This is a genomic window from Amycolatopsis sp. WAC 04182 (assembly GCF_003947465.1).
Lineage (GTDB): Bacteria > Actinomycetota > Actinomycetes > Mycobacteriales > Pseudonocardiaceae > Amycolatopsis.
In genome coordinates this window covers 1-224,018 of sequence record NZ_QHJJ01000010.1, presented here as the reverse complement: position 1 = coordinate 224,018, position 224,018 = coordinate 1, and the positions used below count along the sequence as shown (strand labels likewise).

Here is a 224,018-nt window from a genome sequence, read left to right as displayed (position 1 = left end):
GATCGCCGCGGCCTCCGGCGTCCGGTCGGCGTGGGCGCGGACGAGCTCGTGGACCAGTTCGGACACCATTTCGCCCGCTCTCAGCCGATCGAAAGGGAATTAGGGGTACGCGGCACGTCGCAGTCGGCGTTGTAGTCGTCGAGCAGCCGCTGCGCCTCTCCGGTGGCCTGCCGGAACCGTTCGGCCGGAACGGCGTCCCGGACGAGCACGTCCTCCAGCGCCTGCGTCATCGCCGCGTTCACCCCGGCCGACGGGCCGATGACCGGTCCTCGCGCGGCGGCCGAGCCGTCGCCGGCCCGGAGCTGCTCGGTGCCCGCGCGCTGGTACGGGTGTTCGTCGAACCAGCCTTCGTCCGCCAGCAGGAAGTCCGCGGTCCCGGTGACCGGCACGAAACCGTGCGCGCGATGCCAGGCGGCGGCGTTGACCGGATTGGCGAGGTACTGCAGGAAGGCCAGCGCGCCGTCCCGGGTGACCGGGTCGATGTCCCTGGCGAGCCACAGGGAATCACCCGAGACCGGATTCCCGGCGTAAGGCGCGTTCTCGTTGCGCGGCATCGGGCCGACGCCGACCTCGAAACCCTGGTCGCGTCCCGTCCGCACGAGATCCCACGCGGCCTTCGACGAATCGACGACGAACGCCGTCCGGCCGCTCGCGAACGCCTGGAAGTTCCCCATCCAGTCGCCCTGGGTCCCGGTGTAGTGGTAGAGCCCGTCCTTGTGCAGGCGGCGGGACCACTCCACCCACGCCAGCATCTCCGGAGAGTCCAGCTCGACCCGGCTCGCGCGGCCGTCGCGGCCGTTCCCGTTGTCGGCGAAAACCCCGCCTTGGGAGGAGACGGCCTGCTGCATCAGCCAGCCGTGGATCGGCCAGGTGATCGAACCGGGACCGATCTTCCGGCAGGCGGCCTCGATTTCGGCCCAGGTCCGCGGAATCTCGGTGACTCCCGCCGCGCGCAGCAGATCCATGTTGGCGTACACCAGGAAAGTGGTCACGCTGAACGGCTGGGACAGGAGTTCTCCGCCGCTTCCGGTGTAGGCCTCGCGCAAGGCCGGTTCGAGGTCGTCGAGGACGACCGGTTCGCCGAGGATCTCCTCGCGTCCGGCGATCGCGCGCTCCACCGAGGTGAACATCGGCAGGCCGTCCTTGTCGAGCGTGTCGAGGGCGAGCCTGCTCGCGCTGGCGTAGTAGCCCGCCACGTCGGGTGGTTCGGCGGCGCGGGCGACCTCCTCCGCCATCGCGGGGAAGGGATGCCCGGTCACCTCGATCAGGTAGTCCGGGTGCGCCCGGCCGAATTCCTCGCCTCGATCCCGGACGGGATCGAGGAACGGCCTGCCGTCGTAGGTCTGGAACGGGTAGTCCGCGAACCAGACGCGCACGACGACGCGGCCGTCCGGCGTTCTGCGGATCGGGCGCATGTATCCCTCCAAGTGCGATTACGCTGCCGCTCCAGCACATACGTTCTCACCTGTTCAGGGCTACTTTTCCTTTGCGGACAAGGCCGGACGGAGCCGCAAGTCTGAAGGTGCGTGCGGCCGGACGACGCGCCCATAGTGGGGGAGTGACTATGGATACAGCTGCCCCCCGAGCCGCCGGGCGCCGCGAGTGGATAGGCCTCGCCGTCCTGGCCTTGCCGACCATGCTCGTTTCGCTGGACATCAGCGTCCTCTTCCTCGCGCTCCCGCATCTGGCCGCCGATCTCGGCGCCAGTGCCACGGAACAGCTGTGGATCACCGACATCTACGGGTTCCTGATCGCGGGTTTCCTGGTCACCATGGGCACACTCGGTGACCGCATCGGCAGGCGCAAACTCCTGTTGATCGGCGCGACCGGGTTCGGTGCCGCGTCGGTGCTGGCCGCCTTCTCCGGCAGCCCCGAGATGCTGATCGTGTCCAGGGCGATCCTCGGTTTCGCCGGCGCGACCCTGCTGCCCTCGACGCTGGCCCTGATCAGCACGATGTTCCAGGTGCCGCGGCAGATGGGCGTCGCGATGGCCATCTGGGGGACGGCGTTCATGGCGGGCGTCGCGCTCGGCCCGGTCGTCGGCGGCATCCTCCTTTCGGTCTTCTGGTGGGGTTCGGTGTTCCTGATGGCCGTGCCGCTGCTGGCGATCCTCCTGATCGCCGGACCGCTGCTGCTGCCGGAAAGCCGCGCACCCGAGTCGGGACGGATCGACCTCGGCAGCGTGGCGCTGTCGCTGCTGGCGATCCTGCCGCTGGTGTACGGCCTGAAGGAGCTGACCAGGACGGGCGCCGGTGTCGTGCTGCCGATCGTCGCCATCGTGATCGGCGCGACCGCCGCGGCCCTGTTCGTGCTCCGCCAGCGCCGGCTCGAAGATCCCTTGCTGGACCTCAAACTCTTCCGCAACCGCCAGCTGAGCGCGGCGGTGCTGATCGGGCTGATCGTGGGCGCCGTGCAGAGCGGCACCGGGCTGTACATCGCGCTCTATCTGCAGACGGTCGAGGGATTCGGCCCGCTGCAGGCCGGGCTGTGGCTGCTCGTCCCGAACGCGGCGCTCGTCATCGGCATCAACGTCTCGCCGAAGCTCGCCCAGCGCTTCCGGCCGGGTTACGTGCTCGCCGCCGGGCTCGCGGTCTCGGCGGTGGGACAGTTCCTGCTGACCCAAGTGGACAGTGCCGACGGGCTGGCGCTGCTCGTGATCGGCGTGAGCATCGGCTATCTCGGTGTCGGGCCGGCTTCCGCGCTCTTGAACCACCTCGTGATGGACTCGACCCCGCCGGAGCAGGCGGGCTCCGCGGCGTCGCTTTCGGCCACCGGTGGCGAATTGGGTGTCGCGGGCGGGATCGCCGTGTTCGGCAGCATCGGCGCGGCGGTGTACGGCAGCACCTTGCTCATCCCGGACGGCGTTCCCGCGCCGGCCACGGGTGCCGCGGAAGAAAGCATCAGCGGTGCCGTCACGGTCGCGGGCGAGCTCGAGCCCGCCGTCGGCGCTTCGCTGCTCGATTCCGCGCGCGAAGCCTTTACCAGCGGCCTGACGACCATCGCCGGGCTGAGCGTTTTCCTCTTCCTCGCGCTGGGGGCGCTCGCCGCCTTCCTGCTTCGGAACGTCCGGCCCGTCGACCACGAAGAGGCGGGGACCGAAGCGGGGGACGAGGTGGAGGCGGGCCAGTCGCCCGACTCGGTGCCGACTCGCGGCTGAGCCGCCGGCGACAGCACGACCAACTGGGCACCGTATCGCGGGTGAAGTCTGCCCGGACCAAGGAACGGCCGGTCGAACGGCCAAGGGTGGAGGCGAATCCGGATGGGGCAACTGATCGGAGACCGGGCCGTCGTGCTCGGCGCTGGCATGGCTGGACTGCTGACGGCGCGGGTGCTGTCGGAGTCCTACCGGAGTGTCGTCATCGTCGACCGGGACGAGGTCGAGGGAGTCGAAGGGGCACGCCGCGGTGTGCCCCAGGGGCGGCACGCGCACGCGTTGCTCGCCAAGGGACAGCAGATCCTGCAGGAGCTCTTCCCCGGTCTGGACGGTGAACTGGCCGCGTCCAACGTGCCCGCCGGTGACCTCGCGGGTGATCTGCGCTGGTACTTCAACGGGCAGCGGCTGGCGCCGGCCCGGTCCGGGCTGATGAGCGTCTCGTCGACCCGGCCGGTGCTCGAGTCCCACGTGCGCACCCGTGTCGCGGCGCTGCCCCAGGTCAGCTTCAAGACGCCGTTCGCCGTGCGCGGCCTGCGCACCGGCGGCCAGGGCCGGATCATCGGGGTGACGATCGCCGGGGACGACGGCGAAGTCGAGGAACTCGCCGCCGATCTCGTGGTGGACGCGACCGGCCGCGGCTCACGGTCGCCGGTCTGGTTGCGGGAGCTGGGTTTCGCCCCGCCCGAAGAGGACCGCATCGTCATCAACCTCGCTTACACGACCCGGAGGTTCCTGCTGGACTCCGACCCGTACGGCGCGGACCTTTCGATCAACCCGGTGGCCTCGCTCGACAACCCGCGCGGCGCGTTCTTCCCGAAGCTCCACGACGGCAGCTCGATGCTGTCGCTGACCGGGATGCGCGGCGACCACCCGCCGACCGACTCCGAAGGCTTCCTCGCCTTCGCGAAAACCCTTGCCGCGCCTGAGATCTACGAGGCCGTCAAACACGCGGAACCGCTGGACGACCCGGTCACCTTCAAGTACCCGGCCAGTGTGCGGCGCCGCTACGAGCGGCTGGTCGACTTCCCGCGCGGGTTCCTCGTGATCGGCGACGGCGTGTGCAGCTTCAACCCCGTTTACGGGCAGGGGATGACGGTCGCCGCGCTGGAGGCGACGGTGCTGCGGGAGCAGCTCGCCCAGGGGATCGAGCCGGACGCGATCCAGTTCTTCCGCGCGATCGCGCCGCTGATCGACTCCCCGTGGGACATCTCGGCGGGCGGCGACCTCAACTTCCCCGGTGTGGAAGGGCCGCGCACGCTGAAGGTCCGCATGGGCAACGCGTACATGGGCAAGCTGCACACCGCGGCGACACGCGATCCCCGGGTCACCGAGGCCTTCTTCCGGGTCGCCGGTCTGGTGGATCCGCCGCAGGCGCTGATGCGCCCGTCGATGATCCTCCGTGTCCTTCGCAATTCCAAGCCGGCCACCGATACCGGGCGGCCGCCCGTCTCCGAGCAGGTACACGTCGAAAGTGGGAGCAGAAATGACCAGTGAGAACGTCAGCGCCGCCGGTCGGATCGAGGCGATCTGGAAGGACGTGCTGGACGTCCAGGAGATCCGCCAGGAGGACACGTTCTTCGAATTGGGCGGGCAGTCGGTCACCGCGGTCTTCGTCGTCGAGCGGATCGAGGCCGAGTTCGGGGTCTCCCTCGACATCGGCGACCTCTTCGAGGACCCGGATCTCGCCACGTTCACCCAGGACGTGCTTTCCCGCAGCCGTAAAGCGGCGTGACGGCATGCCGCTGCGAAGGCTGCCCAACGGGTGGGAAGTCGCGCAGGTCGATCCGGGCGAGGCCGCGTTCCTCTACCGGGAGATCTTCGTCGAGCGGTCCTATCTCCGTGACGGGTTCCCGAATCCCACGCCGGAAGTGATCTTCGACATCGGGGCCAACATCGGCATGGCTTCGATGTTCTTCGCGGAGACCTTCCCGGACGCGTTCATCGTCGCGGCGGAGCCCGCTCCGGAGCCGTTCGCCGCGCTGACGGAGAACTTCCGCAGGCACGTGCGCGGTGGGGTCACGCACAACGTCGCGCTGGCGGACCGGGAGGGCACGCGGCGGCTCGGGTACTACCCGAACGCCACGGCCGAGTCGGGGTTCTACGCCGACCAGGACAGTGAGACGGAGCTCGCGCGCCGTCTTCTGGTGGAGCGGGGGCTTTCCCCGGCTCAGGCCGAGGCGGTCGCCGAGTCCCGGCACAAGCTGTCCTATATCGACTGCCGGACGACCACGGTGTCCGCGCTGATCCGAGAGCACGCGGTCGAGCACGTGGATCTGCTGAAGATCGACGTGGAGAAGAGCGAGATCGAAGTACTGGCGGGGATCGAGGAGCCGGACTGGGGCCGCATCCGCAACGTCGTCATGGAGATCCACGACTTCGACGATCGGCTGCATCAGGTCCTGACCCTGTTGAAGGAACGCGGTTTCACCTGCGAGACCGAACAGGAGACCGAGCTTTCGGCCTCCGACATCTTCATGATCTACGCGACGAAACCGGTCTGAATCTCCGCCGCAAACGTGGAGACGTCCCGGCGGGTGCTCCTGTCCGAGGATAGAGCAGGAATGCTTGCGCGACAACAGTTCTGACACGGAAAGGGAACACGATGCGGGTGATGTTCTGCGTTTTCCCCGCACCGGCGCATTTCCTGCCGCTGGTCTCCTACGCCTGGGCGCTCCAGGCCGCGGGACACGAGGTGCGCATCGCCGCGCCTTCGGGGCAGGACACCGGGATCACCTCGGTCGATTTCGACCGGGTGGTCACGGCCACCGGGCTGATCCCGGCGGTGTGCGGGGAGCCGGAGCCGCTCGCGGTGCACGACCGCGGCCATCCGGGCTGGCTGGATCTGCTGCCGACCGAGGCGGAGACCGCGCGGTTCTCCGAGGTGCTCGACCTCGACGCCGCCGGCCTGCACGTCTGGGAGATGTTCCACTGCTTCCAGGTGCTCGCGGCTCGTGACTACCACCCGCCGAAGCCCCGGCAGGACGTGCTGGCGCTGGTGGACTTCGCCGTCGAGTGGCGGCCGGATCTGGTGCTGTGGGATCCGTGGCTCCCGGGCGGCGCCGTGGCGGCGCGGGTTTCCGGCGCGGCGCACGCTCGGGTGCTGAACGCCCCCGACTACTCCGGTTTCGTGCTCGACCGCATCGCGCGGCGGCGGGCCGAAGGCGTCGACGTGCCGGAGGATCCGCTGACCGCGACCGTCCGTCCGCTCGCCGAGCACTTCGGCCTCACGCTGGACGAGGAGCTGCTGCTCGGCCAGTGGACGGTCGATCCCTTCCCCGACGGTCTCCGGCTGCCGAGCCGGGTCCCGTCGGTGTCGGTGCGCAACGTGCCCTTCAACGGCGCCGCGCCGGCGCCGGACTGGCTGCACGCTCCCTCCGATCGGCCGAGGATCGGCCTGTCGCTGGGGGTTTCGGTCCGCAAGTTCATGAAGGGCGACTGGGGCCGGACGGCGAAGCTGCTCGACGCCGTCGCCGATCTCGACGTCGACGTGATCGCCACCCTCGACAAGAACCAGCTCGCCGACCGCCCGGCAGGCGTGCCGTCGAACGTCCGCGCCGTGGACTACATCCCGCTCAACCAGTTGCTGCCGACCTGTGACGCGCTGATCCATCACGGCTCGACCGGCACCTTCGCCTCGGCGACGGCGTTCGGGGTGCCGCAACTGATCTGCGACACCGACGAGCCCGTCCGGTGCTACGGGAAGCCGACCGAGGACGGGATCGAATGGCGGTTCGACTGCCAGAAGCAGCTCACCGCCACCGAGACCGCCGAAGTGGTCACCCGGCACGGTGCCGGTTTCCGCATCGATCACCAGAAGCAGAGCGCGGAGGAGATCCGGGATCGCGTCCGCCGCGTGCTGGAGGAGCCGTCCCACGCCGAAGGCGCGGCGGCTCTGCGGCGGGGCTGGCTGGCCACGCCCGGGCCGACGGAGATCGTCGGTGTCCTGGAACGGCTGACCGCCGAGAACCGCGCCTGAGACGAGAGGAAGCGACATGAGGATCCTGGTGACCGGAGGGGCCGGATTCATCGGCTCGGAGTTCGTCCGCGCGGCGTTGCGCGGCGAACTGCCGGGGCTTTCCGAGGCCGAGATCACCGTCTTCGACAAACTGACCTATTCGGGGAATCTGGCCAATCTCGCTCCGGTCGCCGAAGCGGCGGGGTACCGGTTCGTCCGCGGGGACACCGCCGATCCGCGTGCGGTGGACGAGATCGTCGCCGGGCACGACGCCATCGTGCACTTCGCCGCCGAGACCCACGTCGACCGTTCGATCGTGAGCGCGGCGCAGTTCGTGCAGACCAACGTCGCCGGGACCCAGCTGCTGCTGGAGGCCGCGCAGCGGCACGGCGTCGGCCGGTTCGTGCACGTCTCGACCGACGAGGTCTACGGCTCGATCGATTCGGGCTCGTGGACCGAGCAGTCGCCGCTGGACCCGAATGTCCCTTATGCCGCCGCGAAAGCCGGTTCGGATCTGCTGGCGCTGGCGTTCCACCGCACTCGCGGGCTGGACGTCATCGTCACCCGGTGCACGAACAACTACGGGCATTACCAGTACCCGGAGAAGGTGATCCCGTTGTTCATCACCAATCTCCTCGACGGGAAGTCCATCCCGCTCTACGGCGACGGGCGCAACGTCCGTGACTGGCTGCACGTCTCGGACCACTGCCGGGCGCTCGCGATGGTGCTGAACAGCGGCCGTGCCGGCGAGGTCTACCACATCGGCGGCGGTACCGAACTCGACAACAACGGGTTGGTCGAGCGGCTGCTCGAGGCCTGTGGCGCGGGCTGGGACCGGGTGCGCCACGTGCCGGACCGGCTCGGCCACGACCGCCGCTATTCCTTGGACATCACCAAGATCCGCGACGAACTCGGTTACGAGCCGCAGGTCCGGTTCGTAGACGGCCTCGCGACGACGATCGAGTGGTACCGCGACAACCGGAGCTGGTGGGAGCCGCTGAAGGCCGACGCCACCGTGACCAGGGCGGCGTGATGGACCCGAAGATGATCAACGTCTTCCAGCCGTCGCTGGGGGACGACGAACTGGCCGCCGTCGGCGAGGTGTTCAAGACCTCGTGGATCGGGCGCGGTACCAAGGTCGTGGCCTTCGAAGAGGCTTGGGCGGCGCACCTCGGCGTCGGACGCTCGCACGTCACTTCGACGAATTCGTGCACCGAGGCGACGTTCCTCGCGATGGAGCTGTTCGGCATCGGGCCGGGCGACGAAGTGGTGCTGCCGACGGTGAACTTCGTCGGCGCGGCCAACGCCGTCGCCGCGCACGGTGCCCGGCCGGTGTTCTGCGACGTCGATCCCGAACTGCTGAACCCGACGGTGGAGGACATCGAACGCTGCCTGACCCCGAAGACCCGCGGCGTCCTGCTGTTGCACTACGGCGGACGGCCGGGGCATATCGTGGAGATCGCGAAACTGTGCCAGGACCGCGGAATCTGGCTCATGGAGGACGCGGCCAACGCGCAGGCGTCCTCTGTGGACGGTAAGGCGGTAGGCACCTTCGGCGACATCTCGGCGTGGAGCTTCGACTGGGGCAAGATCGCCGTCGCGCTGGACGGCGGGATCCTGTACGCGAAGGACCCCGCGGTCACGGCCGAGGCGGCGAAACGCGCGTACCTGGGAATGGCGCAGTCGAGCGGTTTCTCCGAGGCGCACCGGACGCAGACGCGGTGGTGGGAGTTCGAGGTCTCCTCGTTCTCCCGGCGGTCGATCATGAACGACGTCCAGGCCGCCGTGGGGGTCACTCAGCTGGCCAAGCTCCGCGACTTCGTCAAGCGCCGCCGGCTGATCGCCGAGTTCTACGATTCCGCGTTCGCCGAGGTGCCGGGGCTCCGCACCCCGCCACCGCTGCCGGACGGGCACGAGAGCTCGTACTACATCTACTGGGTGCAGATGGATCCGGCGATCCGCGACGCCGTGGCACGGCAACTGTTCGACGAGGGGATCTACACCACGTTCCGCTATCAGTTGCTGCACAAGGTCGACGCCTACGGTTCGGACGCCGAACTGCCCTCGGCCGAGAAGGCCGCGGCCTCGACGCTGTGCCTGCCGATCCACCAGGCGCTGAGCGACAGCGATATCGGGCGGGTCGTCGACACGCTCGCACGGGCCGTGCGGGACCGGACTCACGGCTGACCCGATCCGAGAACAGGGAGCGAACATGACATACGGGCACGATCACGTCGAACTGTACGACCTGATTTTCCGCAGCCGGGGCAAGGATTTCGGGGCCGAGGCCGAGGAGCTGGCCGCGTTGATCCGCGACCGCAAGCCGGGCGCCGCGACGCTGCTCGACGTGGCCTGCGGGACCGGCGCCCACCTCGAACGGCTCGCCGGGCTGTTCGACGAGGTCGAAGGGGTGGAGATCGCGCCGGCGATGCGGGAGTTCGCGCAACTGCGGTTGCCCGACATCGACATCCACCCCGGTGACATGCGGGACTTCGACCTCGGGAAGAAGTTCGACTCGCTGATCTGCATCGGCAACGCGGTCGCCTGCATGCTGTCGAGCCACGACCTGGACAAGGCCGTCGCGCAGATGGCGGAGCACCTCGACCACGGCGGCGTGCTCGTGGTCGAGCCCTGGTGGTTCCCGGAGAACTTCATCGACGGCTACGTCGGCGGGCACGTGGTGCGCGAGGACCGCCGGGTCGTCTCCCGGCTGACCAGGTCGGTGCGCGAGGGACTGACCACGCGCATGGAGATCCGGTTCACCGTCTCGGAACCCGAAGGCATGCGTGCCTGGACCGACGAGCTGGTGACCAGTCTGTTCACGCGCGAGGAATACGAGCTCGCGTTCGAACGCGCCGGCTGCACGGTCGAGTTCCTCTCGGACCCGCTTCAGCTTTCCGACGGCCGGGCCAACGCGCCGGGCCTGTTCGTCGGCGTGCGCAAGTAAGCGGGGGTAAGCACCGCATGTCGCGAAAGCCACTTTCGAGACGTCAGATGTCCCGAAAGTGGCTTTCGCGACATACTCGCCGGAGCAGCATCCAGCACTCACGACCAGAGCCCCTTGCCCGGCTCGCATCGACCAGGCCCCACAGCACCCCAAGCCCAAGCCCGGGGTGAAGGGGACTTTCCCGCGTCGGATGCGGGGAAAGTCCCCTTCACCCCGCCCGCCGGCACCCCTTTCCGCCCCGGCCGCGCCCGACGCGCGACCGGGGCGAAACCGTGTCCTGACAAGGAAAAACTCACGGTCCGGGGTCGCGCAACGCTAGAGAAGACCCACGACGAGTCCCGGTGCGACCGTAGTGGTGAGGGCGCCGGAGAGACCAGGCGGCGACACCGCGGCGACCATGCGGGACCCGAGCGACGAAAGGTGAACACAAGTGACGACAGCAGAGACTGCGGTGCCTGTGCAGATCGACGGGGAGACGCTCGACATCCCGGGTGTGCGCAAGATCGCCGAGGACGGCAGCCCGGTCGAGGTCACGTCGGAGGCACTGGCCAAGGCGACCAAGAGCCGCCGCGTTTTCGAGGACATCGCCCGCCAGGACATCCCGATCTACGGGGTGACCACCGGCTACGGCGAGATGATCTACATGCTGGTCTCCACGGCCAAGGAGACCGAACTGCAGACCAACCTGGTCCGCAGCCACAGCGCGGGTGTCGGTCCGCTGTTCGCGGAGGACGAGTCCCGCGCCATCGTCACGGCGCGCCTGAACGCGCTGGCCCGCGGCTACTCCGCGGTCCGTCCCGAGGTGCTGGAGCGGCTCGCCCTGTACCTGAACGAGGGCATCGTCCCCGCCATCCCGGAGATCGGCTCGCTGGGCGCGAGCGGTGACCTGGCGCCGCTTTCACACGTGGCGACCACCCTGATCGGCGAGGGCTACGTGCTCGGCCCGAACGGCAAGGTCCCCACCGGCCGGGTGCTGCGCGAGCGCGGCATCGAGCCGCTGAGCCTGAAGTTCAAGGAAGGCCTCGCGCTGATCAACGGCACGTCGGCGATGACCGGGGTCGGCTCGCTCGTCCTCGACCGCGCCTTCGCCCAGCTGCGCCAGGCCGAGATCGTGACGGCGCTGATCGTCGAGGCGCTGCAGGGTTCGAAGAGCCCGTTCCTCGCCGAGGGACACGACCTGGCCCGCCCGCACCCCGGCCAGATCGACACCGCGGCCAACATGCGCGCGCTGACCAGCGGCAGCAAGCTGACCGTCGAGCACGCCCGGCTGCGCGACCAGGTCGCCGCCGGCGCGGACGAGACCGGTGACGGCGTCGCCCGCACCCAGGTGTACCTCCAGAAGGCGTACTCGCTGCGGGCCATCCCGCAGGTGCTGGGCGCGGTGCGCAGCACGCTGAACCACGCCGCGGACACCGTGCGGATCGAGCTGAACTCCTCGAACGACAACCCGTTGTTCTTCGAGGGCCAGGAGATCTTCCACGGCGCGAACTTCCACGGCCAGCCGGTCGCGTTCGTCATGGACTACACGACGATCGCCCTGACCCAGCTCGGCGTGCTCTCCGAGCGGCGGACCAACCGGGTGCTCAACCGGCACCTCAACTACGGTCTGCCGGAGTTCCTCGTGGCCGGCGACCCCGGCCTCAACAGCGGTTTCGCCGGCGCGCAGTACCCGGCGACGGCGCTGGTGGCGGAGAACCGCACGATCGCCCCGGCCAGCACGCAGAGCGTGCCGTCCAACGGCGACAACCAGGACGTGGTCAGCATGGGCCTGATCGCCACCCGCAACGCGCGCCGGGTGCTGGCCAACAACCAGTACATCCTGGCCGTGGAGTTCCTGGCGGCCGCGCAGGCGGTCGACATCTCCGGGCGCCGCGACGGGCTCAGCCCGGCTTCGCTGGCCACCTACGAGAAGGTGCGCGAGCTGGTGCCGACGCTGGACCAGGACCGCTACATGGCCGACGACATCGAGGCCGTCGCCGCCGCGCTGGCGCGGGGCGAGTTCCTCGAAGCGGTCGAGTCCGCGGGCGTCGAACTGCGCTGAGTGCGGTTTAGGCCGGGGTCGTGAGTGGTAATGGCGGTTAGAACGCTCATTACCACTCACGACCACCGCGCAAAGCACTCAAAGCGGACACCATTACCTGACCGGTGTCTCTTGTGGACGGTAGCGCCATTCGCGACCCAGGGCACGACCGGAGTGGCCGGAGGCGGTCCCCGGGGGCAGAATCGCCGCCATGGCGCTGCCCTTCGGACCTCCGGTCGCCCCGATGCTCGCGAGGCCGTCGACCGCGATCCCCGAGGGCTGCTTCTACGAGCCCAAATGGGACGGCTACCGCACGATCGTGTTCCGTGACGGGGACGACGTGGAGATCGGCAGCCGGGGTGAGCGGCCGATGACCCGGTACTTCCCCGACCTCGTCGAGGCCGCGCGCCGCCAGCTACCCGAGCGGTGTGTGGTCGACGGCGAGGCGGTGGTCTTCGCCGAGGACGGTCAGGGGCTGGACTTCTTCGCGCTGCAGCAACGGGTTCACCCGGCGGCCAGCCGCGTGAAGCAGCTCAGTGAGGACACGCCGGTTTCCTTCGTGGCGTTCGACCTGCTCGCCCTCGGCGACACCGACCTCCGAGAAGAACCGTTCGAAATCCGCCGCGCCCGGCTGGAAGAGGCGCTCGCCGACGCGGGGCCGCCGGTCCACGTGACCCCGGCGACCAGGGACATCGACCAGGCGCGCCGGTGGTTCGCCGAATTCGAAGGCGCCGGTATCGACGGCATCATCGCGAAGGATCCGAATCAGCCTTATCTGCCCGGCAAACGGGTGCAGACCAAGATCAAGCATGTCCGCACCGCGGATTGCGTCGTCGCGGGCTACCGGGTGCACAAATCCGGCCCGGACCGGATCGGTTCACTGTTGCTGGCGTTGTACGACGACATCGGCGCTTGGGCGGGTTTCGAACAGTGGGTGACCCTCGTCGACGGCCTGGCCCCGGTCGGCGTCTCGGCCGCGTTCAGCATGGCCCGGCGTGAGGAATTGTTCGAAGAACTCCAGCCGCTCGTCACGGATTTCGACCGGCATCCCTGGGGGTGGATGGCCGACACCATCGAGGAACGCAAACGGCTCGGGCAGGGCGCGAGCCGGTGGAACCGCGAGAAGGACCCGACCTTCGTGCCGCTGCGGCCCGAACGAGTGGTGGAGGTCCGGTACGACTATCTCGAAGGCGTCCGGTTCCGGCACCCCGTCCAGTTCGTCCGCTGGCGCCCGGACCGCGCCCCGGAATCCTGCCGGTACTCCCAGTTGGAAAGGCCCGTCCGGGTCGATCTCGATCGGGTGATCGGGGCGAATCGTCCGATACGGCACGAATAGAGAAGTCCCGAATCCCCTTTCGCGGCATAGTTGCCTCGCGACTATAAACTGGATTGGGGATAATAGTGAGTGGCACCAAACGAACGAACTCGTCCTCGGCCGGCGAGGAGATCCGCGTATCGGGCGCACGTGTCCACAACCTGAAGGACGTCACCCTGTCCGTGCCGACCGGGAAGATCACGGTCTTCACCGGTGTCTCCGGCTCCGGCAAGTCGTCCGTGGTGTTCGACACCATCGGTGTGGAGGCCCAGCGCCAGCTGTACAGCACGTTCCCCTGGTTCATCCGCAATCAGCTGCCGCGCTACGAGCGGCCCGCGGTGGACGCGGTGGAGCGGCTCGGTACGCCGGTGCTCGTCGACCAGAAACCCCTCGGTGGCAGCGCGCGCTCGACGGTCGGCACGATCACCGACATCCTTCCCGTGCTGCGCACCCTGTTCGCCCGGCACGCCGACCCCGAGCACGGGCGGCCTTCGCAGTACTCGTTCAACAACCCGCAGGGTATGTGCCCGGACTGCGACGGGCTCGGCAAATCCGTGCGGCTCGACCTCGACCGGATGCTCGACACCTCCAAGTCCCTCAACGACGGCGCGGTGTTGTTCCCCGAGTACAAGGTCGGCGGCCCGGACTTCCAGATCTGGGCGAACTCCGGGATGTACGACCCGGACAAGCCGCTCAAGCGGTTCACCAAGAAGGAAATGGAAGACTTCCTGCACGGCACCGGCGGGAAGGTCACGGTCAAGACCAAGAACACCTCCTTCGCCACGAACTACGAGGGTCTCGAAGACCGGTTCACCCGGCTCTACCTCAAGCGCGACATCAGCACGCTGAGCGAGCGCAAGCGGGAGACCGTCAAACAGTTCGTCACCGACGGCGAATGCGCCTCGTGCGGCGGCACCCGGCTCAACGCGGCCGCGCTGGCCACCAAGATCCAGCGCAAGAACATCGCCGAATGGGCCGCCCTGCAGGTGGACGAGCTGATCGAACTGCTCGGGAAGCTCACCGGCGCCACGGTGAAGGCCATCGCGGACAACGCGCGGGTCGGCCTGGAGCGGATGGCCGCCATCGGTCTCGGCTACCTGACCCTCGACCGGCAGACCTCCACGCTTTCCGGTGGTGAGGCGCAGCGCCTGAAGCTGGTCCGGCACCTCGGCAGCGACCTGACCGGCATGCTCTACATCTTCGACGAGCCGAGCACCGGCCTGCACCCGCACGACGTCGGCAGGCTCACCGCGCTGCTGAAGGCGTTGAGCGACCGCGGGAACACCGTCCTCGTCGTCGAGCACGACCCGGACGTCATCGCGATCGCCGACCACGTCGTGGACCTCGGTCCCGGTGCGGGTGTGCACGGTGGCGAGGTCGTCTTCGAGGGCACGGTCGCCGCGCTGCGCAAGTCGTCGACGGCCACCGGCAAGGCGCTGAGCGCGCCCACGAAGCTCAACACGACGCCGCGCACCCCCACGGGCAAGCTCCCGGTGAAGAAGGCCGCGCTGCACAACCTGAAGAACGTGTCGGTGGAGTTCCCGGCAGGCGTGCTCACCGTGGTCACCGGTGTCGCCGGATCCGGCAAGTCGACGCTCGTCGAGCAGGTCTTCCTCGCCGAGTACCCGGACGCCATCTTCGTGGACCAGAAGCCGATTTCGGCCTCGCTGCGGTCCACGCCGGCGACGTTCATCGGCGTGATGGACGGCATCCGGAAGCTGTTCGCCAAGGCGGGCAAGGTTTCGGAAGGCCTGTTCAGCTTCAACTCCAAGGGCGCCTGCGAGGAGTGCGAGGGCCGCGGGGTCATCATCACCGAACTCGCGTACATGGACCCCGTGACGAGCGAGTGCGAGAGCTGCGGCGGCCGCCGGTTCACCGACGCGGTGCTCGAACACGAGCTGCGCGGCAAGTCGATCGCCGACGTGCTGGAGATGCCGATCTCGGAAGCGGCCGAGTTCTTCACCGAGCCCACACTGGCGCCGAAGCTGAAGGCGCTGGTCGAGGTCGGCCTCGGCTATCTGAGCCTCGGCCAGTCGCTCAGCACGCTCTCCGGTGGTGAGCGCCAGCGGCTCAAGCTGGCGAACGAACTGCACCGCGAGGGTTCGGTGTTCGTGCTCGACGAGCCGACCACCGGCCTGCACCTGTCCGATGTGGACACGTTGATGGGGATTCTCGGTACGCTGGTCGAAAAGAACAACACGGTCATCGTGATCGAGCACAACCTCGACGTGATCCGCCAGGCCGACTGGATCATCGACCTCGGCCCGGAGGGCGGCACCGCCGGTGGCGAGATCGTCTTCACCGGCAAGCCCGCGGATCTGGTGAAGCACCGCACCTCGCTGACCGGACAGCACCTCAAGCGGCACTGCGGTTGATCGGAGGCGGCACTCGGAGATGGCGGCCAAGTACGTCGAGCTGCAGGTGCGTTCGCCCGAGGGCGAGCGCGCCGTCCGAGTGTCCAATCCGGACAAGATCTATTTTCCGGACCTCGGCGCGACGAAGCTCGAACTGATCGAGTACTTCGTGGCGGTCGGGGCCGGGCTGCTGACGGCGACGCTGCACCGCCCGACCACCCTCGAACGGTGGCCGGGCGGTGTGCAGCCGGAGTCCAAACTCACCGAATGGAACGGGGCGCGCGGCTCGGCGTTCTTCCAGAAGCGGCTGCCCAAGGGCGCACCGGACTGGGTCCGGACGGTCCGGGTCCCGGTGAACGACGACATCGTCCTCGACGAGGTCTGCCCGACCGAGCCGGCGGTGCTGGTGTGGGCCGCGAACCTCGGCACGCTGACGTTCCACACGTGGCCCGTCCGTGAAGGCGATCTCGGCCGCCCGGACCGGCTCCAGATCGACCTGGACCCCGGCCCAGGACGCACGTTCGCCGACATCGTCCTGGTGGCTCAGGAGCTGCGTGCGCTGCTGGCGGAGTTCGGGATGACCGCGGGCCCCAAGACCTCCGGCAAGGGCGGCCTGCACGTCCTGGTGCCCATCGCACCGAAGTGGTCCTTCGCCGACGTCCGCCGGGCCGCGATCGCGCTGGGCCGGGAACTCGTCCGGCGCGGGCCCGAACTGGTCACCATGGAGTGGTTCAAGAAGAACCGCGGTTCGCGTGTGTACTTCGACTACAACCAGGTCGCCGCGACGGTCGGTTCGGCGTACTCGGTGCGCCCCACCCCGCGCGGCCTCGTGTCCGCCCCGCTGACCTGGGACGAGCTCGCCGACGCCCAACCGGCCGATTTCGACATCCGCACCATGCCCGTCCGCTTCGCCGCCGTGGGGGACCGGCACGCGTGGCTGGACGACGCGGGCCACGACCTGACGCCCCTGCTGGAGCAGGCCGAGCGCGACGAGCGCGCCGGTCTTCCCGATCTGCGCTGAGCCGCCGCTTTCCTCGGCAGGTCAGGAGACGCCGCCTTCGCGTGCGCGGACGACCATGGATCTGGAGACAGCCCGCAGCACCAGTAGGCGAACGATCACTTCCATCAGGAGGCACGATGCAGGACGTCATCAGGACAATCGACACCTGTCGGGTGTGTGGCGCCGATGACTGGCTCGAGGTCTACTCGTTCGGGTCGCACCCGTTGGCGAACGGTTTCCTCGAGCCGACGGACCCGCTCCCCGAAGAGCCCGCCTTCCCGCTGGACGTCGTGGTGTGCCGGGACTGCCGGCTGATGTCGATCCGGCACGAGGTCCGGCCGGACGTGATGTTCAGCGACTACGTCTACGTGACCTCGGAGTCCGCGCTGATCGCCGGGCACATGGAGCGGATCGTCGACTGGGCGCACGAGCGCGCCGGCCTCACCGAGGGCGACCTGGTCGTCGAGCTGGGCAGCAACATCGGCACCCAGCTGACCTACTTCCAGCGCCGCGGGCTGCGGGTGTTCGGGGTGGACCCGGCGCGCAACCTGATCGAGATCGCCAACGAGAACGGCGTCCCGTCGCGGGCCGCGTTCTTCGGCCGCGAATCGGCGTCGCGGGTCGCGGCCGAGCACGGCAAGGCGAAGTTCGTGCTGGGCAGGCAGTGTTTCGCGCACATCCCGGACGTCCACGACGTCCTCGACGGGGTGACGTCGGTGATCGCCGACGACGGCGTCCTCGCCATCGAGGTGCCCTACCTGGTGGATCTGCTGGCGGAGAACCAGTTCGACACGATCTTCCACGAGCACTTCTCGTACTACTCGGTGTCCACTTTGGACAGGCTGTTCTCCTCGCACGGTCTCCGGCTGATCGACGTCCAGCGGGCGCCGGTGCACGGCGGGTCGATCATCGTCTTCGCCACGCCCCAGGACAGCCCGGTGACCACGCGGGACACCGTCGGGGCGATCCTCGGGCACGAGCGCGCGCTCGGGCTGCACAGCGACCGGCCGTACCTGGAGTTCGCGGCGAACACCGCGTCGGTGATCGACCACATCCGCGACTTCGTGCGCGGCCTGGTCGCCATGGGCAAGCGGGTCGCGGGCTACGGCGCTCCGTCGAAGGGCTGCGCGCTGCTGCAGTTCTGCGGGCTGACCGCGGCGGAGATCGAGTTCGTCACCGACACCACCAAGGGCAAGCAGGGCAAGCTCACCCCGGGGACGCACATCCCGGTGTGCTCGCCGGAGGAGGCCAAGGACACGCCTCCGGACTACTACCTGCTGCTGGCGTGGAACTACGCCGACGAGATCATCGCGAACGAGCACGAGTTCCTGGACGCGGGCGGCCGGTTCGTGGTGCCGATCCCGTCGCCTCGCGTGGTGTCGAGCCGGTGGCGGGACGCCGCCGCGGCCTGAGCCGGACCCGCCGATGCCCCGTCGCCTGCGCGACGGGGCATCGTGCTTTGCGTAACTCGCGTGATCGAAGGCGTAACTCGCGTGATCAGAGGCGCAACTCGCGAGTTACGCCTTCAATCACGCGAGTTACGCCTCTGATCACGCGAGTTACGCTCAGGGGCGCGGTACGGGAAGCCGGCTCGAGCGCCGCTGCCGGGGCACCTCCACCAGCGTCCCCTCCCGCCGCGCGAACCACGTCGCGAGCGGAGCGGCCATCGCGGTCGAGATGAGCGCCATCAGCACCAGCATCGTGAACAGCGTGGGGGACAGGACACCGAGCTGGAGCCCGACGTTCAGCACCACGAGTTCGGTCAGGCCGCGGCAGTTCATCAGGGTGCCGATCTGCAGCGAACGGTTCCAGGTCTCGCCGACGCTGCGGGCCGCGATCGCGGCGCCGCCGAGTTTGCCGACCACGGCCACGAACACGATCGCGGCGCACCACAGCCACAGCCCGCCGTCGGCCAGCAGGCCGATGTCGGTCCGCAAACCGCTGTAGGCGAAGAAAAGCGGCAGCAGGACGGCCGCGGTCAGCCCGCCGGTGTTCTGGCGCAGCCACGATTCCGCCGCGTTGCCGCGCGGGAAGACGAGGCCGAACATGAAGGCACCGAACATCGCGTGCACGCCGATCCATTCGGTCGACATCGCGCACAGCAGCACACCGACGAGCGCGAGCGGGGCCAGCTTGCGCAGGGCGCTCTCGGAGGTGCGCCGCACGAGCCGTTCCAGCAGCGGCCGGGCCACCAGGAGCAGGAACGCGATGAACACCGCCGCCAGCACCAGGGTCACCACGACACCGGTCAGCGACGACGCCGTCACGAGGGCGACGACGACCGCGAGCAGCGTCCACGCCGTGACGTCGTCCACCACCGCGCAGGTCAGCGCGACGACGCCCACCTCGGTGCGGAGCAGCCCGACGTCCTGGAGGATCCGGACCAGCACCGGCAGCGCGGTCACGCTCAGCGAGACACCGAAGAACAGCGCGAACGCGAGGAAACCGATGCCTTCCGGCGCGAACCGCGTGTAGGCGAAGACCGCGAGCGCGACGCCGAGCAGGAAGGGCACCGCGATGCTGACGTGGCTGACCACCACCGCGAGATGGCCCTTGCCGCGCAGCAGCCGGGTGTTGAGTTCGAGGCCGGTGAGGAACACGAACAGCACGACCCCCACCTGGGCGAGGGCGTTCAGTTCCGGCAGCACCGAAGGCGGGAACAACGCGGCCGCGCCTTCCGGCCAGACGGCACCGAGCGCGGACGGGCCGAGCAGGATGCCCGCCGCGATCTCCCCGATGACCGGCGGCTGGCCGATCCGCTGCAGGAGCGCCCCCACGAGTTTGCAGGCCGCCACCACGACCGCGATCGCGAGCAGGAGGTGCGCGAGCGGATGCCCGGCGACGGTCTCCACCGTGGTCGTGGAAGTGCCCTCGCCGTCGCCGCCGACGAGGAGGCCGACCGCCAGCAGCACCGGCGCGACGACCAGCAGGCCGTAGACGGCGATCGCGCGGCCGCGCCGCGCTCGTGTGCTCGTTTGCTCGGACATTCCCATCACTCCCTCATCGTGTGCGCCGCCGGGGCGATCGGTCAGGCCGCTCTGCCGAGCGGTTCCCGCGCCAGATCCACCAGTACGCGCACGGTGTCCGCTGTGGACGGTTGAGCGGCGATCTCGGCGGCCACGTCCGACGCGGCGCGCGCGTACCCGGCCCGGGCGAGCACCTCGCCGGTGCGGGCGGCCACGGACGCGGGGGTCACTTCGTCCGGCAGCAGGCGCAGCCCGGCACCCGCCCGCACCACCGCTTCGGTGTTGTCGAACTGGTCGTCGAAGACGGGCAGCATCACCTGCGGCCGTCCGGTGGCGAGCGCGGTGAGCGTGGTGCCCTGTCCGCCGTGGTGGATCACCGCGTCGCAGGCGCCGAGCGATTGGGACAGCGGCAGCCAGCCGAAGTGCCGCACCGCGTCCGGCAGGGCGGGCCAGCGGGCCGCCACGGCTTCGGAGACGGCGACCACGAGTTCGACGTCCAGTTCGGCCAGCGCGAGCAGGACCGGATGCCACGCGGACACGACGTCCTCGCCGATCCGGGGGACGACGGTGCCGAGCGTCATGCAGACCCGGGGCCTGGTGCGGCGTTCGAGCGCCCAGCCCGGGACGAGCGCGTCACCGTTGTACGACTCGTGGCGCACGCTGAGATGGCCGCCGGCGTAGGGCAGCCGCAGCCCGGGCGGCCACGGATTGAGCGAGGCGCGCGGGGCGGGCAGCCCGGTCAGTCCCCGGGCGGCGAGCGTGGGCCGGAGTTCGTCGGCCGCGGCGATCCGGTACTGCGGCAGTGCCGCGCGACCCCAGTGCAATTCGATCTGGGGGATGCCGAGGGTGTGCGCCGCGATCGGGCCGGCGAATTCGGCGCGCTCGCTGACGACGAGGTCGGGCCGCCAGTCGCGGAACAGCCGCTCGGTACGGGGGAGCCGCTGGCGGGCGATCCGGCCGAACGCCCGCCCGTTGGCGTACTCCTCGTCCTGGACCCCGCCGTGGGTCACCAGGTCGACGAAGTCCGCCGCCTGCCCGCACGAGGCGATCGGCAGCCCGGACCGGACGGCGCCGGCGGTGAAGCCGTCCGTGGTGACCATGAGGACGTCGTGTCCCGCCGCCCGGCACGCCCAGGCGAGGGGCACCAGTGGATAGAAGTGTCCCGGCAGGCCGATCGCGGTGAAGGCAATGCGCACATCGATCAAGGTCGCATTCGCGGTCCGGCACTCGCGTCTTGTGGGTTGCGACCCGGGCGCGTGCGAGGAACGGTCCGTTCCTTGCGAAATTTGCAAGGAACGGACCGTTCATGGCGCGTTCAGGAGCGGTGTCAGCCGTTCGCGGCGATGTCCGCGAGGACCGCGGCGATGGTGCGGACCGGGACGCCGGTGCCGCCCTTGCCGGTGTAACCCCACGGCCCGGCGGTGTTGAACGACGGGCCCGCGATGTCGATGTGCGCCCAGGGCAGACCCTCGGTGACGAACTCGCGCAGGAAGATGCCCGCGGCGAGCATGCCGCCCCAGCGGTGGCCGGTGACGTTGGCCAGGTCGGCGAGGCGCGAGTCGAGGTCGGCGCGCAGCTCCTCCGGCAGCGGCATGGCCCAGCCGCCCTCACCGGTGGCCTGCGCGATCGAGGCGACGCGGTCGCGGAACTCGTCCGAGCCCATGACGCCCGCGGTGCGGTTGCCCAGCGCAACGACCTGCGCGCCGGTCAGGGTCGAGGTCTCGATCAGGTAGTCGGGGTTCTCCTCGCCCGCGCGCACGATGGCGTCGGCCAGCACGAGACGGCCTTCGGCGTCGGTGTTGAGGACCTCGACGGTCTTGCCGCCGTACATGCTGAGCACGTCGCCCGGCCGGTACGAGGTGGCCGAGGGCAGGTTCTCCGCCAGCGGGATGTGCGCGACGACCTCGAGCGGGTACTTCAGCTTCGCGGCCAGCACCACGGAGGCGAGCACGGCGGCCGCGCCCGACATGTCCGAGGTCATGTGGTCCATGTTCGCGGCGGGCTTGATCGAGATGCCGCCCGAGTCGAAGGTGATGCCCTTGCCGACCAGCGCGACCTTCTTCGACGCCTTCGCGGGCTTGTAGGCGATGCGCAGCAGGCGCGGCTGACGCGACGAACCGCCGCCGACGCCGAGGATGCCGCCGAAGCCCTTGCGCTTGAGGGCCTTCTCGTCGAGGACCTCGAAGTCGAGGTTGTTCGCCTCGGCCAGCGTCTTCGCGCGGTCGGCGAAGGAGGCCGGGAACAGGTCGTTCGGCGGGGTGTTGATCAGGTCGCGGGCGACGATGACCGACTCGGCGATCAGGCCGGCGGCCTTCAGGGTCGCCTTGTGGTCCTTGGCGGCGCCCTCTTCGGGGCTCACGAAGTCGACCTTGGCGACCGGGCCGTCACCCTTCTCGGAGCGGTACTCGGTGAAGGAGTACGCGCCGAGCACGGTGCCTTCGACGGCGGCCTGGAGGTCGATCGCCGACAGCGTGACGAACGCGCGGTCGGTCCCGCTCAGCGCCCGCGCGGCGGCACCGGCGCCCCGGCGGACCTGCTCGGCGGTGACGCCGTCGGCGCCCGCCTTGCCGAGGCCGACGGCCAGCACGACACCGGCGGACAGCTTGCCCAGCGTCGGTACCTTGACGATCTCGTCGGCCTTGCCGGACGCGCCGAGCGTGCCGAGGACGTCGGCGAGCTTGCCGTCGAAGGCGGAATCGGCGACGGAGGAGCCGGCGGCGAGCGCCAGGCCGTCCTCGCCCTGCAGGGTTCCGATGACGACGACGTCGGCGCGCGTCTTGGCAAGCGCCGCTTCGGCGTTCTCGGTCAGGGCAAGCTTCGGCACGGTCACTTCTGGCTCCTCGCGCGTTCGCGGTGGTACCGGGCGGCCGCCCGGTTGGATCGTGAGCCATGCTAATGACAGCGGGACCTGGGGTAACAGCGGGGCCGATCGGGAAACTGGATGACACTGGAAGGGAGACGGCGTGCGGCTGGCTGGCGGTCTGCTCATCGCACTGGCGGCGGGCACCTCCGGGGCGGATTACTGGGTACTCGCCGCCGTCGTGGTCGCGGCCGTGGTCGCCGTCGCGGCGGAGGCACTGCTACCGCCGGTGGGAGACACTCGGCCCGACCGGATCGCGGGCTCCGTTTCGCGGCTGGGCCTGGTCCTGGTCTTCGCGACGACGTTCGGCCAGTACGTCTTCCCGTCGGCGCCGGGAGCCGCTGCCGCGGTGTTCGCCGTCGTGGTGACCGTCGCCGACCTGGCCGGGGTCCGCCTCGGCGACTACGCCGCCCGCTGGGTGACCGGCCTGCTGCTGGCCGCGGCCGCGTCCCTGATCGCCATCTGCGTCGGGATCCCGCCGCTGGCGCAGTTCATCGCGCCGGACCCGCCGTCCGTGCCCGGTCTCGGCCTCGCCGTGCTGGTGCTGCTGCCGTTCCTGCTGCCCCGCCGTCCCGGCGCGGGCCGCGCCGCCGCGGTGGGCGCCGTGGCCGTCGCGATCACCGCCGTCGCCCTCTATCAGCTCGGACCGGTCCGGCTGGGGCTTTCGGCGACGTCGTTCCATGAGCTCCTCGCCGCGGCCGACGCGGTCTCGCTGCTGCCGGTGCTGACGGTCGTGGCCGCCGTGGCGACCGTTCCCGTCGCGGTGGACGCCTTCACCGACGGACGCGAGCGGCTTTCCCCGGAACGTCCGAAGGCGACACTCGCTTGTGGACTGATCGTGGCCGTCGCCGCGGCCTTCGCTGGGCCGGTCGTGGCCCTCGGGCTCGCGGGAGTGGGAACGCTCGCCGAACTGGTTCTGCGGGTCCGCGCCCGTCGGTACCGTTCAAAGAGTGACCGTTCAAGGCGTGCATGATCCTCTCTGGACCCCGGGCGACACGGTCGTCGAACGCTTCCTGCGACCGGACGGCTCGATCGGCCAGCACCACCCGCTGCGCGTGATCTCCGACGACGGCACCGTGCTGCTCGGCTGGCTGCCCGCGGACACCCCGATCGTCGGCAGCAGGCTCGCCGACGGGCGGTTCTTCCGCGAGGCGCCGCTGGAGGAGCGGTTCCGGGTGCCGAGGGTGCGCGTGGCCGACCACTGGCGTGACACCTCGACGCTGCGCCGTATCGCCGACGACGAATGGTCGTCGGTCTGGTGGTTCTTCGACGCCGACGGCCGCTTCCTGAACTGGTACGTCAACCTCGAGGTCCCGCTGGGGCGCACACCGTCGGGACCCGACCGCATCGACGGCATCCTCGACGTCGCCGTCGAGCCCGGCGGACGCTGGCAGTGGAAGGACGAGGACGAGGCGGAGGAGGCCGTCCTCGCCGGCCGTATCACCGCCGGTCAGCTGGAGCGGCTGCGCGCCGAGGGCGAGCGGATCGGGGCGCTCGCGGACGCCGGGCGGTTCCCCTTCGACGGGACGTGGACCGACTTCCGGCCCGACCCGGACTGGCCCGCGCCCGGCCTCCCCGAGGGGTTGCTCTAGCTCACCTGGAGGAGCAGGAGCAGCACCAGCACGACGTTGATCACCGTGAGGATGACCACCGACTTCGTGCCCAGTTCGCGCGGGAACACCTTGCCGTGGATGCTCCTCCACCAGAAAATGCCGAAACCGCCGGCGACCAGGCCGAGGAACGCGCCGAAGCCGCTGTCGAGCAGGGCCCAGCCGTCCATCATCAGCACGCCGGTGCCGAAGGTGAGCAGCACGGCCGTCGCGAAGGTCTTGACGTCCGCCCCCGCGCCGGGGGTGGCAGGCTTGGCCGGGTGGGCCGGTTGGGCGGGCTGCATCTGGTTGTACGTCACGCCGCCATCCTAGGGCGAAGGCCCCTCCCGTGTTCGTCGTGACGGACAGATCGCGGGAGGTAAAGATATGCGGACGTCCGACTAACGTGGGTCCGACCAAGCGTTATCGTCTTAGTCATGACGACCTCGACGCAGTTCACCCACCTCCCGCACCCGAGCCCCGCGAGCCCGGAACGCGTCGCGGACGTATTGGCCGCACCCGGCTTCGGCCTGCACTTCACCGACCACATGGTGACCGTGAAATGGAGTGCCGAACAGGGCTGGCACGACGCCACCGTCGGGCCGTACGCGCCACTCACACTCGACCCGGCGACCTCCGTGCTGCACTACGGCCAGGCGATCTTCGAAGGACTCAAAGCGTACCGCCAGCCGGACGGCACGATCGCGGCGTTCCGGCCCGACGCGAACGCGATCCGGTTCCGCAACTCGGCCGAGCGCCTCGCCATGCCGCAGCTGCCGGTGGAGACCTTCCTCGACTCGATCCGCGAGCTCATCGCGGTCGACGCCCGCTGGGTCCCGACGAAGCCGGGCGAGTCGCTGTACCTGCGGCCGTTCATGATCTCCACCGAAGCCGGGCTCGGCGTCAACCGGCCCGCGAACGAGTACCTCTACGCGCTGATCGGCTCGCCCGCCGGCTCGTACTTCTCCGGCGGCGTGAAGCCGGTGAGCGTGTGGCTCTCGACCGAGTACGTGCGCGCCGTCCCCGGCGGCACCGGCGAGGCGAAGTGCGCGGGCAACTACGCGGCGTCCTTCGTCGCGCAGGCGCAGGCCGTGGAGAAGGGCTGCGACCAGGTCGTGTGGCTCGACGCGGTCGAGCGGCGCTGGGTCGAGGAAATGGGCGGGATGAACCTGTTCTTCGTCTTCGGCTCCGGTGACGAGGCCCGCGTCGTGACCCCGGAACTGACCGGCTCGCTGCTGCCGGGCGTGACCCGCAAGTCCCTGCTGGAGCTGGCGAAGTCGTTCGGGCACCAGGTCGAGGAGCGGCGCATCTCCACCGACGAGTGGGAGAAGGCGGCGGCTTCCGGCGAGCTGACCGAGGTGTTCGCCTGCGGGACCGCGGCGGTCATCACGCCGGTCGGGCACGTGAAGCACGCGGGTGGCGAGTTCTCCGTCGCGGGCGGGCAGCCCGGCGAGCTGACGATGAAGCTGCGCGGCGCGCTGACCGGGATCCAGGAGGGCACCCGGCCCGCCCCGGAAGGCTGGATGCACCCGCTGGGCTGAGCCTCAAATCCGTGAAGGCCTCCTTCCCTACCTTGAGCGTAGGGAAGGAGGCCTTCACGGATTTTCGCATTCAGAGGACTAAAAGCGCGGGGGCGTCAGGAAGCGGGGGCCTCGATCAGCGGCCCGCTCACCCCGGCCTGCTCGTGCGTGGCCATCTCCGCGAGCACCCGCGTCGCCATGAACACCAGCGGCAGCGCCGCGACCGCGCCCGTCCCCTCGCCGAGACGCACGTCCAGGTCCAGGATCGGGTCCAGGTCGAGGTGCTCCAGCGCCAGCGCGTGCGCGGGTTCGCCGCCCCGCTGGCCCGCGGCCCACCACTGCCGAGCGCCGGGGACGAGTTCCTCGGCGACCAGCGCGGCCGCGGAGGCGACCAGACCGTCCAGGATCACCGGCGTCTTCCGGAGCGAGGCCTGTGCGAGGAAACCCGCCATCGCGGCGATGTCGGCGCCCGCGGCGGTGCGCAGCAGCGCGACCGGGTCGGCCAGCACGGTCCGCGCACGCCGCAGCGCGTCCCGGACGGCCGCGGCCTTGCGCATCCAGGCGTTGTCGTCGATTCCGGAACCGCGGCCGACGACGGCCACCGGCTCGCTGCCGGTCAGCGCCGCGACCAGCACCGAGGCCGGCGTGCTGTTGCCGATCCCGAGATCGCCCGCGATGAGCAGGTCAGCCCCGCCGTCGACCTCGGCGTCGGCGATCGCCCGGCCCGCGCGGACGGCGGCACGCGCCTCCTCGTCGGTCAGCGCGTCCTCGACGTCGATCGAGCCGGACCCGCGCCGCACCTTGAACTCGCCGATCGACCGCGTCGCGGGGGCGTCGCTGTCCACGGCCATGTCGACCACCCGGACGCTCGCGCCCGCCGAAGCCGCCAGGACGTTGATGGCCGCGCCGCCGGTCAGCATGCTGCCGACGAGTTGCGCGGTGACCTCGCCCGGATAGGCCGAGACACCCTTCGCGGCGATGCCGTGGTCCCCGGCGAACACCACGACCCGGGGCCGCGTGAACGGCCGCGGCGGCGACTGGCCCTGACAGGCCGCGACCCATACGCCCAGTTCTTCGAGCCTGCCCAGCGAACCGGCCGGTTTGATCAGTTTCGAGTGCAGGGCGATCGCCGCCGAGCGCGCGTGTTCATCAGGCTGCTCGACTTCGGCGAACTCGAGGATTTCGTCGTCCAACGCCTTGCCCCTTCGGATCGCTTCGGTGGCCGGGCCCAACCTACCCACCCGCCTGTGTCAGAGTTGCCTGTGGCTCAGACGAAGGCCGCCGGGGTGGTGCTCGCGAGCGGAGCGGGCACCCGGGTCGGCGCCAAGCTCAACAAGGTGTACCTGCCGGTGGCGGGCAAACGGGTCGTCGCGTGGTCGCTCGACGCCTTCGCCCGCGTGCCCGGAATCGACGTGCTCGTGCTGGTCGTCCGGCCGCAGGACACCGGACTCGCGCGGGAGGTGCTCGCCGCGCATCCGGGCGAGGTCGAACTCGTCCACGGCGGCGCGACGCGTCAGGGTTCGGAGCTGAACGCCTTGCGCCACTTGACTTCCCGTATCGAGAGCGGCGAGATCGACGCGGTACTGCTGCACGACGCGGCCCGTCCGCTCGTCACCCCGGAACTGATCGCGGACGTCCTCGCCGACACGCGGCGGTACGGGGGAGCGGTGCCCGGGGTCGCGGCCGACGACATCGTGCGCGTCGACGGCGACACCGTTTCCGGCGCGCTGCCCGGGGCGATCAGGGTGCAGACACCGCAGGGTTTCCGCGCGGCCCCGTTGCTCGAAGCCTACGAAACGGCCGAGCGTGAGGGTTTCGTCGGCACGGACACGTCTTCGTGCATGGAAAGGTTCTCCGCGCTGCCGGTGCGGTGGGTTCCGGGCAGCGCGGAGAACCTCAAGATCACCTACCCGCACGACCTCGTTGTCGCCGAGCAGGTGATCGGCCGAGGTTAGGGATCTCCCTGGTCGGCCTTGGTCGGGATGGCGGGCAGGATGGTGACCGGCTGGCGCGCCTCCATCGGGATCACGCAGTCCGGATGTGGTTGCAGCAACTGGATCGGCGCGGCGGCGTCGCCGGGCGGCGGGATGGTGAGCACCGCGCGCAGGGTCCAGTCGGCCGTGGAGTGGTACTGCCACGAGACGAGCGCGGGGTGGAAGACGTCCGTGTCCGGGAGGGTCGTGACCCGGAAGGCGCTCGCCCGTTCTTCCCCGCGGAGGATGAGGACGTCGGCGCAGGTGTCCCACTGGAACACCGCGGCACAGACCTCCGGTTCCTCCCGGGGGCCGAAGATGTAGACGACCCACCGGCGTCTTCGAAGCTCTTCGAGCAGTTCGTCGATGCTCAGGTGGTTCATCGAGCCCCCTAACGGGTTTCGGGAACTTCTCGGAGAGTAACAGGTGTACTAGAGCACCGTCCAGAATGTGTACTAGTACGTAATAATGGGGTGTGAGCAGGATCCTTGGTGCTCGCCCATTGGTGTGCTAGAACGCTTGTGCGCACCGCGCGACCTTGTGAGGAGTCACCTTGCCCGCCGTCGATCGACCCGAACCGCCGTATCTCCAGATCGCGGGAAGCATTCGCGACGACATCGTTTCGGGCAGGCTCAAGGAAGGCGACACGGTCCCGTCCGCGCGGGAGATCGCCAGGAACTGGAACGTCGCGATGGCGACGGCGATGAAGGTGCTCTCGACGCTGCGCGCCGAAGGTCTGGTCCGCGCGGTACGCGGGATCGGGACAGTGGTGCAGACCAGGGCGCTGCACCGCTCCGCGCACGATCGGACGATCTCGATCGCGCGAACCGGCAAGGTCTATCCACCGGGCCACTACGCGAAAATCCGCGAAGCAGGCCTCCTGCCCGCACCGGACCGGGTGGCGGGCGCGCTCGGAATCGATGAAGGTACTCCGGTGATCCGTCGGCGACGGACCACGTATGCGGGCGAAGGCCGGCCGGTGTCGACGTCGGTCTCGTGGTTCGACGGCGCCGTCGCGGCGAAGGCTCCTTTGCTCTTCGAGCCGGTGCGGATCGTCGAAGGCACGGTCAAATACGTGGCGGACCGGACAGGCCGTGTTCTGGCGTCGACCCATTCTCAGCACGCCGCGGGGCTGGCGGGTGCCGAGGAGGCGGCGGAACTCGGCGTGGCCGAAGGTTCGGCGATTCTGTTGAGTCGCAACAGGTTTCTGTCCGCCGAGGGTGACGTACTCGAGTACGGCGAATCGGCGGCGTTGCCGGACCACTGGATTTTTTACGAATACGACATCGAGGACGGGGCATGAAGCACATTCACGCGGGTAAGGTCCGGGACCTTTACGAAATCGACGGCGACATTCTGCTCGTCGCCTCGGATCGCGTTTCGGTCTACGACGTCTCGCTGCCGACCCCGATCCCGGACAAGGGCGCGCTGCTCAACCAGCTTTCCGCCTGGTGGTTCGAAAAGATGGCCGACGTGGTGCCGAACCACGTCATCTCCACGACGGATGTCCCCGCCGAATTCGCCGGGCGCGCCACGCGGTGCAAGCCGCTGAAGATGATTCAGGTCGAGTGCATCGCGCGCGGCTACCTGACCGGTCTCGGCATGCGTGAATACCGGCGCGACGGCAAGGTCTCCGGCGTCGAACTGCCCGCCGGTCTCGTCGAGGCGGACAAGCTGCCCGAGCCGATCTTCACGCCCACCACGAAGATCTCCGACACCGGCCACGACGAGTTCATGACCTTCGCCGACGTCGTGAACGAGATCGGCAAGGAGACCGCGGACCGCCTCCGCGAGCTGACGCTCGAGGTCTATACCAAGGGCGCGGAGCACGCGGCGAAGAACGGCATCATCATCGCCGACACCAAGATCGAATTCGGTTTCGACGCGGATGGTGTGCTGACGCTCGGGGACGAGGTGCTCACGTCGGACTCGTCGCGGTTCTGGCCCGCCGACGAGTACGAGCCGGGCCGGACGCAGCACGCGTTCGACAAGCAGTTCGTCCGCGACTGGTCGACGACCACCGGCTGGGACAAGACGCCGCCCGGTCCCGCCATCCCGGACGAGATCGTCGAGGCGACCCGCAAGCGCTACACCGAGGTCTACGAAAGGATCACCGGGAAGACCTGGATTCCCGGTGGTGGTCATGCCTGAACAGCAGGTCTACGACCCGTACCGGTTGATCGACGACGTCGAGGGCCTGCTGATCCAGCGAGGTCACCGGCCGGAGCGGCTCGACGGCCGGACCGGCGACCGGGTCGCCGGCGCGAGCAGGTTGCTGCGGGGGCTGGGCATCGATCCCTTGCGCGCCCCCGGTGACGCCCTCGATCTCGACGGCCAGATCGCGTACCACTCGCGCGTGCACGGCGACTGACGCTGAAGGACGCTTTCCCCGCATCACACGCGGTGAAGGACGCTTTCCTCGCATCGCATGCGGGGAAAGCGTCCTTCAGCCACGTCAGGGCGAGCGGGTGAGGGTGGGGTCGGTCTCGGTGACGCCGTCGAGGGCCTCGTCGATCGCGGCGAGCAGATCCGCGTCCAGCTTCACGCCGGCCGCCTTCACGTTCTCGTGCACCTGCTCCGGCCGCGAGGCGCCGATGATCGCCGAGGCGACGTTCGGGTTCTGCAGCACCCACGCCACGGACAGCTGGGCCATCGTCAGGCCCGCCTTGTCCGCGATCGGCTGGAGCCGCTGGACGCGCTCGAGGACGTCGTCGTTGAGGAAGCGGGCGACCATGTTGGCGCCGCCCTTCTCGTCGGTCGCGCGGGAGCCCTCGGGCAGCGGCTGACCGGGCTTGTACTTGCCGGTGAGCACGCCCTGCGCGATCGGCGACCAGACGATCTGGCTGAGCCCCTCGCGTTCGGAGGCCGGGACGACCTGCGCCTCGATGACCCGCCACAGCGCGTTGTACTGCGGCTGGTTCGAGATGAGGGGCACCTTCAGTTCGCGTGCGATCGCCGCGCCCTGGGTGATCTGTTCGGCGGTCCACTCGGAAACGCCGACGTAGAGCACCTTGCCCTGGCGGACGAGGTCGGCGAAGGCGAGGAACGTCTCTTCGAGCGGGACGGTCCGGTCGAACCGGTGTGCCTGGTAGAGGTCGACGTAGTCGGTGCCGAGGCGCTTCAGCGAAGCGTTCGCCGACTCCATGATGTGCTTGCGGCCGAGGCCCTGGTCGTTCGGGCCCTTGGGGCCGGTCGGCCAGTAGACCTTGGTGAAGATCTCCAGGCTTTCGCGGCGCAGGCCCTTCAGGCCGCGGCCGAGCACCGATTCGGCGGCCGTGTTGGCGTAGACATCGGCGGTGTCGAACGTGGTGATGCCGACGTCGAGCGCCGCCTTGATGCAGGCCTGGGCCTGGTCCTCTTCCACCTGGGACCCGTGGGTGAGCCAGTTGCCGTACGAGATCTCACTGACATTGAGGCCGCTGCGGCCGAGGCGTCGAAACTCCATGGACGCGACTCTACCCCAGGCCGTTAGTCTCGCTAACGACCTGGGTTTCCCCTGCTCAGACCTTGTCGCCGGGCTTCACGCGCGGCTTCGGAACCCGCAGCTTGCGGATCTGGCTCGCGCGGATGAACGAGTACCAGCCGACGGACGTGCCCTTGACCGTCTCGTTCGGGAACTTCAGGCGGACCATCTTCGCGATCCGGCGCCCGCTGAGGAAACCTTCGACGATCATGCCGAGCAGCATCACGGTGCACAGCAGCGTCGCGTACCGCTGGACCTCGGGGTACGGCAGGATCAGCGCGACGAACACCAGGATCGCCAGCGGCATGAACAGGCCGAGCAGGTTGCGCCGCGAGTCGACCAGGTCACGGATGTACGCCTTGACCGGGCCACGGTCGCGGGGCAGCAGGTACTTGTCTTCGCCGGCCATCATCCGCTCACGGCGTTCCTTGGCGGCGTTGCGCTGCTTGAGCTTGTACTCGGGGTCGGCCTTCGCGGACTTCCGGAGCTCCTTGTTGCGCTTCATCGCCTCCCGCATGGTGGTCGGCGGGGGCGCCACCGGGCCGCGGCGCTTGGCCTCGGCCTCACGCCGCTTGGGCGTGGCCTTGCCCTTTCCGGGCGTGTACGACTTGGCCTGGACCTCGACGGCGTCGTCGCCGGGGGTCTCGGTGTCCGTCGTGGCGGTGTCTGTGGTGCTACGGCGCAGGAACCTCACCCCACCAGGGTAGTCGCGGGCGTCACGGTGCCACGCACCAGGCCGAGCGATATGTCACCATGGTGGGGAACAGATCGGGACTCCGACGTGTTGGACCATGTGCAAGACGAGTACCCGCAGCGAGTTCGACCAGAGGGAGAACCATGACGACCGCTGAGCAGGCAGCCGCAGCTCAGGCCGAAACCGCCGAGGAGACCCACGGCGTCACGTTGACCGACGCCGCCGCCGGCAAGGCGAAGGCCCTGCTCGAGCAGGAGGGCCGCGACGACATGCACCTGCGCATCGCCGTCCAGCCCGGTGGGTGCGCGGGCCTGCGCTACCAGCTGTTCTTCGACGAGCGCACGCTCGACGGTGACCTGTTCCGTGACTTCGACGGCCTTCGTGTCGCCGTGGACCGGATGAGCGCGCCGTACGTGTCGAGCGCCGTGATCGACTTCGTCGACTCGATCGAGAAGCAGGGCTTCACGATCGACAACCCCAACGCGACCGGCAGCTGCGCCTGCGGCGACAGTTTCCACTGATCCGCGTCGAGGCATGAAGAAGGGCCGCGAACCTCACCCAGGTCGCGGCCCTTCTTCATGCCCGGAACGGGATCAGACGTAGGCGTCCAGATCGGCGACCTGGGCGAGGCACCGCTCGTCCACGGTCCAGGGCGGAGCGATCTGCCGGGGCAGTGGCAGGTTCTCGGCCTGGAGGGACGACGGGATGCCGGCACAGTCGGCGATGAGTTCGCCGATCGATTCCGGTTCGAGGTGATACGTGGAAGTGGTCACGAACGACAAGCTAATGACTCGTGTTCGAGTAGGACACCACTACCAACCGGTAGTGTCGATGGCCGTGCCCGAAGCAACCCGTATGGGGCATGACCTGCGGGTAACTTAGCCGTCCTCGCTTCGGCGGGGCCGACCGATCAAGGAGAACCGGTGGCAGACAACGCCAGGATCGCGGTATCCGGCAGTATCGCAACCGACCACCTCATGCACTTCCCAGGCAGGTTCGCCGAGCAGCTCGTCGCCGAGCAGCTGCACCGGGTGTCCCTGAGCTTCCTGGCCGATGACCTCGTCGTCCGGCGGGGCGGGATCGGCGCGAACATCGCCTTCGGGCTCGGGGTGCTGGGCAAGCGTCCGATCCTGGTCGGCGCGGTGGGCTCCGACTTCGCCGACTATCGGTCTTGGCTCGAGCGGCACGGCGTCGACACCGCCGGGGTGCTGGTCTCCGAGGTCGCGCACACCGCCCGCTTCGTCTGCACCACCGACGAGGACCTCTGTCAGATCGCCACCTTCTACGCCGGCGCGATGGCGGAATCCCGCAACATCGAGCTGGAGCCGGTCGCCACGCACGCCGGTGAGCTGTCGCTCGTGCTGATCAGCCCGGACGACCCCGAAGGCATGGTCCGGCACGCCGAGGAGTGCCGCCAGCGCGGCTACACCTTCGCCGTGGACCCCTCGCAGCAGCTGGCCAGGATGGACGGCGAGCAGGTGCGCGCCTTCGTCGAGGGCGCGATGTACCTGTTCAGCAACGACTACGAATGGGAACTGCTGCTGCAGAAGACCGGCTGGACCGAGGCCGACGTCCTCGACCGGGTCGGCATGCGGATCACCACGCTCGGGGAGAAGGGCGTCGAGATCGTCGGCAAGGGCGGCCTCGCGCTGCAGATCGGCGCGGTCCCGGAGCGCGGCAAGGTCGACCCGACCGGTGTCGGCGACGGCTTCCGCGCCGGGTTCATCGCCGGTATCGACGGCGGACTCGGCCTGGAGCGTGCGGCGCAGCTGGGCTCGCTGATCGCCGTGCTGGTGCTGGAGACCGTGGGCACGCAGGAATGGTCCTTCGACCGCGCCGACGTCCTCGCCCGCCTCAAGGAGGCCTTCGGACCGGAGTCCGCCGAGGAGATCGCGGCGATCCTGCCCGCTTGAGCCGGAGTCATAGCGCGTGAAGGCCCCCTTCCCTCGGCTCAGCCGAGGGAAGGGGGCCTTCACGCGCGGTGGGTCAGGATGCCGGCGAGTTCGGCGGGCCTCGAAACGTGCGGGCAGTGCCCGGAGTCGATCTCGATCGCGGTGACGCCGAGCCGGTCCCGCGCGGCCCGGCGCATCCACTCCGGCCGGAGCGTGCGGTCCCGGGTGGGGACGATCACCGTCGACGGGATCTCCGGCGCGGCCCCGGCGGGATGCGCCGCGAGCACCGCGGGACTGAACAACCGCAGACTGGTCAATGCCAGCCGTTCGGTCTCGGGATCGCAGTCGTGGAACAGGAATTCCGACGCTTTCGCGGGATCGGCCGTCGGGTCCACGCCGATCCAGTCGGGTTCGAGCACGGCCGGTGCCTCGTCGCGAAGGCTTCGCCCGCCGTCGAAGTCGGGGATGTAGGCGGCGACCCACACCATGGCCCGCGCGTCGAGCGCTTCGGCGATCGCGGGAAGCAGCACGCCGGACCCGGAATGGGCCACGACGACCGGCCGTCCGCCGTCGTACTGCTCCCGCGCGTGCTGCGCGTAGCCCTCGATCGGCAGCTCCACCGGGGTCAGCAGGTCCACGGCGATCGCGCGGTGCCCGGCGGCGGTGAGCAGCTTGGCCACCCGGTCCCAGCCCGCCGGGCTCTGCGTCGTGCCGTGCACGAGGACGAAGTCCATCCCTCCATGCTGGCCTTCACCGGATGACCGGTGAAGGCCGGTGCGGAGTCGTGACTAGAGCTTCACCGGGTAGACGGGTTCCGGCACCTCGGGCTTGATGCGGTTCTCGACGAAGATGCCGTGCCACAGCATGAACACCAGCAGCGCCCACAGCTGACGGCTGCGGTCGAGCTGCCCGGCCTTGTGCTCTTCGAGCAGCGCCAGGACGGCCTTCTTGTCGAGCAGCGCGTCGGTCCGCGAGTCCGAGATGATGCCCTTCGCCCAGTCGTACATCTCGTTGCGCAGCCACAGCCGGATCGGCACCGGGAAGCCCAGTTTGCGCCGGTTCAGCACGTGTCCCGGGATGATCTTCGCCAGCGCCTGGCGCAGCGCGTACTTCGTGGTGCCGTGCGCGAGCTTCTGGTCGAGCGGGATGGTCGAGGCGACCTTGAACACCTCGGCGTCGAGGAACGGCACGCGCAGTTCCAGCGAGTTCGCCATGGTCACCTTGTCGGCCTTGACCAGGATGTCGCCGCGCAGCCAGGTGTAGAGGTCGACGTGCTGCATCCGCGCGACCGGGTCCCAGTTCTCGGAGATCTTGTACCAAGGCGCGGTGACGTCCTTGAAGCCGATCCCGTCCTCGTATGTGCGCAGCACCTTGCGGAGCTGGTCGTCGCGGAAGTTGCGCGCGTTGCCGTAGTAGCGGTCCTCCAGCGGCAGCGCCCCGCGCCGCAGCAGGTCCTTGCCGCGGGTGCCTTCCGGGATCTTCGTGGAGACCTTGCCGATGATCTTCCGCATCCCGCCGGGGATCTTCTCGAACGGCGCCAGCGAGATCGGCTCGTTGTAGATCGTGTAGCCGCAGAAGAGCTCGTCGGCGCCTTCACCGGACAGCACCGCCTTGACGTGCTTGCGGGCTTCGCGGGCGATGAACCACAGCGGCACGAGCGCCGGGTCGGCCACCGGGTCGTCGAGGTACCAGACGATGAGCGGCAGCGCCTCCATCATCTCGTCCGCCGACACCGTGCGGACCACGTGCTTCACGCCGATCGCGGCGGCCGATTCGGCGGCGACGTCGACCTCGGAGTAGCCCTCGCGCTCGAACCCGGTGGTGAACGCGATCAGGTTCGGGTTGTGCTCCTTGGCCAGCGTCGCGGTCGCGGTGGAGTCGATGCCGCCGGAGAGGAACGCGCCGACGGTGACGTCCGGGTCGGAGATCATGTGCTTGCCGACCGAGTCGCGCATCACATCGGCGATGCGCTCGTACAGCTCGTCGGCTTCGGCCTGGCTGTTGACCGGCTTCGCGTTGAACTGCGGGTGGAAGTACCGCGTGAACTCGACGTCGCCGCCGGGGACGACCCGGAACGACGTGCCGGACTCGACGCGGCGGATCCCGGTGTGCATCGATTCGGGCTCCGGCACGTACTGCAGCACCAGGTAGTGCTGCAGTGCCGTCTTGTCCAGCTTGTCTTCGACCCCGAGCACGCCGGAGAGCTCCAGCAGGCTCTTCTTCTCACTGGAGAAGGCGACCTTGCCGGGGCCGGCGGAGTAGAACAGCGGCTTGATGCCGAACGGGTCGCGCGCGCCGAAGACGACCTTCTCCTGGGAGTCCCAGATCATGAAGGCGAACATCCCGCGCAGCTTCTTCACCGCGTCGTCGCCGAGGTAGTGGTACGCCGCGACGATCGCCTCGCCGTCACCCTCTGTGGCGAATTTCGCACCGTGCTCGGCGGCCAGCTCGTCGCGCAGCTCTTTGTAGTTGTAGATCTCGCCGTTGAAGTTCAGCGTGTAGCGCTCGGGGGCCTCCGGCGGGCCCCAGATCAGCGGCTGGTGGGCGTGGTCGACGTCGATGAAGGCCAGCCGGTTGAACCCGTAGACGACCTCGGCGTCGGCCCAGGTGTCGTGCTCGTCGGGGCCCCGGTGCCGCTGGCAGCGCATGGCCGCGTCGACGGCGTCACGGGCGCTCGCCGCGTCGGCTTCGGTCGAACAGATCAGTCCAAGCAGGCCGCACACGTCTAGTTCACACACCTCTTGTTGGCCGAGCGGGGGAGAAGGGCCCAGTATGCCGGTGGGTGTGTACACCCGGATGTGGTGGGGGATACGCGTGTTGGGGTCACCCCTTGGTCAGCGCGGCGCCGCAACTCGGCTAGGCTCCGCCTGTCACGAAGATCGGTCGAGGAGGCTCTGGGTGAAAGGGCAAGGCGCAGTGGGAAATCCAGAGCGCGAGCTAATGGATTCTCGGCGGGGAAGCGTGCCTCGAATCAAAACCACGCGGTCTCTCCGCGTCGCCGCGCTCGCCGCGCTGGTGATGCTGACGGCGACGGGCTGTTCCGGGGAAGAGATCCTCCGCTTCGGCTGGCCCGTCGGGGTGACCCCGCAGGCGCGCGACATGCAGACCCTGTGGACGTGGACCGTCATCGCCGCGCTGGCCGTCGGTGTCATCGTCTGGGCGCTGATCTTCTGGACCGCGATCTTCCACCGCAAGAAGAAGACCGCCGACGGCGCGGAGGAGGAACTGCCCCGTCAGTTCCAGTACAACATCCCGCTGGAGATCTTCACGGTCGTCGTCCCGACGATCATGGTCTGCGTGCTGTTCTTCTTCACCGCGACCACCGAGAACCGCGTGCTCGCCGAGACGGACAACCCGGACGTCACGGTCGACATCGTCGCGTTCCAGTGGAACTGGGAGTTCAAGTACAAGAGCGACTCCAAGAACCACGACGACCCCGAGATCACCACGGTCGGCAGCTCGACCGAGATCCCGCTGCTGGTCCTGCCGACGAACAAGACGATCCAGTACAACCTGCGGTCGGCCGACGTCATCCACTCGTTCTGGGTCCCGGAGTTCAACTTCAAGCGGGACGTCATGCCGGACCCGGAGAAGAACAACCAGGACTTCACCTTCCAGAACCTGATCGACAAGGAAGGTTCGTTCGTCGGCCGCTGCGCCGAACTGTGCGGCACCTACCACTCGGGGATGAACTTCGAGGTCAGGGCGCTCTCGCCGGACAAGTACGCGCAGTACATCCAGCTCCGCGGCACGGTGAACCCGAAGAGCGGCAAGCCGAACACCGCCTCCGAGGCGCTGACGGCGATGAACTGCGGCGAACTGTGCTCGCCCTACGCCGTCACCACCACCCCGTTCAACACCGACCGCACCGCGCGGGTCGCGTCCAACTGACCCGGCTGTTCGAGCCCGAAACAGGAGTGAGGCAACGTCCATGAAGGTCGAAGGACGGATTTTCTTCCTCGTCGCGGTCTTCTCCGTCGTCGTGGCGGGTATCTACGCGTACATGACCGGAACGATGACCCGGGACGGCGTCGAGCCGGTCGGTGTGGTGGCCCTGATCCTCACCGGTGGCCTGGCCTTCCTGGCCGGGAGCTACCTGCAGTTCGTGGCGCGGCGCATCGAGCCGCGGCCGGAGGACCGGGAAGACGCCGAGATCAGCGACGGCGCCGGTGAGCTGGGCTTCTTCAGCCCGGGCAGCTACTGGCCGGTCGGTCTCGCGGCGGCCGCCGCGCTGACCGGTGTCGCGCTCGCGTTCTTCCACATCTGGCTGCTGATCATCGCGCTGGGCCTGGTCATCGTCGCCATCGGCGGGCTGGTGTTCGAGTACCACACGGGCCCGAACCACGACTGACCTCTTGACGCCGAAACGGCGCCCCGCTCCCTGTGGAGCCGGGCGCCGTTTTCGCATTCAGAGGACTAAACGCGGGCAGGCTGGCGTGTCTCAGTGCGTTTCGGGGCCAGCGCCGCGGCCAGGACGGCCAGCATGCCCAGACCTTCCGGCCACGTCGGCCGGTGCCCGTAGGCGAGGACGTCCACCACCACCGCGACCACCGGATAGACGTAGGACAGCAGCGCCACCGTCGTGGTCGGCAGCTTCCCGATGCTCGCGTACATCAGGACGTACATCAGCGCGGTGTGCACGGTCCCGAGCAGGACCAGCCACAGCAGGCCTGCGGTGTCCGCGGGCAGCGGCGTGACGAGCAGGGCGGGTGCGAGCACGATCGTGCCGGTCACCAGCTGGACGGCCGCCAGGACGTGCGGGCGGACGTGCTTGAGCTGCTTCGCGACGAAGGAAGCGCCGGCGTACAGCGCGGCCGCGCCGAGGGCGAGCGCGATCCCCTCCAGGCGCACGGGTTTCCCGTCGGCGCCGTGCGCGGACAACGAGATGAGCGTCACCCCGCCGAACGCGATCAGCGCCCGGACCAGCTGGCTCTTCGCCATCTTCTCGCCGAGGAACGCCGCCGCGAGACCGACCAGCATCAGCGGCTGGGTGTGGTAGACGACGGTGCTGACCCCGATCGACGACAGCGAGTACGAGGCGAACAGCAGGACCCAGTTCCCGACCAGGAACAGCCCGCCGAGGACGGCGAGCAGCAGGTCACGGCGGCTGAGCGTCCAAGGGCGGAGCCAGCCCCTGGCGGCGCTCCACACCAGGAGCAGCAGGCCGCCGACGAGGCTCCTCGCGAACGCCACGGCGGGCGCTTCGGCGCCGCTTTCGAGAACGACGGCACCGATCGTGCCGGAGAGTGCCATCGCGGCGGTCCACTGCAACACGGGGTTGTTCTTGTTCATGGCGACCACTTTCGCCGTCGCTTCCGCGTTCAACCAGTGTCAGAGATGACATCGACCGCAAAACTTGTGACACACTGCGCGGATGGATGTGAAGAAGGTCGCGGTGGTGCTCGCCGACCAGGTCTCGCCGTTCGAACTCGGCGTCGCTTGTGAGGTCTTCGGCACCGATCGCAGCGCCGACGGCATCGAGGGCTGGGATTTCGCGGTGTGCTCGCCCGGCGGCGAGAACGTCCTGAGCTGGTCCGGCTTCGGGCTCGACGGCCTGGAGAGCCTGGACTTCGCGGCGTCGGCGGACCTGCTGATCGTCCCTACCTGCGCGCCGCGCAGCGCGAGCCCGCCGGAGCCGGTGCTCGAAGTCCTGCGTGACGCGGCCGGCCGGGGCGCCTGGGTCGCGGGCTTCTGCGCGGGTGTCTTCTCGCTCGGGTACGCGGGGCTGCTCGACGGGCGCAACTGCACCGTGCACTGGGTCTACGAACAGGAGTTCCGGTCGCGCTTCCCGACGGCGAAGGTCGATCCGAAGGCGTTGTACGTCGACGACGGCGGCGTCCTCACCAGCGCGGGAACCGTCGCCGCCGTCGACCTGTGCCTGCATCTGGTGCGGGAACTGCGCGGCGTCGCCGCGGCCACCACGCTGGCCAGGCGGATGGTCGCGGCGCCGCACCGGGTCGGCGGGCAGGCGCAGTTCGTGCAGGCGCCGGTGCCCGAGACCGCCGCGCCGGACGACACCGTGCTCGCCGAGGCGCTCGAATGGATCGAGCGGCGTTTGGATCAGCCGTTCACCGTCGCGGAACTCGCCCGGCGCAGCGGGTTGGGGGAGCGCACGTTCCTGCGCCGGTTCTCGGCGGCCACCGGGACGACACCGCACCGATGGCTCACCGAACGCCGCCTCGACCGCGCGCAGTCCCTGCTCGAAGAAGACCGTCTGTCCATTGAGGACATAGCGGTCGCCTGTGGTTACGCCTCCGCCGCGGCGCTGCGGCATCAGTTCGGCAAGCTGCGCGGGACCAGCCCGAGTGCTTACCGCAGAACGTTTTCCCCGGCTAGATCTCCTGCCCCACGGTGACATGGACATGGTCGGGGACCTCTTCGTGCGCGTCCCCGACCGTGAGCGTTCCCGTCGGCTCGAAGAGCAACAGCGACGCACCGTCCACTGAGGACGGTTTGTGATACGTCCCGCGCGGGACGACGAACATCGAGCCGCGCGGCAGGGTGACGACCCGTTCGCCCGTGTTTTCGCGCAACGCGATGTCCAAGGTGCCGTCGAGGACGAGGAAGAACTCGTCGGTGTTCTCGTGGACGTGCCAGACGTGCTCGCCCGCGACCTTGGCGAGGCGGACGTCGTAGTCGTTGACGTGGGCGGCGATCCGCGGGCTCCAGATCTCGTCGAAGCCGGCCAGCGCGGTGTCCAGATCGATCGGTTGCTTGCTCATGTCCCGATCCTCGTCACTGGACCGCAGGAGGAGTGAGTGCTAGGAATCGCATATGTCGCATGATTCCTCGCACGAGGTCGCCGTCCTGGTCGACGAAGGGTCCAACCCCTTCGAAATGGGCGTCGCGACCGAACTCTTCGGCCTGCGGCGGCCGGAACTGGACAGGCCCTGGTACGGCTTCACCCTGTGCGCCGCCGAGCCGTCCGTGCGCATGCACCTGGGCATGTTCACGCTCACCGGCGTCGCCGGGCTCGAAGCCGTCGAGACCGCGGACACGGTGATCGTCCCCAACCGGCCCGACCCGGAGAACCCGGCCAGGGAAGAGGTCCTGGCGGCCATCCGCGCCGCGGCCGCGCGGGGTGCCCGGCTGGTGAGCTTCTGCACCGGAGCCTTCACCCTCGCGCAGGCCGGTGTCCTGGACGGACGGCGCGCGACGACCCACTGGAAGTGGGCGGGACTCTTCCGTGAGCTGTATCCCGAGGTGCTGCTTGAGCCGGACGTCCTCTTCGTCGACGACGGCGACGTCCTGACCGCCGCGGGCAGCGCGGCCGCGCTCGATCTGGGGCTGCACCTGATCAGCCGCGACCACGGCGCCGAGATCGCCAACGCGGTGAGCAGGCGGCTGGTGTTCGCCGGACACCGCGACGGCGGTCAACGGCAGTTCGTCGAGCGGCCGCTGCCGCCGGTGCCGGACACCTCGCTGGCACCGGTGCTCGCCTGGGCGCGTGAACGGCTGGACCGCCCGCTGACCGTCGCCGATCTCGCCGCGCGGGCGGCGGCCAGCCAGGCGACGCTGCACCGGCGGTTCCGCGCCGAACTGGGGACGACGCCGCTGGCGTGGCTCACCACCGAACGGATCGCGCTGGCGTGCCGGCTGATCGAGCGCGGGGAGCAACGGCTGGACCGGGTGGCGCGGGCGTCGGGGTTCGGTACCGCCGCGAACCTGCGTACGCAGCTTCGGCGGGCTACTGGGCTGACGCCTACGGCTTACCGGGCGCGGTTCAGTACCGCTTCGTGAGTGGTAAGGACGGTTAGGGCCAAGGGTGTCTTAGGTGTCTACTTGAAGGTCGCGGCCCGGTGGTCACGGACTACGCGATCGTCACCTCAGCCTCAGCAACACCACCAGGCCCAGCAGTCACAGCGGTCGCGCGTGAAGGACCCCTTCCCTCGGCTCAGCCGAGGAAACTCGACCTTCGCACCCCCCCAGTACATGAAGGCCCCCTTCCTTGCGCCAGGCGCAAGGAAGGGGGCCTTCATGTACTGGGGGGCGAGCAAGCGCGGTGGTGGTCTGGGGGGTCACGAGGTCAGGCGAAGGCGATCCACCGGTTCAGCAGGTCGGCCGCCGCACCGGAATCGACGGCCGCGGCCGCCCGCGCGAGCCCGGCGGCCAGGTCGTCTTCCAGCGATCCCGAGAACCCGGTGAAAGCCGCCAGCGCGGCCGCCGAGTTGAGCAGGACCGCGTCCCGCACCGGCCCGGTCTTCCCGGCCATCACCTGACGGAACACTTCGGCGTTGTGCGCCGCGTCGCCGCCGCGCAGGTCCTCCGCGGTCACCCGGGGGATGTCCAGCGACGCGGGATCGAAGCTCCGCTCGGTGATCTCGCCACCGGAGACCACCCACACCGAACTCGTGGTCGTGGTGGTGAGCTCGTCCAGCCCGTCGTCGCCGCGCACCAGCAGCACGGTCATGCCGCGCCGCGCGAACACCTCGGCCAGCACGCGGGTCTTGTCCTCGTACGCGCAGCCGATCAGCGAGCTGCGCGGCTGCGCCGGGTTCGTCAGGGGACCGAGCAGGTTGAACGTCGTCGGCACGCCCAGTTCGCCGCGGGTCGGCCCGGCGTGCCGCAGGGCGGGGTGGAACTTCGGCGCGAAGCAGAAACCGATGCCCAGTTCGTTCACGCTGCGCTGGACCATCTCGGGCGGCAGGTCGATGGTGACGCCCAGTTCCTCCAGCACGTCGGCCGCGCCGGACTTCGACGACGCGCTCCGGTTGCCGTGCTTGGCCACCGGCGCGCCCGCCGCGGCCGTCACCACCGTGGCCATGGTGGAGATGTTGACCGAGTTGGACCGGTCGCCGCCGGTGCCGACGATGTCCACCGACGGCCCGTCGATCGTCACCCGCCTGGCGTGCGCCAGCATGGCGTCGGCCATGCCGGAGATCTCCGCCGGTGTCTCACCCTTCGCGCGCAGCGCGACGGCGAACCCCGCGATCTGGGAGGGCGTCGCCGCCCCGCTCATGATCTGGTCCATCGCCCACGCGGTGTCCTCCTCGGACAGGTCCGCGCGCGCGATGAGCTGATTGAGCAGGGAAGGCCAGGTTTTGGCGGCCGCGCTCATCGGCTCAGCCGTGCACGGCCGGCACCCGCCGGGCGCGCAGCACGTCGGCGACGGTCTCGGCGGCGGTCAGCGGGTCGAGCGGGTGGACCAGCACCGCGTCGGCCTGCGACCAGGTCGCGAGCCAGCGGTCGTCCTTGCGCCGGACCGAAACGATGATCGGCGGGCAGTCTGTGTTCTCACCGGCCCGACCCGCCCCCACCCCGATCTCGTTCTTCAGCTGACGGGTCAGCCCGATGCCCCCGGTCGGCTGGGCCTCGCCGTCGAGGATGGCCAGGTCCACGTTGCCCGCGTCCATCTCGACGAGGACCTCGGAGATGCCGGACGCCTCGGTGTAGTCCACCCGGCCGAGGTCGGCGGCGGGCCTGCGGCCGACGGCGTTGATGATCGCCTCGCGCACCTCCGCCTTGTGGCTGAACACCAGGATCCGCATCGCCTGCTCGCCCATGAGCGCGCCTCCGCCTCGTCTAGTCATGTCGACCCCGCGATGTTATCCGCCATGACCGACATCACGTGGACGCACCCGACGGCTGGAGCGCGTCCCACCCCAGGGAATCGCCGCCGAGCCGCTGCGCGAGGCCCGCCATCCGCGACCGTTCCTGCGCGCAGTGCAGCGCGTCGAGGGTCTGGACCCGCACCGCGTGCGCGAGGGCGAAATCGCCGTCGAGGCCTTGTTCTCGCAGCTCCCAGCCGTCCTGGGCGAGGATCGAGGCCGCCTCCGCCACCTTTTCGGGCGGCAGCTTCAAGTGATGGCGCAGGATCGCGGGCGCTTCGGCGACCCAAGCGGGTGATCTCGACAACGCCGAAGAATCCGCCTCGGCGGGATCGAAGGCCTCCACGACGATCTCCACGCCGGGCGTGTCGACCGTCAGGCCTGGGAGCTTCGGCTTCTTGACCAGGTCACGAAGCCGATCTAGTAAACCCATGAGTAGCCCTGTTCCCACTTTCGTTCAGATGTGACCCGACACGCACGCGACTTGCCGTGGACCCACCCGGCGGGCCCCGTGCGTGAGAGGACATAATGCGACGCGTGACAACGGCAGCTCCCACCATCAGCCAGCGGGTCCACTCGCTGAACCGGCCGAACATGGTCAGTGTCGGCACCATCGTGTGGCTGTCCAGCGAACTGATGTTCTTCGCCGGACTGTTCGCCATGTTCTTCACCGTGAAGGCGCAGAACGCGTCCGGCCAATGGCCGCCGCCGCTGCACGGTGAGCCCTTCCACCTGAACATCGCGCTGGCGATCCCGTTCACCGTGATCCTCGTGGCGTCGTCGTTCACCTGCCAGTTCGGTGTGTTCGCCGCCGAAAAGGGTGACGTGTTCGGCCTCCGCCGCTGGTACATCATCACGTTGATCATGGGCGCGATCTTCGTGGGTGGCCAGGCTTACGAGTACCTGAACCTGATCCACGAGGGGCTGACGATCCCGTCCGGCGCGTACGGCACGGTCTTCTACCTCGCGACCGGGTTCCACGGCCTGCACGTCATCGGCGGGCTCATCGCGTTCGTGTACTTGCTCATCCGCACCAAGCTGAGCAAGTTCACCCCGGCTCAGGCCACCTCGGCGATCGTCGTGTCGTACTACTGGCACTTCGTCGACATCGTGTGGGTGGGCCTGTTCGCGGTGATCTACATCCTTCCGTGAACGAAGCCGCCACCACGACCTATCGGCCTGAACTGACAGCAAGGGTTGCCGCAAGATGACCTCCAGCAAGAACAACACGGAGCGCCGCTTCCGCAAGCGGTCGAAGGCTCGCAGGCGGTTCGCCGGCGCGCTGGCGCTCGGGATCGCGCTGCTGAGCGTGGGCGGGTTGTACGCCGTTTTCGCCCCGGAGCCGCAGACCGCGCAGGCGCAGGGCGAATCCGCCCTCCTGCGTGAGGGCGAGAAGCTCTACAACAACACGTGTATCGAATGTCACGGGCCGAAGCTCGAAGGTGTCACCGACCGTGGCCCGAGCCTCATCGGCATCGGCGACGCGGCCGTGTACTTCCAGACCTCCACCGGCCGCATGCCCGCGGTCCGGCAGGAAGCCCAGGCGCAGCGGAAGCCGCCGAAGCTGTCCGAGGCCGAGATCAACGCGCTGGGTGCCTACATCCAGGCCAACGGTGGCGGCGCGCAGCGTCCCGCCGAGAAGGGTGACGCGCTGCGCGGCGAGGACGTCGCGCGCGGCAGCGAGCTCTTCCGGCTCAACTGCGCCTCCTGCCACGGCTTCACCGGCCGCGGCGGCGCGCTCTCCTCGGGCAAGTTCGCCCCGAACCTGGACCCCGCCACGGAAGAGCAGATCTACACCGCGATGCTCACCGGGCCGCAGAACATGCCCAAGTTCTCCGACCGGCAGCTGTCGCCGGAGGAGAAGAAGGACATCATCGCGTTCGTCAAGTCCGTGAGTCACGGGAACAACTCACCCGGCGGTAGCTCGCTCGGCGGTCTTGGCCCGGCCTCGGAGGGCGCGATCGCGTGGATCGTCGGGATCGCCGCGCTGATCGGCGTGACGTTGTGGATTGGATCGAAGGCATGAGCGCCGAAGGGCCGAAGCCGCCGACAGAGGCGGAATTGGCGGACATGGATCGCGACCAGCTGGTCAAGCTGGGTACCGCGCTCGACGGGGTCGAGATCGTGGAGTACCCGCAGCCGTGGCCGGTCGAGGGGACCCGGGCGGAGAAGCGCGCCGAGCGCGCCGTCGCCCTCTGGTTCGTGCTGGCCGCGCTGTCCGGCCTCGCGTTCGTGGTCCTCATCGCGTGGCCGCACTGGTTCGAGTACAAGGAGCCGGGCACGCACGGCTACACCCAGTACACGCTGTACACGCCGCTGCTCGGGATCACCCTCGGGCTCGCCGTCCTCAGCCTCGGTATCGGTGTGATCCTCTACACCAAGAAGTTCATCCCGGCCGAGGTCTCGGTCCAGGAGCGCGGGGACGGCGGTTCCAAAGAGGTCGACAAGGCCACCATCATCGCCCAGCTCGCCGACTCGGGCAGCCGCAGCACCATCGCGCGCCGCTCGATGATCAAGCGGTCCGCGGGCGCCGGCGCCGGTGTGCTCGGCCTCGCCGTCGCGGCGCTGCCGGTCGCGTCCTTCATCAAGGACCCGTGGAAGGACACCGAGAACCGCGACTCGCTGTGGCACTCGGGCTGGAAGAAGAACTTCCCGGAAGAGAAGGTCTACCTGCGCCGCAACACCGGCCGTCCGCACGAGATCTCCCTGGTCAAGGCCGAGGACCTCGACGCGGGCGCGATGGAGACGGTGTTCCCGTACCGCGAGTCCGAGAAGGACGACGAGCACGCGCTGTCGGCCGCCTTCAAGCGCGTCGACAACCCGGTCATGCTGATCCGTCTCCGCCCGACCGACGCCGCCAAGGTCGTCAAGCGTCAGGGCCAGGAGGACTACAACTTCGGCGACTACTACGCGTACACGAAGATCTGCAGCCACGTGGGCTGCCCGACCTCCCTGTACGAGCAGCGGACCAACCGCATCCTCTGCCCCTGTCACCAGTCGCAGTTCGACGCGCTCCACTACGCCAAGCCGATTTTCGGGCCGGCGACCCGGCCCTTGGCCCAGCTTCCGATTACAGTGGACTCTGAGGGCTACCTGATCGCGCGCGGAGACTTCAACGAGGCCGTCGGACCGGCCTTTTGGGAGCGTAAGTCATGAGTTCACTCACCACCCCGACGAAGGGGACGAACCCGGTCGAGAAGGCCGCGGGCGCTGGTGCGAAGTGGGCCGACGACCGGTATCACCTGGCCAAGGGCATGCGACACCAGCTCAACAAGGTGTTCCCGACGCACTGGTCGTTCCTGCTCGGCGAGATCGCGCTCTACAGCTTCATCATTCTGTTGCTGTCGGGTGTCTATCTCACGCTGTTCTTCGACCCCTCCATGGAGGAGGTCGTCTACAACGGCAGCTACACCGGCCTGCAGGGCGTCGAGATGTCGCGGGCCTTCGCCACCACGCTGGACATCTCGTTCGACGTCCGCGGTGGTCTGTTCGTCCGCCAGCTGCACCACTGGGCCGCGCTGATCTTCGTGGCCTCGATGATGGTGCACATGTTCCGGATCTTCTTCACCGGCGCGTTCCGGCGCCCGCGTGAGGCGAACTGGGTCATCGGTGCGCTGCTGCTGGTCCTGGGCATGTTCGAAGGCTTCTTCGGCTACTCGCTCCCGGACGACCTGCTCTCCGGTACCGGTATCCGCGCGACCCTGTCGGGCATCGTGCTCTCGGTGCCGGTCATGGGCACCTGGATCCACTGGGCGCTGTTCGGCGGGGAGTTCCCCGGCAACGAGATCATCCCGCGCCTGTACACGATCCACATCCTGCTGCTGCCGGGCATCATGCTCGGCCTGGTGGCCGCGCACCTCGCGCTCGTCTGGTACCAGAAGCACACGCAGTTCCCGGGCGTGCGCCGCAAGGAGACCAACGTCGTCGGCGTCCGCATCATGCCGGTCTTCGCGCTCAAGGGCGGCGCGTTCTTCGCGCTGGTCACCGGCATCATCGCGCTGATGTCGGGCCTCTTCCAGATCAACCCGATCTGGAACATCGGCCCGTACAACGCGGCGCAGGTCTCGGCGGGTTCGCAGCCGGACTGGTACATGGCCTGGGCCGACGGCATGCTGCGGATCTGGCCCGCGTGGGAGCTTTACCTCGGGAACTACACGGTCCCGGCGGTGTTCTTCCCCGGCGCGGTCGGGATGCCGCTGCTGATCGGGTTGCTGGTGATGTATCCCTGGATCGAGCGAAAGCTGTCCAAGGACACCGCGCACCACAACCTGCTGCAGCGTCCGCGCGACGTCCCGGTGCGGACCTCGCTGGGCATCATGGCCCTGACGTTCTTCGCGGTCATCATGCTGTCGGGCTTCAACGACATCATCGCGTTCGCCTTCGACATCTCGCTGAACGCGACGACGTGGGCGGGCCGGATCGGTGTCCTGCTGCTGCCGCCGATCGCTTACTACATCACCTACCGGATCTGCCTCGGCCTCCAGCGGGCCGACCGCGAGGTGCTCGAGCACGGTGTCGAAACCGGCATCATCAAGCGCCTGCCGCACGGTGAGTTCATCGAGATCCACCAGCCGCTCGGCCCGGTGGACGACCACGGTCACCCGCTCCCGCTCGAGTACCAGGGCGCGTCGGTGCCGAAGAAGATGAACAAGCTCGGCTCGGCGGGGCACGCCGTCGCCGGTTCGACCTGGTCCCCGGACCCGGTCGAGGAGACGATCGCGCTGGAGCGCGCCCGGTCCAACGGGCACGGCAACGGCAAGGTCGACGACATCGGTGGCGAGCCTTCGCAGGAGCGCAAGGAGATCACCTCCGGGCACTAGGGCCCGGGTAGACACGCGTGAAGGCCCCCTTCCCTCGGCTCAGCCGAGGGAAGGGGGCCTTCACGCGCTACAAGGGAAGAAGCTCAGGCGCCTTCGACGCCGATGTCGAACGCGGACTCGCTGTCGGCCTTCGAGTACGAGCGGAACGCGATATGCGTGACCGTGCTCAGCACGCCGGGGACCTTGCCGATCTTCGCCGGGATCAGATCCGCGAGGTCTTCGTGGGCCGCGACGCGGACCGAAGCGATCAGGTCGACGTCGCCCGCGCAGGAGTAGACCTCGCGGACACCCTCGATGTCCGCGATCGCCTGTGCCGCCTCGGGGATGGCATCGGCCTCGACCTGGATCAGCACGATCGCGGTGATCACTACAGCGCCTCCTACATCAGTGAATCCGGTGCCGGAATCCTAGCCCGCCACGCGTTCCAGCGCCGTCGCGCTCGCCGCCAGGTCGAGCCATTCCTGCCAGCCGCCCGCGACGGCGGCGGGCTCCGCCCAGGGATGCGTCGTGCGCACGAGCCGGACGCCGGGGCGGGTCAGCCAGCGCAGGAGGATGCCGATCTCCTCCGGGATCGCGCCGAAGAGCGGGCCCGGCCCCGGGATCACCGTCTCCGCCGAGGCCACGAGCATCTCGACGACCGGCATCGGCGGCACCCCACGCCGCGCGACCCCCGCCGACGCGAGCCTGCCGTGCCGGATCACCGCCAGCTCCCAGCCGCCGTTCCCGTCCGGCCCGGCGGCGATCAGTTCCGGGATGCCGGCCAGCGCCGCCTGCCGGTGCGCCCGGCCCACCGCGCGGACCAGCCCGGCCAGCTGGTCGCGATGCTGGGCGGCCTGTTCGTAGTGTTCCGCCGCGGAGAGCCGGGCCAGCTGCTCGGCGGCGGCCCGCAGCGGACGTCCGTCCGTCCCGGCGATGAGCCCTGACACCGCCAGCACACTCGGCCGGTACGCCTCGACCGTCTGCTTCCCGGCGCACGGCGCTCCGCAGCGCCCGAGTTCGGCGAGGACACAGGGCGTCCCGTTCGGCGCGGTGGCCGAGATGCGCTGGGTGCACGTCCGCAGGCCCGAGGCCCCGGCGAGGGTGTCCGCGGCGGTCCGGGCGTCGGTCTGGGTGCGGAAGGGCCCCAGCATCCCGTCTCGCGGCATGCGGACCACCGACAGGCGGGGGAACGCCTCCTCGGTCAGCGCGACCCACCACGCGTGCCGTGGGTTCTTGGACCGGCGGTTGTACATCGGGCGGTGGGCGGCGATCAGCCGCAGTTCCCGGACGGCGGCCTCCAGCGCGTGCGCGCATTCGACCGCGTCGACCCGTTCGGCCAGCGCGACCATCTCCCGGATCCGGCCGCGGCTCTCCGAACCGGTGAAGTACTGCCGGACCCGGCGGCGCAGGTCGGACGACGTCCCGACGTAGAGGACCTCGTCGCTCGGGCCGCGGAACAGGTAGACACCGGGCCTCGACGGCAGATGCTCGGCCAGCGAGCGTTTGCGGCGCTGGGCCGGGGTCACCTCGGGCAGGTAGTCCAGCAGCTCCTCGAGGGTGTGGACGCCGAGGTTGCCCACCCGTTCGAGCAGGGCGTGCAGGACGTCGACGGTGGCGCGCGCGTCCGCGAGCGCGCGGTGGTTGGGTGTCGTGCGCGCGCCGAACAACGCGGCCAGCGCGGAAAGCCGGTAGCTGGGCGTCTCGTCGCGGGAGATGACCCGGCGGGCGAGCCGGACCGTGCAGACGACGGCCGTCTTCGGCCAGTGGTAGCCGTGGCCTTCGCAGGCCGCGCGCATGAAGCCGGTGTCGAAGGCGGCGTTGTGCGCGACGAGCACGGCACCGGAGATGAACTCGAGGAACGCGGGCAGCACGCGCTCGATCCGGGGAGCGTCGTAGACCATCGCGCCGGTGATGCCGGTGAGCTCGACGATCTGCGGCGGGATCGGCATCCCCGGATTGACGAAGGTGGCGAATTCGCCGACGACCTCGCCCGCGCGGATCTTGACCGCCCCGATCTCGGTGATCCCGTCCGGACCGGGTTTCGTCCCCGTGGTCTCCAGGTCGAATACGACGAAAGTGATGTCCCGCAAAGGAGTTCCCAGCTCGTCGAAGGCGAGTTGCGCCGCGCCGGGCCGCCGTCCGGTGTCCATGGTCGGGCACAGTAGGGGCGGGCACCGACAATCCCGGGGCGTCCCATCCAGCGCGCCCCGAGGGCATGGGGCCTACGCTGGAGCGATGCAACCGCAGCCCGCAGTGCCCGAATCGCCCGAGGACGCCACCGGTGGCCCCTCGGGTGTCGTGGCGTCGGCGGGTGCGCAGGAGCCGTCCGAAGAGCTGCCCGCCGAAGGCTGGACCTCCTTGCCCGAGACCGTACGCGAGCGGATCGCCGAGCTGGCGGCCGCCGCGGTCGGCAAACTGCCGGTCGCCGACGTGCCGAGGCAGCTGCGCCCGGTCGCGAAGTTCGCCCCGGCGAAACGCGCCAAACTCGGCGGGACGGCGCTGCTCGCCGCGTTGGGGGAGTCTTCGCAGTTCCGGGTCGCGGTCACCGAATGGCTGCGCGACCACCGCAAGGACGCCCTGGACCCGAACGCCCCCGATTCCGTCGCCGCCGCGGCCGCCGCCGTGCTTCTCGGCGAGGCGGGCGCGGCCGGACGGGTCCGGCTGGTGGCGAAGAACGCCGAGGAGACGGCGTTGCGCGCCGAACGGGACGCCGCACTGGCCCGCAACCAGCGACTGGAGGCCGAACTGGCCCAGCTGCGCGAAGAGTTGCGCGAGGCCAAGGAACTCGCCAGCGGCGCGCGGGGAGAACGCGACGCCGAGGTCGAGAAGCTGCTGAAGCGTTTGCGGGACCAAGGTGTCCAGCTGCGCCAGGCGAAGGACGCCGTCGCCGAGGCGCACGCTCGGATGGAGAGCGGAGGCGCTGAGAGCGCCGAGGAGATCAAGGCGCTGAAGGCCCAGTTGGACCGTGAGAGGCAGCGAGTCGCGGCAGAGCGGGCGCGGGCCGAGAAGGCCGTCACGGACGCCGAGATCGCCCGTCAGTCGGCCCGTGAGGCGCGTCAGGCCGACGAGGTCAGGCTCGGGCTGCTGCTGGACACGATCGAGGGCGCCGTCGGCGGGCTGCGCCGGGAGCTTTCGGTGAGCGCGCGGGGACAGCGACCGGCGGACATGGTCCGCGGCGCGACGTCGGGTATCGGGGCGGGCGGCAAGATCCAGGACGTCACGGGGCTCGACCGGCATCTCGCGCTGCCCAACGTGCACCTGATCGTCGACGGCTACAACGTCACGAAGACCGGGTATCCGGAGCTGGCGTTGTCCGACCAGCGAGACCGGCTGATCCACCAGCTCTCCGCGCTCGCCGCGCGGACTTCGGCCGAGGTCACCGTGGTGTTCGACGGTGCCGGTGTGCTTTCCGTGCCCGCGGCGGTGCCGCGCGGGGTGCGGGTGCTGTTCTCCGAACGCGGTGTCCTCGCGGACGACGTCATCCGGTCCCTGGTCGCGGCGGAGCCGCCGGGGCGGCCGATGGTGGTCGCGAGCACGGACCGGGCGGTGGCGGACTCGGTGCGGCGCAAGGGCGCGCACCCGGTGCCGTCCGCGGTGCTGGTGTCGCGGCTCAGCCGGGTGTGAAGTCTCAAGAGCGGCTGAAGGGCGCTTTCACTGCATGGCATGCGGTGAAAGCGCCCTTCGCCGCGTGAGACGCGGGGAAAGTCCCCTTCAGCGCACGAGGGCCGGAATTGTCGGTGGTCGCTCTTAATGTGCACCTCACCACTGAAAGTGAGGAGCCCGAGATGCCCGACAAGGCCATCGCCGATATAGCGGACATAGAGACGCTCGTCATCGATTGCGACCGGTGCGCGGTCCGCGGTGACGCATGTCATGACTGTGTCGTCAGCGTCCTCCTCGGCGCGCCGCCGGCGCTCGAATGGGACGCCGACGAACGAAAAGCGGTCGACGCGCTCGCGGAAGCGGGGATGATCCCGCGCCTCCGGATGGTCGCGATCGTGGAGCAGGAGCGCCGGAAGTCGGCCTGAGACACGCCGCTACCGGGACATTCGACGAGTGGTCGATCCGATCGGGTGAACGGTAGGTAGTCGTGACAGGCCCCAGGATGTAACGCCCGTCACATGTTTCCGCTCATGCTGGTCCGAAGGTGTTTCGGCGCATCACGGAGAGTTTTTGCGCCTGCCATGGTGGACGTCGTGCCCGTGGTTTCGTAACCTGTCCGAGATCTCGTGGCCGGAAGTCGTCGCCAGACGACGACACGGGATCGCCACCGAGGCAGCTTTGTCGGGGAGTTGCATCAGAACCAGCCATGCGCCAAACCTGTTGCGATAGCTCTCGGCCAGGCGCAAGGCGGGAACGCGGGGAACCGCGCGGGCCTCACGGCCGGCGACGCGGCTTCGCGGAAGAGGGCCCCCGACCTCTTCGTCCCGGGTTCCGAGTCGGTGGCCGACAGCAAAGGAGACACGCGCGACCGTGCAGTCGCATCCAGTGAAGCGCGTGGTGTCAGGAGCTTTGGCCGCCGCCGCGGTGATCACCGCGGTGACCGTCGTCCAGGCCCCGGCCACTGCCGCCCCAGGCCCCGCCCTCCAACAACCCCCGTCCGGCTCGGACGCGCTCGCCAAGTACCGCGACCTCGCGGCACAGGCGGAGAAGGCGAACGAAGACCTCCTCAAGGCGAAGGACGACCTCGCCGCGAAGCAGAGCGAGCTCGACAAGGCGACCGCCGACGCCGCCGCCGCCAAGGAACTCGGTGTCAAGGCGGCCGGTGACGAGAAGACGTTCCAGGCCGAGGTGAACCGGTTCGCCGGTGCCTCCTTCACCAGCGGTGTGCAGCTCAACAAGCTGTCGTCGCTGCTGTCGGGCGCGTCGACCCAGGACTTCCTGGAGCGCTCCTCGGCGCTCGAGGTCCTCGCCGCGAACAAGAACACCGCGCTGACCAACCTGAGCGGTGCCGTCGCCCAGGCCGCGGCCGCTGCCAAGCAGGCGGCGGACGCGCAGAACGCGGCCACCGCCGCCCGTGACACGGCCGCCAAGCTGACCACGGACATCGAGGCGCGGCAGAAGACGCTGAACGACCAGCTCGCCGAGATCCAGCGGGCCAGCAACAATCTCAGCGCTTCGGATCGCAACGCCCAGAAGGACAAGGGCGGCGCGTTCCCCAACGTCCCCGCTCCGGGTCCCGCCGCGGCGACGGCCCTGGCGGCCGCCAAGAGCAAGCTCGGCAGCCCGTACGGCTGGGGCGACGTCGGCCCGTCGTCCTTCGACTGCTCCGGTCTGATGCTCTGGGCGTACAAGCAGGCCGGGCTCACCCTGCCGCGGTCCAGCCGTCAGCAGTCGACCTTCGGCGCCGCTGTGCAGCGTTCGCAGCTTCAGCCGGGCGACCTGGTGTTCTACAACTCGCCGGTCTCGCACGTCGGCATGTACGTCGGCAACGGCATGATGGTGCACGCGCCGACCACCGGTGACGTCGTCAAGGTGTCGCCGCTGCAGAACAACTACGTCGGCGCCCGTCGCCCGACGGCCTGACGAACAGACGACAAGGGGCGGTACCGCGCAGGCGGTGCCGCCCCTTTCGTATGCGGCGGGCCAAGTAGCCTGCAGGGGTGCTGAGGACCCTGCTGGTGACCAACGACTTCCCGCCCCGGCCGGGCGGCATCCAGAACTACCTGAACTCGCTGGCCACCCGCCTGCCCGCGGACGACCTGGTCGTCTACGCGCCGTCCTGGGAATCGAGCACCGGCTCGCACGGCGAGTTCGACGCCGCCGCCCCGTTCGAGGTGGTGCGCCATCCGACGTCGCTGATGCTGCCGACCCCGGACGTGCTCAAGCGGGCCAAGGAGATCATGCGCGCCCGCGACTGTGAGGCCGTCTGGTTCGGCGCCGCGGCGCCGCTGGCGTTGCTGGGTCATCCGCTGCGGTCGGCGGGCGCCCGACGGGTGCTGGCGTCGACGCACGGCCACGAGGTCGGCTGGTCGATGCTGCCGGGCTCCCGGCAGGCGTTGCGGCGGATCGGCGACACCGTCGACGTGATCACCTACGTCAGCAAGTACACGCGCTCCCGGTTCTCGGCCGCCTTCGGCCCGATGGCGGGGCTGGAGATGCTCCCGTGCGGTGTCGACACCGAGCTCTACCGCCCGGATCCGGCGGCGGGCAAGGAGATCCGCGAGCGGCACGGTCTCGGCGACCGTCCGACGATCGTGTGCGTTTCGCGGCTGGTCCCGCGCAAGGGCCAGGACATGCTGATCAAGATCCTGCCCGAACTCCGCAAGCGGATCCCGGACGTGGCGCTGCTGATCGTCGGCGGCGGCCCGTACCGCAAGACGCTCACCGGGCTCGTCGACGCGCTGGGCGTCGAAGACAGCGTCGTCATCACCGGATCGGTGCCGTGGAAGGAACTGCCCGCGCACTACAACGCGGGCGACGTCTTCGCGATGCCGGCGCGGACACGCGGGAAGGGACTCGACGTCGAGGGCCTGGGCATCGTGTACCTGGAGGCCTCGGCGACCGGGCTGCCGGTCGTCGCCGGGAATTCCGGTGGCGCGCCCGAGACGGTGCTGGACGAGGTCACCGGGCACGTGGTCGACGGCCGTGACGAACAGCAGTTGCGGGAGACGCTGGCCTCGTTGCTGGCCGATCCGGTGCGGGCGCGGCGTATGGGGGCGGCCGGTCGCGAATGGGTCGGCGAGAACTGGCGCTGGGACACCATGGCGGGCAGGCTTTCCGGGCTGCTCGACGGCGACCCCGTCGCGGCGGTGCGCTGACGAGTCAGGGTTCGTAGCGCGCCGGATGCTTCGGATCGTCGACGCGGATCACCACATCGGACAACGCCGACGGGTCGACTTCCCGTTCGTAGCGTTCGTAGGCGGGGAGCGCCCATTCGTCGGGCACCCGCCGTTTCAGCGCGGCGGGGGAGAGCCACAGATGCACGCTCAGGTCGAAAGCGAGCCCGGCCCCGAACAGGAACTCGCCGTCCAGCAGCACGACGCCACCCTCGGGCAGGGCGACGCGTTCGGCGCGCGTGGCGCGATCGCGGGCCGGGTCCCACAGCGACGGGAGGACCAGGCCGCTGCCGTCGTCAGCGAGCGGGTCGAGCACCTCACGGCGGAGGGCGCCCAGGTCGAGCCAGTCGCTGTAGCGCGAATCCGGATCCTCCTTGCCGCGTTCGAACCGCAGCGAGGCCGGCCTGAGGAAGCCGTTCGCCGAGACCCGCAACGCCGCGTGACCGGCGACCCGCAGGGGATCGACCAGGGCGTCGGCGAGTTCTGTGGTGTTGGTCGCACCGGCCGCACCGTCGATCGCGACCGCGATCCGGCGGCGGCCCGTGATCGCCGTGATGCGCTGGGTCAGTTCGGAGACCAGCAGAGCGGGAGAAATCGGACGGTAGCGCACAGACAGAGATCCTCCACCCGGACCGGTGACTGTCGCACGGTACACCCGATGGGATGATGGCCCGGTGGCGAAAGCAACGGCCAAAACAGCCGGAAGTGGTTGGCAGGTAGGCGTTTCCCAGACGGTGCCGTATACCGGCGCCCAGGTCTGGGACTTCCTGGTCGGACGCGAGGGTGTGGGGATCTGGCTCGGCCCCGGCGCCGAGCTCGGCACCGAGCTGGGCGCGGCGTACGAGACGGCGAACGGGACGACCGGGGAGATCCGCGGTCGCTCCGAAGGCGACAAGCTCCGGCTGACCTGGCGGCCGAAGGATTGGGACCACGACTCGACCCTGCAGATCACGGTGAGCGGCACCGACCAGAAGACCACGCTCCGGTTCCACCAGGAATGGCTCGCGGGCGCCGACGAGCGCGAAGAACAGCGGGCATACTGGACGGAAGTGACCGAGCGAGTGGTGGCCGCGCTGGCCGAACGCTGACCCGCGCGCCGGGGGAGGCGTACCGATGGGGGCAGCCGAAAGCGTACGGAACCTGGCCGAGGATCTCGTCCAGGAACCACATCGGGTCTCCGAGCTGTTGCGGGCGGAAGGACCGGCCCGCAAGGTGCGGATGCCGCGCGGGCTGGACGTCTGGATCGTCACCGGCTACGCCGAGGCCCGCGCGATCCTCGCGGATTCCCGCGTCGGCAAGGATCCGGCGGCCATCCGGCGGCTCTTCGAGCGGGACGGCTTCGAATCCGCGGCCGACAACGCCGTACGCGCGCTCGGCGGGCACATGCTCAACACGGACCCGCCGGACCACACCCGGCTGCGCAAACTGGTCAACCAGGCCTTCACCTCGCGTACGGTTTCCCGGCTGCGGCCGAGGATCGAGCAGATCACCGCGGAACTGCTGGACGGCATCGGCGACGCCGAGCGTGCCGACCTGCTGCCCGCTTTCGCGGTTCCGCTGCCGATCCGGGTGATCTGCGAACTGCTCGGCGTCCACGCGGGCGACCAGCCGGCGTTCGCGACGTGGTCGAACACGATGGTCGCCTGGTCGACGCCGGAGGAACTCCAAGCCGCGGCGGCGAAGATGCACGCGTACCTCGTCGACCTCATCGAGGAAAAGCGCGCCGAACCCGCCGACGATCTGCTTTCGGGCCTGATCCACGCCAGCGACGAAGGCGATTCGCTCTCCGCCGGGGAACTGCTGGCCATGGCGTTCCTGCTGTTGGTGGCGGGGTTCGAGACGACGGTCAACCTGATCGCGAACAGCGTTTTCGCGCTGCTGCGCGAGCCGGACCAGCTGGCCGCGCTCCGTGCCGATCCCGCCCTGCTGCCCGGCGCGATCGAGGAGTTCCTGCGCTACGACGGTGCGATCCACCTGGCGACCATCCGGTTCACCCGTGAACCCGTCCCGGTCGGTGACGTCGAGATCCCGGCGGGCGAGTTCGTGCTCGTCTCCCTGCTCGGCGCGAACCGCGACCCCGGACGGTTCGAAGACCCGGACCGGCTGGACGTCACGCGGTCGGCGACCGGGCATCTCGCGTTCGGGCACGGCATCCACTACTGCGTCGGCGCCCCGCTGGCCCGGCTGGAGGCCGAGATCGCGGTGCGCGGGCTGCTGGAGCGGTTCCCGGCGCTGAGCCTGGACGCCGAGCCGGAAACCTTGCGGTGGCGGGAAAGCACCCTCGTCCACGGGCTGGAAACCCTCCCTGTGCGCCTGCGCTGAGGAGAGGGTGTCGTAGGGTCGCCGGATGGACGCCGCCGAACTCCTCGCGCTCGACGCGGAACACGTCTGGCACCCGTACGGGCCGATGCCGAGCACGATCGATTCCCTGCTCGTGCGCGAGGCGAGCGGGGTCCGGCTCACCCTCGACGACGGCCGCGAGCTGGTCGACGGCATGTCGTCCTGGTGGGCGGCGATCCACGGCTACCGGAACCCGGTGCTGGACGCGGCGCTGGCCGAGCAGGCGGGCCGGATGAGTCACGTGATGTTCGGCGGGCTCACCCACGAACCGGCCATCAGGCTGGCGAAGACGCTGGTCGACCTCGCTCCGGACGGGCTGCGGCACGTCTTCCTGTGCGATTCCGGGTCGGTGTCGGTCGAGGTCGCCGTCAAGATGTGCCTGCAGTATTGGCAGTCGGTGGGGCGCAAGGAAAAGCGGCGCCTGATGACCTGGCGCGGCGGGTACCACGGCGACACGTTCACGCCGATGAGCGTCTGCGATCCCGAGGGCGGGATGCATTCGCTGTGGCGCGGGATCCTGCCGGACCAGCTGTTCCTGCCCAAGCCGCCCGGCGGTTTCGCCGACGAGCCGGATCCGGCGTATCTCGAGCTGCTCGCGACCGAGATCGAGCGGCACGCGGGCGAGCTGGCCGCGGTCATCGTCGAGCCGGTCGTGCAGGGTGCCGGCGGTATGCGGTTCCACCCGCCCGCGTACCTGCGCGCGCTGCGCGAGATCACCGAGGCCAACGACGTCCTGCTCGTCTTCGACGAGATCGCCACCGGTTTCGGCCGCACCGGCCGGATGTTCGCCGCCGAGCACGCCGGGGTCACGCCCGACGTCCTGTGCCTCGGCAAGGCGCTGACCGGTGGGTACCTGACGATGGCGGCGGCGCTGTGCACGCCGGAGATCGCCGACGGGATCTCGCGCGGTGAGCTGCCGGTGCTGGCGCACGGCCCGACGTTCATGGCGAACCCGTTGTCTTCGGCCGTCGCCAACGCCTCGCTGGGGATCCTGGCCGAAGGCGGCTGGAAGTCCGACGTCCCGAGGATCGAGGCCGCGCTGAAGGCCGGGCTCGAACCGGCTCGCGAGCTGCCCGCGGTCGCCGACGTGCGAGTGCTCGGCGCCATCGGCGTGGTGGAACTGGACCATCCCGTGGACATGGCCGTGGCGACCGAGGTCCTCACCGCGAACGGGGTCTGGCTGCGCCCCTTCCGCAACCTGCTCTACACGATGCCGCCCTACATCTCCGAGGCGGACGACCTCGCCGCGATCACCTCCGCAATGGTCTCGGCCGCTCAAAAAGCGTAAAAACGGCGAAATTCAACCCAAAGAGTGTGACTGCGGCCACAGCAAACCGGAGAGGCCACGCTGGGTACAGAGCGTGGTCGCGAGTTGATCTTGGTCAAGCGAACGGGCGAGTCCGATCGAGGTCCAACTCGGGCACTTTGTCGCAAAAGCGCACTATGCCCTAGTTCCCTGGTGCACAAGCAAACCTGAGAAACCTTTGCGTAGCGGACTTTTGCGCGCCGATCGGGTTTCCTGCCCCCATGATCGACTTCGTTGGTGACGAGCACGACACCGGGCCCCCGGGCCGCCGCAATCCCGCATCGACCCTCCTGAAGAACCTTCGCCACGACCTCCCGGCTTCGGTCGTCGTCTTCCTCGTGGCCGTCCCGCTTTCGCTCGGCGTCGCACACGCCGCCGGAGCCCCCTTGCTCGCGGGACTCATCTCCGCCGTCGTCGGCGGAATCGTCGCGAGCCTCTTCGGCGCCTCCGTTCTGCAAGTCAGCGGTCCCTCCGCCGCGCTGACCATTGTCATCGCGGAGACCATCGCCACCTTCGGCTGGGCCGCCACCTGCGCGATCACCGCCGCGGCGGGCGTGGTCCAGATCCTCTTCGGCGTCTGCCGCGTCGCACGGGCGACGTTGGTGATCTCGCCTGCCATCGTGCACGGCCTGCTCGCCGGGATCGGCCTGATCCTCGTCCTCGGCCAGCTGCACGTCGTGCTCGGTGGCACGGCGCGGAGTTCCGCGATCGAGAACCTCCTCGCGCTGCCGGGCCGGATCGTCGGGCACCACGACCAGGCCGCGCTGATCGGTGTCGTCACCGTCGGTGTTCTGCTGGCCTGGACCCGGATGCCGCGCTCGGTGCGCCGCGTCCCCGGCCCGCTCGCCGCCGTCGCGCTGGCGACCGGCCTTTCCGTCGCGGCCGGGATGGACCTGCCGCGCGTCGACCTCCCGAACGGCTTGCCAGGGCTGGGTTTCGTCCCCGAGGCGCCGTCCGGGTCCTGGACCGCGATCATCGCCGCCGTCCTCTCCATCGCGCTCATCGCCAGCCTGGAGAGCCTGCTTTCCGCCGTCGCCATCGACAAACTCCGCGACGGGCCGCGCACCGACCTCAACCGCGAACTGATCGGGCAGGGCCTGGCGAACGCCGCCGCCGGCTCGCTCGGCGGATTCCCGGTCACCGGCGTCGTCGTGCGCACCATGACCAACTTCGAAGCGGGCGCCCGCACCCGGATGTCGGCGATCCTGCACAGCGTCTGGATCCTCGGCTGCTGCCTGTTCCTGGCGGGCGCGCTGCGGCTGATCCCGCTCGCCGCGCTCGCCGGCCTCCTCGTCTACGTCGGCGCCAAACTGGTCAACCTCACCAATCTTCGTGAGGTCCGCCGCCACGGCGACCTGCCGGTCTACCTCGCGACCCTGCTCGGCGCGGTCGCGGTCAACCTGCTCACCGGTGTCGCCGCGGGGATCGTGGTGGCGCTCGTGCTGATGCTGCGCCGCATGCTGTTCTCCGGGATCCACGTCGAACGGGACGGCCCGCGGAGCCGCGTCGTCATCGAAGGCGCGCTCACTTTCCTTTCCGTGCCAAGGCTCACGACCGTCCTGACCCAAGTCCCCGAGGGTTCGGAGGTGACGCTCGAACTCTGCGTCGACTACCTCGACCACGCCGCTTTCGACTGCCTGCGCGGCTGGCAGCGCGCGTACGAACGCGCCGGGGGAACCGTGATCGTCGACGAGATCGGGCATCCGTGGTTCGGCCGCGGCAAGGCGGGCGTGCCGACCGTGCGCCGCGGCGTCGCGTCCCGCGTGGTGCCGCGGTGGCTCGCGCCGTGGTCGCAATGGCAGGCCGAACATCTCGAACTGCCGAGCCAGCGCGGCGGCAGCGTTCCGCTGTGTCGTGGTGCTTCGGAGTTCCAGCGGCGGACGGCGCCGTTGCTGCGCAGCACGTGGGACGGGCTGGCGAACGGGCAACGGCCGCACACGTTGTTCGTCACCTGCGGCGACGCGCGGATCGTGCCGAACCTGATCACCACCAGCGGGCCGGGGGACCTGTTCACCGTGCGGAACATCGGAAACCTCGTCCCGCACGCCGGCGCCGAAGCGGATTTCTCGGTGGGGGCGGCGATCGAGTACGCCGTCGGGCTGCTGCGGGTGCGGGAAGTGGTGGTGTGCGGGCATTCCGGCTGCGGGGCGATGAAGGCGCTGCTCGGTGACGCGCCCGCCGGTCTCGCGCTGCTCGGTGGCTGGCTGCGTCACGGCGAGGCGACGATGCGGCGCAGGGAAAGCGAAGGGCCGGTGCTGCTCGACGGCGTCCGTCCCGGCCACGAGGCGGATCTGCTCGCCTTGCACAACGTGGTGCAGCAGCTGGAAAACCTGCGCTCGTACCCGGTGGTCGAGGCCGCGCTGGCGCGGGGCGAACTCCGGCTGACGGGGATGTACTTCGACGTCGGGAAGGCGAATGTGTACCTGCTCGACGAAGCGCTGCGGTCGTTCACTTCGGCGGCGACCCCGGTGAAGTCCTGAGCGCGTGCTGAAGCCGCGCGAGTAGGTCGCGAAAGCCACTTTCGAGACGTCAGACGTCCCGAAAGTGGCTTTCGCGACACGGCCCGGCGCCACGGGTGGAGCGGCCGAGCGTAAGGGGCGGGACAGGTTGCGAAAGCCACTTTCGCAACCTTCAACGTTGCGAAAGTGGCTTTCGCAACGCCTCGCCTGGCAGGAGCGGCCTTCACGGACATGGCCGAGTTGACCGGGCGGCCGACCGATACATCCCAGGATTCGGGAGCCCGTAAGGCTTTTCGCAACGCGCGAGACATCTCCAGGCAACAGAACAGGCCGAAAGTGGGCCACGCCACCCGCCAGTGGGGTGATATTCACTCGATAGGGTGGTGCATATCGGACAATTCACCAGTTACCTGGTGATCATGATGGTGATCATCAAAAAACCCCTCGCCGTGCTCCGGCACGACCTGCCCGCCTCGTTGGTGGTGTTCCTCGTCGCCGTCCCGCTGTCACTCGGGATCGCTCTCGCGTCAGGAGCGCCGATCGTCGCGGGGTTGATCGCCGCCGTGGTGGGAGGTGTGGTCGCCGGAGCCCTCGGTGGCTCACCCCTTCAGGTCAGCGGCCCGGCCGCCGGGCTGACGGTGATCATGGCCGAAACCATCGCGACCTTCGGCTGGGCGACCACGTGCGCGATCACCGTCGCCGCCGGCGCGCTCCAGATCCTGCTCGGGCTGAGCCGCATCGCCCGCGCGGCACTCGCGATCTCGCCCGCCATCGTCCACGGCATGCTCGCCGGTATCGGCGTCACGATCGTCCTCGGCCAGCTCCACGTCGTACTGGGCGGAACGGCGCAGAGCTCGGCGCTCAAGAACATCGCCGAACTGCCCGCCCAGATCGTCGGTCACCACGACACCGCCGCGCTGATCGGCGTGCTCACCATCGGCATCCTGCTGCTGTGGCCACGGCTTCCCGAGTCCGTCCGCAAGGTGCCAGGACCGCTCGCCGCGATCGCGGTGGTGACCGTGCTGTCCGTCGCCGCCGGGATGACCCTGCCCCGCGTCGACCTCCCGGGCGACCTGCTCAACATCCGCTTCGCTCCCGAATTCCCGGACGCCGGCTGGGGCGCGTTCGCCGTCGCGGTCATCACCATCGCGCTGATCGCCAGCGTGGAAAGCCTGCTTTCGGCCGTCGCCGTCGACAAGATGCACACCGGACCGCGGTCGAACCTCGACCGCGAGCTGATCGGGCAGGGCGCCGCGAACATGACCTCCGGCGCGCTGGGCGGCCTCCCGGTCACCGGCGTGATCGTCCGCAGTTCCACCAACGTCGCCGCCGGTGCCCGCACCCGCGTGTCCGCGATCCTGCACGGCGTCTGGATCCTGGTGTTCGTCGCCGCGTTCGCCGGGCTGATCCAGAACATCCCGCTCGCCGCGCTGGCGGGCCTGCTCGTCCACGTCGGCGCGAAGCTGGTGAACCCCGGCCACATGAAGCAGGTCCTCAAACACGGCGACCTGGGGCTGTACCTGGTGACGCTCGCCGGGGTCGTCGTCTTCGACCTGCTCACCGGCGTCCTGCTCGGGATCGCGCTTTCGGTACTGCTGATGCTGCGGCGCACAGTGTGGTCCGGGATCCACGCCGAACGCGACGGTGACGAATGGCGCGTCGTCGTCGAAGGCGTCCTGACGTTCCTTTCGGTGCCGAGGCTCAGCCGGGTGCTCGCGACCGTGCCCGACGGCGCGAAGGTGACCCTGGAACTGGTCGTCGACTACCTCGACCACGCCGCCTTCGAAAGCCTCTCGAACTGGCAGCAGGGACACGAACGCACCGGCGGGAAGGTGACCGTCGACGAGGTCGGGCACCCGTGGTTCGCCAACGGCAAATCCGGCGATCCCACGCTGACCAGGACGGCCGCCATGCGTTCGGTGCCGCGGTTCCTCGCGCCGTGGTCCGACTGGCAGGCCAAGGACGTCGAGGTGCCCGGCCAGCGCGGCGGGCCCACCCGGCGCGGGGCGACCGAGTTCCAGCGGCGCACCGCCGCGCTCATGCAGCCCGCGCTCAGCAAACTGGCGGGCGGCCAGTCGCCGCACACCCTGTTCATCACCTGCGGTGACGCGCGGATCGTGCCGAACATGATCACCACGAGCGGACCCGGCGACCTGTTCACCGTCCGCAACATCGGGAACCTGGTGCCCGCCCGCCGGGCCGACCCGTCGATGGGCGCCACCGTCGAGTTCGCCGTCGGGGTGCTGAAGGTGCGCGAGATCGTGGTCTGCGGTCACTCCGGTTGCGGCGCGATGCAGGCACTGGCGACCGGCGCCCCGGACGGCGCGCCGATGCTGGCTTCGTGGCTGCGGCACGCCGAGCCGAGCGCGAACCGCAAGGTGACGGTGACCCTCGACGGCGAACGCCCGGAATCCGAGGTCAACCGGCTGGCCCTGCAGAACGTGCTGCAGCAGCTGGAGCACCTGCGCCACTACCCGCTGATCGCCGAGGCGGAGGCACGCGGCGACCTGCACCTGACCGGGATGTACTTCGACGTCGGGGCGGCGCAGGTCTACCTGTCCGACGACGAGAGCCCGGCTTTCACCCCGGTCGGCGCCGTCGCCGCCGTCCCCGAACAGGGGAGCTGACGGTCCCGGTTCAGCCGTCCTCCACCCCGACCCACTAAGCCCGGACCCCGCCCCGCCACCACCCTCAACGGAGGGGCTGCGCCCCGCAGACTAGATTCAGTGCACGTGAGCATGCTGGTCATGACCGGCACCGGTACGGGTGTCGGCAAGACGATCTCCACCGCCGCCATCGCCGCTCTGGCCGCCGGTCAGGGCCAGCGTGTCGCCGTGCTGAAACCGGCGCAGACCGGAGTGGGCCCGGACGAACCGGGCGACCTCGCCGACGTGCTCCGGCTCGCCGGCCCGGTCACCACCCGTGAGCTGCGGAGATACCCGGATCCGCTGTCGCCGGAGGCGGCCGCCAGGCTCTCGGGACTGCCGACGCTGGCCCCGAGCGAGATCGCCGCCGCGGCGAGCGACCTCAACGGCGAACACGACCTCACGCTCATCGAAGGCGCGGGTGGCCTGCTGGTCCGCTTCGACGCCGACGGGGCCACGCTGGCCGACGTCGCGTGGTCGCTGGGCGCGCTGGTCATCATCGTCGCCGAGGCCGGGCTGGGCACGCTCAACGCGACCGCGCTGACCGCCGAGGTCGCCACCAGACGCGGGCTCACCGTGGCCGGGGTGATCATCGGCTCGTGGCCCGACGAGCCGGATCTGGCGGCGGTGTCGAACCTGCGGGATCTGCCGGTCGCCGCCGGGGCCCCGTTGCTGGGCGTGCTGCCTGCCGGGCTGGGCACGGCCACTCCCGAGGAGTTCACCGACCGGGCCAGGGCGGGTCTCTCGCCGTGGTTCGGCGGGGAGTTCGACCCGGAATGCTTCGTCGGCCGCGCGTCGGCGCAGAAGTGACCTGCGTCGCTGTGGCCGAGGCGCCCGGTCGTGCACGATGATGTGCCTTTGCTTCACCGCCCCACCCCGAACAGGAGCCGCCTCGTGACCACTGCCCCGGAGACCGTCGACATCCTCGCCGTGGCGCGTGACCAGGTCCTCGAGCGTGGTGTCGGGCTCAGCGAAGAGCAGATCCTCGAAGTCCTGCGGCTCGACGACGACCACCTGACCGACCTGCTGGCGCTGGCCCACGAGGTCCGGATGCGCTGGTGCGGCCCCGAGGTCGAGGTCGAGGGCATCATCAGCCTCAAGACCGGCGGCTGCCCGGAGGACTGCCACTTCTGCTCGCAGTCCGGCCGCTTCCCGACGCCGGTGCGGTCGGCGTGGCTGGACATCCCCGGCCTGGTCAAGGCCGCCCGCCAGACCGCCGAGACCGGCGCGACCGAGTTCTGCATCGTCGCCGCCGTCCGCGGCCCCGACAAGCGGCTGCTCTCGCAGGTCCGCGAGGGGATCAAGGCCATCCGCGAGGACGGCAACGACATCCAGATCGCCTGCTCGCTCGGCATGCTCACCCAGGAGCAGGTCGACGAGCTCGTCGAGATGGGCGTGCACCGCTACAACCACAACCTGGAGACCGCGCGCTCGCATTTCGCGAACGTCGTCACCACGCACACGTGGGAAGAGCGCTGGGAGACCCTGCGCATGATCCGCGAGGCGGGCATGGAGGTCTGCTGCGGCGGCATCATCGGCATGGGGGAGAGCATCGAGCAGCGCGCCGAGTTCGCCGCGCAGCTGGCCGAGCTGAACCCCGACGAGTGCACGATGAACTTCCTCATCCCGCAGCCGGGTACGCCGTACGAGGGCTACGAGGTCGTCGAGGGCAAGGACGCGCTGCGCACCGTGGCCGCGTTCCGGCTGGCGATGCCCCGGCCGCTGCTCCGTTTCTCCGGCGGCCGTGAGCTGACCTTCGGCGACCTGGGCACCAAACAGGGCATGCTCGGCGGCATCAACGCGATCATCGTCGGCAACTACCTGACCAACCTCGGCCGCCCGGCCACCGCGGATCTGGCGATGCTCGAAGAGCTGAAGATGCCGGTGAAGGCGATCAGTGACGTCCTCTGACCGACCCGCGTTCTGCGTCCACTGTGGACAGCCGTCCGACGGTGGCGCGGAACATCCGGCCTGCCACAACCCGAGAACGGCACTCGAACCGCCGCGCTACTGCACGTACTGCGCGCGGCGGATGGTCGTCCAGATCACCCCGGTCGGCTGGACGGCCCGGTGCAGCCGTCACGGTGAACTCGCCGGCTGACTTCCCGCGATTCGGTGCCGGGTTGCGTGCGCTGGGGGCGTCATTGGTTACGCTCTGCACAAGCAGCACGAGGGAGGAGTCCGGGGTTGGGCGAGACGACCGGTAAACCGGCGCACCTTTCTTCCAGCGTGCCCGACCCCTGGTCGGTGCCCGTGCTGCCGAGGCCGCGCCGTCCGTATCCCAAGGTCGTCGTCAAGGCCGATCTGCTTCCGGCGATCAGCGTCCTGTCCACGGCGGGCCTGCTCGGTTTCCCGCTGGCCTGGCTGTGGTCGCGGCTCGCGCCGCCCCAGCGGATGCGCGTGATCAACGACCGCGGCACCCTCGCCCCGCTGGAGCTGGAAAGCTGGCACCGCTTCGACGACCTTGCCGTCTACGGTTTCCTCGCGCTCGGCGCCGGGCTGCTGATCGGCATCGTGACCTGGCTGCTCCGGGAGCGCCGCGGTCCGGTCGTGCTGATCGCCGCGACCGGCGGAGCGACCCTCGCGGGCTGGCTGGGGACGACGATGGGCGTCGCGTTCGCCAACGGCCGCTACGAGATCGCCTCGACGCCCGCCGTCGGCGACGTCATCGCGAAGGCGCCGCAGATCGAATCCCCGTGGATCATGCTCGCCGCGCCGTTGATGACCACGCTGGTGTACACGCTGCTGACCGCGTGGAACGGACGGGAAGACCTGGGCCGCCGCCTCGGCTGACGAATTTCCTCTAGGGTGGGCCAGGACACAGCTCTAGGGGGCTTTCTCTTGACCGACGACATCGAGGTTTCCCGGCACAACGCCGTCCGCTTCCCGGGCATCAGCCCGCGCGCGTATGAACACCCCGTCGACCGTGGCGCACTGGCCACACTGCGCGCCGTTCCGGGGTTCGCGCAGGTCGTCAAGGCGGTTTCGGGCTTCTACGCCGAACGCGGCGAGCGGCTGATGGCGCTCGCGTCCGCGATCAGGGTCGGCCCGAAGCAGTATCCGGAGCTGGACAAACTGCGCAACGAATGCGCCGAAACACTCGACCTCGACCGCGTGCCGAACCTGTTCGTCGCCCGCAGCCCCGAGGTCAACGCGCAGACGATCGGCATGGACGAGCCGTTCATCGTGCTCAACACCGCGGCCGTCGAGGCGATGGACCTCGCGTCGCTGCGGTTCGTGATCGGGCACGAGATGGGGCACGTGCTGTCCGGCCACGCGGTGTACCGCACCATCATGATCCGGCTGATCGGCCTGCAGATGTCGATGTCGTGGACGCCGGTGAGCGCGATCGGCATCCGCGTCGTCATCGCCGCGCTGCGCGAGTGGTACCGCAAGGCCGAACTGTCCTGCGACCGCGCCGGCCTGCTGTGCTCGCAGGACCCGACGGCGGCGCTGCGCTCGCAGATCCTGGTCGCGGGCGGGATCGACCCGTCGAAGATCGACATCCCGGCGTTCCTGCAGCAGGCGGCGGAATACGAGTCGGTCGAGGACATCCGCGACAGCTACCTGAAGCTGCGCTACGTCGAGACGATGTCGCATCCGCTGGCCGTCGTGCGCGCCGCGCAACTGCAGAAGTGGGCCGCGTCGGAGGAGTACCGCGGCATCCTGGCGGGCGAGTACCCGCGCCGCGACGACGACGCGCCGTCGTCCAACTGGACCGACGACCTGAAGTCGGCCGCGAAGTCGTACAAGGACTCCTGGAACAGCTCGGCCGACCCGCTGACCAAGGTGTTCAGCGACGTCGGCGAGGCGGTGTCCGGGGCGGCGGGCAAGGTGTGGAGCAAGTTCGGCGGGGGCAACGGTGCGGACGACGGTTCGGCGCCGGAGTCCGGTAAGTAGCCCCTCGCGCGTGCTATGAAAGGTCCTTTCCTTGCAAATTTTGCAAGGAAAGGACCTTTCATAGCACTTGACGGGCCAAGTTCAGGGTTCGAGGCCCGCGCGTCAGCCTGGGTGCGGGCTGAAGGGGCCTTTCCCCGCGTCTCGTGTGGCGAAGGGAGCTTTCGCCACTCACGAGGCGTTCGGCGTTCGATAGGTTCCGCCTGAAGTACATGATGGCCCCCTTCCTGTACCTAGGCGCAAGGAAGGGGGCCTTCATGTACTGGGGAAGGTGTGAAGGTCGAGTTTCCTCGGCTGAGCCGAGGAAAGGGGTCCTTCACGCGCGACCGCTGTGACTGCTGGGCCTGGTGGTGCTGAGGCTGAGGTGACGATCGCGTAGTCCGTGAAGGCCTCCTTCCCTACCTTCAGGGTAGGCAAGGAGGCCTTCACCACCTCAGTTCAGGTTCGAGGGGCGGGTGAACTCGCCGAGTTCCCCCGGCGGCATCGGGACCGCGCCGAGCGTGCTGAGGAACCCGGCCTCCCGCGTCAGCAGCCGGCACGCGATCCGCAGCCGCCGCAGCGGGTTGGTCTCCTCCAACAGGCGCTGCCGATCCTCCAGCGGGAGCAGGCAGTCCGCGGTGAGCCGGTACGCGAGGGCCGCGATGTCGCCGTCCTCCGGCGGAGTGGTCCAGTCGTCGGCGTTCCAGGCGGATTCGCAGTAGCGCCGGTGCGCGGCCTTCGCGACGTCGGCGAGCCTGTTCACGGTGTCGCCGTGCACCGTGGAGACCTTGTCGTCGGGTACCCACTCGACCGAGCCGATCAGGTACGGCGCGGAAACGCGGTCGATCTCGAGCAGCCGGAACCGGCGCCGCGCGGTGGTGACGACGTCGAATCTGCCGTCCGGCAGCCGTTTCGCCTCGCGCAGCACCGTGCTGCAGCCGACTTCGTGGACGTGCTCCGGCCCGCTGACCTCCCTGACCATCGCCGAACGCAGGGCGACGACCCCGAACTCGCGGTCCGGGACGACCTCGCCGACGAGGTCGGCCATCAGCTGCCGGTACCGCGGTTCGAAGATGTGCAACGGAAGGTGTGTTCCGGGCAGAAGCACGGTCTGTAGCGGGAACAGCGGCAAGATCGCCTTCCCGGTGGACTCCTCGCTCGGCTCGGTCACCCGTTCAAGGTACGGGGACCGGGAGGAGTTCGCAGGACGGTCACTTCCCGGCGGGCGGGCGGAAGACGGCGAACGGGTCGGTGATCTGCATCCCCTTGCCCGCGAAGGAGAAGAGCGCCGCCGGACGTCCGCCGCTGCGCCCGGGCGGGGCGGTGTGACCGGTGGGGACCAGCAGCCCTCGCCGGGACAGCACACGCTGCAGGTTCGTCGCGGAGACCCGGTAACCCAGCGCAGCCGAGTACAGGCCCCGCAACGCCGATACGGTGAACTCTTCCGGGGCGAGCGCGAAGCCGAGATTCGTGTAGCAGAGCTTCGAGCGGAGCCGGTCCCGCGCGCGCAGGACGATGGACTCGTGGTCGAAGGCCGTGCGCGGCAGCTCGGAAACATCGTGCCACTCGGTGTCTTCGGGGACCTCGGGGTCCACATCGGACGGTACGAGGCCGAGGAACGCCGTCGCGACGACGCGCGGTCCCGGCACCCGGTCCGGCGCGCTGAAGACCGCCAGTTGCTCCACATGCTTCAACTGGCGTACGTCGACCTTCTCCGCGAGCTGCCGCCGGATGGACGCCTCGACGTCTTCATCCGGGCGAAGCCTGCCGCCGGGAAGGGACCAGCGGCCCAGATGGGGATCGAGGGCGCGCCGCCACAGCAGGACCCGGAGTGTGTCGGAGCGCACTTGCAGGACCGCTCCCAAAACCTCGTGGGCGAGGGGGGTCTGGGTGTTAAGATGACTTCGCACGGTTTTCGATTGTAAGGCGAAAACCGGAGATCGGTCCAGGAGGGCCAGAACGATGACGAGCACCCTGCAGAACGACCTGACCCCGTACGGCGGAGTCATCGCCGACGCCGCTTGGGCGGAGGAGGTGCGGAGCCTCGCTCGCAAGCGCGACGCCGTCCTGCTCGCGCACAACTACCAGGTCCCCGAGATCCAGGACATCGCCGATTTCACCGGCGACTCCCTCGCGCTGAGCCGGATCGCGGCGAGCAGCGACGCGTCCACCATCGTCTTCTGCGGCGTGCACTTCATGGCCGAGACGGCGAAGATCCTGGCGCCCGGGAAGACGGTCCTGATCCCGGACGCGCGGGCCGGCTGCTCGCTCGCGGACTCCATCACCGGCGACCAGCTGCGCGCCTGGAAGGCCGAGCACCCCGGCGCGGTCGTCGTGTCGTACGTGAACACCACGGCCGAGGTCAAAGCGGAGACCGACATCTGCTGCACCTCGTCGAACGCCGTCGACGTGGTCGCCTCCATCCCCGCTGACCAGGAGGTTCTCTTTCTGCCGGACCAGTTCCTCGGCGCGCACGTCAAACGTGTGACCGGCCGGGAGAACATGCACATCTGGGCCGGGGAGTGCCACGTGCACGCCGGGATCAACGGCGCCGAGCTGGCCGAGCGTGCTTCGGAGAACCCGGACGCCGACCTGTTCATCCACCCGGAATGCGGCTGCGCGACCTCGGCGCTGTACCTCGCCGGCGAGGGCGCCGTCGCCCCCGAGCGGGTCAAGATCCTCTCGACCGGTGACATGGTCCACGCCGCCCGTGACACCAAGGCGAAGTCGGTGCTCGTGGCCACCGAGATCGGAATGATCCACCAGCTGCGCAAGGCCGCGCCGGAGATCGACTTCCGCGCGGTGAACGACCGGGCGTCCTGCCGGTACATGAAGATGATCACGCCGGCGGCCCTGCTGCGGTCGCTGCGCGAGGGAGCCGACGAGGTCCACGTCGACACCGAGACCGCCGCCCGTGCCCGCGCTTCCGTGCAGCGCATGATCGAGATCGGGCAGCCTGGCGGCGGAGAATGACCGACCCGGTTACCGCTCTCCAGGCGAAAACCTGCCCGGTGTGGGAGGCCGCCGCCGATCTCGTGGTGATCGGCAGCGGCGTGGCCGGGCTGACCGCGGCGCTGCGCGCGCAGGAGCTCGGCCTGCACGTCCTGGTGGTCACCAAGGCCGCGGTCTCCGACGGGAACACCCGCTGGGCACAGGGCGGGGTCGCGGTCGTGCTGGAGAACGAGCACGAGCGGGGCGACTCGGTCGGCAAGCACGCCGCGGACACGCTCACCGCCGGTGCCGGGCTCTGCGACGAGGACGCCGTGCGGTCGATCATCGCCGGCGGCCCGGCCGCGGTGGCCCGGCTGCGCGCCGAGGGCGCCCGTTTCGACCGGGCGGCCGAAGGGCGGCCCGAGCTCGCCCGTACGCGGGAAGGCGGGCACAGCGCGTTCCGTGTCATCCACGCCGGTGGCGACGCGACCGGCGCCGAGGTCGAGCGGTCGCTGGTCGCGACGGCCGGTGACCGGCGGATCCCGGTGCTGGAGCACCACATCGCCGTCGACGCGATCCGCACGCCCGCGGGCGAGGTCGCCGGCGTGACCGTCCTGGACCACAACGGGGTGCCCGGGGTCGTCCGGGCGCCGGCGGTGTTGCTGGCCAGCGGCGGGCTCGGGCAGCTCTACCAGGCGACGTCGAATCCGGAGATCGCCACGGGGGACGGGCTGGCGCTCGCGTTGCGCGCGGGGGCGCAGGTCGCGGACGTCGAGTTCGTCCAGTTCCACCCGACGGTCCTGTTCACGCCCGGCGCGCGCGGCCGTCTCCCGCTCGTCACCGAGGCGGTGCGCGGCGAGGGCGCGACGTTGCACGACGCGACGGGCGCTTCGGTGATGCGGGGAGTGCACCCCCTCGGCGATCTCGCGCCGCGGGACGTCGTGTCGGCGGCGATCACGCGCCGCATGGTGCAGGCGCCCGGCGGTATCGACGACCACGTCTTCCTTGACGCCACGGGGATCTCCGGGTTCGCCAAGCGATTCCCGACCGTGCACGCGGCGTGCGCGGCGATCGGGCTGGACCCGGCGAAGGAGCCGATCCCGGTCACGCCCGCGGCGCATTTCTCCTGTGGTGGCGTGGTGACCACTGTGGACGGACGCTCCGGCGTCCGCGGTCTTTATGCGGCCGGCGAGGTCGCCAGGACCGGTCTGCACGGCGCGAATCGGCTGGCCTCCAACAGTTTGCTCGAAGGCCTGGTCGTCGGGCAGCGGGTGGCGGAAGCGGTCGCCATCGATCTCGCCGCCGGTTTACTGGCCGACCCGCGCCGCGGCGTGCTCCTGCCTCCGGCGAAGGTCGCGGTGGCCGATCGTGACGCGTTGCAGCGGGCGATGAGCCGGTACGCCGCCATCGGCCGGGACGCGGAAGGTCTTTCGGTCGTGGGTTCGGTGCTGGATCTCTCGGTGACGGAGAGTCCTTTGTGGACTCCCCGGATCGTGGAGGACGCGGCGCTCACCTTGGTGGCGGAGGCGCTGGTCGCGGCGGCGGCGCGCCGGACGGAGTCTCGCGGCTGCCACGTGCGGACCGATTTCCCCGAACGCGACGACAACGTCTGGCAACGCGGCCAGCTCATCCGGCTCAGCCCGTCGGGGCAGCCGGTGCTGGCCGATCCGATCGCTTTGGAGGGTGTGGCATGACCGAATTCTCCCCGTGGGTCACCAAGGCGCTGGCCGACCACGGTCTCGACGTCGCCGATGTGCACCGCGTCGTCGAGACGGCGCTTGCCGAGGATCTGCGGTACGGGCCCGACGCGACGACGAACGCCACCGTGCCCGAATCCGCCAGCGCGCTGGCCGAACTCACGCCGAGGACGGCCGGTGTGGTCGCCGGGATCCCGGTGGCGCTGGCGGTGTTCGACGTCGTGCTCGGCTCCGGCCTGGAGATCCTGGCCGCCCGCGACGACGGTGACCGGCTGACCGCCGGCGAGCCCGCGCTGGTGCTCCGCGGTCCGGTGCGCGGCCTGCTCACCGCCGAACGCACCGCGCTGAACCTCCTGTGCCACCTGTCCGGTATCGCCACCGCGACCGCCGCCTGGGTGAATGCCCTGGAGGGAACCGGTTGCCGGGTCAGGGATTCCCGCAAGACGCTGCCCGGGCTGCGGTTGCTGGAGAAGTACGCCGTGCGGGCGGGCGGCGGGGTGAACCACCGGCTCGGGCTCGGCGACGCGGTGCTGATCAAGGACAACCACGTGGTCGCCGCCGGTTCGGTGACCGCCGCGCTCACGGCCGCGCGCGAGCACGCGCCGGAACTGCACTGCGAGGTCGAGGTCGACGACCTGGCCCAACTGGAGGAGGCGCTCGCCGCGGGCGCCGACGAGGTGCTGCTGGACAACTTCACCCCCGACGAATGCGCGAAAGCCGTCGACCGGCGGGACGAGGTTTCGCCGAAGACGAGGCTGGAATCCTCGGGCGGTCTGCGGCTGGACGTCGCGCGGGCGTACGCGGAGTCCGGGGTGGATTTCCTCGCCGTCGGAGCGCTCACGCATTCGTCACCCGCACTCGACCTCGGGATGGACCTTCGCTGACCTACGACAGTAGGATTCCCTTGTGTGACAAGGGAATTCTGGAGGAATGGTGGGCTTTGCCGGTAAAAGTGCCGTCGCGGGATGCGTGGCTTTCATGGCGTCGCTCGGCATCGGAGTCCCGTCGACGGCGGTCGCCGAGCAGTGCGCGAACCCGACGGGCACCTACACCGCGGCCGTCCCGTGGGGACAGCGGCTGATCGATCCCGCGCGGATCTGGCCGCTGTCCCGCGGCGCCGGTCAGCTGGTCGCGGTGATCGGCACCGGGGTCGACGGTGGCAACGGCCAGTTCGCGCCCGGTCAGCTCCTCGGTGGCCAGGGCACCCAGGCCGACGACTGCGACGGCCGGGGCACCATCGCCGCCGGGATCGTCGGCGCGCAACCGGATCCGTCCACCACGTTCACCGGGATCGCGCCCGGCGCCAAGATCCTGCCGATCCGCTACACGCAGGTGAACGGCGGCGGTGACCCCGGGCAGCTCGCGGCCGCCATCGAAACCGCGCTGAACCGCGACGCCGGGATCATCCTGATCGCCGTCCCGGCCGCCTCCGACAGCCCCGCGCTGACCGGCGCCGTCTCGCGCGCCAGGGAGAAGGGCGCGCTGATCGTCTCTCCCGCCGCGGGGTCGCAACAGGGCCAGACCTCCTACCCGACCGCGACACCCGGCGTGCTCGCCGTGGGATCGACCAACCAGGCCGGTGAGGCGGTGCAGACGGAAGCCGGTTCCTACGTGGGGGTCTCCGCGCCCGGCGCCGAACTGGTCAGCACGTCCGCGGGCGCGGGCGGGACCGTGGCGCACCGGTGGCCGGTGAGCGACCCGAGCCTGGCCGCCGCGCACGTCGCGGGAGTCGCCGCGCTCGTGCGCGCGTATCACCCGGAGCTGTCGCCGGAGCAGATCGTCACGCGGCTGACACTGACCGCGCATCGCGGTCCGAGCGGTGGGCACGATCCCCGGCGGGGCTGGGGCGCGATCGATGCCTACGCCGCCGTTTCCGCCTCGATCCCGGCCGGTACGCCCGGCCCGGGAGGGCCGCCGAGCGCCGGTCCGGAGACCTTCGTCGTCCCCGCCGCCGCGCCCGCGCGGGCCAACGCGGACAAGGTCTCCGGTGTGCTCGCCATTTCCGGGGTGGCCGCGGCCATCGCGGCGGGCGTGGTGGTGGCCGCGGTCCGGCGGGGCAAGCGCCGGGGTTGGAAGCCTTCGCGATTCCGCGCCTCGTGAGCGGCAGCGGTGTACTGGGGGACACCGCCGCCACCCACGAGGTCTTTTCGCGACCCCGGTTCAGGGGACGACAGGTACGCAGGCCGTCGAGCCCACGATGGCCACGCCGTCGCCGACGCGGGAGACGTGCACGTTGAAGTCGGCGCCGTCGCGGCTGAACTGCGCGATCAGCTCACGCGGGTTGCTGCGGTCACGCGTCCGCCAGCCCTGGCTTTCCAGCAGGGGCAGGACGACGTCGACGAGTTTGCGGATCGCGTCGGTCGCGTCGTCCACCCGGAGGCCGTACTGCCAGCAGAGCAACCGGCCCGGCTGGGTCGGGTCGCAGTCCAGCTCGCCTTCCACGGTGCGCTCCGCGGCTGAGCCGAAGGTGCCCGCGACACCGTCGATGACCGCCGTCAGGTCCTCGGCCAGCGGGTCGAGCTCGGTGTTCCTGGTGATCATGGTGAGCCCCTCACAAGCCTCGTCCGACGCCTTCGATGACCATCTCGCGCAGCGAGCCACCGGTGAAGCCCTCGTGCGTGACCGCGCCACCTGTGATCACACCGTAGATGTTGTTCCATGAATCGGAACCCGGCTTGAGCACACCACTGTGGGACTCGAAGCCCCACTGCAGATCGCCGTTCGCGTCGCGGCCGGTTTCCAGTTCGACGACGCCGGGGAAGCGGTCGGGGTCCGCTCCGTGCCCGGCGCCGAGCCATTCGACGAGCCCCGCGTTGCCCTGTGCCACCACGATCGGGTCGAAGGGGGCCGTCATGGAGTACCGCTGCACACCGGCCTGGCTGGCCGGGAGGTCGTCCGGGCCCCAGATCCCGTGTCCCATGCCCGCGGACTCGACGTGCAGCACCTGGTCGGCCCTGAGCCCGAGCTGCTCGGCGAGCCCCACGGTCGCGCCGCCGTAGCTGTGCCCGACGGCGGTGACCACGACGCCCGGTCCGGCGTGGCTGTCGATCTGGCCGCGCAGTTCGTCGCCGAACGCCTTGAGCTCGGGCGCCATCGTCTGCGCGTAGTGCGCGGCCGGCCCTTCGGTGATGACGTTCTGCGGGAAGACCCCGTCGGCCCAGACCACCATCGCGGTCCGTCCGGTGGCGTCCGCGGCGACCAGGCTCTTGCCGAGGTCGGCGTAGCTCTGGAAGTTGTCGAACGAGGTGTTGACGCCGGGGACGAACAACCCGACGTTGCGCGTGCCCGGCTCGATGCGGCCGACCAGTTCGGCGATGCGCCCGTTGCCGGACGGATCGAACCGCAAGATCTGCCGGTCGTTGGCGAGGATGTCCTCGTACAGCGCGATCCGGGTGCGTGCGCTCGCGATGTCGTCGGCTTTCCCGCCGTGTGCGAGGAGGTTCGCGAGCCGCTCGCGTTCGGAGGTCAGCGCGTCGGTGACCTTCGTGCGGTTCTCGGCGATCGCGGTGGCCCAGGAACCGGTGTCGGCCGCGCCACCGACGCCGGACGGATTCCCGGCCTTGGGCAACGGGTTCTCCGGCATCAGCGACCGGTACGAGGCGGCGATCTGGACGTCGGCGCGCCGGTAACCGCCACCCGCGGAGGTGAGGCCTTGGTGGATCACCGTCGCCTTGGTGATCTGGCCGTCGAGTTTGCCCGCGACGTCCTTGATGTTCTTGGTATACGTGGCCGAAGCCGCGCTGGAAGCCGAAACCTGACCGAACGCGGTGGCGGGGACGTTCTCACCCGCCAGCGCGGTCTGCGCGGTCTTGAGCACGCCGGCGCGCTGTTCGAGTTCGGCCGCCGCCGCTTCGAGCCTGGCGGGGGCGACTCGGTAACCGCCCGCACTGGATGCCATCACCGAGCCGCCTCTCCTGGTGGGAAAAATCAGTACTGTTCGGGTTCTTCGCCGAGCACGGCGGGAGCGACCGGGGACGACTGACCCCAGACGTTCTCGGTCTCCACGAGCCACGGCGGGATACGCCGTCCGGAGCCCATGTCGCCGCCCGCGCCCATGCCCATCGGCATCATGGGCATCATCGGCATCGCGCCCTTGGCCGCCGCCGCGCCCGCGGCACCGGCCGCTCCGCCCGCCAGGCCGCTCATCGCGCTGCCCGAGCCGCCGTCGCCCGCCAGACCGGAGAACGCGGCCGGGACCTCGCCGGGACCGGAGACTCCGCCGCCGCCGGCGCCGATCGCGCCGCCGTCCAACGACGGCGCTCCGCCACCGCCGATCGGGATGCCGCCGCCGGCGCCGCCCGCGGTCGCGCCCGCCGCACCGGCGCCTCCGCCCGCGGGTTCGCCGTTCTTGTCCTTGCCGTCGTTCTTGCCGCTGGCCCACGGGGGCACCCGCGGCATGATCGAGCCGAACCGGCCGAACGCGGCGGCCGAAGCCGCGGCGAGACCGGCGGTGAACATGTCGCCGAACAGCGGGTTCGACTTGGGGACCTGGCCCGGCTGCCCGGTGGTGGGCGGCGTGGAGCCGTCCGAAGGCAGCGGATGCGTGTTGTCGCCGGGAACCAGTCCGACGCCGGGCGTTCCGCCGATGTTGTTGCCGACCGAGCCACCCGGGGCGGTGCCGCCACCGGTGACCGGCGGCGGGGTGACGGCGTTCGGCGAGGCCGGAATGGACTCCTCCACGGAGGAGTACTCGCCGGCGAGCTGGGTCATCACCACGATCGCCTTGCCGTGCGCCGCGCTGGCCGCGCCCGCGGCCTGCTGCTGCGCTTCGACGTTCGCGATGGCCTGCTGCCGCTGCTGGGCGGCGTTGACGATCGTCGACGGCGACGAATCCGGGGGCAGGAGCGGAGGATTGACGGCCAGCGCGAGGTCCGCGGGGGAGACGTCGGGCACCGCGACCGGCGGCGGCATCTCCTTCTTGGCCTTCACCAGCGCGTCCGCCGCGTCCTCGAGGAGGTTGTTCATCGCGTGCGCGGTCTGGGCGACCTTGCGGATTCCGCCGACGAGGTCGCTGATCATCGTGTGGTACTTGTCGGCGGCGCCACCGGTCCAGTTGCCGGAGAAGTCCTTCAGCTCACCGGTCAGGTTCTCGGCCTGTTCGAACAGTCCGGTGCCGGTGGACTGCCATTTGTGGGCCGCGTGACGCGCCGTGTTGGGGTCGCCCGCCTGCAGCATCGCGTAGAGCTGCTGGTGCGAGTACGCGGCGAAGTTCGTGTGCGCGGTCTCGGTCATCCCTTGTTCCCCCCGCCGTTCGAGCCGCTGTTACCGCCCAGCACGCCCCCGAGGACGTTGAGCAACGGATCGAGCAGTCCGGTCTGCTGGCTCGAGTGGTGCATGTCGCCCGCCACCGAATCGTCCGCCGCCGCGTAGCCGTCGGCGACGGTCGTCGTGACGTCCTGCGCGAAGGTGATCGCGCCCTTGACCTGGTCCAGGAGGCCCTGCATCTCGGCGACAGCCGCCTGGTGCGCCTTGTTGAGTGAGCCCGCCTCCCCGAACTCGCCGAACAGCAGCGGCTGCTCGCCGAGGGTCAGCAGGAAGTCGTTCGGCTTGGACATCGCGTGGATCTGGGTCTCCAGTTCCCGCACGAAGTCCTTCAGTGATTCCAGATGGACGTAGTACGACTGGTCTTGCATTGATCCCGGCTCTCTCGTGAACGGCCACGCCGACAAGGGGGACGACTACGCGCAAAGCCGGCCGGCCGGTGCCGAGGGGGTGAAAGCACCGGCCGGCCGACGGAGGGGGACGATCAGCCGGCGAACAGGCCCTGGTTACGGTTCTCCAGGCTGTGCTGGAGATCGTGGGCGTCGCCGACCTTGCCACCGAACTGCGCGATGATCGCCACGATGTCCGCGGTGGCCTGGCGCAGGCGGGTTTCAGACGCACGGGCGGCCTCACCGGCGGAGCTGCCGGAGGCGTACCAGGTCTGGGTGATCGGCTGCAGGTTGGTGTGCAGCTGTTCGAGCTGGGACGTGAGCGCCTTGGCCTTGGCGGCCAGCGAGGCCGAGCTGTGCTGCAGCGCGGCGAAGTTGATTTCGACGACGTCAGCCATGATTGGTGGTCCTCTCGCGGATCAGGGGTTCAGCCGGTGGATCACGGTCTGGTCGACGACTCCGCTGACCCCGGTGAGGCTTTCCCGGACCTGCTCGTCACCCGAGTTGTAGTTCCGGTTGCTCTCGTGCACGAGGCGCGACATCGTGTTGAGCTCGTTCACGGCGATGGTCATCTTCTCCTGCAGACGGCGCTGCAGGTCCCAGAACGCGATCGCCTGGTCACCCTTGTAGTTGTGCAGGGTCTGGGTCAGCTCGCTCTCCAAGCTGGCCATCGTGGTCTTGGCGTTCGACGCGGTCTCCTCGAACCCCTGGACGGCGCGCGCCATCGCAGCTGCGTCTGCCTGATATCCCGTACCGGTCATTGATGGGCCACCTCCTCTCATCTCGCTGGAAATCCCGGTGAGCACCAGGGGACGCCCTGTCTGCTCTTGTGAAGGACACGCTAGAAAAGAGGTGAGTGCGGTCAAACGGCACAACTGCCGGTCGCACTGACGGCACTATTACCCACAGGTCGGTGGTAGGGCCTTCCCCACCCCCGATCAGGGGGAGTGCTCCAGTGTCCGGATCGGAGCTTCCCGGCACGCTCGATTCCATGGTGGACAAGGGATCCAGGGTTGTGTCGCATCGACCGTTGATGATCTTGGCGGCGGCGATGGCGGTGCTCGGGGTGCTCGCGCTCGGCGGTCTCGTTTTCGACGATCGCAGCCTCGTCAACGCGCCCATTTGGCTCAAACCGCTCAAGTTCACGATTTCCGTGGGGCTCTACGCGGTGACGCTGGCCTGGCTGATCGGGCAGCTGACCCGGGGCAAACGGCTCGGCTGGTGGCTCGGCACGGTGGTCGCGGTCGGCCTCGGCCTGGACATGGCGCTGCTGTTCTGGCAGATCATCGTCCGCGGCCGGACACTCCACTTCAACCGGGAGACGCCCGCCGACCAGTGGATCAACGACATGGTCGCGAACGGCGCCTTCACCGGCTGGGGAGCGACGGCGGCCATCGCGGTCCTGCTGCTGTTCCAGCGTCTTCCCGACCGGGCGATGAACTCCGCGTTACGTGCGGGCGCCGCGCTGTCGGTCGCCGGTATCGGGGTCGCGATGCTGATGTTCGGGCCGAACGAACAGCAAAGGGCGCAGTTCCGTGCCGGCGAACGGCCGTCGATCCTCGGCGCCCACGCGGTCGGTGTCCCCGACGGCGGCCCGGGGCTGCCGGTGCTGGGCTGGAGCACCGTGGGCGGCGATATGCGGATCCCGCACTTCTTCGGGATCCACGCGATCCAGGTGCTGCCGCTGCTCGCCTTCGGGCTGCTCAAGCTCGCCCGGCGGTATCCGGTGCTCGAATCGGAGTTCGTGCGGCGGAATCTGGTGCGGACCGCTTCGGCGGGTTTCGCGGGGGTGCTCGTGCTGCTCACCTGGCAGGCTCAGCGAGGACAGTCCATCGTGCACCCGGATTTCTGGACGCTGGTCGCGGGTGCGGGAATCATCGCCGTCGTGGCCGCCGGTTCGGCGCTTTCGCTTCGTGCTTCGCGGCCGACGCATCAATTGACGTGACCACTCGCGAAATCCACTCGGGACTTCCTTCGTGATCGGCTGGTTTTCTGGTGATGAAGGGGGTATGCGTGTACAGAACACGTACGATCAGGCGGATTTCGGGCGTGGTTTTCACCGCCGCGGCGGTGGTGATCGGCGGGACGGCCTGTTCGTCGGCTTCGCCCGGCGCGGGCGCTCCGGCGGCACCGGAGGCCTTCGGTCCGGCCGGCTATCGCGGGCTGGCCTTGGGGATGGCCAAGGACGCCGCGTTGGCAGGCGGGAAGCTCGCCACGGCGCCGACGTCCACTTTGGACGGGTGTGCCGATTTCTCCTACACCGGCGGTCCGGCACCCGATTCGGCGCGGATGAAGGCGGAGACCGACGCCGAGACCAAGGCCAAGGAGCTGAACAAGAAGGCCGACGAACTCCAGGCCGATCCGGAGCCGAAGCCGGGTGCCTCCGCGGAGGAGAGCGCCAAAGCGGCGGAGAAGTCGGCCGCGGACACCCGGTTGTTCGCCGACGCCGCTCAGGCGTCCGCCGATCTGGCGGGCAAGCGGGAGGAACGCGACAAGGCCTTCGTGGCCGCCGGTGGTGCCTCGTTCGGCAAGGACGGGCTGCGTGAACTCGCCGCTCCTTCGGACGCGAAGACGGCGGAAGGGATCGGGGCCGGTTCGTCGCTGGCGGAACTCAAGGCGGCCTACGACGCCAAGGGATTGAAGGCCGGCGACAACGGCCGGTTCCAGGTGCCTGTCGACGGGAGGCCGGACCGGGTCTACGAGTTCACCGTCAACGGGGAGAAGGTCGGCTCGGTGTCGATGATCGACCCGAAGGCGAAGTGCGCCTGAGCCATCCGGGTTTTCGGGCAGGGAAAGGGCTGTTCGTTCCCGGACGGCCCTTTCCCGTCGGCTCAGACTCCCGCGGTGGTGCGGATCCAGTCGCGGCTCGCCGCGACGCTGGCGTAGTTCTGGGTGCCCTGCGGGTTCGTGCCGGAGTTGCTGCCGGTCGAGCAGACACCGACCTGGACGCCGTTCGAAAGCTGCGGGCCGCCCGAATCGCCGTGCCAGGCCGAACCGTTGACGCCGACGCTGGCGATGGCCTGGCCGCCGTACGCGTCGCTGCTGGTCCCGGTGATGCGCACGTTCGCGGTCTTCAGGACACTCGACGGCGGGTTGTTGCCCTGGGTCCGGCCCCAGCCGTAGATCTGGTTCGTGGTGCCGTTGGCCGGGTTCGCGGTGCCGAGCTTCATGTACGTCGTGCTGACCGCGGTCGTGAGATGCAGGAGGGCGATGTCGCCGCTCGGGGCGGCCTTCTGCTGGTCGACGTCGGCCTCGGTGCCCTGGTTCAGGTTGACGTCGCCGACCTTGACGTGCATGCCGGGCTTGTTGAGGCAGTGCTTCGCGGTGAGGACCCACTGTGGGGCGATGATCGTGCCGGAGCAGTTGAAACCGCCGAACGCGGTGGCGTCGTCCCAGTAGATCTGGGCGCCCCACGGCGCGGAACTCACGGTGCCGCCGCCGATGATGTCCTGGCCCGCGTTCGCGGCGGGGGTGGCGGCGAGGGTCAGCGCCGCGGCGGCACCGGCCACCGTGGCGACTATCTTGGACATACGCATGAATACGCCCTTCGGCCTGCGTCGGGGATTCCGTATCGAGTTGAAACGGTTTCACCAAGTTAGGACGCGGTAAGGATTTTTGTAACCTACCGAAGTCGGTTGTCCGTCCTGTGTGAATTCCATGATTGGGTGGATGCTGCCTTTCGCCGTGAACGTCCGTTGTATCCGGATTCGCGGACCGGCGTCTAGGGTGTTCGCGTGACGACAGTGATCGTGCTGAACGGCGGCTCCAGTTCGGGTAAGTCGGGGATCGCCAGGTGTCTGCAAGCGGTGTTGCCGGATCCGTGGCTCACCCTCGGCGTGGACACCCTGATCGACGCCACGCCGTCCACTGTGGACGACGGGATCGACTTCGCGGCGGACGGCGGAGTGAGTGTCGGATCCGGTTTCCGGCGGCTCGAGAACGCATGGATGGTCGGTGTCGCGGCGATGGTCCGGGCCGGGGCCCGGGTCATCGTCGACGACGCGTTCCTCGGTGGGGCCGCGTCGCAGCAGCGGTGGCGTGCCGCGTTGGCCGGGCTCGAGGTGCTGTGGGTCGGGGTCCGGTGTGACGGCGTCGTGGCCGCCGGGCGGGAGATGGCGCGAGGGGATCGGGTCACGGGGATGGCGGAGGCGCAGGCTGAAATCGTGCATCGAGGCGTGGTTTACGACTTCGAAGTGGATACCGGGGTGAATGAAGCCTTGGTCTGTGCGCGGGAGATTGCCGCACGGGTCGGGTGATTCGCTGGGGCGAGGCGGCGATCGAGAGTGTCGCCGCTTCTTGTTCAGCGTGCAGAGCCGGGCTCCGCCCGCGTTTTCGCTCGTCGGCGGTGTGAAGGTCCCGTAGGACGAGGAGCCGACGGCCTGCTTACGGCAGGTGGACTGGCGGTGATCTGCCGTGACGTCGACCGAGGCCGAGGAAGGGCGCAGTGTCAGCGCGACGCATCTTGCCGGCCTGTCTTGCTCGTGGCTCCAAAGTGGACAGAGTCGACAGGGCATGACCCATCCACGAAGGGCGCCTCAAGAGTGCCTTCGTCGAAGTCTGGCACCACGCTTCAGAAGGGTGGGGTGTCGTCCTCCGGTCGTGGGTCGTGGAGTGGTTCGGGGGTGGTGGTGTAGGTGCGGCCGGTGGGGTGGTGATGGTCATGCCGCCGTTGCCGGTGGGTTGGGTGGTCCAGCCGGGTTCTTCTTTGAGGAGGTTGTGGATTGTGCAGGCGGCGTGGCAGTTGTGGTGGTCGGTGCCGCCGTGGCGGGCCCAGGTGGTGATGTGGTCGATTTCGGAGAATTCGGCGGGCCGGTGGCAGCCGGGGTGGGTGCATTCCCGATCGCGGGCTTTGATGAGGCGGGCGAGTGAGGCGGGGGATCGGTAGGTGCCGGGGCTGGCTTCCAGGAGCTGCCCGGTAAACGGGTCGGTGATCAGCCGGGACCAGGTGGAGGCGGGGTCGGCGGCGATCTCGCGGGCGAGCCAGCCGGGAACGGGGCCGTAGCCGGCGAGGGTGGCGGGGTCTTCGCGGGCGCCGGTCAGGGTCAGCAAGTCGACATAGACATGGACGTGTGCCCGCGGTGTCCCGTGCCCGTCTTCGGCGAGTAACCGTTCGGCGAAGATGTCCGCCCGGTGCTGGTCGAGGGTGCGGGACATGTCGGCCTTGCGGCGTTTCTTGGCCGCGTGGCTCAGCGACGCGTAGATCGAGCTGGCGACTTCGGCGGGGAGCCAACCGGACAGTTTCGACATGGTCTCGTCCTCGTGTTCCAGCGAGACATGCCGTAACGCGCGTTTGGTCGCGGCGCGTTCCCGGTAGCCGTCGGGATCGAACTTCTGCACCGCGTGATCCACCGATTTCCGGATCGCCCCCGGATCACGCCCGGCGAGACGTTTCGCCATCCACGCGTCCACCTGTGCGGCGACGTCGTCGGAGACCTCGCGGGTCAGCTGGGACACCTTCGACGCCTTGTACAGGTCGATATCACCGGTTTCCAGTGCTGCCAGCGTGTTCGGCAACCGGGTCACCAACGCACACGAGGTTTCGACCAGCAGGTACGCCTGATTGCGGGAGACCGAGAAGGCCAGCGCGACCTCCTCGGTCACCGATCTTCGCGAACCACCCACCCCAGCGAACCCCGCTATCGAACGCACCTGCCGCCCCTGCGCCCGGCGAAGCACAACCTCCTCGCCATAAGCGGCATCCAGAAGACGAGCGGCTTTCGGGTTAAAAGCAAAAGAAGTGGTCATGACCAAGATCATACTCGAACAAGCGTTCGACCGCCACTGGGTCGGCGACGTGGGGTCAAGTGCTCGAAATCCTTGTGCGGGCAACGTTATCTGGCATGTGCACGTGGTTCGTTGCGCTCGCGCCTATGCCGGGCTCACAGCTGGCCGGTCCAGCAAAGACCAAAGATTCCGCGGTCGACTTCAAGTGCCCAGTTTGTCCAGATCGCGTTTGCAGAACCTGTGGTGGGCCCATTCCTCGTCGAGCACGGTGCCGAGGCATTGCCGCACTGTCCGCCCCTTGGCGTAGGGGGGCCACCTGTCGTCGTCGGGCACCGGCGCGGGGTGCGCGAGCCGATCGGGCGTGACCTCGGCCAGCCACGCCTCGATCCCCGAAGCCTGCCGGTCGCGCACGGCGAGCACCTCGTCGAGGCTCGGTCGCGCGGACGGGTCGAGCCCGTTCTCCTGGTCCATGACGGACGGTGGACCCAGTCCCATGGCCGTGAACGGCTCGGTGAGCCCGAGCACGCAGCGCCGGAACCAGGAGTCGTGCACGAAGACGAGGTGACGCAAGGTCTCGACCATCGACCATTCGCCGTCGACGCCGTGATGCTCGCTGTTCCGGGGCATGGACCGGACGCGCTCGGCGGTCGCCACCCAGTCGTCCCGCAGGTGCCGCCACGCCTGTCGCAGGTCGGCGGGCTCATCGGAGCGGATCAGCAATCGCACCGGGTGGCGGCGGTCGAGCTCCGCCTCGACGTACGGCATGACCTCGACGCCGTTGACCACGAGATGGGTGACGAGGCCGTCGATCTCGGCGTCCTGCATGACCACGCCGACCAGCCGGGTCCTGCTCAGGTCGCATTCGCGGAACTCCGCGCCGGTGAGGTCTTCGCCGTCGAAGCGTCGCATGCGGCCAGACTAGGCCGTCGCACGACTCTACCGCTGATCGACGCCCTGCCCCCACCGGGAAACGATCACGAGATCACGATCGGGATCGATCCACGGCAAGTACTGATCCGCGCTGCCCCGCGCGAACCGACCGGTCGGCGGCGCGGACGGGATCCCGTTGAGCCACCAGAGATAGCCGTAGCCGGGGTTCCGGGGACAGTCCAACTGTGCTCGATCCAGCTTTGACGCGAACGTCGTTGCACTCCCAGGCCGAGCCGGTTTGCCCCAGAGTTCGCCGCCCCCTTCGCTGGTCTGCTGCAACAGGTGATGCCAGGTGATCGAGGTCCCGGCCATTTCCGGCGTCTCAGGATCACCCCACGCGGCGATGCGCTCGCCGCGGTGAAGGATCACCCCGCTGGTTCCGGACGCCGGCAGCAGCGGCCCCAGCACCTCACGGTGCGTACGTTCCTTTACCTGGCTCGCCAGATACGCGCTCATGTCGCCGATGCCCGGCGTGACGCGCTCGGCCTGTGCCGCCGCGGCGGCGTGGACAGCGGGCAGATCCAGGGCCTAGTCCTCCACGGGCTTCGTCCAAGCCACCTGAACGAGCCCCGTCCCATGCCGCCGCGACACCAGCACACCCCGCCCGGCGGGCTGAGGCCCTGGCTTCACCTCGCCGAGCAGCGCCCCTTCGTCCCGCGACCCGGACATCACGAGACCGGGCGAGCCCAGCTCCCGGATCCGTTGCAGCACAGGCTCGAACAGGGACCGCCCGGCACCGCCGCTCCCGCGCGCGAGGACGAGGTGGAGCCCGATGTCCCGCGCCTGCGGCAGGAATTCCAGCAGTGGCTGCAACGGGTTCCGGCCGACGGTCGCGACCATTTCGTAGTCGTCGACGAGCACGAATAGCTCCGGCCCCCGCCACCAAGACCGGTTACGCAACTGGTCCGGCGTGACGTCCGCGCCGGGGAGCCGGTTCCGCATGGCCTGCTGGCATTGCTCGATCAGCCCGGTCAGCACGGTTTCGGAACCCGCGTAGCCGAGCAGATGCGAATCCGGCACCGCGCCCAGCATCCCTCGCCGGTAATCGGCGACGACGATCGCGGCCTCTTCCGCCGAGTACTTCGACACGATGCCTTGCGCGATGGCGCGCAGGAGCGAGCTCTTGCCCGACTCGACGTCGCCGAAGGCCAGGAAATGCGGTTCGGTGGCGAAGTCGAGGTACACCGGCCGCAGGTTCGACTCCGCGATGCCGAGCGTGATCTGCTTGCGCGGTCCGGCTTCCAGCGAGTCCAGCGGCACTTCGGGAGGCAGCAGCCGGACCTGCGGCGCCGCCGCACGGGTCCACGCCGCGGAAATCCGGCGGTTCAGGTCCAGACCGCCGGCGCCGACGGTGTCCGGGCGCTGGTCCGAGTCGATCCGCGGGAGTGCCGCGAGGAAGTGCAGCTTGTCCGCGGTCAGCCCTCGTCCCGGCCGGTCCGCCGGGACGTTCTGCGCGATCTTGCGGTCGATCAGCGAGTCCGCCGGTTCACCGAGCCGCAGCTCGAATTTGGTGCCGATCGCGTCGCGCAGCGGCGCCCGCATGCCCATCCACTGGTTGATCGAGACGACGACGTGGATGCCGAAACCGAGCCCGCGCGAGGCCAGGCTGGTGATCTGTTCCTCCAGCTGTTCGTATTCCTGGCGGATCGTGGTCCAGTTGTCCACGAACAGGAAGACGTCGCCGAACTCGCGGCCTTCCGTGCTCTCCCGGAACTCCGAACGCCGCTGGCGGAACGTCGTGATCGACTCGATCCCGTTGGCGGAGAAGAACTCCTCGCGCTGTTCGAGCAGGGTGGTCAGTTCCGCCACCACCCGGCGGCAGCGCTGGGCGTCGCGCCGGGTCGCGTAGCCGGACACGTGGGGCAGCCCGGCGATCGGCGCCAGCGCGCCACCGCCCATGTCCAGCACGAACAGCTGGACCTCTTCCGGCGTGTGGGTGAGCGCGAGCATCGCGGCGATGTCACGCATCAGTGTGCTCTTGCCGCTCTGCGGCGCCCCGACGATCAGCGCGTGCCCGGCGGCACCGGAGAAATCGGCCCACAGCATGTCGCGCCGCTGTTCGAAGGGCTTGTCCACCAGGGCGACCGGGATCATCAGCTTGCCGTTGCCGCCCCAGCCCAGTGGGCACAAGCCGCGCTCCGGGTCTTCGCCGAGCGGAGGCAGCAGCTGGTCCAGCGTCGGCGGTTCGGCCAGCGGCGGAAGCCAGATCTGGTGTGCCTCCGGGCCTTTGCCTTCGATCCGCGAGATCATCGCGCCGATGATGGTCTCGCCGGTGCCCTTTTCGACCGGCGCCTCGGCCTCGACGGTCACCGGGATCTCGACCGGTGCCAGCGTGAACGGCATCAGACCGAGACTCTGCCCGTCCTTGCGCACGATCTTGCTGCGCGGCGGCAGTTCGCCCGAGACGTACGCGGCCTTGAGCCGGATGAGGGTGTCGTTGTCGGACTTCAGATACGCCGAACCGGGCACGGGCGGCAGCTGGTAGGCGTCGGCGACACCGAGCACCGCGCGGCTCTCCGACGCGGAGAACGTCCGCAGGCCGATCCGGTACGAAAGATGCGAGTCCAGCCCGCGCAGCCGTCCCTCTTCCAGCCGCTGCGAGGCCAGCAGCAGATGGATCCCGAGGCTCCGGCCCAGCCGCCCGATCGCCACGAACAGGTCGATGAACTCCGGCCGCGACGACAGCAGCTCGCTGAATTCGTCGATGATCACCAGCAGCGACGGCAACGGCCGCAGGTTGACGCCCGATTCCCTGGCCTTTTCGTAGTCCCGCACCGACGCGTAGTTCCCGGCCGCGTGCAGGAGTTCCTGACGCCGCAGCAGTTCGCCGTTCAGCGCGTCCGCCATGCGGTCGACCAGCGCGAGATCGTCGGAGAGGTTGGTGATGACGGCGCAGGTGTGCGGCAGCCCGGTCATCCCGGCGAACGTCGCACCACCCTTGAAGTCGATCAGCGCGAGGTTCAGCTTCTCCGAGGAATGCGTGACGGCGAGCGCGGTGACCAGCGTCCGCAGCAGCTCGCTCTTGCCGGATCCGGTCGCGCCGATGACCAGCCCGTGCGGCCCCATCCCGCCTTCGGCCGATTCCTTCAGGTCGAGTTCGACCGGCCTGCCCTCGGGATTGACGCCCAGCGGGATCCGCAGCCGGTCCCGCGCGGACCGCGGCGCCCAGGTGACCTCGGTGTCGGTGTCACGCGGATCGCCGATGCCGAGCAGCCTGGCCAGCCCGAAGGTCGCCGACATCGGCGCCTCGCTGACCACCGCCGCACCCTGGAACAGCGGCGTCAGCATCCGGGACAGCGCTTCGGCGGCCCCGCGGTCCAAGGTGTCCGGCTTGCCGAGGAAACCGAGCCGTTGTTCCGTCCCGTCGCCGACGACCATGCCGAGTTGCTCCGGGCTCATGTGCAGGCTCAGCAGCCGCTCCGACGAGATCGCCCGCGGCTGCTCCGCGCCGATTTCGATCACGGTGACGCCGAGCCTGCCCTCCTCGGCCACGAGCCGCGTGTCGCCGTGGGTGTGCCCGCCGTCCACGATCACGACGATCTGGGGCAGGTCCAGCCGGGCGTCCGGCCGCCGGGTGAACGCGGGCCGGTCGCCGAGGTCGGGGCCGAGCAGGTCGGCGAGCTTCCCGGTGCCGGAGTCGACGAGCCGCCGCGGACCGGCGGCGTCGGCGGCGGTGGAGGCGACGTGCGGCAGCCACTTCGCCCATTCCCAGTCGTGCAGCCGGTCGTCCTTGACGCACAACGCGATCCGCAGGTCACCGGGCGAGTGGAAGGTCGCGAGCTGGGTCAGCAGGGCCCGCGCGGTCCCGAGCGTGTCCGGGCGGCGGCCGGACAGGACGACCTGCGCGAACGACCGCAGCGAGACCGCGACGGGGAGCCCGTCGACCGTCGAATAGGTGCGGATGAAGTGTTTGAGGTTCGTCGAGCACACCGGGTCGAGGTCTTCCAGCGGCACGGTCTGCGGCGCCTTCAACGGTGTCGCCAGCCGCTGCGGCCCGGTGCCGATCCGCACCTGCCCGAACTGGGCGTCCGACCGGCGGCGATCCCACAGCCTGCCCGTCTCGACGCAGGCCCACAGATCCGCCGGATCGGGTTGCAGCGCCGTCATCGCCGCGCGCTGGTTGTCCGCGATGTCCCGGACCTGGCCGCGCAAACCGGTCAGATACCGCTGGTAGTCCCGGCGTTCCTCGTTGATCTGCGCCTTCTTCTGCGCGCCGCCGCGGCCGAGCGACATCACGACCATGCCCACCATCGCGGTGAGGAACAACGCGCCGAAGATGTACGTCATCACGCCGCCGTCGCGTCCGATGTAGACGAACGACATGGCGCCCATGCCCAGCATCATCGGCATGAACATCAGCAGCTGCATGGCTCCGCCGGAGGAGCCCTTCGGCAGCATCGGCGGGGACTGCAGGACGATTTCACCGGGCTGCTCGCCCAGGGCCGGCAGGCGGTCGCGAGTGGCGCTCATCAGGGTCTTTCTGGCCGCTTGTGGGTAATCCTGCCGATCATTCTGGCCACTCGTGCCGCCCTTGCGGTGGGTACTTTTGCCGTCCGCTCACGTCTGGTGGCGAACTTACGCTGCTGGTCAACGCAGACGTGGGGGAAGAGAGTAAGGAGAGCCATGGTCGGCACGGGCGAGTACCGGGCGGAGCCCGAGGCCATGCGCTCGGCGGTCGGGAACCTGGGCGGCATCATCATGCAGGGCATCAACGTCGTCGCCGACCTCGAACGCACCGTCCTCCAGCCGATGTCGTTCGCCACGTTCGGCAGCGCGGTGGCGGCGGCCAACACCGCCATGCAGAGCCAGCAGGTGGTCGCGGTCCGGACGCTCCTGCAACTGCTGCAGCAGATCAACGGCTTCATCAAGAGCAGTGCCGACGCCTACCAGGCCGCCGACGAGGCGGTCGCGGGCGGCTACGGCGGCCGTCCCGGCGGCGGCGCGGGTTCGGGGTCGTCGTCGATCTGGGGCAACTCGCACGCCTCCGAACTGGCGACGCTGGCCATCAACGACAGCGCCGGCGGCGAGGGCGAGCCGTCCTCGGTCGGCAACGTGCTGCGCTACCTGGGGGACGCGCGGCTGGGCCAGCTCGGCGACCACCCGATCACCGACACGCGGTTCCACGGCGTCTCGGACTTCAACGACTGGCTGGCCGGTGACGCCGACAACCAGGCGCGGGTCGGGGTCATCGAGGTCTACGCCGGTACGGCGCGCAACTTCGGCGACGTGCCGGGCGGGGTGCACAGCGGCGACGTCGTCGTGGTCGAACCGCTCCTGTTCTCCGACAGCAAGCCGATCATCGCCATCGCCGGAGAGGGCGGGCTGCTCTACAACCACGGAATCGTCGACGCGGACATCAACGGCCTGGCGAAGGTCAGTGTCTACCGCCCGGCTTCCGTCTGACTTCCGGCCTGAGGAGCGACCATGCTGACTTACCCCAATTCCAGCGCGATGGACGCCACGGCGTCCTCGGGCGGGCCGATCACGATCCTGCCGCAGATCCTCACCGGTCAGCCGGAGCAGATCGCGAAGCACGTCCTCGAAGTGCTCAAGAAGGCCAACGAGTTCCTCACCATGTACAACGAGGTGACGAAGGCCGCCGAGCAGCTGGGCAAGATCTGGTCCGGCGCCGCGTCGGATTCCGCGTTGAAGAAGATCACCGACTCCCTGAACTCGCTGACCAAGATCATCCAGGTCGTGCAGAAGGGCGCCGAACTGCTCGGCGTCGCCGGGACGCTGATCAAGACCGCGCAGACCGCCTACAAGGCGGTGGTCTCGGCGGTGAACCCGACGGTCGCCGGCCTGATGTCGAATCCGTGGACCTACGGCGCCGCGGTCGCGCTTTCCACCGCCACCAGTGCTTCGCTGCGCGCGTTCATCACCGCGATCGGCGCGCTGCTGAAGGCGCTCGGCGTGGTCGACCTCGCCAACCAGATCACCCAGATCGCCACCATCATCGGCGAGGTCCAGAAACTGTTCGGGCACAACGACGCCGGGGACAACGGCGCGGCGGGCAACTCGGCGGTCTCGGGCACCCCGATCACCAACCCGCAGGCGCCGGGCTCGGTGGCCGGCGGTTCGGGACAGGCCGCCATCGGTGGCTCCGGCGGCGGCGCGGGCGGTGGTTCGACGCCGGGCGAGACGCCGCCGTTCACCCAGTACCGGCCGCCCGCGCTGGGCGGGAACGGTTCCCAGGGCAACTGGCCCGGCGGCGCCGACGCCTGGATTCCGGTGGACAGACCCTCGGGCGGTGGCGCGGGTTCCGGATCAAACGGCGGAGCGCTTCCGAGCGCGGGCAACGGGAACACGGTCACCATCACCACCGACCTGAGCACCGGGAAGTCCACGGTGCAGGCGCCCGGCGGGCAGGACATCGATATCGACATCGACATGAACTACGGCGGCAAGCACTTCGAGCAGCACATCGATATCGATGCGGGAGCTGACTCACCGGCGAAGGGCAGGTAGCCGTGTGGGGGAGCGGTGTGGTCGACGCGTCGGGCGTCGTCAGTTCGATCCTGTCGAATTACCGGCGGCTCGTGGTCGAGTACCAGCGGCGGGTCACCGGTGATCCTTCGGCGCTGACCGCGGCCGGTCAGCGGTGCGGCGATCGGGCGTCGACGGTTTCGGGCCGGGCGGACGAGATCGGCAAGGCGGCGAAGGCGCTCAACGCGTCTTGGGAGGGCGACGCCTACACGGCGTTCTCCACCTCCGCCGCGAAACTGAGCCAGGAACTCGGCGAGCTCGGCGCGAAACTGAGCGACCAGTCGAACCGGTTGCGGGCGGGCGCGCAGGCACTTCAGGGCGCGAAGTCCTGTGTGGACTCGATCCTCGCGCAGTTCGACCAGTACGCCGCGCAACTCGTCAGCCAGGCGCGGACGGCGAACGCGAACGCGGTCAACGCGTTCATCTCCGCCGCCCGGCAACTCGGCGAGCGGGCCGCGCAGGCGGCACAGGAGATCGCCGACGAACTGAGCGAAGAACTGGCGCGGCTGTTCCCGCCGGAGGGCACCGGCCGGATCGAGCACGAACTCGGCAAATGGGGCCGCGGCCCGTTGTACTGGCTCAACGGTGAGACGCTCGACGGCCGCAAGCGCCCGCGTTCGCATCCTTCCTGGTTCGGCAACTCCGGCTGGAAGAAGCTCACCTGGGACGGTCTCGAAGGCACGCGCGCCCCGCGTGCGGGTGACACGCCGTTTGGCAGGCCGAAGCCGGAAGGCCTGCGCGACAAGGCCTGGGGCAACACCGAGATCACCTACGCCAAGTGGAAGCAGGAGCAGGACGGCTTCACCCCGGGGTGGGACGCCAAGATCTCCTCGCAGGGTTGGGACGTCAAGGCGTCCGGGCACGCGGAACTGGCCGCCTTCAAGGAAGAACTCGAACGCAAGGGCGAGTGGGGCGTCGCTTCGGGCAGCGCCAAGGGAACCGCGTTCGTCGGCGGTGAGGTGAACGGGTCGCTGCAGGCGGGCGCGCACGGTGTCGGTGTGCACGCCAACGCCTTCGTCGGCGGTAAGATCGAAGGCGAAGTCGCGGCGGACGTGGCCGGGGTCGGCGTCGGCGCGAGCGGGACCCTCCAATATGGACTCGGCGCGCAGCTCGACGGCCAGGCCGTCTACGACGCCGGGCACATCAAGGTCAACTTCAAGGCCGGTGTCGCGCTCGGCCTCGGTGCCGGGATCGGCGCGAAGATCGACATCGACCTGCCGAAGATCGCGGACACCGTCGGCGAGTACGGCGGCGCGGCCGTCGACGCGGTGAGCGGCGCGGCCGGCCAGGCGGCGGACGCCGTCGGCGAGGCGTGGGACGACGCGATCACCTACGTGGGCACGTGGTGACGGGGATGAGCGAAGCGATGACGCAGGACCGGGTCTCCCTCCCGCTGGGGTTCGACATCCCCGAGGGCTGGGTGCCGGTCGAGCCGGCGTCCGTCGGTGCCGAAGGCGCGGTCTTCGTGGCGGTGCACTCCGGGACGTACCCGGAGTTCACCCCGAACATCGCCCTGAGCATCGGGCAACGCCCCGACCGGGCGGAGATCACCGCTATCGCCGACGAGGCCGTCGAACGCCTCGGCCGGTCCACGGCCGCGCTCGAAGTGGTGCGGCGCAAGGTGATCGGCACCGGGATCGCGCCGGGGGTGACGCAGGTGCTGCGTATCCGCACCGGCGAAGGACAGGATCTCGTACAGACGCAGGTGCTGCTGACCGTGCCGGGGGAGACCCCGGCCGAGCGGCTGATCCTCGAAATCGCCTGTACCGCAACGCCCGAGGCGGCCCGTGGCCTCGGCGACGACTTCCGGCGGTTCGTGGGCAGTGTCCACGTCCGGCGGGATTTCACCGCAGATGAAGGAGAAGACTCGTGACCACCGACCCCTACGCCATGCCGGACATGGACGAATTGCTGGACCAGGTCCGCAAGCAGACCGAAGAGGTGCAGCGCATCCAGCGTTCGGTCGAGGCGATGGAGGTCAAGGCGCACTCGCGGCAGAACGAGGTCACCGTCGTGCTGCGCGGGGACGGCCGGTTCACCTCGATCGACATCGACCCGCGCGCGGTGCGTCAGTACGACGCGCGCAACCTCTCGGAGATCGTGCTGGAGGCGGTCAACAACGGGCTGCAGAAACTGGCCGAGGCCAGCAGCGCCAAGTTCGCCCCGGTCATCGAGTCCGCCAAGTCGATCGAAGCATGACGGCCGCGATCGCGGGCTCCACCCGGCGCGTCACGGTGGTGACACCGCGGGCGCGCGTCGACGTGGCGCTGCCGCAGCAGAGCACGTTCGCCGAACTCGTCCCGCAGCTCGTACGGCTCGCGGGCGCGTCGGGACAGGCGTCGGCCGAGCATCCCGGCTGGGTGCTGTCCCGGCTCGGCGGTGCTCCGCTCGCGCTCGGGCTCACGGTCGCCGCGGCCCAGGTGCGCGACGGTGAAGTCCTCCATCTGACCCCGCGGGAACGCCCGCGGGGTCCGCTGCTGTTCGACGACGTCGTCGATTCGATCGCCAGCGTCGCCGAGTCGGGCACCGGCCGGTGGGGACCTTCGGTGGCGCGCAAGGCGGGCATCGTCGCGTCCGTGGTGCTGTTGCTCGCCGGTGGGCTGCTGGTGCAGGCCGCGGCGTCCGGCAGCGTGCTGGCGCCGATCGGGACCGGGCTGCTCGCGCTGGTCCTGGTGCTGGGCGGTGGCGCGCTGAGCCGCGCGTACGGCGACGCCGAGGCCGGTGCCGCCGGTGCGCTCGCCGGGGTCGGCGCGGCCTTGCTGGCCGGGATGTCGATCCTGCCGCCGCATCCGCTGTTCTCGCTGTCGGCCGGACCGTTGGCCGCCGGGCTCGCGATCGTGACCGTCTATGGCGTGATCGCGGCCGTTTCGGTGGCGGACCGGTTGCCGTGGTTCGTCGCGGTGACGGTGGCGGCCGGGCTCGGCGCGATCACCACCGCCATCGTCCTGCTGGCCGACGTCCGCCCGGTTTCGGCGGCCGCCGTGGTCGCCGTCGTGGCGACGGCGCTGGCCGCGGTCGCGCCGATGATGGCGCTGCGGCTCGGCAGGCTGCCGCTGCCCCGGGTGCCCGACGACATGGACGCGTTCCGCGCCGACGAGAACCCCTCGCTCGGCGAGGACATGGTCGGCGGCACGACCTACGCGCAGGCGTTGCTGACCGGACTGCTCGTCGCGCTCGGACTCGTCGTGGTTTCGGCGTCGGTGGTCCTGTCATCTACCGGCGGGGCTTGGGAAGCGGGCTTGTGCGCGCTGCTGGGTCTGGCGCTGATGCTGCGCTCGCGCGCCTTCGCCGGCCGCTCGCAGCGGGTCGTGCTCATCGGGTTCGGCGCGGCGGCCTTGGCGGCGGCCGGATTCTGGCTCGCCGCGAGCGGGCCGCGTTCGTTCGTCTTCGCCGCGGGCTGTGCCGTCGTCGTCGCGGCGGGCGTCTGTCTCACCTACGCGACGCGTGTCGCGAAGGGACGTCGTTCTCCTTACTGGGCAAGGACTCTCGATATCGTCGAGTTCCTGGTGCTGCTCTCGCTGATCCCGTTCGTCGGCATGATCGCCGGCGTCTACGAGGCCGTACGAGGCTGACCCCCTCTCTTCACGCATTTAGTCCTCTGAATGCGGTACTTGCCTCACGCAACTACCGCATTCAGAGGACTAATTGCGTTACGTCCGTGAAGGACTCCTTCCCTACCCTCAGAGAAGAAAGGAGTCCTTCACGGACCGTCCCCTCAGTTCTCCAGCGCCAGCGGCAGGGTCCGCCGGACCGCCGCCGCGTGCCGTCCGTGCAGCGGGGTCACCGCGATCCCGCCGGGCCGCACCGGTTCCGCGCCCGGTCGCCCGCCGACCCGGATGGTGACCTCGGACTTTTCGCGGCCGCCGGGGGAGCGGTACAGCGTGTACGAGGTCGCGGTGAACGCCGAGCCGGGAACGTGAAGATCCAGTGTCCGCGCGAGATCCCGCTCCGACCGGGGCCGGTAGCAGACCTGCGACGCGCCGCCCCAGTCCCAGGAACGCCAGCCGTCCACCGGCGCGTCCTGACCGCTGCCGAGCGCGACACGCAGGTTTTCCGTCACCTCACCGGCTTCGAGCACGGTGCTCTCGAACCCGGCTTCGGCCAGTGTGCCCATCAGGCGTAGCGCCGCGCAGGCGGTGCTACGCAGCGCGCCGAGTTCTCCGCCGCCTCTGGCGAGCGCGGCGATCGGCGCGTCCTCGGGCCGGTACCGGACGGTGAGCCAGCGCACCCGCAACACGGACTGTCCATTGGGGACGGTCCAGGTCAGCAGTTGCGCGCTGGACAAGGGGATCCCGGTGCTCGTGTACGCCTCGCGCAGGATACCGACGAGCGTGTCCGGCGAGGGTGTCACGGAACCCGGCGTGAGCCGCACGATCGCGCTCCACCCGTCGCCGACCTCGGCGACCCCGAAACGGTTGCCCGCGCGGTCGACGTGCTGGCGCACCCGGACAGGACCGGCGAGCCGGTGCAGCGGATCGGGGACCTCGTTCTTGTCGCGGCGCTTCAGCCGATACCTGGCCCAGGTGAGCGCCCAGCCCGCGGCGTGGCGTCCGGCGAAGCGGACCGAAGTCGTCAGCACGAGGACGCCGGCGACCGCGACGATGCTGATCCACGCGGCCTGGGGGATCCCGTCGACGGTGAGGGCCAGCAGGATCGCGATCCCGGCGATCTCCCAGAGCGCCGCCTGCAGCGGACGGATCGGCAGCAGCCACGGCAGTGGCGCCGCGCCCGCGATCCCGCGTGGGGGCACCTGTTCCGGGACCGGGCGGGCCGGGGCATCAACCGACAAGGAATTCCCCTCCTCCGTGCACGCGCACGACGGTAACCCCGCCCCGCGCGGGGGAGGGGCGTAAAAAATACCCTCACCGCGAACCTGGCCGGAACCTAACGTGAGCACCCTCGAAACGGGTGGGCACGAACGGCGGGGGACGGGAGCGTGTGGACGCAGCGGGACCAGATCCAGGCCTACCAATTCCTCCGCAGGAGACTGGTTTCGGCACTGGTCTCGGCTGACGCCAACCATCCGGTCGCCCCGAGCCGCAGGCTCGTCATCGGCACCCTGTGCGGCCTCGGCGTCGCGTTGCTGGTCACCGCGGTGTTCGGCGTGATCGGCTTGCTGAACCCGTCCGGCGGCAAGGACTGGCTGGCGGGCGGCAAGGTGATCGTCGAAGAAGGCACCGGCGCGCGCTACATCCTCGGCCAGGACGGCGCGCTGCACCCCGTGCTCAACTACGCCTCCGCGCGGCTGATGGCGGGCGGCAACGGCGAGGCCACTGTGACCGTCCCTTCGGACAAGCTCGCGAAGGCGCCGAGGGGTTCGCAGATCGGCATTCCCGGCGCCCCCGATTCGCTGCCCGCAGCAGCCGCGCTCGTGAACACGCCGTGGACGAGCTGCTCGCGGACGACCCAGGACGCGCCCGCGTCGGCCGAACCGGAGACGACGGTGCTCCTCGGCGCGCCCGCCTCCGGGGTCGACCTGCCGAGGGACCAGGCCGTCGTCGTCCGTGTCCCCGACGGCGAGCGCTACCTCGTCACGGCGGGACGCCGCTACAAGCTCACGCCAGAGGCCGCCACGGCGCTGCAGTTCGACACCTATCCGGTGATCGCGGTGTCCTCCCGGTGGATCGGTACCGTCGCCGCCGGACGCGATCTGGCCTACCGCGCGGTCGAAGACGCCGGACGGCCCGGCCCGAAGGTCGGCGGCACCGCGACGAAGGTCGGTTCGGTGCTCGGCGTCGTCGACGCGATGGCGTCGCCCAACGACGCGACGTCGTACTACCTCGTCCGCGCCGAAGGGCTCGAACCGATCGGCCAGACCGAGGCGAGCCTGCTGATCAACACGCCGGAGAACGCGGACGCCTACACCGGCGTCCCGGCGCCCGTCGCGGTGCGCGCGGCCGACGTCGCCGCGGTGCCGAAGGTCGCCAAGGCGAGGACGGGCGGGGCCGATCCCGCGGAGTATCCGGACCGGATCCCGCGAAAAGCGCCCGTTACCGGACAGTCCGTGACGGTATGCGCGCAGGGTTCTCGAATCGTTATCTCCGCACAGGTCCCGTTGCCGCAAGGTGCGAAGGCGATCCCGGTGACGGCGCGCACGGACGCGCTGGTCGCCGACGCCGTCTTCGTGCCTCCGTCGGGAGGCGCGGTGGTGGCGGAATCCGGTTCCGGCACGGTCTACGTCGTCACCGACACGGGCCTGAAGTACCCGGTGGCGAGCACTGAGGCCCTCGCTTCCCTCGGATACGGCCAAGCCGAACGGCAACCGGTTCCGAATGGATTACTGGCACTGGTGCCGCGCGGGCCCGCGCTGGATCCGGCGCAGGCAGGCCGTGCGGTGTCCGCGGCGGTGGGTGGGACGGGGTGATGGGGAACGTGCAAATGACCGAAGACAGGCCGGAGACCGACCGGGTCGACGTCGCGGTGATCGAAGACCATCCGCTGTACCGGCACGCCGTGGTCCGGGTCCTCACCGAGGCCGAAGGGATCGAGCTGGGCGCGGTGGTCGATTCGGTCGCCCGGTTCCACGTCCATCCGCAACCACCCGGCAGCGTGGTGCTGCTCGACCTCGGCCTGCCGGGGATCGCCGGGGCGGCCGCCGTGCTCCAGGTGGCCGAACTGGGACATCACGTGCTCGTGGTGTCCGCGCAGGCCGAGCCCGAACAGGTGCTCGGCGCGATCGCCGCCGGCGCCAAGGGTTTCCTGTCCAAGGACGTCGACGTCGACGAACTGCTGACCGCGATCAGGACGGTCGCGCGCGGCCGGGCCTACGTTTCCGCGGTGGTGGCCGGGATGATCATCAAGGACAACGCCGACCGCCCCGCCGCGGCTCCGGACGTCGCGCTCTCCGCGCGGGAGAAACAGGTCCTGCGCTTGGTCGCGGCGGGCGAACGCGACGTCGACATCGCCCGCATCCTGGGCATCGGAGTTCGGACGGTCCGCGGTTACCTGGACCGGATCCGTGACAAACTCGGAGAGAGAAGGCGGGCCGGTCTGGTCCGCAAGGCCATCCAGCTCGGGCTCGCGTCTCCGCCGGAGGTGCCCGGCCCGTCTCGGCCGATCGCGCCCCGCGCCGACGCGGGCGGATTCGAAGGACGCCGGTGAACGCAGACGAGCAGCAGCCGAAACGCATCACGCCGATCAACGTCGGGGTGATCGAAGATCATCCGCTGTACCGGGACGCCGTCGCGCGGGTCCTCACCGAAGCGCCCGACATCGCGCTGGGCGCCGTCGCCGACTCCGTCGCGCGGTTCGCCGTCCAGGAGCAGCCGCCCGGCAGCGTCGTCGTCCTCGACCTCAAGCTGAGAGGCGTCCAGGACGCCGCCGCCGTGCTCGAAGTGGGACAGATGGGCCACAAGGTGCTCGTGGTGTCCGCGCACGCCGAGCAGCCCGAGGTACTGGGCGCCATGCAGGCCGGGGCGAAGGGCTTCCTGTCCAAGGACGTCGACGGCGACGAGCTCCTGCGCGCCATCCGCACCATCGCCGAGGACAACGCGTACGTGTCGCCGACGCTGGCCGGGATGATCATCCAGGACAGCGAAGACCGCCACGCCGGGCCCAAGATCGTCCTGTCCGAGCGGGAAAAGCAGGTCCTGCGGCTGGTCGCGGCGGGCGAACGGGACGTCGACGTGGCGGAGATCCTGAACATCAGCGTGCGGACCGTGCGGTCCTACCTCGACCGGATCCGGGACAAGACCGGGGAACGGCGGCGGGCCGGCTTCGTGCGGGTGGCGATCCGGGAAGGCCTGCTGCGGTAAGCCCGCAATTAGTCCTCTGAATGCGGTACTTGCCACCCGCAACGACCGCGTTCAGTCCTCTAAAAACGGGGTCCCGAGAAGTTCACCCGCAGCGTGTAGACCGAACTGCTCGCCGTGATGAACAGATCGTTCCGCCGCGGCCCGCCGAAGGTCAGGTTCGAACAGACCTCCGGCACCCGCAGCTTCCCGATCCGCGTGCCGTCGGGCGCGAAGCAGTGGAGGCCGTCGTGCGCCGCGGCCCAGACCCGGCCCGCGGTGTCCACGCGCACGCCGTCGAAACCGCCGGCGTCACAGGTCGCGAAGACCTCGCCGCCGGAAAGCCGTCCCTTGTCCACGGAGAAAACCCTGATGTGGCTGGGTTTCTGCCGCGTGTCCGCGATGTAGAGCAGCGACTCGTCCAGCGAGAACGCGAGCCCGTTCGGGCGCGAGAAATCGTCCGCGACGATCCGCGCCGAACCGTCCACCGGATCGACCCGGTACACGTGGCAGGCGCCGATCTCGCTTTCCGCCTGGTGTCCTTCGTAGTCGCTTTCGATGCCGTAACTCGGGTCGGTGAACCAGATCGCGCCGTCCGAGGACTCGACGACGTCGTTGGGGCTGTTGAACCTCTTGCCCTGATAGGTCTCCGCGAGAACGGTGGTCGTGCCGTCGTGTTCGGTGCGCGTCACCCGGCGGTTGCCCTGTTCGCAGCTGACGAGCCTGCCCTGGCGGTCGACGGTGTGCCCGTTGTGGAATCCGGCGGGCTCGCGGAACACGCCGACCGCGCCGGTGGTCTCGTCCCACCGCAGGACCCGGTCGTTCGGGATGTCGCTGAACACCAGGTACCGGCCGGCGGGGAAGTAGGCGGGTCCCTCGGTCCACCGGCAGCCGGTGTGCAGGCGCTGCATCCACTCGTCCCCGTTGACCCGGGCGAACCGCTCGTCGAGGACTTCGAAGTGTGCCTTGACCATGTCCATGAAAACCCCAGTGCTCTGAATGAGATATTGCGATCATCATGAACCGCCGAACTTGATATGGTCAACCCATGGATGACGTAGATCGCATGCTGCTCACCGCGCTGCAGCAGGACGCGACTCAGGCGTACGCCGCGCTCGGCAAGGCGGTCGGCCTCTCCGCGGGCGCCGCGCACGAACGGGTCCGCAAACTGCGTGAACAGGGCGTCATCCGGCGCACGACCGTCGACGTCGACCCGGCGGCGGTCGGCCGGGGCGTGATGGCGTTCGTGCTGGTCGAGGCGGGCTCGTGGATGGGCGACGCGCCGACCAAGGCCGCGCTGGAGGCGTTGCCGGAGGTCGTCGAGGCGCACATCATCGCGGGTCCGGCCTCGCTGCTGGTGAAGGTGCGCACGCCGACCACCGAGGAACTGCAGGCGTCACTGCGCAGGCTGTACGCGATCGAGGGCGTCACCGGGACGCAGACGATCGTGGTGCTCGAATCCTTCTTCGAGCGCTCCGTGAACGCTAGAGGCGACGATTCGCCAGGACGCCCGTCGCCGCCCGCGCCTTCCCGCTGACCGCGGGCTCCACGTCGACGACCACCAGCTCCGGCCCGGCGCCCAGCTGGGTGTGGACGCGGCCGAAACCGTCGGACACCGTGGAGTAGCCGATCCCGGTGGGCGCCTTCGGGTTCACCGGGGTCGAGGTCGTGGCCGGATCGGCCTGCCCGCAGCCGAGGACCCAGCAGCCCGAGTCGAGCGCGCGGGCGCGCACCAGGACCTCCCACTGCTCGCGTTTACCCTCGCCCGCACCCCAGGACGTCGGCACGAGGACGATGTCGGCGCCGTCGTCGGCCAGCTTCCGGAACAGCTCGGGGAAGCGGATGTCGTAGCAGGTCGCGACGCCGAACGTCACCCCGTCGACCTCGAAGGTGGCAGGCGCGGTGCCGGGCGCGACCGTGTCGGACTCCGCGAACCCGAACGCGTCGTACAGATGGATCTTGTCGTAGCCGAAGTGATGCCCCGCGCCGGTGACGAGCAGGGTGTTGCTCACCCGCCCGTCGGGCGACGGCGTGAACATGCCCGCGACGACCACCACACCGTGCTCCTCGGCGAGGGCGGCCACAGTGGACGCCCACGGTCCGTCCAAGGGTTGCGCGACGGGCCCGAGCGGGATGCCGAAGCGCGCCATCGCCGCCTCCGGGAACACGACGATCCGCGCGCCCTCGCCCGCCGCGGCCGTCACGCCCTCGCGAATCAGCTTCAGGTTCGTCTCGGGATCCTCGGCGGCCGTGAGCTGGCACAACCCGATTCGCGGCACGGAGGCCTCCCTCATCGTGGGATCGCTGGTCACCACCCCAGTGTGCCTGCTCGGGGCGATCCGGCCACCTCGTACCCTTGACCCATGCTGAACCGTACCGACCTGCGTGGACAGGTCCCGTCCGTTGCCGAACTCAGGCGCACGCTCCCGCGTGCCGAGTACGACGTGGACGCGGCGCTGCATCACGTACGGCCGGTGGTCGAGGCGGTCCGCGATCGTGGCGTCGAGGCGGTTCTCGAGTACACCGAGAAGTTCGACAAGGTCCGCCCCGGTGGCGTCCGCGTGGCGGCCGCGGAGCTCACCAGCGCGCTCGAGAACCTCGATCCGGTCGTCCGCGAGGCGCTGGAGGAGTCCATCGTCCGCGCGCGCAAGGTCCACGGCGACCAGCGCCGCCAGGACGTCACGACCGAGGTCGTCGACGGCGGCACGGTCACCGAGCGTTGGATCCCGGTCGAGCGGGTCGGGCTGTACGCGCCGGGCGGGCTGGCGGTGTACCCCTCGACCGTGGTGATGAACGTCGTCCCGGCGCAGATCGCCGGCGTCGGCACGCTCGTGCTGTGCTCGCCGCCGCAGGCCGCGTTCGGCGGGCTCCCGCACCCGACGATCCTGGCCGCCGCCGAACTGCTCGGCGTCGACGAGGTCTGGGCCGTCGGCGGGGCGCAGGCCGTCGCGCTGCTCGCGTACGGCGGTACCGACACCGACGGTGCGACGCTGGAGCCGGTCGACGTCGTCACCGGGCCGGGCAACATCTATCTCACCGCGGCCAAGCGGCTGCTGCGCGGCATCATCGGCATCGACTCCGAGGCGGGCCCGACCGAGATCGCGATCCTCGCCGACGACACCGCCGACCCGGTGCACGTCGCCGCCGACCTGATCAGCCAGGCCGAGCACGACCCGCTCGCCGCGAGCGTGCTGGTCGCCACGTCCGAGGAGCTCGCGGACGCCGTCGACAAGGAGCTGACCGGCCGCGTCGCCGCCACCAAGCACTCCGAGCGGGTGACGGAAGCCCTGGGCGGCAAGCAGTCCGGCATCATTCTAGTGTCCACTGTGGACGACGGGATCCGCGTCGTGGACGCGTACGCGGCGGAACACCTGGAGATCCAGACCGCCGACGCGCCGTCGGTGGCGGCCCGTGTGCGCAACGCAGGCGCGATCTTCGTCGGGGCGTACGCGCCGGTCTCGCTCGGCGACTACTGCGCCGGGTCGAACCACGTCCTGCCCACCGGCGGGTTCGCGCGGCACTCGTCCGGGCTTTCGGTGCAGAGCTTCCTCAAGGGCGTGCACGTCGTGGACTACAGCCAGGACGCGCTGCGCGAGATCGCCGGCCGCGTCGTCGCGCTGGCGAACGCCGAGGACCTGCCCGCGCACGGCGAGGCCATCACGGCGCGGTTCGAGGGGGAGCGGGCATGAGCATCGGCGAGGAGATCACGCTCGGCTCGCTCCCGCTGCGGGAGGACCTGCGGGGCAAGACCCCGTACGGCGCGCCGCAGCTCGACGTGCCGATCCGGCTCAACACCAACGAAAACCCGTACCCGCCGCCGGACGCGCTGGTGGCCGACGTCGCCGAGGCCGTCCGCGCCGAAGCCGCTTCGCTGCACCGCTACCCGGATCGCGACGCCGTCGCGCTGCGCCAGGACCTCGCGGACTACCTCGCGGTGTCCACCGGCGTGCTCGTGTCGGAGTCGAACGTGTGGGCCGCCAACGGGTCCAACGAGATCCTGCAGCAGATTCTGCAGGCCTTCGGCGGTCCGGGCCGTTCGGCGCTCGGCTTCGAGCCGTCGTACTCGATGCACCCGATCATCTCGGCGGGCACCCGCACCGACTGGCTGCCGGTGCCGCGCCGCGACGATTTCACGCTCGACACCGAGAAGGCGGCCGCGCTGGTGCGCGAACGCCGTCCGGACATCGTGTTCGTGACCAGCCCGAACAACCCGACCGGCGGGTCGATCCCGTTCGACGAGCTGCGCGGGCTGCTCGACGCGGCGCCGGGCATCGTGGTGGTCGACGAGGCGTACGCGGAGTTCTCGTCACAGCCGAGCGCCGTCGAGCTCCTCGAGGAGTACCCGGCGAAGTTGATCGTGTCACGCACGATGAGCAAGGCGTTCGCTTTCGCGGGCGGGCGGCTCGGGTATCTCGCGGCCGCGCCCGCGATCGTCGACGCGCTGCAGCTGGTACGGCTGCCGTACCACCTCTCGAAGCTCACGCAGGCCGCCGCGCGCGCCGCGCTGCGGCACGCGGACGCCACCCTCGCCTCGGTCGCCAAACTCGCGGCCGAACGCGACCGCGTGGTGGAAGCGTTGCTGGGCTTGGGATTCACGCCTGTCCCGAGCGACGCGAACTTCGTCCTCTTCGGACGGTTCGCGGACGCGCCCACGACCTGGCAGTCCTATTTGGACAACGGCGTGCTGATCAGGGACGTCGGCATCGAAGGGCACCTGCGGGTGACCATCGGGACGCCGGAAGAGAACGACGCCTTTCTCGAGGCCAGCAAGGAGGTGCCGCGATGAGTCGCGTCGGCAAGGTGGATCGCACCACCAAGGAATCGTCCATCTCGGTCCAGCTCGACCTGGACGGCACGGGGCAGGTGGAGATCGACACCGGTGTCCCGTTCTACGACCACATGCTCACCGCGTTCGGCGTGCACGGCTCGCTCGACCTCAAGGTGCAGGCGACGGGTGACGTGCACATCGACGCGCACCACACCGTCGAGGACACCGCGATCGTGCTCGGCCAGGCCCTGCGGCAGGCGCTCGGCGACAAGAGCGGCATCCGCCGCTTCGGTGACGCGTGGATCCCGATGGACGAAACCCTCGCGCACGCCGCGATCGACGTCTCCGGGCGCCCGTACTGCGTGCACCTGGGCGAGCCGGAGCAGTTCAACAGCTTCACCATCGGCGGGAACTACCCGTTCGTGCTGACGCGGCACGTGTTCGACTCGCTGTCGTTCCACGCGCAGATCGCGCTGCACGTGCGGGTGCTGCACGGCCGCGACCCGCACCACATCGCGGAGGCCGAGTACAAGGCCGTCGCGCGTGCGCTGCGCGCCGCCACCGAGCCGGACCCGCGGGCGGGCGGCATCCCGTCCACGAAGGGCGTCCTCTAACCCCCGCATCCAGAGGACTAAACGCGTCCGGCGGGCTTGTAGGTGTTGAGCTGGACGCCGGACGGCGTGGTCGTGGTGCCGGCGAACTCCAAGGAGCATGCCGGGGTTCCGTCAGCGAAGAAACGCTTGCCTGTGCCCAAAAGGAGCGGGTAGACGGCCAGTAGCACCTCGTCCGCGAGCCCGTTTTCGAGCAGGGCCGAGGTCAGCGTGGAGCTGCCCGAGAGGACGAGGTCCGGGCCGTCCTGCGCCTTGAGGCGGCGAACGCCTTCGACGAGGTCCGGGCCGACACCCTCGAACGGGCCCCACTTCAGGCTTTCCGGCCGATGGGTGACGACGTATTTCGTCGCCGCCTTGAGCCGGTCGGCGAGCGGGTCGCTCGGCGCGTCCGGCCAGTATTCCGACCAGATGTCGTAGGTGCGGCGGCCGAGCAGCAGGTCGAAACCTTCGGTGTGCGCGGCCGTGATGGCCTCCCGGCCTTCGGGTGTCCGATACGGCATGTTCCAGCCGCTGTACGGGAAGTCGTTCTCGTCGGCGGAATGCTGGATCACGCCGTCGAGCGAGATGTGTTCGATGATCTTGAGCTTTCTCATCACGCCTCCAGTAATGCGTCGAGCTGGGGCATCGCGGCGCGGAAGCCCTCTTCCATCCCCGGGATCGTCTTCTCCATGGCTTCGACACTGGAAAACCGGGTGACGTGGATCAGGCGCGACCCCGTCGGTGTCGTCTCGAAGGTGAAGGTCATCGAGGTGGGCATGTCCTCGTCGCCGGCGTTGTCCTCGCCGTCTTCCGCCTCGAACGAGTCGATGGGGTTCACCTCGGTGAACTTCCAGGAATTGGCCCACTTCTCGCCGTTCGGCCCGGACAGGTAGTACTCGGCGCGGCCACCGGCCCGGAAATCGTGATGGGTGAAGGTGGAGGGCGCGAAGGGCGGCCCCCAGAAGCGCTCAAGCTGCCGTGGATCGGCCCAGGCTTCCCAAAGTCGTTTCCGCGGGACGGGAAAGTCCGCCACGACGGTGAGACTGAGCTTTTCGGGCTCCTTGGTGACAGAGGTGATCGGCATCGTCATTCCCCTTCCCTCAGTACATCGTCGAGCTGTGCCACACGTTGGCGCCAAAGGACTTCGTAGGAGTCGAGAAGCTCGCCGGCGCGCTGGAGCCGCTCGCGGTCGGTCGAGACCAGTTGTTCGCGCCCGTTGGCACGCTTCCGGACGAGACCAGCGCGCTGGAGCACGGCGACGTGTTTCTGCACGGCGGCGAAACTCATCTCGTAGCGGGCGGCGAGATCGGACACCGACGGCGCTTCCGTGATCGCCCTGGCCAGGATGTCGCGGCGGGTGCCGTCGGCCAACGCGCGGAAGAGCTGGTTGAGCGACTCCTCGCTCTCCTCTCGAAGTACAACCATGTGGTTGTACGTTAGCGGTGCCCGGTCACGAGGGCAAGGTCCCGGGCCCGGCGCGGTCGGAGTGACCGAGGTGTGGCAGGGTGGCGGTCGTGAGTAACACGACCATCGCTGTGCTGCTGTTCGCGCTCGGCGGCTTCCTGATCGGCGGCGTCTACGCGACCTGGAAGAGCGTCAAGTTCATGGCCGTCGTGCTGGGGATCGGCGCGCTGCTGGCCATCGGCGGCGCCATCGCCTGGCTGGCCTGATCACGCCTCGAACGAGCTGAAGGGGACTTTCCCCGCATGTCATGCGAGGAAAGTCCCCTTCGCCACGTCTAACGCGGGTAAAGCGTCCTTCAGCTCCGGACCAGCTCCCGCTCGTCAGGCGCGTCCAGCTGCTTCGCGAGCTTCTCGCCTTCGACGTCGACGTCGGGCAGCACGCGATCCAGCCACTTCGGCAGCCACCAGGCGCCGCGGCCGAGCAGGGACATCAGCGCCGGCACGATGGTCATCCGGATCACGAACGCGTCCACCAGCACCCCGAAGGCCAGCGCGAACCCGATCGACTGGATCAGCGACGATTCCGCGAGGACGAACCCGGCGAACACGCTGATCATGATCAGCGCGGCCGCGACCACGACGCGGGAGCCGTGCCGGAAACCGGTGACCATCGCCTGCTGCGGATCGGCGCCGTGGACGTATTCCTCCCGCATCCGCGTCACCAGGAACACCTGATAGTCCATCGCGAGCCCGAACAGCACACCGATCAGCAGGATCGGCAGCATGCTCATGATCGGCCCGGTCGTCTTCACCCCGAGCAGGTCGGTGAGCCAGCCCCACTGGAACACCGCCACCACGGCGCCGAACGTCGCGACCACGGAGCCGAGGAAGCCCAGCGTCGCCTTCAGCGGGACCATGATCGATCGGAACACCAGCATCAGCAGCAGGAACGCGAGTCCGACGATCAGCGCGAGATAGGGCAGCATCGCGTCGGCGAGTTTCTCCGAGACGTCGATGTTGGCCGCGGTCTGGCCGGTCACCGCCAGCGACGCGCCGGTGGTCGTGCCCAGCCCCGCGTTCAGGCCGCGGATGTCGCTGACCAGGTCTTCGGTCGCGGTGCTGCTCGGGCCGCTCTTCGGGATGACGGTCAGGAGCGCCAGGTCACCGCCCCGGTTGGTCTTCGGCGGCGTGACGATCGGGCGTTCGGGGAGCGCGCCGATCCCCGCGGCCGCCTGCTGGAGCGCGGCCTGCCGGTCGGTGCTGCCGCTCAGGTCGACGACGATCACCAGCGGGCCGTTCGCGCCCTCGCCGAAGCTGCGGGCGACGGTGTCGTAGGCCTTGCGCTGGGTGGTGTCCGGCGCGGCGGTGCTGTCGTTCGGCAGGCCGAGCTGCATGCTCGCGGCCGGGATGGCGACGATCGCGAGACCGGCGATCGCGGCGATCAGCACCGGGATCCGGCGGTGGGCCACGAAACGCGCCCAGCGCTCGCCGTGTGTCGTCGCGTTTTCCTTGCGGCGCAAGCGGATCTTGCCGCCCGCCAGTTTGCCGCCCGCGAAGCCGAGCACGGCGGGGAGCAGGGTGAGCGCGATGACGACCGCGATGGCGACGGTGATCGCCGCGGCGATGCCCATCTCGCCGAGGAACGGGATGCCGACGACGGTGAGGCCCGCCAGCGCGATGATCACGGTCAGCCCGGCGAACACGACCGCGGAGCCCGCCGTGCCGGTGGCGCGTCCGGCCGCTTCCTCCGGATCCCGGCCGATCGTGAGTTCGTGCCGGTAGCGGGAAACGATGAAGAGCGCGTAGTCGATGCCGACGGCGAGGCCGATCATCAGCGCGAGCACCGGCGTGTTCGTGTTCAGTTCGAGGAATCCGGACGCCGTCGTGATCCCCGCCATGCCGATGCCGACACCGATGAGCGCGGTCAGCAGCGGGATCCCGGCCGCGAGCAGCGAGCCGAAGGTGATGATCAGGACGACGGCGGCGACCGCGACACCGAGGCCTTCGGTGGCGTTCGTGGCGGGCATCGCCTGGACGGCGTCACCGCCGAATTCCACGGTGTACCCGGCGGCCTTGGCGGAATCCGCGGCGGCCATCAGGCCGTCGCGGTCGGCGTCGGTGAGTTCGAAGCCCGGGACGCGGTAGCTGACCTGCGCCAGTGCGACGTGCTTGTCGGGCGAGATCGCCTGCGCCTGCAGCGGGTCGACCACGCCGGCGACCTTCGGCGCGTCCTTCAGCCCGGCGACGAGACGGGCGATCGCCGCCTGCCCACCGGCGTCGGTGATGTCACCGGGTGTCGAGATGACGACGCGCGCCGTCGCGCCACCGGCGGCGGCTTCCGGGAACCGGTCGGCGAGCTGGTCGATCGCCTTCTGCGATTCGGTGCCGGGGATGGTCACCGAGTTCGAAAGCTGGCCGGACAGGGTCAGCGCGCCCGCGCCGAGGGCCACCAGGACGGCGGCCCACACCGCCGTCACCAGTGCCCGGCGCCGGAACGAGAACCGGCCCAGGCGGTACAGGAAGCTGGCCACGAAAGTCTCCCGTTCACTCGTTCAGGTCCATTTCAAGCTAGCCGATCGGCTAGGGCCTTACAAGCCGATCGGCAAGTGTGTGACTAGCCGCACGGCTAGTACTCGTTTGGTCAGGCGGCCACGCTTGACGTAATCTCCGACGGCTGAACGAGGAGGGAACATGGACGTCGTCCACGTGGAGGACACCCGCACGCGACTACTGGGCACGGCGTTGCGGCTGTTCACCGAACACGGCGTGGAAGGCACCTCGCTGCAGATGATCGCGGACGCCCTCGGCGTCACCAAGGCCGCCGTCTACTACCACTTCAAGACGAAGGCGGAGATCACCGAGTCCGTCGCCGAACCCGTGCTGCGGGAGCTCGAAGGCATCGTCGACGATGCCCGCGCCCAGCGCACCCGGGGCGCGCAGATCGACCACCTGCTCGACGGTTTCGTCGATCTCGTGGTGCGGCACCGCGCGCTGGTCGCCCTGTTCTCCAGCGACCCCGGTATCGCCCGAGCGATCGAAAAATCCGTCCACCGCTCGGAAAGCTTCAAGAACCGGCTGCTGGAGATCCTCGCCGGCCCGGAGCCGGACGCGCTGGGGATGGTCACCGCACAGGTGCTCCTGGCCGGTATCGCCCTCGCCGGCGGCTCGCCCGAGGTCGCTTCGCTCGACGACGAGACGCTGCGCGAAACGCTCCTCAGCGTCGGCCGCAAGCTCTACAACCGGCCTCGCCGCCGTTCGTGACCGATGTGTTCAAGACAGGCGCCGCGATCCGCGCGACCCTGTCGGCATGACCATCGATCTGAAGGCGGCGGCCACGTTCATGGCCACCCAGGCCCGGCTGCTCGACAGGCGGCGCTTCGACGTCCTCTTCCGCGACGGTGATCCGGCGGCGGCGCTCGCCGCGCTGGAGGCGTACCGCAATCCCGACGGTGGCTACGGCCACGGGCTCGAACCCGACTGCCGCTCGGTGACGAGCCAGCCCGCCGGCGCGCTGCACGCTTTCGAGGTCTTCGCCGACGTCGGCAAGTCGACAAGTCCGCGTGCGGCCGAACTCTGCGACTGGCTCGCCTCGATCTCCCTGCCCGACGGCGGGATCCCGTTCGCGCTGCCGATGCCGGACCCGGAGGGCAGCGCGCCGTTCTGGGCGAGCGCGGATCCGGCGGTCTCCTCGCTGCAGATCACGGCGATCGTCGCGGTGACCGCGCATCGCGTCGCGGCGCACGATCCCGCGGTCGCCGCGCATCCCTGGCTCGCGAAGGCCACGCGCTACTGCCTCGATGAGATCGAGAAGCTCGACGAGGCCCCGCACGCGCTCGTGCTCGCTTTCGCGATGAAGCTGGTGGACGCGCTCGGCGACACGCGCTTGATCGAGAAGCTCGGCCGGTTCGTCCCGGACGACGGCGTGGTCGCCGTCGGTGGCGGGATCGAGGGCGAGGCCATGCGCCCGCTCGACTTCGCGCCGGAACCCGGGGGCCCGGCACGGAAGCTGTTCCGCCCGGGGGTCATCGAAGCGGACCTGCGGCGAGTCGCAGGCGGGCAGCACGACGACGGCGGCTGGCGCGTCGACTACACGAGCTATTCGCCCGCCGCCGCGCTGGAGTGGAACGGGATGTTCACCGTGGGCACGCTCGGGCTCCTGCGGGCCAACGGCCTGGTCTAGGGGAGACGGCGCAGGAATTCCGGCGGGACGGCGGCGGTGAGCCAGACGCCGTTCGCGCTCACCTGGAACTCGTGTCCAACGGCGGACATCTGCCGGGCGTCCACGGCGAGCAGCACCGGGACGCCGCGCCGCGCCCCGACGGCCCGCGCGGTGTCCACGGTCGCCGAGAGATGCACGGCGTGCCGTTTCATCGGCTTGAGTCCCTCGTGCAGGATCGCGTCGAGGAACCGGGAGACCGTGCCGTGATAGAGCACGTCCGGCGGGATCGCGGCGGGCAGTGCGAGGTCGACGTCGACACTGTGGCCCTGGCTGGCGCGGATCCGCAGCCCGGCCTCGTCGAAGGCGAAGCGCCGCTTGTCGTTGCCCTCGACCACTTCGTCGAGTTCGGCGCGGGTGAGCGGCAAACCGTTGCGCCGCAAGGCCGCCAAGAGCGTGTCGACGGCGACCCAGCCGTCCGGGGTGAGGGTGATCCCGATGTCACCGGGTGCGTGCCGCAGATGCCGGGAGAGTCGTTTCGAGACTCGGATGAGATTCTTCTTGTCCATTTCGAGTCACAGTGACGCACATCCGGCCCCCGCGTGGCAACGGAATTCAGATGCCGCCCTCGGAGGCCGGGCGCAGTTTCCCCGCGCCGGGGCCGAACCGGGACATCTGGTCGTCGGCGTTGTAGAGCCCGCAGCTGCGCAGGGAGAGGCAACCGCAGCCGACGCATCCGGTCAGCCTGTCGCGCAGGCGCTGCAACGCGTCGATCCGGGCGTCGAGTTCGTCCTGCCAGCCCCGCGAAAGGCGGGCCCAGTCGGCCTTGGTGGGGGCGTGGTCCTTGGGCAGGGTCTCCAGTGCCGAGCTGATGTCGTCCAGGCTGAGCCCGACCCGCTGCGCGGCGCGGATGAAGGCGATCCGGCGCAGCACCGAACGCGAGTACCGGCGCTGGTTGCCCGCCGAGCGCTCGGAGCTGATCAGTCCCTTGTCCTCGTAGAAACGCAAAGCCGTATGGGGCACGCCGCTGCGGTCGGCGACCTGCCCGATGCTCAGGTGTTCAGCCAGTCTCGTCACGTCGCCAGGTTAGCCTTGACTTCGACCTAAGTCGAGGTTGCAACCTCGGTTCATGACCACCGACACCAAGACCGGCTACGAGGATCTGCCGAGGCTGATCTCGTTGATGACCGGCGATGAGAAGCATCAGGCCGCCGCGGAGTCCACTGTGGACGTCCTGTGGGTGCTCTACGACCGTGTGCTCGACATCACCCCGGAGAACGTCCGCGATCCCGGCCGCGACCGTTTCCTGCTGTCGAAGGGCCACGGTCCGATGGCCTACTACGCGGTGCTGGCGAAGAAGGGCTTCCTCCACGAGGAAGAACTCGCCGACTGGACTTCGGCCGAGTCCCGGCTCGGTCACCATCCCGACCGGGCGAGGCTTCCCGTCGCCGAAATCTCCAGCGGTTCGCTCGGGCACGGGCTCCCGCTGGCCATCGGCACCGTGTTCGGCCTGCGCGCCAAGGGATTCCGCGACGCCAAGGTCGTCACCCTCATCGGTGACGCGGAGCTCGACGAGGGTTCCAACCAAGAGGCCATCGCGGTCGCCGGCCGGATCGGCATGCCGCAGCTGACCGCCGTCGTCGTCGACAACTCGTCGGCCACGCACGGCTGGCCCGGCGGGATCGCCCGCCGGTTCGAGGTCGAAGGCTGGACGACCCGCACCGTCGACGGCCGCGATCACGACGCGCTCCACGAAGCCTTCACCGCACCTCATCCGGACCGGCCGCTCGCCGTGGTCGCGACCGTCGAGCGAAAGGCCTGAACCCGTGAACATGCGTGAAACGTTCCTCGAAGCCGCCGCCGAGGCGCTCGACACCGACCCGAACGTCGCCGTCGTGCTCGCCGACATCTCCGCGGCACAACTCGCCTTCGCCGCGAGGAAACATCCCGACCGGGTGCTCAACGTCGGGATCCGCGAACAACTGATGATGAGCACCGCGGGCGGCCTCGCGCTGGCCGGGATGCGCCCGATCGTCCACACCTTCTCGTCGTTCCTCGTGGAGCGGGCTTTCGAGCAGGTCAAACTCGACCTCGGGCACCAGGACGTCGGGGCCGTGCTGGTGTCCTCGGGCGCGTCCTACGACATGCCGACCGCCGGGCGGACCCACCAGGCGCCCGGGGACGTCGCCCTCATCGACACGCTGCCGGGCTGGACCGTGCACGTTCCGGGGCATCCCGAAGAGGCACGGCGGCTGCTGCTCGAGTCCATCCCGGGCGACGGGCGCGTCTATCTCCGGCTATCCGCGCAGGAGAACGCGAAAGCGCATCTGGGCGCGGGTCTGCAAACGCTGCGCGAAGGCGGGCGAGGGGTGGTGGTGGCCGTCGGGCCGATGCTCGACCGGACGCTGGAGGCGACCGCCGAACTCGACGTGACCGTGCTCTACACCTCGACCATCCGGCCGTTCGACGCCGCCGGGCTGCGCGCGGCCGCCGAGGCCGCGGGGGCCACCGACGTCGTGCTGGTCGAGCCGTACCTCGCGGGAACGTCGGCGCACGCGGTGACGGACGCCTTGTCCGGAACGCCGCACCGGCTGCTCTCCCTCGGCGTCCGGCGCGACGCGGAAGTGCGCATCTACGGCGAAATGGCCGATCACGACCTCGCGCACGGCCTCGACGCCGGTTCGATCACCTTGTCCGTCAAGGAATTCCTCCACTAGCGTCACCAGGATGACGAAGATCCGCCCGCTCGCGCTCGGGGTCGTCCGCCGCGGCGAAGACCTTCTCGTGTTCGAAGGCCGTGACCACGCCAAAGGCGAGACCTACCATCGCCCGCTCGGCGGCGGGATCGAGTTCGGGGAGACCGCCGCCGAGGCGCTGCACCGCGAATTCCAGGAGGAACTCGCGGCGGAGCTGACCTCGGTCGAGCAGATCGCCGTGCTGGAGAACGTGTACACCTACGAAGGCGAGCCGGGGCACGAGATCGTGTTCCTGTTCACCGCCGACCTGACCGACAAGGCGTTCTACGAGCGCGACGAAGTCGGCGTGGTGCTCGACGACGGCGCCCGCGTGCACTGGCTCCCGATGGCCGACGTGACGAGCGGCAAGGCGATCCTGTACCCGGCCGGACTCGCGGACCTCCTTTCAGCGCAGGACTGACCGCGCGGTCGGGGTCAGTTCCCTTTGTTGCCAAGGGCGTTCGAGTTTGCCCGCCAGTTCGGCGCCGGTCCGGTCGAGGAGTTCGCGGTGTTCTTCCGTGGACTTCGTGAACCAGACGAACACCGATTCGTTCTCCCGCACGGGAAGACGGGGGAAGGTGTTCTCCGCGGGTTCCGTTTCGAAGTGGCCGAACGTGTCCACGCCGGATTCCCGCAAGGCGGGCGCCACGTGGTCCGCGAAATACGCGGAGAATTCCTTGACCGGGACGGCCGGATGGCACACCGTCACCAGCACCCGGGAATCCCCGGCGCCGCCCGGAGCGGGGAACCCCGGCCCGGACGGGCGCAGCACCAGGACGTCCGAGGCGTCGATCATCGTCTCGTTCGCCGCCGGGCCGTGCTCTCGCCACACGGGCCCGTGATAGAACGCTTCGAGTGCGGCCCGCCTGGCCTCCATGTCCCGGAAACCGCGCAGCCACACGAACTTGTCCGGCTCCGCCGGCTCGCGGAAGAGGCCGAACAAGCGCATGCCGCAGGCTTCCTGGCTCTCCACGAACTCGCGCTCGAAGAGCTCGATCAGCTCGTCCCGGCGGCCGGGGTGCAGCGTGTACCGGCGCAGCTCGACGACGGACTGGAACTCCGGGGAATCGGTCATGCGCGGACCATAGAGCGCCGCACCGACAGTTCCGGCTCTCAGCCGAGCAGGAAACCGCGGATCTGGTCGGCGACGGGCTCGGGGGCCATCCAGAAAGCACTGTGGTCGTGGTCTTCCAGCGTCAGCACGGTGACGTTCGGCAGGATCGCGGCCAGCGCCTCGGCGCCGGTGCGCATGAACGCCTCGCCGTTGCCGCCGACGGCGACGGCGATCGGCGCGTCGATGCTCCAGCGGTCGGTGGGCAGCGGCGTGCCGTCCTGGAGCCCGCGCCAGATCCGGCCGTCGTAGGCGTAGGTGTGGGCGTAGGACTTCGTCTTCTCCCAGGACGGGTCCTGCGTGATCATCGGGAGGTATTCGGCGGGGACGCCGACCACCTCGCTCATGAAGTACTCGCCCGCCTCGCCGCGCTTGCCCGCCGCGACGAGCGCTTCCATGTGCTCGACGGAATCGGCGGGGACCGGCGGCCGGGAGCCGTCGACGATGAACGGAGGCTCGTAGAGGTAGAGGCCGCTGACCTTGTCGCCCAGGGCGCTGGCCGCGTCCAGCACGATCCCGCATCCGCCGGATCCGGAGGCCAGGGCCGCGGAGCCGCCGAGGACGTCGATCAGCGCCGAGATGTCTTCGATCTCCCGCGCGGGGTCGTAGGGCTGCGGGTCGCCGCTGGCGCCGCGGCCGCGACGATCGAAGGTGAGCACGGTGAAGTCCTTGGCCAGCGCCGTGTACAGGCCGGCGACGGAGGTGTGGTCCTCCGCGACATTGCTGACCACGATGATCGCGGGACCCGAGCCGGTCTTTTCGTAGGCGATGGTGGTGCCGTCGGCCGAGGTGATGGTGTCCATGGTCGGTTCTCCGTCTGTGGTGTCGGTCGGGGTGTTCAGTACGTCGTCGAGCCGTTCGAGCGCCTCGACGTAGCCGTCGGCCATTTGCTGTTCGACAGCGCGTTGCAGTGCGGCGCCGTCGGCGAAAACGGCGCAGACGTCGACGGTGCAGCCGGTCCCGGCGGCGGCGAAGGTGACCGTCGTGGGGAAGGTGTCGGTGCCGTCGAGCCGCCATGCCTCGTCGGCGAACGCGTCGTCGTAGGCCAGTTCGGCACACGGCTCGACCACGGTGTACGTGGCGACACTGCGTACCGCGGCGGCCGAGCCGTCCTCCGGCGCGATCTGGAAACGCCAGCGACCGCCGGGGCGCACGTCCATCTCGTAGACGGTGGCCGCCCAGCCCCGCGGGCCCCACCAGCGACCGATCGCCTCGGCGTCGGTCCACGCCCACCAGGCGCGGTCGACGCCCGCGGCGTAGGTGCGGCTGATGTGGACGGTGTTGTTCGTCCTGTCGATCACGATGCCGTCGGACACGGCCGAGCTCCTCACGCGTTCGGTTCGGGGGCGCGGTCACCGTCGAGGAGTGAGCCGAGACGGTCCATCCGTCCCACCCACAGCGCCGCGAAACCTTGCACCCAGTCGCTGATCAAAAGCATCGCTTCGGGGTGCAGCCGGTAGATCCGCTGCTGGGCCTGCTTGGTCATTTCGACCACATCGGCCTCCGCGAGCAGCCTCAGGTGCCGGGACACCTGAGGCTGGCCGAGGCCGAGCGCGTCGACGATGGCGCCGACCGGCCGCGGCCCCTCTTTGAGCAGCTCGACGATCCGGAACCGGTTCGGCTCCGAAATCGCCGCCAGTCGCTGCTGCACGGTAGCGGTCATACGGCGAGAATACACGTAGCTATATATACGTGCAAGTAGATATACGAGAGCGAGCGCCGACCCGGTGCCGGCGTGCGGGAAGATCAGCGGAAGGCGGCCAGACCGGTGACCGACTGGCCGAGCGAGAGCGCGTGCATCTCTTCGGTGCCTTCGTAGGTCAGCACGGTTTCCAGGTTCGACATATGCCGCATCACCGGGTACTCCAGCGAGATCCCGTTGGCGCCGAGCATGGCGCGCGCGGTCCTCGCGACCTCCAGCGCGGAGCGGACGTTGGCGAGCTTGCCGAAGCTGACGTGGTTGTGGTGCAGCGTCCCGGCGTCCTTGAGCCGCCCGATCCGCAGCGCGACCAGACCGGCGCGGTTGACCTCGACGACGAGGTCGGCGAGCTTGCGCTGGGTGAGCTGGAAACCGGCCAGCGGTTTGCCGAACTGTTCCCGGCTCAGCGTGTACTCCAGCGCGGATTCGTAGCAGGAGCGAGCGGCGCCGACGACGCCGAACAGGATCCCGTAGCGCGCCTCGTTCAGGCAGGACAGTGGCCCGCGCAGGCCCCTGACCTCGGGGAACGCCGCGGACTCCGGCAGGCGGACGCCGTCGAGCACGAGTTCCGCGGTCAGCGAGGCCCGGAGCGACAGCTTGTGCTTGACCTCGTTCGCGGTGAAGCCCGGCGTGTTCGTGGGGACGACGAAGCCGCGCACGCCTTCGTCGGTCTGGGCCCAGACGACCGCGACGTCGGCCACGGTTCCGTTGGTGATCCACATCTTCGTGCCGCTCAGCACCCAGTCCGAGCCGTCGCGCACCGCGCGAGTCCGCATGCTGCCGGGGTCGCTGCCGGCGTCCGGTTCGGTCAGGCCGAAGCAGCCGAGCGCCTCACCGGCGGCCATCCGGGGCAGCCACTCCTGCTTGTGCTCCTCGGTGCCCCATTTGTGGATCGCGTACATCGCCAGCGAGCCCTGCACCGAGACGAAACTGCGCAACCCGGAGTCGACGGCCTCCAGCTCACGGCAGGCGATCCCGTAGGCGACCGCACTGGTCCCGGCGCAGCCGTAACCCTCCAGATGCATGCCGAGCAGCCCGAGTTGCCCGAACCCCTTGGCGAGCTCGGCGGCGGGCAGAGCGCCCGTCTCGTACCAGTCGGCGACGTTGGGCAGAAGCTGGTCCTGCGCGTAGGAGCGCACGGCGTCACGCATGGCCCGGTCCTCGGCGGTGAGCTCGGCGTCGAGATCGAGGAAGTCGCGCGGATCCGGGCTGCTGCTCATGCGGTCACTCCTGGTCGGCTCGGTGGGGCGTCTTCCTATGAAGAAAACCACACACGCGACCGGAGTCGGGTGTCAGCGATCCCGCCATCCGGTGGTCTTCGTCACCTGAACCGATGCCGTGGCCGTCCTGGCGGGGGCGGAGCGCCGCTTCTGCGCCGGGATCAGCAGCTCCGCGAAAGTAGGGAAAGGCACGCTCTCGATGTCTTCCCGCCAGGCGCTGAGCAGGCGGGTCAGGTCGTCGGCGTCCTGCATCGTTCCTCCATAAGTGCAGGGCGGTCCTGCGCCGGCCTTTCACTCGGAGTCGCTATTACCCAGAAGAGTGAAGGTCGAAACAGGGAATCCGCGAAAAATCCGGTCCGCTAGCCTGGGACGCGTGGCTACTCCTCGCGTGGTGATCCTGGACTACGGGTCCGGCAACCTCCGGTCCGCCGAACGCGCCGTCCAGCGCGCCGGCGCCGACGTCGAGGTCACCGCCGACCCGCATGCCGCGCTCGAGGCCGACGGCCTGGTCGTCCCCGGTGTCGGCGCCTTCTCCGCCTGCATGGAGGGGCTGCGGTCGGTGTCGGGGGAGAAGATCATCGGCAAACGCCTCGCCGGCGGCCGCCCCGTCCTGGGCATCTGCGTCGGCATGCAGATCCTGTTCGAACGCGGTGTCGAGCACGGTGTGGAGGCCGAGGGCGCCGGTGAATGGCCGGGCACGGTCGACAAGCTGGAGGCCGACGTCCTGCCGCACATGGGCTGGAACACCGTCCGCGCTCCGGAGGACTCGCGGCTGTTCGCCGGTCTGGACGCGGACACGCGGTTCTACTTCGTGCACTCCTACGCCGCGCGGACCTGGGAACTGGACTCCGGCCTCGCCGGGCAGCAGCCCAAGGTGACCTGGGCCAACCACGGCCAGGACTTCGTCGCCGCCGTCGAGAACGGGCCCCTCTGGGCGACCCAGTTCCACCCCGAGAAGTCCGGGGACGCCGGGGCGCACCTGCTGCGCAACTGGCTGAAGAGCCTGTCTTAGAGTGGGCGCGTGACTTTCACGCTCCTTCCCGCCGTTGATGTGGCCGATGGCCAGGCCGTGCGACTCGTCCAGGGCGAGGCCGGCACCGAAACCTCCTATGGCAGCCCGCTGGAGGCGGCGCTCGCCTGGCAGCGCGACGGGGCGGAGTGGATCCATCTGGTGGACCTCGACGCCGCGTTCGGCAAGGGATCCAACCGCGAACTGCTCGCCGACGTCGTGGCCAAGCTCGACGTCCAGGTGGAGCTGTCCGGTGGCATCCGCGACGACGCCTCGCTGGAGGCCGCGCTGGCCACCGGCGCCCGCCGCGTCAACCTCGGCACCGCGGCGCTGGAGGACCCGGAGTGGACCGCGAAGGTCGTCTCCTCCTACGGCGACCGCGTCGCCATCGGGCTGGACGTGCGGATCACCGAGGCCGGGCACCGGCTGTCCGCCCGCGGCTGGACGCAGGACGGCGGTGACCTCTGGGAGGTCCTCGACCGGCTCGACCGCGACGGCGCGCAGCGCTACGTCGTCACCGACGTGAGCAAGGACGGCACCCTCCAGGGCCCGAACATCGACCTGCTGCGCGAGGTCGCCGCCCGCACCGACGCGCCGGTCATCGCCTCCGGCGGTGTGTCCAGTGTGGACGATCTCCGCGCGCTGGCCGCACTGGCCCGCGACGGTGTCGAGGGGTCCATCGTCGGCAAGGCGCTCTACGCCGGCGCGTTCACCCTGCCCGAGGCGCTCGCGGCCGTCGCGGAGTTCTGAGCTTTACCTCCCGGGTAATCGACGCCGCGCGCCGGCTCGGTCAGGATTCCTTCCAGGACAACGAAACCTGGAGGGACACCATGACCGCCTACGGACTCGCCCACCTTCGCCCCGCCACTGTGCTGGCCGAAGAGGTCTTCGAGTACATGGAACGGATCCAGGCCACGCTCGATCCCTTCGGTGGCAGGTTCCTCGTGCACGGAGCCGGGGTCCACGTCGTCGAAGGGGAGTGGCCGGGGGCGCTCGTGCTCATCGAGTTCCCGAGTCTCGACGCCGCGCGGGAGTGGTACGACTCGCCCGCGTACCGGGAGATCCTGCCGCTGCGGGCCGACCACATCCCCGGCGATCTGATCCTGGTCGAGGGCTGCGGGCCGGACCACGACTCGGCGGCCTTGGCGGCCGGGCTGCGGGCGCTTCAGTCCGCCTGACCTACTCCGCCAGCTTGATCGCGATGCCCACGGTCCGGTCCTTCGGCCCCCGCAGCCTGCTGAAGAACATCGTGACCCGCCCGGTGATCCCGTACTTTCGCGCGATCACCTTGCGCACGCGCTCGGTCTCGTCGAGGTCCAGCAGTCGCGCCTCACCCGCGACGACGTCGCCGTGGGTCTTGGCGCCGCGGAAGTCGCAGGCCTGGACCTCGACCCGGCCGCTGTTGCGGATGCGCTTGACCTTGCCCGCCTTCCGCTCGGACCAGATCACCAGTTCGGCGCCGTCTCCCGCCGCCCAGACCGGGGTCGGCACCGGGGTGCCGTTCTTGCGGAAGGTGGTCAGGACGACGTACTTCTCGGCGGCGATCCGCTCGAACTCCGATCCCATGTGGAGAGTCTAGGTCGTTCAAGGGCTAGGGCGTTCGACGACGCAACGTCGCCGCGCCGAGTACCAGCGCGGCCAGGGCGCACGCCCCGACGATGATCAGGTTCCGGATGAGCGTCGCGTCCACGGTGCCCGACGTGGTGACCCGCGTGAGCGCTTCGACGGCGTACGAAAGCGGCATCACGTTCGAAAGCCAGTTCAGGAGCCAGCCCATTTCCCCGCGCGGCACGAACAGCCCGCACAGCAGGATCTGCGGCAGCACGAACACCGGCATGAACTGCACCGCCTGGAATTCCGTCCGGGCGAACGCGCTCACGAACAGGCCGAGCGCCATCCCGAGGAGGGCGTCGAGGACGGCGATGAGCAGTAGCATCCCGATCGAGCCCGCGATGTCGAGGCCCAGCCAGGCGAGCGAGACCCCGGCGGCGACGCCGACCTGCACGATCGCGATCGAACCGAACGCGATCGCGTAGCCGAAGAGCAGGTCCATCCTGCCGATCGGCAGGGTCATCAGTCGTTCCAGCGTCGCCGTGGTGCGCTCGCGCAGCGTGGTGATCGAGGTGATCAGGAACATGATCAGGAACGGGAAGACGCCGAGCAACGCCGGGGCGACCCGGCTGAACACCGCTTCGGAGTTGAAGACGAAACGCAGCAGCACCATCAGCAGCGACGGGACGACGATCAGCATCGCGACGGTGCGCGGATCGTGCCGTAGCTGAAGGAGGATGCGGCGGGCCGTGGCCAGTGTCAGCGCGGGGTTCATGACGGGGTCACCTCGGTCTCGCGGACCAGCCGCAGGAACGCCTGTTCCAGATCGGTCGTCCCGGTGCGTTCGCGCAGCCCGGCCGGGGTGTCGTCGGCGAGGATGCGGCCTTCGCGCATGAGCAGCAGGCGGTCGCATCGCGCGGCCTCGTCCATGACGTGGCTGGACACGAGCAGCGTGGCCCCGCCCTCGGCGAGGCGGCGGAACAGCGCCCAGAGTTCGTCGCGGAGCACGGGATCGAGGCCGACGGTCGGTTCGTCGAGGACGAGCAGTTCGGGTTTCCCGAGCAGCGCGACGGCGAGGTTGGCGCGGTTGTGCTGACCGCCCGACAGGGAGCCGACGAGCTTGCCCGCATGGTCGGTCAGCCCGACTTCGGCGATCACCCTGTCCACATCGGACACCGGCGCGCGAAGGACGGAAGCGAAGTAGCGCAAGGCTTCCGTGATGGTGAGGTCGGCGTAGATGGCCGGGTTCTGGGTGGCGTAGCCGATCAGCCGCCGCAGCGGAGGGTTGCCCGCGGGATGGCCGAGCACGGTGACCTCGCCCGCCGCGACGATCTGCACGCCGACGATCGAGCGCATCAGTGTCGTCTTGCCGCAGCCGCTCGGCCCGAGCAGGCCGGTGATGCGGCCGCGCGGCGTCCGGAACGCGATGTCCTTGACGACCTCGCGACCGCCGCGGACGACCCTCAGGCCCGTCACGGAGATCGCTGAATTAGTCATGCGTTTAATTCTGCGCCCGTTGAGAAGCGCGAGTCAAGGGGTGCGTGGTTCAGGACAGCCGGACGGCGATGCCCGGGTAGTCGTGCACCAGCAGGTGCCGGTCGTAGCGCAGCACGCACGAGAAGTCGAAGACCGGTGCCGCGTAGGCGAAATCGCGGTCACCGATCCGCTCGTAGCGCTGTTCGAGCCGTTCCACGGCGAGGTCGCCCGCCCGGACGTACGCGGCGGGCGCCTCGGCTGCGGCGCCCGGAGCGAGGCCGAGCCGGTGCACCGGCAGGGTGTTCGTCATCGACGACGACTCGAGATCCACGTCGAAACAGCCGTCGAGCCGCGGATCCGCGACCCCGTCCACCCGCCAGCGCCCGTCGCCGCCGGATTCGAGCACCGTGCGCCGGGCGCCGCTCGCCGACCGGCCGGAGAGCTCCGCCGACCTCGTATGCCAGGCGGCGTCGACGGTGATCGCGTACTCGACGAACCAGGATTCGCCGTCCTCGACCGCCGTCGTGGCCCCGCTGATCCTCCAGCCGCCTTCGTGTTCTCGGAAGAACGCGACTTCGAGGCCGGTCCTCGCGTCCCGGTGCAGCCAGCTCGCCGTCGCGGGAAGGCTCACGGGACCAGGACGAGCTTGCCCCGGACGTGGCCGCCTTCGCTTTCGTCCTGGGCGGCGGCCGCTTCGGCGAGCGGGTACACCCGGGCGATCGGCAGGTCGAGCTTGCCTTCGGCGGCGAGCGCGGCGCCTTCGGCCAGCGAGCCGGGGACCTGCTCCGCGGGGGAACCCGACGTGAAGCGGACGCCGTGGTCGGCCGCGTCCGGCGCGGCGATGGTGATGACCCGCTTCGGGCCACCGGTCAGCTCGACGAGGGTGGCGAGCGAGCCGCGTCCGGAGGCGTCGAAAGACGCGTCGACGCCCTGTGGCGCGACGTCGCGTACGCGCTCGGCGAGCCCTTCGCCGTACTGCACCGGGACGGCACCCAGCGAGCGCAGGTAGTCGTGGTTCGCTTCGCTCGCGGTGCCGACGACAGTGAGCCCGCGTGCGACGGCGAGCTGGACGGCGATGGTGCCGACACCGCCCGCCGCGCCGTCGATGAGCAGCGTCTCGCCCTTCTGGAGATCCAGGAGGTTGAGGGCGCGATAGGCGGTGTTGACGACCGCCGGCAGCGCCGCGGCCACTTCCCAGGAGAGCGCCTCGGGCTTGCGGATCAGGTTCGCGGGATCCGCGAGGACGTACTCCGCGTACCCGCCGATGCCGGACCCCAGGACCTCGTCACCGGCCGCGAAATCGGAAACCCCCTCGCCGACCGCGTCGATCACGCCCGAGATGTCCCCGCCGGGGACCGCGGGGAACTTCGCGGGATACACCTCCGCCATCAGCCCGGACCGGATCTTCCAGTCGATCGGGTTCACGCCCGCGGCCCGGACGGCGACCCTGACCCGGCCGGGTCCCGGCGCGGGAAGCTCACGTTCGAGGACGCGCAGGACCCCGGAGTCGCCGTACTCGGTGAACGCGATGGAGCGGTAGGTGTCCGTCATGCCGTCGACAACCGCCGCCCGCCCGTCACTATTCCGGCGGTTTCCCGAACCAGCTGTAGTCGCCGGGGACGATCTGCAGGCCCTCGGCGATGTCGAGCAGCGTCGCCCGGTCCCGTTCGCCCGACACGGTGAGCCAGCGTCCGCCTTCGACCTGGACGACGACCGTTTCGTCCAGCCGCTCGAGCCGTCCGTTCCGCGCAGGGAGGGCGAAACCGTCGAGCCCCCGGATCTTGAGCGGCACGGGCGCGGCGTCGCCCGCTTCCGGCCATTCGCCGCCGAGGCTCGCCGTGACGACCGCCGGAGCGGTGGGCTGCCCGGTACGGGTGGCTTCGAGCTCGGTCCGGCCGCCGCCGACCATCATGGGCAGGTTCACCGCGGACAGCGCCAGATCGGCGGGCAACCTGCCGAACCGCAGTTCGCCCGACACCCGGGCGCGGCCGTCCCTGACCATCTCGTCCGCGATCCGCTGACCCACGCCGCGCGCGTCCCGCACGCCGTACAGGGTCAGGTTCAGCACGTACGCGTCGTCGGGTGACCAGGTCAGCATCGTCGCGTCGCCGTCGACCTCCGAGACCATGCCGACCCGGCCGTGCACGATGATCTGGTTCGGCGCGGGCGCGATCGTCCACGGCCCGCGCCGCTCGTCCAGCGGAGTGGTGGTCAGCTTGATCTGGCCTGCCTCGCCGCCGTTCCACATCCTGGTCTGAGGCGCGGGATAGGGCTTCGCGGAGCGGCTCATCTCCGTGAAACCGCCGGGCAGCCAACCCGGCTTGTACGGCAGGACCGACCAGTCCGCGTCGCGCGGCGAGGCGGGCGTGACCGCGGTGTAGGCCCGTAGGCCCAGCGGCACGCCGAGCGCGATGATCGCGACCGCCGCCGCGACCAGCGCCAAAGCCATCTTCGGGCGGCTACGGGACCGTTGGCTCAGCGCTTCCCGGACCTCGGCCCCGTCGGGCGCCCGCGTCGCCAGGTGCTCGAGGCTCTCCCGGATCAGGTCCTCGGTGTGCTCGTCACTCAGTCGGGTCATTTGCGGGCTCCCGTGGGCACGGACGGGGACGGCTCGGTTTCCCGCAGCGTCGCGAGCGCGCGCGAAATCTGGCTGCGCACGGTCGACGTCGCGCAGCGGAGTACCGCGCCGATCTCCTCGTCGGAGTAGTTCTCGTAGTAGCGGAGCACGATCGCGGCGCGTTGTTTGCGCGGGAGCTTCGCGAGCCGGTCCAGCATCGCGTCGCGTTCGTCGTACTCGATGGTGTGATCGGAGACCGGCGGGCTCATCAGGTCGAGTGCTTCCGGTGACGACGGCGTCACCCGGCGGACCGCCAGCCGCCTCCGCCACGAGAGGTACTCGTTGGTCACCATCCGGCGGACGTACGTCGGCGGCGAGTCGATCTTCGGCCAGCGTTGCTGGGCACGCAGCAGCACCTCCTGGACGATGTCCTGCGCCAGGTACGGATCGTCGGTCAGGACGGTCGCGTAGCGCAGGAGCCCGTCCAGGCGATCCGCGACGAACTCGTCGAAGGTCGCAGGCACGTGTCCCCCTCAGCCGGTGGTCTCGCACTAAGGACGCGCGAGGCCACCCTCGTGATGCATCGGCGGCCGAACTTTCTCGGCGCCGGGGGTCAGGTAGTACTGCGCGACCGGGGCCAGCATCGCGACGATCTCCTCCTCCGAGGCGTTGACCAGCGGCGGGAGCCCGATGACGTAACGCAGCAGCGCGAACCCGATCATCTGCGCGGCGATCCCGGCCACCCGCACCTTCGGTACGCCGCGTGCCTCGGCGACCCGAGCCAGCACCGCCCGCTCCAGGAACTGCCGCATCATGGTCGCGACCTGCTCGTTGGTGGTCGCGGACCGGATCATCGCCAGGAACGGCGCACGGCCGTCCGGCGCGTGCCAGAGGCCGAGGAACGCGCGGACGAGGCGTTCGCCGATCTCTTCTTCGGGGCCTTCGAGGATCCGGGGGACCAGCTCGCCCGGGTCCACCGGCAGGTTCATCGACGCGGCGAAGAGCCGTTGCTTGGTACCGAAGAAATGGTGCAGCAGCGCCGCGTTGACCCCGGCGTCGGCCGCGATGGCGCGGACGGTCGCCCCGTCGTAGCCCTGTTCGGCGAACCTGCGCCTCGCCGCGTCGAGGATCTCCTCCCGCGTCTCGGTCTGCCCGGGCCGCCGCCCCGCCTGTGCCATCCCGCGAGCTTAGAACGGCTCTTGACTACGCTTGTCCCCATGTCAGTCGCAGTCAGGGTCATCCCGTGTCTCGACGTCGACGCGGGCCGTGTGGTGAAGGGCGTCAACTTCGCCGACCTGCGCGACGCCGGCGACCCCGTCGAACTCGCCCGCCTGTACGACGCCGAGGGCGCGGACGAGCTCACGTTCCTCGATGTCACGGCCTCCTCCGGGGACCGTGAGACCACCTTCGACGTCGTCCGCCGGACCGCCGAGCAGGTGTTCATCCCGCTCACCGTCGGCGGCGGCGTGCGCACGAACGACGACGTCAACCGGTTGCTGCGCACCGGCGCGGACAAGGTGAGCATCAACACCGCCGCCATCGCGCGGCCGGAGTTCCTGCGCGAGGCGTCCCGCCGGTTCGGCGCGCAGTGCGTCGTGCTGTCGGTGGACGCGCGCCGGGTCCCCGAGGGGACCGAACCGACTCCGTCCGGTTTCGAGGTGACCACGCACGGCGGGCGCCGCGGCACCGGGATCGACGCCGTCGAGTGGGCCGCGCGCGGCGAGGAGCTCGGTGTCGGCGAGATCCTGCTCAACTCGATGGACGCCGACGGCACCAAGAACGGTTTCGACCTCGAACTGCTGACCCAGGTGCGGGCGGCGGTCCGGGTCCCGGTGATCGCCAGCGGTGGCGCCGGCGCGCTCGAGCACTTCCTGCCCGCCGTCGAGGCCGGTGCGGATGCAGTGCTCGCGGCCAGTGTGTTCCACTTCGGACAGTTGAAGATCGGCGAGGTCAAGAGCGCGCTGCGCGCCGGGGGAGTCGTGGTCCGGTGATCCTGGCCAAATGGAAGGCCTCCACCGAGGTCAAGGTCGTCTGCGCGCTGCTGCTCGGGCTTCCCCTCGCCTATATCGCGATGGCCGTGATCCTCATGTTCGCGCCGTACTCCACCGCGAGGACGTTCCTGCTGCCGGGGACTTCGCTGGCCCTCGGCGGACTCGTCGTGGCGGGGCTGGTGCTGAAGATGTCTTCGGCGCGGTTCGCCGGTTTCGGCGTCAGCTTCCTGTTCGGGTTGCTGCACGCGCTGTCCATGCTGGCGGCGGAACTCTTCTGGGTGAAGATCGTCTCCGGGCTCCTCTTCGCCGGGTACATCTACACGGCGGTCCTGCTCAACTCGATGCCGGTGAAACGGCACCTTCTCGGAGCCACGAATGACGCTTGACCCCGCCCTCTCGGATCGCTTGAAGCGCAACGCCGACGGGCTGATCGCGGCCGTCGTCGTCGAACACTCCACATCGGACGTCCTGATGATGGCGTGGATGAACGACGAGGCGCTCGAGCGCACCCTCACCACACGGCGCGGCACCTACTATTCACGCAGCCGCAAGGAACTGTGGGTCAAGGGCGAGACCTCCGGCCACGTCCAGCACGTGCGCGAGATGCGGATCGACTGCGACGGCGATACCGTCCTCCTGCGCGTCGACCAGACCGGCCCGGCCTGTCACACCGGCACGCACACCTGCTTCGACACCGACGAACGGCTGCTGCTGGCCGACGAGAGCGAGAACCCGTGAACGTCGTCGCCACAGTGCTGGTCGGCATCGTCGCCCTGATCCACCTGTACATCGTCGTGCTCGAGATGTTCCTGTGGACCACGCCGCGTGCCCGCGCCTCCTTCGGCACCACCGAGGAATTCGCGAAGGAAAGCTCCGCGCTCGCGGCGAATCAGGGGCTGTACAACGGTTTCCTCGCCGCCGCGCTGATCTGGGGCCTGATCGCGACCGGCAGCACCGCTTGGCAGTTCAAGATCTTCGGCCTCGCCTGCGTGATCGTGGCCGGGCTCTACGGGACGGCGACGGCGAGCAAGAAGATCTTCTTCGTGCAGGTGGTCCCCGGCACGCTGGCGTTGATCGCGGTGCTGATCGCGGGCTGACCGGCGATGGGAAAGCGAAGACCGGCCGATCGTGACCGTCCGAGACGGCGTCCGCGCGTCGCCGGGCGACTCGGTCCACTTCGGACAGTGATGCCGTCGAAGGCGTTGCCGCGCTGACGATCCATGATGGTGTGGCCGTCCCCCTGATCGAGAATCTGACCCGTTTCAGGGTGCGCGCTCCAGATCCGGCGGTCGCTGCGGATCGCTCCCCGTTTCAAGGGGCTCGAAAAAGTCCCCGTCAAGGAGATCGAGCCGGACACGGCCTGCTTGGACGTCACCCGGCCCGCGAGTTCCGCCCCCAATCACGCGAGTTCCGTCTCTGATCACGCGAGTTCCGCGTCCGATCACGGGAATCGCCGCCATTCGCCCGGCGGGTAGTGAGGGAGGCCTTCGGCGCGATTCGCGTGTCCAGACGGCGAACTCACGTGATTGAAGGCGTAACTCGCGTGATCAGAGGGAGAACACGGCCCGGGTCAGTCGATCTTCCCGGTCAGGTAGCGCTGCATCGTCGGCGCGATCGCGGTCACCAGCGGCTCGATCTCGCTCGACGCCATCGGCTCGAACCTCGCGACGTACCGGACCATGCCCATGCCGACCAGCTGGGACGCGCACAGGGTCGTCCGCAGTTCGATGTCGTCCGAGCCGATGTCGCCGATCACCTTGGTGAAGAAGTTCTGGAAGAACCCGCGCAGCACCTGGGCCGCCTGCTCGTGTCCGGCGACGCTGCGGACGAGCGCCTGGAACACCTCGCCGCCCGCGCCGTCCCACCGGGTGAGGAAGGTCCGGACGATCCGCTGCCCGAACTCGTCGTCGGGGCCGTCGGTCAGTTCGGCGACGAGTTCGCGCGGGTCGAAGGGGAGTTTCAGGATGGCTTGCCCGAAGAGACCCTCTTTGCTGCCGAACCAGTGGTTGACCATCGCCGCGTCGACGCCGGCCCGTGTCGCGATCGCGCGCACCGTCGCGCCGTCGAAGCCGCTCTCGCCGAACACCGCGCGGGCCGCTTCGAGCAGCGCGGTGCGGGTGTCCTGTCCGCCGGGCCGCCGTCCCCGGCGCCGCGCGGTAGTGTCTTCACCAGCCATGGCGTCATCATGAACGGACCCGGCCCGAAATTCAACATTCTTTGAATTCATCCCCGCGTCCCCGTCCGCACGGGCGTTGCAGCACAATGAGCGACATGGTCAGCGCCGCACACGCCAGCCCGTCGGGGCTCGGCTCGGTCAGCCCTTCGCGCGACGAGTTCCGCGCGCTCGCCGAGGGCCGTCGCGTCATCCCCGTTGTCCGCCGCGTGCTCGCCGACGGTGAGACCCCCATCGGGGTCTACCGCAAGCTCGCCGCCGACCGGCCGGGGACGTTCCTGTTCGAATCGGCGGAGAACGGCGCGTCCTGGAGCCGATGGTCGTTCATCGGCGTCGACAGCCCCGCCGCGCTGACCGTGCGTGACGGCAAGGCCGTGTGGACCGGCACCCCGCCGGTCGGCCTGCCGGCCGAGGGTGACCCGCTCACCGTGCTGCGGGAGACCGTCGCCGCGCTCCACACCGAGCAGCTGCCCGGGATGCCGCCGCTCACCGGCGGCATGGTCGGCTACATCGGCTACGACGCCGTCCGCTGGCTCGAACGGCTCCCCGAACTCGCCGAACGCGACCTCGACATCCCCGAGCTCACGATGCTCCTGGCGACCGACCTGGCCGCCTTCGACCACCACGAGGGCACCGTCACGCTGATCGCCAACGCGGTCAACTGGGATGACTCGCCCGAGCGCGTCGACGCCGCGTACGACGACGCCGTCGCGCGTTTGAACGCGATGACCAAGCAGCTGCACGTCGCGGCCCCGGCCACGGCCGCCGTTTTCGACCGGCCCGCGCCCGAATTCACCCGCCGCCGCTCCAAGCCGGACTTCCACGCGGCCGTCGAGAAGGCGGTCGAGGCGATCAAGGCGGGCGAAGCGTTCCAAATCGTGCCGTCGCAACGCTTCGAGATCGAGACCCAGGCCGACGCGCTGGACGTCTACCGCGTACTGCGCACGTCCAATCCGAGCCCGTACATGTACCTGCTGCGCCTGGACGGCTTCGACATCGTCGGGTCCAGCCCGGAGTCGCTGGTCACCGTCCGGGACGGCCGCGCGACCACGCATCCGATCGCGGGCACCCGCTGGCGCGGTGCCGACCCGGAGGAGGACGCGCAGCTGGCCAAGGACCTGCTGGCGGACGAGAAGGAACGTGCCGAGCACCTGATGCTCGTCGACCTCGGCCGCAACGACCTCGGCAAGGTCTGCAAGCCCGGCACGGTGCGCGTCGTCGACTTCTTCGACGTCGAGCGCTACAGCCACGTCATGCACATCGTCTCCACGGTCACCGGCGAACTCCTCGACGACAAGACGGCTTTCGACGCCGTCGCCGCCTGCTTCCCGGCGGGGACGCTCTCCGGCGCGCCGAAGGTCCGCGCGATGCAGCTGATCGAGGAACTGGAGCCGACCCGCAGGGCGCTCTACGGCGGCGTCGTCGGGTACCTCGACTTCGCCGGGGACGCCGACACCGCGATCGCGATCCGCACCGCGCTGATGAAGGACGGCACCGCGTACGTCCAGGCGGGTGGGGGAGTCGTCGCGGACTCGGTGGCCGACTACGAGGACAACGAATCGCTCAACAAGGCCCGCACCGTGCTCTCGGCCGTCGCGGCGGCGCAGACGATGATCGCGGCGGACGAACTCGACCCGGCGGGTGACAGCACCCGTGTCTGAGGCCCCGGAAGCCGCCGCGCCCCCGGCGAAGAAGGCCAAGCGTCCACTGTGGATCGCCGTGGTGGGCCTGCTGCTGGGCGCGGTCGCGCTGTGGGGTTCTTCGCAGCTCGTGTGGTTCGCGGAGTTCCGCGACGGAGGCGTGCGCGGCACGGTGCTGTACACGGAAACCGGTTCACAGCGTGCGGTCGCGCTGATTCCGCTCGCGTTGCTGGCGCTCGCCGGCACGGCGGGGCTGATCGCCACCGGCGGCTGGCCACGCCGGGTACTCGGTGTGGTACTCGCCGTAGCCGGTGTCGCCGCGGTGTGGATCGGCGTGGCCGGCGGTTCGTTCAGTGGCTTCGCCGACGGTCTGCCTGTGGCTCAGATGCTGGGAGCCCGCGGTCTCGCGATCCTCGGGGGAATTCTCGTGACGGCGGGCGGGTTGGCAGCCATCAAGGGCGCGGGCCGGATGCCTCGCCTCGGCGCGAAGTACTCGGCGCCCGGGGCGAAGAAGAAGGCCGCCAAGGATCCGGAGACCGAGCTGTGGGAGGCGCTGTCCGAAGGCGAAGATCCCACCGCGACCCGGTGATGGCCGCGGAAAACGCGCGTTTTCGAGATCTACGCCGCGAAAGATGACACGGTTGGCATTCGGAGTAACGGACATACCCGGAACCAGGCCGTATCCGTGCGGGGGTTAGCATCGTTTCGGCGGGAAGGGGAAGGTTTTTGTGAGCGACCTTGCGAAGGAATCAGTGAGTACGACGGCCGGTGAGGGACTCCGGTGAGCGTGCTCGAAGACATCGTCGCCGGCGTCCGTGCCGATCTCGCCGAGCGCGAGGCGGTTCTGCCGTTCGACGAACTGAAGAAGCGCGCGACCCAGGTCGCGCCCCCACGTGACGTGCTCGCGGCCCTGCGCGAGTCCGGTATCGGCGTCATCGCCGAGGTGAAGCGGCGCAGCCCCTCCAAGGGCGACCTTGCCGAGATCCCCGATCCGGCCGCGCTGGCGAAGGACTACGCCGACGGCGGCGCCAGGGTGATCAGCGTGCTGACCGAGCAGCGCCGGTTCGGCGGTTCCCTCGCCGACCTCGACGCGGTCCGCGCGGCGGTCGACATCCCGGTGCTGCGCAAGGACTTCATCGTCAGCCCGTACCAGGTCCACGAGGCGCGGCTGCACGGCGCGGACATGGTCCTGCTGATCGTGGCAGCCCTGGAGCAGAACGCCCTGATCGCGTTGCTGGACCGGGTCGAATCCCTCGGGATGACCGCGCTGGTCGAGATCCACAACGCCGAAGAGGCCGACAAGGCCCTCGAAGCCGGCGCGAAGGTGATCGGCGTCAACGCCCGCAACCTGCACACGCTCGAGGTCGACCGGGACGTCTTCTCGCGGCTGGCCCCCGGCCTCCCGATGGACGTCTTCAAGATCGCCGAGTCCGGTGTCCGCGGCCCCGGTGACCTGATGTCGTACGCGGGTCACGGCGCCGACGCCGTTCTCGTGGGCGAAGGGCTCGTCGCTTCGGGTGACCCGAAGGGCGCGCTGGTCAAGCTGGTCACCGCCGGTTCGCACCCCGCTTGCCCGAGGCCTTCTCGATGAGCGTGGAGTACACCGAGACACCGCACGGCGAGCACGATCCGGACGGCCGGGGCTACTACGGCCCGTACGGCGGCCGGTTCATGCCCGAGGCTCTGATCGGCGTCGTCGACGAGGTCGCCGCCGAGTACGACAAGGCGCGGAACGACCCGGACTTCGTCAACGAGTTCCGGCGTCTCCTGCGTGACTACGCCGGTCGTCCGTCGCTGCTCACCGAGGCCAAGCGCTTCGGTGAGCACGCCGGCGGCGCCCGGATCTTCCTCAAGCGCGAGGATCTGAACCACACCGGTTCGCACAAGATCAACAACGTGCTGGGCCAGGCGTTGCTCACCAAGCGGATGGGCAAGAAGCGGGTCATCGCCGAGACCGGGGCCGGGCAGCACGGCGTGGCCACCGCCACCGCCTGCGCGCTGCTGGACCTGGAATGCATCGTCTACATGGGCGAGGTCGACACCGAGCGGCAGGCGCTGAACGTGGCGCGCATGAAGCTGCTCGGCGCCGAGGTCGTCCCGGTGAAGACCGGTTCGCGCACGCTCAAGGACGCGATCAACGAGGCGCTGCGCGACTGGGTAACCAACGCCGACACCACGCACTACCTGTTCGGCACGGCGGCGGGCCCGTACCCGTTCCCGATGATGGTGCGGAACTTCCACAAGATCATCGGCGAGGAGGCCCGCGTCCAGATCCTGGAGCAGGCCGGGCGCCTGCCGGACGCCGTCGCGGCCTGCGTCGGCGGCGGGTCGAACGCGATCGGCATCTTCCACGGCTTCATCGACGACCCGGACGTCCGGCTCGTCGGTCTCGAACCGGGCGGCGAGGGCATCGAGGGCAACCGCCACGGCGCCACGCTGACCAAGGGCACCCCGGGCAACCTGCACGGCGCGATGACGTACCTGCTGCAGGACGAGGACGGCCAGACCGTCGAGTCGCACTCGATCTCCGCGGGCCTCGACTACCCGGGCGTCGGCCCGGAGCACTCGTGGCTCAAGGACAGCGGCCGCGCCGAGTACCGGCCGGTGACCGACGCCGAGGCGATGGACGCGTTCAAGCTGCTTTCGCGCACCGAGGGCATCATCCCGGCGATCGAGTCGGCGCACGCGCTGGCCGGCGCGCTGGTGCTGGGCCGCGAACTCGGCCCCGAAGGGCTGATCATCGTGAACCTGTCCGGTCGCGGCGACAAGGACATGGACACGGCCGCGAAGTACTTCGGCCTGGTGGAGAACGCATGAGCGGGTTGAAGGAACTCTTCGCGGCGACGCGCGCGGAGGGGCGTGGAGCCCTGATCGGGTACCTCCCGGCGGGCTTCCCGACGGTCGACGGGTCGAAGGATCTGCTGGCCGCGGTGGTCGACGGCGGCGCAGACCTGGTCGAGGTGGGCGTGCCCTACTCGGACCCGGTCATGGACGGCCCGACCATCCAGGCCGCGTCGGTGAGCGCGCTCTCCGGCGGTTTCAAGCTCAAGCACCTGTTCGAGGTCGTCGAGTCGGTGTCGTCGCGCGGCGGCAAGGCCGTCGTGATGACGTACTGGAACCCGGTGCACCGCTACGGCGTCGACCGCTTCGCGCGGGATCTCGCCGCCGCGGGCGGACTCGGCATGATCACCCCGGACCTGATCCCGGACGAGGCCGGCGAGTGGATGGCCGCCTCCGAGCAGCATGGTCTGGACCGGATCTTCCTGGTCGCGCCGTCCTCCTCCGAGGAGCGGATCTCGAAGACCGTCGAGGCCGCCTCGGGCTTCGTGTACGCCACCGCCGTGATGGGTGTGACCGGCGCCCGTGACCAGGTCGGCGTGCACGCCGAGGACCTGGTCGCGCGGACCCGCGCGCATACGGACCTGCCGATCGGCGTCGGGCTCGGCGTCCGTTCCGGCGAGCAGGCGGCGCAGGTCGCCGGGTTCGCGGACGGCGTCATCGTCGGCTCCGCGCTGGTGACCGCCGCCGCGAGCGGCCTGGACGCCGTCCGGGAGCTTTCGGCCGAACTCGCCGCCGGTGTGCGGAAGACCGTCGCCCCCGCTTGATCCGAAGGCGCGGCGGTGGGCTCAGTGCCGCCAGCGCTGCGCCGAGGTGATCTCCTCCGGGGTCGCGTGCGCGAACCGCTCGATCTCCGCCCGCCGCACGTCGACGATCGTCCTCGCCAGCGGAGCGCCGAACGCGGCCGCGAGATCCTTGTCCGCCTCGAAAGCCGCGACTGCTTCCTCCAACCGCAGCGGCAGCCGCTCGATCCCGCGGGCGGCGCGCTCCTGCTCGGTCAAGGTTCCGGGGTCGACGTCGAGCGGCTCCGGGAGTGACGCTTCCTCGTCGGCTCCGGCCATCCCGGCGAACAGCAGGGCGGCCGCCAGCAGATACGGATTCGCGGTCAGGTCGAAGCATTTGACCTCGAGGTTCGCCGCCGAGTCACGGTTACCGGCGACGCCGCGCACCAGCCGCAGCGGCGTCTCCCGGTTCTCCAGGCCCCACGCGGTGTACACGCCCGCCCAATGGTGTGGCTCCAGCCGCAGATAGCTGACCACCGACGGTGCCCCGATCGCGAGCAGCGCGGACAGCCGCCGCAGGATGCCCGCGCTGAACGACTCCGCGACCGGAGTCAGCCCGAAAAGCCGTTCCCCACCGGAGAAAAGGTTCCGCGCGCCGTCCAAGACGCTCAGATGCACATGCCCGCCGTTGCCGACGCCGGCGGGCGCGAACTTGGGGGTGAAGGACGCCTTCAGCCCGTGCCGGTGGCTGAGCGCACGGATCGTTTCCTTCGTCAGGACGGCGACGTCGGCCGCGCGCACCGGATCGGCCGCGGCGACGGACAGCTCGAATTGACCGTCCGCGTACTCGGGGTGGATCTGCTCCACCCCGGCCCCCTGTTGGTCCAAAGTGGACACCAGGGCGCGGAGATAGTCCGCGTGCTCGGAAAGCCTCGCGTAGCCGTACGCCGGGCCCGCGGTGGCCGACGTCGGATCGTCCGGGGCGCCGGCCTCGGTGATCACCCATTCGATTTCGAAACTCATCCGAGCCCGGTGCCCGCGCGCGGCGAGCCGGTCCACCGCCGTCGCCAGGAGGGCACGCGGATCCTGCGGATGCGGCTCGCCCTCCTGGTCGAGTTTCGTCACCGGCGCCCAGGCCCAGCCGGGCTGCCCGGCGAGCACGGTCAGCGCGTCGAGGTCCGGATGCAGCCGCAGGTCACCGACCGGGCCGAGGGAATGCTCACCGCCGGTGATCACGTCGTCCGAGCCGAAGAAGTCGAAGGATTTCGAAGCACCGACACCCCACGCCGCCGCGGACGGCAACGTGCGCAGCGGCACCGCCTTGACCCGCGCGATCCCGGCGTTGTCCACGAAGGTCAGCGCCACGAGCTCGACACCCCGTGCCCGGAGCTCCCCGGTGAGGGCGGTCGCGCGGGCGGTCAGTGCTTCCCGGTTCACCATGGTTCCTCATCCTGGCCTCGATCGGAGTCCCTTGCCACGCCCGGATCCGGTCATAGGGTGAGGCCCGCACTCGTCGATCACGAGAAGGGACGCGCTCATGCCGGGAACCCCGATCCTGCCGTTCGTCGCCAGGACTAGGCTGGTGGATCACCACTGCCACGGCGTCGTCACCGGTGATCTGGGCCGGATCGAGTTCGAACAGCTGCTCACCGAGGCCGACACCGTCTCGTCACTGGGCACGACCCTGTTCGACTCGCTGATCGGGCTCGCGGTCCGGGCCCGCTGCGCCCCGGTGCTCGACCTGCCGCCGCACGTCCCGGCCGAGGTCTACCTGGCCCGCCGCGCCGAACTGGGCGCCACCGAGGTCAACGCGCGGTTCCTGCGCGCCACCGGCACGACCGAATTCCTGCTCGACGGCGGCTTCCAGCCGGACACGCTGACCACGACCGAGCAGTTCGCGGCCCTGTCCGGCGCCCGCGCGCGGGACATCGTCCGGCTCGAACAGGTCGCCGAAACGGTGATCGGCTCCACCACCGCGGCCGGATTCGCGGCGGATTTCGCCACGGAACTGGCGAGACGCGCCACGACCGCGGTCGGATTCAAGTCCATCGCCGCCTACCGCGTCGGCCTCGACCTGGCGGGGGAGCGGCCGGCGGACACCGAAGTCACCGAAGCGGCGGGCCGCTGGCTCGCGCGGATCGAGGCGGGCGAACCGGTCCGGCTCGCGGACGAGGTGCTGCACCGGTTCCTGATCTGGACCGGGATCGATCTGGCCCTGCCGATCCAGTTCCACGTCGGCTTCGGCGATTCCGACGTCGACCTGCACCGCTGCGATCCGCTGCTGCTCACCGGGCTGCTGCGGGCCACCCGCTCGCACGGGGTGCCGATCATGCTGCTGCACAACTATCCCTTCCACCGGAACGCCGCGTATCTGGCGCAGGTCTTCGAGCACGTGTTCATCGACGTGGGACTCGCGACGCACAACGCCGGTCATCGTGCGGCCGCGATCATCGCGGAGACAATGGAGATCGTGCCGTTCGGGAAGCTGCTGTTCTCCACGGACGCGTTCGGGCTGGCCGAGCTGTACCACCTCGGTACGGCGCTGTTCCGGCAAGGACTGTCCGACTTCCTGTACGCGGGGCTCACTTCGGACGTACTGTCCGAAGTGGACGCGCATCGGATAGCGGCGCTGGTGGGGCACCGCAACGCCGAACGGGTGTACGGGCTGGAGGGGACATGACGGAACTGGACGAACTGCAGGACCGATGGGAGGCCGCCGTCGAGGCGGAACTGCCGTCCGCGATCGCACTGCGGCACCGGGTGCACGCCGATCCGCGCGCGTCGGGGGACGAGGAGGACACCGCGCGGGTCGTCGTCGAAGCACTGGGCATCGACGAAGGGGTCCGGGTCGCCAAGACCGGGCGCGCCGTGCTGCTCCCGGGAACCGCGCCGGGGCCGGCCGTGGCGCTGCGCACCGAACTGGACGCGCTGCCGGTCACCGAACGCACCGGGGTCCCGTGGGCCTCGGAGACGCCGCTGATGCACGCGTGCGGGCACGACGTCCACATGGCCGCGCTCGTCGCCACCTGCCGCGCCGCCGCCGTCGTCGGGGTGCCCCGGCCGCTCCTCGCGCTCCTGCAGCCGCGTGAGGAGACGTCGCCGTCCGGCGCGCTGGACATCGTCGACTCCGGCGTGCTCACCGAGTACGGCGTCGAGTCGGTCATCGGCGCTCATGTGCAGCCCAGGCTCGCGGCGGGGGTGGTTTCGGCGGTGCCGGGGCCGGTCAACGCCTCCACAGACGAATTCGACGTCGTCGTCCGCGGTCAGGGCGGGCACGCCGGCTACCCGCATCTGCTGCGGGACCCGGTCCTCGCGCTCAGCCAGATGGTGGTGAGCCTGCAGCAGCTCGCGAGCCGCCGGGTGGATCCGGTGTTCGGCGCGGTCTGCTCGGTCGGGCGGATCGAAGCCGGGACGACGGCGAACGTCGTGCCGAACGAGGCCCACCTGTCGGGCTCACTGCGGCTGATGCGCGCCGAAGACCGCGACCTCGCCCTGGAGGGGCTCGCCGAAATCGTCCACGGCACCGCGCAGGCACACGGCTGCCGGGCGGAACTGGCGATCAGCCCGTGCGAACCGGTGCTGCACAACGACGCCGGGCTCACCCAGCGCGCGCACCGGCGGCTCATCCGGACCGGGGCAGGCGTGGACACCGATTTCCGGTCGTTCGGCGCCGACGACTTCGCGCACTACTGCGGGATGACCCGCGGGCTGATGATGTTCGTCGGCCTCGGCGACACCGCGGGCGCGCCCAGCCTCCACGACGAGGTGTTCCTGCCGCCCGACGCCGCCATCGGGCACGTCGCGTCCGCGCTGATCGCGGGCTATTTGGCCGCCGTCGAGGGCTGACGCCCCCAAGAAGTGGATGAAGCGCTACGGTGGCCGACGTGAATACCGCCTCGGCAGCGTTCCTCGCGACCATCCCCAGTCCCGACCAGGGCGTCTGGCATATCGGGCCGGTCCCGATCCGGGCCTACGCGCTCTGCATCATCGCCGGCATCATCGTGGCGATCTGGCTGGGCGAGCGGCGCTGGGTGAACCGCGGCGGCACGAAGGGCACGGTCATCGACGTCGCCGTCTTCGCGGTGCCGTTCGGCCTGGTCGGCGGGCGGTTGTACCACGTCATCACCGACAACCAGCTGTACTTCGGCGAGGGCAAGAACCCGCTCAACGCGCTGAAGATCTGGGACGGCGGCCTCGGGATCTGGGGCGCGATCGCGCTCGGCGCCGTCGGCGCGCTGATCGCCTGCCGCCGCCGGGGAATCCCGCTGCCCGCGATGGCCGACGCGCTCGCGCCGGGCATCGTGATCGCGCAGGCCATCGGGCGCCTCGGCAACTACTTCAACCAGGAGCTCTACGGCGCGCACACCGACCTGCCGTGGGGCCTGGAGATCTACCAGCGCTACAACCCGACCAACCCGGACGACTTCCTGAACGGCGTCGCGCTCGGGCATGTCCCGCTGCCGGACAGCCCGGTGCACCCGACGTTCCTCTACGAGCTGATCTGGAACCTCGGTGTCGCGCTGCTGATCATCTGGGCGGACAAGAAGTTCCGCCTCGGCCACGGCCGCGTGTTCGCGCTGTACGTCGCCGGGTACACCGCGGGCCGGTTCTGGATAGAGATGATGCGGACCGACACCGCGAACCACATCCTCGGCCTGCGGGTCAACGTGTGGACCTCGATCCTGCTGTTCGTCGCGGCGATCGTGTACTTCGTCCTCGCCGCCAAACGGGGGCCGCGGGAAGCGCCGGAAACGTTGTGGAGCAAGGACGTGCCGCGGGAGGACGACGCCTCTCCCGCCGAGCCTTCCACTGAGGAGACGCACGCGGACGTCGCGGCGGCGCCGGACACCGTCCGGGACTCGGCCGCGGACAAGGCGACCGAGGACCCGAAGCCGGACCCCGAGAAGTAGCGCTCAGGGGGAGACCAGGCCCCGCCCCGTCACCAAGGGCAGGTCCAGCGCCGTCAGCAGCCCGGGCGGAGCCGCCACCACCGCCGGGATCGCGTTCACCAGCCGCATCGCGGTCGCCTTCAGCCCGGCCGTGTTGTGGTCGCCGTCGGTACCGACCAGGCGCAGGTCCAGCACGTAGTTCGGCTCCCCGGTCACCTGGACGCGGTAGCAGCCCTGCCCGGTCGGCTGCGGCCAGTCCGGCCCGAGGTCGCCGCGCAGGCGCGTGATGTGCTCCAGCACGCACACCGCCCGCCCGCCGCGCATGCCGCGCACCTCGAACCGCAGCGCCGCCGCCGTGCCTTCTTTGATGGTCCCCGACGCGATCTCGAACGTCTCGGGAGCCGGAAGCCGTTCGTAGACCTCCTCGACGGCATCGAGTTCGACGTCCAGCCCCGCCGCGAGTTGCCGCACGACGCTGCCCCAGGCCAGCGACAGCACGCCGGGCTGCAGCAACAGCGGTAGATCGTCCATCTCCCGGCCGAAGCCCATGATGTCGAACAAGACCTTGCCGTTGTCGTACGTCGAGTAGTCGAGGATCTCCAGGCAGCGCACCTCATCGATCCGTTCGCACACGCCGGTGAGCACGAGCGGCAGCCAGTCGTTGGCGAAGCCGGGGTCGACACCGTTGACCCACAGCGAAGCGCCGCCTTCGCGGGCGGCCTCCCGGATCGGCTCGATCATTTCCGGCGGGACGACACCTTCGGGGTACTGGAGGAACACGGGACTGCTGGACACCACGTTGATCCCCGCGCGCAGAAAGCGTTTCAGGTCTTCGACGGCCTCGGGCAGCCGGTCGTCGGCCATCGCCGTGTAGAGCACGCAATCCGGCTTCAGCGCGATGAGGGCGTCCGCGTCGGTCGTCGCGGCGACCCCGAGCGGACGCCCGAGCCCGGCCAGCTCCCCGGCGTCCACGCCCGCCTTGGCCTCGCTCGAGACCCAGACCCCGGCGAGTTCGAGATCGGGCCGCGCGGCGATTCCCGCCAGCGCGTGGCGGCCGACGTTCCCGGTACTCCACTGGACCACGCGCACGGCGTCGCCTCCTACAGATCGGGCAGGCCCAGCTCCAGGTTCGGGGCCTGCAATCCACCGTCGACTTCGATGATCTTGCCGGTGACGTACCGGCCCGCGCCCGACGCCAGGAACACGACGGTGGCCGCGATGTCCTCGGCCTCGCCGATCCGGCGCAGGGGAGTGGCGGCCTCCATGCGGCCGCGCAGCTCGTCGTTGCCCACCACCACTTCGAGCGCGGACGTCGCGACCGAGCCGACCGAGATCGCGTTCACCCGCACCTTCGGCGCTAGATCGGCCGCCGCGAGCCGGGTGTAGTGCGCCAGCGCGGCCTTCGCCGTCCCGTACGCGGCGAAGCCACGGCCGGTCACGCGCCCCATGACCGAGGAGATGTTGACGACCGATCCGCCCGTCTCCAGTAAGGACGGTGCCGCCGCGGCGGTCAGCGCGTGCGCGGTGGAGACGTTGAAGCGAAAGGCTTCTTCGAGGAAGCCGGTGGTGGTTTCGAGCAGTGGCCGGGGATAGGTGCCGCCGACGTTGTTGACCACCAGGTCCAGCCGCCCGAACTCCGCCGTCGCGATCCGCGCCAGCTCGCCCGCGGCGGCCGGGTCGCTCAGGTCGGCGGGCACCACGTGCGCGCGCCGGCCGGTGGTGGCGACCAGGGCCGCCACTTCGTCGAGCTGGGTTTCGGTGCGGGACGAGATCACCACGTCGGCACCGGCCTCGGCGAGGGCCACGGCCGTCGCCGCGCCGATCCCGCGTCCGGCGCCGGTGACCACGGCGACCTGGTCGGTGAGCCGGAAACGGTCCAGGATCATGCGCGGAACTGTAACACGTTCTAGTTAATTCGGCTTTGGCGTGCGGAAGCCGCCGGGAGTGACTAGGGTCGCCTCACCGCGTCTCGTGACATCCCGGAACGGGACATATACTTAGCGGAACGAACTACTGTGACCTCATCAGGAACTGTGTCGTTCCGGGCGTCCATATCGTTACCCATCGGCGGGCTTTCCCGCCCGCCGAACTGATGCCGACGTGTTTCACAGGTGTTAAAGTCGCGCTAACGAACGGGCCATCGTCGTCCCGTGCGCATTCCCCCGGCCGGCCCCGTCCGGCCGCTGAGCACAGACGACGAAGGAGGTCCCTTCATGATCTTCTCCGCCATTCCAGGCAAACAGGGTCTCTACGATCCCGAATCCGAACAGGACTCCTGCGGTGTGGCCATGGTGGCCGACGTCCGCGGGCGGCGTTCGCACGGCATCGTCACCGACGGCCTGTCCGCGCTGACCAACCTCGACCACCGGGGCGCCGCCGGCGCGGAGCCGACCAGTGGTGACGGCGCGGGCATCCTGCTGCAGCTCCCGGACGAGCTGCTGCGGGCCGAAGTGGACTTCATCCTGCCCGAGGCGGACGCCGACGGTCACCAGACCTACGCGACCGGGATCGGTTTCCTGCCCTCGGACATCGAGGAGCGGACCAAGGCCATCGCCCTGATCGAGCGGATCGCCGGTGAAGAGGGCCTCGACGTCCTCGGCTGGCGTGAGGTCCCGGTCGACGCCGACCGCGCCGACATCGGTCCGACGGCGCGTTCGGTGATGCCGCATTTCGCGATGCTGTTCGTCGCGGGCGCCGAGGCCGACGGGCGATGTCCCTCCGGGCTCGAGCTGGACCGCCTGGCCTTCTGTCTCCGCAAACGCGTCGAGAACGAGAGCGTGACCGCGGGCTGCGGCACCTACTTCCCGTCGCTGTCCTCGCGGACCATCGTCTACAAGGGAATGCTGACCCCCGAGCAGCTTCCGCTCTTCTTCGCCGACCTGACCGACACCCGGCTCACCAGCGCCATCGCGCTCGTGCACTCCCGGTTCTCCACCAACACCTTCCCGTCGTGGCCGCTGGCGCATCCGTTCCGGTTCGTCGCGCACAACGGCGAGATCAACACCATCCGGGGCAACCGCAACCGCATGCGCGCCCGTGAGGCGCTGCTCGAATCGGACCTCATCCCCGGCGACCTGACCCGCCTGTACCCGATCTGCTCGGCCGACGCGTCGGACTCCGCCTCCTTCGACGAGGTGCTGGAGCTGCTGCACCTCGGCGGCCGGTCGCTGCCGCACGCGGTGCTGATGATGATCCCCGAAGCGTGGGAGAACCACACCGGGATGAACGCACAGCGTCGTGCGTTCTACCAGTTCCACGCCAGCCTCATGGAGCCGTGGGACGGCCCGGCCTGCGTCACCTTCACCGACGGCACCCTCGTCGGCGCGGTACTGGACCGCAACGGCCTGCGCCCCGCCCGATGGTGGCGTACCGCGGACGACCGTGTCGTGCTGGCCAGCGAGGCGGGCGTCCTCGACGTCGCCCCCGCGGACGTCGTGGCCAAGGGCCGCCTCAAGCCCGGCCGCATGTTCCTGGTGGACACCGAAGCGGGCCGGATCGTCGACGACGAAGAGGTCAAGTCGGAGCTGGCTAAGCAGCTCCCGTACGAGGGCTGGCTGCACGCCGGTCTGCTGCAGATCGCCGACCTCCCGGACCGCGACCACATCGTGCAGAGCCACGATTCCGTGCTGCGGCGCCAGCTTTCCTTCGGCTACACCGACGAAGAGCTGAAGATCCTCCTCGCGCCGATGGCGGTCAAGGCCGCCGAGCCGATCGGCTCGATGGGTTCCGACACCCCGCCCGCCGTGCTGTCGCAGCGTTCGCGGCTGCTCTACGACTACTTCAAGCAGAACTTCGCGCAGGTCACCAACCCGCCGCTGGACGCGATCCGCGAAGAGCTCGTCACCTCGATGAGCCGGATCATGGGACCCGAGCGGAACCTGCTCGCCCCCGGTCCGGCCTCCTGCCGCCACGTGCAGCTGCCGTATCCGGTGATCGACAACGACGAGCTCGCCAAGCTGATCCACATCAACGACGACGGCGACCTCCCCGGCTTCGCGTGCAGTGTCCTTTCCGGACTGTATGAAGTGGACGGTGGCGCCGACGCGCTGGCGTCCGCGATCGAGCGCGTCCGGCGCGAGGCATCCGAAGCGATCGAGGCGGGCGCGCGCACGCTCGTGCTGTCCGATCGCGACTCCGATCACCGCATGGCGCCGATCCCGTCGCTGCTGCTGGTCTCCGCGGTCCACCACCATCTGGTGCGCACCAAGGAAAGGCTCCGCGTCGCGCTGGTCGTCGAGACCGGTGACGCCCGCGAGGTCCACCACATCGCGCTGCTGCTCGGATACGGCGCCGCGGCGGTGAACCCGTACCTGGCCTTCGAGACCATCGAGGACATGATCTCGACCGGTGCCGTCACCGGTATCGAGCCCGCCAAGGCGATCCGCAACTACGTCAAGGCGCTCGTGAAGGGCGTCCTGAAGATCATGTCGAAGATGGGCATCTCGACCGTCGGCGCGTACACCGCCGCGCAGGTCTTCGAATCCTTCGGCCTGGCCCAGGATCTGCTCGACGAGTACTTCACCGGGACGTCGTCGAAACTCGGCGGCGTCGGGCTGAGCGTGCTCGCCGAAGAGGTCGCCACGCGTCACCGCCGCGCGTACCCGGACAACCCGACCGACCGGGTCCACCGTGGACTCGAGACCGGCGGCGAGTACGCGTACCGCCGCGAGGGCGAACTGCATCTGTTCACCCCGGAGACCATCTTCCTGTTGCAGCACGCGACGAAGACCGGCCGCGAAGAGGTGTACAAAAAGTACTCCGACGAGGTGCACCGCCTGTACCGGCAGGGTGGCGCGCTGCGCGGGCTGTTCTCCTTCCGCGAGGGCTCGCGCGAGCCCGTCCCGCTGGACGAGGTCGAGCCCGTCGAGGCGATCTTCAAGCGCTTCAACACCGGCGCGATGTCCTACGGCTCGATTTCGGCCGAGGCGCACGAAACACTCGCCATCGCGATGAACCGCATCGGCGGCCGGTCCAACACCGGTGAGGGCGGGGAAGACCCCGAGCGGCTCTACGATCCGGCGCGGCGCAGCGCGATCAAGCAGGTCGCGAGCGGCCGGTTCGGCGTCACGAGCGAGTACCTGGTCAACGCCGACGACATCCAGATCAAGATGGCGCAGGGCGCGAAGCCCGGCGAGGGCGGGCAGCTGCCGCCGAACAAGGTCTACCCGTGGATCGCGCGCACGCGGCATTCGACGCCCGGCGTCGGATTGATCTCGCCGCCGCCGCACCACGACATCTACTCGATCGAGGATCTGGCGCAGCTGATCCACGACCTCAAGAACGCCAACGAGAACGCCCGCATCCACGTGAAGCTGGTGTCCTCGCTCGGCGTCGGCACGGTCGCGGCCGGTGTGTCCAAGGCACACGCCGACGTCGTGCTGATCTCCGGCCACGACGGCGGCACCGGCGCCTCTCCGATGAACTCGCTCAAGCACGCGGGCACCCCGTGGGAGATCGGGCTCGCCGAAACGCAGCAGACGTTGCTGCTCAACGGTTTGCGCGACCGGATCACCGTGCAGGTCGACGGCGCGATGAAGACCGGCAAGGACGTCGTCATCGCCGCGCTGCTCGGCGCGGAGGAGTACGGCTTCGCGACGGCGCCGCTGATCGTCGAAGGCTGCGTCATGATGCGCGTCTGCCACCTCGACACCTGCCCGGTCGGCGTCGCGACCCAGAGCCCGGATCTGCGCAAGCGGTACACCGGCCAGGCCGACCATGTCGTGAACTACTTCCGGTTCGTCGCCGAAGAGGTCCGGGAGACGTTGGCGGCGCTCGGTTTCCGCACCCTCGACGAGGCCATCGGGCACGCCGAGATGCTGAACACCGACGAGGCGGTCGAGCACTGGAAGGCGTCCGGTCTCGACCTCGCGCCGATCTTCGAGATGCCGACCGAGACTCCCTACGGCGGGGCGAAGCGGCGCACACGGGCGCAGGATCACGGCTTGGAGCACGCGCTCGACCGGACACTGATCCAGCTCGCCGAGGCGGCGCTTGAGGACGCGCATCCGGTGCGGCTCGAACTGCCGGTGCGGAACGTGAACCGGACCGTCGGCACGCTGCTCGGTTCCGAGATCACCCGCCGCTACGGCGGCGAAGGCCTGCCCGAGGACACGATCCACGTGCTGCTGACCGGTTCCGCCGGGCAGTCGCTCGGCGCGTTCCTGCCGCGCGGCATCACGCTCGACATGGTCGGCGACGCGAACGACTACGTCGGCAAGGGTCTTTCGGGCGGGCGGATCATCGTGCGCCCGCATCCGGACGCGAAGTTCGCCGCGGAAGGCCAGACCATCGCGGGAAACACGCTCGCGTACGGCGCCACCGGCGGCGAGATGTTCCTGCGCGGCCAGGTCGGCGAACGGTTCTGCGTGCGCAACTCCGGCGCCGTGGTCGTCGCCGAGGGCGTCGGCGACCACGCCTTCGAGTACATGACCGGCGGGCAGGCCGTGGTGCTCGGCCCGACCGGGCGCAACCTCGCGGCGGGGATGTCCGGCGGCGAGGCCTACGTGCTCGACCTCGATCCCGAGCTGGTCAACGAGGAAATGGTCAACCTGCTGACCCCGTCCTCCGAGGACCTCGCCTGGCTGAAGAAGACCGTGCAGAAGCACTACGACCTCACACGTTCGGCCGTGGCCGCGTCGCTGCTCGGCGACTGGCCGCGTCGCTCGGCGGCGTTCACCAAGGTGATGCCCCGCGACTACCAGCGTGTCCTTGACGCGGCGAAGGCGGCGCGTGCCGCCGGCCGCGACGTCGACGAAGCGATCATGGAGGCCGCTCGTGGCTGATCCGACGGGTTTCCTGAAGTACGAACGCGAAGAGCCGAAGAAGAAGTCCAAAGAGGACCGTCTCGCCACCTGGGGCGAGGTGTACGCCGAGGTGGCGCCCGCCGAGCGCAACGAGCAGGTGCGCGAACAGGCCACGCGGTGCATGGACTGCGGTATCCCGTTCTGTCATTCCAGTGGTTCCGGCTGCCCGCTGGGCAACCTGATCCCGGAGTGGAACGACCTCGTGCGCCGTGGCGACTGGGCCGCGGCGAGCGACCGGCTCCACGCCACCAACAACTTCCCCGAGTTCACCGGGAAGCTGTGCCCCGCGCCGTGCGAGGCGGGCTGTGTCCTGTCGGTCTCGCCGCTGTCCGGCGGCCCGGTCGCGATCAAGCGGGTCGAGCAGACGATCGCCGACCAGTCGTGGGAAGCGGGCTACGTGCAGCCGCAGATCTCGGCGGTGTCGTCGGGGCAGCGGGTCGCGGTCGTCGGTTCCGGCCCCGCCGGGCTAGCCGCCGCGCAGCAGCTGACGCGCGCCGGCCACGAAGTGACCGTCTACGAACGGGACGACCGGCTCGGCGGCCTGCTGCGGTACGGCATCCCCGAGTTCAAGATGGAGAAGAAGGTCCTCGACCGGCGGCTCGCGCAACTCCGCAAGGAGGGCACGAAGTTCGTCACCGGCTGCGAGGTCGGCGTCGACCTGACCGTCGAAGAACTGCGGGCCGGTTACGACGCGGTGGTCCTCGCCGTGGGCGCGCTGCGCGGCCGCGACGACACGACCACGCCCGGCCGTGAGCTGGCCGGCATCCACCTGGCGATGGAACATCTGGTCCCGGCCAACAAGTACGTCGAGGGTGACGGCCCGTCGGCGGTGGACGCGGCGGGCAAGCACGTGGTCATCATCGGCGGCGGTGACACCGGGGCCGACTCGTACGGCACCGCGACCCGTCAGGGCGCGCTTTCGGTGACCCAGCTGGACCAGTACCCGACGCCACCGTCCACAAGGGACGACGAGCGGTCGCCGTGGCCGACCTGGCCGTACATCCTGCGCACCTACCCCGCGCACGAAGAGGCCGGCGAGCGCAAGTTCGCCGTCGCGGTCACCCGGTTCATCGGCGACGACGAGGGCAACGTGCGGGCGGTCGAGCTCCGTCAGGTCCGCGTGGTCAAGGACCCGGAGACCGGCAAGCGCATGGTGACCCCGGTCAACGACGAGGTCGAGGAACTGCCCGCCGACCTCGTGCTGCTCGCGATCGGGTTCGAGGGCGTCGAGCACATGCCGCTGCTGGACGGGCTCGGCCTGTCGCTGACCAAACGCGGCACGCTCTCGTGCGGCGCGGACTGGCAGACCGAGTCGCCCGGCGTGTTCGTCTGCGGCGACGCGCACCGCGGTGCCTCGCTGGTCGTGTGGGCGATCGCGGAGGGACGCTCGGTGGCGAGCGCGGTGGACGCCTACCTGACCGGCGCTTCGGACCTGCCCGCTCCGGTGCACCCGACCGCGCTGCCGCTCGCCGTGGTCTGAGTCCGGTGCGCGCCGACAGCGTGGTCGGCGCGTTCCTTCCTGCCCAAGGTGGAGGGTGGGGATCAACCTCCGGGTCGACGCGGTAGAACGCCCGGTCACGCCACGCTCTCCGCATGAGAAAAACGTTGGCGATACTGGCTTTCCTGCCCCTCACCATGGCCGTCCCAGCGACCGCCGAAGCGGCCCCGGCACTGAAGTGGACGTCACCGTGTCCGGACTACGGCATGACACCCTCGCCGACCGCGGGCCTCGAATGCGCGAAACTCAAGGTGCCGCTGGACTACGCCGACCCCGGCGGGCGGACCATCGAACTCACCGTCTCCCGTAAGGCGAGCACCTCGCCGAAGCGCCGCGGTGTGCTGCTCATGAATCCCGGCGGCCCGGGGAGCCCCGGCCTGGCGATGCCCGCGCAACTCGCTCAGCGTCAGGGACAGTCCGGCCTGCTCGAGAGTTACGACGTCATCGGTTTCGATCCGCGCGGGACCACCTACAGCACGCCGGTGACCTGTGACCTCACCGAGGAGCAGAGGTTCATCCTCGTCGGCCCGTACGCGGAGGGCCCGCGCGATGTCGCCGAGAAGGCGGCGAAGTCGCGTGTGGTGGCGAAGCAATGTGCCGAGTCGAAGACGGCGGATCTCCTGCCGCAGATGACCACCGCCAATACCGCGCGCGATATGGACCGCATCCGGGAGGCGCTGGGGGAGCGGAAGATCTCGTACTACGGCGTCTCGTACGGGAGCTATCTCGGTGCCGCCTACGCGTCGATGTTCCCGGCGCGCACGGATCGGATCGTGCTGGACAGCCTTCTCGGTGCCGACGGCCTGGACGTCCGGGCGCACCAGCGCTTCGCGGACGGCTTCGACGACCGCTTCGGCGACTTCACGGCTTGGGCGGCGGCGCGGGACGGCGTCTACCACCTCGGGCGGACGCAGGCCGAGGTGACGGCGAAGTTCTTCGAGCTGGTCGAAAAGACCCCGGGAATCCGAAGCGATACCTGGGGTGCGCTGTACGACGACGCGAACTTCCCCGGTCTCGCCGAGAAATGGTCCGCTCCGGCAGCGAAGGCGCAGGGCGGGCCGCTTGACTCGGACAACCACGCCGCGCTCCAGCTCCAGATGCTCTGCAACGACTCCGACTGGCCGGAAAGCGTGCGCTACTACCAAAAGGCGGTCGAACGGGCCCGCGTGACGCATCCGATGTTCGGCCCGGCAGCCGCCAACATCACCCCCTGCGCGTTCTGGCCGGTCGAGCGCCGTGAGCCTCCGGTGCGGATCCACGACCGCGGCCCGTCGAACATCCTGCTGGTGCAGAACCTTCGCGATCCGGCCACGCCGCTCGTCGGCGCCCGCGAACTGCGGTCGGCGCTGGGCGCGCGGGCGAAGTTCGTCACCGTGGACGCCGGCGGGCACGGCGTCTTCACCAAGGAGAACGCCTGCGGGAACGACGCCGTGGTGCGCTATCTGCGGGACGGCGACCTCCCGGCCGCCGACGCGCACTGTCCGGCTTGATCAGGAGAACAGGAAGACGATCGAACCGATCCAGCCGAGGCCGCCGAGCAGCATCACCGGCCCGAGGGTGAACACCAGCACGGTGACCGCGGCGGATTCGGGCGATGTGTACGGGGAGATCCCGAAGCCGGATCCGCGCTTGATCGCCCATCCCACGGCGAGAGTCACGACCGCCGATCCTGCCAGCGTCAGAAAAGACGGCCAAGCGAGGCCATTGCCGTCACCGACCACGATCGCGATCGGTGTCAGGAGCGTCCAGGCGATCGGAGCTACGAGATGCGTGCCCAGCCGGGCGAAGCCGTCCACCGAAATCCCCACGAGCAAGGCTAACCCGCCCGCGGCTTGGCCGTAGTTGGGCCGAACGGCCGCTTGTACGCCCGGTAGCAGGACAAATACTTTCGAAATGTCGTGCAAGTCATACGGCGATTCACGGTGGCGAAAGGTGGTACGCCATGAAGAGGACGGCTTCCCGGACGGGGATCCTGGCGGCGCTCGTCGGGCTGGCGGTGACGGCGCTGACCGCCGTCGCGAGTCCCGCGCACGCCGGACCGGTCCAGCATCAGGCAGCGACCGACGCGCAGGCGGTGGCGGCCTATTGGACGCCTGAGCGGATGCGGTCGGCGGTGCCGATCGAACGGCTGGTCCAGGCGCCCGCCTTCACACCGAAGGACGTCGCGAAGGGCAAGAGCACGATCATCCAGAGCATCCCCAACGGTGGCGGCGCGTGGACCGGGGCCGGCAAGGTCGTCCAGACCGCGGGCCGGGTGTTCTTCACCATGGGCGGGCGGAACGCGTCGTGCTCCGGTGACGCGGTCACCAGCGCCAACGGCAGTGTCGTGATCACCGCCGGGCACTGCGTGAAGTACCAGGGCGCCTGGCACACGAACTGGACCTTCGCCCCCGGCTACAACAACGGCAACACGCCCTACGGCACCTGGGCCGCGAAGACCACGCTGACCACTCCGCAGTGGGAAGCGAGCGAGGACATGAACTACGACATCGGCGCGGCCGTGGTCAACCCGCTCAACGGGCAGAAGCTGACTGACGTCGTCGGCGCGCAGGGGATCGCGTTCAACCAGGCGCGCAACCAGTCGATGTACACGTTCGGGTACCCGGCGGCCGCACCGTACGACGGCTCGAAGCTGATCTACTGCAGCGGGAGCACGTTCACCGACTTCCTGCTCACCAAGGACCACGGGATGAGCTGCGACATGACCGGTGGTTCGAGCGGCGGCCCATGGTTCCTCAACTTCAGCGAGGCGACCGGCGCGGGCGTCCAGGCCTCGGTGAACAGCTTCGGCTACACCTTCCTGCCCGGTTACATGTTCGGCCCGTACTTCGGCACGGACGCGCAGAACCTCTACAACAAGGCCCAGGCCGCCTGATCAGCCCGCCGCCCGTCCACGTTTTGGGACTTTCGTCCCGGTGGGCGGGCGGCTTTCGGCGCGGCATATCCTGGTCCGGTGAACTGGACAGTGGACGTTCCCGTCGACACGCTCCCCGAACTGCCTCCTCTGCCTCCCGAGCTGCGTGATCGGCTCGACGACGCGCTTTCCCGGCCCGCGGCGCAGCAGCCCGAGTGGCCGGACGCCGAGCTGACGAAGCGTGTCCGCGGCGTGCTGGAGAGTGTGCCGCCGATCACCGTCCCCGCCGAGATCGACCGTCTTTCCGACCGGCTCGCGATGGTCGCCCGCGGCGAGGCGTTCCTGCTCCAGGGCGGTGACTGCGCGGAGACGTTCGAGTCGAACACCGAACCGCATATCCGCGCCAACCTGCGCACCCTGCTGCAGATGGCCGTCGTCCTCACCTACGGCGCGAGCCTGCCGGTGGTGAAGGTCGGCCGGATCGCCGGCCAGTACGCGAAGCCGCGTTCGGCGTCCACCGACGCGCTCGGCCTGCCGGTGTACCGCGGCGACATCATCAACTCGCTCGTCGCCAAGCCCGAACTCCGCGTGCCCGACCCCGGCCGGATGATCCGCGCCTACGCGAACGCGGGCGCCGCGATGAACCTCGTCCGCGCCCTCACCGGCGCCGGCATGGCGGACCTGCACCAGGTGCACGACTGGAACAAGGACTTCGTGAAGTCCTCGCCCGCCAGCGAGCGCTACGAGGCGCTGGCCGCGGAGATCGACCGCGGCCTGCGGTTCATGTCGGCCTGCGGCGTCACCGACTCCTCGCTCCAGTCCACTGAGATCTTCGCCAGCCACGAGGCGCTGCTGCTGGACTACGAGCGCTCCATGCTGCGGATGGACCGCGCGGACGCGGCGAACCCCAAGCTGTACAACCTGTCGTCGCACTTCCTGTGGGTGGGCGAGCGGACAAGGCAGCTCGACGGCGCGCACATCGCCTTCGCCGAACTGCTGGCCAACCCGATCGGCCTCAAGATCGGCCCGACGACCACGCCGGAGCAGGCCGTCGAGTACGTCCGCCGCCTCGACCCGCGCAACGAGCCCGGCCGCCTGACGCTGATCGCCCGGATGGGCAACGGCAAGGTCCGCGAGGTGCTGCCCGCGATCGTCGAGAAGGTCGAGGCGTCCGGGCACAAGGTCATCTGGCAGTGCGACCCGATGCACGGCAACACGCACGAGTCCTCGACGGGCTACAAGACCCGGCACTTCGACCGGATCGTCGACGAGGTGCAGGGCTTCTTCGAGGTGCACCGCAAGCTCGGCACGTACCCGGGCGGCATCCATGTCGAGCTGACCGGCGAGGACGTCACCGAATGCCTCGGCGGCGCGCAGGAGATCTCGGATCTGGACCTTTCGGGCCGGTACGAGACCGCGTGCGACCCGCGCCTGAACACGCAGCAGTCGCTGGAGCTGGCGTTCCTGGTCGCGGAGATGCTGCGCGGCTGACGCCTCTCACGACTGACATGAAAGGCCCCTTCATTGCAAAATTTGCAATGAAGGGGCCTTTCATGTCACGCGCTAGGCGGTGTCCAGCAGCCTCGCGGCCGACTTGAGCACTCCGTCCCGCAGCGAACCCACGTCCGAGACCGCCGCCCCGTTCGCCTGAAGTCCGATGTGGACCGAGTCGCGATAGGTCGCCACCGCGATCCCGACCGCCTGCCGCGGCGCCAGCGGCACGAACGGGTACACGCCGGCGACCTTCGTCCCGTCGAGGGTGAGCCGGTTGGGCGGCACCGGCACCGTGGTGATCACGAGGTCGAACAGCAGCGGCGCGGCCAGCCCGGCGGCCTTCGAACCGAGCCGGTGCAGCATCGGCGGCATCCGGTCGGCGAGCAGCGGGAACGCGCCCGGGCCCCGCGCGGGGCCCGCCGCCTTGTTCCGGCTCATTTCGCGCTGGACGGCCAGCAGTCGCTCCACCGGGTCGTCGAGGCCGACCGGCAGCTCGCAGAGATAGCCGGACAGCTTGTTCCCGCCGAGTTGCTCGGCGGAACGCCCGCGCACGCTGACCGGGATGAGCGCCCGCAGCGTCCGGTCGTCGGCGCGCTGGCCGCGGTTGATCATCCAGTCGCGCAGCGCGCCGCTGAGGATCGCCAGCACGACGTCGTTGGCGGTCCCGCCGTGGGCCCGGCGGATCCGCCGGATCTCGGCGGTGTCCAGCCGGACGAGGCCGAGTCGTCGTTCGGTCGACGGCGGCGCGCTGATCGGTGACAGCGGCGAACGGGTCGCGCGGACGACCGAAGAGGCGATCCCGGCCTGGGCCAGCGTCGAGCCGACGGCCTCCTTGACAGCGTCCACAGGGGAGCGAGGCGCGGGCGGCACGGACCCGCTGTGCGGACGCCTCGGCGCGCGCGGGAGGTCGTCGAGCAGGCCCACGGCGATGGCGTACGCGCCCGCCCCGTCGGTGAGGGCGTGGTGCAGTTTCAGCAGCAACGCGAACTCGCCGTCCGGCAGGCCGGTGACGAGATGCAAGTCCCACAAGGGTTTTCCGGTGTCGAGCGGCCGTCCCATCCAGCGCGAGGCGTAGGCGGAGAGCGGGTCCGGTTCGTACAGGGAGCTCAGGTGATGATGTGAAATATGTTCACTGGCAACGAAATCGGGGTCCTCGGCCCAGACGGCGGCACCGGGCGGGAACAGCGCGGTACGCGGGCGCTGACGCAGCTTCGGGAGCCGTGCGGCCCGCTCGGCCAGCAGCGCGGTCAGCCTACGCGCGTGCACCTGCCCGTGCGGACGGAAGGTGACCGCCGCGCCCATGTGCATGGGCGTCGTTTCGCTTTCCATGCAAAGGAAAGCGACATCGAGTGCGCTCAGCTGGGGGCCTGACATCAGTGACCTTTCTCGGAACCGGGGGCGATGGGCACAACTGCACCAGCCTGACATGACGAGCGGGTGGTCGTCATGTTTCAGGGGCGCTAACTACCGCTGGTTTCACTCGAACGATGGGATCACGTTCGGACATGGACCACGGCTCTGCGGCAGATGGTGGACAAGTGCGTCCCCGGGTAACTCGTTAGCGGATCATCCGAGGAAACCGGCAGACTGCACCACCATGACCGACGAACCGAAGCGCCCCGAACCGCCGCTCACCGGCGACGAGCGCACGCAGCTGAACGGCTTCCTCGACTTCCTCCGCGCCACCGTCGTGTGGAAATGTTCCGGCCTCACCGACGAGCAGGCCCGCCGTCCGCTCGTCCCCAGCGAACTGACCACCGTCGCCGGTCTGCTCGGGCATCTGACGCTCGTCGAGCAGTACTGGTTCAACGTGGTGCTCAACGGGCAGGAGGACGTCTGGAAGGAGGCACTGGAGGTCGATCCGGACGCCGAGTTCCGGGTCGCCATGCAGACCCCGATCGAGCAGCTGATCGCCGCCTACGAGGCCGAGTGCGAGCGGAGCCGCGCGATCGTCGCCGCGATGGGGCTGGACGACGAGGTCCCCTTCCGCGGCGACCGCAAGGTCAACGTCCGGTTCGTGGTCGCGCACATGATCGAGGAGACCGGCAGGCACGCCGGCCACCTCGACCTGTTGCGCGAACTGACCGACGGTCTCACCGGGGAGTAGTGCGGCGAGGGGGTAGCGGGAAGAACCCGCTGGTCCGCTCGACGTATGCCGCGTATCCCGGCCGGGAACGCCGCAAACCCTTCTCCAGCAAAGGTTTTCCGGTCCCCTTGGCCAGCGTGTACGTCATCGCGATCGGCGACAGGATCGTCGCCGCCCCCACCCAGCTCGTACACGCCAGCAGATACAGGCCCCACCACACGCACGCGTCGCCGAAGTAGTTCGGATGCCGGGTATAGCGCCACAGCCCGCTGTCGAGGACCTTCCCCTTGTTCGCCGGGTCGGCCTTGAAACGCCGCAGCTGTTCGTCGCCGATCGTCTCGAACCCGAAGCCGGCCAGCCACAGCGCGACACCGAGCCACGCCGTCACCCCGAAGGTGCCGCCGTACATCGCGAACTGGACCGGCAGCGAGACGAACCACAGCACCACCGCCTGGACCAGGTACACGCGGACGAAGAGCTTGAGCGCCGGATTCTCCCCGGCGTTCTCCGCCATCCGCACGTACCGCGGGTCTTCGGGCAGTTTGTGGTTGCGCAGGTGGAGGTGGACGCCGAGGCGCACACCCCAGATCGTGGTCAGCAGCGCGGTGACCACGCGCAGCGCCACCGACCCGTCCCCGAGCGGTGCCGCCACCAGCGCGACGAGCGCGAAGCCCGGCCCCCAGAACGTGTCGACGGTGTCGTACCGCTTGCGCCACCGCGCGATGCCGAAGGTGACGACGAAGGCCACGAGGGTCGCGCCCGCGGTCACCGCGAGGGTCCCGCCGAGGGGCATCAGGACCACTCCCGGGTGGCGGGCAGCGCGCTCAAGCCTTCATCGGAGGGGCGGACCGCCAGGATCTGGTCCACGCCCATCCGGTTCTCCTCGAACGCGAGCGCGCCGCCGACCAGGTACAGCCGCCAGACCCGCGCACCGGACTCACCGATCAGAGCCACGACGTCGTCCCAGTTGCTTTCGAGCGTCCGCTCCCACGCCCGGACCGTACGCACGTAGTGCTCGCGCAGCGCGTGGACGTCGCGGATCTCGAACCCTGCGGTCTCCAGATGCCCGAGCGTGCGGCTCAGCGGCCGCATCGTCATGTCGGGGGCGATGTAGCGCTCGATGAACGCGCCGCCGCCGGGGGCCACCGCGCCGCGCGACATCTGCTGCAGGACCAGCCGTCCGGTGGGCTTGAGCATCCGGTACAGCGTCCGCGTGTACTCGGGGTAGTTCTCCTCGCCGACGTGTTCACCCATCTCGATGGACGCGACCGCGTCGAACGGCTCATCATGCAGTTCGCGATAGTCCTGCCGCCGGACCTCGACCCGTTCCTCCAGATCGTGCTGGGCGAGGCGGCCTCGGACGTGCTGCTGTTGCTCCGCCGACAGCGTGATCCCGATGGCCTGGACGCCGTGGTGCTTCGCGGCGTGCACCAGCAGCGAGCCCCAGCCGCAGCCGACGTCGAGCAGCCGCATCCCGGGCCGCAGGCCGAGCTTGCGGCAGATCAGCTCGAGTTTGTCCCATTGAGCCTGCTCGACGCCGTATCCGTCCTCGTCGGAGGTCCAGTAGCCGGACGAGTAGGCCATCGATTCGTCGAGCAACAGCTGGTAGAACGCGTTGCCGAGGTCGTAGTGGTGCGCGATGGCCGACTTGTCGCGAAGCAGGGTGTGCAGCTTCCCGGACAACCGGGCTTCCTCGGCGGGCGGTTTGGGCGGCGGCCCGACGACACCGAGGCGCACGGCGATCCGCAGCGCCTCGGCCCATTCGCGCGGGCCCAGACTGACGCCGCGCAGGGCACCCGATCGGGTCAGCGCCCAGATCCGGCGGAATCCGTCGGTGAGGTCGCCTTCGACATCGAGATCACCGGAGACGTAGGCCCTCGCCAGACCCAATTCGCCGGGGGCGTAGAGGAGACGGCGGAGGGCACGCCGGTTGCGGAGTACCACGGTCGGCGCATCCGGCGGACCGGCACGTACGCCATCCCAGGTACGCAGACCGACCGGGAGGGAGCCGCCGAGGAGCCGCTCGGCGAACGGGACTAGGCGGGACGCGGGACTGTTCGGCATAGTCGTCATTCGCTCCCGGACCGGAAAGGGATGGGTCGGATGCTCAGCCGGTTCACGAGATCCAATCCTCGCCCGATCCGGCTCCGAATGCCTCATGTGCACACCAAGGGTCAACGCATCGGAGTCATCGGCAGCGGCGTCGCCGGGCTCACGGCGGCCTACCTGCTCCAACGCCGCTACGAGGTATTGCTGTTCGAAGCCGACGACAGGCTGGGCGGGCACGCGCACACCCACGACGTCCCGAGCGCGCACGGCGGCACCGTCGGCGTCGACTCCGGGTTCATCGTGCACAACGAGCGCACCTATCCGAATCTCCTCCGCCTGTTCGCCGAACTGGGCGTCGCCACCCGCGACACCGAGATGTCGATGAGCATCCGCTGCGACGGCTGCGGTCTCGAGTACGCCGGCGCCAAGGGACTGAAGGGCCTGTTCGCCCAGCCGCGCAACGTCGCACGCGGGAGCTATCTGCGGATGCTCGCCGACGTCAAGCGCTTCCACCGGCACGCGAAGCGCGTCCTCGACGCACCCGAGGCCGGAGACGTCACCCTCGGCGCCTTCCTCGCGATCGGCGGGTACACGAAGTACTTCGTCGACCACTTCATGCTCCCGATCGTCTCGACCGTCTGGTCCGCGGACCGCACCGACACCCTGAAGTACCCCGCGCGCTACCTCTTCGAGTTCCTGCGCAACCACGGGATGCTGTCGGTCGGCGGGTCCCCGAGGTGGCGCACCGTCGTCGGCGGCTCGCGCGAATACGTCGAGCTGGCCGCCAAGCAGCTGACCGCCGTGCATCTGTCGACGCCGGTCCGCTCGGTCAAGCGCACCGCGAGGGGGATCGAGGTCCGCGACGACGCCGACACGCGGCACCGGCTGGACAAGGTCGTCCTGGCCACGCACGCGGACCAGGCGCTGAAGCTGCTCACTTCGCCGACCGCGGCCGAGCGCGAGGTCCTCGGCGCGTTCCGGTACTCCAGCAACGAGGCGTGGCTGCACACCGACACCGGTGTGCTCCCGGCAGCGGACTCGGCGCGGGCTGGCTGGAACTACGCCACCCCGTTCTGCGGTGCCGGCCACGGCGCGGTCCGGGTGTCCTACGACATGAACCGCCTGATGCGGCTCGACGAACCGACCGGCTACGTCGTCACGCTCAACCCCGGCGCCGTGCCCGAGGCCGGTTCGGTGCTGGCCAAGATGACCTACGAACACCCCGTCTACACCCCGGAATCCGTGGCCGCCCAGCGTCGCCTGCCCGAGCTCAACGACGACACAGTCGCCTTCGCCGGCGCGTACCACGGCTGGGGGTTCCACGAGGACGGCTGCGCTTCCGGTGTCCGCGCGGCCGAGAACTTCGAGGTGCGCTGGTGACCGTCATGGCCGTGCTCTACGACTCCACGGTGGCGCATGTCCGGCGCGAAGACCCGCCGATGTCGTTCGCCCACCGGATCTACCTGTGGTTCATCGACCTCGATATGCCGCCGAAGCTGCCATGGTGGCTGCGCCCCTTCGCTCGCTTCGACCCGCGAGACCACTTCGCGCCCGAGGACACCTCCAGCATCAGGTCCAAATTGGACCGCTGGCTCGCGGCGCGCGGCGTCGACCTTCGCGGCGGCCGGGTGCTGATGCTGGCCGGCGCTCGGATGCTCGGCCACAACTTCAACCCGATCACCCTGTACTGGTGCCACCGGCCCGACGGTGGACTGGAATGCGTGGTCGCCGAGGTCCACAACACCTACGGCGGCAGGCACGCGTACCTCCTGCGGCCCGACGCGGACGGGAACGCCTTCGCGGACAAGGAGTTCTACGTCTCGCCGTTCCAGTCGATGGACGGCGAGTACCGGATGGCGGTGCCGAGGCCGGAGTCGCTGCTCTCGGTCAAGATCGCCCTCCACCAGTACGGGCGGACGCCGCTGACCGCGTCGCTGCGGGGCGTGCGGCGGCCCGCAACCACGAGATGGCTGGCGCACCTGCTGATCACCCGCCCGCTCATGCCGCACCGGGTCTCCGCGCTGATCCGGCGGCACGGGGTCAGACTGTGGTTGAAGAAGGCGCCGATCACCCGGCGGACGCCGCAGACGGCCGGAGGCAGGCTTGATGGATGAATCGGCACGCCCGCGCCGGATGGCGCCCGTCCCCGGCGACGGCGAACCGGCCGGACCGACGGCCGAGGAACTGCTCGTCCGGGTCGCGAAGGGCGACGAGCGCGCCTTCGACGCCCTCTACGACCGGCTCGCCGGCCCGGTCCTCGGCCTCGTGCGCCGGATCCTCCGTGACGCCGCGCAGTCCGAAGAGGTCACTCAGGAGGTCATGGTGGAGCTGTGGCGCACGGCCGCGCGCTACTCCCCGGAGCGGGGGAGCGCGCTGAACTGGGCCATGACGCTCGCGCACCGCCGTGCCGTCGACCGCGTCCGCTCGGCGCGCGCCAGTTCGGATCGCGAGGTCAAGGCGACCTTCGAGGCCGCCCGCGCCCGGCCCTTCGACGAGGTGGCCGAGGCCGTCGCGGCCCGCTGGGAACGGTCGCAGGTACGCCGCTGTCTCACGACCTTGACCGAGCTGCAACGGGAATCCGTGCTGCTCGCCTACTACCAGGGCTATACCTATCGCGAGGTCTCAGAGGTGCTGCAGACCCCGCACGGAACCATCAAGACCCGGCTCCGGGACGGCCTGATCAGGCTCCGGGACTGTTTGGGGGTGACGGCATGACCATGCCCGAGATGCACACGCTCACCGGCGCCTACGCCGTCGACGCGCTGTCCGAAGTGGAGCGTGCCCAGTTCCAGCGGCACCTCGCCGAATGCGCGTCGTGCGCGCAAGAGGTCCTCGAACTGCAGATGACCGCGACCCGGCTCGGTGCCGCGCTGGCCGAAGACCCGCCGCCCGAGCTCAAACGCCGCGTGCTCGCCGAGGCGATGGCGACCAGGCAGCAGCCGCCGAAGACGCGGTTCGGCGCCGGGGAGCGCGTCAAGGACAGGCGTCGCGCCCCGCGCTGGGCGATCGCCGCGGTCGCGGCGGCGGTCGTCGGGCTGGCGGGCACCGCCGTGTTCGGCGGGATCGCCTACGACAACCACTCGCAGCTGACCGCAGCGCGAGAGCGGGCGGCGGAGTACGCGGACCGGTACGCCCCGGTCGCCGACGTCCTTTCGGCCGCCGACCTCCGGACCGGGCACGCCGAGACCTCTGCTGGTGGCGGCGGGACTGTGATGATGTCGCGCGCGAAGGACCGGCTGGTGTTCATGGCGGCGCAGCTGCCGAAGAACGAACCGGGCCGGATCTACCAGGCCTGGCTGATGTACCCGGGCACCGCGCCCAAACCCGCCGGGCTCATTTCCGGTGGTCAGGACGGTGCGCTGCTGGTCGCCGACGGTCTCGGCGGGGCCGAGAAGTTCGCGCTCAGCGTCGAACAGGCGGGCGGATCACCGACGGGATCACCGTCGAAGGACGTCGTCATGGTCATGTCCATGCCCACCTGATCCCCGCTTTTACCAGGCCGCCGTTCGCCGCCGCGACCGGGTCTCGCTCTTGCGCCCGCGAACATGTTGTGGCAAAACACCTTTGCGACACACGGCGTGGCTACTGGATTCGAGCCAGCCTGGTGCATACCGTCCTGCTTCAACGTCGGCAGTTGACATAACTCTCAATCTGAACTTCAGCTCGAGGGTTCGGCCCAGGCTCAGCGACCGGCGGGCAGCACGAGCACACACGATCAGGAAGGCGGCTCCGATGACGCCCCCGCACAACTACCTTGCGGTGATCAAGGTCGTCGGTATCGGCGGCGGCGGAGTGAACGCCGTGAACCGCATGATCGAGGTCGGCCTCAAGGGTGTCGAGTTCATCGCGGTGAACACCGACGCGCAGGCACTGCTCATGTCCGACGCCGACGTCAAGCTCGACATCGGCCGGGAACTGACCCGCGGCCTCGGTGCCGGCGCCGCCCCCGAAGTGGGGCAGAAGGCCGCCGAGGACCACCGCGAAGAGATCGAAGAGGTCATCAAGGGCGCCGACATGGTGTTCGTGACCGCGGGTGAGGGCGGTGGCACCGGCACCGGTGGCGCGCCGGTCGTCGCCCAGATCGCCCGCAAGCTCGGCGCGCTGACCATCGGCGTCGTCACCCGCCCGTTCACCTTCGAGGGCAAGCGCCGCAGCAAGCAGGCCGAAGACGGCATCCAGCAGCTGCGCAACGAATGCGACACCCTCATCGTCATCCCGAACGACCGGCTGCTGCAGCTGGGCGACATCGGTGTCTCGCTGATGGACGCCTTCCGCTCGGCGGACGAGGTCCTCCTTTCGGGTGTCCAGGGCATCACCGACCTGATCACCACACCGGGTCTGATCAACCTGGACTTCGCCGACGTCAAGAGCGTCATGTCCGGCGCGGGTTCCGCGCTGATGGGCATCGGCTCGGCGCGCGGCGAGGGCCGGGCGATCCAGGCGGCGGAGAAGGCGATCAACTCGCCGCTGCTGGAAGCGTCGATGGACGGGGCGCACGGCGCGCTGCTGTCGATCGCGGGCGGCTCGGACCTCGGCCTGTTCGAGATCAACGAGGCCGCGTCGCTGGTGCAGGAATCCGCGCACCCCGACGCCAACATCATCTTCGGGACGATCATCGACGACTCGCTCGGCGACGAGGTCCGGGTCACCGTGATCGCGGCCGGTTTCGACGCCGGCACCCCGACTCACAAGAAGCTCGACCCGCCGGCGTTCGGCTCCCGCTCGAACTCGACCGCGTCCGCACAGGCCGGTCAGGTCAACGGCGGCGGGGCGACCCCGGTGCAGAGCCCGCCTTCGGGCGCCACGCCGGTGCCGTCGACCGGTTCGAACGGCTACCCGGTCGCGCCGCCGCGCACGCACACGCCGATGCCGTCCGCCCGTAACGAGGGCAACGGGTCGATGACCGGCGGGCTCCCGCAGCCCGGCGGCGGTTCGCGCGGCTACTCGCCGATCGGGTCGAACTCGAACCACGGCAGCCTGCCCGGTCGCGCCACCCCGGTGCACGACGACCCGTCGGACGACGAGGTCGACGTTCCCCCGTTCATGCGGCGGTAGTTCTCGCCAGTACGTTCCGTGAAGGCCTCCTTGACTACTGTCGAGGGGGCCTTCACTCAGGTCTAGGAGGAAACGCGTGCGGGTACGGCGGATTGTCACGACCAGGGCGGGCGGGGCCTCCCGGCCGCCTTACGACACCTTCAACCTCGGTGATCACGTCGGTGACGACGCGGGCGACGTCTACGCCAACCGCAAGCGCCTCGCCGCCGAACTCGGCCTCGCCGAGGACAGGCTGGCGTGGATGGAGCAGGTCCACGGCCGGACCGCCACCGTCGTCGACGGTTCGGAGACCTCCGCCGCCGAAGCGACCGACGCGCTCGTGACCGCCGAGCCCGGCCTCGCGCTCGTGGTGCTCGTCGCCGACTGCGTACCGCTTCTGCTGGCCGACGCCGAAGCCGGGGTCGTCGCCGCCGTCCACGCGGGCCGCGTCGGCGCCAGGGTCGGCGTCGTCCCCGCCGCGATCGAGGCGATGCGTTCGGTCGGCGCCGAACCGGCCCGCACCGAAGCGCTGCTCGGCCCCGCGATCTGCGGCGACTGCTACGAAGTCCCCGCCGACATGGCCGCCGACGTCGAGAAACACGTGCCGGGCAGCGCCTGCAAAACCCGCAAGGGAACGCCGGGGCTCGACCTGCGCGCCGGGCTCTGGCGGCAGCTGGCCGACCTCGGCGTCGGCAAGATCGGCGTCGATCCACGCTGTACCAACGAAGACAAGACGCTCTTCAGCTTCCGCCGCGACGGCACCACCGGCCGGATCGCGGGTATCACGTGGCTGGACGCGTCGTGAGTGACGCCCGCAAGGGGGAACTCGCCGCGTCCCTCGCCGAAGTGGAAGAGCGGATCGCCGCCGCGTGCGAGGCCGCCGGCCGTGCCCGCGACGAGGTCAAGTTGCTCGCGGTCACCAAGACCTTCCCGGCCCTCGACGCCGCGCTGCTCGCCGACCTCGGCGCGCTCGACCTCGCCGAGAACCGCGATCAGGAAGCCGGCGCGAAAGCCGAAGAGGTCGCCGGTCTCCGCCCGGACGCCCGGATCCGCTGGCACATGGTCGGCAGCCTGCAGCGGAACAAGGCCAAATCGGTCGTGCGCTGGGCGGACGAGGTCCAGTCCGTCGACTCCGAACGCCTCGCCGAAGCGCTCGCGAAGGCGACCAAGTCGGCACTGGATTCCGGGCAACGCGAGCACCCGCTGGACGTCCTCATTCAAGTAAGTCTCGATGACGATCCGAAGCGCGGGGGCATTCGGTTGAGCGAAGTGAGCCATTTGGCGGAGCGGATAGCCCATGTGGGTGATATTCGCCTCCGAGGGCTTATGGCGGTGGCGCCGTTGGGTACTGATCCCGCGGAGGCGTTCGGGAAACTCGCTCGTGCGTCGGAGCGTCTACGGGAAGAACACCCAAATGCCCGTGAGATCTCCGCCGGAATGAGCAATGATCTCGAGCAGGCGATCACGCACGGCTCGACCTGTGTGCGTGTCGGAACCGCGTTGCTCGGTGGGCGCGGTTTAGCCTCGCCCTAGGGAATACCGTCTCGTTGTTACGGGGAGTGGCGGCGAGGGCGGGGGAGTACGGTGCGGGACGCGGCTAAGGCTAGGGAGAGGCATGAGCGCGCTGCAGAAGCTGAAGGCCTACTTCGGGATGGTGCCCGCGGACGAAGACGGCTATGACGTCGAGGATGACTACCGGCGAGGCTATGCCTCGAAGGACTATGTCGACGACGAGTACGACTACGACGACGAGCCACCGGCCCGGTCACGGGGTGGACGTTACCGGGACGTCGATGACACGTATGACGAGCCCGCGCCGCGGCCTCGGTCACGCTCCGTGGCCAGCCCGGAGCCTGCCGTCCACGGAGCGCTGGCGATCGACCGTCAGCCGGAGCCGGTCGCGCGGCTGCGGCCGGTCACCGAGCCCGCTCGGCCGCCGGTGCGTGACCCGTTGAGCCGGATCACGACGCTGCACCCGACGAGCTACGCGGAAGCGCGCGCGATCGGGGAGCACTACCGGGAAGGCATCCCGGTGATCATGAACCTCACGGAGATGGAGAACGCGGACGCGAAGCGTCTCGTCGACTTCGCCGCGGGGCTCGCTTTCGCGTTGCGCGGATCGATGGACAAGGTCACCAACAAGGTGTTCCTTCTCTCACCGCCCGATGTGGATGTCACCGCGGAAGACCGCCGACGGATTGCCGAAGGCGGATTGTTCCTGCGCGGCTGATCACCCGGTGACCGCTGAGCGCAGCCGGATGTGATTTTGTCGACTCATCGCCATCCGCGGCCCGTCAACTGCGTCTTTTGACGCGAGGCATGGCAGAGTGGTTACGTGAATGCTGTGTTGCTGGTCGTCTGGTACGTGCTGTTCGCCTTCTGGCTCCTGCTGACGGCACGGATCGTCGTCGAGCTCGTGCGTGCTTTCGCTCGCGAGTGGCGTCCTGCCGGAGGGGTTGCGGTAACGCTCGAGACCATCTACACAGTGACCGACCCACCGGTTCGTCTGTTCAGACGAATCATCCCGACCGTACGAATCGGCGGCGTCGGACTGGACTTATCGATTATGGTGCTGCTGTTGGTTGTGTTCTTCGCGATGCAGCTGGCAACGCCAGGGTGATTTTCGGGGAAGCCCCGGTGGACCTGCAGGCCATGGAGTGCGTGAGGTGATCTGATGTCGTTGACCCCCGCTGACGTGCATAACGTCGCGTTCAGCAAGCCGCCCATTGGCAAAAGGGGCTACAACGAGGACGAGGTGGACGCGTTCCTCGACCTGGTGGAGACCGAGCTTGCCCGGTTGATCGAGGACAACAACGAGCTGCGGCAGCAGGTCGAACAGCTCGACAACGAGCTCGAGACCACCCGTGGTGAGCTCGAGAACGCCAAGGCCGGCGCCGTCGGCCCGCCGCCACAGGTACGCGACGAGCCGTCGCGCCGCCTGGCGCCGGTGCCGCCGCCGCAGTCGGCGATGGAGCAGACCCAGGCCCACTCGATGGTGCCGGACAACGGGGAGCCCAACGTCCAGGCCGCGAAGGTGCTCGGGCTGGCGCAGGAAATGGCCGACCGGCTCACCGCCGAGGCCAAGACCGAGTCGGACGGCATGCTCGCAGAGGCCCGGACCAAGTCCGAGCAGCTGTTGTCGGACGCGCGGTCCAAGTCGGACTCGATGGTGAACGAGGCGCGCACGCGTGCCGAGACGATGCTGAACGACGCGCGAACCCGTGCCGAGACCTTGGAGCGCCAGGCGCGCGACAAGGCGACGACCATGGAGCGCGAGGCTCAGCGCAAGTACACCGAGACCATGAACAACATGAACGCGGAAAAGGGCTCGCTGGGCAAGAAGATCGAAGAGCTGCGCACGATCGAGCGGGAGTACCGCACGAGGCTGCGCGGATTCCTCGAGTCCCAGCTGCGTGAGCTCGACGACCGTGGTTCGGCGGCTCCCGCGTCGGCGTCTTCGTCGAACTCGGGGCAGTCCCCGTCCTCCGGTAGCGGACAGGGTTACTCGTTCGGCCCCCGGGCCGAAGCGGGCTGATCTGGTTCTACACCGGTTTGTTTCTACACAGTGGAACGGCCTCGGCACTCTCCGGAGGGTCGGGGCCGTTTCCCTTTGCCCTCGTGTTGTAATTCACCGTGCTCTACATCGTCCTGGTACTGGTACTGGCGGCTCTGGGGCTGCTCGTCGCGGCGCTCATCACCGCGAACTCCCTGTGGGCTTGGATCTCCATCGGTGTCTCCGTCGTCGCGGGGTTGCTGCTCCTCTTCGATCTGCTGCGCCGCCGGAAGAAGCGGGCTCCCGTCGAGGAAGAGCCGGAAGACCCGGCCGAAGACGCCTCCGAAGACGCCGAGACCGCCGAGGGTGAGGAAAAGAAACCCGAGGACGTCGAGCAGACCGTCTTGATGCCGGCAGCCGGTGAGCTGGGCGACGCGGAAGAGGTTTCGGAGCCTCAGCGGACCGGAGACCCCGGCGAGGAAGAGAGCGCCCCCGAGGATGTGGCGGTCGTCTCCGAACTCGAGACCGAGGTCGTCGTCGTCGACGAGTACCCGCGCTATCACGTGACCAAGTGCACGTGGCTCGAAACCCGGGACACGATCCCGCTCGGCATCGGCGAGGCGCGGCAGCTCGGCTTCACGCCGTGCGCGTTGTGCACGCCCGACGCCGAGATCGCCGGACAGCACCGCGAGAAAGCTTAGAGCTTCCGAGCCGCTTCGCCGACCGCCACGACGTCGGCGGCGATCGTGTCGAGCACCAGCCGCTGCTCCTCGTCCGCGTCGTGGGGCACCGGGATCTCCGCTGCCTCTTCGGTCCCGAGCGTGCGGGCCGCCTCGTCGACGGCGTCCGCCACCCCGGCCGAACCGGGCCGTAGCAAGAGCGACGACGCCGTGACGGACAGACCGCGCAAGGCTTCGGCCGCGTTCTCCAGCGCGTCCTGTTGCCCGGGCGCGGGTTCCTTGGTGCCTGGCTCCGCGGCTCGCAGACCGTGGTGTGCGACGGCGGCGGCCCGGAACTCGCGGCCGAGCGTCCGCGGGTCGACGTCCTCGCCGCGCAGTTTCCGTGCCACCGAGCCGAGCAGCGCGCTGGTGGCGCCGACGGCGGTCTCGAACCGTTCCGCCGGGCCGGGTTTCGGCACGCCGGGGATCGCGGCGAAACCGAACAGCAGGGCGATGGCGCCGGCGAGGACCATCAGAAGCAGGTACTCGACGAGCACGTAACGCGGGTCGAGATGCCGGGTGGTCGCGTTCATGCCGACCGACATCAGGACCATGCAGCCGTTGAAGATCGCCGGACGCGTTTGCATGGACGAGAACCCGCCGAGTAGCGCGACGAGCCCGATCGGCAGCAGAAACCCTTGTGGCAGAAGCCAAAGAACGAGAGTGAGCACGACGGCGCCGCCGAGTGAGCCGCCGATCCGCTGCCAGGCCTTGCCGAGGCTGTCCCGCCATTCCGGTTGCATGATGGCGAAAGTGCCGAGCAGGAACGATACGGTGAGCGGGTCGCCTGGCCGAAAACTGGCGACCACCAGCGCCAGCCCGACCCCCAGCCCGCAGCGCAGCGCGTGCCGGAACTGCGCCGACCGCCAGGAAAACGCGCCGCTCAACTCGATCCGGCGCAGTTCCTTGCGGAGTCCTTTCGGAACGTCCACACGCGACTCGTCACGTTCGGCCGCCGCGGCCCGGATGGTTTCGAGAGCCTCCCAGAGCGCGGTGACGAGCCTCGCCGTGGCGCCGGGAAGCCCGGTGGGTTCCTTGCGCCGCACCGGTTCGACTTCGCCCGGCGCCGCCTGGCTCCGCACGGCGTCGGCGAGCCTGGCGGCTTCTTCCCCAGCGGCGTCGAGCGTTTCGCCGATTTCTTCGCTGTTCAGCCGTTTCCGCCGGATCTCCAGCAACCCGGTGGCCGCCCGATACCGGAACATGCCGCCGAGGACCCGGCCGGTCCAGCGACGAGGCCGGTCCGCCAACCAAAGCCTCGCCGCGCGCTCCTGCGTTTCGGACGAGCCCGTCGCGAGCGCGTCGGCCAGTGCGTCACGGGTCGGCTTGGCCGGATCCTTCGCGCCCATCAAGGCCCGCAACAGGATCACGACGCCCACCGCGAGCGCGGGCGCGCCCAGGATCTGCCCCACCGACGCCGTCCCCGTCAGCTGGTAGCCGTACCCGAACAGCGACGCCATCCCGAGCCCCAGCCCGACCGTGACGAACCGTGCCCCGAGCACGGGCAAAAGTCCGGCGACGACCACGATCACCACCAGCAGCCCGATCGCCGCCCACTGCGACACCGCGCCCAGCAACCGCGGCACCCCGACCGCGAGGACCAGCGCGGGCGCGAACCACGCCAGCAACCGCAGATCCGCCCACAGCGGCCCGCCCACCGCCGCCATGAGACAGAAGAGCGCGGTGAGGGCCGCCAGGACGGCCGCGTTGCCCAGCCCCAGGACGAACCCGAGCCCGCTGACGCCGCCGAGGACCACCAGCAGGACTATGAGGAGGCCGGGCCCTTTCATCGGGCCTCGCAGAAAGACATACCCGTCAACCTAGAGGCGGTGGCGGGGACGGCAACTCGGGCCCTGGGTGATGGGGTGAGCGCCATTCGTGTTCTGCGGCTAGTTAGTGCTTATGGTGCCTTCGCGTTCTTAAAGTGCTTCGCCGCTTTAAGGCTCCTTCGCTTTTGATTTCGACCAATTTTCTCTGTTGGGCCGTTTGAGCTAGCGCAGGTGTTCGATCCGGAGTAGCTTTGAGGTCGTGGCCAGCGACGATGCACCTCCAGGGACGTCCATCGAGTGGTGGCGCGTCGACACCGCGACGCTGCATGCCCGTAAACAGGAACTGGAAGTTGTGAAGCGCCAGGCGGATGCAGAGCAGAACGCGATCCTGGCGGAAATCAATTCCCGCGGGGTTCGCGGATGCAGCGGACATTCAACGTTGTCGGCACTGATTTTCGAAGACTTCCTCGTGTCAGACAAGGAAGCCAGTGACCGTGCCGACCGGGTGCTGGCGTTGCATCCCGGTCCGTCCCTCGGTGGAGACCCCGAGCCACCACTGGCCCCGCTGACTGCTGTGGCGGCCGCTGAGGGCGCGATCGGGGGTTCGCAGATCGACGCGATCATCCGCACCCTCGCGCGCATCCCCTCCACCGTTCCCGAAGAAGATGTGCGGGCCGGGGAGAAGATTCTCGTCGAGCTGGCTCGTCGCGCGGGGCCTCGGCAGATCGCCCGCGCCGGACGCCGCCTGCTGGACAAGCTCGACCCGGACGGGAAAGAACCCCGCAACGAAGACCCCAAGGACACCCGCCCGGAGTTGCGGTTCGTCAAACACCGCGACGGCACCTTGGGCCTGAAAGCCAGACTCGACCTGGAAACCTACGCCCGGTTGAAGTCCGATCTGGATCCGATGGCCAAACCCCACAAAGCCATCGACGGGGTGCGGGATTCCCGCAGCCAGGACGAGCGCTATGGGGATGCTTTCACCGACTACGTGCGGTTGAAGACCACTAGCCGGAATCTTCCTGGTCAGGCGGGCGAGGCAACGCACATTCTCGTCACCATGTCCTACGACGACCTGATCAACGATCTCGGCGAGGCGCACTTGGATCTGGTGGGCCCGATCAGTGCCACCGACGCCCGGATCCTGGCCTGCGACGCGCGGGTGCGACCGGGTGTTCTCGGCACCGCAGGCGAACCCCTCGACATCGGACGCTCCAAACGGACCGTGTCCCTGGCCCAGAAGTACGCATTGACCCTCCGCGACGGCGGCTGCGCCTTTCCTGGCTGCGACATGCCCGTCCCCCGCTGCACCGCCCACCACATCGTTTTCTGGCGTCATCACGGCGAAACTAAGATCGATAATCTCGTGCTGTTATGTACCCGGCATCACCGGCTGATCCACCGCAGTGAATGGAAAGTCCAGATCGCCCAAGACGGACTCCCGGAGTTCACCCCGCCCGCCTACCTCGACCCCACCGGGGCACCGAGGCGGAACACCATGCACCTCAGGACCTAGGCCGACCCACGCCCGTATAACGACCTACACGCCCTCGCTCTCAGAAAGTTGCGGGGTGGACTTGTCGCGGCGTATTCCGCGGGACGCGCTCGAGCGAAACAAGATCAGCCCGTCCTCGTGCGTCTCCTCCAGCTCACCCGCTACCAGCGCCAGCGGCCGTGCTCCGATCCGGAAGTGAACCTCGGCCAGGAAATGCCGCTCGTGGAAGACGGCGACGTGCTCGACCGGACCGGTCGGTAACCCGGGTGCCGATCTCCAGCGCGCTGCCGTCGTCCAGCCAAGCTTGAAGCCAGTACGGCTGGAGGCAGGGAACGTCGGGGTCGACGAATTGCGGGCCGGTTCCCGCCGCGTCTTCCCGCAGCGCCATCTCCACGCCGGTCCACCTGTCGACCCGCTTGCCGTGCAGTGCGGTGAAGGTCCGTGTCTGTCCGGCCGGCCAGTCGTCTCGCGTCATGTCCGCAGTATCGATAAGCCCACCCCGGACAACCCGGTTGCCCCCGCGCGCTACCCTTGAATCAACTGGCACCGATCCGGCCATCACCGGGGAGCCTCCGGAAGAACAGGGCCCGCGTCTCAGCAGAACGGGCCCTCAGTAGAACCGGACGGGTACGGCCCGTCACAGCCGTCGAATGAGCGGCCCAGCCGGAACACCACCGGCCGGGCAAGCGGGGTGGTACCGCGGAACGCGCCGGAAACGGCCGTCTCGTCCCCGTGTGGGCGCGAGCCTGTACGAGTGAGACGAGCAGTGTCGGATCTGAGGAGCACCGAAGATGTATCCCAAGGCACAGATGGACGGCGAGACCGGCGTCCCGTCCCAGCCTTCGTTCCCCGAGTCGGAAAAGCGCGTCCTCGCGTACTGGGAATCCGATCGGACCTTCCAGGCTTCGATCGACGCCCGCGACCCCGGTGTCAACGGTTCGAACGAGTACGTCTTCTACGACGGCCCGCCGTTCGCCAACGGTCTCCCGCACTACGGTCACCTGCTCACCGGGTACGTGAAGGACCTGGTGCCCCGGTACCAGACCATGAAGGGCAAGCGCGTCGAGCGCCGCTTCGGCTGGGACACCCACGGACTTCCCGCCGAACTCGAGGCCATGCGCCAGCTCGGGATCACCGAGAAGTCCGAGATCGACGCGATGGGCATCGACGTCTTCAACGAGGCGTGCCGTGAGTCCGTGCTGCGCTACACCGGCGAATGGCAGGACTACGTCACCCGCCAGGCCCGCTGGGTCGACTTCGACAACGACTACAAGACGCTCGACCTGTCCTACATGGAGTCGGTCATCTGGGCGTTCAAGCAGCTGTGGGACAAGGGCCTGGTCTACGAGGGCTACCGTGTCCTGCCCTACTGCTGGCGCGACGAGACCCCGCTGTCCAACCACGAGCTCCGCATGGACGACGACGTCTACGCCAGCCGCCAGGACCCGGCCGTCACGGTCGGTTTCCGCTTGGAGGGCAACGACAACGAGCTCGACGGCACGTACCTGCTGATCTGGACCACGACCCCGTGGACGCTGCCGTCCAACCTCGCGACCGCGGTGCACCCGGACGTGCGGTACGTCGTGGTGGAAAGCGACGGCAAGCGGTTCCTGCTCGCCGAAGCGCGCGTCGCCGCGTACGCCCGCGAGCTCGGTGAGGAGCCGACCGTCGTCGGGCACTACACCGGCACCGAACTGCTCGGAACCCGTTACGCCCCACCGTTCCCGTACTTCGCCGGACACGAGAACGCGCACCGCGTGCTGTCCGCGGACTACGTCACCACCGAGGACGGCACCGGTGTCGTCCACATCGCGCCCGCCTACGGTGAAGAGGACAAGGTCGTCACCGACGCGGCGGGCATCGTCCCGGTCACCCCGGTGGACGCGCAGGGCAAGTTCGACGCGACCGTCTCGGACTACGAGGGCCAGCAGGTCTTCGACGCCAACCCGAACATCATCAAGGACCTCAAGAACGGCACCGGTTCGGCCGGCCGTCAGGGCGCGGTCCTGCTGCGCCACGAGACCTACGAGCACCCGTACCCGCACTGCTGGCGCTGCCGGAACCCGCTGATCTACCGCGCCGTCTCGTCGTGGTTCGTCGCGGTGACCGAGTTCAAGGACCGGATGGTCGAGCTGAACCAGCAGATCACCTGGTACCCGGAGAACGTCAAGGACGGCCAGTTCGGCAAGTGGCTGGAGAACGCCCGCGACTGGTCGGTCTCCCGCAACCGGTACTTCGGCACGCCGATCCCGGTGTGGCAGTCGGACGACCCGGCGTACCCGCGCACGGACGTCTACGGCTCGCTCGACGAGCTCGAGCGTGACTTCGGCGTGCGGCTGGAGAACCTGCACCGGCCGTTCATCGACGAGCTGACCCGGCCCAACCCGGACGACCCGACCGGGAAGTCCACCATGCGCCGGATCGAGGACGTGTTCGACGTCTGGTTCGACTCGGGTTCGATGCCGTACGCGCAGGTGCACTACCCGTTCGAGAACACCGAGTGGTTCGAGCACCACTACCCGGGCGACTTCATCGTCGAGTACATCGGGCAGACCCGCGGCTGGTTCTACCTGCTGCACGTGCTGGCGACCGCGCTGTTCGACCGGCCGGCGTTCCGCACCTGCATCTCGCACGGGATCGTGCTCGGCTCGGACGGCCAGAAGATGTCCAAGTCGCTGCGCAACTACCCGGACGTCAACGAGGTCTTCGACCGCGACGGCTCCGACGCGATGCGCTGGTACCTGATGGCGAGCCCGATCCTGCGCGGCGGGAACCTGGTCGTCACCGACAAGGGCATCCGCGACGCCGTCCGCCAGGCCGTGCTGCCGCTGTGGAACTCGTACTACTTCCTCGCGCTCTACGCGAACGCCGAGGGAGTGGAAGGCCAGTGGCGCACGGATTCGAAGCACATCCTCGACCGATACGTGCTGGCGAAGACGCACGAACTGGTGACCGACGTCGAGCACGCGCTCGACACCTACGACGTCGCCGGTGCGTGCTCCACGGTCCGTGACTTCCTCGAGGTGCTGACGAACTGGTACGTGCGCCGCTCGCGAGACCGGTTCTGGGCGGGTGAGCAGGACGCGATCGACACCCTGCACACCGTGCTGGAGGTGACGTCGCGAGTGGTGGCGCCGCTGCTGCCACTGACCACCGAGGTCGTCTGGCGGGGGCTGACCGGCGGCCGTTCGGTGCACCTGACCGACTGGCCGAACGCTCTCGATCTGCCCGCGGACGCGGCGCTGGTGACGGCGATGGACCGGGTGCGCCAGGTGGCGTCTTCGGCGCTGTCGCTGCGGAAGTCGAACAAGCTGCGGGTGCGGCTGCCGCTGGCCAAGCTGGTCGTCGCCGCGCACGAGGCGGACTCGCTGCGCGACTTCACCGACATCCTGCGCGACGAGGTCAACGTCAAATCCGTCGAGCTGACCACGGATGTCGCCGCGCACGGCGGTTTCGAGGTCGCGGTGAACGCCCGCGCCGCCGGACCGCGGCTGGGCAAGGACGTCCAGACGGTGATCAAGGCCGTCAAGGCCGGCGAGTGGACGACGTCGGAGAGCGGCGCCGTCGTGGCCGCCGGGATCGAGCTCGTCGAAGGCGAGTACGACCGGCGTCTGGTCGCCAAGGGCGGCGGCGCGGCCGCGGAACTGCCCGGCGGCGCCGGACTGGTGCTGCTCGACACCGAGGTGACCGACGAGTTGGCGGCCGAGGGCTTGGCCCGCGACCTGGTCCGCGTCGTGCAGCAGGCCCGCCGTGACGCCGGGCTCGACGTCGCCGACCGGATCGCGCTGACGGTCGACGCGCCGGAAGACGTGGTCACGGCCGCGAAGACGCACGAGGAGTTCATCGCTTCGGAGACGCTGGCGACTTCGGTGGCCTACGGCGATGTCGCCGACGGCTCGGCCGGGACGGTCGGCGAGGGCACCAAGGTGACCGTGGCGGTCGCCAAGGCCTGACCCTCGCAAATGACATGAAAGGCCCCTTCATTGCAAAATTTGCAATGAAGGGGCCTTTCATTGCAGTCGCGAGGTCTCGATCACCGGGATCACGAAAAGGATTCGGTATAGCCGCTTTCCCGTCCGAAGCGCGCCTTGCGCGGGGGAAATCGGCAGGCTGGCGCCCGGGGGCGCGCGAGGGGCGCGCCGTATGGGGGAGTAGCGAATCCATGAGTCCTGCCCGGAAAAGAGGGATCCTGATCGGCGCCGCGCTGGCGGTCGTCGCCATCGTGGTGGCCGCGGTGGTGCTGCTGGTCAAGGAGGACCGGGCGCCCGCGGCCGCCGTCGGCCCGGGGGAGTCCACCGCGAACACGCAGGACAGCCCGGCGCAGGTCGCCGGCCGGTTCCTGCGGCTGTTCGACACGGGTGACCTGACCACCGCCCCGGTCGACGATCCGTCGGCGGCCACGACCGCGCTGACGGGCGCGCGCAACACGCTCAACGGGGCGTCGGTCAAGACGTCGCTCGGCGAGGTCCCGACGACGCCGGGTGACGCGCCCTCGACATCGGCCACTTTCCACGCCGCGTGGACGTTCGCCGGCGGCAGCGTCTGGAAGTACGAAGGCAAGCTGGACCTGGTGCGCAACGCCGGGAAATGGGTCGTCCGCTGGGCGATGTCGGTGATCCACCCGAAGCTCGAAGCCGGGCAGCGGCTCGCCGTCGCGCCGGTTTCGGCCAAACCGGTCGTGGCCGACCGCGACGGCAAGGCCCTCGTCGGCGGTGACGCGGCGGGCGTCGCGCCGATCCTGCAGGGAGCGTTGTCCAAGGTCGCTTCCGGGGAGAACAGCGGCACCGGAGCGACCGTCACCGTGTCTCGCGTGGACGCCTCCGGAAAACCGGTCGAGACGCTCTTCGGACAGGCGGCCGAGACGGACAAGCCGTTGGTTTCGACCTTGAGCGTGGCCTCCCAGACCGCCGCCCAGAAAGCCGTCGACGGTTTCGGCGGATCGGCGATCATCGTCGCGATGAAGACCTCGGGCGAACTCCTGGCGGTCGCGCAGAACGGTGCCGCCGGGAATCAGCCGAAGGCGCTCAGCGGTCTCTACGCGCCGGGTTCGGCGTTCAAGATCGCCACGGCGACCGCGGCGTTGCAGCAGGGCGGGGTCACCGCCGACTCCCCGTTGGCCTGCCCGGGCGGCGAGCAGATCGGAACCCGCACGCTCAAGAACGACAACGGGTTCGACCTGGGGACCGTCTCGCTGAAGACGGCGTTCGCCGCGTCGTGCAACACGACCTTCGGGCGGCTCGCCAAGCAACTGCCCGCGGACGGTCTCGCGAAGGCCGCGAGCCAGCTCGGGCTCAACGCCGACTTCGAGATCCCGGGGCTCGCGACGGAGACCGGGAAGGTGGAGCCGTCCGGCAGCGGTGACGAGCAGGTCGAAGCCGGGATCGGACAGGGCAGGGTGCAGGTCAGCCCGCTGGGCGCGGCGCTCATGGCCGCGACGGTCGCCACGGGGAAGCCGGTGGTCCCGAAGCTGTGGCAGGGCCTGGAGACCAAGGTCAACGCCGGGTACCAGGCCCCGCCCGCCGGGGTGCTGAACCAGGTCCGCGCGATGATGCGCGAGGTCTGCACGACAGGGACCGCGAAGGCGCTGAAGGGCAGCGGAGCGGTCTTCGGCAAGACCGGGACGGCGCAGTTCGGATCGGGGGCGGACGCCAACGGCTGGTTCGTCGGGTACCGCGGGGACGTCGCTTTCGCCGTCATGCTCGAAGGTTCCAACGACTCCAAGCCCGCGGTGCAGCTGGCGGCGAAGTTCCTGGCCGGTTGACGCTTCGGCGGTCGCCGAACCGTGGGTCTTCTACGGTGGACACATGGAGACGATCGCCCTGGCCGAGGTCGCGGCCGTGCTCGCCGATCCGAGCCGCGCGTCGATGTGCCTCGCGCTGCTCGACGGGCGTGCCTGGACGGTGACCGAGCTGGCGGGCGCCGCCGAAGTGGCCGCGTCGACGGCGAGCGAGCACGTGACGAAGCTGACCGAGGCCGGCTTCGTCGTCCGGGTCAAGCAGGGGAGGCACCGTTACGTCCGGATAGCCGACCCCCGGGTGGCGGAACTGATCGAGCATCTGGCGCAGCACGCCGAGCATCGGCCGGTGAAGGGGCTGCGGTCGTCCGTGCGCGTGAAACGGCTCGAGTTCGCCAGGACCTGCTACGACCACCTCGCCGGGACGGTCGGCGTCGCGCTGCGGGACGGGATGCTCGCCACCGGGCTGATCGACGACGCCGGCGGCCTGACGCTGACCGAGCGCGGCCGTGAGGTGCTCGGCACGCTCGGGGTGGAGATCGACGACGGCCGCCGCCCGATGCTGCGTGACTGTCTGGATTGGACGGTCCGGCGTGATCATTTGGCGGGCCGGGTCCCCGCGGCGTTACTGTCTCACGGAGTGAGCGCCGGCTGGTTGTCCCGTGAGGGCAACCGCGCGGTGAAAGTCCTGCCCGCGGCGGAAAAGCCGTTCGCGGAACTCGGTGTCGACCTGGTGGCCCTGCGCAGTCCCTAGTGGACAGTCTGTAACACAGGCTATCCGGACGCTTTTCGACCGGTACACGGACGAGTGACGAGCACCGCCTCACTATTCTGGAGCCCTCACGGCGACCGGAACGGGAGGCGACATGGAGCAACTCCCGCTCATCCTCGGTACCGGTGGCGCCGTGCTGCTCGTCGCCGTGATCGCCGTCCGGGTGTCGATCCGGGTCGGCCTTCCTTCGCTGCTGCTGTACCTGGGGATGGGGGTCCTGCTCGGCGAAGCCGGGTTCGGCATCCAGTACGACAACCCCGAGCTCACCCAGTCGCTCGGCCTCGCCGCGCTGGTGATGATCCTGTCCGAAGGTGGCCTCACCACCCGGTGGTCGGCCGTGAAACCCTCACTGGGCATCGGAATCGCACTGTCCACAGTGGCCGTGGTGGTGAGTATCGCGGTCACCGGCGCCGCCCTGCACTGGTTGCTGGGCCTGGACTGGCGGATGGCGTTGCTGTGGGGCGCGGTACTGGCTTCGACCGACGCCGCCGCGGTCTTCTCGGTGCTGAGATCCGCGGGGATCGGCAAGCGGCTCGTCGGCGCGCTGGAGATCGAGTCGGGGATCAACGACGCCCCGGCCTACATCGCCGTCGTCGTCCTCGCCGAGGGGACGACGATCGACTGGTCGCTGCCGCTGCTGGTGGTCTACGAACTCGCCGCCGGGCTGGTGATCGGCCTGGCCTTCGGCTGGGGCGGGGCGTTCGCGCTGCGCCGGGCGGCGCTTCCCGCCACCGGTCTGTACCCACTGGCCACGGTCGCGGTGTGCGTCGTGGCGTATTCGAGCGGGCAGCTCGCCCATGCGTCGGGCCTGCTCGCCACCTACGTCGCGGCCCTGGTGCTGGGGAACTCGAAGCTCCCGCACCGGTCGGACACGCTGTCCTTCGCCGAAGGGCTCGGCTGGCTCGCGCAGATCGGCCTGTTCGTGCTGCTCGGGCTGTTCGCTTCGCCGAGCAGGATCTTCGAAAGCCTGATCCAGGGCCTGGTCGCGGGCGCGGTCGTGCTGCTGCTCGCCCGCCCGCTGTCGGTGCTGCTGTCGGCGCTGCCGTTCAAGATCCCCTGGCGAGAACAGGTGTTCCTGTCCTGGGCCGGGCTGCGCGGGGCGGTCCCGATCGTGCTCGCGCTGATCCCGCTGTCGTCCGGGGTGCCAGGCGCGCAGGAGCTGGTCGACGCGGTGTTCGTGCTGGTCATCGTGCTGACGCTGCTTCAAGGGGCGACGCTGACCCCGCTCGCGAGAGTGCTCGGGCTCGCCCAGCACGCCGAGGCGCACGAGATCGACGTCGACTCCGCGCCGCTCGACGAGATGGGCGCGGAACTCCTGCAGGTCCGGATCAACGCCGGATCGAAGATGCACGGCGTCTACCTGGCCGAACTGCGGCTGCCGGTGGGGGCGACGATCAGCCTCCTCGTCCGCGACGGCGCCGGCTTCACGCCGAACAAGAACACCAGGCTCCAGGAGCGCGACCAGTTACTCGTCGTGACCACCGCCGAAGTCCGTGACGCGGCCGAACGACGCCTGCGGGCCGTCGACCGGGCCGGCCGCCTCGCCAGGTGGAAGGGCGAATCCGGCCAGTAGGTCACGAACCGGCACCAGCTGTTCGTCGGTTGATCTCAGAAAATTCTTCCCTTTTGTACTCCTTTTGGATTACTTTCCCCGCAATCGACTCCATCGAATGGGTGAGTGTCACGGGGTAAGGAGTACGCAAGGTGACGAAACTTCCTGCGCGGTTCGCCGGTCTGGGGGTCACCGCCGCACTCGTAGGGGTGGTTCTCGCCGCCCCGACGGCGACGGCGACCGGGGCCTTTCCCGCGTTCGGGCTGCCCTTCGACTCGGGCCAGTCGGTCTACTCGGCGGGGATCCACTCGGACAACGGCACCTCCGGCGTGAAGAACGCCATCGACTTCAGTCCCGGGGACAAGACCGTTCGCGCCCCGCTGGCGGGCACGGTGCGGATCCAGCACTGCTCCGGCGGCGACTGGGTGACCGTCGACCACGACGGCGGCCGGCGGACCGGGTACTACCACCTGGAGGGCATTTCGGTCACCGACGGCCAGAAGGTCGCCCCCGGCGACGCCCTCGGCCGGACCGGCAACGCGCTGCCCTGCGGCGGCAGCAGCACCGGCGCCCACGTGCACTTCACCCTGTGGACCCTGCCCACGGCCGCCGCGCAGGGCGGCGACTCGCGCGACTTCGGGGTCGGCGCGGGCAACTGGAACGGCATGTCCTACGACGAGGTCTCGACCAAGGTCGCCGAGGCCTACGGCGAAGCCGTCGACGGCAAGACCTTCGGCGGCTGGCAGTTCACCGCGGGCACCGATCAGTACTCCGGCACCGCGACCGAGGTCTCGTCCCGCGCGACCATCGGACTGCCCGGCCGATTCCGGGTCTGACCTGCCGTTGCCCGGCGCGGCGCGGCGCCGGGCAGCGGTTCTCCCCGCTTGCGGAGCACGTGAGCGGCGTCTCAAGATGCGGACAAGGGCTGGCTCGATCGCCCGCCCATCCGCTAACTTCGTTCGTAGGTCACGAGTGTCAGCGTCAAGCCCCGGCTAGCTGACCGGCAACCCTCCTTCCGCGGTGGGGTGCCCCGGGTGAGGACCTGGCTCGTCGCGTGGTGCGGCGGGCAAGCGCGGGATCCTCGGCGGGTCCCCTGGCCCGGAGGATGACGATGACCCTCGCTCTCGAACGCACCGATGTTTCCGCTGAAACCGTTGCCACGCACGAAATCCCGACGGTCGCCGGTGCCGATCTGCGGGTTCCGCTGGTCACCGGCGGCGACATCGGCTACGCCAACCTCGATCACGCGGCGAGCGCTCCTTGTCTGGACAAGGTGCGTGCCGCGGTCGACGAATTCCTGCCCTGGTACGCCAGCGTGCACCGCGGCGCCGGCTTCGCTTCGCAGGTCTCGACCAAGCTTTACGAGCGCACGCGCGGAATCCTGCGCCGTTTCGTGGACGCGCGGACGACCGACACCGTCGTGTTCACCCGCAACACCACCGATTCCTTCAACCTTCTCGCGCGCAGCCTGCCGAAGCACACCTCCGTCGTCGTGTTCGACACCGAGCACCACGCCGCGCTGCTGCCGTGGAAGGGACCGAACGTCCGCCGGATCGAAACCCCTCGGACCCGCCTCGCCGCGGTGTCCGCTGTGGACGAAGCGCTCGCGGACTGCCCGCAGGGCCCGCGGCTGGTCGTGCTCACCGGCGCGTCCAACGTGACCGGGGAACTGTTGCCGGTCAAGGAGATCGCGGCCGTCGCGCGGCGGCACGGCGCCCGGATCGCGCTCGACGCGGCGCAGCTCGCGCCGCACCGGAGGATCTCGATCCGGGATCTCGACGTCGATTACGTCGCGCTCTCGGGGCACAAGCTGTACGCGCCTTTCGGGGCCGGCGCGCTGATCGGCCGCGCCGACTGGCTGCGCGCGGCTCAGCCGTACCTCGCCGGTGGCGGCGCGACGAAACTCGTCAACCGTGACTCCGAAAACCTCGGCGTGGTCTGGAATTCCGGTCCCGAGCGGCACGAAGCCGGTTCCCCCAACACCGTCGGCGTCTACGCGCTCGGTGTCGCTTGCGAGACCCTGGCCGCGAACTGGGACGGGATCGTCGCCCACGAGGAGGGACTGCTGGCGCGCCTGCGCCGTGGCCTCGCCGCCATCCCCGGATTCGCCGAACTGCGGCTGTTCGACGCGCCGGTCGACCGGGTCGGCACGCTCAGCTTCGTCGTCGACGGCTTCGACCCTGGCTGGCTCGCCGCCGTGCTGTCCGCGGAGTACGGCATCGGCGTGCGGGACGGCGCGTTCTGCGCGCACGTGGCGACGAAGCGGCTGATCGCCGTGGCCGGTTCGGCGGGGCAACAGGCCGTGCGGGTCAGCCTCGGCCTCGGCAGCACCACCGAACACGTGGACCGGATCGTCCTGGCGCTGCGCCAGATCGTCGCCCGCGGCGCGCGCTGGCAGTACGAGAAGCCGGAAGGCCGCTGGGTGCCGGAGAATGATCCGCGGGAGCTTCCCCCGTTCTGTGCCTGACCCACTACCCTCACCCCGCATGGGGAACGAACGACCGCGTTACTGGTTTCCGCTGGCATTGCTGGGATTCGCCCAGCTGGTGGTGGTGGCCCTGTCCGTCGGCGGGATTCGGCCAGGGGGCTGGTTCGCCTACGCGCCCGCCCGTGAACAGCAGTTCCTGACTCAGAATCTTTACGGGGTCGGTGACGGTGGGGTCTTCGGATCCTTGCACGGGATCGAGATGAGCCGCGAAAACGCGGCCGCGCTGGACATGTCGTTCGACATCGCCGCCGGCCGGAACGACGGCTGGCTGTTCGCCGTCCTCGCGGTCTACCTCGGCACGGTGCTGTTCTACGCCATCCGCACGAAGGCCATGCGCTGGTGGAAGGTCGCCGGGATCGCGCTCGGCGGGCTGGTCGCCATCGCGCTGGCGGATCTGGTCGGCTACTGGGAACTCGACCTCGACGGCGACACCCGGAGCGCGATCCTGCTGACGCTGGGCCTGGTCGGGCTCGCCTGGCTGGAGCGAAGCGTGCTGGTCCTGGTCGTGGCCGCGGTGTTCGTGCTCTGCGCGGTCGTGCTCGCGCGAGGACAGGTCGCGCTGGTGCTTTCGTCACTGGCCGTGCTCGCCGGGGCGTTCGCGGCCCTGCTGAGCAGGCCGAAGACGGCCGCCGAGGAGTCCTGAACACGCTCAGTGGACAATGGGGGAGTGAGTACAGAGCCCGAAACGGCGCCACCGTCGCCACCGCTGCCCAAGAAGCGCGTCGCCGTGGTGTTCACCGTCGCCGCGGTGCTGTGGGGGATCGACCTCCTCACCAAGCAGATCGCCGTGTCCACGCTGGAGGGTAGGCAGCCGGTCGAGTTCCTCGGCGGGCTCGTGTACTTCCAGCTGGTGCGCAACCCCGGTGCCGCCTTCTCGATGGCGACCGGGCTGACCTGGGTGCTCGCGCTCGTCGCGATCGCCGTCGTGATCGCCATCGTCTGGCTGTCCCGGCGGCTGCGCTCGGTCGGCTGGGCGATCGGCCTCGGCCTGGTGCTGGCGGGCGCGCTCGGTAACCTGACCGACCGGATCTTCCGCGCGCCCGGCCCGCTGCAAGGGCACGTGGTCGACATGATCTCCGCGTTCGCGCCGAACGGCCAGGGCTGGGCGATCTTCAACGTCGCCGACTCCGCGATCTGCGTCGGCGGCGTGCTCATCGTGATCCTCTCCTTGCTGGGCAAGGACTACGACGGAACGTCCACAAAGGACAAGAAGAAGGCGGCAAGCGAATGAGCGCGCGGATGTTGCCCGTTCCCGACGGGCTCGACGGTATGCGCGTCGACGCGGGGCTGGCGAAACTACTGGGACTTTCCCGCACGGTCGTGGCGGAACTGGCCGAATCCGGCGAGGTCCTGCTCGACGGCAGGCCCGCCGGGAAGTCGGACCGGCTGACCGCCGGCGGACTGCTCGAAGTGACGCTGCCCGATCCGGCCTCGGCCGTCGAGGTCGTCGCGGAACCCGTCGAGGGCATGAAGATCCTGCACGACGATGACGACATCGTGGTGATCTCGAAGCCGGTCGGCGTCGCCGTGCACCCGAGCCCCGGCTGGGCAGGGCCGACCGTCGTCGGCGGGCTCGCGGCCGCCGGGCTGCGCATCGCGACCTCGGGCGCCGCCGAACGCCAGGGCGTCGTGCACCGGCTGGACGCCGGCACCACCGGCGTGATGGTCGTGGCGAAGAGCGAGCACGCGTACACCGTGCTGAAGCGGGCGTTCAAGGAACGCACCGTCGACAAGGGCTACCACGCCATCGTGCAGGGCCACCCGGACCCGACGCGCGGCACCATCGACGCGCCGATCGACCGGCACCCCCGGCACGACTACAAGTTCGCCGTCGTTCAGGGCGGGCGGCCCAGTGTCACGCACTACGAGGTCGTCGAGGCCTTCCGCGCCGCGTCGCTGGCCCAGATCAAACTCGAGACCGGGCGCACGCACCAGATCCGCGTGCACTTCTCGGCGCTCAAGCACCCCTGCGTCGGCGACCTGACCTACGGCGCCGACCCGGTGCTGGCGCGCAAGCTCGGGCTCTCCCGGCAGTGGCTGCACGCGAAGACGCTCGGCTTCGCGCACCCGTCCGACGGGCGCTGGGTCGAGTTCGAGTCGGAGTACCCGGACGACCTGGCCAACGCGCTGCGGATCCTGCAGGACGAGAACTAGGCGCCGTTCCGCATTCAGTCCTCTGAATGCGGAACGGGCGTCAGTCGTCGATCGACCAGGTCAGCGTGCGCTCGTCCGGCTCGGGCCGCGGTGACCAGCGCACGGCGACCACGCGGGTTGCGTCCGGCAGCACGTAGACGGTGTGCCCGCCCAGGGTTTCCCCGGGCCGGACGCCGATCTTGTGCGGCGGCCGCGAGGTCAGCGAGACCGGCGCCTTCGTGATCGGCTTGCCGTCCGCGGTGAGCAGTTCGAGGTAGTTGTCCGGGAGCGACACGAACGGGATGTTCCCGCGGTTCGTGATCTCGGTGTGCACCACGACCGACCGTTCCCCGGCTTCCAGCGAGTAGCCCGCGGCGCTGAACAGGTAGTCCGCCGGGTCCTGGACCTCCAGCAGCTGGACGGTGAGCTGCTCGCCCTCCAGGCCCTGGGTCTCCATCACGTCACCGGTCCGGCCTTTCTTGCCTTCCGGCGCGGCCTGCGGCGTGACCTGCTGTTCGTCGCCGCGTGCCCAGGACGCGGTCTGCGGGACGCCCCAGGTGCTCATCACGGGATCGGCGGGCGCCATCGGTGGCGGCGCGAACTGCTGCTGCGGCGGGGCGGGCGGGCGCGGAGGCGGCGCCATCGGCTGGCGTACCGGGGCCGACGGCGGGCCGGGGTAACGGCCCGACGGCGTGCCGTGCACGTTGTACGCGCCCGAAGGCGTCCCTTGGACGTTGTACGGACCCGAGGGCGTGCCCTGGATGTTGTGCGGACCGGAGTGGCCCGGCGGACGCTGAGGCTGCTGGGGCTGCGGAGGCTGCTGGGCCCAGGAGGGCGGAGCCCCGGCGATGGCGGCCCGTAGCCCGTTCGGGTCGCTCTCCACGCCGACGAGCAGCGGCAACCCGCTGCCGGAAAGGGCGACCAGGCGGTACGCGACCTCACGCGGGTCCATCCCGACCTTGGCCGCGAGTTCGTGTACGGCCGCCTTGCCCAGGTCCGCGAGGGCGGCGAGCAGGCGGATGTCCACGGGATCGGTCACGGCCACGTCCGGGAACGCTACCGTCTCGCCCTCGGCGCCGCGGGGAGAGGCCGCCCGAGCGCGGCAAAACCCGGCTTCGGTAGTACGCGGTCTCCATTAGGGTCGGGTTACCGCCTCCATCGACCTCTGGGGAAAGAAAACATGAGCGAAGTCTCCGCCCTCGCCGACGAGTTCGTCGAAGCCCTCTTCGACGCCGAGCCGGTCATGCCCGCTTTGCAGGGCTTCCGCCCGGAATCGACCGGGCTCAGCGATCTCAGCGAGGCCGCCGGGGACGCCTTCCGCGCGCGGCTGGCCGGGCTCGCCGAGCGGGCCGAGGCACTCGCCGTCGACGGTTTGAGCGCGGAGGAGAAGACCACCCGTGACGTCCTGATCGCGATGGCGCGGGCGAGGATCGCGCTGCTGGACTCGCGGTTCGTCGAGTTCACCGTCAGTGACCTGTTCATCTCGCCCGCCGCCGAGGTGCTCACCGTGCTGCCGATGATGTCGGTCGGGACGGGCGCGCAGGCCGAGGCGCATCTGGGGCGGATCGCCGCGATCCCGGAGTACCTGCGGCAGGCGGCGCAGCGGCACCGTGACGGCGTCGCGCGCGGGCTGGTCCCGGTCGCGTATCTCGTCGACGCCGCCGTCGCCTACCTCGACCGGCACCTCGCCGAGCCGTCGGCCGATCCGCTGCTGCGTCAGCCCGCGCCCGACGAGGACTTCGAGACCCGCCGCGCCGACCTGCTGCGTGACGTCGTCCGGCCCGCGATCGCCGAGTACCGCGAGGTGCTCGCGAAGGAGATCGCGCCGCACGGCCGCCCCGAGGACAAGCCCGGCGTCTGCTGGCTGCCCGATGGCGAGCGCATCTACGCCCTGCTCGCCGAGATGCACACGACGACCGACCGCACCCCGCGTGAGCTGCACCAGACCGGGCTCGACGTGATCGCGGGCCTCGCCGCCGAGTACCGCGAGTACGGCTCGCGGGTCTTCGGCACCAGCGACCTCCAGGAGATCTTCACCAAGCTCCGCTCCGACCCGGCCCTGCGCTGGTCCGGTGCCGACGAGATGCTCGACTCCGCCCGCGCGGCCATCACCAGGGCCGAGGCCGAGGCGCCGAAGTGGTTCGGCCGGATCCCGCCGCAGCCGTGGACGGTCGAGCCGGTTCCCGCCGAATCCGCGCCCGGCGCGCCCGCCGCGTACTACATGTGGCCCGCGGTCGACGGCTCCCGGCCAGGGATCTACTTCGCCAACACCCACAAGGCCGAGGAGCGGTTCCGGCACGCGGCCGAGGCGACGGCGTTCCACGAGGCCATTCCCGGCCACCACTTCCAGCTGAGCCTCGCGCAGGGGCTCACCGAGCTCCCGCTGCTGCGCCGCATCGGCGACTTCACCGCGTACGCCGAGGGCTGGGGCCTGTACACCGAGCGCCTCGCCGACGAGATGGGCCTGTACTCCGACGACGTCGCGAAGCTCGGCATGCTGACCATGGATTCGATGCGCGCCGGACGGCTCGTCGTCGACACCGGCCTGCACGCGCTGGGCTGGAGCCGCCGCCAGGCCATCGACTTCCTCGCCGAGAACACGCCGATGGCGCCGGTGGAGATCGAGTCCGAAGTGGACCGGTACATCGCGTTCCCCGGCCAGGCGCTGTCGTACATGGTGGGACGGCTGGAGATCCAGCGCATCCGGGCCGAGGCCGAGCTGACGCTGGGCAGCCGGTTCGACATCAAGGCCTTCCACGACGTCGTGCTCGGCGGCGGCGCGCTGCCGCTCTCGGTGCTGGACGGCGTCGTCCGCGACTGGGTCGCCGGCCACGGCGACACCCCGAACGGTCTCGCCGACGAGCTGATGGAGCTCAAGTTCGAGGAGCTCCCGCTGTGGCGCTCGTTGCTCGGGCTCCCCGGCGACGAAGGCGCGCTGCCCGATCCGAGCGCGGAGGCCGCGGCCGCGCAGCGCGCGACGGCGGTCGCCATCGCCGAGCGCGCCGAAGCCCTGGACACCGAAGGGCTTTCCCAGGCCGAGGCGGTCACCCGCGAGGTCGTGATCCAGCAGGCGAAGGCGATGGTCGACGTCGTCGACGCCCGTGCCGCCGAGTTCTCGGTCAGCGACGGGCTGGCGTCGCCGGCGCTGTTCATGCTGAACGAGCTCTCGGTGCTGTCGCTGAACGACGAGGAAAAGGTCCGCGGTTACCTGAAGCGGCTGGAAGGCATGGGCGCCTATCTGGACGCCCTGATCGTGCGCCAGCGCGCGGCGGCGGCCGACGGGCTGGTCCCGCCCGGCTTCCTCGTCGAAGGCGGGATCGCTTACGTGGAGCGTTATCTCGGTGACGAGGCGGGGGATCCGCTGGCGCTCACCGCGTCCGTTTCCGTGGAGGGCTACGAAACCGAACGCGACCGGCTGCTGGCCGCAGTCGTGCGGCCCGCCTACCGGCGGTACCGCGACTTCCTCGCCGACGAGCTGCGTCCCGTGGCGAAGCCCGAAACCGAGCCGGGTCTCTGCGCGCTCCCTGGTGGGCAGGAGAAGTACGCCGCGCTGATCCGGGCGCACACGTCCACCGAGCGCACCGCGCGGGAACTGCACGACACCGGCCTCGACATGATCGCGAAACTGGCCGACCAGTACCGCGAGCTGGGCGAGAAGATCTTCGGCACCAAGGATCTCGAGGAGATCTTCGAGCGGCTGCGCACCGACCCCGCCCTGCGCTGGCGGGACGGCGACGAACTGCTCGACGCCGCGCGTGACGCCATCACCCGCGCCGAAGCCGTCGCCCCGCGGTGGTTCTCGACCGTGCCCGAGGAGCGGTGCCAGGTCGAGCCGGTCCCGCCGGCGGAAGCGCCCGGCGGCACGCTGGCGTACTACATCGAGGCGTCGCTCGACGGTTCGCGGCCTGGCACCTACTACGCGAACACCCACGAGGCCGAGCAGCGCCCGAAGCACACGAGCGAGGCGATCGCCTTCCACGAAGCCGTTCCGGGGCACCACTTCCAGATCTGCATCGCGCACAAGCTCAAGGGCCTGCCGATGTTGCGCGGGCACGCCGACGTCAACGCCTACGTCGAGGGCTGGGGGCTCTACTCGGAGCGTCTCGCCGACGAGATGGGCCTGTACTCCAGCGACCTGACCAGGTTCGGCATGCTCACCCAGGATTCGATGCGCGCCGGACGGCTCGTCGTCGACACCGGGATGCACGCGCTCGGCTGGAGCCGTCAGCAGGCCGTCGACTATCTGGCCGAGAACACGCCCATGGCCAGGGTGGAGATCGAGGCCGAGATCGACCGCTACGCCGCCGTTCCGGGGCAGGCGCTGTCGTACATGGTGGGACGGCTCGAGATCGAGCGGATCCGTGCCGAGGCCGAGGCCGCGCTCGGCGACCGGTTCGACATCAAGGGCTTCCACGAGGTCGTGCTGAGCAACGGGATCCTGCCGCTGCGGGTGCTGGACGACGTGGTGAAGGCGTGGGTGGCCGCCCAGGACCTCGCCGTCTAAGCTAAGCGAACGCTCAGTAACTTACGAGGGAGATGCCGATGAGGATCGGGACCGCGATCAGCTACGCCGGTGGTTTCGCCGACAGCGTGGCGGACATCGTCGAGCTGGAGAAGGCCGGGCTGGACATCGTCTTCGTCCCCGAGGCCTACTCGTTCGACGCGGTCAGCCAGCTCGGCTACGTCGCGGCGAAGACCGAACGGGTCCAGATCGCCTCGGGCATCTTCCAGATCTACACGCGGACGCCGACGCTGACCGCGATGACCGCCGCCGGGCTGGACTTCGTCTCCGACGGCCGGTTCACGCTCGGCATCGGCGCGTCGGGTCCGCAGGTCATCGAGGGTTTCCACGGCGTGAAGTACGACGCGCCGCTGGGCAGGACCCGCGAGATCATCGACATCTGCCGTCAGGTGTGGCGGCGGGAGAAGGTGGTGCACTCCGGCACGCACTACTCGATCCCGCTGCCACCCGAGCAGGGCACGGGCCTCGGCAAACCGCTGAAGCTGATCAACCACCCGGTGCGCGAGCGGATCCCGATCCTGCTGGCCTCGATCGGCCCGAAGAACGTCGCGCTCACCGCCGAACTCGCCGAGGGCTGGGAGCCGATCTTCTTCCACCCCGAGAAGGCCGCCGAGGTCTGGGGCGCGTCGCTGGCCGAGGGCAAGGCGAAGCGCGACCCGTCGCTGGGCGAGCTGGACACCTTCGTCGGCACCGCGCTGGCGATCGGTGACGACGTCGAAGGGCTGCTCGACCACCTGCGCGGCATGCTGGCGCTGTACATCGGCGGCATGGGCGCGCGCGGCAAGAACTTCTACAACAGTCTCGCTCAGCGGTACGGCTACGAGGCCGAAGCGAAGCTCATCCAGGACCTCTACCTGGACGGCAAGAAGGACGAGGCCGCCGCGGCGGTGCCGAAGGAGCTGATCAGGGCGATCTCGCTGATCGGGCCGGAGGGCTACGTCAAGGAGCGCCTCGCCGCCTTCCGCGAGGCCGGTGCGACCACGCTGGTGGTCAACCCGTTGCTGCCCGGTCGTGAGGCCCGCGTCGCGCAGGTTTCAAAGCTGCGCGAACTCGTCGATTAGACGCACAGGGGAGGCGAACCTCTCACCTGTATCGATCCGGTATACTTGACCTGCGCCGGTGTACCCCCTTCGTGGTCAAAAAGCAGCCTCCCGGTGGAAAGAGAACGTAAACCACGCCTGAACGGCCGGAAAATCCGCCATTATCAGGAGTGAAAGCGAGACCTCGGGGGAATACGTTCGCGACGAAGGTGAGGTGCCTCGCGTGCGCAAGCAGATCGGCGAGCCGTCCGCCGCGGTCCTGGACGTCGGGTCGTTCAGTGCGCGGCTGGTGGTTCTGGCCAAGGGCGGTTCGCCGCTCGACCCCGCGCTGAGCCACCAGACGCGGCTGCGGCTGGACCGGGAACTCGACGACGACGGGAATCTGACCCGGCGCGGTATCGACGCGGTGTCGTCCGCGGTCGAGGCGGGGATGACGACGGCCGCCAAGCACGGCGTCGAGGACGTGTACCCGCTCGCCACCTCGTCGATCCGCGACGCGGGCAACGTCAAGCAGGTCGTCCGCGACGTCCAGAAGGCCACCGGGGTCAAACTGCGGTTCCTCACCGGCCGCCGCGAGGCCGAACTGGCCTACGTCGGCGCGCGCCGGTGGTACGGCGCTTCCGCCGGCGGGCTGCTGGTGCTCGACATCGGCGGCGGGACCGTCGAGCTCGCCGCCGGGGACGGCGAGGAGGCCGGATTCGCGCACTCCCTGCCCCTCGGCGCCCGGTCACTGACCCGGGACTGGTTCGCCACCGAGTGCCCGTCGCCCAAGGTCGTGCGGGCGATGCGGGAACACGTGCTCGACGAGGTCCGCGACGCTATGCAGGACGTCCTCCCGCAGATCCGCGACCACCGCGCCGTCGGCTGCTCCAAGGTGCTGCGGCAGCTCGCCCGGCTCGCCGGAGACCGGCCGTCCCGCTCCCGGGAACTGCACCTCGACGACCTCCGCGCCTGGATCCCGCGGCTGGCGAAGCTGCCCGCCAAACGCCGCGCCGAACTGCCGGGCATCTCGCGGCAGCGCTCCCACCAGGCCCTCGCGGGCGCGATCGTCGCCGAGGCGCTGCTGACGCTGGCCGGTGGACAGGTCGCCATCTGCCCGTGGTCCACCAGGGACGGGCTGCTGCTCGGCATGCTCGACGGGCTGGTCACGCGGGAAGGCGAACCGGCGAAAGCCGCCTGAAGACTGGCGCATCCGGCCGCGAGCGGGTACCCCGGACACATGAGGGAAAGCAAGAAGAGCTTCGGGCAGGACGACGAAGAAGACCTCGACGACCTCCGCGGGATCCAGCCGAAGACCGACGTGCCCAGCGCGCCCGACCCCGATGTCGGCCCGCACGGCACCAAGGAGGTCGACGGCGTGCCGGGCAGCGGCGAAGTGCCGGTCGAACCCCCGGACTGAGCGATCACCCGTCCTTCGGCTGCCTCCGCGCCGGTGCGCGGCCCGCGGGCTGCACCGGCGCCGGGCCCGGCTCGATCGCCGGGATCGGCAGCCGCACCGGCTCGGCGGTCACCGTGAACGTCTCGCCGTGGTGCACCAGTTCCAGCGGTGACCCGGTGATCACGTGGTACGTCGCGCCCTCGCCGTCGATCTCGACCTGGAATCGCGTGCCGCGGAAGGTCAGCCGGAACGCGATGCGCCGGAGTTGCGGCGGCAGCCTCGGCGCGAAGCTCAACCGGCCGCCGTAGTCGCGCAGCCCGCCGAAACCGGCGACGGTGCCCTGCCACGCGCCCGCCAGCGACGCCAGGTGCAGCCCGTTGCGGACGTTGTTGTGCACGTCGTGCAGGTCGGTGAGCGCCGCCTCGGCGAGGTAGTCGTAAGCCAGTTCGAGATGCCCGACCTCGGCCGCCACCACCGCCTGCGTTCCCGCCGACAGCGAGGAGTCCCGCACGGTCCGCGCCTCGTAGTAGGCGAAGTCGCGCGCCTTTTCCTCGGGGGTGAAGGAATCCCCGCACAGATGCAGCGCGAGCACGAGGTCCGCCTGCTTGACCACCTGCTTGCGGTAGAGGTCGAAGTACGGGTAGTTCAGCAGCAGCGGGTAGAAATCCGGGTCCGTCGCCTCGAAATCCCACTCGTCGTGCTCCAGGAACCCTTCGGACTGCGGGTGTACGCCGAGATCCTCGTCGTAGGGCACCAGCATCGCGTCGGCCGCCTCGCGCCACAACGCGACCTCGTCCGCGCCGACCTCGAACCGCCGGGCGACGTCATCGTGCTGGCCGACGATTTCGGCTGCGTAGAACAGGTTCCGGCGGGCCATGAGGTTCGTGTAGACGTTGTTGTCCGCCACCGCGGAGTACTCGTCCGGTCCGGTGACGCCGTCGATCCGGAACCGGCCCCGCCGGTCGAAATGCCCCAGTGACAACCACAAGCGCGCGGTTTCGAGGAGCAGTTCCGCGCCGCATGTCCGCATGAACTCGTCGTCGCCGGTGGCGTTGAGATAGCGCACGACCGCGTCGGAGATGTCCGCGCTGACGTGGAACGCCGCCGTGCCCGCCGGCCAGTACGCCGAACACTCCGCGCCGTTGATGGACCGCCAGGGGAACGCGGCGCCGCGCAAACCCAGTTGTGCCGCCCTTTCCCGTGCCTTGTCCAAAGTGGAGTGACGCCAGCGCAGTGCGTCGCGCGCGGCGTCCGGGATGCTGTAGGTGAGCACGGGCAGGACGAAGGTCTCGGTGTCCCAGAAGGCGTGCCCGTCGTAGCCGGGGCCGGTCAGTCCCTTGCCCGCCAGCGCCCTCGTCTCACCGCGGGCCCCGGCCTGCAGGAGGTGGAAGAGCGCGAACCGCACGGCCTGCTGCAGTTCCGGGTCGCCCTCGATCTCGATGTCCGAGGTCTCCCAGAAGTCGTCGAGGAACTCCTTCTGCTCGGCGAGCAATCCCTTCCAGCCGGTCTGCCGGGCCCCCGCCAGCGCGGCCTCGACCTGCGCGCGCACGGCGGGCACCGAACGCTGCGCGGACCAGCCGTAGGCGAGGAACTTCGTGATCCGCAGCCGTCCGCCCTGGGGCACGTCGACGGCGATGGTGAGCCGCGCCAGATCGTCCTCGGCCTCGATATGCGTGCGCACGCCGTCGGAGACGTCGATCTTGTGGTCCATCGCGGCGGCCATCCGCAAACCGGATCGCCGGGTCTGGTGCACCAGCACCGCGTGATACGCCTCCGCGTGGTGGTATTCCCCGATCAGCGGTGACTCCAGCGCCGCCGCGACCCGCGGGTCGCGCGTGTCGGACTCGATCGGTTCGTTCGCCAGGAGATCCGACTGCACCACCAGCTGGAGCTCGTCGTCGAGCGGTTCGACCTCGTACCTGATCGCCGCGACGGCCCGCTGGGTGAAGGAGACCAGGCGTTCGGTCTTCACCCGGACGCGGCGGCCGGTCGGCGAAGACCAGACGGTGTCCCGCGCGAGGGTGCCCTTCCGGAAGTCGAGCACGCGGTCGTGTTCGGTCGCCTGGCCGTACCGCATGTCGAGCGGTTCGTCCTCGACGAGCAGCCGGATGACCTTGCCGTCGGTCACGTTGACGACGGTCTGGCCCTCTTCGGGATAGCCGTAACCCGTTTCCGCGTAAGGAAGATCGTGCTGTTCGTAGAAGCCGTTCAGGTAGGTGCCCGGAAGGCCGCGCGGCTCGGCCTCCTCCAGTGTGCCGCGCAGGCCGATGTGCCCGTTGGACACCGCGAACGCCGATTCGGTGCGCTGCAACGCGTCGACGTCCATTCCGTGCCAGCGCAGCTCCCAGGGCGCGACCTCGTAGCCGCGGAGAAGCGATTCGGTCACTTGCGGTCCTCCAGGAGTTCGGCGAGGTCCTCCACCACGACGTCGGCGCCGTGCGCGAGCAGTTCGCCCGCCTGATGCGCGCGGTTCACCCCGACCACGTAACCGAAACCGCCGTCCTTACCCGCCTGCACGCCCGCGAGGGCGTCCTCGAAGACGGCCGCGTTCGCCGGGGCGACACCGAACGCCTCGGCGCCGGCGAGGAACGAATCGGGGGCGGGTTTGCCGCGCAGGTTCCGCTCGGTGATCACGATCCCGTCGATCCGCGCTTCGACGAACTTGGTCAGGTCGGCGGCGTCGAGCACCTTCGCGCCGTTGGCCGACGAGGTGACGACGCCGATGCGCAGCCCCGCCGCCTTCGCCGCCTCCAGGTACCGGACGGAACCCGGGTACGGAGTCACGCCCTCGTCCTCGATGATCTTCAGCACCAGCTGGTTCTTCCGGTTGCCGATCCCGTTGACGGTGGCGGACGCGATGTCGTCGTCCGGGCTGCCTTCGGGCAGTTCGATCCCGCGCGAGGTGAGGAACGTGCGGACGCCGTCGGCCCTCGGCCGTCCGTCGACGTAGGCCGCGTAATCGTTGTCGGTGAACGGCGAGAACGCGTCACCGTCGCGGGCGCGCAGGAACTCGTCGAAGGTGCGTTTCCACGCTTCGCGATGCTGGGCCGCGGTTCCGGTCAGCACGCCGTCGAGGTCGAAGAGACAGGCCGTGATGGTGTCGGGCAGACCGATCATGTCTGGCCACGCTACCCGCGCTCGCCGGTGCTCGCTCGGCTTCGTCAGGCGGCCCGGAGCACGAGCGCGACATGCCGCGCGGCCCGGTCCAGTGCGTCGGACGACCGGTGTACCCGGCTGACCAGCAGGGCTCCTTCGAGGTTGTTCATGATGGCCGTGGCGATGTCTTCGGGGTCCTTGACATCCTTGACATCGCTGAGGAGTTCGACGAGCAGCGTGTGCCAGGCGGCGAACGCGTCCTGACACGCCTTGGTGATCGCAGGCGAGGCGTGTGCCATCTCCAGGGTGATCGTGGCGAGCGGGCAGCCGCCGCGGTAGTCGTCGGCCGCCAGCGCCTCGCCCGCCTTGCGATACCACCAGGCCACGGCGTCCTCGACGGTCTCGTTGCGCTGGAAAGCACGGCGGACCGTCTTCGCCACGACGGCGGTGCCGAGCCCGATCGCGGCGACCGCGAGTTGTTCCTTGCCGCCGGGGAAATGGTGGTACGCCGACCCCCACGGCGTCCCGGCCTGCTCCACCAGCCGCCGCCACGAGGTCGCCTGGTAGCCCTCGCGGCGGAAGAGCGTCATCGCGGTCGAGATCATCCGCTCGCGAGTGGTGGTGTCGGACACGTCGCTCAGCATAGCCCTTGACTATGACGACCGTCTTAGGAAAGCCTAGGACGATCGTCTTAGGAGGCGGCCATGACCACCGATGTCACCGGGCAGACCAGGCAGAAGACCGTGACCTGGCAGGATCCGCTGCCCACCGCCCGGCTCGGCCGGGAACTGTCCGGGCTCGACTACTTGACCGGTATCGCCGAGGGCAGGATCCCGCCGGCGCCGATCTCGGCCCATTTCGGCATGCGCTGGGTGAGCGTGGCCGAAGGCGACGTCGTGATCGCCGCGACGCCGGACGAGTCGCTGTACAACCCGATCGGGACCGTGCACGGCGGGGTCGCGGCGACCCTGCTGGATTCGGCGGTGGCGTGCGCGGTGCACTCGACCCTGCCCGCCGGTGTCGGCTACACGTCGGTGGAACTGAAGGTGAACTACCTGCGCGCCATTTCCGGCTCGGTGGGGGAGATCCGCGCGCACGGCTGGGTCGTGAAGGCCGGTTCGCGCGTCGCGTTCGCCGAGGGCGACATCCGCGACGGGCAGGGCAAAGTGCTCGCGACGGCGTCGAGCACCTGCCTGATCATCAAGCCCTAGAACATTTTCGCGCCGGGCGGCACCGGCTGCTTGACGTCCCAGTGCTCCACGATGAGCCCGTCCGCCACGCGCACGATGTCGACGACGGCCGTCCCGGATTCTTCGCCGGGCGGGACCACGTGCAGGTGCACGACGACGTGATCCTCGTCCGCGATCACGCGTTTCACCGAGACGTCGGCGCCCGCCATCGGCGAAGTCCGCATCGCTTCCACGAAAGCGTCACGGCCGGAGGGGAATCCCGGGCTGTGCGTGACGAAGTCCGGGTGCACGTTCACCCCGGCGGCGGCGAAGTCCCTGTGCACGAACAGGTTCTCGAAGCAGTCGAGGACGATCTTCTTGGCTGTGGTCATAGGAACATCGTCCCCGCACTGTCGATTACCGCGGAGGTAAAGGCTTGCCTATGGAGGGGTTCCGGTCAGCGGGCCTGCGGAACGTCCGGCCCCAGGACGCACTGTGTGGATTTCGGTGCGTTGGATGACCAGAAATCCACACGGTCCCGCGTGACCGGACCGGTCACGACGGCCAGACCGCCGGTGACGCGAGGGGTGTGTGGAAATAGGGACGTTGAACGTCCCTATTTCCACACACCCCTCACCCGCGGTAACGCTCACGCCCCATCAACCACGTCGAGTGATCGCACGGGGTGAAGACTCGGTCCCTCGGCGACCGAACGCGAGTACCACCCGGGCCTAGGCCGCGCCCACCTTGCGTTCGAAGACCAGGCCCTCGGCGGCGCGCAAGCCGACGCTGATCGCGCCGGTCAGCACCCCGTCGTCGCCCAGTTCGCCTTGGACGACCGAGGGGACCAGGGGAGTGAACGAGCGCAGGGCGCGGTCGATCGGGTCGAGCAGCAGATCGGCCGCGGTGCCGATCCCGCCGCCGAGCACGATCAGTTCGGGATCGATCACCGCCGCCACCGACGCCACGGTGTACGCGAGCCTGTCGGCCTCCGCCTCGACGGCGCGCAGGGCGAGTTCGTCGCCGTCGCGGGCGAGGCGGAAGACCTCGCGGGCCGATTTCGCCGTGCCGAGGCCGAGTTCCCGTGCGCCGCGGACGACGGACTGCGCCGCCGTCGCCTCTTCGAGGTGGCCGCGGACCGGCGGGGAGTCCTCGCCCTCGCCTGGTGCGTGCGACTGGCCGTACGGCAGGTAGCCGATCTCGCCCGCCGCGCCCGTCGCGCCGCGGAAGACCTGGCCGTCGACCATCACGCCCATGCCGACGCCGGTGCCGATGGTGATGCAGCCGAACACCGACGCGCCGCGCGCCGCGCCGCGTTCCCACTCGCCGACGGCGGTGAGGTTCGCGTCGTTCTCGACCATGAGGTCCGGGCCGAGGACGGCTTCGAGTTCGTCGAGCAGGCCGGCCTTGCCCCAGCCGGGCAGGTTCGGCGCGTGCCGGAAGCAGCGTTTGTCCGGGTCGGCGACGCCGGGGGAGCCGAGGACCCGCACGACGATGTCGGCCTGGGACAGTCCCGCTTCGCGCACGGTCGCCGCCGCGAGGGCGCCCACCGCGCTGACGAGCGCGGTGCCCGAACGCGAGGTGTTCCGCTCGTCACGGCGGGCGACCACGGTGTGGCCGAGATCCGAGACGGCGACACGGAGATGCTCGCGTCCGATGTCGACACCGAGGACGTAGCCCGCCGTGGGATCCGCTTCGTAGAGGACGGCGGACCGGCCGGTGCCGGTCGAGGTGTGCCCGGTCGCCCTGGCGAGACCGGCCGCTTCGAGCGCCAGTAACGCTTGGCTCACCGTGGGTTTCGAAAGTCCGGTGTCCTTCGCGACCTGCGGCCGTGTCGCCGGGCCGCTGCGGCGCAGGAGGTCCAGCACGGCGCGCTGATTGATCTTCCGCATCCCGGCGGGGGTGCCGACGGGTGGGTTTTCTGCGCCAACCACGAGCTTCGCCTCCTGTCGAACCAAGGTGTTCCACCAAAGTTATCCGGGTCCGGCCCGAAATGGGCAAGAAGGTTTACATTCGGTGGTCCCAGGCGAACGATAAACGTGCCCGCGTCGCGAATCGCGCACGCCGCGCGCGAAAACCCGTGATTCACCCGGTATCCGGGCGCGTGCTCCCAGTGACCGGTAATGGTCTAGACCAAGCGGTCAAGCGACGTGACGGCTCGCCGGGCGCCGGAAACCCCTGTGCTGACGGGGCCGTTCGGGGACCTCGCCGGTCTCATGGTCCATTTCGGTGCTGCGGGAATCCGGGTAGCCGGCCGTCGTCGCCGGGCTGGGGCGGTTGCGCAGCCGGTGCTGCCGGTTCACCACGTACAGCAGCAGCAGTCCGGCGACGACCAACCCGTGGGTGAGCACGCGCCCCGCGGTGACCTGTCCGGTGACGAGGTCGCCCGCCGACAACGCCAGGAGGAGCGCGACGAAACCGGTCAGCGCGGGCAGCTGCCCGGACGCCGCCTTCGTGCGGACGGCCGCCCAGCCGAGCCCGACACCGACGGCGAGGTTCCACGCGCTGCTTTCGTGGGCGAGGTGCCCGATCAGGGATTCCGTGCCGTGCCCGGCGGTGTGGTCTTCGACGCCCAGCAGCTGGGCGAAGGCGAGACCGAGCTGCGCGATCGCGACCAGTGCGAGTGCGATCCTGGCGGGCCAGCCCTCGCTCGGCGGGGCGGGCGTGCGTTCGAGGATGACGGCGGTGAGGTCCGGGACCGGGGGAGCGGGCCGCAGCGCCATCGCCCGGTGCATCCTTTCGGCGCGCGAGAGCCACGACCGGCAGGCGGGGCAGCCCGCCACGTGCCGGTCGACCACCTCGGGCGGGGCGGGTTCGGTTTCGCCGTCGAGCCGGGCCGACAGGGCCTCGCGGCAGGTCTCGCACTTCACGTCTCACTTGTCGGGCGCGGGCCTGCCCCGGTTCCCGGGACGCTGCTACGTTTCCCGTATGGCCGGGCCGCGCAACCACGACGACGAGCGGGTGACCGAGCTCGCTCTCGCCGCCGCCCGCGGCGACCGGCGGGCGCTCGAGGACTGGGTGCGTGCCACCCAGGCCGACGTCTGGCGTTTCGTCGCGCACCTCGCCGACGTCGGCGCCGCGGACGATCTCACCCAGGAGACGTACCTGCGCGCGTTCGGCAGCCTGCGGCGGTTCGCCGGCCGGTCCTCTTCGCGGACCTGGCTCCTGTCGATCGCGCGCCGCGTCGTCGTCGACCGCATCCGGGCCGCTTCGGCGCGCCCGAAGCTCGCCGATGTCGACTGGGAGGCCACGGCCGAACGGCGTGGCGCCCGTCAGGCGGAGGGCGTCGCCGGTTTCGAGGACCTGGTGGAGCTGCGGATGCTGCTCGACGGGCTCGACCCGGAGCGGCGCGAGGTCCTCGTCCTCACCCAGGTGCTGGGGCTTTCGTACGCCGAGGCCGCCGAGATCTGCGGCTGCCCGGTCGGCACCGTGCGTTCGCGTGTCGCGCGTGCCCGCGAGGACCTGCTCGAAGCGGGCCGGGAGCGCGACTCCATTTAGCCCCTCGCTGTGGCGCGCCACACATTCGGGGCCGTTCGCTGTCACCTCGTCACACAGATGGGGCGACCCGACTACTGCGCGTTGACTAGGCCGAATGCCGATGCCTAGCGTGTCGCCATCCGACCCCAGGCCGCGCGAGGGTCCCCGCCTTCTCCGCGCGCTCTCGAAGGGATCTTCCCGATGGCCAGTCCCACCACTGGAACCCCAGGCGAGGCTCCGGACTCCGGCGGCCTCGGCCGTCGCCGGTTCCTGAGCTTCCTCGTCGCCGCGCCCACGCTCACGATCGCCACGAAGATCGGCATCGACACCGTCGCGCCCGAAGAGGCCGAAGCCGTCATCCCGACGCCGCCCGGCCCGGCCGAGATCCTCGACCTCGGCGACGTGCTGATCTTGTCGAACGCCCCCACCGCCGGCCTTCTCGTCCTCGAAGTCCGCGAAGACGGCCGCGTGCGGCTGGAGCTGCCGCGGACCGAGGTCGGCCAGGGCATCACCACGGCGAACGCGATGCTGGTCGCCGAGGAGATGGACCTGCCGCTCGACCGCGTCGACGTCGTCCTCTCCGACGCCCGCTCCGAACTGCTGTTCAACCAGCTGACCGGCGGTTCCAACACGATGCGCTCGCTCTACACCCCGGTGCGGACCGCTGCCGCCGCCGCGCGCGCCCGCTTGGTCGCGGCCGCCGCCCGTCAGTGGGGCGCCGATGCCGCCCGTCTGTCCACAAGGGATGGTGCGGTGATCGCGCCCGACGGCCGCCGGGCGGGCTACGGCGCGCTCGCCAAACCCGCCGCCCGCGCCGATCTCGGCAAGCTCACCGCCACCCCGAAGGCGGAGTCCGCGCACAAACTGGTCGGCACGCCGCAATCGCGCAAGGACGCCCGCGCGATGGTCACCGGGCAACTCCAGTACACGCTGGACCTGGACATCCCCGGCGCGAAGCCGGTCATGGTCCGCCGCCCGCCGACGATCAACGGCACGGTCAAGCAGGTCAACAACGAGGCCGCCGTCCGCGCGATGCCCGGCGTCATCGACGTCGCCGTGATCAAGACCGGGGTCGCGGTGCTTGCCGAGACCTTCGGCCAGGCGCTCGACGGCAAGAACGCCCTCGACGTCACCTGGAACGGCGGCACCGTCGACGGCGAGAACAACGCGACGATCAAGAAGAAGCTGCAGGCCGCCGCGCTGCCGTTCGTCGTGCCGCCGCTGCTGACCCAGTACGTCGACGGCGAGTTCGACTTCGCCTTCGCCAGCCACGCCCCGCTGGAGACCAACTCGGCCGTCGCCGACGTCCGGGAGGACAGCGCGACCATCTGGTCCGGGATGAAGGTCCCGATCCTCGCGAAGCAGAACATCGCGCAGGAACTCGGCCTGCCGGAGAACAAGGTCACCGTGCACGTCCAGCAGGCGGGCGGTTCCTTCGGCCGACGGCTGTTCTCCGACGGCGCCATCGAGGCCGCGCGCGCGTCCAAGGCGTTCAAGCGGCCGGTGCGGCTGATGTGGAGCCGTATCGACGACATGCGCCACGGCCGCGCCCGGGCCGCGAGCCACCACAAGATCCGCGCCACCTTCGCGCTCGGCCAGGTGCTCACCTTCGAGCACCGTGTCGCCAGCGTGGAAACCGACTGGAGCCACGGGCTCGGCGAGGTCCTGACCGCTTTCGCCGCGGAACTGCCGGTCGGCGGCAACCTGAGCTTCGCGCAGACGGTGTTCCTGCTGACGGTGAAGTCGCCGTACAACTTCGGCGTCACCACACAGCTGCTCAACGAGGTCCCGGTCGACTTCCACACCGGTGCCTGGCGATCGGTGTACTCCGCGAGCACGCGCGGCGCGGAAGAGATCATGGTCGACGAGATCGCCGCGAAACTCGGCAAGGACCCGGTCGAGTTCCGGCGCGAGTTCATCAAGAACGACCGGCAGCGCGCGGTGCTGGACAAGGTCGCCGAACTCGGCGAGTGGGGCAAGAAGATGCCCAAGGGCTTCGCGCAGGGTGTCGCCGTGCACGGCGAGTACAAGTCGTACACCGCCTGCCTCGTCGAAATGGACGCCCGGGACCCGAAGAAACCGCGCGTCACCAAGGCGACCATCGCCGTCGACGTCGGCAAGCCGATCAACCCCCGCGGGATCGAGGCGCAGATGCTCGGCGGCCTGACCGACGGCATCGCCACGACGCTGACCGCGGGTCTGCACATCGACAAGGGGCTGCCGCTGGAGGGCAGCTACTCGCAGTTCCACTACGCGCGGCAGAAGAACTCGCCGACGGACGTCAAGATCCACGTGATGCCGGAGACGGGCGAGATCGGCGGCGCCGGGGAACTCGGCGTGCCCGCGCCGGTCGGCGCGATCGGGAATGCCTACGCGCGGGCGACCGGCATCAAGCCGCGGAGCTTCCCGATCAACTTCCCGATCGACTTCGACCCCTTCCCCCGCTGACCTCCAGGAGTTTTCGATGCCCAACTACACCTTCACGGTGAACGGGAAGACCGTCACCGTCGACGCGCCCGCGGATCTGCCCATGCTGTGGGCGCTGCGGGACAAGCTCGGCGTCCGCGGCCCGAAGTACGGCTGCGGGATCAACGTCTGCAAGGCCTGCACCAGCCACCTCGACGGTGAGGCGTTCAACCCGTGCGTGACGCCGGTGTCCGACTGCTCGGGCAAGGAGGTCACCACGATCGAAGGCCTCGCCGACGGTGACGACCTGCACCCGGTGCAGGAAGCCTGGCTGGAGCAGGACGTCGCGCAGTGCGGCTACTGTCAGCCGGGGCAGATCATGGCGGCGGTGGCGCTGCTGAAGAAGACGAAGAACCCGACCGACGCCGAGATCGATGCGATCCAGAACGTCTGCCGGTGCGGCACCTACTTCCGGATCCGCGAAGCCATCAAGAGCGCGGCCGCGAAGCTGTGAAAACCCGCTGGTGCGGTGGAAATCCCGATTTTCCGCCGCACCGGCGGTGCCACCCGGCTTCGACAGGCCACCTCCGGGCAAGTCGTGTTAGATGACGTCCCCAGGGACTCGACGAGGAGTCCCTGCCCCGGAGGACGTCCATGCACTACCGAACGGTGCTCCGCGAAGGTTCGGCCGCCGTCGTCGCCGAACTGGCCGTGGAGGTCGAAAAGCAGCTGCCGGCGCTCATCGACAGCACTGTCGGGCAGATCCGTGCCGAGATGCCGGTGTACCGCGACGCGCAGTTCGTCAGCCTCGCCGAACTGCGGACGTCAGTGCGGAACAACCTCGAGTTCGTCATGCGGACCCTGCGCGGCACGGAGGAACCCGACCTCACTCAGGCCAGGGCGACCGGGCGCGCCCGCGCGCTGCAGGGCGCGCCGCTGCCGGAACTGCTGCGGGCCTACCGGATCGGGCTCACCGAGGTGTGGAACCGGTTCGTCGACCTGACCGCTTCGAGCGAGCACCAGGATCTCCGCGGCCTCGTCGCCGCGACGTCGGCGATCTGGGCGCTGATCGACGACTACGCCGAGGCGCTGACGACGACGTACCGCGACACCACCGCCGAAGTCATGCTGGCGCACCAAAGCAGGCGTTCCGCGTTGGTCGAGGCGCTGTTCGCCGGCGGCGCGGCCACCGAGGGCACGCTGTGGGACATCGCGCGCGTGCTGGAACTCTCGCTCGACGGGACGTATGTGGTCGTCGCCGCCGAGACCCCGCGCGTCGGGCACGAACCGTTGCCCCAGATCGAAAACCGGCTCCGCGAACGGCATCACGCATCCGCCTGGCGGCTCACCCCTGACCTGCAGGTGGGGGTGGTCTCGATGCGGGATCCGGTGGCCTCCCAGGTGATCATCGAGCTGCTGCGGGAGAACCAGACCGGCCGGATCGGGGTCAGCCCGGTGTTCACCGGCCTCGGCAACACCTCCCGCGCACTGCATCTCGCCCGCGTCGCGCTCTCCAGCCTGATGCCGGGCTCGACGGGAATGGTGCAGTTCAACGAATCCCCGCTGGCCGGTCTCGTCGCCAGCGCGCCCGAGGCGTCGGTTCAGCTCGCGCACCACGTGCTGCGGCCGATCCTGGACCTGCCCGGCGACGACCGGAACGTGCTCCTGCTGACGTTGCGGGCGTGGTTCGAATGCCAGGGTTCCACGAAACTGACGTCCGAGCGGATGTTCTGTCACCCCAACACGATCCGGCACCGGCTGAAGCGGATTTCGGAGGAACTGGGCCGTTCGCTGACCGATCCGGCCGACATCGCCGAACTCGGCGCCGCCCTGAGGGCGCTCCACCTGTTCCCGGACACCTCGCATCTGCCCTCGCCGAGGGACCCGCTGCGCTAGGTTCGCCGTATGGAACAGTTCGCCGTCGGCGGAGACCTGCCCGTACACCGTCTCGGTTTCGGCGCCATGCGCCTGCCGACCGAAGCCGGTCCCGCGCGTGAGGCGTCCATCGCCTTGGCGCGAAGGGCCGTGGAGCTCGGCATCACCCTGATCGACACCGCGCACCTGTACGGCGGCGGTGCCAACGAGGAACTCCTCGCGGAAGCGCTGTACCCGTACCCGGACGATCTGGTGATCACCACCAAGGTCGGCGTCGTGCGGACCGGCGACGACTGGAAGTACGACTCGCGGCCGGAATCGCTGCGGGTGCAGGTCGACGAGGGCCTGCGGCGGTTGCGAGTCGAGCGGATCGAGCTGCTGCAGTTGCACCGCCTCGACCCGGAAACCCCGCTGGCCGACCAGCTCGGCGCGCTACGAGACCTGCGTGACGAAGGCAAGATCGGCCGGATCGGGCTGTCCGAGGTCACCGTCGACGAACTCGCGCGGGCGCGGGAGATCGTGGACATCGCGAGCGTGCAGAACCGCTACAGCCTCCTGGACCGCTCGTACGAGGCGGTGCTGGACGCGTGCGAGGCGGCCGGGATCGCTTTCCTGCCTTGGCGTCCGGTGCTCGGCGCCGCGTCTTCCGCCACCGCCGCGCTCACGGCCATCGCCGCGGAGCTCGGCGTGACCACGGCGCAGGTCGGGCTCGCGTGGCTGCTCGCGCGGTCGCCGGTGATACTGCCGATCCCGGGAACGGCGAGCATCGCGCACTTGGAGGAGAACTTCGCGGCGGGGGAGGTTGAGCTGACGGCTGAGCAGCTGAAGCGGCTTACGACGGCTTGACGGCCTCCACGAGCACTCGCCGCGAGTGCGCGACGAACTTCCCGTCGGTCTCGATCATCCGGTGGAGTTCCGCGAGCCGGTCGCGGTACTTCTCCACCTCGAACCCCGGCACGATCCAGATCACCTTCCGGAGGAAGTGCACCACCGCGGCGAGGTCGAAGAACTCCATCCGCAGTTTCGCCGGTTCGAGGCGTTCGACCCGCAGCCCGACGGCTTCCGCCTCGACGCGCAGCACGTCGGGCGTCCAGTCGCCGTAGTCCTGCGGGCCGAGGAAGAATTCCTTCAGCTCCCGCACGGTGCCGGCGCCGATCTGTTGCGACAGAAAGGTTCCGCCCGGACGAAGTACGCGGGCGATCTCCCGCCACGGGTTCGCGATCGGATGACGGCTGCTCACCAGATCGAAGGACTCGTCGGGAAAGGGCAAGGGCGCGTCGTACTCGGCCTCGACCACCTCGCCGCCCAGCGGCGCGAGGGTCCTCCGGGCGACCTCGACGTTCGGCGGCCAGCCCTCGGTGGCGGCGAGGACCGGCGGCGGTTTCGGGATGCCCGCGAGCACCTCGCCGCCGCCGGTCTGCAGGTCCAGCCCGGCGGCGGCCGTCGCCATCCGCTCGCCGAGCAGCCGTGAGTAGCCCCACGGCGGCCGTTCCTCCGTGGCCCGGCCCTCGAACCACGAGAAGTCCCAGCCTTCGACCGGGACGGCCTCTCCTTCGGCGAGCAGATCTTCGAACGTCATGTCCGCAGTCTCGGCTCTCCGGCCGAGTGGGGCAACGCGATTTCGGGTGCTATCCGGCGTCGGTCGAGCGCTTCCAGAGGTTGATGTCGGCCTCGGTGGCGTAGCGGTCGATCTCGGCCAGCTCCTCCTTGGTGAAGTGCAGGTTCTTCAGCGCGCCGACGTTGTCCTCCAGCTGGGCGACGCTGCTCGCGCCGATCAGCACCGACGTCATCCGCGGGTCGCGCAGGCCCCACGCGAGCGCGAGCTGGGCGAGCGTCTGCTCGCGCCGCTGGGCGATCTCGTTCAGCGCCCGGATCTTGCCTAGGGTGTTCTCGGTGATCGTGTCCGGGTTGAGCGACTTTCCTTGCGCCGCACGGGAATTCTCGGGAACGCCGTCGAGGTAGCGGCTGGTCAGCAGGCCCTGTGCCAGCGGCGAGAAAGCGATGCAGCCCGCGCCTTCGGCTTCGAGCGTGTCGAGCAGTTTGTCGCCTTCGAGCCAGCGGTTGAACATCGAGTACGACGGCTGGTGGATCAGCAACGGGGTGCCCAGTTCGCGCAGGAGCCGCGCGGCCTCGGCGGTCTTCTCCGACGAGTACGACGAGATGCCGACGTACAGCGCGCGCCCGGAACGGACGGCGGTGTCGAGCGCGCCGACCGTCTCTTCGAGCGGCGTCTCGGGGTCGAAGCGGTGCGAGTAGAAGATGTCGACGTAGTCCAGGCCCATCCTGCCGAGCGACTGGTCCAAAGAGGACAGCAGGTACTTGCGCGAGCCCCATTCGCCGTACGGGCCGGGCCACATGTCGTAGCCCGCCTTGGTCGAGATGACCAGTTCGTCGCGATAGGGCTTGAAATCCGAAGCCAGCAGCCTGCCGAAGTTCTCCTCGGCCGAACCGTAGGGCGGGCCGTAGTTGTTGGCGAGGTCGAAATGGGTGATGCCCAGGTCGAACGCGCGCCGCGCGATGTCCCGCTGGGTGCCCAACGGCTTGTCGTCGCCGAAGTTGTGCCACAGACCCAGCGAGATCGCGGGCAGCTTCAGTCCGCTGCGCCCGGTGCGGCGGTAGGGGATGCTCTCGTATCGGCCCTCGGCCGCGACATAGGTGCTCACCGGCCCGATGCTAGCCGCCGGAGGCGCGGGAGAAGAGGGTGGCGACGGTGCCGAGGTGATCTTTGAACGCCGAAGGGCTTTCGACCTCGAAGGGCGCGCCGATGGCGGCGAGGATCAGGACGGGCCAGTCGAAGGTGTCGACGTTCATCGTCAGACGGCAGGACGTCTCGTCGATCGCTTCGAGCGCGCCACCGAGGTACCGCACCGCCGACTCGACGCGGTCTTTCGGCGCCTCGACCCGGACTACGAGCGTATGCGTGGTCGGCCTGGCCTTGATCTGGGCTTCGACGAACTTGACCGCGTCGCCGCCGGGGATCTCGCGCGGCCGGTAACGGGCGCCGGTGGTGCGAGGGTCGCTGAGCCTGTCGACGCGGAAAGTGCGCCAATCCACCCTGTCGAGGTCCCACGCCACCAGATACCAGCGCCGTCCGAGCGAAACGAGCCGGTGCGGCTCGACCAGCCGCGCGGACTCCTCGCCGCCGCGCGCCGCGTAGTCGAACTTAAGCCGCTCGTCGTCCCGGCACGCCTGCGCGATCACCGTCAGGCTGGCCGCGTTGACCCGCGGACCCGTGACGGCCGCCGGCGTCGTGTACGCCTGGAGCGCGTCGACGCGCCTGCGCAGCCGGGGCGGCATCACCTGGACGACCTTCGTCAGCGCCCGGACCGACGTCTCCTCGATGCCCTCCACCGAACCGCTCGCCGCCGTCCGCAGGCCGACCGCGATCGCCACGGCCTCTTCGTCGTCCAGCAGCAGCGGCGGCATGACCGTGCCCGACCGCAGCTGATAGCCGCCCGCGACACCGCGGCTCGCGTTGACCGGATAGCCCAGCTCGCGCAGCCGCTCGACGTCGCGCCGCAGCGTCCGTTCGCTCACTTCGAGCTTGTCGCTCAGTTCGATCCCCGACCAGAAGCGGTGTGTCTGCAGCAGGGACAGCAACCGCAGCATCCGCGCGCTCGTATTCGCCATGAATCCAGGTTCGCTCCGATTCCGGTCAGAAAGTGGCCGGAATTGACTTTAGCGTTGCTCCCATGACGATGACACTGGACACCCCGAGCGGTGTGACCACGGAAAACGTGGAGAAGTCCTACCGCTGGCGCTGGCCCGCGCTGTTCGTGATCCTGACCGGTTCGGTGATGGAACTGCTCGACATGACGGTCACGAGCATCGCCGGGCCGGTCATGCGGGAGTCGCTCGGCGGCGGCACCGCGATGATCCAGTGGCTCGGCGTCGCCTACACCCTCGCGATGGTGTCCGGCCTGCTCACCGGCGGGCGGCTCGGCGACATCTTCGGCCGCAAACGCATGTTCCTGATCGGCGCGATCGGTTTCGTCGTCGGCTCGCTCTTCTGCGCGATCGCGGTGAACCCGGAAATGATCATCACCGCCCGGGTGGTGCAGGGCCTGTTCGGCGCCGCGATGGTCCCGCAGGGCCTCGGCATGATGAAGGAGATGTTCGCCGGAAAGGAGCTTCAGTCCGCGTTCGGCATGTTCGGCCCGGTGATGGGGCTCGCCGCGGTCGGTGGCCCGATCCTCGCGGGCTGGCTGGTCGACGCCGATTTCTTCGGCACCGGCTGGCGAATGATCTTCCTGATCAACTTGCCGATCGGCGCGCTGGCGGTGCTGGCCGCGATCAAGTTCCTTCCCGGGTCCCGGCCCGGCGGTTCGCTCAAACTCGACATCCCCGGCGCGCTGCTCGCCACGACCGGCGCGCTGCTGATCGTCTTCCCGCTGGTGCAGGGCCGCGAGTACGGCTGGCCGCTGTGGACGTTCGCGATGATGGCCGCGGCGGTCGTGGTGTTCGGCGTCTTCGCGTGGTTCGAGACGCGCAAGAGCCGTCGCGGCGGTGATCCGCTGGTCGAGCCCAGCCTGTTCCGCAAGCGCAGCTTCCTCGCCGGGATGGCGACCGGGACGATCTACTTCGCCGCGTTCTCCGGCTTCGGTCTCGTCTTCACGCTGTACCTGCAGCTCGGGCTCGGTTTCTCGCCGCTCAAGGCGGGGCTGACCGGCGTGCCGATGTCGCTGGGGATGATCGTCGGGATGGGCCTGGTGCAGGTGGTGCGCAAGCACGGCCGCAAGGTGCTGCACACCGGTGCGCTGATCATGACCGCCGGCGTGGTCGCGTTGCTGCTGCTCCTCGGTCCGGAGACGGGGCCGTGGCAGATCGCGCCCGCGTTGCTGGTGGTCGGGATCGGTTCCGGCCTGATCATGGGGCCGTACTTTGAGATCGCGCTGTCCGGAGTGGAACCGTCGGAGGCCGGGTCGGCGTCGGGCGCGCTGACGTCGCTCCAGCAGGTCGGCGGCGCGCTGGGTCTGGCGCTGCTGGGCACGGTGTTCTTCGACGCCGGAACCGCCGACCCGACCGACGCCGCCCAGCGGACGTTCTGGGTGGTCGCGGTGATGGTGCTGCTCACGTTCGCGGTCGGGTTCCTCCTGCCGAAGCGGATCCGCGACGTAGAGTCGGCCGGGTAGGCGATCGAGCTGGGAGGCCGCGTGGCTGGGACCGGGTACTTCACATCCGTCGAAGACGTGACGGCGAAGCTCGCCGACACCGGCTACCTGGCCTCCGCGGCCGTCGCCACCACGGTGTTCCTCGCGGACGCCCTCGGCAAGCCGTTGCTGATCGAGGGCCCCGCGGGGGTCGGCAAGACCGAGCTGGCGAAGGCGGTCGCGCAGGCCAGCGGCTCCCGGCTCGTGCGGTTGCAGTGCTACGAAGGCGTCGACGAGTCCCGCGCGCTGTACGAGTGGAACCACGCGAAGCAGCTTCTCCGGATCACGGCGGGCAAGGACGAGACCTGGGACGAAGCCCGCAACGACATCTTCGGTGAAGAGTTCCTGCTGGCCAGGCCGCTGCTGACGGCGATCAAGGGTGACGAGCCGACCGTCCTGCTCATCGACGAGACCGACAAGGCCGACGTCGAGATCGAGGGGCTGCTGCTGGAGGTGCTCGGCGACTTCCAGATCACCGTCCCGGAACTCGGCACGATCACCGCCGGGCGCAAGCCGTTCGTGGTGCTGACCTCCAACGCGACGCGTGAGCTTTCCGAAGCGCTGCGACGCCGCTGCCTGTTCTTGCACATCGACTTCCCCGACGCGGCACTGGAACAGCGCATCGTGCGGCTCAAGGTGCCGGGCGTCGACGACGCGCTCGCCGCGTCGGTGGTCAAGGTGATCACCGCGCTGCGGGCGATGGAACTGCGCAAGGCGCCGTCGGTCGCCGAAACCATCGACTGGGCCCGCACGCTGCTGGCGCTCGGCGCGGACAGCCTCGGCGAGGACGTCGTCCGCGCGAGTCTCGGCGTGATCCTCAAGCACCAGGACGACGTCGTGAAGGCGGACGCGCGGCTGGAACTCGGCAAGGTCCTCGACTCGTGAGCGGTGTGCCGGGCAGGCTCGTCGAATTCGTGGAAGCGTTGCGGGAGCACGGGATCCCGGCGGGTCCCAGTGAGACGGTCGACGCCGCCGCGGCACTCGAAGTACTGGGCCTGGCCTCACGTGAGCAGATGCGCGAAGGGCTCGCGGCGGCGCTGGTCCGGCGCGGCGGCCAGCGCGCGGTGTTCGACGCGACGTTCGACATCTATTTCCCGCTCGGCGTCGGCGCGCCGTCCCAGGACCCCGTCGAAGATTTGGCCGCGTTGCGGGACCGGCTCGCCGCCGCGCTCGCCGCCGACGACCAGACGGAACTGACACAGCTGGCCGGGCTCGCCGTCGACATGCTGGGGGAGTACGGCGGCACGTCGGGCAGCGGCGGTTGGTCGGCGCACCAGACGCTGGAACGGCTTCAGCCGCAGACGCTCGTGGTCCGCGTGCTCGAAGCGATCCGTGCCGGCGTACAGGAGGATTTCACCGACAGACTGGACCGCGACGACGTCCGGCGGCGGGTCGAAGGTTTCCGCGGGTTGGTGCGGACGGAAGCGCGTCGCAGGGTGGCGGAAGTCCGTGGCAGGGAACGGGTCTCGCGGCACGCCGTCCCTCCGGCGGCCGACCGCGTCGATTTCCTGCTCGCCAGCCGCGCGCAACTCGCCGAACTCCGCCGCGTCGTCCAGCCGTTGTCGCGCAAACTCGCCACCCGGCTGGCCGCCCGGCGACGGCGACACGCGCGCGGACAGATCGACCTGCGCCGGACGCTGCGGCGCTCGCTGTCCACCGGCGGCGTCCCGATGCGGCCGTCGTACCGGCGGCACCGGCCGGGGCGGCCGGAAATCGTGCTGCTGTGCGACATGTCGGGTTCGGTGGCCGGGTTCGCGAACTTCACCATGCTGCTGGTGCAGGCCTTGCGCGACCAGTTCAGCAAGGTGCGGGTGTTCGCGTTCATCGACGCGTGCGACGAGATCACCCACCTCGTCGACACCGGCGCCGCCGATCCGGAAGACCTCGGCGCGCGCATCCTCGCCGACGCGGAACTGACCCGCTGGGACGGGCACAGCGACTACGGGCACGCGCTCGGCGAGTTCGCCGAGCGCTACTCGGATGCCGTGGGGCCCAAGACATCCCTGCTCATCCTCGGGGACGCAAGGACCAACGGCGGCGACCCGAACCTGGACGCGGTGCGCGGGATCGCCGCCGCCGCGAGGCATACGTACTGGCTCAATCCCGAGCGGACCGCGCTGTGGTCCACGGGGGACTCCGAGGCGCACGCGTACGCCCAGGTCGTCGAGATGCACGAATGCCGGAACGTGCACCAGCTGACGCGGCTGGTGACCCGGCTTCTGCCCGCCTAAGGCTTCAGCGCGGCCTTCCCGTAGGCGTCGGCGTTGCTGAACACTTCTTGCCCGTACGCGGTGGAGTTGTTGTAGGTCAGCACCGCGCTCCACCAGCCGGCGGGATCTCCGAGGTCGCCGCCCCGTGCGCACATGTACCGCGCGGTCGTCATCGCCGCGTCGTCGATGTTCTGCGGGTCCGGCGCGGCGCCGTCGCCGCTCGCGCGGACGCCGTACCGCTTCCAGGTGGCGGGCAGGAACTGCATCGGACCGACCGCGCGATCCCACTTCGCGTCGCCGTCGAGGGCGCCCTTGTCCGTGTCGACGACCGCCAGCACGCCGGGGGAGCCGTCGAGCGGGATGCCGACGATCGGCGGCGTCACGACGCCGTCCTCACCGGCGCGGGAACCGTCGTGGCGGGCGTGCTGGGACTCGGTCCGGCCGATCCCAGCGATCGTCGCCCAGGTGATTTCGCAGCGTGGAGTGGTCTTCGCGGTCTTCTCGGCGGCGTTCACGTAGGCCCGCAGCGCGCGTGGAGGAATGTCCGTGTTCTCGGACACCTTCGCGATCCAGGCGTCCTTCGCGGGCTCCGCGGGCAGCGGTCCGGCGTCGCCGGGGATGGCCGAACGGGGCGCGGGCTTGAGCGAGGGGACGACGAATTCGGGTTTCACCGGCACCGGCTCGCGGTCGTTGAGGCTCACCACGACCCACACGGCGCCGGCCACCAAGGCGCCCACGACCAGGAGCGCGAGCATCACGCAGCCACGCGGGCCGCGTCTCTGGGGCGGCGGTTGCCACTGGTCCATGAGGTCCAGTGCCGAAGGGGACGAAGCGGTCACCGGTTCCACGGTACGTGACGGTTGTGGAGAAGTTGTGTGCCCCGCCGTCCGGGTGATGCGGCCCACGGGGTGTGATCGCCCCCTTTGCCCGGTTGACAGCGCTTCGGCCGGATGGTGAGACTAGTCCGCGTTAGGAAGGTTTCTTAACGAGGGCTCGCCGCGCCCCTGCTTCACGGAACGCAACGACGCTTCTGAAGGAGGCACAAAGTGGTACGCCCAAGATGGCGGGCGGCGCTGGTCACGGTGCTCGCGGCCGCCTCGGTCCCGATCTCCGCCCAGGCCGCTTCCGCGGCTCCCGTCCGCTACGAGTCCGAGAACGCGACGATCTCGCGCGGCGTGGTCGAATCCAATCACACGGGCTTCACCGGATCCGGCTTCGTGAACTACGACAATGTCGCCGGCAGCTACGTCGAGTACACCGTCAACGCGGCGCAGGCCGGACAGCACACGCTGACCTTCCGCTACGCCAACGGCACCACCGCCAATCGCCCGCTCGACATCACCGTCAACGGTTCCATCGCCGTCGACGACCTCGGGTTCGCCGGCACCGGCGCGTGGACGACCTGGCGCACCGTCACCACCACGGTGAACCTCGCCGCGGGCGGCAACAAGATCCGCACCACCGCCGTCACGGCGAACGGCGGCCCCAACGCGGACTCGCTTTCGGTCGAGGCCAGTGGCGGCTCCAACGACACCGAAGCGCCGACGGCGCCGGGCTCGCCCACTACGTCGAACGTGACCTGCGGCAGTGTGACCCTGATCTGGCAGGCGTCGGCCGACAACGTCGGCGTCACCGGGTACCGCGTCCTGCGGAACGGGCAAACCGTTGCCACGACGGTGAATCCGCCCGCGACGGTGTCCGGCCTCGCCGCTTCGACGGCCTACTCGTTCACGGTGGTCGCCCACGACGCGGCGGGGAACACCTCCGCGCCGAGCGTCGCCGTCTCCGCCACCACTCCGGCGTGCGGCAGTGGGACACCGGTGTCCATCAACGGAAAGCTCCACGTCTGCGGCGTCAAACTGTGCAACCAGTACGGCAAGCCCATCCAGCTTCGGGGGATGAGCACCCACGGGATCCAGTGGTACAGCCAATGCGTGAAGACCGCCTCACTGGACGCGCTGGCCAACGACTGGAAGGCCGACATCCTGCGTGTCGCCATGTACATCCAGGACGACGGCTATGAGAGCAACCCGCGCAAATTCACCGACATGATGCACAACTACATCGAAGAGGCGACGAAACGCGGGATGTACGTCCTCGTCGACTGGCACCAGCTCGACCCCGGTGACCCGAACGCGAACACCCACCTCGCGAAGACCTTCTTCGCCGAGATCGCCCAGCGGCACAAGGACAAGGTCAACATCATCTACGACGTCGCGAACGAACCGAACGGCGTCAGCTGGGCGGACGTGAAGCGGTACGCCGAAGAGGTCATCCCGGTCATCCGCGCCCAGGACCCGGACAGCGTCGTCTTCCTCGGCACACACGGCTGGTCGACCTTCGGTATCTCCGACGGCCGCGACGAGAACGACATCCTGAACAACCCGGTCGACGCCACCAACATCATGTACACGTTCCACTTCTACGCGGCGTCGCATCAGGACGAGCACTACGACGCACTGGCGCGGACCGCGGACCGGATCCCGGTGTTCGTCACGGAATTCGGCACCCAGACCTACACGGGTGACGGCGGGAACGACTTCACGTACTCGCAGAAGTACCTGGATCTGCTGGCCGCCAAGAAGATCGGCTGGACAAACTGGAACTTCTCCGACGACTTCCGCTCCGGTGCCGTGTTCAAGACCGGAACCTGCGCCGGGAACTCCTTCACCGGCACTTCGATGCTGAAGCCCGCCGGTGTCTGGGTGCGGGACCGCATCCGCACGCCGGACGACTTCCCGACCGGCTGACCTCCTGCGTTCAGTCCTCTGATTGCGACCGTCGCGATCAGAGGACTGAACGCGTCAGGCCAGCCAGGCGTCGATCTCTTGGTGGATCGACCGCTTGAGCTCGGTGGGCGCGAAGGACGCGTCGACGGACGCCCGGGCGAGGCCGGCGAGCGCGAGATCGTCGTAGGCGAACGCCTCGCGGGTGCGCAGGAACTCGTCGGTCAGCGTCGTCCCGGTGACCGAAGGGACGTCGGTGCTGAGCGTGACCACGAGCCCGGCGTCGACCAGCCGGGGGAGCGGGTGCTCCTCGAACGAGGGCACGAGCCCGAGCGTCACGTTCGACGACGGGCAGACCTCCAGCGCGATACCGCGCTCCCGCACCTCGGCCACCAGCGCGACGTCCTCCAGGATCCGGATGCCGTGGCCGATCCGTTCGCTGTGCCCGACCTCCAGTGCCTCGCGGATGCTGGCCGGGCCGGCGTCCTCCCCGGCGTGGTGGATCAGGTGCAGCCCCGCCTCCTCGGCCTCGTCGCAGATCCCGGCGAACGGCGCGAGCGGGTACTTCTCCTCCCCGGCGAGCCCGATCGCGAACACCCCGTCCGGCGCGTACCGGCGTGCCAGGTCGAGGGTGAGCCGGGCACGTTCGACCGACCGGCGGCGCGAGTGGTCCAGCAGCACCCGCCAGTGGAGCCCGGATTCGGCCGCCCCCGTCGAGAGTCCTTTGAGGACAGCAGCCAGCGGCATGTCCGGCTCGCCCAGCCGTTCGCCGTGCGAAGCCGCCGTGAAGGTGACCTCGGCGTAGCGGACGCCGTCCGCGACCTGGTCCTCGCAGAACTCGCGCGCCACCCGTTCGAAGTCCTCCGGCCTTCGCAGGCAGGAGCGCAGCAGCGCGTTGTAGTCACCGAACGCGCGGAAGCCGTCGAACACGGGTTGTTCCGCGGGTACGGCGATGCCGTTCGCCTCGCCGAGATCACGGAGAGTGCCCGGCCGGATGGTGCTTTCGAGGTGGACGTGCAGATGGGCCTTGGGCAGCAGCGAAAGATCCCGCATGAGACCGAACTTAGCGGCCTGGACCGGCCTCGCGCGCCCCGTTTTCCGTGCTCCGACCGGCGCGGGTATCCGAAATGAGTGATTTGGCGCGCTCCGGGGAACCCAGTGACCACCACCGGTCGTTGAGCAGGACACCAGACGACCCCGAGGAAAGGGACCACAGTGCCTCTACTGCGGAAGTTGACCGCCCTGGCCGGCACCGCCGGGGCCGTGCGCGCCTACGTGCGGAAGAACCCCGAGAAGGTCTCCAAGGTCGTGAACAAGGCCGCGACCTTCGTCGACCACAAGACCAAGGGCAAGTACCACAGCCAGATCGACGGCGCGGTGCGCAAGGTCGACGGGATGACCGGACGGCCGCCGCGCCGGCCTTACGAGCACTAGGCGTCCGCTAGCGTCTCGAGGATCTGCTCGCCGTACTTCGCGAGCTTGTTCTCGCCGACGCCGCTGACGGTACCCAGCTCCTGCAGCGTGGTGGGCCGTTTGGTGGCGATCTGGCGCAGGGTCGCGTCGTGGAAGATCACGTACGCGGGCACCCCCTGTTCCTTCGCCGCCGCGGCCCGCCACGACCGCAGCAGCTCGAACACCGGCGCCGCCTCGGCGGGCATGTCGGCGGCCGCGGCCTTCTTCGCGCTGGACCGGGCCGCGGCCTTCGCCGCTCGCTCCGGCTCGCGCCGCAGCTGGACCTTCCGTTCCCCGTTCAGCACCTCGGCGCTGCCCTCGGTCAGGACCAGCGAGCCGTAGTCGCCCTCGACCGCCGCGAGCCCCTGCGCCAGCAGCTGCCGCACCACGGCCCGCCACTCGGGCTCCTTCAGCTCCGTGCCGATCCCGAAGACCTTCAGGGAATCGTGCCGGTGCTGCGTCACCTTCGGCGTCGACTTGCCGAGCAGGATGTCGATGATCTGCCCCGCGCCGAACTTCTGGCGCCGCTCGTTCTGCAGCCGGACGATGGTCGACAGGATCTTCTGCGCCGGGACCGTGCCGTCCCAGGTCTCCGGCGGCGCCAGGCAGGTGTCGCAGTTGCCGCAGGGCTCGCTCCGCTGCCCGAAGTAGTTCAGCACCTGCACACGACGGCATTCGACCGTCTCGCACAGCGCCAGCATCGCGTTGAGGTGGGCACTCAGCTGCCGCTTGTGCGCCTCGGACCCCTCCGACATGTCGATCATCTTGCGCTGCTGGACGACGTCCTGGAGGCCGTACGCCAGCCACGCCGTCGACGGCAGCCCGTCACGGCCCGCGCGGCCGGTCTCCTGGTAGTAGCCCTCGACGGACTTCGGCAGGTCCAGATGCGCGACGAACCGTACGTCGGGTTTGTCGATGCCCATGCCGAACGCGATCGTCGCGACGACGATCAGCCCGTCCTCGCGCAGGAACCGCGACTGGTGCTTCGCACGGGTCCGCGCGTCCAGCCCGGCGTGATACGGCACCGCCGGAATCCCGTTCTCGACCAGGAAATCCGCGGTCTTCTCGACCGAGTTCCGCGACAGGCAGTAGACGATCCCCGCGTCGCCCTTGTGCTCGGTGCGCAGCAGCTCCAGCAGCTGCCGCTGCGGCGAGTTCTTGCCGACGATCCGGTACTGGATGTTCGGCCGGTCGAAGCTCGCGACGAAATGCCGCGCGTCCTCCAGGTTGAGCCGGGACGCGATCTCGGCGTGCGTCGCCTTGGTGGCGGTGGCGGTGAGCGCGATCCTCGGCACGTCCGGCCAGCGCTCGTGCACCGCGGACAGCATCAGGTAATCGGGCCGGAAGTCGTGGCCCCACTGGGAGACACAGTGCGCCTCGTCGATCGCGAACAGCGAGATCTTGCCGCGGTCGAGCAGCCGCACGGTGGATTCGACCGAGAGCCGCTCGGGGGCCAGGTACAGCAGGTCCAGCTCGCCGGCGACGAACGCGGCCTCGACCCTGTTCCGCTCGGCGTAGTCCTGCGTCGAGTTGAGGAAACCCGCGCGCACGCCGAGGTTGCGCAGCGCGTCGACCTGGTCCTGCATCAGCGCGATCAGCGGTGAGATCACCACGCCGACGCCCGGCCGCACCAGCGCCGGGATCTGGTAACACAGCGACTTGCCGCCGCCGGTGGGCATGAGGACGAGCGCGTCACCGCCTGCGATGACGTGTTCGACGATGGCGTGCTGGTCGCCGCGGAAGTCGTCGTAGCCGAAGACGCGGTTCAGCGTTTCAAGGGCTTCCGAGACTTCCGAGGTACCGATGTCGGGGGCTGCCACCCGGACGATTCTAGGGGCGGGGTCCGACAGTCGACGCGCCCGCGCACCTCAGCGCGGGAACTCCCAGTCCAGCGCCCGGTTTCCGGTGACGACCGGCCGGTAGCCGCCGTCGGCGGGCCCGCCGGTTTCGAGCGCGGTCGCGGTCTGCTCCAGCAGTTCGGTCAGGGTCGCGGGCCGGTGATCGAAGCTCACCGAACCCTCGTGGTTCCAGTCGCCGAGCCGCCCGGTTCCGGTGCGCTGGTCGAGGAACAGCCCGTCGCCACCGCCGTCGACGGCGACGGGCACGAAGCGCCCGTGCCACCACGAGCCGACGCTGTCGTCCCACCCGCTCGAGATCAGTACTTCGCACATGACCTTCGCTTGGCTCGCGATGGTTTCGGTGGAAGCGAGGTGGTGGAACGGGGGCAGGGCGAAACTTTCGCCGACGCCCGAAACGCCGTCGTGGCGCAGCAGGAAGGCGACGAGTTCGGCGGGCAGGGGGACGCCGGTCTCCCGTTGCGTCTGGGCGATCCGCGCGAACGTCGCGGGCGGGCGGAGGCTCGCCGCCGTCGTCGGCGCGTGGGTCTTGAGCCACCGCTCGACGCGGTCCCAGGCGGCGTTCACCCGGCGGGTGGTCGCCGCGGGGACGGGATCGAGCGTGGCCGGGCCCTGTCCCAGGCGGCAACCGCTGTCGACGGTGAGTGTCGGCCGGGTCGTGGGCGCGGGCGCGGCGGTCGAGTAGGACGGCGTGCGCGGTGTCGTCGGCGGGGCAGCGGGGTACCACTGCGCACCCTGGTCCCGCCCGCCACGCACCGTGACCGCGAAGACGAGCCCCAGCACGATGACGACACTCGCGACGGCGATCACGACGGCACGCCCCCACCCCTTGCGCATGGGCCGACCCTAGTCTTCGGCGGCCTTCCGGCGTTCGCGGCGGCCGCGGGCGATCTCGGTGGCGAGCGCGTCCAGCGGACCGGTCCAGAACCGCCGGTACTGGTCCAGCCAGCCGTCGATCTCCTTGAGCGGGCCCGGATCGACCGAGTACAGCCGTCGCGCGCCCTCGGCACGGACGGTGGTGAAGCCGTTTTCGCGCAGGACGCGCAGATGCTGGGAGACCGCGGGCTGCGAGATCCCGAACTCGGCGCGGACCACCGCGGTCACGTCGCCGGAACTCTGTTCCCCGCCCGCCAGCAGTTCCAGGATCCGGCGGCGCACCGGATCCCCGAGGACGTCGAACGCGTGCATCCGGCAACTATCACGGCCTGGGCTTATATAAGTCAAGGTTGTAAGGCAGGGGTCACCTTGCGGTGGCATCGTGGGCGGAAGACGCAGGAAGGGGATTCGATGAAACTGGCCGAAGTGGTGGCCGACGGGTTCGGCCGCGTCCAAGAGGTCGTGCACGACGCCGTCGAGGGGCTCAGTGCCGACCAGCTGACCGCGAGCCCGGCGCCGGGCGCGAACACGATCGCCTGGCTGGTCTGGCATCTGACCCGGGTGCAGGACGATCACGTCGCCGGCCTGATGGGCACCGAGCAGATCTGGAGCGCGCGGGACTGGATGGGCCGCTTCTCGCTGCCCTTCCCGGCGTCGGACATCGGATACGGACATCGCCCCGAGGACGTCGAGGCGGTCCGTGTCGGTTCCACCGACCTGCTGACCGGCTACTACGACGCGGTGCACGAAGCGACGACGGCGTGGGCCGCCGGACTGGCCGAAGCCGACCTCGACCGTATCGTCGACGAGGCGTGGGATCCGCCCGTCACCCTCGGGGTTCGCCTGGTCAGCGTGCTTTCCGACGATCTCCAGCACGCCGGGCAGGCGGCGTACGTCCGGGGGCTCGTACTCCGCGATACGTAGGCGAGGTGCCGCTCCACGACGGACGACGGGAACGCCGCCCGCGGAAACACTGGTCGCATGAGTACTTCCACAGTGCGGCGACCGCCGATGACGCTCACCCCGCGGTGGCGGAAACTCGTCCTCGTCGTCCATGTCGTTTCGTCACTCGGTTGGCTCGGGATCACCATGGTGAACGCGGTCCTGACCTTCACCTCGGTGTTCACCGACGACGCCCGCCGCCAGCACGCGGCCATCCTGATGATGGACCAGATCGGCGGCTATCTCCTGCTGCCGGTCAGCATGACCGCGCTGGTCAGCGGGATCGTGCTCAGTCTCGGCACGAAATGGGGCCTGGTCCGGTACAAGTGGGTCGCGATCAAACTGGTCCTGACCCTGGTCGCCGCCGGGCTGACGCTGTTCTCACTGCTGCCGGGCATCCGGGAACTGGCGGCCGCCGCGGAGTCCACTTTGGATGGTGTGTTCGTGGAGGCGGGGCGGCGCGTGGACGGGTTCTACCCGATCATCGTGTCGACGACGATGTACGTGACCATGACCGTGCTGTCGGTGTACAAGCCGGGCGGCAAGACCCCGTACGGACGCAGGGTGACCGCCACCCGGGTCCGTGACCGGCAGCCTGCCTAGAACTCCTTGAGGGCTTCGTCGATGCGCTCGGCTTCGGCGCGCAGATCGTCCAAGACGGTCTGCGCGGCCGAGGTCTCACCGTTCGCCGTCTCTTCCTCGAGTTCGGCGTCGGCGAGCCGCCGCCGGAGCTCGTTCGCCTTCTCCGTGGCCTTCTCCGCCCGGCGTTCGGCGCGGGTCACGTCGATCTCCGCCTGTTTGCAGGCCTTCGCGAGTTCGGCGGCCTCGCGCCGGAGCCGGTTGAACTCCGCCACGCGCTTCTCTTCACGTTCGGCCTCTTCGCGGGCCCCGGCGATCCGCTCCTGCTCGGCCTCCTCGGCGGCTTTCTGCTTCGCCTTCCGTCGATCGTCCAAATGCGACACGGTGGCGGGCTTTTCGCGCTCCGGCGCGGGCTTCCGCTGCGGTTGCGGAGTGAACCCGCTGGTCAGCCACTGGTCGCCGGTGCTGTCCGCCCCGCTGCTCAGCCGCCCGGCCAGGGCGAGCGCCGCGACCTCGGGATCGGCCACGACGGCTTCGAGGGTGGCTTCGACTTCGCGCGTGACCGGCTCGCTCATCGAACGTTCGTCCCGCAGGACCCGGTTCACCAGCTCCTGCCGCCGCCGGGCGAGTTTGCGCAGGTCCGCCCCGGCCAGCGCCGAATGCGCCTTGCGCAGGTCGTCGCCGAGCTTGGCCAGCTCCGCCAGTTCGGGGGAGCCCGCCCGGCGATTGAGGATCGAGGCCGCGAGCGTGGGCTTCCGCAGGGCGCGGATACGCTCGGCCAAGGCGGGGTCCCCCGCGGCCTTGGCCTCTTTCGCCCGTTGGTTGCGCACCGACACGAACTCGGCCGGATCGCCGGCGTAGAGCTCGTCCGCGACTTCGTCGAAGTCCATCGCCCTCCGCAGGGTCAGTGGCCGGTCAAGGCCGGATCGGGTGGCCATGCTGCCGTACGCGTCAGCCGATGATCCCACGAGATTCCGGAGCTTTCACCTTTTCGGGGTTATCCGGCCACTAGCGGATCGGGCCCTTCGGCGACACCCGCCGGACCGGTGAATCCGGGTTGCCCGGAGCCGGTCGGACCAAGGAGAGATCGGCACTTTGGAGGTGGCTTCCTCCCGATGGCGGAACAACGATGGTGATCAGGGGGAAGTCATCGGCCGCTGGAGGCACCGCATGTCCGTCACCGAACGCGTTCCCGTTTCACCGCAGGCGAGTTTCTTCGGCTCCGGACCGTATCCGGAACACCGCTGGCGCGTGGTCCTCTGGTCCGTCCTGGCGGGATTCGCGCTGACCGTGGTCTGGTCGGCGCCCTTTGTGGACAGTGTGATCGGGGACAGTGTCGCCAACACCCTGCTGGGACACGACGCCAAGGCGACCCCGATCGGCGGAGTGCTGGCCGGAACGTTCTTCGCGTTCGTCTCGGGGCTGGCCGGAACGTTCACCGCGTGCAACATCGCCGCTTTCGGCGCCGTCGCCCCCCTTGTCGGCGGACGGACCTCCGGGCGGCCGAAGTTCGCGGACACGCTGAGGCCACTGGGCTGGATCGCCGCGGGAATGCTGACGGTTTCCGTGGTGTACGGCGTCATCGTCGCGCTGGTCGGCACCCGGATGCCGCAGTTCTCGACGGCCTCGTCGTCCGGTGGGCTCAGCCCGCGGAACATCCAGTCGATGATCGTCTACGGCGTGATCGGGATCGTGTTCATCGTGCTGGGCCTGGCTTCCGTCGGCATCGTCCGCAACCCGATCGCCGGGCTCACCCGCCGGTTCCCGCCCGCGCCGCTCGTGCTGATGGGCGCGCTCATCGGCGGTTTCCTGATCGGCAGGCCGTTCCCGCTGTTCCGGATGATGTTCCGCAGCGCGGCCGAAAGCCACAACGTGTTCTACGGCGCCGCCGCGTTCGCCCTGCAGTCGGTCGGCAACATCCTGGTGATGGCGCTGTTGTTCCTTCTGCTCACGCACGGCACGGGCGGGCGGCTGCAACGATGGATGCTCGCGCAACCGACCAGGATCGCCGTGGTGACCGGTGCCGCGTTGCTGGTCGCCGGCACGTTCACGCTGCTGTACTGGGACCTGCGCGTGCTGGGCCGGACGGGCGTCATCTGGTACCCGACGATCAAGTGGTGAAGAGCCGGGCCAGTACCTGCTCCACCGAATCCTGAAGGCACCTCGCCGCGTCCTCCCGGCCGGCGAGGTGTTTCAGCAGGCCTTGCTGGAACAGGCCGTCGAAGAGCGCATACGTCGTCGACGAGGAGAAATCCGCCGGTTCGCCCAGGAGTTCCGCGTACCGGGAGACGACCCGCCAGATCATCAGTTCGAGTGTCTCGTCGATGGCGAGAACGTCGGCTTGGAACAGCTTCTCGAACAGGCTCTGGTTGCGCAGGTCGTACCAGAGGCGGTGCAGCCGCGCGTTTTCCCGCAGCGTGGCCGCGGTCGCCGCACCGAAGGCCGTTCTCAGTTCTTCGGCCGTTTCGGCGGTTTCGACTATCCGGTCGTACCGGGTGACGCATTCGGCCTTGTACTGCTTGACGCAGTAGGTGATCAGCTCGGCCTTGTCCCGGAAGTAGTAGTGCAGGACCCCGTGGGAGAACTCGGAGTTCTGCGCTATCTCCCGCAGGCTCGTGCGCGCGTAGCCCAGCTCGGACAACGTGACCAGCGCCGACCTCGCCAGCTGCGCGCGCCGTTGGCCGAATCTGTCCACCTGGCGGGTTTCGTCACCGCTGCGGTCCGCCACGTCGGTCACAGTTCCCGGTTCCCGTCGCCTCGGGTGCCCGCCGTCCACGAGCACGTCGTCGGATTCTAGCCCGGGAAAGGGTTTTCTTGCGCCCGACAGAATTACTCGAGCCACTCGGTGATGAAGTGGTCGCTTTCGTGGATGTGGACGGCTTCGTAGATTTCCGGCCCGATCACGGCGAACTTGTGCGGGGTCTCCGCGGGCACGACCAGGACGTCGCCCGCCCCTCCTTCACGTTCGGTGTCCCCGATGGTGAACCTGGCCCGGCCACGGATGACGACGAACGTCTCGCGATACGGATGCTGGTGCAGCCTCGGTCCGGAACCGTCGACGTCGGTCCGCTCGCGGATGATCGAGACTCCGGAGCCGATGTCGCGGCCCTCGACGTTTCCCAGGGTTTCGGTGGTCATTCCGCCACTCTAGCCCTGGTCACGGGTGCCGTGGGGCTACTCGCCGCGGTCGACCACGAACGCCGAAAGGCCGACCAACAGCGCCCTGGCGGGCCGGTCGGGAAGGCTCAGCGCCAGGTCTCTCGCCTTGGCGGCGTACCCGTGGGCTTCGGCGAGCGCGCGCACGACACCGGCGGATTCGCGAAGGAGCCTGAGCGCCTCCTGGCGGACCACCGGATCGGAAACCGGTCCGTGGCCGATGATCTCGCGCAGGCGAGCGGCGCCGGGACCTTCGTCGTCGAGCGCGTGGAGCATCGGCAAGGTGACGATGCCTTCACGGAGATCCGTGCCCGCGGACTTGCCGAGGTCGGTGGTGGACGCGGAGATGTCGAGGACGTCGTCGGAGATCTGGAACGCCACTCCGATCAGTTCGCCGTACTGGCCCAACGTTTCGATGGTCCGCTCATCCGCACCCGACACCTGCGCGCCGAGCCTGCCCGCCATCGCGATCAGCGACGCGGACTTGTCGGCCATCACCTGGATGTGGTGTTCGTACGGCGCGTGCCGGCCACAGTCCTCGAACGGCCCGGTCGTCTCGAGGAACTGGCCGCGTACGAGCCTGCCGAACGTCTTCGCCTGCGAACGCAACGCGTAGTCGCCGAGCCCGGCGCCGACCCGTGCCGCGCAGGCGAGCACGTAGTCACCGATCAGGACGGCTTTCTTGTTGCCCCACAAGGAGTTCGCGCTGGTGACCCCATGCCGCATCGGCGCCTCGTCCATGACGTCGTCGTGATAGAGCGTCGCGACGTGGACGAGCTCGACGAGGGCGGCCGCCGAGATCGCGTCGCCTCGCCCGTCGCCGAACGCCGCCGCGGCCAACGCCATCAACGGACGGAGCCTTTTCCCGCCCGCGCGGACGAGATGGGTGGCGGCTTCGGTCAGTTCCGGGCAACCGGGGCTGCGCAACACCTCCTGAAGTCTCTCTTCGACCCGGGCGAGCCCGGTGCGGAGTTCGGCGGCGAACTCCACGTGCCGATCGACGGCCGGGTCCAGGCCGAGTTCCGTGACGATCCTGGTCGTGTTCACGACCTCCAGCATCCGAGCCGGAGGTGCGCGACCGCATGGCGCCCGGGAGGGAGATCGCTCCCTCCCGAGAGGGAAACCGCCGGGTCAGAAGGGCGGCTCCGGGTTTCCGGCGGGCACCGGCGTTCGCTCCCAGGCCCCGTCCGACTGCGTGCCGCCCGAACTCCGGCCCGCCTTGTTCACCTTCGCCGTGGCATACCGCAGCGACGGGCCGATCTCGTCGACGTCGAGCTCCACCACCGTGCGTTTCTCGCCTTCCTTGGTTTCGAACGATCGCTGTTTCAGCCTGCCCTGCACGATGACCCTCGTCCCTCTGGTGAGCGATTCGGCCAGGTTCTCCGCGGCCTGCTTCCACAGCGCGCAGCGCAGGAACAGCGGGTCTCCGTCGCGCCATTCCCCGCTCGCGCGGTCCAGGACGCGGGGTGTCGACGCGACCGTGAAGTTCGCGACCGCCGCTCCGGACGGGGTGAACTTCAGCTCCGGGTCGGTCGTCAGGTTGCCGATCACCGTGAGCACCGTTTCTCCGGCCATGGGACTTTCCTCCTCTGATCCGCGCGCGGGCCCTGGCCGGGCCCGCTGTCGCCTGTGAAGAGGAGATCACCGGGGTACGACAGTTTCCGGCGTCCCGTGGCGGCCGGATGTCAGGAAAGGGTCGTTCAAGACGAAAAGTGTCCTGAACGGCCCTTTCATGACAGGAGAGGATCGAAGTCAGTCCTCCAGCGCTCGCCGGAAATGCTCGGCGAGGTCGAGTCCAGTGGCTTCTTCCCTGGTGTGCCAGGCGAAAGCGTCGTGTTCCTCGGGATCGAGCACGACTTCGCCCGCGGTCTCTTCGGAAAGCGTGTACACCGTGGCGTGAATCCGCATCGGCCTGCCCGCGACGTCGTCCCAGCTGTGGGTGCCGCGTTCGCCGGTCACGCGGACGGTCAGCCCGGTCTCCTCGGCGAACTCGCGGACCACGGTCTCGTCGGGCCGCTCGCCCGGCTCGACGGTCCCGCCCGGCAGTTCCCAGCGTCCGCCGAGGAAGGACCCCGGCCGCCGCCGGATGAAGAGGATCTTCCCGTCGCGGATGAGCCTGCCATAGGCCAAGTACTTGTCCGTCACGAGCGCATCTTCCCGTATCCGAAAAGGCCGCCCGATTGAGGACCGAAACTGTCCGCAATGCCTCGTAACGTGGGCTTCATGGAAAACACCGAGATCCGCCCCTTCCGCCTCGACATCCCGCAGGAGCAGCTGGACGAGTTGCACGCGAAGCTCGACAGCGCGCGCTGGCCCGCTCCGCTCCCCGGCGACGGCTGGGACACCGGAGTGCCGGTGGCCTGGCTGCGCGGACTCGCCGAATACTGGCGCGACGGCTACGACTGGCGTGCCGCCGAACGCGAGATCAACCGGCATCCGCAGTTCACCACGGTCATCGACGGCCAGCGGATCCACTTCCTGCACGTCCGCTCGCCCGAAGCCGGCGCGACGCCGCTGATCCTCACGCACGGCTGGCCGGGTTCGGTCGTGGAGTTCCTCGACGTCATCGGCCCGCTCACGGATCCGAAGGCGTACGGCGGCGACCCGGCGGACGCGTTCCACCTCGTGATCCCGTCGCTGCCCGGCTTCGGTTTTTCGGGCCCTGTCTCGGATTCCGGCTGGACCATGCCGCGGATCGGCCGGGCATGGGCGGAACTGATGCGACGGCTCGGGTACGAGCGCTACGGCGTGCAGGGCGGCGACCTCGGCGCTTCCGTGTCGCCAGAGGTGGCCAGGTCCGCGCCGGACAAGGTGATCGGCGTGCACGTCAACGGCGGGCTGACCCCGATGCCGCCGATGTCGTTGTCGGAGGAGGAACTCGCTTCGCTCACCGACGTCGAACGCGATCGCATCAAGCGGATCGGGGCGTTCATGCAGGAGGAGTTCGGCTACATCGCGATCCAGTCGACGCGGCCGCAGACCCTCGGTTACGGACTCGTGGACTCGCCGGTCGCGCAGCTGGCGTGGATCATGGACAAGTTCCGTGAGTGGACGCATCCGCGCCCGACCTTGCCGGAAGAGATCATCGACAAGGACCGGCTGCTGACCAACGTGATGTTCACCTGGCTCACCGGCACGGCCGCTTCATCGGCTTACGTCGGCTACGCGCAGGCGGAAACCTGGGGAGCCGTCGAGAAGAACTCCGGCGTGCCGACGGCGGCGCTGATCTTCGCGCACGACGTCGGGATCCGGCGGTATTCGGAGGACGCTCACACGATCGTGCGGTGGACCGACGTCGATCGCGGCGGGCACTTCGCGGCGTTGGAAGAGCCCGAGATCCTGGTTTCGGACGTGCGGGAGTTCTTCCGCTCCCTCAAATGACGAGGACGGCCGTTTCCCCGAGGAAGCGGCCGTGATCGTCCACTTCGGACTCCAGTCCGGCGATGGCGGACCGCGGAAGCGTGGCGAAGGGCTCCACGACGACCTTCGTCAGCTTCGCGGTCCGCTTGGTGTGCCATGTTCCGGAGATCCGGCCGTCGATCAGCACGGTCGGCGCGATCATCCCGCCGCCGGAGTTGACACGTTCCGCCTCGGCCGGGTCGAGGAGCAGCCCGCGGTCACGGTAGCCCAGCAGGTACGTGTCGAAGGCGCCGAGCAGACGCGGGGGACACGGGGGAGCGGACAGATCGGTCTCCGAGAGGGCGAAGCCATCGGCGACGGGAACGGGGTCCAGCGAGGTGAAAGCCTTGCGGCAGAGGCCGAGCGGGAGCCCGGACCAGGCGCTGAAGTCCTCGGCGGTCGCGACACCGTAGGCGGTCAGGTACCGGTGGGCGAGTTCCGTATGCGGTTCGTCCGGCGTGCGGCTCTCGGTGACCCATTCGTCGAGGAGCACGTACGTCGGCTCCGACCCGGAGTCCTGGCCTCGGCACAACAGTCCGCGGTTGGCCGCGTACGCCAGGAGATGGGCCGGTGCCTGGGATCTCGCGTCGAGCACGATGCCCTCGGCGGCCAGGCGGTCCAGGATCTCCTGCCGCGTGAGTGCCTCGCCCGGCAGGAGATCCCGGAGTTTGCCGAGCGCGCGTTCGCAGAGTTCGTCGGTGAGGCCCAGCTGCCTGCGCCGTCCCTGCCCCGCCTGGACGTTGCGCGGGCCGAACAGCCGGTTCAGCCAGCGGAGATCCGCCGTCGGCACGAGATGGAGCGTCTTGCGCATCAGCCAGGTGCGCGTGACCGCGCGGGACGCGTCGACGTCCGGAGCGGTCAGCCCCCGGCTACGGGCCCGGATCGCGAGCCGGGCGGCGGGCGTCGACTGCGCCTGGACCGCGGCGACGGAGCGGACCACGGAGAGCACGTCGGTGGCAGGCACGGTCAGCAGTTGCGCGCGGGCGCGGACGGCACGGATGTCGTCGTCGGACAGTGTCACCCGTTGACGATCTCATGAGCGTGCGCCGGTTCGGTGTGCGTGACCCCGGAAACCCCACCGTCCGGCGCCGCGCCGAATCCGGCTACGGTGGAGCCGTGACCCAATCCTCGTACCCGGCCGCCCTGCGGTGGCTGTTGTTGTGCGTGGTGGCGCTGGGTCTGGTGGGTATGCACCACGTCGTCGCAGAATCCGGCCACGACCCGGGGCACTCCGCCGTCGCGATGGCGGATCCGTGTTGCGCGGACACGCCTTCGCACGACGACGGTGGACACAATGGACTGCACCTGTGTCTCGCGGTGCTCGCCGCGGCCGTGCTGCTGATCGTCTCCTGGCTGCTCGTCCGGAACGGGCGGACGGTGGCGACCTGGACGTCGCGCCCTCGCGGCGGTTCGGCGTCGGGCCGTGACCCGCCGCGCTGGAGACCGGTGCCCGAAAGATTGTCGCTTCTTTGCGTGTTGCGGGTGTGACAGGCGGGTTCGTCCCGCCCTGCCCGAAACCGATTCAGAGGAAGAACCATGACCAGCAGGAAACTGGTCGGGGCCGCGCTCGCCGCCCTGGCCTCCTTCGCCGTGCTCACCGGCTGTGCCAGCTCCGACACCGCTTCCACCGGACACACCATGTCCACGGTGAAGGCGCCGGATCCCCAGCAGGCAGGCCACAACCAGGCCGACGTCACGTTCGCGCAAGGGATGATCCCGCACCACGAACAGGCGCTCGCGATGGCGAAACTCGTCGACGGCCGCACTCGCAACGCGAAGGTCGTCGACCTGGCCGCGAGGATCCAGAAGGCGCAGGATCCGGAGATCCAGCAGCTGAACGGACTGCTGAAAGGCTGGGGAGCGGCGCCGTCGGGCGAGCACTCCGGACACGGCTCGGCGTCCGGCATGATGACCGAGGGTGATCTGGAGAAACTCGGCAAAGCCAAGGACGCCGCGTTCGACAAGCAGTGGCTCGAGATGATGGTCAAACATCACGAAGGCGCGCTCGAGATGGCGAAGACCGCCTTGCAGCAGGGCCGCAACGCCGAGGTGAAGGCGTTGGCACAGAAGGTGATCGACGGTCAGCAGGCCGAGATCACCGAGATGCGCGCCCTGCTCGGCTGAGCCGGGACGGTGGCGCGGGCCGACATCAGCCGGCCCGCGCCACCGCCTCCCGGAAGTGCACGCATCGGGTGAAGTCGTCGTGCTCGCACCCGAGCGCGCAGTCGACGATCCTGAGCGAGGCCTGCGCGGCCGCGATCCGTTGCTCGAGTTCCTTCTTATGGTGCTTGAGGATCGCTTCGCGCTCGCTGGGCTCGCGGAACATCTCGCGGATGCCGTCGAGGCTCAGGCCCGCTTCCTTCGAGCGCAGGATGATCGCGATCCGGTAGAGGTCGTTGTCGTCGTACCGCCGCCGGTCGCCCGCCCGCGCCGGCTTGAGGAGGCCGACGGATTCCCAGTGGCGCAAGACGTGCGTCGCCAGGCCGAAGCGCTCCGCGACCTCGCCGACGCTCAAGGTACTTGACTTCATGTCGACATTAAGCCGGACGATCTCCGGTATGTCCATGTTGCAGCGGCTCGACGCCGCCGATGCCCTGCCGGGAGCCGCCGAACTGCGGGCCCGGACCTACGAACTGCTCCGGCTCGAACCCGGCTCCGCCGTGATCGACGTCGGCTGTGGTGCCGGGCTTGCCGTAGCCGAGATGTCGGCGCTGGGTTTCCGCGCCGTCGGTGTCGACCTTTCGGCCGAGATGGTGGACGAGGCCCGGAGGCGTTCACCCGATCGGGATTTCCTGATCGGGGACGCCTACGCGTTGCCGGTCGACGGTGGATTCGCGGGCTATCGGGCGGACAAGGTGTTCCATGAACTCGCGGAACCCGACGCCGCCCTCGCCGAAGCGCGGCGGGTTCTGGCCCCTGGTGGACGGATCGTGTTGTCCGGGCCCGACTGGGAGGCGCTGGTGATCGATTCCTCCTATCCGGCGCTTACTCGGGAGATCGTGCGCGCGCGGGCTTCGACGATCACCGCTCCCAGGATCGCGCGTGGATTCCGGCGGCTGCTCACCGGAAACGGGTTTCGTGAGGTGTCGGTCGAGGGAGTGGTCGGGTTCCTCGGAGGGGAGTCTTTCCTGCGCGGGCTGGTGGATGTCGCGGTTCGGGTGGGGGCGGTTTCCTTGGCGGAAGGGGAGATCTGGCTGGCGGATCAGGTCGGTGATGTGGCGGTGCCGCAGTTCTTGGCTTCCGGGGTGGTGTGAGGCGGCCGTCGCCGAAAATCGGCGACTGATGTGGTTATCGTTGCGGTGTAATGGAAACTCGCACTGGCCCGGAAACTGTCGGTGGTCGGTTGTAGCTTCTGTGTGTGGACACTCTCAACGCCACTGTGGCGCTACTCAAGGAAATCACTGCTTCTGATGTGGTGAAGGAGGTCAATGCCGGGCTGGATTCGTTGGGGGACGGTGATGCTGTCGACGCGGCTGTCGCGGCGTCGGAGGGGATCGCGCGGTTGGAGGCGGTCCGGTTCCGCGCGTTGGCTCAGCTGAATCGGCACCGTGGTGGGGCGTCGAGTGTGGTGCAGGAGGTCGCGTTCGCTCTGTCCGTTGTGGACGCTC

General features: G+C 69.5%; 222 protein-coding genes, 2 pseudogenes and 1 riboswitch (1 of these 225 running past the window's edge). Of the genes and pseudogenes, 136 read left to right on the top strand and 88 right to left on the bottom strand.

Annotated elements, in window-relative coordinates:
* Together DMH01_RS40690 and DMH01_RS40685 are read right to left on the bottom strand one after the other, a co-directional pair.
* Positions 1-69, bottom strand: partial view of an amino acid adenylation domain-containing protein gene (locus DMH01_RS40690; RefSeq protein ID WP_125684519.1) — the 5' portion only. The gene continues 1,467 nt to the left of window position 1, outside the view; 69 of the gene's 1,536 nt are visible here — the first part of the coding sequence; it begins with the start codon at positions 67-69; its stop codon lies off the left edge, out of view.
* Between the two features lie 11 nt (positions 70-80).
* On the bottom strand, positions 81-1,415 hold the full coding sequence (locus DMH01_RS40685) for an extracellular solute-binding protein (protein WP_199745811.1): 1,335 nt from the start codon (positions 1,413-1,415) through the stop codon (positions 81-83).
* 149 nt (positions 1,416-1,564) lie between these two features.
* Here DMH01_RS40685 and DMH01_RS40680 point away from each other — a divergent pair, with 149 nt between their 5' ends.
* The 13 genes from DMH01_RS40680 to DMH01_RS40620 all read left to right on the top strand — a co-directional run bounded on the left by DMH01_RS40680 (position 1,565) and on the right by DMH01_RS40620 (position 18,157).
* Positions 1,565-3,157 carry an MFS transporter gene (locus DMH01_RS40680; protein WP_125684517.1) on the top strand — a complete coding sequence of 531 codons (1,593 nt, stop codon included), beginning with the start codon at positions 1,565-1,567 and terminating at the stop codon, positions 3,155-3,157.
* A 102-nt stretch (positions 3,158-3,259) separates the two neighbouring features.
* Positions 3,260-4,648: an NAD(P)/FAD-dependent oxidoreductase gene (locus DMH01_RS40675; RefSeq protein ID WP_125684515.1), complete on the top strand. Its 1,389-nt coding sequence runs from the start codon at positions 3,260-3,262 to the stop codon at positions 4,646-4,648.
* Positions 4,638-4,886 carry a phosphopantetheine-binding protein gene (locus DMH01_RS40670; protein ID WP_034324473.1) on the top strand — a complete coding sequence of 83 codons (249 nt, stop codon included), beginning with the start codon at positions 4,638-4,640 and terminating at the stop codon, positions 4,884-4,886. The genes DMH01_RS40675 and DMH01_RS40670 overlap by 11 nt, the downstream gene beginning before the upstream one ends.
* Positions 4,887-4,890: 4 nt before the next feature.
* Positions 4,891-5,655, top strand: a complete 765-nt coding sequence (locus tag DMH01_RS40665) for an FkbM family methyltransferase (RefSeq protein WP_125684513.1) — start codon at positions 4,891-4,893, stop codon at positions 5,653-5,655.
* Positions 5,656-5,765: 110 nt separating this feature from the next.
* Complete coding sequence (locus tag DMH01_RS40660; protein WP_199745810.1) at positions 5,766-7,130, top strand: nucleotide disphospho-sugar-binding domain-containing protein; 1,365 nt, start codon at positions 5,766-5,768, stop codon at positions 7,128-7,130.
* Positions 7,131-7,146: 16 nt separating this feature from the next.
* Positions 7,147-8,142, top strand: a complete 996-nt coding sequence (gene rfbB, locus DMH01_RS40655; RefSeq protein ID WP_125684509.1) for a dTDP-glucose 4,6-dehydratase — start codon at positions 7,147-7,149, stop codon at positions 8,140-8,142.
* Entirely contained in the window at positions 8,142-9,296 is a 1,155-nt protein-coding gene (locus DMH01_RS40650; RefSeq protein ID WP_125684507.1) for a DegT/DnrJ/EryC1/StrS family aminotransferase, read from the top strand. The genes rfbB and DMH01_RS40650 overlap by 1 nt, the downstream gene beginning before the upstream one ends.
* A 25-nt stretch (positions 9,297-9,321) precedes the next feature.
* Complete coding sequence (locus tag DMH01_RS40645) at positions 9,322-10,056, top strand: bifunctional 2-polyprenyl-6-hydroxyphenol methylase/3-demethylubiquinol 3-O-methyltransferase UbiG (RefSeq protein WP_125684505.1); 735 nt, start codon at positions 9,322-9,324, stop codon at positions 10,054-10,056.
* Positions 10,057-10,486: 430 nt separating this feature from the next.
* A complete protein-coding gene (gene cmdF, locus DMH01_RS40640) occupies positions 10,487-12,097 on the top strand; it encodes a tyrosine 2,3-aminomutase (protein WP_125684503.1) in 1,611 nt (536 codons plus the stop codon).
* A gap of 190 nt (positions 12,098-12,287) precedes the next feature.
* Positions 12,288-13,412: an ATP-dependent DNA ligase gene (locus tag DMH01_RS40635; RefSeq protein WP_125684501.1), complete on the top strand. Its 1,125-nt coding sequence runs from the start codon at positions 12,288-12,290 to the stop codon at positions 13,410-13,412.
* A 65-nt stretch (positions 13,413-13,477) separates the two neighbouring features.
* Positions 13,478-15,766: an excinuclease ABC subunit UvrA gene (locus DMH01_RS40630; protein WP_125684499.1), complete on the top strand. Its 2,289-nt coding sequence runs from the start codon at positions 13,478-13,480 to the stop codon at positions 15,764-15,766.
* Between the two features lie 19 nt (positions 15,767-15,785).
* A complete protein-coding gene (locus DMH01_RS40625) occupies positions 15,786-16,766 on the top strand; it encodes a DNA polymerase domain-containing protein (protein ID WP_125684497.1) in 981 nt (326 codons plus the stop codon).
* A gap of 116 nt (positions 16,767-16,882) precedes the next feature.
* Positions 16,883-18,157: a class I SAM-dependent methyltransferase gene (locus tag DMH01_RS40620; RefSeq protein WP_125684495.1), complete on the top strand. Its 1,275-nt coding sequence runs from the start codon at positions 16,883-16,885 to the stop codon at positions 18,155-18,157.
* A 153-nt stretch (positions 18,158-18,310) separates the two neighbouring features.
* Here DMH01_RS40620 and DMH01_RS40615 read toward each other — a convergent pair whose 3' ends face one another.
* From DMH01_RS40615 to DMH01_RS40605, 3 genes are all read right to left on the bottom strand, one after another.
* Positions 18,311-19,732 carry a cation:proton antiporter gene (locus DMH01_RS40615; protein WP_125684493.1) on the bottom strand — a complete coding sequence of 474 codons (1,422 nt, stop codon included), beginning with the start codon at positions 19,730-19,732 and terminating at the stop codon, positions 18,311-18,313.
* 41 nt (positions 19,733-19,773) lie between these two features.
* Entirely contained in the window at positions 19,774-20,907 is a 1,134-nt protein-coding gene (locus DMH01_RS40610) for a nucleotide disphospho-sugar-binding domain-containing protein (protein ID WP_125684491.1), read from the bottom strand.
* Between the two features lie 131 nt (positions 20,908-21,038).
* Positions 21,039-22,541, bottom strand: coding sequence for a leucyl aminopeptidase (locus DMH01_RS40605; protein WP_125684489.1), 1,503 nt, complete (start codon positions 22,539-22,541; stop codon positions 21,039-21,041).
* A 133-nt stretch (positions 22,542-22,674) separates the two neighbouring features.
* On the opposite strand from DMH01_RS40605, the gene DMH01_RS40600 reads away from it, so the two are divergent.
* On the top strand, positions 22,675-23,544 hold the full coding sequence (locus DMH01_RS40600) for a hypothetical protein (protein ID WP_125684486.1): 870 nt from the start codon (positions 22,675-22,677) through the stop codon (positions 23,542-23,544).
* Positions 23,537-24,163 (top strand): DUF402 domain-containing protein, encoded by a 627-nt coding sequence (locus DMH01_RS40595; protein ID WP_125684484.1) that lies wholly within the window; start codon positions 23,537-23,539, stop codon positions 24,161-24,163. Before DMH01_RS40600 ends, DMH01_RS40595 begins: the two co-directional genes overlap by 8 nt.
* On the opposite strand, the gene DMH01_RS40590 is transcribed toward DMH01_RS40595, so the two are convergent.
* Positions 24,160-24,480, bottom strand: coding sequence for a hypothetical protein (locus tag DMH01_RS40590; protein ID WP_125684482.1), 321 nt, complete (start codon positions 24,478-24,480; stop codon positions 24,160-24,162). The two genes, DMH01_RS40595 and DMH01_RS40590, sit on opposite strands and share 4 nt — an antisense overlap.
* A gap of 117 nt (positions 24,481-24,597) precedes the next feature.
* On the opposite strand from DMH01_RS40590, the gene DMH01_RS40585 reads away from it, so the two are divergent.
* Complete coding sequence (locus tag DMH01_RS40585) at positions 24,598-25,701, top strand: branched-chain amino acid aminotransferase (RefSeq protein WP_125684480.1); 1,104 nt, start codon at positions 24,598-24,600, stop codon at positions 25,699-25,701.
* A gap of 95 nt (positions 25,702-25,796) precedes the next feature.
* Here the strand turns inward: DMH01_RS40585 and cobT are convergent, their stop codons facing one another.
* Positions 25,797-26,873: a nicotinate-nucleotide--dimethylbenzimidazole phosphoribosyltransferase gene (cobT, locus tag DMH01_RS40580; RefSeq protein WP_125684478.1), complete on the bottom strand. Its 1,077-nt coding sequence runs from the start codon at positions 26,871-26,873 to the stop codon at positions 25,797-25,799.
* A gap of 93 nt (positions 26,874-26,966) precedes the next feature.
* Between cobT and DMH01_RS40575 the strand changes: the two genes are divergently transcribed.
* Positions 26,967-27,635 (top strand): 2-C-methyl-D-erythritol 4-phosphate cytidylyltransferase, encoded by a 669-nt coding sequence (locus tag DMH01_RS40575; RefSeq protein WP_125684613.1) that lies wholly within the window; start codon positions 26,967-26,969, stop codon positions 27,633-27,635.
* Here the strand turns inward: DMH01_RS40575 and DMH01_RS40570 are convergent.
* The gene (locus tag DMH01_RS40570) at positions 27,632-28,036 is read right to left on the bottom strand and encodes a hypothetical protein (protein ID WP_125684476.1); all 405 of its coding nucleotides are present in this window, start codon (positions 28,034-28,036) and stop codon (positions 27,632-27,634) included. The genes DMH01_RS40575 and DMH01_RS40570 overlap by 4 nt on opposite strands.
* Before the next feature lie 170 nt (positions 28,037-28,206).
* Here DMH01_RS40570 and DMH01_RS40565 point away from each other — a divergent pair, with 170 nt between their 5' ends.
* From DMH01_RS40565 to DMH01_RS40555, 3 genes are read left to right on the top strand one after another with little or no spacing between them, the layout of a single operon-like run.
* Positions 28,207-28,956: a GntR family transcriptional regulator gene (locus tag DMH01_RS40565; protein ID WP_125684474.1), complete on the top strand. Its 750-nt coding sequence runs from the start codon at positions 28,207-28,209 to the stop codon at positions 28,954-28,956.
* Positions 28,953-29,804 carry a phosphoribosylaminoimidazolesuccinocarboxamide synthase gene (locus DMH01_RS40560; protein WP_125684472.1) on the top strand — a complete coding sequence of 284 codons (852 nt, stop codon included), beginning with the start codon at positions 28,953-28,955 and terminating at the stop codon, positions 29,802-29,804. Before DMH01_RS40565 ends, DMH01_RS40560 begins: the two co-directional genes overlap by 4 nt.
* Entirely contained in the window at positions 29,797-30,024 is a 228-nt protein-coding gene (locus tag DMH01_RS40555; RefSeq protein ID WP_034321469.1) for a hypothetical protein, read from the top strand. The genes DMH01_RS40560 and DMH01_RS40555 overlap by 8 nt, the downstream gene beginning before the upstream one ends.
* Positions 30,025-30,108: 84 nt before the next feature.
* On the opposite strand, the gene DMH01_RS40550 is transcribed toward DMH01_RS40555, so the two are convergent.
* Together DMH01_RS40550 and DMH01_RS40545 are read right to left on the bottom strand one after the other, a co-directional pair.
* Positions 30,109-31,098, bottom strand: coding sequence for an aldo/keto reductase family protein (locus tag DMH01_RS40550; protein ID WP_125684470.1), 990 nt, complete (start codon positions 31,096-31,098; stop codon positions 30,109-30,111).
* A 55-nt stretch (positions 31,099-31,153) separates the two neighbouring features.
* Positions 31,154-31,810: a DUF3043 domain-containing protein gene (locus DMH01_RS40545; protein ID WP_125684468.1), complete on the bottom strand. Its 657-nt coding sequence runs from the start codon at positions 31,808-31,810 to the stop codon at positions 31,154-31,156.
* 143 nt (positions 31,811-31,953) lie between these two features.
* On the opposite strand from DMH01_RS40545, the gene DMH01_RS40540 reads away from it, so the two are divergent.
* Entirely contained in the window at positions 31,954-32,331 is a 378-nt protein-coding gene (locus DMH01_RS40540) for an iron-sulfur cluster assembly accessory protein (RefSeq protein WP_125684465.1), read from the top strand.
* 72 nt (positions 32,332-32,403) lie between these two features.
* Here DMH01_RS40540 and DMH01_RS40535 read toward each other — a convergent pair whose 3' ends face one another.
* Complete coding sequence (locus DMH01_RS40535; protein ID WP_125684462.1) at positions 32,404-32,592, bottom strand: hypothetical protein; 189 nt, start codon at positions 32,590-32,592, stop codon at positions 32,404-32,406.
* Between the two features lie 141 nt (positions 32,593-32,733).
* Here DMH01_RS40535 and DMH01_RS40530 point away from each other — a divergent pair, with 141 nt between their 5' ends.
* A complete protein-coding gene (locus DMH01_RS40530; protein WP_125684460.1) occupies positions 32,734-33,723 on the top strand; it encodes a carbohydrate kinase family protein in 990 nt (329 codons plus the stop codon).
* 59 nt (positions 33,724-33,782) lie between these two features.
* Here DMH01_RS40530 and DMH01_RS40525 read toward each other — a convergent pair whose 3' ends face one another.
* The gene (locus tag DMH01_RS40525; RefSeq protein ID WP_125684458.1) at positions 33,783-34,436 is read right to left on the bottom strand and encodes an alpha/beta fold hydrolase; all 654 of its coding nucleotides are present in this window, start codon (positions 34,434-34,436) and stop codon (positions 33,783-33,785) included.
* Positions 34,437-34,490: 54 nt separating this feature from the next.
* Positions 34,491-36,425: an asparagine synthase (glutamine-hydrolyzing) gene (gene asnB / locus DMH01_RS40520; protein WP_125684456.1), complete on the bottom strand. Its 1,935-nt coding sequence runs from the start codon at positions 36,423-36,425 to the stop codon at positions 34,491-34,493.
* 217 nt (positions 36,426-36,642) lie between these two features.
* Here asnB and DMH01_RS40515 point away from each other — a divergent pair, with 217 nt between their 5' ends.
* Entirely contained in the window at positions 36,643-37,593 is a 951-nt protein-coding gene (locus DMH01_RS40515; RefSeq protein ID WP_199745809.1) for a cytochrome c oxidase subunit II, read from the top strand.
* Between the two features lie 40 nt (positions 37,594-37,633).
* Entirely contained in the window at positions 37,634-38,053 is a 420-nt protein-coding gene (locus DMH01_RS40510; RefSeq protein ID WP_125684454.1) for a cytochrome c oxidase subunit 4, read from the top strand.
* Positions 38,054-38,118: 65 nt separating this feature from the next.
* Here DMH01_RS40510 and DMH01_RS40505 read toward each other — a convergent pair whose 3' ends face one another.
* Entirely contained in the window at positions 38,119-38,994 is an 876-nt protein-coding gene (locus tag DMH01_RS40505) for a DMT family transporter (protein WP_125684452.1), read from the bottom strand.
* 82 nt (positions 38,995-39,076) lie between these two features.
* Here DMH01_RS40505 and DMH01_RS40500 point away from each other — a divergent pair, with 82 nt between their 5' ends.
* Positions 39,077-40,057 carry a GlxA family transcriptional regulator gene (locus tag DMH01_RS40500; RefSeq protein WP_125684450.1) on the top strand — a complete coding sequence of 327 codons (981 nt, stop codon included), beginning with the start codon at positions 39,077-39,079 and terminating at the stop codon, positions 40,055-40,057.
* On the opposite strand, the gene DMH01_RS40495 is transcribed toward DMH01_RS40500, so the two are convergent.
* A complete protein-coding gene (locus tag DMH01_RS40495) occupies positions 40,035-40,424 on the bottom strand; it encodes a cupin domain-containing protein (protein WP_125684448.1) in 390 nt (129 codons plus the stop codon). The genes DMH01_RS40500 and DMH01_RS40495 overlap by 23 nt on opposite strands.
* A 52-nt stretch (positions 40,425-40,476) precedes the next feature.
* On the opposite strand from DMH01_RS40495, the gene DMH01_RS40490 reads away from it, so the two are divergent.
* Complete coding sequence (locus DMH01_RS40490) at positions 40,477-41,442, top strand: helix-turn-helix domain-containing protein (protein ID WP_125684447.1); 966 nt, start codon at positions 40,477-40,479, stop codon at positions 41,440-41,442.
* 286 nt (positions 41,443-41,728) lie between these two features.
* Here the strand turns inward: DMH01_RS40490 and trpD are convergent, their stop codons facing one another.
* The 3 genes from trpD to DMH01_RS40475 all read right to left on the bottom strand — a co-directional run bounded on the left by trpD (position 41,729) and on the right by DMH01_RS40475 (position 43,683).
* Positions 41,729-42,760, bottom strand: a complete 1,032-nt coding sequence (gene trpD, locus DMH01_RS40485) for an anthranilate phosphoribosyltransferase (protein WP_125684445.1) — start codon at positions 42,758-42,760, stop codon at positions 41,729-41,731.
* A 4-nt stretch (positions 42,761-42,764) separates the two neighbouring features.
* Positions 42,765-43,205: a hypothetical protein gene (locus DMH01_RS40480; protein WP_125684609.1), complete on the bottom strand. Its 441-nt coding sequence runs from the start codon at positions 43,203-43,205 to the stop codon at positions 42,765-42,767.
* 61 nt (positions 43,206-43,266) lie between these two features.
* Entirely contained in the window at positions 43,267-43,683 is a 417-nt protein-coding gene (locus tag DMH01_RS40475) for a hypothetical protein (protein WP_125684443.1), read from the bottom strand.
* A 95-nt stretch (positions 43,684-43,778) separates the two neighbouring features.
* Here DMH01_RS40475 and DMH01_RS40470 point away from each other — a divergent pair, with 95 nt between their 5' ends.
* The 4 genes from DMH01_RS40470 to DMH01_RS40455 are packed head-to-tail and all read left to right on the top strand — an operon-like array spanning position 43,779 to position 48,070.
* Positions 43,779-44,402 (top strand): heme-copper oxidase subunit III, encoded by a 624-nt coding sequence (locus DMH01_RS40470; protein ID WP_091599208.1) that lies wholly within the window; start codon positions 43,779-43,781, stop codon positions 44,400-44,402.
* A 55-nt stretch (positions 44,403-44,457) separates the two neighbouring features.
* Positions 44,458-45,276: a c-type cytochrome gene (locus DMH01_RS40465; RefSeq protein WP_125684441.1), complete on the top strand. Its 819-nt coding sequence runs from the start codon at positions 44,458-44,460 to the stop codon at positions 45,274-45,276.
* On the top strand, positions 45,273-46,406 hold the full coding sequence (locus DMH01_RS40460; protein ID WP_125684439.1) for a ubiquinol-cytochrome c reductase iron-sulfur subunit: 1,134 nt from the start codon (positions 45,273-45,275) through the stop codon (positions 46,404-46,406). The genes DMH01_RS40465 and DMH01_RS40460 overlap by 4 nt, the downstream gene beginning before the upstream one ends.
* Entirely contained in the window at positions 46,403-48,070 is a 1,668-nt protein-coding gene (locus tag DMH01_RS40455) for a cytochrome bc complex cytochrome b subunit (protein ID WP_125684437.1), read from the top strand. The genes DMH01_RS40460 and DMH01_RS40455 overlap by 4 nt, the downstream gene beginning before the upstream one ends.
* Positions 48,071-48,153: 83 nt before the next feature.
* Here DMH01_RS40455 and DMH01_RS40450 read toward each other — a convergent pair whose 3' ends face one another.
* Both DMH01_RS40450 and DMH01_RS40445 read right to left on the bottom strand, forming a co-directional pair.
* On the bottom strand, positions 48,154-48,438 hold the full coding sequence (locus DMH01_RS40450; protein ID WP_005154220.1) for an Lrp/AsnC family transcriptional regulator: 285 nt from the start codon (positions 48,436-48,438) through the stop codon (positions 48,154-48,156).
* A gap of 39 nt (positions 48,439-48,477) precedes the next feature.
* Positions 48,478-50,199 carry a DEDD exonuclease domain-containing protein gene (locus DMH01_RS40445; RefSeq protein WP_125684435.1) on the bottom strand — a complete coding sequence of 574 codons (1,722 nt, stop codon included), beginning with the start codon at positions 50,197-50,199 and terminating at the stop codon, positions 48,478-48,480.
* 85 nt (positions 50,200-50,284) lie between these two features.
* Between DMH01_RS40445 and DMH01_RS40440 the strand changes: the two genes are divergently transcribed.
* The 4 genes from DMH01_RS40440 (at position 50,285) to DMH01_RS40425 (ending at position 54,810) form a co-directional block, all read left to right on the top strand.
* Complete coding sequence (locus tag DMH01_RS40440; protein ID WP_125684433.1) at positions 50,285-51,673, top strand: NYN domain-containing protein; 1,389 nt, start codon at positions 50,285-50,287, stop codon at positions 51,671-51,673.
* Between the two features lie 161 nt (positions 51,674-51,834).
* Positions 51,835-52,077, top strand: coding sequence for a hypothetical protein (locus DMH01_RS40435; RefSeq protein ID WP_125684431.1), 243 nt, complete (start codon positions 51,835-51,837; stop codon positions 52,075-52,077).
* A 445-nt stretch (positions 52,078-52,522) separates the two neighbouring features.
* Positions 52,523-53,575, top strand: coding sequence for an NlpC/P60 family protein (locus tag DMH01_RS40430; RefSeq protein WP_199745808.1), 1,053 nt, complete (start codon positions 52,523-52,525; stop codon positions 53,573-53,575).
* A gap of 77 nt (positions 53,576-53,652) precedes the next feature.
* The gene (locus DMH01_RS40425) at positions 53,653-54,810 is read left to right on the top strand and encodes a glycosyltransferase family 4 protein (RefSeq protein WP_199745807.1); all 1,158 of its coding nucleotides are present in this window, start codon (positions 53,653-53,655) and stop codon (positions 54,808-54,810) included.
* Positions 54,811-54,814: 4 nt separating this feature from the next.
* On the opposite strand, the gene DMH01_RS40420 is transcribed toward DMH01_RS40425, so the two are convergent.
* Positions 54,815-55,438: a uridine kinase gene (locus DMH01_RS40420; RefSeq protein ID WP_125684429.1), complete on the bottom strand. Its 624-nt coding sequence runs from the start codon at positions 55,436-55,438 to the stop codon at positions 54,815-54,817.
* A gap of 124 nt (positions 55,439-55,562) precedes the next feature.
* Between DMH01_RS40420 and DMH01_RS40415 the strand changes: the two genes are divergently transcribed.
* From DMH01_RS40415 to DMH01_RS40370, 10 genes are all read left to right on the top strand, one after another.
* On the top strand, positions 55,563-55,916 hold the full coding sequence (locus tag DMH01_RS40415) for an SRPBCC domain-containing protein (protein ID WP_125684427.1): 354 nt from the start codon (positions 55,563-55,565) through the stop codon (positions 55,914-55,916).
* Positions 55,917-55,941: 25 nt separating this feature from the next.
* Complete coding sequence (locus tag DMH01_RS40410) at positions 55,942-57,150, top strand: cytochrome P450 (RefSeq protein WP_125684425.1); 1,209 nt, start codon at positions 55,942-55,944, stop codon at positions 57,148-57,150.
* A 25-nt stretch (positions 57,151-57,175) separates the two neighbouring features.
* Positions 57,176-58,456 (top strand): adenosylmethionine--8-amino-7-oxononanoate transaminase, encoded by a 1,281-nt coding sequence (locus DMH01_RS40405; RefSeq protein ID WP_125684423.1) that lies wholly within the window; start codon positions 57,176-57,178, stop codon positions 58,454-58,456.
* 239 nt (positions 58,457-58,695) lie between these two features.
* Positions 58,696-60,954 carry a bifunctional SulP family inorganic anion transporter/carbonic anhydrase gene (locus DMH01_RS40400; protein WP_125684421.1) on the top strand — a complete coding sequence of 753 codons (2,259 nt, stop codon included), beginning with the start codon at positions 58,696-58,698 and terminating at the stop codon, positions 60,952-60,954.
* Between the two features lie 401 nt (positions 60,955-61,355).
* On the top strand, positions 61,356-63,560 hold the full coding sequence (locus tag DMH01_RS40395; RefSeq protein ID WP_125684603.1) for a bifunctional SulP family inorganic anion transporter/carbonic anhydrase: 2,205 nt from the start codon (positions 61,356-61,358) through the stop codon (positions 63,558-63,560).
* A gap of 105 nt (positions 63,561-63,665) precedes the next feature.
* The gene (bioD, locus tag DMH01_RS40390) at positions 63,666-64,388 is read left to right on the top strand and encodes a dethiobiotin synthase (RefSeq protein WP_125684419.1); all 723 of its coding nucleotides are present in this window, start codon (positions 63,666-63,668) and stop codon (positions 64,386-64,388) included.
* 84 nt (positions 64,389-64,472) lie between these two features.
* Positions 64,473-65,489, top strand: a complete 1,017-nt coding sequence (gene bioB / locus DMH01_RS40385; protein ID WP_034321321.1) for a biotin synthase BioB — start codon at positions 64,473-64,475, stop codon at positions 65,487-65,489.
* On the top strand, positions 65,476-65,679 hold the full coding sequence (locus tag DMH01_RS40380; protein ID WP_125684417.1) for a hypothetical protein: 204 nt from the start codon (positions 65,476-65,478) through the stop codon (positions 65,677-65,679). The genes bioB and DMH01_RS40380 overlap by 14 nt, the downstream gene beginning before the upstream one ends.
* Positions 65,680-65,765: 86 nt before the next feature.
* A complete protein-coding gene (locus tag DMH01_RS40375; protein ID WP_125684415.1) occupies positions 65,766-66,371 on the top strand; it encodes a DUF2567 domain-containing protein in 606 nt (201 codons plus the stop codon).
* Positions 66,372-66,419: 48 nt separating this feature from the next.
* A complete protein-coding gene (locus tag DMH01_RS40370; RefSeq protein ID WP_125684413.1) occupies positions 66,420-67,478 on the top strand; it encodes a M48 family metallopeptidase in 1,059 nt (352 codons plus the stop codon).
* A gap of 430 nt (positions 67,479-67,908) precedes the next feature.
* On the opposite strand, the gene DMH01_RS40365 is transcribed toward DMH01_RS40370, so the two are convergent.
* Positions 67,909-68,625 (bottom strand): LON peptidase substrate-binding domain-containing protein, encoded by a 717-nt coding sequence (locus tag DMH01_RS40365; RefSeq protein WP_125684411.1) that lies wholly within the window; start codon positions 68,623-68,625, stop codon positions 67,909-67,911.
* Between the two features lie 40 nt (positions 68,626-68,665).
* Positions 68,666-69,301, bottom strand: coding sequence for an NUDIX domain-containing protein (locus DMH01_RS40360; RefSeq protein WP_034321308.1), 636 nt, complete (start codon positions 69,299-69,301; stop codon positions 68,666-68,668).
* Between the two features lie 115 nt (positions 69,302-69,416).
* Between DMH01_RS40360 and nadA the strand changes: the two genes are divergently transcribed.
* Genes nadA through DMH01_RS40340 form a run of 4 tightly spaced genes read left to right on the top strand, consistent with a single transcriptional unit; the run spans position 69,417 to position 74,182 of the window.
* Positions 69,417-70,427: a quinolinate synthase NadA gene (gene nadA / locus DMH01_RS40355; protein WP_125684409.1), complete on the top strand. Its 1,011-nt coding sequence runs from the start codon at positions 69,417-69,419 to the stop codon at positions 70,425-70,427.
* The gene (locus DMH01_RS40350) at positions 70,424-72,079 is read left to right on the top strand and encodes an L-aspartate oxidase (protein WP_125684407.1); all 1,656 of its coding nucleotides are present in this window, start codon (positions 70,424-70,426) and stop codon (positions 72,077-72,079) included. Before nadA ends, DMH01_RS40350 begins: the two co-directional genes overlap by 4 nt.
* Entirely contained in the window at positions 72,076-72,966 is an 891-nt protein-coding gene (nadC, locus tag DMH01_RS40345) for a carboxylating nicotinate-nucleotide diphosphorylase (protein ID WP_125684405.1), read from the top strand. The genes DMH01_RS40350 and nadC overlap by 4 nt, the downstream gene beginning before the upstream one ends.
* A 46-nt stretch (positions 72,967-73,012) precedes the next feature.
* Complete coding sequence (locus tag DMH01_RS40340; protein WP_125684403.1) at positions 73,013-74,182, top strand: S8 family serine peptidase; 1,170 nt, start codon at positions 73,013-73,015, stop codon at positions 74,180-74,182.
* 60 nt (positions 74,183-74,242) lie between these two features.
* Here DMH01_RS40340 and DMH01_RS40335 read toward each other — a convergent pair whose 3' ends face one another.
* From DMH01_RS40335 to DMH01_RS40310, 6 genes are all read right to left on the bottom strand, one after another.
* Positions 74,243-74,623 (bottom strand): hypothetical protein, encoded by a 381-nt coding sequence (locus tag DMH01_RS40335; RefSeq protein WP_125684401.1) that lies wholly within the window; start codon positions 74,621-74,623, stop codon positions 74,243-74,245.
* A gap of 10 nt (positions 74,624-74,633) precedes the next feature.
* Positions 74,634-75,980 (bottom strand): alpha/beta hydrolase, encoded by a 1,347-nt coding sequence (locus DMH01_RS40330; RefSeq protein WP_125684399.1) that lies wholly within the window; start codon positions 75,978-75,980, stop codon positions 74,634-74,636.
* Positions 75,981-76,009: 29 nt separating this feature from the next.
* Complete coding sequence (locus DMH01_RS40325) at positions 76,010-77,314, bottom strand: WXG100 family type VII secretion target (protein WP_125684398.1); 1,305 nt, start codon at positions 77,312-77,314, stop codon at positions 76,010-76,012.
* Positions 77,311-77,715, bottom strand: coding sequence for a hypothetical protein (locus tag DMH01_RS40320; protein ID WP_125684396.1), 405 nt, complete (start codon positions 77,713-77,715; stop codon positions 77,311-77,313). Before DMH01_RS40320 ends, DMH01_RS40325 begins: the two co-directional genes overlap by 4 nt.
* Before the next feature lie 113 nt (positions 77,716-77,828).
* Positions 77,829-78,131: a hypothetical protein gene (locus DMH01_RS40315; RefSeq protein WP_005155348.1), complete on the bottom strand. Its 303-nt coding sequence runs from the start codon at positions 78,129-78,131 to the stop codon at positions 77,829-77,831.
* 21 nt (positions 78,132-78,152) lie between these two features.
* On the bottom strand, positions 78,153-78,494 hold the full coding sequence (locus DMH01_RS40310) for a WXG100 family type VII secretion target (protein WP_125684394.1): 342 nt from the start codon (positions 78,492-78,494) through the stop codon (positions 78,153-78,155).
* Between the two features lie 230 nt (positions 78,495-78,724).
* Between DMH01_RS40310 and DMH01_RS40305 the strand changes: the two genes are divergently transcribed.
* Positions 78,725-79,678, top strand: coding sequence for a hypothetical protein (locus DMH01_RS40305; RefSeq protein ID WP_233621865.1), 954 nt, complete (start codon positions 78,725-78,727; stop codon positions 79,676-79,678).
* Positions 79,679-79,782: 104 nt separating this feature from the next.
* On the top strand, positions 79,783-80,502 hold the full coding sequence (locus tag DMH01_RS40300; protein ID WP_199745806.1) for a hypothetical protein: 720 nt from the start codon (positions 79,783-79,785) through the stop codon (positions 80,500-80,502).
* A 62-nt stretch (positions 80,503-80,564) separates the two neighbouring features.
* On the opposite strand, the gene DMH01_RS40295 is transcribed toward DMH01_RS40300, so the two are convergent.
* The gene (locus DMH01_RS40295) at positions 80,565-81,263 is read right to left on the bottom strand and encodes a trypsin-like serine protease (protein WP_199745814.1); all 699 of its coding nucleotides are present in this window, start codon (positions 81,261-81,263) and stop codon (positions 80,565-80,567) included.
* 204 nt (positions 81,264-81,467) lie between these two features.
* Here DMH01_RS40295 and cpt point away from each other — a divergent pair, with 204 nt between their 5' ends.
* On the top strand, positions 81,468-81,989 hold the full coding sequence (gene cpt / locus DMH01_RS40290; RefSeq protein ID WP_233621862.1) for a chloramphenicol phosphotransferase CPT: 522 nt from the start codon (positions 81,468-81,470) through the stop codon (positions 81,987-81,989).
* A 314-nt stretch (positions 81,990-82,303) separates the two neighbouring features.
* On the opposite strand, the pseudogene DMH01_RS40285 reads toward cpt, so the two are convergent.
* From DMH01_RS40285 to eccCa, 4 genes and pseudogenes are all read right to left on the bottom strand, one after another.
* Positions 82,304-83,334: pseudogene (locus tag DMH01_RS40285) on the bottom strand (DUF222 domain-containing protein).
* Positions 83,335-83,658: 324 nt separating this feature from the next.
* Entirely contained in the window at positions 83,659-84,366 is a 708-nt protein-coding gene (locus DMH01_RS40280) for a DinB family protein (protein ID WP_125684390.1), read from the bottom strand.
* 27 nt (positions 84,367-84,393) lie between these two features.
* Complete coding sequence (locus DMH01_RS40275; protein WP_125684388.1) at positions 84,394-84,843, bottom strand: hypothetical protein; 450 nt, start codon at positions 84,841-84,843, stop codon at positions 84,394-84,396.
* A 72-nt stretch (positions 84,844-84,915) separates the two neighbouring features.
* Positions 84,916-88,857 (bottom strand): type VII secretion protein EccCa, encoded by a 3,942-nt coding sequence (gene eccCa, locus DMH01_RS40270; protein ID WP_125684386.1) that lies wholly within the window; start codon positions 88,855-88,857, stop codon positions 84,916-84,918.
* Positions 88,858-89,010: 153 nt separating this feature from the next.
* Here eccCa and DMH01_RS40265 point away from each other — a divergent pair, with 153 nt between their 5' ends.
* Genes DMH01_RS40265 through eccD form a run of 6 tightly spaced genes read left to right on the top strand, consistent with a single transcriptional unit; the run spans position 89,011 to position 94,445 of the window.
* Complete coding sequence (locus tag DMH01_RS40265; RefSeq protein ID WP_125684384.1) at positions 89,011-89,790, top strand: WXG100 family type VII secretion target; 780 nt, start codon at positions 89,011-89,013, stop codon at positions 89,788-89,790.
* Positions 89,791-89,811: 21 nt separating this feature from the next.
* On the top strand, positions 89,812-90,855 hold the full coding sequence (locus DMH01_RS40260; protein WP_125684382.1) for a hypothetical protein: 1,044 nt from the start codon (positions 89,812-89,814) through the stop codon (positions 90,853-90,855).
* Positions 90,856-90,872: 17 nt separating this feature from the next.
* On the top strand, positions 90,873-92,222 hold the full coding sequence (locus tag DMH01_RS40255; RefSeq protein WP_125684380.1) for a WXG100 family type VII secretion target: 1,350 nt from the start codon (positions 90,873-90,875) through the stop codon (positions 92,220-92,222).
* 5 nt (positions 92,223-92,227) lie between these two features.
* Positions 92,228-92,746, top strand: coding sequence for a hypothetical protein (locus DMH01_RS40250; protein WP_125684378.1), 519 nt, complete (start codon positions 92,228-92,230; stop codon positions 92,744-92,746).
* Positions 92,743-93,072: a YbaB/EbfC family nucleoid-associated protein gene (locus DMH01_RS40245; RefSeq protein ID WP_016336001.1), complete on the top strand. Its 330-nt coding sequence runs from the start codon at positions 92,743-92,745 to the stop codon at positions 93,070-93,072. Before DMH01_RS40250 ends, DMH01_RS40245 begins: the two co-directional genes overlap by 4 nt.
* Positions 93,069-94,445: a type VII secretion integral membrane protein EccD gene (gene eccD, locus DMH01_RS40240; protein WP_125684376.1), complete on the top strand. Its 1,377-nt coding sequence runs from the start codon at positions 93,069-93,071 to the stop codon at positions 94,443-94,445. The genes DMH01_RS40245 and eccD overlap by 4 nt, the downstream gene beginning before the upstream one ends.
* A 143-nt stretch (positions 94,446-94,588) precedes the next feature.
* Here the strand turns inward: eccD and DMH01_RS40235 are convergent, their stop codons facing one another.
* On the bottom strand, positions 94,589-95,662 hold the full coding sequence (locus tag DMH01_RS40235; RefSeq protein WP_125684374.1) for a type VII secretion protein EccE: 1,074 nt from the start codon (positions 95,660-95,662) through the stop codon (positions 94,589-94,591).
* Between the two features lie 147 nt (positions 95,663-95,809).
* On the opposite strand from DMH01_RS40235, the gene eccB reads away from it, so the two are divergent.
* Genes eccB through DMH01_RS40220 form a run of 3 tightly spaced genes read left to right on the top strand, consistent with a single transcriptional unit; the run spans position 95,810 to position 98,627 of the window.
* The gene (eccB, locus tag DMH01_RS40230; RefSeq protein ID WP_125684372.1) at positions 95,810-97,237 is read left to right on the top strand and encodes a type VII secretion protein EccB; all 1,428 of its coding nucleotides are present in this window, start codon (positions 95,810-95,812) and stop codon (positions 97,235-97,237) included.
* Positions 97,238-97,251: 14 nt separating this feature from the next.
* Positions 97,252-97,974, top strand: coding sequence for a response regulator (locus DMH01_RS40225; RefSeq protein WP_370323609.1), 723 nt, complete (start codon positions 97,252-97,254; stop codon positions 97,972-97,974).
* A complete protein-coding gene (locus DMH01_RS40220) occupies positions 97,971-98,627 on the top strand; it encodes a response regulator transcription factor (protein ID WP_125684368.1) in 657 nt (218 codons plus the stop codon). The genes DMH01_RS40225 and DMH01_RS40220 overlap by 4 nt, the downstream gene beginning before the upstream one ends.
* 59 nt (positions 98,628-98,686) lie before the next feature.
* Here the strand turns inward: DMH01_RS40220 and DMH01_RS40215 are convergent, their stop codons facing one another.
* The gene (locus DMH01_RS40215) at positions 98,687-99,583 is read right to left on the bottom strand and encodes an SMP-30/gluconolactonase/LRE family protein (RefSeq protein WP_125684365.1); all 897 of its coding nucleotides are present in this window, start codon (positions 99,581-99,583) and stop codon (positions 98,687-98,689) included.
* A gap of 68 nt (positions 99,584-99,651) precedes the next feature.
* Between DMH01_RS40215 and DMH01_RS40210 the strand changes: the two genes are divergently transcribed.
* A complete protein-coding gene (locus DMH01_RS40210) occupies positions 99,652-100,140 on the top strand; it encodes an Lrp/AsnC family transcriptional regulator (protein ID WP_125684364.1) in 489 nt (162 codons plus the stop codon).
* Here the strand turns inward: DMH01_RS40210 and DMH01_RS40205 are convergent.
* Positions 100,088-100,882: a carbon-nitrogen hydrolase family protein gene (locus DMH01_RS40205; RefSeq protein WP_125684595.1), complete on the bottom strand. Its 795-nt coding sequence runs from the start codon at positions 100,880-100,882 to the stop codon at positions 100,088-100,090. The two genes, DMH01_RS40210 and DMH01_RS40205, sit on opposite strands and share 53 nt — an antisense overlap.
* 84 nt (positions 100,883-100,966) lie before the next feature.
* On the opposite strand from DMH01_RS40205, the gene hisD reads away from it, so the two are divergent.
* Genes hisD through hisB form a run of 3 tightly spaced genes read left to right on the top strand, consistent with a single transcriptional unit; the run spans position 100,967 to position 103,985 of the window.
* The gene (hisD, locus tag DMH01_RS40200; RefSeq protein WP_125684362.1) at positions 100,967-102,292 is read left to right on the top strand and encodes a histidinol dehydrogenase; all 1,326 of its coding nucleotides are present in this window, start codon (positions 100,967-100,969) and stop codon (positions 102,290-102,292) included.
* Positions 102,289-103,389, top strand: a complete 1,101-nt coding sequence (locus DMH01_RS40195) for a histidinol-phosphate transaminase (protein WP_125684360.1) — start codon at positions 102,289-102,291, stop codon at positions 103,387-103,389. The genes hisD and DMH01_RS40195 overlap by 4 nt, the downstream gene beginning before the upstream one ends.
* Positions 103,386-103,985 (top strand): imidazoleglycerol-phosphate dehydratase HisB, encoded by a 600-nt coding sequence (hisB, locus tag DMH01_RS40190; protein WP_007029930.1) that lies wholly within the window; start codon positions 103,386-103,388, stop codon positions 103,983-103,985. The genes DMH01_RS40195 and hisB overlap by 4 nt, the downstream gene beginning before the upstream one ends.
* 17 nt (positions 103,986-104,002) lie before the next feature.
* Here hisB and DMH01_RS40185 read toward each other — a convergent pair whose 3' ends face one another.
* The 3 genes from DMH01_RS40185 to DMH01_RS40175 are packed head-to-tail and all read right to left on the bottom strand — an operon-like array spanning position 104,003 to position 105,386.
* Positions 104,003-104,575, bottom strand: a complete 573-nt coding sequence (locus DMH01_RS40185; protein WP_125684359.1) for a dihydrofolate reductase family protein — start codon at positions 104,573-104,575, stop codon at positions 104,003-104,005.
* Complete coding sequence (locus tag DMH01_RS40180) at positions 104,575-105,045, bottom strand: SRPBCC domain-containing protein (RefSeq protein ID WP_233621860.1); 471 nt, start codon at positions 105,043-105,045, stop codon at positions 104,575-104,577. The genes DMH01_RS40185 and DMH01_RS40180 overlap by 1 nt, the downstream gene beginning before the upstream one ends.
* Before the next feature lie 2 nt (positions 105,046-105,047).
* On the bottom strand, positions 105,048-105,386 hold the full coding sequence (locus tag DMH01_RS40175) for a helix-turn-helix transcriptional regulator (RefSeq protein WP_125684356.1): 339 nt from the start codon (positions 105,384-105,386) through the stop codon (positions 105,048-105,050).
* An 89-nt stretch (positions 105,387-105,475) separates the two neighbouring features.
* Between DMH01_RS40175 and DMH01_RS43135 the strand changes: the two genes are divergently transcribed.
* Positions 105,476-105,631 (top strand): hypothetical protein, encoded by a 156-nt coding sequence (locus DMH01_RS43135; RefSeq protein WP_016335988.1) that lies wholly within the window; start codon positions 105,476-105,478, stop codon positions 105,629-105,631.
* 89 nt (positions 105,632-105,720) lie between these two features.
* On the opposite strand, the gene DMH01_RS40170 is transcribed toward DMH01_RS43135, so the two are convergent.
* Positions 105,721-107,895 (bottom strand): MMPL family transporter, encoded by a 2,175-nt coding sequence (locus DMH01_RS40170; RefSeq protein ID WP_125684354.1) that lies wholly within the window; start codon positions 107,893-107,895, stop codon positions 105,721-105,723.
* Positions 107,896-108,055: 160 nt separating this feature from the next.
* On the opposite strand from DMH01_RS40170, the gene DMH01_RS40165 reads away from it, so the two are divergent.
* Together DMH01_RS40165 and DMH01_RS40160 are read left to right on the top strand one after the other, a co-directional pair.
* The gene (locus DMH01_RS40165; protein WP_125684352.1) at positions 108,056-108,625 is read left to right on the top strand and encodes a TetR/AcrR family transcriptional regulator; all 570 of its coding nucleotides are present in this window, start codon (positions 108,056-108,058) and stop codon (positions 108,623-108,625) included.
* Positions 108,626-108,671: 46 nt separating this feature from the next.
* Complete coding sequence (locus DMH01_RS40160) at positions 108,672-109,544, top strand: hypothetical protein (RefSeq protein ID WP_125684351.1); 873 nt, start codon at positions 108,672-108,674, stop codon at positions 109,542-109,544.
* Here DMH01_RS40160 and DMH01_RS40155 read toward each other — a convergent pair.
* The gene (locus DMH01_RS40155) at positions 109,541-110,089 is read right to left on the bottom strand and encodes an RNA 2'-phosphotransferase (RefSeq protein WP_125684349.1); all 549 of its coding nucleotides are present in this window, start codon (positions 110,087-110,089) and stop codon (positions 109,541-109,543) included. The genes DMH01_RS40160 and DMH01_RS40155 overlap by 4 nt on opposite strands.
* Before the next feature lie 46 nt (positions 110,090-110,135).
* Positions 110,136-110,597: a redox-sensitive transcriptional activator SoxR gene (gene soxR / locus DMH01_RS40150; RefSeq protein WP_016335982.1), complete on the bottom strand. Its 462-nt coding sequence runs from the start codon at positions 110,595-110,597 to the stop codon at positions 110,136-110,138.
* Between the two features lie 52 nt (positions 110,598-110,649).
* Here soxR and DMH01_RS40145 point away from each other — a divergent pair, with 52 nt between their 5' ends.
* The 3 genes from DMH01_RS40145 to DMH01_RS40135 are packed head-to-tail and all read left to right on the top strand — an operon-like array spanning position 110,650 to position 112,676.
* Complete coding sequence (locus DMH01_RS40145; protein ID WP_125684347.1) at positions 110,650-111,342, top strand: transketolase; 693 nt, start codon at positions 110,650-110,652, stop codon at positions 111,340-111,342.
* A gap of 4 nt (positions 111,343-111,346) precedes the next feature.
* On the top strand, positions 111,347-112,237 hold the full coding sequence (locus tag DMH01_RS40140) for a transketolase family protein (RefSeq protein ID WP_125684345.1): 891 nt from the start codon (positions 111,347-111,349) through the stop codon (positions 112,235-112,237).
* Between the two features lie 10 nt (positions 112,238-112,247).
* Complete coding sequence (locus DMH01_RS40135; protein ID WP_125684343.1) at positions 112,248-112,676, top strand: NUDIX hydrolase; 429 nt, start codon at positions 112,248-112,250, stop codon at positions 112,674-112,676.
* On the opposite strand, the gene DMH01_RS40130 is transcribed toward DMH01_RS40135, so the two are convergent.
* The 5 genes from DMH01_RS40130 to DMH01_RS40110 form a co-directional block, all read right to left on the bottom strand.
* Positions 112,662-113,330 (bottom strand): NIPSNAP family protein, encoded by a 669-nt coding sequence (locus DMH01_RS40130; protein WP_125684341.1) that lies wholly within the window; start codon positions 113,328-113,330, stop codon positions 112,662-112,664. The genes DMH01_RS40135 and DMH01_RS40130 overlap by 15 nt on opposite strands.
* Positions 113,331-113,368: 38 nt before the next feature.
* Positions 113,369-114,682, bottom strand: coding sequence for an alpha/beta fold hydrolase (locus tag DMH01_RS40125; protein ID WP_158633290.1), 1,314 nt, complete (start codon positions 114,680-114,682; stop codon positions 113,369-113,371).
* 11 nt (positions 114,683-114,693) lie between these two features.
* Positions 114,694-115,029, bottom strand: a complete 336-nt coding sequence (locus tag DMH01_RS40120) for a helix-turn-helix transcriptional regulator (RefSeq protein WP_034319328.1) — start codon at positions 115,027-115,029, stop codon at positions 114,694-114,696.
* An 83-nt stretch (positions 115,030-115,112) separates the two neighbouring features.
* Positions 115,113-116,285 carry an acyl-CoA dehydrogenase family protein gene (locus tag DMH01_RS40115; RefSeq protein WP_125684337.1) on the bottom strand — a complete coding sequence of 391 codons (1,173 nt, stop codon included), beginning with the start codon at positions 116,283-116,285 and terminating at the stop codon, positions 115,113-115,115.
* A 72-nt stretch (positions 116,286-116,357) separates the two neighbouring features.
* Positions 116,358-116,537 carry a hypothetical protein gene (locus DMH01_RS40110; protein ID WP_125684335.1) on the bottom strand — a complete coding sequence of 60 codons (180 nt, stop codon included), beginning with the start codon at positions 116,535-116,537 and terminating at the stop codon, positions 116,358-116,360.
* A gap of 136 nt (positions 116,538-116,673) precedes the next feature.
* Between DMH01_RS40110 and hisH the strand changes: the two genes are divergently transcribed.
* From hisH to DMH01_RS40095, 3 genes are all read left to right on the top strand, one after another.
* Positions 116,674-117,297, top strand: a complete 624-nt coding sequence (gene hisH, locus DMH01_RS40105; RefSeq protein ID WP_125684593.1) for an imidazole glycerol phosphate synthase subunit HisH — start codon at positions 116,674-116,676, stop codon at positions 117,295-117,297.
* 9 nt (positions 117,298-117,306) lie between these two features.
* On the top strand, positions 117,307-118,044 hold the full coding sequence (priA, locus tag DMH01_RS40100; protein ID WP_007029948.1) for a bifunctional 1-(5-phosphoribosyl)-5-((5-phosphoribosylamino)methylideneamino)imidazole-4-carboxamide isomerase/phosphoribosylanthranilate isomerase PriA: 738 nt from the start codon (positions 117,307-117,309) through the stop codon (positions 118,042-118,044).
* Between the two features lie 80 nt (positions 118,045-118,124).
* Positions 118,125-118,472, top strand: a complete 348-nt coding sequence (locus tag DMH01_RS40095; RefSeq protein ID WP_125684333.1) for a DUF1330 domain-containing protein — start codon at positions 118,125-118,127, stop codon at positions 118,470-118,472.
* Position 118,473: 1 nt separating this feature from the next.
* Here DMH01_RS40095 and DMH01_RS40090 read toward each other — a convergent pair whose 3' ends face one another.
* The 8 genes from DMH01_RS40090 to DMH01_RS40055 are packed head-to-tail and all read right to left on the bottom strand — an operon-like array spanning position 118,474 to position 124,056.
* Positions 118,474-118,860 carry a PPOX class F420-dependent oxidoreductase gene (locus tag DMH01_RS40090; protein ID WP_125684331.1) on the bottom strand — a complete coding sequence of 129 codons (387 nt, stop codon included), beginning with the start codon at positions 118,858-118,860 and terminating at the stop codon, positions 118,474-118,476.
* A 25-nt stretch (positions 118,861-118,885) separates the two neighbouring features.
* Positions 118,886-119,620 carry an ABC transporter permease gene (locus DMH01_RS40085; protein ID WP_125684328.1) on the bottom strand — a complete coding sequence of 245 codons (735 nt, stop codon included), beginning with the start codon at positions 119,618-119,620 and terminating at the stop codon, positions 118,886-118,888.
* On the bottom strand, positions 119,617-120,342 hold the full coding sequence (locus DMH01_RS40080) for an ABC transporter ATP-binding protein (RefSeq protein WP_125684326.1): 726 nt from the start codon (positions 120,340-120,342) through the stop codon (positions 119,617-119,619). Before DMH01_RS40080 ends, DMH01_RS40085 begins: the two co-directional genes overlap by 4 nt.
* Before the next feature lie 49 nt (positions 120,343-120,391).
* On the bottom strand, positions 120,392-120,952 hold the full coding sequence (locus DMH01_RS40075; protein WP_125684324.1) for a putative glycolipid-binding domain-containing protein: 561 nt from the start codon (positions 120,950-120,952) through the stop codon (positions 120,392-120,394).
* The gene (locus DMH01_RS40070; protein WP_125684322.1) at positions 120,949-121,872 is read right to left on the bottom strand and encodes an NADP-dependent oxidoreductase; all 924 of its coding nucleotides are present in this window, start codon (positions 121,870-121,872) and stop codon (positions 120,949-120,951) included. The genes DMH01_RS40075 and DMH01_RS40070 overlap by 4 nt, the downstream gene beginning before the upstream one ends.
* 28 nt (positions 121,873-121,900) lie before the next feature.
* Positions 121,901-122,899, bottom strand: coding sequence for a hypothetical protein (locus DMH01_RS40065; protein WP_125684320.1), 999 nt, complete (start codon positions 122,897-122,899; stop codon positions 121,901-121,903).
* Positions 122,896-123,402, bottom strand: coding sequence for a SigE family RNA polymerase sigma factor (locus DMH01_RS40060; protein WP_125684318.1), 507 nt, complete (start codon positions 123,400-123,402; stop codon positions 122,896-122,898). The genes DMH01_RS40065 and DMH01_RS40060 overlap by 4 nt, the downstream gene beginning before the upstream one ends.
* A 27-nt stretch (positions 123,403-123,429) precedes the next feature.
* The gene (locus DMH01_RS40055) at positions 123,430-124,056 is read right to left on the bottom strand and encodes a TetR family transcriptional regulator (RefSeq protein WP_125684316.1); all 627 of its coding nucleotides are present in this window, start codon (positions 124,054-124,056) and stop codon (positions 123,430-123,432) included.
* A gap of 39 nt (positions 124,057-124,095) precedes the next feature.
* Here DMH01_RS40055 and hisF point away from each other — a divergent pair, with 39 nt between their 5' ends.
* Genes hisF through DMH01_RS40035 form a run of 4 tightly spaced genes read left to right on the top strand, consistent with a single transcriptional unit; the run spans position 124,096 to position 125,966 of the window.
* A complete protein-coding gene (gene hisF / locus DMH01_RS40050) occupies positions 124,096-124,869 on the top strand; it encodes an imidazole glycerol phosphate synthase subunit HisF (protein ID WP_016335963.1) in 774 nt (257 codons plus the stop codon).
* Positions 124,866-125,255, top strand: a complete 390-nt coding sequence (locus DMH01_RS40045; protein WP_125684314.1) for a hypothetical protein — start codon at positions 124,866-124,868, stop codon at positions 125,253-125,255. Before hisF ends, DMH01_RS40045 begins: the two co-directional genes overlap by 4 nt.
* The gene (gene hisI / locus DMH01_RS40040; RefSeq protein ID WP_125684312.1) at positions 125,245-125,607 is read left to right on the top strand and encodes a phosphoribosyl-AMP cyclohydrolase; all 363 of its coding nucleotides are present in this window, start codon (positions 125,245-125,247) and stop codon (positions 125,605-125,607) included. The genes DMH01_RS40045 and hisI overlap by 11 nt, the downstream gene beginning before the upstream one ends.
* Positions 125,604-125,966, top strand: coding sequence for a DUF1304 domain-containing protein (locus tag DMH01_RS40035; protein WP_125684310.1), 363 nt, complete (start codon positions 125,604-125,606; stop codon positions 125,964-125,966). Before hisI ends, DMH01_RS40035 begins: the two co-directional genes overlap by 4 nt.
* Before the next feature lie 473 nt (positions 125,967-126,439).
* Here the strand turns inward: DMH01_RS40035 and DMH01_RS40030 are convergent, their stop codons facing one another.
* The gene (locus tag DMH01_RS40030; RefSeq protein ID WP_125684308.1) at positions 126,440-127,045 is read right to left on the bottom strand and encodes a TetR/AcrR family transcriptional regulator; all 606 of its coding nucleotides are present in this window, start codon (positions 127,043-127,045) and stop codon (positions 126,440-126,442) included.
* A gap of 95 nt (positions 127,046-127,140) precedes the next feature.
* On the opposite strand from DMH01_RS40030, the gene DMH01_RS40025 reads away from it, so the two are divergent.
* From DMH01_RS40025 to trpA, 5 genes are all read left to right on the top strand, one after another.
* Positions 127,141-128,703, top strand: a complete 1,563-nt coding sequence (locus DMH01_RS40025; protein ID WP_125684306.1) for an anthranilate synthase component I — start codon at positions 127,141-127,143, stop codon at positions 128,701-128,703.
* On the top strand, positions 128,696-129,271 hold the full coding sequence (locus DMH01_RS40020) for a Trp biosynthesis-associated membrane protein (RefSeq protein ID WP_125684304.1): 576 nt from the start codon (positions 128,696-128,698) through the stop codon (positions 129,269-129,271). The genes DMH01_RS40025 and DMH01_RS40020 overlap by 8 nt, the downstream gene beginning before the upstream one ends.
* 192 nt (positions 129,272-129,463) lie before the next feature.
* Complete coding sequence (gene trpC, locus DMH01_RS40015; RefSeq protein ID WP_020630310.1) at positions 129,464-130,273, top strand: indole-3-glycerol phosphate synthase TrpC; 810 nt, start codon at positions 129,464-129,466, stop codon at positions 130,271-130,273.
* On the top strand, positions 130,270-131,499 hold the full coding sequence (trpB, locus tag DMH01_RS40010) for a tryptophan synthase subunit beta (protein ID WP_125684303.1): 1,230 nt from the start codon (positions 130,270-130,272) through the stop codon (positions 131,497-131,499). The genes trpC and trpB overlap by 4 nt, the downstream gene beginning before the upstream one ends.
* Positions 131,496-132,287: a tryptophan synthase subunit alpha gene (gene trpA, locus DMH01_RS40005; RefSeq protein WP_125684301.1), complete on the top strand. Its 792-nt coding sequence runs from the start codon at positions 131,496-131,498 to the stop codon at positions 132,285-132,287. Before trpB ends, trpA begins: the two co-directional genes overlap by 4 nt.
* A 21-nt stretch (positions 132,288-132,308) precedes the next feature.
* On the opposite strand, the gene DMH01_RS40000 is transcribed toward trpA, so the two are convergent.
* On the bottom strand, positions 132,309-133,682 hold the full coding sequence (locus tag DMH01_RS40000) for a glutamine synthetase family protein (RefSeq protein WP_125684299.1): 1,374 nt from the start codon (positions 133,680-133,682) through the stop codon (positions 132,309-132,311).
* 97 nt (positions 133,683-133,779) lie between these two features.
* Here DMH01_RS40000 and DMH01_RS39995 point away from each other — a divergent pair, with 97 nt between their 5' ends.
* The 3 genes from DMH01_RS39995 to lgt are packed head-to-tail and all read left to right on the top strand — an operon-like array spanning position 133,780 to position 137,152.
* Positions 133,780-134,922: an amidohydrolase family protein gene (locus DMH01_RS39995; RefSeq protein ID WP_125684297.1), complete on the top strand. Its 1,143-nt coding sequence runs from the start codon at positions 133,780-133,782 to the stop codon at positions 134,920-134,922.
* Positions 134,919-136,088 carry a M20 family metallopeptidase gene (locus DMH01_RS39990; RefSeq protein ID WP_125684295.1) on the top strand — a complete coding sequence of 390 codons (1,170 nt, stop codon included), beginning with the start codon at positions 134,919-134,921 and terminating at the stop codon, positions 136,086-136,088. The genes DMH01_RS39995 and DMH01_RS39990 overlap by 4 nt, the downstream gene beginning before the upstream one ends.
* A 29-nt stretch (positions 136,089-136,117) precedes the next feature.
* Entirely contained in the window at positions 136,118-137,152 is a 1,035-nt protein-coding gene (lgt, locus tag DMH01_RS39985) for a prolipoprotein diacylglyceryl transferase (protein ID WP_199745805.1), read from the top strand.
* A gap of 3 nt (positions 137,153-137,155) precedes the next feature.
* On the opposite strand, the gene DMH01_RS39980 is transcribed toward lgt, so the two are convergent.
* Entirely contained in the window at positions 137,156-138,220 is a 1,065-nt protein-coding gene (locus DMH01_RS39980) for a diacylglycerol kinase (RefSeq protein ID WP_125684291.1), read from the bottom strand.
* Between the two features lie 11 nt (positions 138,221-138,231).
* Entirely contained in the window at positions 138,232-139,017 is a 786-nt protein-coding gene (locus DMH01_RS39975; protein ID WP_125684289.1) for an SDR family oxidoreductase, read from the bottom strand.
* A gap of 327 nt (positions 139,018-139,344) precedes the next feature.
* Here DMH01_RS39975 and gltB point away from each other — a divergent pair, with 327 nt between their 5' ends.
* The 3 genes from gltB to DMH01_RS39960 all read left to right on the top strand — a co-directional run bounded on the left by gltB (position 139,345) and on the right by DMH01_RS39960 (position 146,922).
* Complete coding sequence (gltB, locus tag DMH01_RS39970; protein WP_125684286.1) at positions 139,345-143,913, top strand: glutamate synthase large subunit; 4,569 nt, start codon at positions 139,345-139,347, stop codon at positions 143,911-143,913.
* Complete coding sequence (locus DMH01_RS39965; protein ID WP_125684284.1) at positions 143,906-145,414, top strand: glutamate synthase subunit beta; 1,509 nt, start codon at positions 143,906-143,908, stop codon at positions 145,412-145,414. The genes gltB and DMH01_RS39965 overlap by 8 nt, the downstream gene beginning before the upstream one ends.
* 113 nt (positions 145,415-145,527) lie before the next feature.
* On the top strand, positions 145,528-146,922 hold the full coding sequence (locus DMH01_RS39960; RefSeq protein WP_125684282.1) for an alpha/beta hydrolase: 1,395 nt from the start codon (positions 145,528-145,530) through the stop codon (positions 146,920-146,922).
* Here DMH01_RS39960 and DMH01_RS39955 read toward each other — a convergent pair whose 3' ends face one another.
* Positions 146,923-147,240, bottom strand: a complete 318-nt coding sequence (locus tag DMH01_RS39955) for a hypothetical protein (RefSeq protein WP_125684280.1) — start codon at positions 147,238-147,240, stop codon at positions 146,923-146,925.
* Positions 147,241-147,374: 134 nt separating this feature from the next.
* On the opposite strand from DMH01_RS39955, the gene DMH01_RS39950 reads away from it, so the two are divergent.
* Both DMH01_RS39950 and DMH01_RS39945 read left to right on the top strand, forming a co-directional pair.
* The gene (locus DMH01_RS39950; protein ID WP_125684278.1) at positions 147,375-148,307 is read left to right on the top strand and encodes a serine protease; all 933 of its coding nucleotides are present in this window, start codon (positions 147,375-147,377) and stop codon (positions 148,305-148,307) included.
* Between the two features lie 78 nt (positions 148,308-148,385).
* On the top strand, positions 148,386-149,777 hold the full coding sequence (locus DMH01_RS39945; protein ID WP_199745804.1) for a class II 3-deoxy-7-phosphoheptulonate synthase: 1,392 nt from the start codon (positions 148,386-148,388) through the stop codon (positions 149,775-149,777).
* A gap of 72 nt (positions 149,778-149,849) precedes the next feature.
* Here DMH01_RS39945 and DMH01_RS39940 read toward each other — a convergent pair whose 3' ends face one another.
* Positions 149,850-151,154 (bottom strand): wax ester/triacylglycerol synthase family O-acyltransferase, encoded by a 1,305-nt coding sequence (locus DMH01_RS39940; protein ID WP_199745803.1) that lies wholly within the window; start codon positions 151,152-151,154, stop codon positions 149,850-149,852.
* A gap of 223 nt (positions 151,155-151,377) precedes the next feature.
* Here DMH01_RS39940 and DMH01_RS39935 point away from each other — a divergent pair, with 223 nt between their 5' ends.
* Positions 151,378-151,887: a DinB family protein gene (locus DMH01_RS39935; protein WP_125684276.1), complete on the top strand. Its 510-nt coding sequence runs from the start codon at positions 151,378-151,380 to the stop codon at positions 151,885-151,887.
* Here the strand turns inward: DMH01_RS39935 and DMH01_RS39930 are convergent.
* Together DMH01_RS39930 and DMH01_RS39925 are read right to left on the bottom strand one after the other, a co-directional pair.
* On the bottom strand, positions 151,874-152,659 hold the full coding sequence (locus tag DMH01_RS39930; protein ID WP_125684274.1) for a DUF1295 domain-containing protein: 786 nt from the start codon (positions 152,657-152,659) through the stop codon (positions 151,874-151,876). The genes DMH01_RS39935 and DMH01_RS39930 overlap by 14 nt on opposite strands.
* Complete coding sequence (locus DMH01_RS39925; RefSeq protein ID WP_125684272.1) at positions 152,659-153,930, bottom strand: cyclopropane-fatty-acyl-phospholipid synthase family protein; 1,272 nt, start codon at positions 153,928-153,930, stop codon at positions 152,659-152,661. Before DMH01_RS39925 ends, DMH01_RS39930 begins: the two co-directional genes overlap by 1 nt.
* Before the next feature lie 87 nt (positions 153,931-154,017).
* On the opposite strand from DMH01_RS39925, the gene DMH01_RS39920 reads away from it, so the two are divergent.
* The 11 genes from DMH01_RS39920 to DMH01_RS39870 all read left to right on the top strand — a co-directional run bounded on the left by DMH01_RS39920 (position 154,018) and on the right by DMH01_RS39870 (position 163,143).
* On the top strand, positions 154,018-155,295 hold the full coding sequence (locus DMH01_RS39920) for an NAD(P)/FAD-dependent oxidoreductase (protein WP_233621858.1): 1,278 nt from the start codon (positions 154,018-154,020) through the stop codon (positions 155,293-155,295).
* Between the two features lie 5 nt (positions 155,296-155,300).
* Positions 155,301-156,029 carry a DUF1365 domain-containing protein gene (locus DMH01_RS39915; protein ID WP_199745813.1) on the top strand — a complete coding sequence of 243 codons (729 nt, stop codon included), beginning with the start codon at positions 155,301-155,303 and terminating at the stop codon, positions 156,027-156,029.
* Positions 156,022-156,630 carry an ECF RNA polymerase sigma factor SigK gene (gene sigK, locus DMH01_RS39910; protein WP_125684268.1) on the top strand — a complete coding sequence of 203 codons (609 nt, stop codon included), beginning with the start codon at positions 156,022-156,024 and terminating at the stop codon, positions 156,628-156,630. The genes DMH01_RS39915 and sigK overlap by 8 nt, the downstream gene beginning before the upstream one ends.
* A complete protein-coding gene (locus DMH01_RS39905; protein ID WP_125684266.1) occupies positions 156,627-157,397 on the top strand; it encodes an anti-sigma factor domain-containing protein in 771 nt (256 codons plus the stop codon). Before sigK ends, DMH01_RS39905 begins: the two co-directional genes overlap by 4 nt.
* A gap of 250 nt (positions 157,398-157,647) precedes the next feature.
* On the top strand, positions 157,648-158,970 hold the full coding sequence (gene ftsZ / locus DMH01_RS39900; protein ID WP_125684264.1) for a cell division protein FtsZ: 1,323 nt from the start codon (positions 157,648-157,650) through the stop codon (positions 158,968-158,970).
* A gap of 76 nt (positions 158,971-159,046) precedes the next feature.
* A complete protein-coding gene (gene pgeF / locus DMH01_RS39895) occupies positions 159,047-159,754 on the top strand; it encodes a peptidoglycan editing factor PgeF (RefSeq protein ID WP_125684262.1) in 708 nt (235 codons plus the stop codon).
* On the top strand, positions 159,751-160,482 hold the full coding sequence (locus tag DMH01_RS39890; RefSeq protein WP_125684260.1) for a YggS family pyridoxal phosphate-dependent enzyme: 732 nt from the start codon (positions 159,751-159,753) through the stop codon (positions 160,480-160,482). Before pgeF ends, DMH01_RS39890 begins: the two co-directional genes overlap by 4 nt.
* An 82-nt stretch (positions 160,483-160,564) precedes the next feature.
* Positions 160,565-161,179 carry a cell division protein SepF gene (locus tag DMH01_RS39885; protein ID WP_125684258.1) on the top strand — a complete coding sequence of 205 codons (615 nt, stop codon included), beginning with the start codon at positions 160,565-160,567 and terminating at the stop codon, positions 161,177-161,179.
* Positions 161,180-161,293: 114 nt separating this feature from the next.
* Complete coding sequence (locus DMH01_RS39880) at positions 161,294-161,569, top strand: YggT family protein (RefSeq protein ID WP_005155180.1); 276 nt, start codon at positions 161,294-161,296, stop codon at positions 161,567-161,569.
* Positions 161,570-161,623: 54 nt separating this feature from the next.
* A complete protein-coding gene (locus DMH01_RS39875) occupies positions 161,624-162,484 on the top strand; it encodes a DivIVA domain-containing protein (RefSeq protein WP_125684257.1) in 861 nt (286 codons plus the stop codon).
* A 98-nt stretch (positions 162,485-162,582) separates the two neighbouring features.
* The gene (locus DMH01_RS39870; RefSeq protein WP_125684255.1) at positions 162,583-163,143 is read left to right on the top strand and encodes a hypothetical protein; all 561 of its coding nucleotides are present in this window, start codon (positions 162,583-162,585) and stop codon (positions 163,141-163,143) included.
* On the opposite strand, the gene DMH01_RS39865 is transcribed toward DMH01_RS39870, so the two are convergent.
* Positions 163,140-164,948, bottom strand: coding sequence for an FUSC family protein (locus DMH01_RS39865; protein ID WP_125684253.1), 1,809 nt, complete (start codon positions 164,946-164,948; stop codon positions 163,140-163,142). The genes DMH01_RS39870 and DMH01_RS39865 overlap by 4 nt on opposite strands.
* A gap of 238 nt (positions 164,949-165,186) precedes the next feature.
* On the opposite strand from DMH01_RS39865, the gene DMH01_RS39860 reads away from it, so the two are divergent.
* From DMH01_RS39860 to DMH01_RS39815, 11 genes are all read left to right on the top strand, one after another.
* Positions 165,187-166,443, top strand: a complete 1,257-nt coding sequence (locus DMH01_RS39860) for an HNH endonuclease signature motif containing protein (protein ID WP_125684251.1) — start codon at positions 165,187-165,189, stop codon at positions 166,441-166,443.
* Positions 166,444-166,560: 117 nt separating this feature from the next.
* Positions 166,561-166,683, top strand: coding sequence for a hypothetical protein (locus DMH01_RS43600; protein WP_255432159.1), 123 nt, complete (start codon positions 166,561-166,563; stop codon positions 166,681-166,683).
* Between the two features lie 530 nt (positions 166,684-167,213).
* Positions 167,214-170,375, top strand: a complete 3,162-nt coding sequence (gene ileS / locus DMH01_RS39855) for an isoleucine--tRNA ligase (RefSeq protein WP_125684249.1) — start codon at positions 167,214-167,216, stop codon at positions 170,373-170,375.
* A 209-nt stretch (positions 170,376-170,584) separates the two neighbouring features.
* Positions 170,585-172,183: a penicillin-binding transpeptidase domain-containing protein gene (locus DMH01_RS39850; protein ID WP_125684246.1), complete on the top strand. Its 1,599-nt coding sequence runs from the start codon at positions 170,585-170,587 to the stop codon at positions 172,181-172,183.
* A 43-nt stretch (positions 172,184-172,226) separates the two neighbouring features.
* The gene (locus DMH01_RS39845) at positions 172,227-172,910 is read left to right on the top strand and encodes a helix-turn-helix transcriptional regulator (protein ID WP_125684244.1); all 684 of its coding nucleotides are present in this window, start codon (positions 172,227-172,229) and stop codon (positions 172,908-172,910) included.
* A gap of 112 nt (positions 172,911-173,022) precedes the next feature.
* Entirely contained in the window at positions 173,023-174,501 is a 1,479-nt protein-coding gene (locus DMH01_RS39840; RefSeq protein WP_125684242.1) for a potassium/proton antiporter, read from the top strand.
* A 131-nt stretch (positions 174,502-174,632) separates the two neighbouring features.
* Complete coding sequence (locus DMH01_RS39835) at positions 174,633-175,316, top strand: M23 family metallopeptidase (protein WP_125684240.1); 684 nt, start codon at positions 174,633-174,635, stop codon at positions 175,314-175,316.
* A gap of 128 nt (positions 175,317-175,444) precedes the next feature.
* Positions 175,445-175,559: riboswitch (SAM riboswitch) on the top strand.
* A gap of 32 nt (positions 175,560-175,591) precedes the next feature.
* On the top strand, positions 175,592-176,947 hold the full coding sequence (locus tag DMH01_RS39830) for an aminotransferase class V-fold PLP-dependent enzyme (protein WP_125684238.1): 1,356 nt from the start codon (positions 175,592-175,594) through the stop codon (positions 176,945-176,947).
* 19 nt (positions 176,948-176,966) lie between these two features.
* Positions 176,967-177,611, top strand: coding sequence for a hypothetical protein (locus DMH01_RS39825; protein WP_125684236.1), 645 nt, complete (start codon positions 176,967-176,969; stop codon positions 177,609-177,611).
* Positions 177,612-177,635: 24 nt separating this feature from the next.
* On the top strand, positions 177,636-178,199 hold the full coding sequence (gene lspA, locus DMH01_RS39820; RefSeq protein ID WP_125684235.1) for a signal peptidase II: 564 nt from the start codon (positions 177,636-177,638) through the stop codon (positions 178,197-178,199).
* Complete coding sequence (locus DMH01_RS39815; RefSeq protein WP_125684233.1) at positions 178,196-179,122, top strand: RluA family pseudouridine synthase; 927 nt, start codon at positions 178,196-178,198, stop codon at positions 179,120-179,122. The genes lspA and DMH01_RS39815 overlap by 4 nt, the downstream gene beginning before the upstream one ends.
* 40 nt (positions 179,123-179,162) lie before the next feature.
* On the opposite strand, the gene DMH01_RS39810 is transcribed toward DMH01_RS39815, so the two are convergent.
* A complete protein-coding gene (locus DMH01_RS39810; RefSeq protein ID WP_125684231.1) occupies positions 179,163-180,146 on the bottom strand; it encodes an AsnC family protein in 984 nt (327 codons plus the stop codon).
* 135 nt (positions 180,147-180,281) lie between these two features.
* Here DMH01_RS39810 and DMH01_RS39805 point away from each other — a divergent pair, with 135 nt between their 5' ends.
* From DMH01_RS39805 to DMH01_RS39790, 4 genes are all read left to right on the top strand, one after another.
* The gene (locus tag DMH01_RS39805; RefSeq protein WP_125684228.1) at positions 180,282-183,605 is read left to right on the top strand and encodes a DUF885 family protein; all 3,324 of its coding nucleotides are present in this window, start codon (positions 180,282-180,284) and stop codon (positions 183,603-183,605) included.
* 38 nt (positions 183,606-183,643) lie between these two features.
* On the top strand, positions 183,644-184,684 hold the full coding sequence (locus tag DMH01_RS39800) for an LLM class F420-dependent oxidoreductase (protein ID WP_125684226.1): 1,041 nt from the start codon (positions 183,644-183,646) through the stop codon (positions 184,682-184,684).
* A 202-nt stretch (positions 184,685-184,886) separates the two neighbouring features.
* Entirely contained in the window at positions 184,887-185,843 is a 957-nt protein-coding gene (locus DMH01_RS39795) for a Ppx/GppA phosphatase family protein (RefSeq protein WP_125684224.1), read from the top strand.
* A 39-nt stretch (positions 185,844-185,882) separates the two neighbouring features.
* Positions 185,883-186,062 carry a hypothetical protein gene (locus DMH01_RS39790; protein WP_125684222.1) on the top strand — a complete coding sequence of 60 codons (180 nt, stop codon included), beginning with the start codon at positions 185,883-185,885 and terminating at the stop codon, positions 186,060-186,062.
* A 4-nt stretch (positions 186,063-186,066) separates the two neighbouring features.
* Here the strand turns inward: DMH01_RS39790 and DMH01_RS39785 are convergent, their stop codons facing one another.
* Genes DMH01_RS39785 through DMH01_RS39775 form a run of 3 tightly spaced genes read right to left on the bottom strand, consistent with a single transcriptional unit; the run spans position 186,067 to position 189,769 of the window.
* A complete protein-coding gene (locus tag DMH01_RS39785; protein ID WP_199745801.1) occupies positions 186,067-188,427 on the bottom strand; it encodes a glycoside hydrolase family 65 protein in 2,361 nt (786 codons plus the stop codon).
* On the bottom strand, positions 188,424-189,158 hold the full coding sequence (locus DMH01_RS39780; protein WP_125684220.1) for an HAD family phosphatase: 735 nt from the start codon (positions 189,156-189,158) through the stop codon (positions 188,424-188,426). The genes DMH01_RS39785 and DMH01_RS39780 overlap by 4 nt, the downstream gene beginning before the upstream one ends.
* 44 nt (positions 189,159-189,202) lie before the next feature.
* Positions 189,203-189,769, bottom strand: coding sequence for a TetR/AcrR family transcriptional regulator (locus DMH01_RS39775; protein WP_233621857.1), 567 nt, complete (start codon positions 189,767-189,769; stop codon positions 189,203-189,205).
* 72 nt (positions 189,770-189,841) lie between these two features.
* On the opposite strand from DMH01_RS39775, the gene DMH01_RS39770 reads away from it, so the two are divergent.
* Positions 189,842-190,348, top strand: coding sequence for a PaaI family thioesterase (locus tag DMH01_RS39770; RefSeq protein ID WP_125684216.1), 507 nt, complete (start codon positions 189,842-189,844; stop codon positions 190,346-190,348).
* On the opposite strand, the gene DMH01_RS39765 is transcribed toward DMH01_RS39770, so the two are convergent.
* From DMH01_RS39765 to DMH01_RS39755, 3 genes are all read right to left on the bottom strand, one after another.
* Entirely contained in the window at positions 190,345-190,698 is a 354-nt protein-coding gene (locus DMH01_RS39765) for a nuclear transport factor 2 family protein (protein WP_125684214.1), read from the bottom strand. The genes DMH01_RS39770 and DMH01_RS39765 overlap by 4 nt on opposite strands.
* Before the next feature lie 339 nt (positions 190,699-191,037).
* Entirely contained in the window at positions 191,038-192,240 is a 1,203-nt protein-coding gene (locus DMH01_RS39760) for an ROK family protein (protein ID WP_125684212.1), read from the bottom strand.
* Between the two features lie 207 nt (positions 192,241-192,447).
* Entirely contained in the window at positions 192,448-193,176 is a 729-nt protein-coding gene (locus tag DMH01_RS39755) for a zf-HC2 domain-containing protein (RefSeq protein ID WP_125684210.1), read from the bottom strand.
* Positions 193,177-193,234: 58 nt separating this feature from the next.
* On the opposite strand from DMH01_RS39755, the gene sigC reads away from it, so the two are divergent.
* The 5 genes from sigC (at position 193,235) to DMH01_RS39730 (ending at position 198,910) form a co-directional block, all read left to right on the top strand.
* Positions 193,235-193,804 carry an RNA polymerase sigma factor SigC gene (sigC, locus tag DMH01_RS39750; protein ID WP_034324554.1) on the top strand — a complete coding sequence of 190 codons (570 nt, stop codon included), beginning with the start codon at positions 193,235-193,237 and terminating at the stop codon, positions 193,802-193,804.
* Positions 193,805-193,984: 180 nt separating this feature from the next.
* Positions 193,985-196,231 (top strand): xanthine dehydrogenase family protein molybdopterin-binding subunit, encoded by a 2,247-nt coding sequence (locus tag DMH01_RS39745; RefSeq protein ID WP_125684208.1) that lies wholly within the window; start codon positions 193,985-193,987, stop codon positions 196,229-196,231.
* Positions 196,232-196,247: 16 nt separating this feature from the next.
* On the top strand, positions 196,248-196,703 hold the full coding sequence (locus tag DMH01_RS39740) for a (2Fe-2S)-binding protein (protein WP_125684206.1): 456 nt from the start codon (positions 196,248-196,250) through the stop codon (positions 196,701-196,703).
* A 140-nt stretch (positions 196,704-196,843) separates the two neighbouring features.
* Positions 196,844-198,085, top strand: coding sequence for a CdaR family transcriptional regulator (locus tag DMH01_RS39735; protein ID WP_125684204.1), 1,242 nt, complete (start codon positions 196,844-196,846; stop codon positions 198,083-198,085).
* Positions 198,086-198,094: 9 nt separating this feature from the next.
* Positions 198,095-198,910, top strand: coding sequence for an aldo/keto reductase (locus DMH01_RS39730; RefSeq protein ID WP_125684201.1), 816 nt, complete (start codon positions 198,095-198,097; stop codon positions 198,908-198,910).
* On the opposite strand, the gene DMH01_RS39725 is transcribed toward DMH01_RS39730, so the two are convergent.
* Genes DMH01_RS39725 through DMH01_RS39715 form a run of 3 tightly spaced genes read right to left on the bottom strand, consistent with a single transcriptional unit; the run spans position 198,897 to position 201,694 of the window.
* Entirely contained in the window at positions 198,897-199,643 is a 747-nt protein-coding gene (locus DMH01_RS39725) for a class I SAM-dependent methyltransferase (protein ID WP_125684199.1), read from the bottom strand. The genes DMH01_RS39730 and DMH01_RS39725 overlap by 14 nt on opposite strands.
* Positions 199,644-199,692: 49 nt before the next feature.
* Entirely contained in the window at positions 199,693-200,727 is a 1,035-nt protein-coding gene (gene mgrA, locus DMH01_RS39720; RefSeq protein WP_125684198.1) for an L-glyceraldehyde 3-phosphate reductase, read from the bottom strand.
* 10 nt (positions 200,728-200,737) lie between these two features.
* The gene (locus tag DMH01_RS39715) at positions 200,738-201,694 is read right to left on the bottom strand and encodes a YafY family protein (RefSeq protein ID WP_233621856.1); all 957 of its coding nucleotides are present in this window, start codon (positions 201,692-201,694) and stop codon (positions 200,738-200,740) included.
* A 62-nt stretch (positions 201,695-201,756) separates the two neighbouring features.
* Here DMH01_RS39715 and DMH01_RS39710 point away from each other — a divergent pair, with 62 nt between their 5' ends.
* Genes DMH01_RS39710 through DMH01_RS39700 form a run of 3 tightly spaced genes read left to right on the top strand, consistent with a single transcriptional unit; the run spans position 201,757 to position 205,445 of the window.
* Entirely contained in the window at positions 201,757-203,196 is a 1,440-nt protein-coding gene (locus DMH01_RS39710; RefSeq protein WP_125684196.1) for an MFS transporter, read from the top strand.
* A gap of 21 nt (positions 203,197-203,217) precedes the next feature.
* Entirely contained in the window at positions 203,218-204,099 is an 882-nt protein-coding gene (locus DMH01_RS39705) for a MoxR family ATPase (protein ID WP_005155088.1), read from the top strand.
* Positions 204,096-205,445 carry a VWA domain-containing protein gene (locus tag DMH01_RS39700; protein WP_125684194.1) on the top strand — a complete coding sequence of 450 codons (1,350 nt, stop codon included), beginning with the start codon at positions 204,096-204,098 and terminating at the stop codon, positions 205,443-205,445. The genes DMH01_RS39705 and DMH01_RS39700 overlap by 4 nt, the downstream gene beginning before the upstream one ends.
* Here DMH01_RS39700 and DMH01_RS39695 read toward each other — a convergent pair.
* Entirely contained in the window at positions 205,442-206,263 is an 822-nt protein-coding gene (locus DMH01_RS39695) for a lytic transglycosylase domain-containing protein (protein WP_125684192.1), read from the bottom strand. The two genes, DMH01_RS39700 and DMH01_RS39695, sit on opposite strands and share 4 nt — an antisense overlap.
* Before the next feature lie 207 nt (positions 206,264-206,470).
* Between DMH01_RS39695 and DMH01_RS43460 the strand changes: the two genes are divergently transcribed.
* On the top strand, positions 206,471-208,174 hold the full coding sequence (locus tag DMH01_RS43460; protein ID WP_233621855.1) for a cellulase family glycosylhydrolase: 1,704 nt from the start codon (positions 206,471-206,473) through the stop codon (positions 208,172-208,174).
* Between the two features lie 54 nt (positions 208,175-208,228).
* Here the strand turns inward: DMH01_RS43460 and add are convergent, their stop codons facing one another.
* Entirely contained in the window at positions 208,229-209,203 is a 975-nt protein-coding gene (add, locus tag DMH01_RS39680; RefSeq protein WP_125684190.1) for an adenosine deaminase, read from the bottom strand.
* A gap of 162 nt (positions 209,204-209,365) precedes the next feature.
* On the opposite strand from add, the gene DMH01_RS39675 reads away from it, so the two are divergent.
* Positions 209,366-209,584 carry an antitoxin gene (locus DMH01_RS39675; RefSeq protein ID WP_016335889.1) on the top strand — a complete coding sequence of 73 codons (219 nt, stop codon included), beginning with the start codon at positions 209,366-209,368 and terminating at the stop codon, positions 209,582-209,584.
* On the opposite strand, the gene recQ is transcribed toward DMH01_RS39675, so the two are convergent.
* The 3 genes from recQ to DMH01_RS39660 are packed head-to-tail and all read right to left on the bottom strand — an operon-like array spanning position 209,581 to position 212,646.
* A complete protein-coding gene (gene recQ, locus DMH01_RS39670; RefSeq protein ID WP_199745800.1) occupies positions 209,581-211,422 on the bottom strand; it encodes a DNA helicase RecQ in 1,842 nt (613 codons plus the stop codon). The two genes, DMH01_RS39675 and recQ, sit on opposite strands and share 4 nt — an antisense overlap.
* 48 nt (positions 211,423-211,470) lie before the next feature.
* The gene (locus DMH01_RS39665; protein ID WP_125684187.1) at positions 211,471-212,295 is read right to left on the bottom strand and encodes an SMI1/KNR4 family protein; all 825 of its coding nucleotides are present in this window, start codon (positions 212,293-212,295) and stop codon (positions 211,471-211,473) included.
* Positions 212,296-212,304: 9 nt separating this feature from the next.
* Positions 212,305-212,646, bottom strand: a complete 342-nt coding sequence (locus tag DMH01_RS39660) for a helix-turn-helix transcriptional regulator (protein WP_034324421.1) — start codon at positions 212,644-212,646, stop codon at positions 212,305-212,307.
* A gap of 99 nt (positions 212,647-212,745) precedes the next feature.
* On the opposite strand from DMH01_RS39660, the gene DMH01_RS39655 reads away from it, so the two are divergent.
* Both DMH01_RS39655 and DMH01_RS39650 read left to right on the top strand, forming a co-directional pair.
* Positions 212,746-213,258: a DUF664 domain-containing protein gene (locus DMH01_RS39655; protein WP_125684185.1), complete on the top strand. Its 513-nt coding sequence runs from the start codon at positions 212,746-212,748 to the stop codon at positions 213,256-213,258.
* 57 nt (positions 213,259-213,315) lie between these two features.
* Entirely contained in the window at positions 213,316-213,879 is a 564-nt protein-coding gene (locus DMH01_RS39650) for a hypothetical protein (RefSeq protein WP_233621854.1), read from the top strand.
* On the opposite strand, the gene DMH01_RS39645 is transcribed toward DMH01_RS39650, so the two are convergent.
* Positions 213,876-214,745, bottom strand: a complete 870-nt coding sequence (locus DMH01_RS39645) for a hypothetical protein (protein WP_125684184.1) — start codon at positions 214,743-214,745, stop codon at positions 213,876-213,878. The genes DMH01_RS39650 and DMH01_RS39645 overlap by 4 nt on opposite strands.
* 280 nt (positions 214,746-215,025) lie before the next feature.
* Between DMH01_RS39645 and DMH01_RS39640 the strand changes: the two genes are divergently transcribed.
* Positions 215,026-215,976 carry a hypothetical protein gene (locus tag DMH01_RS39640; RefSeq protein ID WP_125684182.1) on the top strand — a complete coding sequence of 317 codons (951 nt, stop codon included), beginning with the start codon at positions 215,026-215,028 and terminating at the stop codon, positions 215,974-215,976.
* Here DMH01_RS39640 and DMH01_RS39635 read toward each other — a convergent pair.
* The 5 genes from DMH01_RS39635 to DMH01_RS39615 all read right to left on the bottom strand — a co-directional run bounded on the left by DMH01_RS39635 (position 215,966) and on the right by DMH01_RS39615 (position 219,156).
* A complete protein-coding gene (locus DMH01_RS39635; protein WP_125684575.1) occupies positions 215,966-216,592 on the bottom strand; it encodes a TetR/AcrR family transcriptional regulator in 627 nt (208 codons plus the stop codon). The two genes, DMH01_RS39640 and DMH01_RS39635, sit on opposite strands and share 11 nt — an antisense overlap.
* A gap of 92 nt (positions 216,593-216,684) precedes the next feature.
* Positions 216,685-216,993, bottom strand: a complete 309-nt coding sequence (locus DMH01_RS39630) for a cupin domain-containing protein (RefSeq protein ID WP_125684180.1) — start codon at positions 216,991-216,993, stop codon at positions 216,685-216,687.
* A gap of 36 nt (positions 216,994-217,029) precedes the next feature.
* Positions 217,030-218,058 (bottom strand): polyprenyl synthetase family protein, encoded by a 1,029-nt coding sequence (locus DMH01_RS39625; RefSeq protein ID WP_233621853.1) that lies wholly within the window; start codon positions 218,056-218,058, stop codon positions 217,030-217,032.
* A gap of 84 nt (positions 218,059-218,142) precedes the next feature.
* Entirely contained in the window at positions 218,143-218,586 is a 444-nt protein-coding gene (locus tag DMH01_RS39620; protein WP_125684176.1) for a single-stranded DNA-binding protein, read from the bottom strand.
* Between the two features lie 177 nt (positions 218,587-218,763).
* Positions 218,764-219,156 carry an NUDIX hydrolase gene (locus tag DMH01_RS39615; RefSeq protein WP_125684174.1) on the bottom strand — a complete coding sequence of 131 codons (393 nt, stop codon included), beginning with the start codon at positions 219,154-219,156 and terminating at the stop codon, positions 218,764-218,766.
* Positions 219,157-219,234: 78 nt separating this feature from the next.
* Here DMH01_RS39615 and DMH01_RS39610 point away from each other — a divergent pair, with 78 nt between their 5' ends.
* Entirely contained in the window at positions 219,235-220,392 is a 1,158-nt protein-coding gene (locus tag DMH01_RS39610) for an epoxide hydrolase family protein (RefSeq protein WP_125684172.1), read from the top strand.
* Here the strand turns inward: DMH01_RS39610 and DMH01_RS39605 are convergent.
* Positions 220,385-221,431 (bottom strand): winged helix DNA-binding domain-containing protein, encoded by a 1,047-nt coding sequence (locus tag DMH01_RS39605; RefSeq protein WP_125684170.1) that lies wholly within the window; start codon positions 221,429-221,431, stop codon positions 220,385-220,387. The genes DMH01_RS39610 and DMH01_RS39605 overlap by 8 nt on opposite strands.
* 95 nt (positions 221,432-221,526) lie before the next feature.
* Here DMH01_RS39605 and DMH01_RS39600 point away from each other — a divergent pair, with 95 nt between their 5' ends.
* Both DMH01_RS39600 and DMH01_RS39595 read left to right on the top strand, forming a co-directional pair.
* Positions 221,527-221,898 (top strand): DUF6153 family protein, encoded by a 372-nt coding sequence (locus DMH01_RS39600; protein WP_125684168.1) that lies wholly within the window; start codon positions 221,527-221,529, stop codon positions 221,896-221,898.
* 48 nt (positions 221,899-221,946) lie between these two features.
* Complete coding sequence (locus DMH01_RS39595; RefSeq protein ID WP_125684166.1) at positions 221,947-222,534, top strand: DUF305 domain-containing protein; 588 nt, start codon at positions 221,947-221,949, stop codon at positions 222,532-222,534.
* Positions 222,535-222,559: 25 nt separating this feature from the next.
* Here DMH01_RS39595 and DMH01_RS39590 read toward each other — a convergent pair whose 3' ends face one another.
* Positions 222,560-222,940 (bottom strand): MerR family transcriptional regulator, encoded by a 381-nt coding sequence (locus tag DMH01_RS39590; RefSeq protein ID WP_125684164.1) that lies wholly within the window; start codon positions 222,938-222,940, stop codon positions 222,560-222,562.
* Positions 222,941-222,968: 28 nt separating this feature from the next.
* Here DMH01_RS39590 and DMH01_RS43595 point away from each other — a divergent pair, with 28 nt between their 5' ends.
* Positions 222,969-223,664: a methyltransferase domain-containing protein gene (locus DMH01_RS43595; RefSeq protein ID WP_125684162.1), complete on the top strand. Its 696-nt coding sequence runs from the start codon at positions 222,969-222,971 to the stop codon at positions 223,662-223,664.
* A 104-nt stretch (positions 223,665-223,768) separates the two neighbouring features.
* Positions 223,769-224,018 (top strand): annotated as a pseudogene (locus tag DMH01_RS39580) (HNH endonuclease); the annotation flags it as partial.

Excerpts from the sequence above, each read along its gene's own strand:
- DMH01_RS40555 (WP_034321469.1), top strand. The coding sequence starts at position 29,797 with ATGCCTGAACAGCAGGTCTACGACCCGTACCGGTTGATCGACGACGTC.
- DMH01_RS39800 (WP_125684226.1), top strand. The coding sequence starts at position 183,644 with ATGAGGATCGGGACCGCGATCAGCTACGCCGGTGGTTTCGCCGACAGC.
- DMH01_RS40525 (WP_125684458.1), bottom strand. The coding sequence starts at position 34,436 with ATGGACTTCGTCCTCGTGCACGGCACGACGCAGAGCCCGGCGGGCTGG.
- DMH01_RS40305 (WP_233621865.1), top strand. The coding sequence starts at position 78,725 with ATGGTGGACAAGGGATCCAGGGTTGTGTCGCATCGACCGTTGATGATC.
- DMH01_RS40410 (WP_125684425.1), top strand. The coding sequence starts at position 55,942 with ATGGGGGCAGCCGAAAGCGTACGGAACCTGGCCGAGGATCTCGTCCAG.
- DMH01_RS39665 (WP_125684187.1), bottom strand. The coding sequence starts at position 212,295 with ATGCGCAAGGGGTGGGGGCGTGCCGTCGTGATCGCCGTCGCGAGTGTC.
- DMH01_RS40350 (WP_125684407.1), top strand. The coding sequence starts at position 70,424 with ATGACCGACCCGGTTACCGCTCTCCAGGCGAAAACCTGCCCGGTGTGG.
- DMH01_RS40280 (WP_125684390.1), bottom strand. The coding sequence starts at position 84,366 with ATGCGACGCTTCGACGGCGAAGACCTCACCGGCGCGGAGTTCCGCGAA.
- DMH01_RS40265 (WP_125684384.1), top strand. The coding sequence starts at position 89,011 with ATGGTCGGCACGGGCGAGTACCGGGCGGAGCCCGAGGCCATGCGCTCG.
- sigC (WP_034324554.1), top strand. The coding sequence starts at position 193,235 with ATGGCCGGGCCGCGCAACCACGACGACGAGCGGGTGACCGAGCTCGCT.
- DMH01_RS40030 (WP_125684308.1), bottom strand. The coding sequence starts at position 127,045 with ATGGCTGGTGAAGACACTACCGCGCGGCGCCGGGGACGGCGGCCCGGC.
- trpA (WP_125684301.1), top strand. The coding sequence starts at position 131,496 with ATGAGCGGGTTGAAGGAACTCTTCGCGGCGACGCGCGCGGAGGGGCGT.
- DMH01_RS40335 (WP_125684401.1), bottom strand. The coding sequence starts at position 74,623 with ATGATCACCAGGAACACCGAGCTCGACCCGCTGGCCGAGGACCTGACG.
- DMH01_RS39790 (WP_125684222.1), top strand. The coding sequence starts at position 185,883 with ATGAGGGAAAGCAAGAAGAGCTTCGGGCAGGACGACGAAGAAGACCTC.
- add (WP_125684190.1), bottom strand. The coding sequence starts at position 209,203 with ATGCGGGATCTTTCGCTGCTGCCCAAGGCCCATCTGCACGTCCACCTC.
- DMH01_RS39595 (WP_125684166.1), top strand. The coding sequence starts at position 221,947 with ATGACCAGCAGGAAACTGGTCGGGGCCGCGCTCGCCGCCCTGGCCTCC.
- DMH01_RS40180 (WP_233621860.1), bottom strand. The coding sequence starts at position 105,045 with ATGCCGATCACCTCTGTCACCAAGGAGCCCGAAAAGCTCAGTCTCACC.
- DMH01_RS39640 (WP_125684182.1), top strand. The coding sequence starts at position 215,026 with ATGTCCGTCACCGAACGCGTTCCCGTTTCACCGCAGGCGAGTTTCTTC.
- ileS (WP_125684249.1), top strand. The coding sequence starts at position 167,214 with ATGTATCCCAAGGCACAGATGGACGGCGAGACCGGCGTCCCGTCCCAG.
- DMH01_RS40665 (WP_125684513.1), top strand. The coding sequence starts at position 4,891 with ATGCCGCTGCGAAGGCTGCCCAACGGGTGGGAAGTCGCGCAGGTCGAT.
- DMH01_RS40680 (WP_125684517.1), top strand. The coding sequence starts at position 1,565 with ATGGATACAGCTGCCCCCCGAGCCGCCGGGCGCCGCGAGTGGATAGGC.
- DMH01_RS40645 (WP_125684505.1), top strand. The coding sequence starts at position 9,322 with ATGACATACGGGCACGATCACGTCGAACTGTACGACCTGATTTTCCGC.
- DMH01_RS40490 (WP_125684447.1), top strand. The coding sequence starts at position 40,477 with ATGTCGCATGATTCCTCGCACGAGGTCGCCGTCCTGGTCGACGAAGGG.
- DMH01_RS39960 (WP_125684282.1), top strand. The coding sequence starts at position 145,528 with ATGAGAAAAACGTTGGCGATACTGGCTTTCCTGCCCCTCACCATGGCC.
- DMH01_RS39655 (WP_125684185.1), top strand. The coding sequence starts at position 212,746 with ATGAAACTGGCCGAAGTGGTGGCCGACGGGTTCGGCCGCGTCCAAGAG.
- DMH01_RS40310 (WP_125684394.1), bottom strand. The coding sequence starts at position 78,494 with ATGACCGGTACGGGATATCAGGCAGACGCAGCTGCGATGGCGCGCGCC.
- DMH01_RS40470 (WP_091599208.1), top strand. The coding sequence starts at position 43,779 with ATGCGACGCGTGACAACGGCAGCTCCCACCATCAGCCAGCGGGTCCAC.
- eccCa (WP_125684386.1), bottom strand. The coding sequence starts at position 88,857 with ATGAGCGCCACTCGCGACCGCCTGCCGGCCCTGGGCGAGCAGCCCGGT.
- DMH01_RS40510 (WP_125684454.1), top strand. The coding sequence starts at position 37,634 with ATGAAGGTCGAAGGACGGATTTTCTTCCTCGTCGCGGTCTTCTCCGTC.
- DMH01_RS40135 (WP_125684343.1), top strand. The coding sequence starts at position 112,248 with ATGACGAAGATCCGCCCGCTCGCGCTCGGGGTCGTCCGCCGCGGCGAA.
- DMH01_RS39865 (WP_125684253.1), bottom strand. The coding sequence starts at position 164,948 with ATGAAAGGGCCCGGCCTCCTCATAGTCCTGCTGGTGGTCCTCGGCGGC.
- DMH01_RS40495 (WP_125684448.1), bottom strand. The coding sequence starts at position 40,424 with ATGAGCAAGCAACCGATCGATCTGGACACCGCGCTGGCCGGCTTCGAC.
- DMH01_RS39590 (WP_125684164.1), bottom strand. The coding sequence starts at position 222,940 with ATGAAGTCAAGTACCTTGAGCGTCGGCGAGGTCGCGGAGCGCTTCGGC.
- DMH01_RS39660 (WP_034324421.1), bottom strand. The coding sequence starts at position 212,646 with ATGCACGCGTTCGACGTCCTCGGGGATCCGGTGCGCCGCCGGATCCTG.
- DMH01_RS40670 (WP_034324473.1), top strand. The coding sequence starts at position 4,638 with ATGACCAGTGAGAACGTCAGCGCCGCCGGTCGGATCGAGGCGATCTGG.
- DMH01_RS40445 (WP_125684435.1), bottom strand. The coding sequence starts at position 50,199 with ATGGACACCGGACGGCGGCCCGGCGCGGCGCAACTCGCCTTCGACGAG.
- DMH01_RS40250 (WP_125684378.1), top strand. The coding sequence starts at position 92,228 with ATGAGCGAAGCGATGACGCAGGACCGGGTCTCCCTCCCGCTGGGGTTC.
- gltB (WP_125684286.1), top strand. The coding sequence starts at position 139,345 with ATGATCTTCTCCGCCATTCCAGGCAAACAGGGTCTCTACGATCCCGAA.
- DMH01_RS40660 (WP_199745810.1), top strand. The coding sequence starts at position 5,766 with ATGTTCTGCGTTTTCCCCGCACCGGCGCATTTCCTGCCGCTGGTCTCC.
- DMH01_RS40515 (WP_199745809.1), top strand. The coding sequence starts at position 36,643 with ATGGATTCTCGGCGGGGAAGCGTGCCTCGAATCAAAACCACGCGGTCT.
- DMH01_RS39995 (WP_125684297.1), top strand. The coding sequence starts at position 133,780 with ATGCCGGGAACCCCGATCCTGCCGTTCGTCGCCAGGACTAGGCTGGTG.
- DMH01_RS39975 (WP_125684289.1), bottom strand. The coding sequence starts at position 139,017 with ATGATCCTGGACCGTTTCCGGCTCACCGACCAGGTCGCCGTGGTCACC.
- DMH01_RS39815 (WP_125684233.1), top strand. The coding sequence starts at position 178,196 with ATGAGCGCGCGGATGTTGCCCGTTCCCGACGGGCTCGACGGTATGCGC.
- DMH01_RS39610 (WP_125684172.1), top strand. The coding sequence starts at position 219,235 with ATGGAAAACACCGAGATCCGCCCCTTCCGCCTCGACATCCCGCAGGAG.
- ftsZ (WP_125684264.1), top strand. The coding sequence starts at position 157,648 with ATGACGCCCCCGCACAACTACCTTGCGGTGATCAAGGTCGTCGGTATC.
- DMH01_RS39840 (WP_125684242.1), top strand. The coding sequence starts at position 173,023 with ATGGAGCAACTCCCGCTCATCCTCGGTACCGGTGGCGCCGTGCTGCTC.
- DMH01_RS39845 (WP_125684244.1), top strand. The coding sequence starts at position 172,227 with ATGGAGACGATCGCCCTGGCCGAGGTCGCGGCCGTGCTCGCCGATCCG.
- DMH01_RS40405 (WP_125684423.1), top strand. The coding sequence starts at position 57,176 with ATGGACGCCGCCGAACTCCTCGCGCTCGACGCGGAACACGTCTGGCAC.
- trpD (WP_125684445.1), bottom strand. The coding sequence starts at position 42,760 with ATGAGCGCGGCCGCCAAAACCTGGCCTTCCCTGCTCAATCAGCTCATC.
- DMH01_RS40440 (WP_125684433.1), top strand. The coding sequence starts at position 50,285 with ATGCAACCGCAGCCCGCAGTGCCCGAATCGCCCGAGGACGCCACCGGT.
- DMH01_RS40210 (WP_125684364.1), top strand. The coding sequence starts at position 99,652 with ATGGATGACGTAGATCGCATGCTGCTCACCGCGCTGCAGCAGGACGCG.
- DMH01_RS40110 (WP_125684335.1), bottom strand. The coding sequence starts at position 116,537 with ATGCAGGACGCCGACGACCTGACCCGCCTGCTCAGCGCCTGGCGGGAA.
- DMH01_RS40400 (WP_125684421.1), top strand. The coding sequence starts at position 58,696 with ATGATCGACTTCGTTGGTGACGAGCACGACACCGGGCCCCCGGGCCGC.
- DMH01_RS39740 (WP_125684206.1), top strand. The coding sequence starts at position 196,248 with ATGCCCAACTACACCTTCACGGTGAACGGGAAGACCGTCACCGTCGAC.
- DMH01_RS39925 (WP_125684272.1), bottom strand. The coding sequence starts at position 153,930 with ATGCCGAACAGTCCCGCGTCCCGCCTAGTCCCGTTCGCCGAGCGGCTC.
- eccD (WP_125684376.1), top strand. The coding sequence starts at position 93,069 with ATGACGGCCGCGATCGCGGGCTCCACCCGGCGCGTCACGGTGGTGACA.
- DMH01_RS40455 (WP_125684437.1), top strand. The coding sequence starts at position 46,403 with ATGAGTTCACTCACCACCCCGACGAAGGGGACGAACCCGGTCGAGAAG.
- DMH01_RS40635 (WP_125684501.1), top strand. The coding sequence starts at position 12,288 with ATGGCGCTGCCCTTCGGACCTCCGGTCGCCCCGATGCTCGCGAGGCCG.
- hisI (WP_125684312.1), top strand. The coding sequence starts at position 125,245 with ATGACGCTTGACCCCGCCCTCTCGGATCGCTTGAAGCGCAACGCCGAC.
- DMH01_RS40325 (WP_125684398.1), bottom strand. The coding sequence starts at position 77,314 with ATGACCGAGACCGCGCACACGAACTTCGCCGCGTACTCGCACCAGCAG.
- DMH01_RS39715 (WP_233621856.1), bottom strand. The coding sequence starts at position 201,694 with ATGGCGAATACGAGCGCGCGGATGCTGCGGTTGCTGTCCCTGCTGCAG.
- DMH01_RS40055 (WP_125684316.1), bottom strand. The coding sequence starts at position 124,056 with ATGGCACAGGCGGGGCGGCGGCCCGGGCAGACCGAGACGCGGGAGGAG.
- DMH01_RS39645 (WP_125684184.1), bottom strand. The coding sequence starts at position 214,745 with ATGGACTTCGACGAAGTCGCGGACGAGCTCTACGCCGGCGATCCGGCC.
- DMH01_RS39710 (WP_125684196.1), top strand. The coding sequence starts at position 201,757 with ATGACGATGACACTGGACACCCCGAGCGGTGTGACCACGGAAAACGTG.
- DMH01_RS39725 (WP_125684199.1), bottom strand. The coding sequence starts at position 199,643 with ATGACGTTCGAAGATCTGCTCGCCGAAGGAGAGGCCGTCCCGGTCGAA.
- DMH01_RS40315 (WP_005155348.1), bottom strand. The coding sequence starts at position 78,131 with ATGGCTGACGTCGTCGAAATCAACTTCGCCGCGCTGCAGCACAGCTCG.
- DMH01_RS39745 (WP_125684208.1), top strand. The coding sequence starts at position 193,985 with ATGGCCAGTCCCACCACTGGAACCCCAGGCGAGGCTCCGGACTCCGGC.
- DMH01_RS40615 (WP_125684493.1), bottom strand. The coding sequence starts at position 19,732 with ATGTCCGAGCAAACGAGCACACGAGCGCGGCGCGGCCGCGCGATCGCC.
- DMH01_RS39765 (WP_125684214.1), bottom strand. The coding sequence starts at position 190,698 with ATGACCACAGCCAAGAAGATCGTCCTCGACTGCTTCGAGAACCTGTTC.
- DMH01_RS40435 (WP_125684431.1), top strand. The coding sequence starts at position 51,835 with ATGCCCGACAAGGCCATCGCCGATATAGCGGACATAGAGACGCTCGTC.
- trpB (WP_125684303.1), top strand. The coding sequence starts at position 130,270 with ATGAGCGTGGAGTACACCGAGACACCGCACGGCGAGCACGATCCGGAC.
- DMH01_RS40550 (WP_125684470.1), bottom strand. The coding sequence starts at position 31,098 with ATGGAGTTTCGACGCCTCGGCCGCAGCGGCCTCAATGTCAGTGAGATC.
- DMH01_RS39850 (WP_125684246.1), top strand. The coding sequence starts at position 170,585 with ATGAGTCCTGCCCGGAAAAGAGGGATCCTGATCGGCGCCGCGCTGGCG.
- DMH01_RS39735 (WP_125684204.1), top strand. The coding sequence starts at position 196,844 with ATGCACTACCGAACGGTGCTCCGCGAAGGTTCGGCCGCCGTCGTCGCC.
- DMH01_RS40175 (WP_125684356.1), bottom strand. The coding sequence starts at position 105,386 with ATGGTTGTACTTCGAGAGGAGAGCGAGGAGTCGCTCAACCAGCTCTTC.
- DMH01_RS40085 (WP_125684328.1), bottom strand. The coding sequence starts at position 119,620 with ATGAACCCCGCGCTGACACTGGCCACGGCCCGCCGCATCCTCCTTCAG.
- DMH01_RS40465 (WP_125684441.1), top strand. The coding sequence starts at position 44,458 with ATGACCTCCAGCAAGAACAACACGGAGCGCCGCTTCCGCAAGCGGTCG.
- DMH01_RS43595 (WP_125684162.1), top strand. The coding sequence starts at position 222,969 with ATGTCCATGTTGCAGCGGCTCGACGCCGCCGATGCCCTGCCGGGAGCC.
- DMH01_RS40275 (WP_125684388.1), bottom strand. The coding sequence starts at position 84,843 with ATGAGCGCGTATCTGGCGAGCCAGGTAAAGGAACGTACGCACCGTGAG.
- DMH01_RS40625 (WP_125684497.1), top strand. The coding sequence starts at position 15,786 with ATGGCGGCCAAGTACGTCGAGCTGCAGGTGCGTTCGCCCGAGGGCGAG.
- rfbB (WP_125684509.1), top strand. The coding sequence starts at position 7,147 with ATGAGGATCCTGGTGACCGGAGGGGCCGGATTCATCGGCTCGGAGTTC.
- hisD (WP_125684362.1), top strand. The coding sequence starts at position 100,967 with ATGCTGAACCGTACCGACCTGCGTGGACAGGTCCCGTCCGTTGCCGAA.
- DMH01_RS40675 (WP_125684515.1), top strand. The coding sequence starts at position 3,260 with ATGGGGCAACTGATCGGAGACCGGGCCGTCGTGCTCGGCGCTGGCATG.
- sigK (WP_125684268.1), top strand. The coding sequence starts at position 156,022 with ATGGATGAATCGGCACGCCCGCGCCGGATGGCGCCCGTCCCCGGCGAC.
- DMH01_RS39950 (WP_125684278.1), top strand. The coding sequence starts at position 147,375 with ATGAAGAGGACGGCTTCCCGGACGGGGATCCTGGCGGCGCTCGTCGGG.
- DMH01_RS39885 (WP_125684258.1), top strand. The coding sequence starts at position 160,565 with ATGAGCGCGCTGCAGAAGCTGAAGGCCTACTTCGGGATGGTGCCCGCG.
- DMH01_RS40065 (WP_125684320.1), bottom strand. The coding sequence starts at position 122,899 with ATGACCCGACTGAGTGACGAGCACACCGAGGACCTGATCCGGGAGAGC.
- DMH01_RS40340 (WP_125684403.1), top strand. The coding sequence starts at position 73,013 with ATGGTGGGCTTTGCCGGTAAAAGTGCCGTCGCGGGATGCGTGGCTTTC.
- hisB (WP_007029930.1), top strand. The coding sequence starts at position 103,386 with ATGAGTCGCGTCGGCAAGGTGGATCGCACCACCAAGGAATCGTCCATC.
- DMH01_RS40620 (WP_125684495.1), top strand. The coding sequence starts at position 16,883 with ATGCAGGACGTCATCAGGACAATCGACACCTGTCGGGTGTGTGGCGCC.
- DMH01_RS39630 (WP_125684180.1), bottom strand. The coding sequence starts at position 216,993 with ATGACCACCGAAACCCTGGGAAACGTCGAGGGCCGCGACATCGGCTCC.
- DMH01_RS39730 (WP_125684201.1), top strand. The coding sequence starts at position 198,095 with ATGGAACAGTTCGCCGTCGGCGGAGACCTGCCCGTACACCGTCTCGGT.
- DMH01_RS40395 (WP_125684603.1), top strand. The coding sequence starts at position 61,356 with ATGGTGATCATCAAAAAACCCCTCGCCGTGCTCCGGCACGACCTGCCC.
- DMH01_RS40080 (WP_125684326.1), bottom strand. The coding sequence starts at position 120,342 with ATGACTAATTCAGCGATCTCCGTGACGGGCCTGAGGGTCGTCCGCGGC.
- DMH01_RS40585 (WP_125684480.1), top strand. The coding sequence starts at position 24,598 with ATGACGACCTCGACGCAGTTCACCCACCTCCCGCACCCGAGCCCCGCG.
- nadC (WP_125684405.1), top strand. The coding sequence starts at position 72,076 with ATGACCGAATTCTCCCCGTGGGTCACCAAGGCGCTGGCCGACCACGGT.
- DMH01_RS39780 (WP_125684220.1), bottom strand. The coding sequence starts at position 189,158 with ATGATCGGTCTGCCCGACACCATCACGGCCTGTCTCTTCGACCTCGAC.
- DMH01_RS40165 (WP_125684352.1), top strand. The coding sequence starts at position 108,056 with ATGGACGTCGTCCACGTGGAGGACACCCGCACGCGACTACTGGGCACG.
- DMH01_RS39930 (WP_125684274.1), bottom strand. The coding sequence starts at position 152,659 with ATGCCCCTCGGCGGGACCCTCGCGGTGACCGCGGGCGCGACCCTCGTG.
- DMH01_RS39905 (WP_125684266.1), top strand. The coding sequence starts at position 156,627 with ATGACCATGCCCGAGATGCACACGCTCACCGGCGCCTACGCCGTCGAC.
- DMH01_RS39805 (WP_125684228.1), top strand. The coding sequence starts at position 180,282 with ATGAGCGAAGTCTCCGCCCTCGCCGACGAGTTCGTCGAAGCCCTCTTC.
- DMH01_RS40560 (WP_125684472.1), top strand. The coding sequence starts at position 28,953 with ATGAAGCACATTCACGCGGGTAAGGTCCGGGACCTTTACGAAATCGAC.
- DMH01_RS40330 (WP_125684399.1), bottom strand. The coding sequence starts at position 75,980 with ATGGCATCCAGTGCGGGCGGTTACCGAGTCGCCCCCGCCAGGCTCGAA.
- DMH01_RS39825 (WP_125684236.1), top strand. The coding sequence starts at position 176,967 with ATGGGGAACGAACGACCGCGTTACTGGTTTCCGCTGGCATTGCTGGGA.
- DMH01_RS40225 (WP_370323609.1), top strand. The coding sequence starts at position 97,252 with ATGACCGAAGACAGGCCGGAGACCGACCGGGTCGACGTCGCGGTGATC.
- DMH01_RS40120 (WP_034319328.1), bottom strand. The coding sequence starts at position 115,029 with ATGACCGCTACCGTGCAGCAGCGACTGGCGGCGATTTCGGAGCCGAAC.
- DMH01_RS40155 (WP_125684349.1), bottom strand. The coding sequence starts at position 110,089 with ATGGACAAGAAGAATCTCATCCGAGTCTCGAAACGACTCTCCCGGCAT.
- DMH01_RS39940 (WP_199745803.1), bottom strand. The coding sequence starts at position 151,154 with ATGTCAGGCCCCCAGCTGAGCGCACTCGATGTCGCTTTCCTTTGCATG.
- DMH01_RS40130 (WP_125684341.1), bottom strand. The coding sequence starts at position 113,330 with ATGACCGATTCCCCGGAGTTCCAGTCCGTCGTCGAGCTGCGCCGGTAC.
- DMH01_RS39920 (WP_233621858.1), top strand. The coding sequence starts at position 154,018 with ATGCCTCATGTGCACACCAAGGGTCAACGCATCGGAGTCATCGGCAGC.
- DMH01_RS40000 (WP_125684299.1), bottom strand. The coding sequence starts at position 133,682 with ATGGTGAACCGGGAAGCACTGACCGCCCGCGCGACCGCCCTCACCGGG.
- DMH01_RS40685 (WP_199745811.1), bottom strand. The coding sequence starts at position 1,415 with ATGCGCCCGATCCGCAGAACGCCGGACGGCCGCGTCGTCGTGCGCGTC.
- DMH01_RS40260 (WP_125684382.1), top strand. The coding sequence starts at position 89,812 with ATGCTGACTTACCCCAATTCCAGCGCGATGGACGCCACGGCGTCCTCG.
- DMH01_RS40475 (WP_125684443.1), bottom strand. The coding sequence starts at position 43,683 with ATGGGTTTACTAGATCGGCTTCGTGACCTGGTCAAGAAGCCGAAGCTC.
- DMH01_RS40480 (WP_125684609.1), bottom strand. The coding sequence starts at position 43,205 with ATGGGCGAGCAGGCGATGCGGATCCTGGTGTTCAGCCACAAGGCGGAG.
- DMH01_RS40500 (WP_125684450.1), top strand. The coding sequence starts at position 39,077 with ATGGATGTGAAGAAGGTCGCGGTGGTGCTCGCCGACCAGGTCTCGCCG.
- DMH01_RS40460 (WP_125684439.1), top strand. The coding sequence starts at position 45,273 with ATGAGCGCCGAAGGGCCGAAGCCGCCGACAGAGGCGGAATTGGCGGAC.
- DMH01_RS40115 (WP_125684337.1), bottom strand. The coding sequence starts at position 116,285 with ATGAGCAGCAGCCCGGATCCGCGCGACTTCCTCGATCTCGACGCCGAG.
- DMH01_RS40025 (WP_125684306.1), top strand. The coding sequence starts at position 127,141 with ATGGTCAGCGCCGCACACGCCAGCCCGTCGGGGCTCGGCTCGGTCAGC.
- DMH01_RS40195 (WP_125684360.1), top strand. The coding sequence starts at position 102,289 with ATGAGCATCGGCGAGGAGATCACGCTCGGCTCGCTCCCGCTGCGGGAG.
- DMH01_RS40070 (WP_125684322.1), bottom strand. The coding sequence starts at position 121,872 with ATGACGGACACCTACCGCTCCATCGCGTTCACCGAGTACGGCGACTCC.
- DMH01_RS40320 (WP_125684396.1), bottom strand. The coding sequence starts at position 77,715 with ATGCAAGACCAGTCGTACTACGTCCATCTGGAATCACTGAAGGACTTC.
- DMH01_RS40540 (WP_125684465.1), top strand. The coding sequence starts at position 31,954 with ATGACGACCGCTGAGCAGGCAGCCGCAGCTCAGGCCGAAACCGCCGAG.
- DMH01_RS39650 (WP_233621854.1), top strand. The coding sequence starts at position 213,316 with ATGAGTACTTCCACAGTGCGGCGACCGCCGATGACGCTCACCCCGCGG.
- DMH01_RS39830 (WP_125684238.1), top strand. The coding sequence starts at position 175,592 with ATGACCCTCGCTCTCGAACGCACCGATGTTTCCGCTGAAACCGTTGCC.
- DMH01_RS40650 (WP_125684507.1), top strand. The coding sequence starts at position 8,142 with ATGGACCCGAAGATGATCAACGTCTTCCAGCCGTCGCTGGGGGACGAC.
- DMH01_RS40145 (WP_125684347.1), top strand. The coding sequence starts at position 110,650 with ATGACCACCGACACCAAGACCGGCTACGAGGATCTGCCGAGGCTGATC.
- DMH01_RS39770 (WP_125684216.1), top strand. The coding sequence starts at position 189,842 with ATGACCACCGATGTCACCGGGCAGACCAGGCAGAAGACCGTGACCTGG.
- DMH01_RS40505 (WP_125684452.1), bottom strand. The coding sequence starts at position 38,994 with ATGAACAAGAACAACCCCGTGTTGCAGTGGACCGCCGCGATGGCACTC.
- DMH01_RS39990 (WP_125684295.1), top strand. The coding sequence starts at position 134,919 with ATGACGGAACTGGACGAACTGCAGGACCGATGGGAGGCCGCCGTCGAG.
- DMH01_RS40160 (WP_125684351.1), top strand. The coding sequence starts at position 108,672 with ATGACCATCGATCTGAAGGCGGCGGCCACGTTCATGGCCACCCAGGCC.
- DMH01_RS40570 (WP_125684476.1), bottom strand. The coding sequence starts at position 28,036 with ATGAACCACCTGAGCATCGACGAACTGCTCGAAGAGCTTCGAAGACGC.
- DMH01_RS39875 (WP_125684257.1), top strand. The coding sequence starts at position 161,624 with ATGTCGTTGACCCCCGCTGACGTGCATAACGTCGCGTTCAGCAAGCCG.
- nadA (WP_125684409.1), top strand. The coding sequence starts at position 69,417 with ATGACGAGCACCCTGCAGAACGACCTGACCCCGTACGGCGGAGTCATC.
- DMH01_RS39915 (WP_199745813.1), top strand. The coding sequence starts at position 155,301 with ATGGCCGTGCTCTACGACTCCACGGTGGCGCATGTCCGGCGCGAAGAC.
- DMH01_RS40095 (WP_125684333.1), top strand. The coding sequence starts at position 118,125 with ATGACCGCCTACGGACTCGCCCACCTTCGCCCCGCCACTGTGCTGGCC.
- DMH01_RS39620 (WP_125684176.1), bottom strand. The coding sequence starts at position 218,586 with ATGGCCGGAGAAACGGTGCTCACGGTGATCGGCAACCTGACGACCGAC.
- DMH01_RS40090 (WP_125684331.1), bottom strand. The coding sequence starts at position 118,860 with ATGGGATCGGAGTTCGAGCGGATCGCCGCCGAGAAGTACGTCGTCCTG.
- DMH01_RS39935 (WP_125684276.1), top strand. The coding sequence starts at position 151,378 with ATGACCGACGAACCGAAGCGCCCCGAACCGCCGCTCACCGGCGACGAG.
- DMH01_RS40295 (WP_199745814.1), bottom strand. The coding sequence starts at position 81,263 with ATGTCCAAGATAGTCGCCACGGTGGCCGGTGCCGCCGCGGCGCTGACC.
- DMH01_RS40215 (WP_125684365.1), bottom strand. The coding sequence starts at position 99,583 with ATGGACATGGTCAAGGCACACTTCGAAGTCCTCGACGAGCGGTTCGCC.
- hisF (WP_016335963.1), top strand. The coding sequence starts at position 124,096 with ATGTCAGTCGCAGTCAGGGTCATCCCGTGTCTCGACGTCGACGCGGGC.
- DMH01_RS40185 (WP_125684359.1), bottom strand. The coding sequence starts at position 104,575 with ATGAGAAAGCTCAAGATCATCGAACACATCTCGCTCGACGGCGTGATC.